This is a genomic window from Maccoyibacter intestinihominis (assembly GCF_040096355.1).
Classification (GTDB): Bacteria; Bacillota; Clostridia; order Lachnospirales; family Lachnospiraceae; genus Maccoyibacter; species Maccoyibacter intestinihominis.
In genome coordinates this window covers 1-230,686 of record NZ_JBBMEX010000002.1, presented here as the reverse complement: position 1 = coordinate 230,686, position 230,686 = coordinate 1, and the positions used below count along the sequence as shown (strand labels likewise).

Below are 230,686 nucleotides of genomic sequence, written 5' to 3'. Positions count from 1 at the left end.
ACCTGCTGTATTCCTCTTTTCCGTCTTGACATAAGGCTTTCCATATAATAGCTTCCTTATGTTCTGCTTCTTTCGGATAAAAGGTATGGTAAAAATCAGGGTCAAGATTTTTTTCCAGTTTTATCATTTCATCTGCAAAAACAGTAGCCTCCAAGGTTTTCTCTGTTAAAAGCCCTTTGGTATCAATGACTTTTGTTTCCGGAAGATAAGCACTCAGTTCCCTGGCAGCTATAAAAACCTCTGGGTATTGGTTTTGATCATAGATATCTCTCAAAAGATCCACATCCAACTCCCCGTTATAAACCAGGGAAAATTCCAATGGAATACCATCTTCTTCCTCCACATGAAGCCCAATTCCTTTTCCTGCATTCAACCTTTCAGAAGGAATACTCTGATAGATCTTTACTGCCTCTTCTGCACTGTGGATATCCTCCCTGTATTCTCCATAGCGGTTAAATTCCATACATTCTGCCACATAATACGTTGTCAAACGTCCGGTGGCATTCTCGCCCATCTCACCTTTTTCCACGTAGCAATACCTCCTTTTTATGCACAAAAAAAGCACTACCGTTTTTAGCGATAATGCTCTTTGTGTTACTTCTTATTTTCTTTTTAAATGATACAGCCATGCTCAATCAGCTTCTGCTGTCTGGTCGTTAAAATAGAATATTCAAGGCTTTCCCTGTCTTGATGCAAGTAAAAACAAACAGGTTCCCTTAATTTGCTCTTTTTCGGAACAAGCTCAAAGGCAAATTGCCCACTGTCAAACCGGGCACCATCAAAGTATCCCTGAATGAACCGTTCTTCCGTATTCCCACTATGTAGCAATTCATCAATCATTACTACACCGATATAGTGTTTTTCCCTTAGCGAAGCCTCAATCTCTGCAAGGTAATCAAAAGGAGGCTCGCTAGTCTTCATAACCACAAGAATATTTTCTTTTTCTTCACTTATCACAATCATATCAAAGTTATTCATCTAACTTACTCCTTTCTCCTAATTTCTAAATCACTTCATAATATTCATCAATAATCGCCAATGCTCTTTTAATCAAATCATGAGCACCTTTTATATCCAGCATCTTTGTAGTATCAATTGGTGCTGTAGGGTCATCCCAATGTTCTATTGGATGGCGATTGCTGTTATAAAACGTATAAATATTTCCAATATACTTTACCTGCTCAGGCTTTGCATTTCCATATCTCTCTGGTTTCAGCTTATATTTTACACCTATTTTATCAAACATATCAAAATGATTTTCTTTGATGTACTGCGCATTTGGTATAATACCACATTCTATTAATGCTATTTTTAATTGTGCTTCTACAACACGAATTGCCGGCTGAGCCAAATATGTTCCATCAAACATATCATCTGTGACCTTTAAATTATACACAGCCTGATGAAGAGATCTTTCCATTTTCTTAGACGGTAGCTTATCATAAGCATTTGGCATATAAAACTGAAATTCAGAGCGAACCTCGTCTTTATCTATGTTAAGATTATATGTGTCATTAAAAATTTTAGGAATTTCTTCTACTTCTATTAATTCAGTAATATATCCAATAATAGTAGAAAATAACACTTCTGGTCTTCCTTGCATTACTACTTTATTATGCTTTTGATAATGTGTCACAACTACTCTATCTTTACTTTTGTTACATTTTAAAGAAACTGCTTTTCCATGAGCAATCTTTTTTTCATCTATAATTAGATTGTCTTTTCCAATTTCATCAACAGCAAGTGCTATAACTGTTGACAAATCTTCATCTGAAATTCCCTCAACTGTAAACCAAAAATCGCCTCTTTTAACTTTAGGAATCCCATTACCTTCTGTTAAAGCAGCTTTGGCTAATTTATCTGCTTCTTCATTATAATGATCTCCAGAATGAGCTTTTACCTTTTGATAAGAAATTTTTAGAATATCTGATTTACTCTTCATAAAATTTGCATATTTCTGAGTAAGTGTATTCTTTGCCTTCCATTCTCCTTGAGCCCACTTTTCAATTCCTTCATAATCATAACGAAGTTCTAAGTTATGATAACCATTCTTAATTGCCCATTGTACTGCATACATAGCACCAAGCATTTCACCAGCAACATTTCTAATTGCTAAAGAGTCCGGTTCATTTCCATTTCCTGATTCTCTAATAGTTTCTCCTCTTGGTGTAAGAATAATACACCCAAAAGCATATTTTCCTATTTTCTCATCAAAACTACCATCTACATATACAACTAACTGGTTTGTTGTGTTCTCTTCTATATCTACTTTTTTAATTTCTTGTATCCTATTCTCTAAATAGTTTTTCGCTTCCTCTTCTGTTTCAAAACCTTTATACTCTGCTCCCGGATATCCACTTACCGACTCTTTACACTCATTCCATGAATAAAACAAACCGGTTTGCTTACCCTTTTTTACAGCATAAACTTTTTTCTTTGCCATGTATACTCCTTCAAGATTTGGGATTATAGCATAATACAACCTGTTCGTCAAGAATTTTATGTTTACACTTTGACGATATTTGTCTATTTAGCTACTTTTATTTTCTGTTTCTTATTTTATTATACATGTTCTGTCAAAACCAGTCAATGTATTTCACTGTTGCAATAATTAATGTACCTTCTCTTTCTCACTCTTTACATAAGGAAGAGATTGCTCTGCTGCTACTTCTTCCATTTGAAAGTATTCTGGTAGTATGTTTTCTTCCCTGAAACTAAAATACCGGTTCTCAGCCACCACGATATGATCCAACACCTCAATCCCCATAAGATTGCCGGCTTCTGCCAATCGCTTTGTCACTTCTATATCATGCCTGCTTGGTTCTGGATCACCGGAAGGGTGGTTATGTGCCAAAATGATACTGCTGGCATTGGATAAAATCGCAGATTTGAATACTTCTCTTGGGTGAACCAGTACACTATTTAACGTTCCCATACCTACTACGTTGACATTAATAACCTGGTTTTTTGTCCGAAGGTTTAAAATACAGAACATTTCCCGGTCACAATCTTTTAAAAAATCCTGAAAGAGTTCTGCCACATCACAGGGATTTTTTAATTCTTTACTACTGTATAGAGGAGGTTCTTCCACCAGGCGTATACTTACCACATCTATTTTATGTGTCTTCTCCATGTTCTTCCTTTCCAAAACAAATCTCCAGCATAATTCCCTCCGGCAGATTTTTTAAAAGTCTTTCCAACTGTTCTAAATTCATTTCTATTTGATATGTTTCAGCCATTCTGCCACCTTTCCCATGATATACAAAAAGAGTGCCTGATAAAAGAACTGCACTCTTTTTGTCCTATCCTTTTTCTACTTTACCGACTTATAATTTTTGCTGTTGCCTAATTTTTTCTCGTCTGTCATACCTTTTCCTTTACAGATAAAAGAAAAAGTTCCTTTCAGATTACATTACTCCTGCTTTGTCTGCAACGCCTTTTCGTGAAGGTTGGTATTGAAAAGCGCATACAGCGGATTGGCTTCTTTTTCCATACGGTTATCAAATGGAATACAGGTATTTCCATACTTAATGATCCCCGTACCGGAAGGAGAATTATCTACATATTTTAATTGTGCTTCTGGAATTCCTGCTGCAGTGGATAATTCCTGACTGTCTACATTGGACTGCTTTAACAGGGCAATAAACTCACTGTTCCCCAGCATGGTCATGGCTGTATAGTTCTGCAGCATATCAACCAAATTTTGGGTGATTCCTGTGCATAGTCCCCCTTGCTTCCTCACTTTTTTCCAGAGGCTGAACAAAAATTTCGCACTATACTCCCGGTCAAGAACCGTATGGAACTCATCTATATAAAGCCAGGTTGCCCTTCCTTTCTTTGCGTTTTCTGCAATCCTGGCACTGATATTTTCCAGCATGACCAGAGTGGAAATGGCTCCCAGCTCTTTCCCCAGGTCCCTGGTACCATAGACAATGAACCTTGCCTGTACATTCACATTGGTATGGTTATTGAAAATATTTAAAGAGCCATTTACAAACAGCTCCAACGATAAAGCAATGTCCTTTGCCTCTTCTTCTGGCTGCTCCAACAATAACTCATAAAATTCTGACATGGTAGGGATATGCTTTTCCCTTGCCTTTGCAATGTCGATATACAGCTTTCGTACACAACGGTCTATAATGGATTTATGGCGGCTGTTTAGATTATCCCCGTAACATTGTTCACACAGCCCCAGCATAAATTCTCCTTTATCTCGGATATATCCCTGGGAATCGTTTAAATCCAGCGCCCAGACATCCATCTCCAAAGGATTGATGTAATTCTTTGTATAGGTAGACAGGTTAATGATTGCCGCCTGGTTTCCCAGGGCTTCTGCAATATCAAAATATTCCAGTGTCGGATCGATACAGATAATATCATCATCTGTTCCTAAGAACACCTGCAGCATTTCCGACTTACTGAAATAGGATTTTCCGGAGCCGGGGACACCGAATACCATTCCATTTCCATTTGCCAGTTTTTTCCGGTTTCCAATGCAAAGGTTATGAGAAACCTGGTTAATGCCATAGCAGACGCCGGACTTTTCGTTTAATTCCTGTACATTAAAGGGAAGAAGGGCTGCAATATCCCTTGTGAGCATGGTCCGCATTGTGCTGATCTGCCGGTTTCCCACTGGAAGTATGGTATTCATAGCTTCCCTCTGCTGATAATAGTGGGTTTCAATCTGGCACATGCGTCCATTGCCGATATTTTTAATGGTTTCGGTTACACTGTCTAGCTCCTTCTTGTCCTCTGCCATGATCAGGAAATTAACCCCTGTATAAAACAGGTTCTGGTCATTTTCCCGCACGTCGTCCATAAGATTTACAATCTTCTCCTTCTGGACTTTCTTGATATGAGAAATGTCACTGGAAAAGTCGTTATTTTTATTACGGACTCTCTGCTGCTTTAAAATATCATTTTCAATGCCCAGATATTTCTTCTGAAGAACCTTATTTGCCAGTTCTTTTGGTACTGGTACAATGCAGATTGTAGTGATGCTATGAACCGGAAGACTGGTAATCTCATTTAAAAAGGTATCCGATAAAGAAGACGGATATTTTTTAATGAATAATGCCCTGCATTTTTTCCGTTCCGTTTCAAAATAACCTGGGTAAAACTGCATATACCCTGGTGAAATATCATTTTTAGGATCACCGCCCTTTTTTAACGCCTGTCTGAAATCAAAGGAGAATTGTTCTTCTTCCCCTATACGGTAAAAATTGAAAAGTACCCGCAGCCGCTCTTCTGCATTTAATTCTTCAATGCAGGAACCAAGTTCTCCAAAGTTCTGTTTTAAGGTAGCTTCAAAAGTGGCAAAAAATGCTTTTGCCTGTTCGTAGGATTTCCGTTCTACACATACAGTCAGCAGTTTTTCCTGCTCAATCCCCTGCCTTCCATCTACAATGCGCTTTTCAATAATCTGGTTATAACTTCCACGCAGCCAGTTAAAACCATCTCCTTTTTCCTGGAAAAGTACATGCTCCCGGAAATCCTGCATATTTTTATTCCGATTAAAAATGGTAATAAGAAAATATACATCAATGGCATTTACCGTCTTACAATACTGCTTTAAAATCCGCATCTGTTCTTCTGCACCTGCGGTTACATAGTTAATATCCAAAAAACGATATGTCTTGGAATATATCCCCTTCCCTACTTCAAAAATGCCATTTTCTGCAATTCTCCCAATCCCCATGACTTCCTGAAGATATTTCGGGGATTTTACTGCTTTATCTGCTTTTTTTAACTGGTCAAACTTATCTGAAAAAATTGACAATCTCTAATTTCCTCCTTTCAGGCAGATGGGACCACAAACACAGCAGCTTCCATCTGCCGCTACATGTCTGTGTATCCCTCTCCTGAAATGGAGAGCAGGCGCTATTTCACGCCTTGATTGAATATTCTGGTCAACGGTACATCTTATACCACACCGCTGCTGCCGCACCAAGTACAATCATCACTACCGTTACGATTCCCATACGGATTGCCTTCTTTTTCACCACGTTGACATCACCACCTTTCTTCTCTTTTTTCTGTTCCTTTTTCCTTTGCTGTACTTCCCGTTCTTCTTCCTGACGGGTTTCCATATAAATCTGTTTCAGTTCCTGCACCGATTCCGTAGAGCCATACACCAAAGGGCGGTTAAAAAAGGAAAAATAAATCATCTTCCCTGCAAACTGCCAGAATGTCAGCCCATGATAGTTATAAAACCCAGTCAGTGCCAGAGGTACAACAAAAGGGGTTGCCACATAACAGCTCAAAGTAATCCCGATTTTTTCATACAAAAGCAGGACAATCCCAGTTCCTACGCCCAATGCCAATGCCGAAAACAAAAACTGTTTTGCTGTAAGTCCTAGAACCAGGGATTCTTTATAATGCTGTAGGTCCTCACTTAATTCAATCTCCATACATAACCTCCTGTATCTGTTTTTTATCTGCTCTGTCTTCGCTCTTCCTGCATGGTTTTCTGTAATCCATGTTGATTGCAAAAGGCGGCAACCCCAGCCTGGTCAAACTTACGCAGCTCCTCCAGATGAAATTTCACCACCGCGTACTGCCCCATACCGGATTGTGCCTTCCAGGGAAGCAAAGTTCCCAGTCCATGCTCCTGAATAAATTGGATATTTTCCTTACTAAAATCACCGCTGATACAGGCAGTTCCAGGTTCCAGGCAATATCCGGGAAGGTTTACGGTCAAATCTGAAAACGGTTCCCACGCCCCATCTTCCTTACTATACAGTTCCACATAAAGGTTCTGGTTCATTGCGTAATAATCTACCCGCAATGCCAGTTCTTCGGTTCCATACGCCCATTGAAAATCTGCTGTTTTGATTTCCTTTTGAAATTCTGGATTTTTTACTTCTCCCCGTTCCTGGTATGCCTGCTCATAGGCTGCATATCCCTCCGGGTCTAATTTCTTTAAAGTTTCTTCCTGAAATTCAAACAGTGGATATTCCATACAACCAGAACAGCAAATTTCTTCTTTTAACTGTCCAAGCCCGTTTTTTTTGACAAATTCTACGATCTGCTCCAGATCATAGCCTGGGAGCAAAAAGGTCTGGTTCTTTTCCAGCGGAATTCCCATATCTGTGGTCAATTCAAAAAGTTTCCATATCTCTTCCTCTTTTTCCGTAAACACACAAACTTTGATGTTTTTATCAGCCGGATAAGTTGCAACTTCCAGCCAGACCTCATAGATCTCCCCATTGCCAAAATCCAGGCTGAGTTTTTCTTCCTGTTCCATTTACATATCCTCCCTTCTTACCGGCTCCTGCTCTTTGCAGACAGAAGCCTTTCTTTTCCCTTTTCAAAATATTCTTCATTAATTTCAATGCAGATTGCATTCCGTTCATTTAAAAGTGCTGCTTCCCCCAGGGAAAACGAACCTGCAAACTGATCCAGTACCCACTCCTTTTCTTCTGTTACAAATCCAAGGATCTGCTGCAAAAGTTGCACTGGTTTTTCTGCCTGATGAATACGGGAGTTTTTCCCTGGCGGTTCAATGTCAAAGACCGTTGGAAGCATTCCCCTGGCGCCTGACATATAGTGGGATATTCCTGGCTCCGCCTTATCCTTTTTCGCATCTGGGCGTAAATTCCTGGCTTTTCCTTTCGTAAAAAATGCAATCTCTTCCGTATTTTTAGATTTTCTTCCCGTATTGGCAACGAAATTTCCTTTTTTCCAGGCGACTTTTGCATAATATTCAAGTCCTGCTTCTTTCGCCATTTTTTTCATCTGATAGAGGTGTTCATAATTTTCCCCATTTTCTTCCGGCATGAACTCTACCAGAAAACACCCTTTTTTCAACACCCGGTATTTTTCATCAAAGTCTTCCTGCGTATATTGAAAACATTCATAGGCGGCAAAATCCCGGTTTCCCCCTTTCAGGCTTTTTTTCAGGTCATAAGCATGGTCTGTAATAATGGCATCTATACTGTTATCTTTTAAAAAGCTCAAATCCCTTCCATTTCCCTGAACCAGCATACAAGTTACCTCTTCTCCGTCCTGTTCTTTGGTAACCGTATAGACTCCTTTGGCTATCCTGGAAAAAAGCCCCTTTTCTATTCCCTCATAAATTCTTGCCCGGATACTGGGTTCTTTTACCTCTTTTACCTGTTCTACACAAGCCACTGCTTCTTTAAGGCTGAAGCATTCTGCGTCCTGAAAATATTCAAATAGTGTCATCTGTATCCCTTTTTCCTGCACAATCCTTTCCTCCTACAATCCCAGTGCCCTGGAAGTCAGGTTCTGCGCTCCTTTTACAGTGCCTACCGTCAGCGCAACCGTAAAGGTCATTTCCCCCAAATAAATCAGGGTTTTGGCCCAGTCCTCATAATCTCCGGTAAAGGTCGGAAGTCCGGAGGAAATAAACTGGTTACACAAAAGGATTGCCAGCGCCATTGTGACTGCCTCAAAAACGACACTGATAAAATATTTCATATAGGCTACAAAGGTATTGCTAAGCCCCCGGTTTCCAGCCAGGGTACTGCTGGCAATCGCCCCAAAAGGTACAATTACCATAATTTTCAAAAAGCGGAAATAAACATTGTACAGCAGGAAGAAACCACAGATAATAACGATTAAAGACAGGAAAACAGCAAGTATCAGGAACACGATACTGGTTCCAAATCCCAAATCTTTGATCACTTCTGCCTGCGCCGGGTCAATGGATAACTCCACACTCTGGTTTTGCCCCAAATGCCCCACCAGGTTTCCACAGGAAGTAAACAGGGCTTTCATAATGGTAATGTTATAAGATACCAGCCACTGTGCAATGGCAACCCGGATAAACATACGGAGGATTGCTTCAAACCGAATTTCTTCCCGGATATCTACCGACTCTGCACAAAACCCAATGACGAAAAAAAGGACTACCAGGGCAGAGCCTATCCCAACAAAAAGGGGTTCAATCCCTTCAATGATCCCCCAGGGCCCGCCTCCTTTGAACCCGGTAGGGGACTGTCCTAAAAGTTCAAATACGAGGCTGACCTGGTTATTCCAAAATCCAAACACGATTTCCAAAAGTGCAAGGATCGCCTCTCCTAAATTAAACATCACTTCACCTCTCTTCTTATCTGCTTATCTCAAAAAGAAGAATGGTTTTAGCTAATTCCCAGGAAAGTAAGAACGGAGGAAATGGCTGCCATAATAAGCCCTGCAACAATTCCTTTAATGGCACTGTTCATAGAAGAACTGTCCTGCTGTTGGTAAGCCTGTGCAAATTCCATCACGTTTTTTGCCAGGATAATCACACCCACCGCACCGATAATACTGATCACCAGTGTCTTTAAATTCATAAGCGGCTGTGTTACGTCACTTACCCCGGAAGCCATGACAGTCTGGGGGAACAGGGAAACAGTGGCAGCGCTTACTGCCAGGACTCCCAGTAGAGATTTTTTCAAGCGGTTCTGTTTCTTTCTGATAACCTCTTTGATCTTCATATCTTTTTACTCCTTTTCATGTGATTGATACCGCATTACGCAAAAAGACAGATTTTTGAAAACCTGCCCTGCGTAATGCAAAAACTACAGGTTTCCAAAAATCTGCCTTCTTTAATCCGAGGCTGTTTCTTTTGTAAATTTTTTACGGATTTCCTTCATCTTTTCAGCACTGTTTTTTGTATCTGCCATTTGAAGGATTTTATCATACGAAATTCCAGCACCAATGGCAAGCATGATTTCTCCCAACTGTTCCTCATTATAAACATGGCTTTCTAATAATTCAGAAAGTTTTTCTTCCTCTGTCTGTACCGGTTTTTCCGTTTTCTTCGGCGGCCTCACCTCCTCTACCGTTCTCTTCTTCTGGTTCTCTTTCAGCTCTTCCTCCGAAAAAATCTTCTTAGGAATAGGCTCATAAGAAAAAATTTCATCAAAAGACAGTTCCACAATCTGAACATCTTCTCCCTGTTCCTTTTTCTTCTTATAATAATCCAGGGATTCTTCACTTAAAATCTGTACCGCCTGTTTTTGGGCAGCCATTCTGTCATGGATATAAGGCGCAGCCCCGCCATCTTCTGTTTCCGAAAATCTGGAGTGTGCAAAAGTATTGTATTTCTTATCAATAATAGGATCACAACCCCTGATTAACAAAATACACTCTGAGTTATCCAGCTTTCGGGTTTCGTCCGGTGTCAAAAGCTCACGCCCCAGCACATCATAATTCCGGGAACTGCTCCCTTGCCGGCCTTTGGTTTCCCCACTGCTTTTTTTATCAATGGTTCCTTTTCCCAGGGACTCACTGATATACTTATGCGTGGACTGTTCATTCCCACCAAGATATACCAGAGAATCACAATTACCCGGTATGGTTTCCCAGGTTTTCTCAAACAAAGCCTTGATCTGGGCAAGGTTTTGGATAAAAATGGTACATGAAATATTCCTGGAACGCATGGTACTAAGGAGGCTGCAGTAGTCATCTGGCAATGGCACGTTGGCAAATTCGTCCAGCATGAAATTCACGTTAATGGGAAGTTTTCCATTATAATGGAAGTCTGCCTGGTAATACAATTCCTGGAAAATCTGGGAATAAAGCATACCAATTAAAAAGGCATAACTCTTATCCGAATCCGGCGTTACACAAAAAAGTGCAGTCTTCCGGTTTCTGTCCCCGTCAACACCAATCCCAATCTCCTCAATCTCCATTTCATCATGATCCAGAATCCGCAAAATTTGTGGGTTCTGTAACAATCCCAGCCTTGCATTTGCGGAAATGATGATACTCCTTACCGTATCTCCGGCACCCCGTACCACTTTATTATACTGGATTAAAGCAGGGTGGTTGCTTCCCTTTTTTCTCTCCAGTCTGCGGAAACGCCGGTCTAAATCAGAAGGGGAACCGTCTGCATGGACTTCTGCCTCATTCAAGAGCTGCAAAACCATACGGAAATTCCTTTTCTCCATTTCACACTCCTGCCACACATAAAGAAAAATGGCCTGCAAGTACAAAGACTCGGCTTTCTCCCAGAATGGATCACTGGGCTGTGCGTTTTTCGGAGTGGTATTATTGATCAGGTTAGTAACCAGTTTTACAATATCTGTTTCAGAGCGGATATAGCGGAATGGGTTATATCCGTTAGACTGCTCCATTTCCACCAGGTTCAGCACCCGTATCCGGTATCCATGCGCTTTCAGCATACCTCCGCAGCATCTTAAAATCTCCCCTTTGGGATCTGTAATGATCTGGGAAGCCCTGCTTAACTGAAGGAGATTGGGTTTCACCATGAACAAGGTTTTTCCAGCGCCGCTTCCTCCGATTACCAGGACATTTAGGTTTCTCCTGGTCTTTCTGGTATTCATGGACAGCCTGACATTCTGGGATAAGATCAGATTATTGTGTTCATCTTTATCCGCAAACTGCTTTGCCACCTTTTTCGGATCTGCAAAAACAGCGGTACCAAATTCCTGTCCCGGCATATAGTTTTTCCGGCTGGTTACATACATGACCATACCGATCACATATACAAAAATCCCCAGAATGATTGCTTTTAAGGAAGTTTCGTTCCAATAATTGGCAAACGGGGCTGCCATCACCTGATCCAGACGGTTTAAAAAATAATTGATATCCTTTCCGGGCTGATAACACACGTTCAAGAGATAACCTCCATAGCCGGAAGCTATGCCACCAATAAGATACATGCCCCAGGACTGTTTCTTCTTTTTCTGAATTGCTCCGGTTCTCTACCTCCTTTGCCCCTGTATGGTTCTTCTCCCTGCTTCCAGGTTCTGTTGTGCCTTCCTGTAATTCTGCTCCCTTCTTCTGCGTATCTTTTCCTGCTCCTGTCTGGCACGTTCCCTGTGTACCGGGTCATAGCTTTCCCTATATAAATCTTCCCCCGAAGTTTTTCTAAGAAAACGGTCCTCCAGGTCTAAAATTGCATACTCCTTCTTCTTTTCCAATCCTGCAAAAATCGTCTTATGGTCATTAATCCAGCTAATTTCCGATTTATCCAGCCAGATAAATTCATTCTTACGGTACGGAATCCTGGTTTTGATATGATGCTCTGTTTCTTCATATACCAGCTTCTGGTCTATGGTAATGGCATTCACACCTGGATTGTTCCGTTTCTCCTTTTGGATACGCCGAATGACCTGCATCTTTTCTTCTGTTTCCTGGCTGCTTCCAGTGCTGCGTCTTTTGGCTTCCTCTTCCCCAAACAACTGTTTCCACTGCTGGGAATCTACCAATTCTTCAACCTGTTCCGGTGTCCTGGTCAGTGTCACCGTACCTTCCTTCCCTTTTTCCAAAATCCCCTGTTCTTCCATGTAGCAGATAATCGGCCAGATCTGAAGCCAGGTCATATTCAGACGGGAACGGACATTACTGATCTTCTCCACCTGGTTTTTCGCCAGCTCCCGCGCAACCAGTTCACACTCCTTCGGCTCCGGCAGGGCAGGCTTTTTTACTTCTTCTACCAACTGCTCTACCTTATCCGGCTCTGCATTTTCATAGTATTCATCTAACGTCCCAATATTGGAATGTTCAATTTTTGCCATCATGGACTGAATACGGGGCGCTGCCTGGGAATGGAACAAAATTTCACTCATACCGTCCTTCTCATTTAAATCCGGCAAAATGGAATATAAAATCCCATACTTATTTGCCAGGGCTTTTACCCGCTCCAGGTCTTTTGTTTCAAAACGGAAAACCTGTAAATCGCCTCCCATTTTCAGGAGCTTTTGTACAGAAGTTTTCCCTGACAGTTTTTCCTGATCCAGAACTTTTTTAAATACCGCACAAATATCTTTTACAAACTGCCAGCCTGTATTTCCCATTTTCAGAATGATTTCTGCGCCTTCAAAGGAAACTTTAATAATCTGCGCCGCATCTTGTATTTCACTCATGCGCTCCCTCCTATCCCATTGCCCTGTCCTTTTTTACTGGAACAGCCGCCTTTATTTTTCCTTCTGTAAGCATGGCTTCCAGGTCATACTGGATATTTTCCTGTTTTAAGAGAGCCTCCAGCATGTGGTTTGCTTTTTCCTTTTCATAGGTCATATACTGAAGCTGAAAAATATAATTCTCAATCTGCAAAATATTTTCCGGAACCTGAAAAAACGGTTCAAGGTAATGATAAAGAATACGCTCTTTTTCTTCCTTTCCTGCATGAGGCGCCTGTAACTGCAAAATAATTTTTTCTACCTCTTCCATAGACTCCTTATGAAAAGCAATACGGTACAAATCCTGTTTCTGCTCCCTGGTAAGAAAGGGCTGTTCCTTTTCGGCAGTTTCCAAAAGGGAAAATGTTTTTACCACATGTTCAAGTTCTGCCATTTACACACCCGCCTTCCGTTTCCGCATCAAAAGGATAATTTCCCGCATTTTTTTCATTCTCTCTGGTGAAGGGCTGTTCTCCATCACCTGAAGAATTTCTGCATCTGCCAGCCCACTTTCTACGCACTGGCGGATTTCTTCCAACTGTTCTGCGGACAGGTTATATTCCAGAATTTTCTCCACAACACTTTTGGGTACTTTTTTCCCAAGCATGGCAATCCCAAGCAGCCGGTGCTTACTTTTTTGTAGCCCTTCCGCTGTTTGTATGCTTTTTTCTTCCAATACCACTTTTGTTTCCCTGGAAGCAGCTTCTGTTTTTTCCCTGTATTTTTCTGCTTCTTTTTTCAGATCCTGAATTTCCTGCTCTTTCTTTGCCAGCTTTTCTTTTAATTCCTGTATGTTTTTATCTTTATATTGCAGGTTCTCATACAGGTCTTTAATCTCCTGGTTTTTCTCTTCAACAACATGCTCCTTTACCAGAGAGGACAAGGCTGTAAAACGGTCATTGCTTTCCCGAAACTGCTGAATGGATTGTTCCATGATCCCCATAAGATTTTTCATATAAGAACGCATTTCTTCATCTTTCGGAACTTCTTTTTTTGCCTTTGACTCTTCCAGTTGTATCCGCATGGTCCGCATACGGCTGGCCGGCAGTTCATTTCCAGCATAGGTTTTCACCTCTTCCAGATCCAGCCCGTTTTTTAAGCCCTCTACGATTTCCCGTACCTGGAACTGGTTATAATTTCCTTCACATAAAAAGTCGATTTCCCCAATCCCTTCCATAAGCCCTATGATGATTGCTTTCATCACCGGGGCTTCCTGGTTACTCTTAACTACCTTCTGGATATCCGAAACAGGAAGACCAAAATCCAGCCCCATAGAAACTGCGTCCATCTGTTCTTCTTTTAAAACTTTCCGGCATTCTTCCAGATACCGTTGTCCTTCTACTGTCATTTACCCTCCTTTTCCTCTGCCCCTCGCAGACGGTTTCCTATTCTTTTCCTTCTGCTGTGCTTCCAACTTTTCTTTTTCTTCTGCTTTTTCATGCAGACGCTCTGCAATCCTTTTTTCTTTTAAGATTTTTTTCCGTTCAATCCGCAAACGCTCCTCTTTCTCAAAGAAATAAGCGTCTGTCTGTTCTGCCTCAGACAAGGAATATCCCATTTCTTTTAACTGCCCAAGAAGGTTTTGGTATGTCTGGTGGTCTTGAAAAAATTCCTGATACCCTTCCTGATAAAGTTTTGCTTCCATCTGTTTTTCCTGCAGCTTATTGAGAAACAGAAGCATTTCCTCATAAGGAACCATTTCTTTTCGTAGCTGCTTTCTTGCCCTGCTGTTTTCCCAAAGCTGTTCCTTTGTTGCATCAGAAATGGCTTTCAACTGCGCCTTATCCTGTATGCGATAAGCTGCCAGAAAATCAAATTCCTCCTGCAATTTTTTCAATTCATGGATTGCTGCCCTGTATTTCCAGGTTTTAGAGTCTGCCATTGGTTTCCCCTGCCGGTACCTGCGAAGAAAACGTTCCTTCTGGTATCTGGTCAAATGCCGCTCCCTGTATGGGATAAACACATACGTCCATTCTACCGGTATCTCCTCTCCGGTCATTTCCGGGATTGGAAGGCGTCCAAAACGCTGCCGAAGCCTTTCCTCTGTATATTCTTCCCCTATCTGGTCAAGCCGCCTTGCCCTTCCTGCTCCGGGTTCCCGAACAGAAAGGCGCTTTCTCCCCCGCAACTCATATCCCATGCTGGAAAGATTTTCAAGAAATTCCTCATAAGAACCTGCGTCCTGTAATGCCTGGTCCACATCTCTTCTGATCCGCCTGTCCCGTTCAGAAAGAGATTTTTCTTCCTGTCCTTTTTGTTTGCGTTTTTCCTTTGCTTCTTCCAGATCCAGCACAGATAAACCATGCTCCCTGCATATCCGGTTGCTCAGAGGCTGAATGATGTTTTCCCAATCCCCGTTTTTATAATCGTATTTATATCCCGTAGTACAGCGTACTGAATTAAAAATAATGTGCCCATGAATATGGTCCGTATCATTATGGACTGCATAAACCGCTTCAAAATCCTTCCCAAGAAATTCTGTCACAAACTCTCCTACCACTTGGAAGGCTTCTTCTTCCGAAACCTCATCTTCCTCAAACGAAAGAATGAAATGGTAGCCCTGCCTTTTATCCAGCTTTCCAAAATGACGTTTGGTATCTACCATCTGGGATAATGCCTGTTCAGGAATACAGTTATGTCCACAGACATAGCGGCCATGTTCTGTTTTCTCCGGGTTCATAATATAGCGAAGACCGTTTGCCAGATGTTTTGCCGGATAGCCCGTTTTTGCCTGTTTCATGTGCAGGCACTTTGTAATTGCCATAACCTACAGCCTTTCCTGCACCTGGCTTACCAGTGTTTTTATCTGCTTCAAAAACACATACAGACGGTGTTTATCTTCCCTGGAATAAAGGGCGCTGTTATTGTTATGGGTAATCTGGTTAATGTTTACACCAATCCGGTTGATTTCCTGGTTCATGCGTTCCAGTTCCTGACGGATTTCCGGGTAATCCCTGGGACGGTTGGTAATCAGCATACGAAGGTACTGGGAATCGGAAAGCCCCATCTTTTCTGCCTGTTTTTGTAACTCTTCCAACTCCCATGAGTACAGCCGGATTTCTTTTCTGCATTTCATTGTTTCTTTTTTCATGCTCCCCCTTTCCTTATCTTTATCACATATTTCATCTACCGATTTCTACTCCAACGCTATCTGCTGTCAACTCCTAAGACCTGCTATCGGTCACCGTATAACTTCCCAGTGTCCGGACTGGCTATGCCAGTCCTCTGCAAGATACGGATTTTACCGTACAAAATCCCATCTTGTTAGGGGGACACCCCTAATACCCCGGATCAAATAGATAGCAAAACGCAGATACTGATAGCAGACCTGCGTTCCATATAGGTAAAAACCGATAGCAGTTCCAAACATCTGCTATCGGTTTTTCCACTTCCTACTTCTATTTCTGCTAACAAAACCCCAGTTCTGTTAGCAAATCTGCCAGCCTCCTGTGTCTGATGTGACAGCAGTTCTTCCATTCTGCTATCAACGCTTTTGCACAGACTCCCATGCAGGCTGCTTCTTCTTCCGCAATTTTTCTCTTTCCAGCAAGTATGGGAAGACTCTCTATGGACCATTTGCCGCTTTGGGTTTCTCTTATGAAATTATTGGTTTACCTGTTCTTCCAAACGCTCCAATGCCTTTTCAAAAGCTCCAATCCCACTGAAAAAGGAAGAAAGCCGAATATCCTCAAACAGATATGGCATGGCTTTGTATAGCTCCAGAAAAATATAGTACAGCACATCAACAACAATGGAATTTCCTGCCTGTTTGTAAAGCTGGCTGTTGCTTATGCCTGCTTCTTTTGCTTTCCGAAAATCCGTATCGGAAAATCCCATAAGCCGGAAGCATTCTAAAGGTGTCAGCCTCCGGATACGGATTAAAGACTCTAAACGGTGTATTCCATTTGATGTCGTAAGCGTAGGGCAGAGTTCCCCATGCTCCTGTACCCTTCCCCGTTTTTCCACAGACGGATAACTAAGATTTACAACACCATTTTCCAAACATTCCTCATAACCTTTCTGTGTCTTTTGACGTACCAGAATGATATTATCTTTTTGTACAGAAGTAAGGGTATGGCAGACTTCTTTTTCTCCCAGTTCCAAAGTCTGCACAATCCTGCCTTCCGGGTCATACCTGCCCCGGATTGCTCCTGGACATTTTTCTACAATCTTTGGCTGGTCATGTCCTGCCAAAACTGCACCGCTGCTTCCTAAAGGGGAATAAATAACCCCGCTTGAACCATAGCCGGTATGAATATCTCCCACTTGAAGAATTTTGGGCTGCTGTCCGCCACCACCACAGGCAGTTACCGTAGGGCAGCACCCGTCTGGCAGATAAACCCGTCCAGTCTGTTCAAACACCCCTTTGATATTTCCGGCCCTCTTTACCCGGTTTTCCCGAAAAGCCTTCAGGATTTTTTCGTCCGGCTCAAACAAAAGGGCTTTTCTCTCTTCCATATCTTCAATCAAGCGGCGTACTTTTTCCTGGGATAAGTAGTATCTTTCCTCTACCGTATCCTCCAGAATATCCATAAGGCACTGGAAGGACTCCAGCGGTTCCGGAAACTGGAATTTTCCATTATCCATTTCCTTCTGTATCAAAATCAGATATACCCGTTCCCTGTTCTGGGGTATTCCATAATGCTTTGCATTAAGAACACTCCAATAGGTGTGGTATCCGTATTCATGCAGTTCTTCTTCAAACAACCGGAATGTGGTATCCCGGAATTTTTTTCCTACAATATTTTTTACATTTTCATAAATTCCCCATACTGGTTTGACACCCCGTATCATACGGAGCCACTCCACCAGAAGGGAAGAACGTGTTTTATCAATATCATGGGAACCACACATGCCGCAGGCGTCCCTTTTGGAATAATGTACCTGCAGAGGGTTATACTCATACCCGCAGCTTCGGCATTTCCAAACCGCGCCTGCCTGCTTGCCTGCCAGGGAAAAATCCTGACAGGGGCTTCCGCCACAAATCATGTTAAACGGTTCAATCTCCCTTTCGTCCACTTTTGTAATATCTCCCAGATTCAATGTTTCACTTGTACCATGAATCGCACAATAACTCTTTGCTGCATATTTATCAAACTCACAAAAATTTACCAAACTATATTTCATTCCTCATATTTCATGAGGTGTAGCTACACATTTTACCTAGGATTACTCACTTATTTCCTCCTGTCTCCTAAATTTTTTTATAGTCTTCATGAGAAATCCACAGCTACAAACGAAATATCCATCTGGCATTACCTTACAATCATAGAATCACCCCTTCCCGTATCCAGAGTTTACCCTTCTGTCAAAAATTCTGTTGGTCTGCACCACCTCCTTTCTACATCTTTCCGTTTTCTTATCTCTTAATAGGCTCCTGCTTTTCAGGATTTTGTATTTCCTTTGTTCTTTGTTCTCCTGCCAGTTTTAGTTCTCTGGTATAACTATCATAAACATATACCTCATTTGATAAAAAATCTGCCCCTACCAAATCTGGTTTACTGTTTATATCCCGAACCATTGTTTTGAGTTCTTCAATCGTATGCGCATGTGTATCTACTGCCAAACACTCATGAATACTAGCAGGAAGAATATAGGTTTCCCCTCCAAAAAAATCCGCAATTTCATCCATGATATCTTTATTCAGAATAGAAGCAGCTCCCCAATTTTTATTTTGGTTTGTAACACAATACATCTCTTGTTCCTTCGGTATCTCTATATCCCCAGGTCCAAAAAGTCTACTAATTGAAAATACTTCCGTTTGATTTTTAAAAGAAGGATCATCAATAAGTTCCGCTAAAAATTGTTTCGGTTCTATCTGATGGTAGTTGAAATATTCTTCCGGCAATTTTACACTATACTCCGTACCAGGGACATTCCATTGGAAGATAATCTCCAGATTTTCAAACGGAACATGCGCCAGCTTCGGTCTAAACTCCAGGCTTTCTTTTGGAATAAAAGCAGGTATAATATTTTCTTTTTTCGCTTTCAATATCTGGATATTTTTTGTAAACTGTATTTCGTCTTTTGCCTCATGAAGTGTCCCTGCATAGCTTTCTATAATGGAGGGAAAGCTTATTCCCTCTTTGTACATACGATAGAAATCTTCTGCATAAGTGGTAATTCCTACATTACTTCCTTCTGGACGAAATACAATGCCATGATTCTGTTGTCCATTTTTATATACCATACGAAAATCTATGGTTCCCTTTACTTCCTCTGTGACAAATTCCAAAATCTGCTTTTTCAACTCTTCATAAAACATATCAAAATCCATGTTTTCCACCCTTCCTAACATCTCTTTTTCTGATATTTGCCAGCACTCTGGACACATACACCTGCTTGGGTATCCCCATGCGGTATCCCTGCCGCTCATAGCTCTCTTCGATAAACGCAACCCGTACACGTCCATGCAATTTCCTCTTTCCTATCCACTGCACTACTTTTTCCATCTCCGCTTCGCATTCGTCGATCTCCCATTTTTTGAAACATTCCTCATCATAGCTATTTTCCAAAAGAATACCCTCCTATCTTGCCTGTGCTATCTGGTATGGTACTATGTTCCTGTGTCCTACCGTTTTCTTTATCTTTTGTATTTGTGTCCCTTTTGTTTCGGTAAGAAGCGGCCTTTCCTTTTCTACCAGGCTGGAAAGCTCCTGGTTCTCCTTTTTATACTGCAAAAAAGCATTATAATCTTTTCCCATAGGTGGAAGACGTACAAAAACTTCATACTCCATAAGGGTATATTTTTTTGCCAATTTTTTTGCCGCTTGTCTTCCCCGCAGGTCATTATCCAAACAGAACTGTATCTTCCTGATATGAGGATAATCTTTTAAGAACTTTTCCAAAGGACCATCGGAAAGCATTCCAAGTACCAGGATATTGTTCTGATAATCTCCACGCAGTTCCATATCGGACATGGCATCAATGACCGCCTCATATACATAGATCGTATCACTGTTTCGGTCTACCAGATTAACCCCATAAGTTTTGTCATTCCCCGTAACATCTCCTTTAAAGGGTTTTCCGTATTTATCCATAGTTCCCCTCTGGCTGGCAAAACGTGGGATACCCTCCGGATCTTTTCCCACAAAAACCAGGTTATGATACGTTCCGCTCTCATACAAAATCCCCTTTTTTACCCAAAAATCAATCATCTGCTTTGACAACTTCCGCTGTTTTATCAGATAGCCATATAACCGACGGCTGGTTTCTGATTTTGAGGGAAGTACAAAAGGTTCTTTCGGTATGTCTTTTTTCTGTTTTGTTTCTTCTATCTTTCCAATCTGTCTTTCCGGTTGAAATTTTTGCATGGTTTCAGTACGGATATATCCGGCAAACTCCAGCAGATATTTGACTGCCTCCACAAAATCCATGTTTCTGAAATATTCCAGAAAGTCAATGGTACTGCCACCTACCCCCTGGCTAAACCGGCACCAGGAAGACCGGTTGAAGATCATCACAGAATCCATACCCACTGCCTGATAGAACCTGCCCTTCCTTTTCAATGGAATCCCTATCTGCTCCGCCAAATCCACTAAGTCCACTGCCTTTGCAATCTGAATTTCTTCAGCCGTAAATTTTCCCATACTGTACCTCTTCATATTTCATATCCAGATAATGTGCCATTTCCGGGTGCAGAGCTTCAAAAGCAGTCAGGTAGCGGAAAGAGGAACTATGCTCCCCCTGTCCGATACAAAATTCCCTCAGGCTCTTTTTTGAATACTGAGCGGGCTGGTTGCACCAACGACTTAGGTTGATATACATCCCCTTATAAATCTCCGGTGCCCGTTCCCATGCAGCATAGCGCATCAAATAAGCCAGACACTTATACCGCATCAAAATCTCAATCCGTATGAAAACGTCCCGAATATCCTTTGCCCAAAAATCTGCTTTCCAGGTTCCTTCCCAGTCATAGCCGCACAGTACATACAGCTTAACTTTCTGATAAGGAACTGGGATCACTTCCCGCAAAAGTTCCAATTTTCTTACAATAAGTTCCTGATCTTTGATATGGTCAAAGGCAAAAATCATACCATTATCCAATTTTCCAGATGCCAGAAGTTCCATCTGCCTTTTCTGCATAATCCGCAGATCCAGCCCTTGCCGGAACTGAAACCGCCTGCCTGTTTCCAGGATACTGGAAAAGATTTTTTCCCACCCTGCACAGGCAAAAAAGTTATCGTCCAAAAAGCATAACTTCTTTCTGGACGGATCATAAAATTCTTCCAATGGGCTTGCAGCTACTGCACCGGTGCTGTTTTTGTTTACACAGAAACTGCACTTCCGAAAACACCCCCTGGTGAGGAAACCAATGGAATAATTCGTATAAAATTGGAACTCCTTCTTCTTTTTCTCTCCTTCGCTATGTTCTTTTACCATCTGGTCATACAAATGATAGTCCGGTGTATGATGTTCCATTTCTTTGGGAAGTACCGGTGCTTTATCGTAAAAAAACCCGGTTCCTCCATAAACGGTTGTTTCCTTCGCCAAAATATGTTCCGGCACAAAGGTATCCGTAAACACTTTTGATACATAGAGCCGGTCATATTCCCCTGCCTGGCTATAATCCAAAAGAAGTTCTGTTTCAAATCCCTGCTCCTTCCAATAAGCGGAAAGTTTCATACATGCCAAGTTAGGAAACCGGTGTCTTTTCCGGTATAAAAGATCTGCATCTATAATCCCTATCCTCAACGCCTGCTCCTTTCCATACGGGTAGTTCCGGTTTTCTGCCTCTGCTTACTTACTTCTTTTCTTTTTTTCTCTTCCATGCTTCTCACCTCATATTGCCAAAGAAAGGACAGCCGCAGCCGCCCTTTCCCAAGTTTAAAAACTAATTTTTATTTCCTATGCCTTTTTCTGTTTTTTTCTGTAATAAAGTAAGCCTGCTACCATGCCTGCACTTACACCAAGAGCCAGCAAAGGCAGGAACCAGTTGGTATCATCACCGGTTTTTGGTCCCGGTTTGACGGTACCTGGTGTTTCCGGTATTTTTTTATTCTGGATTTCTTTTACCACTTCAATGACTGGTGTTTTATCATTCTGGTAACTGAATACAATCTCCCACTCTTCTTCTGTCTTTTCATACCCTTCTAAGGCCGCTGTTTCTTTCAGCACATAGGTAATCGGTTCTTTGAAAACACCATTTTCATAAGTTCCAATCGGAAGCAGGCTGGAAACTGCTTTTCCATCTTTCCCGGTCTTCAGGCGTTCCACTTCTTTACCGGTTTCCTTTTCCAGCAGAACAAATTCTACTCCTTCCAGAGCCGCTTTGCTGTCTGCATCCGTTTTTACGATAACCAGTTGTCCCATAGCACGCTCATCTTCCATCTTTACTTTCTGGATTTCTCCAGTTTCTTCCACTGTAAACTCCACATCATTGGCTACAATATATCCACCAACTGCCGCCTCTTCATGCAGGGTATAAGTTCCTACCGGAAGGTACTCAATCAGATGTTCTTCTCCTGTGGTCCAGGACTCTACAACTTCCCCTTCCTGATCCAGGATCTGCAGCTTAGCCCCTTCAATCTCCTTACCATCTGTAATATCTGTTTTAGAGATAGAAACCTTTGTATGGTCGTCCTTCATTTTCACTTTTTGTACTTCCCCAGTTTCTTCCACAACAAATTTTACATCTTCCGCCCGGACATATCCCTGTTCTGTAGGCGCCTGTTCTTCATGCAGTATATATTCCCCTGGTGCCAGTGCGTAGACTACATGAGCTTCTTTTTTTGACACCCACTCTTCTACCACTTTTCCTTCCTGATCCAGGATCTGCATTTGGGCCCCTTCAATCTCCTGTCCACCGGTTAAATCTACTTTCGTAAATTCTGTAATGGTCGGCTGATTGGAAATTTCTTCTGAAAAAGCGAGAAGTTCAAGGGTCTGGTCTGTATAAGACGCATCAAAAGAATACATTTCATCATTTGGCAGGTATCCAGGCTTATGCTCTACTTCCTTGATGTAATATTTTCCATGGGGAAGATCAGAGTGAAATACCAGCTTGCCCTCTTTGTCGGTTGTTCCCAGCTCGATCAAGGCATCTTTTTCTACAATCACTTCCCCTACCGCATTTTGGATAGCCTCCTGTGCATACAGCCCGAATCCTACTCCTTCCAGCGGTTTTCCGGTTTTTGCGTCTTTTTTCAGAAGGCTCAGGGAAATTTTCTGTCGCTGATTGGTAAGTTCCATCGTTACATAATCCACTGCTACTTCCTGACCCTTATATGCAATTTCAAATTCTTTTGCTTCTGGATCAAGAACACAGTTCTGTCCTGCTTTTTCTTCCACCACATAATATTTTCCGATAGGAAGGTTATTAAGAACGGCTTTCCCTTCTTTATCTGTCACCATACGGGCTACCAAAGTATCTTTTTCATATTTCACAATACGGTTTCCAGCTTCATCCTTCTGTCCGTCAGGGGTATAAATGGTTTCTCTTGCATAAATGGCAAATTCTGCAGCTTCCATGTTCCCCACTTCGTAGTCAAATTCATAGCCTTTCTCTTTTTCCATGACTTCTTCCCCGGTGAAGAAGCTGCTTACCTGGTTTACGAAACCGGCCACACCGTTTTTCATCTTTGTTAGGAACTTTCCTTCTACTTTGGAAGCACCAGAAAGTTTTTCTCCTTTTTTGTGGATTGTAAGGCTTCCTACGGCTTCATCATTATACTGTTCAATGACAACAATAAATTTACCGGTTTCCTCTTCTACCTGGTGTACGGTATCCGCATCTACAGTAATCGTGATCGGTACTTTCTTTACTTCCTGGTAAGTTCCCCCGTCTGCTGTTTCATTCAACGGAACTTCCTTTCCATCTTTTAAGAGAGCATTTTCAAATCCTATCTGTACATAGTTTTTAGGTGCTTCTATCTCTTCGATTCGGTAAGTACCGCACTTTAACTGTTCCGGTGTGATCAGGTATCCCTCTTCGTTTGTCCTGAACACAGATACCACTTCTTTTTTCGGGTATCTTACGATCATTTCCACATATTTTTCTGCTTCCACATCAAAAATTTTATAAGCTGCACTGTTATCCAGTACTGGCTTCTGTGTCTGGGCATCTTTTTTCACAATCTTGAAGTAATACTGCAAAGGTCGGTCATCAAACACACGCCATACCTGAGGTTCCCTGCTGTCTTCTGAAATCTGTACGATAAATGGGCGGATTCCTTTTAAATTTTCCGGAACAGTAGATTCAAACACCACATACCTTCCATAAGGAAGCTCTGGGCTCTTCAAATATCCTTTCTTGTCGGTAAACAGCTCTGGTACTGTGATTTTTTTACCATTTTCCCAATAAGAAGCGGTTTCATCTTTGCTGTAATCATATGTGATAAAGTCCTCCGGTGTATAATAAGAGCCATTTCCAGGCTTCAGGCTGCCATCCTTTACGCCAGACAATTCACTGATGAGGAATACCTTGAATCCTGCCCCTTCCACCAGTTCTGTTTCTGTCTGTTCCCCATCTTCTGAAATCTTGATAAGCTGAAACGCCTGTTTCTTTACAGTTTCCTTTACCGTAATATCCCGGTGTACAATCTGTATCTCCTGCCCTTCATACGCTACCTCTACGGGATACTCTGTTTCATCTAGCAGATACCCTTCTGCTGGCTCCATTTCTTTTACGAAATAGTTTCCAAGATACAGGTTTTTGAAGTCCACCGTTCCTTCACTGGAAATCGTACCCTGTGCTACCAATTCTCCTTTTTTATGGACAATGCCATCTTTTTTATTTGGATGCTCTATGTCTTTTGTCGCATATAAACCGTATTTTGCACCTACCAAAGTTGCATCACCCTGGGAAATAAATCCCTGGGAATCTTGATCGATCTTGCTTACATGAACTTCTCCCCACACTTCCTCATTTTTAAAATCATGGGAGAAGGTATAGGTGTACGTGCTGCCATCCTTATATTCATAGAAGAAGCGGTACACTTCATCTGTCATGTAATACTTATCCGGTGCCTGGATCTCCTTTACACTGTAATGGAAATTCAAAGGAATGTCTGCATGGAAAGCAGCAGTTCCTTCTCTGTTAGAAACAGCACGCTCTACCAGTTTTCCTTTTTCTACAAGAATCTTTCCGTCTACCGCTGTAATATCTTCTTCCGCATACAGTCCAAAAACCGCACCCTCCAGGGTAACTCCATCATTTTTTGATTTTTTCACCACGTTTACGGAAATCTCTGGTCTTGCATTGGTAAAGACGGTTTCCCCCTGGGATAAATCTATATTCTGCCCTGCATAGGACAAGGTTACAAACTGGGTACGTTCCTGTTCTGTTTTCCCAATCACCAGATTTTCCGGTGCTTTCTGTTCTACAACCTTATATTTTCCAAGATACAACTCTTTGGAAACAGCACTTCCATCTTCCCCGGTTGTCAGACTTTCTACCAGATCCCCTGCTTTATGCACCTTCGTCACTTTATCCTGGCTGTAAATATCCTCTGCCGCATAAATGTTATATTCTGCCCCTGCAAAGTCCGCATTTCCATATACAAAAGTCAGGTTTCCCTCTTCTCCGGTTACTCCGGTCAGAACCTCACCTTTTTTACGGATTGTGATTTTTCCTTTCTGTTCCTCATTCGTCACTGCAACAGAAGTTGTTTTTCCTGTTTCCAGCTTCACATGAAAAGACTCTGTATTCAGCTTATAACCTTCTGGAACAGAAATTTCTTTTAAATATACCGTATCCTGGGTTTTTGGAAATTCAACCTCGGAAGTACCATTGCTGTCTGTTGCCGGCATTTCTATAAGAAGGTTTTTACATGCACTGTCCAGATAAATACCAAAAACAGCACCGGAAAGGTTTACCTTACTGTTGTTATCCTTTTTTGTCACCTTTACCCTTGCCAGATCTAACCACTTCACTGTAAATTCCACAGAAGCACTTTCCTCTTCAAAAAATGCCCCATATCCAATATCCTGTGAGCCAGAGCCGGTAGATAATACCAAAGTCTTCCACTGCGCTCCTATCTGTCCTTTCAGCTTGCCGCTGTTCCAAGTACCGGTTACTGTTTTTGGGGCACTGAAATAAAATGTGGTGTCCCCTTTGATCTTTACAGTCCCTGTCTGTTTTGTACTTCCACTGTGGTAGGTCACATTGCCTGGCATTTTTAAAGTAATATAGTTTCTATGGTCGCCTTTTAAGCTAAATTCCCCGGTACGCTGCTCATTACCGCTTTCATAAGCCTTTGCTTCCTTTGGGGATAATGTGATTGCTGCTGTCGGAGGTGCTTCCAGGCTGTAAATATGCTGGATATATCCCCATACACCGCTTGCCTTGATATCTTCAAAAGTACAGCCATAAAATCCGTCCATGCCACAATACGAATATGCAGCAGCTAAATGCGTAAAAATATACTTTGTTTTCCAGTCAAAAGACGGCATATACTCCCCGGTAATGTCCCCAGGACCGCCATATCCATAATAGAGGACTTTCTGTAATTCCGGGTTGCTTTCAAACTCATTGGCCACATAATCCGAAGTTGGTGGAGAAGCTTTCATGGATTCCAGGCAGTACGCCACATGTCCATTTACCGTAAAATAGGAAGTGGAATAATTCCCTACACTTGACGGGTAAGGGATTTTCTCCCCCTGTACCAGATGTACATTGCTTCCTTTTTCCCTTTCCATTGCTGCCGGAACAACGGATAAGTACATTCCCTTATCCTCTTCTGGTGTAAGGTCAATTAACTCTGTTCCTGCATCTGGCATTTCCGGTTCTTCGGCCAGTACCTCCGGTATCTCTGGCTCAGGGTCCGCCTCACCGTCCTCATCGGAGCCGCTTTCTGTATGCTGGCTGCTTTCCCCCTGGGATTGCTGTGAGCTGTTTTCCCTTGCTTCTACCACAATCCTTCTCATAATCTGATAAGAGGGGTTTCCGCTTAACGGATCAACACGATAAAATGCCTGGTAAGCCCCTGGGGCGTTAAAGTCAAAGGGATTGCCGGATTCCCCTTCGGCTTTCAGGAACGTTACCTCTACTTTTTCATCATTTTTCTGGAAACCAGTATCATCGGATTCCGGGTTAAATGATTCTCCTGTTTTTATGGTAAGATCCTCTGCATACACCAGTTCTTCTTCTGTCAGTTGATTCTTTATCTCTTCCAGTTCCGGTAATGTATCCAAAGCAGTTTTCTCCTGTTTTGCTTCTGCTTTCTGTATCCGGCTATTTTCCCCAGACTGCCCGGAAGCCAGTGCCGTTATCCCTGTATTGAGTAATGTCGAACAGCTAAGAAGAAGTGCCAGTGTCCCAGCCAGCAGCCTTTTCTTTTTTCCTTTCATCATAACTTTGCTCCTTTTCATTTTTTTCGACAAAAAAAGCAGGCCACACAAGCCTGCTTTCCATTTTCTATCTTCTTTTTTGCATCTTTTGTGTACGGTCTGTCCCGTATCCAATGCAACCGCCATTCCCCTTTCTATTCCCTGTTTCCTGCATGGAACACTGCCAAAATAAGCTGCAGAACCAGCAGAAACAAGCATAATACTAATTTTCCTGTCAGATACAGCAGTTTCCCCACTGCGATCAAAATCCCTTTTACAACTTCCCATACGGTTCTTCCTACTGCCATACCTTCTTCCTCCTCTTACTCTTCAAATGCCCCATAAAATTCCGCAAATCGTAAATCTTTTTCCATACAGGCTTCTTCCTTTTCACTGTTTCCTGCTATCTGTCCGCTGTCAGCCAGTTCCCCCTGAAATGTTTCTGCTAATACGTTCTTGTTAGCAAAGGCTTCTTTTTGTGCCTGGGAAACGGCATCTTTTACGATTTTACAAAATTGTTCTTTCTGGTTCTCCAGAAGGGTATTTAATAGTTTCATCTGCTGTACATCTTCTTCCTGCTGCAGGTATTTTGCAAAATAAACGATTGCTTCTGCTATGAAATCGTCTTTCGTCTTGAAAATATCTTTGTTATACTCCTTCAGATATCGGTATGCCTGATGATGTACTGGCCTGTTTTTATACAGCCGCAGTGAAGTAGTATATACTTTTTCCGTATCCATAAGCCTTCACTTCCTATCATGCCGTCCGCATTTTCCTCTGTTTTGCCCGGATAATGCTTTTCACTGCTTCTTCACAGCCCCTTGCATTGGCATGTATATCCGTCACAAACTGTACATCTTTTCCCTCATTAGCTCCAAAATGCTCCACAATGGAAGAACCACCTCCCATGAATACCATTTTGGTCAGATCCAGATTATAATGATTTGCCTGTATGATACCATAAATTTCCTCTGCATAGGATTTCAAACAGTTTATAATCACTTCCTGATACTGCTTCGGGCAGTCATAGCTTCCTGTCCTCATAAATGCTTCTGTAATGTATGCCGGTACCCCTGCCCCTGTTTTTGCAATGGCTTCCTCATTCACTTTTCCGATACAGTACAATGCCGCCTTATCCGAAATCGAATACTTCCCGTCCGGCATTCCGTCAACAAACTCTACCAGATCGGTAGTACCTCCGCCAATATCCACTAAAAGGCAATAACCAGGAACAGCTTCTAAAAGCGTATGGATCACCACATGCCCCTGCATAAAGACAAACACATTTTCCAAGGACACATGATAGTGAACCCCTTCATAGCGGAAATGCAGTTCCTTTGTCTTTAACAGATATTTCTTGAAACTTTCCTTCTGCTGCTGAAACCTTCTGGGCGGCAGGGCAGCTCCCATTTTCACAGAAGCATCTGTCAATCCCCGATACCGCATCTCCTGTGCCAGGGCAGCCATGGTAAGAAGATAATAGTTTTCATTTTCTGTTTTATCCACACACTCTTTTTCCGGTACTTTCCCACCCACATAATAAAACTGGTTCTGATATTCCAGAATATGTTCCAGACTGTCTGGCTTTGCCTGCAAGGGCTGGATTGCTGCTGAAAATACGGTATTTGCTGTTTTCATGTTACGGTTTCCATGGTCTATTCCAATAATCATTTTATTTTCCACTTTCTTATCCTCCTGAATTTTATATTTTGTATCTTTCCACTTTTTCATCTGTTCACTCTTCTGCAAATGGCTCCAGCATCTCACTGATTTCTTTTTGGAATAACCTCTGCAGCCGGACAACCACATGGACATTTGGTTTTTGCTGTCCATATTCAATCCTCTGATATGTCCGAAGACTGATACCCAGGACAGATGCAAGTTCTATCTGCGTATATCCATGGGCTGTCCTGAATTTCTTTAATTTTGTAACTTCCTATCACACTCCTTATGTCTGAGGGATAGCTTCATGATAAGCAAACAGATTAGATATATAGCTGTTTGCCGTCAATGTGGCATTATATAAAGCAGTCAGTAACACTGCCCTGATATTATTTGCTTTTTTTGTACACTGTTTAATAGAATCCATCACATACTCCACAGAGAATTTATCCAGTTTTTTATACATTCCCTGCACAACACTAAGAGGGCGTTCTTCCTGATTTACCCGTATCGTCTTTGCGTTGGAGGTCAAAACATCTACAGCAAGCCCTACAATCTCATTGAGCAGCTTTCTGTCATAAGGTCTGTCTATCCATATCGCATCATAATCAATCTGATCTTTGAACTGTTTTTCTGCTATCTGATAGGATAAGATAGGATTATCTTCATATTCATTCATAATCTCTGTTGTATTCTTTGGAGTATTCTCTACTGTAGTCTTTGTAGTAATCTCTGTATTTGTCTGCCCACAATAGGTTTCAGGTATCTCTTTTGGTGTCCAAGGCTCTGTTTTCCTAAGAGGGTATGCTCCCTCTTTGAATGGGGTTACCCTCTCACTTTGAAAAGGGACAGCCCTCTCTCCTACGAAATGAACCTCCTCGTCTATGTTTATAGAGGGACTTTGTTCTTCCATTTTCGATTTCCTTCTGCCGTTTTCAAAGGAAGACGAAACTGCACCTGTTTCTTCTGGATAAGTCAATTCTTTTAGCCTGTCTACAATCAATTCCAGATACAGGACATTATTGACCACAATCCCATTCATGGATATAGTTCTAAATACTCTCCTTACCACACCCAGTTTTTCCAAAAATACCACTGCATTTGTTGCTTCTTTTTTGGAAATTCCGAACTGCTCACTGATCTGCTGATAACTTCGCTGAAGAAGGTCAGACTTAAATTTTTTTCTTACCCCGATTACCTGCCCGGTTCCTTCATCCCTGATTTCTGTAGGCTTATACCAATACACAATATCTGCCAGTATGATAATAGCCGTCAGATTTGGCTTTCCGCTTTCTCTGATAATCGTCCGATACCATACCTGAGGAATGATATTTCCAGATATATTCAGTTTTGCATTTTCGTCTACAATTTCATTTCCTGTGCTGTATATACCTCCATTCATATGTTATCCTCACTTTCCCATTTTTCTTTGTACTTATATAAAACTCTCATTTTTTCATCTGCTTTTTTGGCAACAACTAAGCACGCATACAAAGGAAACAGAAAAATAAGTAAACCAATTATTATGATTACTTTTATCATTGCTCCATCCTCCCATGAAAAAAGGACTAAGCCAGCTAACAGAATCACTTTTAACTAACCTAGTCCATATCTTTTTTTACAATATGTTGCAACCGAATGGTCTTTCACAAACTTGACCGCCTGTGAGAATGGATATACTTTTAACAGGACCAGTAGCAAAGGGTTTCTATCATTAAAAGTCCCTGCCACCTAATTTCCATTATGCGAAATTCATTCCCGGTCTATGATATTTCTACCATTTATGGTATAATAGAAAAAAGACTAAATTGGCGTGAACCCTTAATTTATAAGGAATCTGCTAACTTAGTCTTATTTTAACATGACCACCCGAACCGGATGGTCCAAGTAAAACACAGATATCTCCTTTTTCTACTCCGCAGCTGATCCCACGGAGCACCTCTGTCCGGTTGTCACCGCTGCCAAAGGATTTATGAATATTTTTTAACTCTAAATACATAACAATCTCCTTCTTATGATAGTTAGTTATTTCTAACCTTATTATAACGTTTCTTTTCGGAAATTTTAGTATTTTTTTGCTATTGAGAAACTTTCTCGTTAGTGGTTCATTAATACTCCATTATAAGAAAGCTGGTTACACTTTAGTAGTTACAGAACGGCACCTGTCAGATACTTCAGGTGCCGGCTATATTTTCTTATGTTGAAATATATATTGCTTCAATACTTTATCGGCTTACTTTCCAGCCCACTGCTTCTTTTCTTGCATTTAAGAAGTCGTAGTACAGTCCCGGTTCTCCTGCAAGTTCTTCATGCGTTCCCTGCTGCACGATATGGCCATTGTCCAATACCAGTATCTGGTTGGCATGACGCACGGTTTTTAAACGGTGTGCGATCATGATAATGGTCTTATTCTGTGTCAGTGCATCAATGGCTTCCTGCAGTTCTTTCTCATTTTCCGGGTCTACGCTGGCGGTTGCCTCGTCTAATATGACGATCGGTGCATCTTTTAACAATGCTCTTGCAATGGAAATCCTCTGCCGTTCGCCGCCTGAAAGAGTTCCTCCTGCCTCTCCTACTACGGTATCATATCCATCCGGAAGTGCCATGATAAATTCGTGGCAGCAGGCACGTTTTGCGGCAGCTTCCACTTCCTCGCGGGTCGCATCCGGTCTGCCGAATTTGATGTTGTTTTCAATGGTGTCCTGAAACAGATAGACATTTTGAAATACCATAGAAATATTTTTCATCAGACTGTCTAATTTATACTCCTGTACCGGATGCCCGCCTACTAAAATCTGACCGCCCTGCACATCCCAGAAACGTGCAATCAGATGACAAAGTGTGGTTTTTCCACTGCCGGAAGGTCCAACGATAGCAGTCGTAGTCTGCGGCTTTATTTCTATATTGATATGGTCTAAAATTTTTCTTTCCTCATAGGAAAACTCCACATCCTTAAATGTCACGGAAGCATCCTGCGGTGCAAGCTCTGCTCCTTTTTCGTCCATAATCGGAATCCCATCAATGGCGTTTGCGGTATCTATGGATGCCCCCAGCATCTGAAGCAAATCCGACATATTTCCTGCATTTTCCAATTCTCTGTAAATCATAAAGGATGCGATCAACATCAGAATACAACGGGATAATGGCATACTTCCCTGAAAATAAAACATCACACTGCATATTCCGATAAGCAGACTAAAAATCCATACGACTCCCTGCCGGATTCCTGACCAAGGAAGTACCGTATACTCAAGTTTTAATGCTTTGTTACAGCTTTCCTCGATGGTTTTCTGAACGGTCTGACGGTTATCTTTTTCTAATCCATATGCTTTGACCACGCTCATACCCTGTACATATTCCAATACGGATTCAGACAACTGCTCCTGTGCTTTCTGTCTTGCAGGTCCGGTTGCTTTAGATTTTCTTGTGGAAATTTCGGTTGCTGACAAATATACTGCAATTCCTGTCAGTGACAACAGTCCCAGCCGCCAGTCCACAATAAACAGCATCAGACAAAGTGCAAACGTATTTAAAAATCCACCAAAAAGTGTGACTAAACATCTTGCTGCTGAATTTTCCACATCTCCTAAGGTTGTGGTAACAACTCCGGTAATGGCTCCCAAACTGTTTTTATTAAAATATCCCATTGGTATGTAGCGTAAACGGTCACCGATCTCTATTCGCTTCTGTGCCACCATAAAGTATCCTACCTCTGTTTCCGCATTGGTTGAATGATACATGCATATCAGCCTTCCTATGATGGAAAGCAGCATGATTCCCAATGCTCCAAAGATAACGGCAACCGTATATTCTTTTGCGATCACTGCATCTAAAACAATCATTAAAGCCGCAAACTGCAATGCTCCAAAAATCGCACCCACAAATGCTGTAAGTACTGCTTTTTTCAGTAATTCCCGCTTCTTTCCTGCAAAATTAAATATTTTTTTAATTATTTGAAGCATCTTTTTGTTCCTCCTCTCCCATCCGGTCTTTGGATTCCTGATGTGCTTTCCACATGTTTGCGTACAGCGGGCAGTCTGCTAATAATTCTTCCTGCTTTCCGCATCCCGCAACACATCCGTTTTCGATTACTATAATCTGATCTGCATCCACAATTGTGGAAAGCCGGTGTGCGATAACAATCAATGTCTTCCCTGCTGTTAATGCTGACAGTGCTTTTTGTATTTGTGCTTCATTTTCCGGGTCCACACTGGCTGTTGCTTCATCCAGAATAACAATCGGTGCATTTTTTAACATGGCTCTTGCAATGGAAATTCTCTGTTTTTCTCCTCCGGAAAGATGACCTCCGCCACCTCCTGCAACGGTATCATATCCATTGTCTAATGCACGAATGAAACTGTCGCATCCTGACTGACGTGCAGCTTCTTCCACTTCTTCATCCGTTGCATTCGGATTCCCCATACGGATATTATCCCGGATAGAACGGTCAAACAGATAATTTTCCTGTGATACATAAGCAATCTGTCCGTTTAACTGCTCAAACGGTATCTTGCGGATATCCGTTCCTCCCAATGTGATACTTCCTCCGGTTACATTCCAAAAACCTGCAATCAGTTTTGCAAGTGTTGATTTTCCTGAACCGGATGGTCCTACCAATGCATTGACTGTTCCCGGCTGAATGGAAAGATTGATGCCATGCAGCACTTCGCCCGTCTTTTCACCATAGGAAAATTCCACCTGATGCAGTTCAATACCGTTTCCTTTTAATTCTGCGATTTCTTTTGGACGCTCTAATTCGTCTGCTTCTAAAATTGCTGCAATTTCTCCTACATTGGTTCCCACTACTGCTAAATCATCCACAAATGTCATTGCTGCCATCAACGGTCCGGTCAGTCCCAATGACAGGATAATAATGGTAAAAAATTCCGCAGCACTTAAACTTCCTGTTCCCCAAAGTCCCGTACCTACCGGAAGTATCGTTACCAGAACTGCCGGCACAATGGACTGCATGGATGCCATATATTTCTGATTATCATGCATCCAGTCTACATAATACTGTGCATTATCATTCACTGCATCCGCATATCTGCGATAAGAACCGGCTGACTGGCTGAACGCCTTCACTACCTGAATACCTCCGACATACTCTACAATTGCGTCTGCCATTCGTTTCCCGGTCTTTACCGCTCCTTCCCAGCGTACTGCATAGGTTTTTCCACTCTGTCCCGCGACAACCATGCCAATTACCAGAGTGACTAAAGATGCCAGGCCCATACGCCAGTCCAGTACAAAGATATAAACCGCAATGACAAGCGGCACCAATACATTTGCTGTCATCTCCGGCAAGAGATGTGCCAGGGTCGGTTCCATACCCTCTACACGGTCTACAATCGTTGTCTTGTATTGCCCGGAAGGTGTCTCTAAAATTGTTCCCATTGGAACTCTCGATAGCTTTGCAATCAGTTGTTTCCTTAAATCCTGAAGCGTAGCATAGGTTGCCCTATGTGAAATTCCCGTAGAAATACAGGAAAAAATCACCTTGCCTGCATAGCCTCCTAGCATTCCTCCAAAATACGGCAACAATTTTTCTATTTCCTCACATCCTTCTAACAAAAGTTTTATGATACCCGCCGCACAAAAGTACGGTATCATACTGCACACAACTCCCAATACCGCAAAGATAACTGCGGCATAAAACGAACCGTGATATGCTCTTGCCCATTCCCATAACATCTGATAGGGCGAACGTTTCTTTTCCTGTTCCATCGTTGCATTTCCTCCTGCACTAATTTTTGTTAGATTCAACTAACTCATCATCGAAAAATAAGAGAAATGCCTTTTACATTTCTCATTGGATTCCTAAAATCTTAAACCATCCTGCCGAATAAAAGGTTCGCAGTGTATCCACATATGCTACCGCCTTCTCCTTTGGCGTGTCATGGCGTACCGTCTCGAACAGCCCGTTAAAGAGTGCACTTGCTAAAATATGTACCATGTCATCATCCAGTGGAAGGACATTCAAACCCTCCCGCTGCATTTTTTCCATCAACAGATGACTGGCATTGACCTCTATCTCTATCAATGCATCCAGATAATGTTCATATCTGGTACCTGTCGAACAGCAGGCAATCAGTTTAAATGCATCAAAATGGTCATAAACATAATCTACCATCCATACATACTCATGATCAGCCACATCCGGCAGCCCTTCTAACTGTTCTTTTAAAGACATTTCTGCAAATTTCTGCTGACTCGCTCTGTAGCGGTCAGCTAATTCTTTTGCCGGTTCTTCCACCAACGCCTCAAAAATGGCTTCTTTGTCCGTGTAGTAGCGATAAATTGCTCCGGTCGTCACCGCAAGCGATGATGCAATACTACGCATAGACGCTTTCTGGAATCCCTTTTCTAAAAATTCTTTTTTCCCTGCCGACAGAATATCTGCTGCCAGCTTTTCGTTTGTTGGTTTCATGGTGCACCTCGTTTTGCTCTGTAAGAAGAATTTTGTATAGGCTCTTCGACTCATCATCTTTCTTCTCAGAGAAAAAATAACACTGTTATTTAATAACAGTGTTATCTTATCATCTTTCTTTTATTATGTCAAGATAGGAAAAAACTACATCTGTAACCGCCTCTTTTACAAATTCCAGCACATTTCCGCAACTGAGACACACCTGACACTTTACCAAAATTGAGGCATCTTGTCTTCCCCTTATAATTTGAATCTCCCATACATAGATTATATAAGCAGTTAGCCTTATTAATTATTATCTCAGCATTTTTTCTACACCATGTAAGCTCATCTATACATAGTTGTTTATAATGTCTTTCAGCTGGAGTATCTTTTTTATTCTCCTTCAAGTCAACTTTTATAAGTTGATTGTCCTCTACCGGAATCATAAGATTATAATTCAGCACTCCCAAAAGTTTTCCTTTTTTGTCTATTATCTTATCAAAATCAGCTCTTGGCTCATTCTCTTGTGTTTTTCAACCGGATGTGATAATGGAATCAGATACTTATGATTATTGCAAACAACTACTGTGCCTACATATATTCGATGTTGCTTCCCAATCTGAGGTGACACCGAAGAAACCCTATCATCTATATTATGCTTCTTGGCTTCAGCAATCTTCTCATGGATATTGGTGTTGCGAGGATAAGGAGCATCTCAGCCCTCTGTGGGTTATTATCCTTCCGTAAACATTAATTGTACTCTGCTGCTTCATCTTCTCCTTTTGTTCGGTGCCGTCCTATATTAACGCATTTCCCTGTAATAATCTTAATCATTCCATTATCTTTTCGTATTTTAAACTGTTCAAGGTATACATCTCTTTTAATTTCCATAGTGTTGCTCCTTGTTTTTGTGCATTGCACGAATTTTAGTAATATCTTTTTTTAGTTCCCAAAAAAGCAATGTCTGTCATTCCGTCATACGAATGAAGATTATCTTGTGTAACTATCACTTCATCTAAACATGTTCGTAGACACTTTTCCATACACCCTTCTGATACAATCACCTTATACAACTTACCAATGATTAGATTATGATACCAATAACATCACTCATCTTCACTATTTATTATCTCAATGGCAGGCTCTTCTTGCAAAACTACATTCGCATTAACTTCCCTTAGTCTTCGCCGTTCCATATTTCGATTATAATTTCCAACCCACATTACATTTCCTGCAATACAATCTTGAAACAATCCCACCTTCCTGACATATAAAAGATAATACTTACTATTATGGTAGACAATATGCTCCGGTACTTTTTTATTCTCCACTAAACATCGCCGAACACATTCCAGTGATTTTTTATCCACGATAAAAAATTGTTCTTCATACACCAAATCATATAAACTGCATAATTGATGTGCAGTACGCTCTGTTGTAACCGCATTTTCTTTTTCCATCCGTTCTAGGCTTCTTATAGTATAGCCAATCTTATCAGCCACATATTCTTTGGATATTCCATTAATACGTCTCAATAGTTTTAAATCTGTCTTTGCCTGATATCTGATTTTACGTTTCATAGTATATCGTTACCTTTCGATTATATTACACTTAGCACTAACTGTTAATCTTATTTTAACAAAATCTAATATGCTCATCAACGACATGATTTACTTTGTCAAAATCCATTGTAAAGCCGTATATTTACTGGATTTCCCCAAAATCAAAAGGTGCTATTTTTTACCCCGGCAAGCAAATTTTTCTCTACCCTCTTTGTATTCGTTACTTTTGCTCTGGTTATATTTTCGATTTTTAATTTTTCCAGTGGATTGGCAAACTGAACATTCTTTCATCCTGCTACCTCTTTACCATCACGAAAACAATTTCGTATACTCTGTCTGCGTATCTGTAATATGATACACATAAACTACTTTTCCTATCGGTCGATATATAGAAACATACCTTTTAGATATGACCATTCGATACCCCTGCCCGTTCAGCCATCTATCCGGTGTCAGAGAACCAGAATCAGGAAAACTCTCTAATCGTTCAATACTGTCCAAAATCTGTTCTGTAACTTTCATAGCGGATTCCACGCCAAATTGAAGCAGATAATAATCTTCAATCTTTTTCAAATCTTCCCATGCTGTCGGAAGTATCTCAACTTTATATTGTTCCTGCACGTTTCCTCAATTCCTTTCTTGCTTCGGAGATACTTTTTGTCTTTGCTCCGCTTAACCGTTCCTCTTCTGCCTGCATGATTTTTGCACGAAGTTCTAATGCCTGCTCTCTTTTCTCAAAAGCATCAATACTCATAAATACTCCGTCTCCCTCCCCATTTTTTGTTATATAAATCGGTTCTCTTGTTTTTTTCGCAAGATCAGAAATAGAAGCATAATCGTTCCGAAGTGTTGCTGAAGCCTTAATAATCATTTTCTTCATCCTTTCCTATCATCTTATAGATATATCATTTTATCGATATAATTATATCTCTTTTTTTGTATATTATCAATGTCTTTCAAATTACCCCGGCAAGCTCTCCGCCACACACAGCGTCCCCCACCCAATCTCCGGATTCGGATATTCCGCCACCGCTTCAATGCGTCTTGCTCCTTTGATGAAATATGCCTTTACTTTTTCACCGTATAAAAACGGGTCATTACCATCGGTGATACCCCATTGCATCAGGAGTGCCGCTCCTCCGGTTACAAACGGTGTTGCCATGGATGTTCCCGATGCCGTGACATATCCTCCGCCCGGTGCACAGGAGGTAATATTAACACCCGGAGCTGCAAGATCCGGTTTGATCTGATTTGTTTCTCTGGTATAGCCGCGCCCGGAAAAATCAGCAAGCTGCATGGAATAGGCATCATAGGCACTTACGGTAATGACTCTGGAGGCTGTAGATGGAATGGTCAGCGTAATCTCTTCTGACGGATATAAAAAACCGGTTCCCGAACTTAATACTGCCTGACTTGGCAGCCACAGATTATAATTTCCCTGTACGATCCTGTGCGGTATTAATTCAAATCTCCAGACACCGCTATCGATATAATCTGCGACCGGCAAAAATGAAATATAGATTTCCTGATACGGGCTATATGGACTCGGTTCTCCATAGTAAAGCAAAATTTCTGTTCCATCCAGTGTAAAACGCTGTGCACCTAAAATCTGCTGAAGTGGTCCGGCTTTTTTACCGGAAGGTGCAATGATGCTGATATCAAAATCATCGGCATAATTTTTCCATATCTGAACGCTTAACGTTGCCTCATAAGGTGCTACGGCTAACTGAATTTCTTCTGAAAATCCCTCTCTCAAAGTTCCCTGTGCGTGTCCTCTGGCTGCCCCCTCATTTCCACTGCCAACGCAGATTACATTTCTTCCGTAATTAGAAATATCATCTATATAAGTCTCTAACAAAGACCTCCCACTGTGACCGCCATAAGTGTTACCAATGCTGATATTCACGGCTGCCGGTTTGCGATACTCTATAGCTTTTTGTATGACATAATCCAACGCCGTCATCAGTTCTGTGGTTCTTGGGAATGCATTTTCTCCCGGATATCCCAGCTTTACCACTAACAGCTCGCTTTTCGGTGCCACACCGGTATATCGCCCTGCGGATGCCCTGCCATTTCCTGCCGCAATGCCTGCCACATGGGTGCCATGTCCGCTCGCATCACGGCTTGGCACAATCTGAAGCCCCGCCGCCTCACTTCCAGCCTCCAATGCACGGTTAATTTCCTCCCTTGAAAACTCTACCCCCCGGCGAAATTCATATGGCGGTTTTTCACCCTCTCCCGGCTGTAATGTCTGGTCCCATAATGCAAGAATTCTGGTACTGCCATCTTCATTTCTGAAATCAGGATGAAAATAGTCAATTCCCGAATCAATAATTGCCGTAATAACATCTTTTCCCTCTAAAAAATAGGGACTTCTGCGCACCGGAAAAACACAGGATTGACGGATTCCCTGCACCAGTGAAAAATACAGGTTTTTAGGCTTTTCCACAAATTCAATTTCCGGGTTTGCCACAAACTCCGCAATCAGATTCTCCGGTATGCGGACAATCGCATATTCATTACTCAACTGTTCAATCACAATTCCACGCTCTACATCTTCCAGAGGACTGATATTCCCACTATATTTGACAATCAGCTCCCATGTATTGGTACTTTTCTCATATCCGACTTCCAATTCTTCCGACTTTTCTCTTTCCCGCCGGGTTGCCTCCAAGGCAAGATTTAACTGGTTTTCTAATTTTTCATTATTCATATAAAAAATTCCGTTTTTTATAATTTACGAAATATTTATTAAAAAAGAACCGGTTATGTTCTGTTTTTCTTTATCTCATTATCGTTCCTGATATCGGATCATATCTAAACTGGCTTGTGTAATTATTTTGAAACTGGATGTTTTACAACAGCCATCTTCTCTCTATAATGTGCAGTAACAACAGACAAAGAAAAGGAGAATTGGATATGAAAAACACAAAAAAACTTGTGATTGGTGCATTAATGGCTGCTCTGACCTGCATTGCCACCATGATCATTAAAATCCCAACACCTACCTTAGGCTATATTCATTTAGGAGACGGTCTTGTCCTCTTATGTGGCATCGTTCTTGGACCTTTAGGCGGTGCACTTTCCGCCGGCATCGGTTCTATGTTTGCAGATATTTTTTCAGGATATGCTTCCTGGGCACCTGCCACACTGATCATCAAAGCGCTTACCGCTTTTGTTGCAGGCTTCTTATTCCACCGCATGCAGCATCGTTTTAACGGAAATGGTGCAAAATATTTAAGCATCATTTTGGGTGGTATCATCGGTGAAGCCGTTATGGTATTTGGCTACTTTGTTTATGAAGCAGGACTTGCTGCTCTCGCCAGTGGACATTTTAACTCTGCAACACTTGCTGCCGGTATTGCTTCTAGTGCCTCCGGTATTCCTTTCAACATTTTACAGGGTGTTACCGGAATCGTCATCAGTCTGGTACTGCTTCCGGTACTTATGAAAATTGAAGATGCAAGAGAATGGATCTGTGCTTAAAAGATGAAATACCAAAGCGTGTAACGCTTTATTTTAAAAAATACCCTTCGCCGGTTTCTGACCGGTAAAGGGTATTTTTATTAAATGATAATTTATTTTCTTATATCTGCAATGACTTTATTTGAAATTACAAATTGTACACATCCCATGGACATCGGTCCCACATCACCTTCATTAAAGCAAATGACAAGTTTTCCATCCTGGTTCAGATAAAATGATGTCTGGTCCGTAATCTTTTCAAAGTTCCATTCCGACACCTCTGGATCATCTAACCAGTATATAACATTCTCATCTTTTTTCATCTGTTCTCTCATCTGCTGTTTAATATTTTCACTGATCGGAGTAATATAATCGGCACCTTCTACAAACAGATCTGCCAGCGCCAGCCGTTTTCCTGTTTTTAAATCGATCGTATAATAATAATCGGTTTCCGCACCACTTCCGGCTGCCTGATAACAGATCAGTTTCAATGTAAAATAATCTTTTGTGGTGCTGAGTACCTCATGCTTTACCTGCATCTCCTGATACCCTTCTTGATCTTTCAGACCACTTTCAAACTCCGTTACGATCTGATCGGTAAGTTTTTGAATTTCTGCATTTACTTCCTTCGTAGTCTCTTTTAGATTCTGCTGTGTTTTTGAATCCTCCTGATCTGTCTTACTCTTTTTCACAGACAGTTTTGGAGTTTCAATATCCGCGGTATGCTTTCCGTTATCATATTTGTAATCCCGAAAAGTAACTGCTTCTACCAGACCTCCTAACACAGGAATCTGATTCATTGCATGTGCCACATTCTCAGATGTATTTGGCAAAACGATAAACGCTGCGACAACCACTGCTGCAGCGGCTGCTATTTTTCTTCCCATATAGGAATTGGCGGCCTTCTTTTGTTTTTCTGCTTTTGCTTCTTCTATCCTTTGTTTCATCTGTTCCACCTGTTCTTGTGTCATACACGGCTTTTGATACTCTTTTTTTACCTGTTCTAATGTTGCTGCATTGTTCTTCTTTTTTTCTTCCATAACAATATCTCCTTTCTATTCCCACTGCCACGCATCTGTCAGTTCTAACCGAAGTTTTTTCAGTCCCCGGTAAAGTCTGCTTTTTACGGTATTGACATTTTCATTTAACACCTTTGCAATATCTTCTATCTTCATATCCTCAAAATACCTTAATTCGATCACTGCCTTATCCTGCGGGTTCATCTGATCTAATGCTCTTTTCAGATCAATATTTTCATAGTGATCTTCCTGTCCCTGTTCTGTCGGCAGTTCGTCTAATGAAACCATCTGTTTCTTTTTGGCACATTGAAAAATCTCATTCAGCATAATCCGATAGATCCACGTTTGTGCATATTCCACATTTTTCAACGAATCACTATTTCGTATTGCCTTATAGGCTCCATTCTGTACAATATCTGCTGCATCCGCTTCATTGTGTACATAACTGTATGCCAATCGGTAATATCTGTTATAGTTTTCTAACAAAAGTTCTTCTATCTTTTGTTCCTTTACGTCTTTTCTTTGAAAAAACATTACCTGCCTGTACCTCCTTTTTTCTTTTCTAATCATTAGATTCCCCTACATAGCAAAAAGTTTCAATACTTTTATGAAATTTTTAACGCAAAAAGCCCTGATACACAGACTGCATATCAGGGTCTTTCGGTACTTCCTTAATACACCGGATTTTCCGGTATCAGGATAGCTGCCACAATATAAGCCAGCACACCGCTTCCCGTAAATCCTAAAATCACTGCCAGAAGTCGGATCACGGTCGGGTCCACGCCAAGGTATTCACCGATTCCTCCACATACTCCTGCAAAAACTCTGTCTTTTTTAGAACGATACAATTTCTTTGTTTCCATCTCAAATTTCCTCCTTCTCTGTAACCAATGTAATATTTCCTACTCCACAATCTAAGCGTATCTCTTTTTTAGCACCATGATCCACGGTTTTATCCTTGCCCAGTGAAGAAAAATCCTGGTCATTGATTGAAATATTTCCTACTCCGCAGCTTACCTGATAATTGTAATCTTTTTCAGTGCCCATGAGTTTTACATCAATATTTCCAACTCCACAGGTCAGATCTGCATCACTTGTTTTCAGCTCATCGATGTCTGCATTTCCGGCACCTACCCGCAGCTTTAACTTTTCTGTCTCTAAACGCTCCGCCATAATCTCTCCGGCAGAAACCTTGAAATTGATGTTTTGTGCTTTTAAAGTAGTGTCATGTGCATCCACCGTTCCTGCATCATTATCAATTTTTATTTGGTCGAACTCCATTCCTTTTGGAATCAGTAACAGCACATGGTAATTATGTCCTTTGATCCCTTTTTCTCGCGTATCTTCTATCTTTAATACCCTGTCATTGACCGTAGCCTTGCATTTTTCCTGATCTTTTTCTACTTTTACCGTGACTTCATCCGTATCACTTTCTTCTATATCTAATGTTCCATATTTTAATTCAATTTCTAAAGAATCGATCTCTTCACTTGAAAAACTATCCAGCGTCTTTGACACGTCACTTTCCTTTTCCCAGTCAAAAGATTCCTCTGAACTATCCGAACCGATTTCCCAAATCCAGTCTTTTAATCCACTCTCACGAAATGCCTGCTGCAATTCTCTCGTTCCGGCTCCTAATACCAGTCCGGTCACGCATGCCACACCGCCAAGTACCGCACATACGGCTGCTAAGATCAGACAGCCTTTCACAAATTTTTTCATGACATACGCTCCTTTCTTCTTTGCCATGGTTTTCTACAAAGATTAACGATCCAACGGCAACATATCGGAACTGCCCTGCCACAGATCCATACAACACAGATCAATAAAAGGATTCCGATTGCCATTACGAAAAATCCGGCTCCCGTCACAAGGATTCCCGCTGCAATACTTCCGGAGATACATCCACCGATTCCCATGCCAATTAATGCCACTCCTGATATCAGAAGTCCCACTGTTGCGGCAATGCCTCCCGCTGCACATCCGAACAACACGCCAAAAGCTGCCACGATCAGTCCAAATAATGTTGCTGCCACAGTGATCCAGATTGGAAACGTTAAAACAGCAATTACAATGATCATAGCAATCCTTCCTGACTTATCCTTTTGTTCATATTCTTCGTATTGTTCGTTTTTTTCAAAATCTTCTGATGAAAAATCCTCTGACGATTCCTTTTTCATACATTCCGGTGCCTGGATACTGCTCTGCGGTTCCTCGAGCAGATCACGCTTGATGTTCTCTGCTACTTTTTCAGGAGAACCCAGTTCCTCAATGACCTGTGCCTCATTTTCCACACCGGCTTCTTCAAAATAACTCTCATAATATGTAAGTGCATCTTCTCTTTCTTCCGCAGAAATATCTGCTAAACACTCACGCAGTCTCTCCATAAATACTTTTCGGTTCATTTAATCTCCTCTCCAGAAAACAGCAGACTGATTTTAGAAGAATAATCCGCCCATTCCCTGCGATATAATAAAAGCTGTGCTCTTCCGGCATCTGTAATCTTGTAATACCGCCGGTTCCTGCCCGCACATTCCACATCGTATACTTCTAAACACCGGTTCTTTTGCAGTCGTCGGAGTACCGGATAAAGTGTCGATTCCGAAACCTCGATCGTACTGCGTACTTCCTGTGTGATCTTATATCCATATGTGCCTTCTTCCTCTTTGGAAACAACTGCAAGAACGATTGCATCCAAAAGAGCCGCACCCGTCTGAAAAATCATGGAATCTCTCCTTGCTATTTGATAGTCAATATTATATGACGTATAATATTGGTTGTCAAGTATGTTGGATATGTTACAGACAAAAGTGTGCTGCACATCTTCGCCTGAAGGGCTTCTTGCTCTATCGAAAACACGAATTTTATACTTTTATGTAACACAATATTTCCTATAGAGATTAGTATCGCAAAAGACGGCTCACAACCTTAGTGGTCGGCAACTTGCACAAAACCGGGACTGCTTTTGTGACTTTGGGAGAAAATTAGTAAATCTTAGTCTGGCTGTTCATGTACAGTGTTTTGCTGCCATGGACGGCAGCAAAAGTCTTAATGACCCATGGACGGGGCGTTTAAGACGTACACGTCACTCCATTGCAGCCTGACTCAGACAGACTTAGATTTTCTTATTTTCGTACAACGGAACAAAATAGACCCGGATTTGTGCAAGTTGCCAATCCAAAAATTTCAAACCGTCTTTTGCCCCTAATCCTATAGAGTAAAAAAACCGCAATAGCAAACTCTAACATCCATGATGTCCTGCTACTGCGGCTATACAACATCTGTCCGGACAACATCTGCTTTTAAAACCATCCCACGCATCGTCCGATCCAGTAAATGAGTCCTAACACCCAGCTTGTAAAAATTCCATAGAGGATGACCGGCCCTGCGATCGTAAATATCTTACATCCGATTCCAAACACCTGACCCTCTTTTTTGAACTCGATTGCCGGCGAAGCCACGGAATTGGCAAATCCGGTGATTGGCACCAATGCTCCGGCACCTCCCCATTTTGCGAACGTTGGGTAAATATTAAATCCTGTTAGAATAATACTCAACAAGATCAACAACATACTGCACCAGCTTCCCGCCGTCTCTTTGTCAAGTCCAAACCGGTTCATAGCTACGTTTAAGATCACCTGACCGATGACACAGATAACGCCTCCTACGATAAACGCTTTTACCATATTTCCAAAAAGATTATTCGTCGGAGTCACCTGTTTTACATACTCGTTATACTCTTCATTTTGAATCTGCTTATCTTCTTCCTTCACTCTGTTTTCCTCCTTATTACAGCGTACTCATATACCCTGTCCAAAAATAGAACAATGCACCCGCCATTTTTCCAAATGCCATAAATGCCAGTGCCCATGCCAGTCCGATACTCAATTTATAACGCCGGAACACAATGGGAAATGTATTGATGATCTCTGCTAAAGAAACGGCAATGCAGCCCACAAAAATGCCTGCACAAAAACCAAATATGATCAACAAAATCCTGCCTGCCGGCATGGACATATCCGAATAAGTGGAGATCACATTTCCAACAACGCCCCCTAACAGGATCATCGTTTCATAAGAAAATACCGCCCTTGCCGTATTCGACTTTCCGATCAGTCTCGGGATAACACCGATGGCAATTAAAAAAGCAAATGTTCCGGCAGATACTGCAAAGCCTGCAAACAATCCCATCAATGCTAAGATCACATGGTTAACCCACATCGATATTGCTTCCTCCCCTGCTGCTGTTTTCGATAAATGTTGTATCTATATCATTTTCATACTTACGCATTTCCACCTGCAGCGGAGTCGGGTCCGGTGTGATCTTCTTTCTTCCGACATGGTTAAAAAATACCAGGATTCCAAACGCAATACCGATAGAATAAAACACTTCCAGTTCCGTAAATCCACTGGACTCTTTTCCCATCACCTGCATATAAAATTTTGCAAAAACTTCACTGACGCCGACATCGTTATTGAATGCCATGATCGTAAAGGCGGAACCGAAAAAGATCACAATGCACAATAAAATGGTCTTTAAATAAGCAACCCCCATCGGTGGATTCAGTCTTGGCACATATTCCACAATAAAGTCTGCCTCACCCTCATTTTGCACATCTGCATTCGGATAATCCTCATGGATCAGCTGAATGATCTTTAATATGGAAAATACCTGAAACTGATTTTTTTTCGCATGCGTTCCCTGAAAAGAATACACTTTTTTCTGACGGATCTTGCGCAACATCCCGACATCCGTACACTCAATTTTCGCGATGTCACCCAGCGTAATATTGCGGTTATGCACCAATACATTTTTATCTATCTTAATATAAATCGTCTGACTGCTCATCTATTCCTCCATCACCAGCACAGCACCTGCCATATTCTGTGCCTGTTTTCCTGCACGATCATAACAAAGGAGCCCAACTACCAATACAATGACGATCATGGAAAACAGACACAGTCTGTATGTCTTCTGTTTCATCTTATCACCTCGTTTTTCCATTTGCCTCTAGTATGTCAGTTTTTTCTAAAAATATTCTTTTCTTTTTTATTGAAATAAATATTGACAAGCTCCTCTTTTTTGCATACTTTATTTATAGATTGCGTGAGGTCATTTCTCACACATCGCTAATTTACAATGATACAAATACACGAGGTCACTATGAATAAAAATCAGGAAATTTTATCTTTGGCAGTGCTTGCCGGAGAAATTCTCATAAAAAACGGAGGCGAAATTTTTCGCGTGGAAGATACGATGATGAGGATCATTGAATCCTACGGCATCACAGACTACAATGTCTATGTTCTCTCAAACGGAATTTTTGCCACCATTGATGAACAGGGCAGCCACCCCTACAGTCTGGTCCGTCATGTTGCTTTCAGCAATGTAAATTTAGAACGGATCGCTGCCGTAAACCAGCTCTCCCGCGAAATCTGTGAGTTCCACTATCCTCCGGGCGAAGCTATCAAAAAAATGAAAAACTGCAGCACCCTTCTCAGTGAAAAACAGTTACTCCGACACCTGGCTTCCGGATTTGGCTGTGCCGCATTTACCCTGCTTTTTGGTGGAAAATATTTAGACTGCTTTTTTTCTCTTTTTATTGGAATTGCCCTGCAGTCCTTTTTGTACCATGCCAGAATACGGCAGTCCTCCCGCTTTTTTTATACGATTGCCGCAAGTGCTCTCGTAACGGCACTCAGCATTTTACCTTATGCCCTGCATGCACCTGTCATGGTCGATAAAATGGTCATCGGCTGTATCATGCCACTTGTTCCGGGACTGCTTTTAACCAATGCTATTCGGGATTTCTTTAATGTAGATTTTCTTTCCGGTGTCATTCACATGGTAGACGCACTTGTAACAGCCCTTTGTATCGCTGTGGGAGTCGGTGCCGTGATGACCTGTTACCAGTTTTTCGGAGGTACTTTATTATGATCGGACAATTATTATTAGCGTTTATTTCTACCTTTGCTTTTGCCATACTGTTTTCTGCTCCACGCTCACAGTATTTTGCCTGCGGTCTTTGCGGCTGCTTTACCTGGGGAATGTACCTGCTTTTTCAAAAGTTCGGCAACAGTGTTGTAATCGCTGCCCTTTTTGCTACCTTCTTTGTAACCGTTTTAGCAAGAATACTTTCTATTATAAAAAAAGCTCCCGTTACTATCTATCTGGTAACAGGAATCCTTCCTTTAGTTCCGGGTGCCGGAATCTATTATACTTCTTACCACCTGATCATGAATCACGGCAGAATGGCTGCCTCTATGGGGCTGGAAACTTTCAAGATGGCAGGTGCTATTGCACTGGGCATTATCTTCGGTTCTGCGATACCGATGAAATGGATACAGAAATATCGGAAATGCTCGTAGGGGTATTCTTGTTCCCGGCTATCCCCACTGACATGCTGCGTTTCCTGTTCGTCTCACACGCCTTTTTGCTCATGTTTTATGCAACTCGCCCTACAGGCTCAAACAGACACAAAACATGAGCGGCAGTGTGCTCCTCACGACGGAAGCCTCGCAACTGTCTGTGGGGATAGCCGGGAAACAGCATTGTATCAATATAGAAGATTCTCTAATGATTGTAAAGAAGGTTCAACAAATCGATAAGTTTACATAATAAAATCTATTCACGATACTAAAACCGTTTTATATATCTATGTCTCTTTCGCCACTATCATCCGGCAACACCTTCTCGGAAATCTCAACGTAGAGCTTAACTTACTCTCCCCAACCGCATTAGAAAACATATATCCCAGCGAGCTTCCGACGATTATGAAAAGTTTCTTTTTGTGCTATGGAGATGAAACTCCTGGAAGCGTGGAGCCCTCTGGCGAACACGGTTCCTGCTTTGGAGGAGGTTCATCGGAATGCTCAGCACAAGGAAACTTGGAATAATCATCGGAAACTCGCTGAACAAATACCCTCTCTAACTACATTTCCCTTACTTACATTTTCGACACAAATTCATCTATAGACTCTGACTTAGCCGCCAATTTGTGCCATTTTTTCAAAATCTCAAGATCAATTTCACCTGTTATTTTTTCACGCACTTCCTCTGGTATTGTGCCAATATCTTCTAGCAGTTCTAAAATATCCTCTGCCTTCCCTGCAATGACTCCTTCCTGATGTCCTTTCTCATATTCATCTTTCCGGACAATCTCAAAGACTGCTTCTTCATCATATTCAAAAATACTCATTTCCACCGCCTCTTTCCTGTTTCGAAGCAAAAACTCCCGCAGGATTCCTTCATTGATACATTCTCTCACCGCACGGTCTACCGCTTCTTCTACTTTCATGCTCTTTGCATAGGTTCTTACTTTCTTCACATAGATAGCATATTCCTTTAAGGTTTGGCACTGTTCTAAAAGTTTCCGGTTCTTTCCGAGATTGATGTTTAGCATGGTTACTACCAGTTCTAAATCCGGGTCGTCCATGGATTTTTGAAAAGCATCCGACAGACGTAAGTATTTCTTTTCTGCCTGCTCCTCCGAACCATTGTAAAAAACTAAAAATCTCGGTGTTGGAATCTTAATCAGTGTGTTGCGATACAGATCCCTGTAATCGACCTGCCCCTGCAATTCTTTTGCAATATAAAACAGATCCCGCAATGGCATGTTCGGGGAATAAGTGGACTGGTGTTCATAAAGATTCAGGTATGAATCCATGATAAATGCCAGATCATTTTTCATATTCATATAGATGGCATTTTCTAAGGTTACAATCTCTAGTTCTTCTGTGTTTGTGTAAGATGTTCCGTTGACTGCATTATAAAGGCTCAATAGTTCCTTCTTTTCACGAAATATCATGCGAAATAATCTGTCCTTGTGGTTTCTTGCAACACTGATCTCATTTTGGGTTTCTGTCATAGTATTACCTCCTGTTTGAAATTGTTTTACAGGAGTTCTTATCCTTTTTCGCGAAAACTCCTGCTGTTCATAATGTTGGAAAAGCATGAATTTTCTGATCTGAATAAGATTTGTAATAGACTACGGCAGAAATGCCGCCTTATATAAGAAAATATGCTTTGAGGGTATTATAGCATGGGGGCGAATGGGTTACAACCGATTTTGAATGCGATTATGAGTATTTTTTCCTTTATAGGATGCCGCTGTCTTCGGCTATCCCCACTGACATGCTGCGTTTCCTGTTCGTCTCACACGCCTTTTTGCTCATCACGACGGAAGCCTCGCAACTGTCTGTGGGGATAGCTGGGAACTGCTACATTGTGTAGAAAATCACTAAGATTACTTAATCAGAAGTTTTGAGAACTTGTATTTTAAAATTTTTAATTCATGTAAGTATAGGAAATCTCAATGTAAAACTCAACTCACTCCTCCCGAACTGCTTTAGAAAACGTATATCCCAGCGAGCTCCGTTCAGTGATCGGCATTGCAAACAAAAGATCATTGTCCTTTGCCTGATACAGAGTGGAAAATGTGTTAAAAACTCCCTCCGAACACTCCTAAGGTCACACTGACAATACCCATCAGAGCCATATAAAGCCATGCAAAGACTTCCATCAGTTGTTTTTTGATCAATGTTTTTGTCATTGCACATGCTCCAATTCCAAAAATACATCTTCTAAAGAAGCATCGCCTCTGACTTCATCCATCGTGCCGGATTCACAAAGCTCCCGCATGGTCGTTTTCAAAAGATGTGATGCCTTTGGATCAAGCCCCACAAAAGGTTCATCCATGATGATCAGCTTCGGCTCATGGACAAGAGCGGAAATGATCGCCAGTTTTTGCTTCATACCATGGGAATAAGCAGAAATCGGCTGTGCAAGATCCTCCGTCAATTCAAACATATCTGCATATTTGCGAATACACTCCTGACGTTCCTTTGCACCTACTTCAAAAATGTCTGCCACAAAATTCAAAAACTGTATCCCCGTCATAAAGTCGTACAGATCCGGATTGTCCGGAATATATGCCAGCTTTGCTTTACATGCAAGCGGCTGTTCCTTTACGGAGGTTCCGTCGATCAGGATTTCCCCTTCGTCAAACTGTAATATTCCACAACAGGATTTAATGGTTGTCGTTTTCCCCGCACCATTATGCCCGATAAATCCATAGATTTCTCCCGGCCGGATATGTAAGGACAGATTGTCCACTGCCTTTTTGTCTCCATATACTTTTGTCAGATTTTTAATCTTTAACATGATATGCCCTCCACCTTGTTATTTATCTGTATTGTACCTTTCGGAACATTTTTCTCATAGGCATATTTTGTAGCAGAATGTGTCTTTTTTATAGAAAATCCTTTATCAAAAAAGCAGGATGGCAGAACATCCCTTACGCAAAGTACAGCCCTTACCATAACCATACCTGCGGATTTCTGACATTCTGCCACTTATTTCCTGTTTATTTATATGAAGTTTCTATATCACATGTTTACGCTGCCCTGATGTTGTAGCAGTTTTTATGCCTCTAATAATTTTTCTACCGAAGCTAATTTAACGCAGAGGACAAAGACTTCTGCTGCCTGACGAAGTTCCTCTAAAGTCGGATAAGACGGTGCAATCCTGATCACAAAATCTCTTGGATCGGTTCCATATGGAAATGGTGCTCCGGCTCCGGTCAGGACTACGCCTGCCTCTTTTGCTTTTTTTACCACAGAAGTTGCACAGCCTTCTAAAGTTTCAAAGGTAATGAAATATCCGCCAAGAGGTTTTGTCCAGGTTCCGATACCAAGACCTTCTAATTCTTTGGTTAAGATCTCATCCACCATTTCAAATTTCGGACGCAGGATGTCTGCATGCTGTTTCATCTTTGCTTTGATGCCATCTAAATCCTTGAAATATTTTATATGACGGTACTGGTTGACTTTGTCATAACCGATCGTCTGAATGGTCATACTCTTTCTGATAAAATCCAGATTCTTTTTTGAAGATGCCATGGCTGCAATTCCTGCTCCCGCAAAGGTCACTTTAGAAGTAGATGCAAACTCATAGACAATATCCGGATTTCCTGCTTTTTCACACTCTGAAATAATGTCTAAAAGCTCTGCCTGTCTGTCCTCATATAAATGATGTACTACATAGGAATTATCCCAGAAAATCCTGAAATCTTCTGCTGCCGGTTTTAACGCCGCGAAACGTTTTACCGTCTCATCGGAATAGACATAACCCTGTGGATTGGAATATTTCGGCACACACCAAATTCCTTTTACGGAAGGATCATTATTGACATACTGTTCTACCATATCCATATCCGGTCCGTCTTCTGTCATCGGGATATTGATCATTTCGATGCCAAAATGCTCGGTAATCGCAAAATGTCTGTCATATCCCGGAACAGGACAGAGAAATTTAATCTTATCTAAATGACACCAAGGCGTACTTCCACAGACACCATGTGTCATAGAACGTGACACGGTATCATACATGATCGTAAGACTTGCATTTCCAAATACCAGCACATTCTCAGCTTTTGTTCCCATCATATCTGCCATCAGTTTTTTGGCTTCCGGAATACCATCCATCTCACCGTAATTGCGTACATCAATTCCGTTTTCTGCAACCATCTCACTCTTAGAATCCAGTACGTCTAAAATATCCATGACCATATCCAACTGCTCGACTGCCGGTTTTCCTCTTGCCATGTTCAGACTCAGATCCATCTTCTGGTATTCCTTATACGCTGCTTTCAAACTTTCTTTTTCCTGTAACAACTCTTCTTTTGACATTTCCTGATAAGACTTCATATTTCCTCCTAAACTCCTTCATGCTTTATCATATTAGTTTTCTGTCTGATTGCCTCTTAAAAACTGTAAATGCTCCTTAATCTGTTTTTCATAACCGATCTCTGTCGGCTCATAAAAGACCTCGTCTTTTAAGGCATCCGGCAGATATTGTTGTTCTACATAGTGGTTCGGGTAATTATGTGCATATAAATAACCCAGACCATGTCCTAATTTTTCGCTTCCTTTATAATGGGCGTCCTGTAAATGTACCGGCACCGGAGCAGTCATCGTCTGCTTCATGCACTCGGTTGCCCGGTCAACGGCTAAATAGGATGCATTACTCTTTGGAGCCGATGCTAAATAAGTAGCTGCCTGTGCTAAAATGATCCTTGCCTCCGGCATCCCGATCCGCTCTACTGCTAATGCTGCAGAAACTGCCACATTCAATGCATTCGGGTCTGCATTTCCCACATCCTCGGATGCACTGATCATCATTCTCCTTGCAATAAACCGGATATCTTCGCCTGCATACAACATTCTGGCGAGATAATAAACGGCTGCATCCGGATCCGAACCGCGGATACTCTTGATAAATGCAGAGATCGTATCATAGTGCTGATCTCCCATTTTATCATACCGCACTGCCCGCTTCTGTATACATTCCTGTGCTACGTCTAGGGTAATGTGTATCTTACCGTCCTCGCTCCGCTCCGTGGTCAGCACGCCAAGCTCTATTGCCGTTAATGCTGCCCTTGCATCTCCATTACTGATATCCGCTAAAAAATCCTCGGCATCCGGCTCTAAAACGGCATGGTAGGCACCCATTCCCCGTTCCTCATCGGTTACGGCACGTCTTAAAAGTATGCGGATGTCCTCTTTATCTAATGACTTTAATTCAAAAATGACTGACCTTGAGAGCAGTGCCCCATTTACCTCAAAATACGGGTTCTCTGTGGTTGCCCCGATCAAGATGATCGTACCGTCCTCGACAAACGGAAGCAGATAATCCTGCTGTCCCTTGTTAAAGCGATGGATCTCATCTATAAAAAGGATCGTCCGTCTTCCATACATGCCAAGACTGTTCTTCGCCTGTTCGACCACAGCCTCCATATCCTTTTTTCCGGCGGCAGTTGCATTGATCGACACAAATTCTGCTTTCGTTGCTCCCGCAATGACCTTTGCAAGTGTGGTTTTTCCGGTACCGGGTGGTCCGTAGAAAATAACCGAACTCAACTTGTCTGCCCGGATCGCACGGTAAAGCAGCTTATCCTTTCCGATAATGTGCTGCTGTCCAACCACCTCCTCTAATGTCTTTGGTCGCATTCTATTTGCCAGCGGAGATTCATTTTGCATATTTTGTTCTCTCATGTAGTCAAATAAATCCATTTTTATCCCCTTATCCTTATAAAATATACATCATTTTGCAAGTTGAAGCAATACAAATTTCATTTTTATGGATTTTTATTCAAAAATCACCTCATCCACGGTAACGAATTCATATCCCTGTTTTTCTAAGGCATCAATGATCCCAAGTGCTGCCTCCACACTGCTTTCCGATGCATCATGCAGTAAAATGATATCATCTTCCTCCACCGCTTTTACTACTTTTTCTATGACCGTAGAGGAGCTTCCGCAACACCAGTCGAGCGGGTCCACGTCCCAAAGCACGGTCATCATATTCTTCGCACAACTGCATTCCGGTGGCTCATTTCCAAACGGCGGCCTTAAATACTGCGGATATTCTCCGGTAATCTTATGGATTGCCTCACTTGTCATCCGGATCTGCTTTGCCGCATCCGTTTTAGAAAGGTTCGCTAGATTGACATGGTCATAGGAGTGATTTCCTATCATATGCCCTTCTTTATGCATGCGTTTTACGATATCGGGATATGCTTCTGCCTGCTTTCCCAACAAAAAAAAGGTTGCCTTGACATTTCTCTTTTTCAGTCCGTCTAAGAGCATCTCCGTATAATCCGGATCAGGACCATCATCAAAAGTCAGTGCTACCTTCTTTTTCACTGCATCTGCGTCCTCTCCTTTTGCCTGCACGTCTCCATTTTGAACAGGAACCGTATTCTGTGCGACTCTTTGCTCCATGTTTACAGTCAAAACCTGAACTGCCAGCAGTGTCCATGCCAGCAGATTGATACATAACAACCATTTTGCAGCTTTTTTCATGATAACTCCACAGTATTTTTCTTTCTGTAGAATCCTATGCTTTTTCCTCTTTACTTATGTTCTGCATTTCATTCTCTTCTTTCTCTTCTGCATCTAAGTAATGCAAAAAACGTTTGATCTCTGCCCATGCCTTCTTCGATTCCGGCATCAGCAGCATTGCCATTTGAAACACATGGAACATTCCCTCATATATGGAAAGTTTTACTTTGCCTCCGGCTTCTTTTGCTTTTTTCGCAACTCTGGTCGAATCGCTTAAGAGCATTTCATAGGAGCCCACCTGTATCAGCAATGGTGGAAATCCTTCATAATCACCAAATAATGGAGAAATATACTCATTCGTCGGGTCATTGTCTCCAAGGTAGTCCTTGTTATATAACATGCTGTCCCTTGTTTTTCCAAACAATGGGTCTTTCTCAAAGTTTGTTTCCACTGATTCGCCGCTGATCGTTAGATCTGTCCACGGTGACATGGCGATCACACCGGATGGCAGCGGTTCTTGATGGTTTTTCAGCCATAGGCAGAGTGCCAATGCCAATCCGCCACCGGCGGAATCTCCTGCCACAACAATTTTTTCTGCCGGATATCCCTGCTCTAACAGCCAGTGATATGCCGCGATCGTATCCTCTAATGCCGCCGGATACGGATGCTCCGGTGCAACCCGGTAATCAATGGTCAATACACGGCAGTTGCCGCCCAACTCACTGTAAAGTGCCGCAAACGAACGGTATGCATTCTTCATCGTGGCAATATATCCGCCTCCATGAAGCTGCAGCACCACCCGGCTGCCCACATTTTCCACCGGCTCTAACAGCTCCATGGTAAAATTTTCCATAAGAATCATTGTATTTGTGAACTGCTCCGGACATTTCCATTCCGGTTCTAAATCCACAGCTCTTTTTCTTAACTCTCCGCTTTTTATCTTTTTGCCGATCAACAGATCATTTGAAAAACGGGCAATCAGATCGCGGATCACTTTTCCTCTGATACTTTCTGCCATATTTTCTTCTTACTCCTTACGCCTCAGTTTCCTAAACATGAAATCTTCTCTTCAATTCCGCTCTCGCACGGCTTCCGCCAATGATAAAGGTGCCGAGGAACAAAAATACCGAAACAGCAAGTGCGATCTCACTTAAAAACGGTTTTGTAATGACATCCTTCTTCCATAAAATGATCGGAAAGATACTGCACAAAATGCAAAAAAGCTGAAACAGCAGATAACTCGGCCAGTTCCTCCAGTTGACGATCATCAAAAGTATGATCGCCACATTCAGCATGATCACGCCTGCCGGCAGGACATAGTTCAAAGACCAGCCACGATAACCGGCCACTTCATCAATCAGAAAGAGCAGTCCGATACTGAATATCGTCACAAGAATAATCTTACTGCGGTAGCCTGCATCGTTTTGGATTCCGATCTTCATGATCAGATAAATGTAAATAAATACTCCTGCCGTGATCGCACTCCACCAGATTCCCTTATGATGGTTTACATTGATGAATACCAACAGTGCCTCTGCCATAACGGCTAAAAATACATAGATACGGATGATCAGTGCAAAACGTTTTTCCCGGATTCCCACATCAGGATATGCCGCTTCTCTTTCGCTTCCGTCCTGTTCCACCACACAATGGCACAGCGGGCAGACTCCGGTACGGTCTAAAATCTCTATTTTACAATTTCTGCATTTACTCATAACACACACCATTACTTTCTATCGAAACATCCAGTCCATCGGACGCTAACTTTCTAAAAAAAGCTTTCTGTACGGAAGTATCTTTTAAAATAAAACTAAACGTAAACACCAGTGTATCCTTGTAAGAACAGATCGTTCCTTTTAAGTTCTGCCCTTTGGACATCGCAAGATAGGCATGAAATCCCTCTATATATGGCTCATATTCCTCCCGCACGGAAATATTTCCTATATTGGTAATGGTAGAAGTATTTGCCAGTGCCGCCGATGTATAGACCGAACGAATGGCAAGTTTTTTCAATACCAACGGGACTGCCCTTGCGATCAATATCTTTTCGTTGGATACATTATAAGAAAAAATATCCTCTAAATGCTCTTTATTGATCTGTGACCGCAGACTCTCACACACGATCTTTAGTACCTCTTCAAAGGTATAGGTTTCCTTTTTGGCTTCAAATTCTGCCGAGACCATTGCAAAAAAATTCTTTGTCGTCACAGAGTTAAAAAACGGACGCAGATTGACCGGAACGGCGACACGGACCGGACGTTTCTCCGGCATCCCATGCATATACTCCGTATAAATACTCCAGATAAAGACACTGACTAAATATTCATTGATACTTGCTCCCATCTTCTTACAGACACTTTTTAGCTGTGGGATATTCAAATATCCGTGTATTACGCCAAACTCCGGCTCTTTGAATTTTTCTCCTTTGAGCAGATATGCCTTCTGGGTCTTATAAATCTTCTGGCTGCTCTTTCTGTAATTCTTGATAAAACTATCCTCTGTATTTAACGAAGTCTCACTGCAAAGAGCATCGCCGCCCACCTGCTCACGAAGTTTCGGATGAGCCAGACGCAGATATTGATAAGTCAGCTCCCGTAAAAAATTGATACCGCCCATTCCATCGGTCAGCACATGGAAAACTTCTAAATTGATCCGCTTCTTATAATAAGTTACCCGGAACAGATAACTCCGATTCTTATTCTGTACAATGTAACGGCATGGATAGGTTTCCTCTTCATGCACCCGCGGAGCCCGCTTTACATTTTCTTCAAAATAATACCAGAAAATTCCCTGCCGCAGCCGCACATGAAAAATCTCAAATTTCGGCAATACAATATCCAATGCCTGCTGTAACAGATCCTGTTGTACTTCTTCTTTTAAGACAACACTGATCCGATACACATTCGTCATCTCATTTCCGGCAATGACCGGAAATACATGTGCTGTATTGTCTAATTTATCCCATCTTAATGTTCCCTGTTTTTCTTCGGTTCTTTTCATACCGTCCCCTTTTCTGTGTTTTTTCTTTCTATAGTAGTATAAGAGTATTTTCCCCCTGTGTAAAGGGTAGTTTTGGGTATTTCCTATAGAGCAAAAAAGAGGGAAGGTACAACCTTCCCTCTAATGCAAACTATATTTGTGAATTCGATTTTTATCCCTGCATAAATCTTGCCAAAAACTGTCTAGTCCGTTCTTCCTTCGGGTGTTCGATGACTTCCTTTGGATCACCCTGCTCAATGATATATCCGCCATCCATAAAGATCACGCGGTCTGCTACATCCCTTGCAAAGCTCATCTCATGTGTCACGATCACCATGGTCATTTTTTCTTCCGCAAGTTCACGGATTACTTTTAAAATCTCTCCGGTCAGTTCCGGATCTAATGCACTTGTCGGTTCATCAAAAAACAGAATTGACGGTTTTAATGCAAGTGCTCTTGCAATGGCTACCCTCTGCTGCTGTCCCCCTGAAAGCTGGCACGGATAGACATCTGCTTTGTCCCCTAAGCCCATCTTCTCCAAAAGACGTCTTGCTTCTTTTTCTGCTTCTTTTTTACTCTGCTTCTGGACACTGATCGGCGCATCCATAATATTTTTCAACACCGAATAGTGTGGAAACAGATTAAAATTCTGAAATACCAGTCCGTAACTTCCTTCATAATGGATCGTTCCGCTATCTGCCTGCTCTAAGCCTGTGCAGCAACGCAGCAGCGTAGATTTTCCGGAACCGGACGGACCGATGATCGCAACGACTTCTCCTTCTTCTACCCCAAGAGAAATGTCATGCAGTACATCGAGGTCTTCAAAACTTTTCTTTAAATTCTCTATCTCTAATAACTTCATCGCATTTCTCCTACTGATAATAAGACAGGCGTTTTTCTAAATATTCCATACCTACCGCTACGATCAGATTAAATATGTAGTAAAACAGTCCTGCTACAAACAATGGTACGATCGTGGTCTGTGCCGCTGCGATCTGTTTTGCGATCGTAAACATCTCTGCATATGCCAATACAAATGCCAGTGAGGTGTCTTTGACCAGTGTAATTACCTCATTTGTTACCGGCGGCAGCACCCTTTTTACCATTTGTGGAAAAATAATCTTCCAAAATGTCTGGACCCTGGAATATCCAAGGACTTTTGCTGCCTCACGCTGTCCTACCGGGATCGACTGGATACCGGAGCGGTAAATCTCTGCAAAATACGCCGCATAGTTGATACTGAATCCGATGATTGTTGCATAGAACCGGTACTCGGTGGAAATATTCTGCCGGAATACATAATACGGTCCGAAATAAACCACTAAAAGCTGTAACATCAGCGGTGTTCCACGCATAATGGATATATAAAATTTTGTGATCCATTGAAGCGGTTTTATCTTAGACATTCTCGCAAATGCCACTAAAAGTCCCAATGGAAGAGAAAACAGCAACGTCAGCACAAATATGGAAACAGATGCCCCCATACCCGGTAAAAGCTGACGAAACATGATATCAAATGCCATTTCTTTGCTCCTTACTTACCAAGACATACCATATCTGATAAATCCCATTTTTTTGCGATATCATCAAATGTACCGTCTTTTACCATCTCATCTAATGTACTCTGTACCTGATCTCTTAACTCTTCATTTCCAAGTTTGAAACCAACTGCATACTGCTCTGTACGTATCTTATCATCTAACATTGCAAATCCTGTTCTGGATTCTAACTGATAATCTGCCACACCGATATCTACTACGATCGCATCTACGGCTCCTGCCTCAAGGTTCATAAATGCTGTGTTATAATCTGCTACCTGCTGTAAGTCTGAAAAACTTGCTGCTAATTTTAAGTTTTCTTCGTTGTCCTCTTCATCTGTCAAAGCTGCAAGTCCTGAAGAATCTGCCTGTACGGCTACGACTTTTCCTGCTAAATCCTCTTTTTTCTCAATTCCTGAACCCTCTTTTACTACTACAACGATAGAGTTATCTACATATGGTTTTGACCATGTATAGTCATCCTCACGTCCTGTCATCGTAAATCCGTTCCAGATACAGTCGATAGAACCTGAATTTAACTCCATATCTTTAGAATCCCAATCAATTGGCTGTTTTACGAGTTCCCAGCCATTACGGGCACATACTTCCTGTGCTAAATCCAAGTCAAATCCTACATATTCGCCATTGTCATCTTTATATCCGTATGGAGGATATTCTGCATCAAATCCAACGATAAACTGTTTATCGGAATTTTCCTTATCCTTAGAATCCTCTGTCTTTGTCTCTTTCTTTGCAGATGTATCTGCGTCTTTACTGCTTCCGCAGCCTGCCATTGTAAATACCATTGCCGCTGCCATAAGCACTGCTGCAAATCCGGTTGCTCTTTTCATAAAAAAATCCTCCTTTTTCATTCACTGTACTTTAGTATACTACCATGATAAAACAGTAATGTAAAGGAGGATTTTAAGGATTTTTGTAATATGTTAAGATTCTAAGATGATCGCAACGGTCAGGCTCTGTCCATCCTCACTGTATGCCCTGATTCTCCGCTAACATCTGCGTCAATTCATCTGCATGCTCTATGATATGAAAATAATTAGTCAGATTGACCCTTCCCCACCTCTGTGATTAGCAATAAAACTCTGAGCCCCATCCACTTCTTTCTGTGGATGAGGCTCAGTTTGTGTTTCCTATGAACTCTTTATATTAATACTTCTTATTTTTACTTCCTACTGACATTTCTTTCTCTTTTTATCGGCTGCTACAACTCCTGCCATTCCTACTACAGAAACACACAGTATTCCTGCCCAGAGTATCGGCTGAAAGATATCACCGGTCTTCGGTGCTTTTACCTGTGCATTGGCTGTGGTTGTTGTATTGTTTGTTCCATTGCCCGATGTGTTCGTATTTGTATCCGGTTTTTTATTATCGGAAGGATTCTTAGTATCAGAATTATCCTTCTTTGCAATCGTCAGACTGGTAGTTGCATAGCCGTCCGTAAATTTGAATTTTACGGTATGCTTTCCTACAGATAATGTATTTACAAAATCTTTTTTGAATTTTATATAAGTAGAACCGCTCCATGCCGTGTAATTTTTGCTGTCTACGGTCTTACCGTCGATTTCAATTCCCTTAAAATTCTTATACTTACCGTCTGCACGCATGGTCAGACTTCCGTCTTTATTAATTGTATAGGTAGCATCTGCCCCCTCGATCACCTTATATTTCTTCTGTGTAGGCTTCTCCGGGTTGGTTGGGTTTTCCGGGTCCGGCTTGGTCGGATTCTCCGGATCTGGTTTTGTTGGATTCTCCGGGTTACTTGGTGTCAGTTTTGGAATGCTGACACTATCTACCACTGCTCCACATACGGTACATTCCTTATGTCTGCTTCCTTCTTTCGTGGAAGTAGGTAATTCGTCGATGATCCAGTCACTCTTGGTATGTCCGTTATTTACGGTAATGGATACGGTTGTCCTGTTCCCTGCTTTGTCTACTGCTTCTATTTTCTGTTTTCCGCTCTTTGGAGAGACCGTAAACTTATCATCCTTTAAAGTTACTTTTTTGCCGTCTAATTTTACGGTATCTAAGTCCTTGTCGGTAACGGTTACGGTCACCTTACTGCAATAGGTCTTTCCGTTCGTAACACCGGTAATCTCTGGTGCTGTTGTGTCCGTAGAATTGATCTTAATCTTTGCAATTGTATTTTCTACGAACTGATAGTTTGCAGTTGCCTTTCCACCGCTGTAAGTTACTTCAAAATTCTTAACATTGGTATCATTTGTATTCACGGTTCCTTTTACTTTGGCAGTTGGTTTTTGGAATCCTGCAATACTGTTCTCATCCTCGCCATCTGCAAATCCATCTACTCTGACGGTAAGTTCCGGCATTGCATCACCTCTGTCGATCACAACATCCGCAACGGATACTAACAGTTTTCTCGGCTCAATCGTAAATGTCCAGCTGCTGTCTGTCAGACCGGAAGCTGCAAGATAATTATCATTTTCTGCCACATTGATCTTTGCGATATATGTTCCGGCATTGACCGGTGTGACTTTCTTTCCGTTCTGATAATATTCTACTGTGATATCTCCGCAGGAAGTCCCATTTTTTTTCGATATTTCTGCTGCCTTTGCTTCCCCATTGTAGATCAGACTCTGTGGCGCTTTAAACTGAAAATCGGATGCTTTTAATGTAGCAGCTTCTTTTTTCAAAAAAAGCTCATTATTGTCTTCTTTTATTACGAAACCATCCTTATCACTGACAAATTTAGATACATCCGACTCTTTCAACACATAACCTTTACCATAGATATATCTGGCATCTCCTCCACCTATGGAAACAGGATAGGTTTCGAGAGCACTGGTAATACCTATCTTAGCATTTCCCGCTAAGGAACCTTCCACATATACATTTGATCCGAAATCCGACAGATAAAGATTATTGGCTGTTCCTGTGGTATAGCGCTGTTCTGTTGTACTCCAGATACCGTCCTTATAATTGCCACTGATATTGATATCACTGTTTAAAAGACATGCTCCACTTACCGGAACGAAAACACCGCCTCCGTTTCCACTTGTACTATTGCCGGTGATCGTACCTCCATACAGTCTCTCTACATTATAGACACCGCCTCCGTTTCCTTTAGCAGTATTTCCACTGATGGTTCCACCGGTCATGCGGGCGGAACCACCTCCAAATTCATAGATTCCGCCTCCATTGCCGGCAACTGTGTTACCACTGATAGTTCCACCAGCCATTTCAAAATATCCACCATTGCCAATCACATAAACCGTTCCGTCACTCTCGGATACATTATTTCGGATCTCACTGCCTTCTTTCATAGTCACCGTACTATAATGATTTACATATATGGCTGCGCCTTCCTTTGCATGGTTATTCTCAATCACGGTACCACTTTCTAAATTTACCAAAATACTCTTAGATTTAAGTGCCGGTGATGCAGTCTGTGTATTTCCGTCCTTATTTCCATCCACGATGATATTCTTCAATGTAACGACATCTGACTTATGACCATTGGCACCATCAAAATCCAGTATTACATCTGTATGACTCTTACCCCGGATCAACTTTGATACATTGGATGCATCCGGACTCTGGATCGTCACTGCTCTTCTGACATATACCTTATCTGTGATCGTTATGTCATTCATGACATTGATAAGACTGATATATTGATTTTGGGCTGCCGCCTGCAGCTCAGTCAATGTCTTAACATTTGCAACACCTGTTGGCTCGATCTGTATGTATTTATAATCATCTAATACCGTATCCTTGGCTGCCTGTGTTCCCGGTGCAGCATCGCCGATAAATACATTATAGTCTTCATAACCATACCCACTCTTATCTATACCGGAAGGAGACTCATAAGCAGCAGCACCTCCAAAAGCTGTCAGAACAGCAGAGTTTTTCACATAAATACTCTGTCGTGCAAAAATACCTTTTCCCGTACTGCCATCGCCCGCTGCCTCAAGCTTCGTCCTGATCCCATCGATTTTCAGCACTCCTCCCGATGATATGGCTGTAGCACCACTTTTCGCCCGGGCTTTCACTTCCACGCCATCCGAGACCGTCATGCCGGAGCCAGCCTGTATTGCCTCTTTTCCGTCGCTTTCCACTGTCAGACTGCCCGTTCCGCCACCATATCCGCCATAGCGGATCGTCAAATAACCGGTGACCTCTATCGCTGTTTCATTCTGCGTGGCAGTCACGATATTCGTATTTGTTTCCTGATCGTTGCATACATATATGGTAAGATTTCCATCTGCTTTGATCGTATGTGCCTCTAAATTATTCAGCCAAAGCTCACCCGCCGTATCGTAATATGCACTATGGTCCTCATAAGTACCTGTTGCACCGCTATCAGCAGTATCACCATTTTTAAAATACTCCTTACCGCCCGCATACAATTCCACACCATCTACACATACGCTCGCGGCATTCTCTGCTGCGGATATCTGCATTGACATTTGTGGCAGCATTGGTAATATTCCAAGTACCAGCACTGTGCAAAGCAGCCAGGCAATCCCTTTTCTTATCTTATTTGTCTGCCTCATGTGTTACCTCCTTACATCCATACTCCCAAATTGACATAGTTTTACATTTTTTATATAATTATATTACACCGTACATCAGTGTACGATACAAGAGTTTTTTCTAAATTTTACAGCATTTTTGGAGGTTTTATGAGTCAGAAAGAAGATCGTCTGATGTCTATCGGAGAAATTGCAAAATCCCTTGGCATCACACGAAGAATTATATTGAATTATGAAGAAAAAAATCTGTTGCAGGCAGATGTAAAAGACGGGGCTACCGGCAACCGTTACTACCTGGCAGACTCCCTGACGAAGATACGGACGATCCGCGTACTGCAAAACCTCGGTCTGTCTTTGGATGACATCCAGGCATATTACGACGGAACTACTGATATGGAGCCTATGATCGAGCGTTTAGAAAAGCTTCGTGATGAATTAAATCTCAATATTGAAAAACTAAAACAGCGTGTAAAAAGCGACAATGACTTTGAACTCCATACGGTCACGATCCCGGAACAGACCATCTACCGCCGCACGATGCGTGCTGACACCGTAGAACAGAGAAAGGAGCATTTACGGGATATTATCCCTGATGCTATGCGAAAATACGGCTCAGACACCAGCAAACGCATGTATTTTATTGAATATCCGTTAGATGACCCGAACCTGATTTCCTATTGTATTGCAGTCCCACCGCAGAGTGAGGGCGAATACATTCACAGACTGCCGGAAGAAAAAGCACTCTGCATTTTTTACCACGGCAGCTATGAATCGATCCCGGATATACGCGACAGACTGATCGCATATGCAAAAGAACATGGATTTTCTTTAAAGGGAACCTGTCGGCATATCTATCTCGAAGGTCCCCCGGCACATACAGATCCGAGTAAGTTTATTACGCAGGTGGCCTTATTGATAGAGTGATAATAAGGTATTGATAAATTTGTTTTCTGTGTATATACTAAGTATATACGTCTATCTGTAAGGAGTTTTTTCATGCAAACACAAGTAAAAGAATGGGGTAACAGCCAGGGAATCAGACTGCCAAAAGAAGTATTAAAAAGTGCAGGAATTACATTGAATGAAGTTTTAGATGTTACCATATCAAATGGCGTAATTACTTGGGATACTCCCGAGATTTCCCCTCCTCAATTAAAATAGCATTATAACTTTCCATATTTGCCAACACCAACAACTGATTTAAATTTGCATCATCACGCACATTCCCCTTTTTACCCGGATTATTATTTTTCCATTGCTTTGCAGTCTGACCAAATAACGCAACATTTAAAAGATCTGCTTCACTGGCATATGTATAAGCAATCTGTTCTGGTGTCAGCTCTGGTGGAATCAAATTTTCCTTCACCGCATCCGTGTGAATACAGTAGTTCACCTTTGATAAAGCCCTGTTCAAGTTCCAGTCCAATGAAAGTCGACTGTTTTCATCTTGTTTTAACCTGCGGTAATCTTTCATAATATACAGTTGAAATTCCGGAGAAATCCATGTAGCAAATGCCATTGCAATATCGCTATGTGCATAAGTTCCCCCACCATATCTGCCTGCTTTTGACACTATTCCAATAGCATTGGTCTGTTCAATCCATTTGGTTGGCGTCATAACAAACCTGTTTAATCCTGTCTCACTTCTAACCGCCTCGAATTGCACACGGTTAAAATCTGGATTATGAAGTTCTTCCCAAACAGCCAAAAACTCAACTGTATTTCTGTTTCGCATCCAGTTCTGAATGACAAATCTGGGATCATTATCATTTCTATATTTTGCAATATCTGTCAACGAAATATATTCATTTTCAAAATCTTTCGTGTAAATCCCAATATCAATTCCTTTTGCGTGAATAATTTCCCTAACTATTTTATTTGCCATCTCTATTCCTCCACCATGTTCTCCATCTGTTCCAACTTCTGCAAGGCTTTCATATACGCCATGAGTCTTTTATATTGCTCATCTCCAAGGCTGTGAATCTGCTTTAAAATCTTAATATCCGACCTGGTTACTTCATAATTCGCATCTTCATCCTTATATTCCGGATCAATGCCTTTTCCTGTCAAAAGCTGTTCGGGAGTAATCTCCAATGCATCACATATAGACAACAGACAGTCCGCTTTGGGATTCGTCTTTTTCTTCTCTTTATATAGCTCCGTGTACAACTGTCTTATTCTTCCGGAATACGGATCTTACCAATATCATGAAGGGAAGAAGCAGTTGTAATCAAAGCAATATCTGCCTCTGTCAAAGGATAAGCATCTGTTACTTTTACCAGTTGTCTCAGCATCATCTCCGTTGCTGTTTTTATATGCAGGATGTGTTCTCTGCTCTCGCTGTTACGGGATTCCAATATATTACTCATAATCCGAATCATGATATTATTATTTTCTTCTTTTTCGTAAACCTGATCATAAACCACATTTATCAGATGCTTTTGGTTCATATAGAGGCCCAAGGTATTCTGAACTCTTTTCTTTACAATCACAGAATCAAACGGTCGTGTGATATAATCTGTGATTCCCAGCTCATATGCCTTACGCATAGTATCAACAGCATCTTCAGAAGATATCATGATTACAGGAGTTTCAGCAATACACTGGCTTCTTTTCATTATTTTCAAGACTTCAAAACCATTCATCTGTGGCATATTGATATCCAAAAGCATCAGATCAATTCCAATATTTTCTCCTATCATCTGGATTGCCTGATTTCCGTTTTCGGCTTCCAGATAGTTATAAGCATCTCCAAGAATCTCCTTCAATATGTCCCTGTTAAATTTCGCATCGCTTAATGCTACATTCCCTTCTTTATTTCTTCAATCGTCATCTCATATACTTCTGTTACTTTTTTCATAGCTTCTGGTATCCCCGGCTGCTCTCCGGTCCTATCTCTCAAAAGTTCTGTTAAATCGTTACTAACCTCATACAGACGATCAAATGAAAGATTCTGACACACCCCTTTCAGTGTGTGTGCACCGCGGAAAGCATCTTCATAATTTTTATTTTCCAATGCCTGTTTTAACTGTATATAACTCTGATCTTCAAGGAACTTTAATGCAAATCTCCGAATCAGTGCTTCGCTGTGAAGGCGTCCCAAGACAGCTTCATAGTTTCCTCCAATAGCTTCATAACACTCTTGCATTGTCATATTTTAATCCTCCTGCCTATATTTCACCGCTTATTTGACACTGTCGTATCCATTATTTCACCAATTTATGAATTACTTTTATCAGTAATTCCACATCAACTGGCTTAGCAACATGTTCATCCATCCCTGCTGCTTTTGCTCTTATTCTGTCCTCCGTGAACGCATTTGCTGTCATTGCAATGATCGGTACCTCCTTTGCATCCTCTCTGTCTAGAGACCTGATCATCTTTGTAGCTTCATAACCATTCATTACCGGCATCATAATGTCCATAAGAATGACATCAAATTCACCAGGTTCACTATTTCTGAACAGCTCAACCGCTTCCTGCCCATTCCACGCTTTGATCACGTCCGCGCCCTCATTCTGAAGCATAAATTCAGCGATTTCCATATTCAGCTCATTATCTTCCGCCAGAAGAATATGCAATCCCTTTATAGATTTTTCGGATACATCCTTCTGTTCTTCACGTTTATCCGCATCCGGATCTATTTTAAATGGAACCCGGATCACAAATGTCGTCCCTACGCCTTTTTCACTTTCAAAAGTAATGGTTCCACCCATTTTCTCAACCAGCTTCCTTGAAATGGCCATTCCCAGTCCGGTTCCGGCAAACTTTGTGCGGCTTCCCGTATGTTCCTGTGCAAATGGTTCAAAAATATATTTCTGGAACTCCTCAGTCATTCCGATTCCTGTATCCCGACAGACAAATTCCATCGTCGTCATTTCCGGCTGTTCGGATGGGATTTCCATACAGCTGATATAGATATGTCCGTTTTCTCTGTTATATCTCACCGCATTGGACAGGATATTCATCATCACACGTTTCACATACCCCGGGCTTCCAATAAGATCACGGTGTATGATTTCTTTTTTCTCCCATACAATCCGGATATTCTGTTCTGCAGCAATCTGTTCGATCACAACAAGCACTTCCTCAGAAATTTTGCTCAGATTAAATGGACTCTCTTCCAGAACAACTTCACCGGATTCCAGCTTACCCATGTCCAGAACATCATTTACCAGTTCCAGCAACAAATTGGCTGCCGCTTTAACCTTTGTTCTGTATTCCTTCTGCTTCTCCATATCATCTGCATAATGGTCTGCCATATTGATCAAACCGTAGATTCCATTAATCGGAGTCCTGATATCATGGCTCATCCGCTGAAGAAACTCTGTTTTTGCCTCATTGGCGGCTTCTGCCTTTTTTGCTGCTGTCAGAAGTTCTGCTTTATATTTTTCATCTTTTTCCTGCTCCTGTTTCTGATGTGCCTGATTGGTTCTGTGACCCCAGAACAAAAATATACTGAATATCAGAAAATAAAGAAAAATAACACCTGCTACACTTAATGGAAGGTTATGAAACACTTCCGTATCCGGAAGATACGCATAGATATAATAATCCCGCTGCTTCAGCATGATTCCGTAACATCCGGTTCCTTCCTTCTTAAAATGATAAATGTGCTGACTGTCTGTATGCTTTTTCATTGCCTGAACAACCTCGTTGCCAGCCGTATTCTGCCCCAACAGGCTCTCATTATTGCTGGCAACAACGATTCCGTCGTCTGCAACAATAATCGTTCCATCTTTCTGGATACTATAACCATTTAAAAGCCCCTGTATCGTCAGCGTATAGTTTCTGGCAAATTCAGGAGATGTGTAATAATAGATTGCAACGATACCCGGTGCATCTTTTCTGGCGCAGGCTGCAATGTCGATATGTGACCCGTCTTCCCTGGTAAACCGTTCCGAATAGCTTCTTTCTTCATATCCGGCAAAATTCATGATAATTTCTTTTTGCAGATACTCCGTAATCTCATTAGCCAGAGACTCATCCGTGCTGTATTCACAGTCCGTCTTTCCTTCTGCATCCAGTACAATGATACCATCCACCCATAGAGTCTGCAGGTTTTCCTTCAGGAAATCCCGGCTTAGCTGACCGCTGTTTTCTATTTCCATATCGATATTCGTACTCATCTGTCTGGCACTTTCAATCGCACGGAGAAGACTTTTGGATTCCGAAGATTCATTATAATGAGTGTAGGTGGAACACTGCACTTTCACATAGTTTACAATCTCTACCATTCTTTTCTCTGCTTCTGCTTTTTCTGCGTGAAAGAAATAACACAGAGATACTACAGCCACACAGATTCCAATCAGAGCACCGAACAGCTGGATTCGTTTTTCTCTTTTCTTTCTCTTAATACCCAAAATCATCCACCTCCAGATACTTCTGGGGATCATCCAGATATTTTTCAATAATTTTCAGGGATGTGCCATCCTGACGCATTTCTTCCAGCGTCTGGCTCATCTGCTCACAGATTCCTCTGTCATCATCTTTTGCAAAAGCAACACCTATTCCAGTGATCATCAAAGGTTCTTCCAGGATACGAAAGCTTGCGTCATAATCCTTCATATACTGGACAACAGATTCCTCGTGTACTGCAACTGCATCTACATATCCTTTTCCCAGAAATGTATAGATCAGCTCCCTGTGTCCCAGGCTGATCAGATTGCCCAGCTTTGGGATTCTCTCATCCGTCCGGTTCAGAAAGATGCCTTCCGGTTTGGTTGTGGACTGAACAGCCAGGTTCTTACCCTCCAGATCACTCAGTTTATAGATATCACTATTCTCATTTACAGCAACCACCTGACGGCTTGCTATATATGGTCCCGCCCAGCGGTAATCATCAAGGCGTCCTTCCATGGAAAAGCAGCCCATGATACAGTCAATCTCTCCGCTCTCCACCAGTTCTTTTTTCTTCTCCCAGTTGATCTGGACAACGTCCACCTGATATCCCATTCTTTTGAAAGCTTCTGTAGCCAGTTCTACATCGATTCCCGTCGGTACACCATCCTCATTCAGATAATTGTATGGTGGATAGTTGTCACTGCCGAGGGTAATAACAGGCTTTTCGGTTTCTTCTTTCGTGTTATCTGTGTTTTTACACCCTGCCAGGGTGACTGCTAAAATTCCCGCAAGCAGAATGCCTGCAATCACTCTTTTTCCTTTCATTTTCTGTCCATCCCTAACTATCCTTTTTGATTCTTCTATGTCCGGTTACTTTCCATTCGTCACTGTACAGTGACCTGCGGTTCGGTACCCCCCCACCAGATTTTATGCTTCTGATCGTCTTTTCCAGCACCTTCATCTCAACCGGTTTTGAAACATGTGCATTCATGCCAGCCGCAAGGGAATGCTGAATGTCTTCTGAGAATGCGTTGGCAGTCATGGCAATAATCGGAATCGTTTTTGCCAGTTTATGGGAACTTCTGCGGATTGCCTTCGTTGCCTCATAACCATTCATAACAGGCATCTGCACATCCATTAGAATCATGTCATAATCACCTGGAGCAGACTGTTCAAATGCTTTCAAAATCTCTTCGCCATTTTCACAGATGGTACATTCCGCACCTTCAATCTTTAACAGTTCCGTCAGGATCTCTGCGTTCAGCTCATTATCCTCTGCACACAGGAATCTCATTCCTTGAAGGATATTACCATCCTGCTCATCTGTTTCTTCTTGTGCCGCCAGAGCAACCGTTCTATCCTCTGCAATTTTCAGATCCATGAGAACCTCAAAACAGCTTCCCTGTCCCAATTCACTGTCCACATCAATGGTACCTCCCATTGCCTCAACCAGGTTCTTAGTAATAGCCATTCCAAGTCCGGTTCCCTGTATTTTGTTTGTAAGGGAACTTTCCGCACGGGTAAACGCATCAAAAATTGTATCCTTGAAATCTGCCGACATTCCCAATCCATTATCGCTAATTAAGAAACGGTACTTTGCATAGACAGATGACTTTGTCTCACATTCTTCTACCAGAAGCTGAATTTTTCCACCCTCCTGCGTATATTTTATGGCATTAGACAGCAGATTACTGAAAATCTGCATCAAATGAACCTGATCCCCATTCACCCACTCATGCTTGATATTTTCTTTTATAATTGTAAAGGTCTGATGCTTTTCATATATTTGAGAATGAAATATAGTGTCAAGTTCCTGAATAAAATCCAGAATAGAAAAGTCAGAATACTTGAAGACTGTTTTTCTTGCCTCAATCTTACTCATATCCAAAACATCATTAATAATTCCTAACAGATGCTGTGATGAAATATCTATTTTATCTGCATACTCTATTACCTTGCCTTTATCAGCGGCATCATGTCGGACCAATGACGTAATACCAATGATTGCATTCATAGGAGTACGTATATCGTGAGACATATTGGCAAGAAAACTACTCTTGGATCTGTTCGCTTCCTCTGCCACCTGAAAAGCTTCCTCTGCCGCTTTTTTTGCCTGCCGCAGTTCTGTATTCACTGTTTCCAGTCTCGCATTATTTTCCCGCTCCACACGAATCGCTTCCTGTTGATTTCTACGCATAATAAAAGAAATTCCCAGCATAACGCAGACAGCTGCGATAACCGTAAAGATAACGATAACTATCGTAACAAAATTGACAAGTTTTAAGGTATTCGTAGCAACATATTCTGCCGGAACCAGAAAGATAAGGGTCCATTCGGCATTTTCCATTCTTTTTAACCCGTAAAAATATTCTGTTCCATCCAGAACTGCATTAGAATAACTGCAGCCTTTTTCTTCCAGTTTCGCCTTTGTTTTCTCAAAGGAAGAATTGTGAAGATACTTCATGTTCTGTAAAACAGAAAAAACATTATGTCCCTTGATTAGTTCTACTTGATTGCTATTAAACAATTTAAATCCATTATCATCCAGTACATACACACTGTTGTTTCCATCATATGCCTCGCAGTTAAAATAAGGATTCAGCTGTTCCATGTCCTGAACAATTCCAAAATAGAGAATTGAAGTTTTCTTTTCTCCATTCTGAAGATCTATGGGTTCCTGCAGACGATTCAGAAATATCATCTTTGACTGGTTGTCCGTCATAGAATCAAAAACAAAACTGATCTTTTCAGGATTTTCTTCAAAATAATCCAGATCCCGGAAAAGTCCCCTGTTTCCGGATTCTGTATAATATCCGCCTTCTGAATCCACTGCCATCAACATGATCTTATGATCTGCATATGCTGATAATTCATATTTCTTTTTCATATGTCTGCATAGCTCATCTGTAGTCTGTATATTTGCATCTTTCAGATAATTACATTCTTCCGTTACCCGGTCCCAGTGGGAATCGATTACATCCTCCAGATTTTGAAACATCTGATGGGTAATCTCTTCCATCTGGTTTAATCGTTCCTCATAGATAATATCCTGGATATAAGTATGATACAGGAAAAAGAATGCAAGAAGCATCGCTCCGCCAGCCATACAGCAGCCCAATATTAAGTTCCGGTAACTCTTTGCCTTCTGCATCCTTCCCCTCCGCTTATTTCCATTCAGCGTCTGCTTCACTTAAAGTCTTAAATTGCCCCAAAAAGTCTTTTGCCGCATCCAGGCCTACAATACCACTGTCTGTCACTTCTGTTTCTGATGCCAGTTTTTCACTGATTCCGGAAATTGCGACCTGATAAGTCTTTCCTTCCTCCAGTTTCAGATTTTCAGGATTTACCAGCATATATGGATAATTTTTGCCTGTACCAACTGCATCATAACCTTCTTCATACAATGCCTGAATCTGTTTTCCTGTCAGTCTGATTGTATTAATCGTCCGTGACCAGCCAGTCGGAAGAATGGTACAGACATCATAATCTGTAATATTCTTTGCATACAGTTTTCCGCTCACGCCATCATTGTTCTGGTTCGTGCTATTTCCACTGACCCATGTTCCAAGGGATATAAGAGCAATGTCACTTCCGGTCGCCTCGGCAAAACATCTGCCCACCAGCTTTGCACAGCTTTCCTGTGAGATTTCCTCTGTGGCTGTTGTGATCACTTCCGGCTGGTTATTTACCACGCTGTTCTGATCCTCATCCAGCTGGTCTGCCACATCCTTTATTGATGCCTGATCCTGCATGAATTCCAGCATTTTTGTTCCGGTATTTACAATCGTATTTTCCCATCCGGAATAAATAAACGGTGTCGTATTCCCTGCATTGATCATATCTGAAATATCTGCATAGAAGGTTTCATCCGCCTTTGCATCTTTGAAAGGAAGTAATCCTGCTTTTAATGTGCTATCCGGATACAGGGCGCTGGTTCCTTCTACCGTAGACAGCACCTTCATGACTTTTAATGCATCTTCCAGTTTTTCAGGATTATTCTCCAGCTTTTTACTCAATCCATAAAAACGGTTTACATTTAAAATAAACACATTCCTGCTTCCGTCTTCAGACAGATATGGCATCAGACCAAATTTGTCCGTTGTATCTTCTGCGTCCATAATGCCATTCTGTGGTCCCAATAGAAACAGCGAGTTTCCTTTTATAAAAGCTTCTCTTGTTTTGCCATCATCTGCCGGATCACTATTGCTACAGTCAAGCATCCCAAGGTCTTTCCATTTTTGGATATATTCCATACTTTCCATCATGCCTGGTGTATTGCTTACATTTGCCTTTCCTGACAGGTAATCTTTCTGCCACTGCTTTCCAGACATGGTACTAAGGAATCCCGCATCCGCAATATTACATACATACTGAAAGGCGGAACCAGGGTACTGAATCTGTGCCATACATAACGTAACTCCTGCTTCTTTTGCTTTGTCTGCAAGTTCTTCAAGCTCTGTAAAAGATGTTGGCAGCTTCCATCCATTTTTCTCAAGCAGTGTTTTATTATAAGTGATTCCATAACAGTTGTACAAAGATGGAAGCATATAAAGTGCCCCCTCATCGGATACCTCTTTCAGGCGTGATTCCACATAATTATCTGTAAAATCGTATCCAGAGAGATCAATCATCTTATCACTGACATCCACCACATCTGGCTTATAAAAAGTTTGTGTGCAGATGTCCGGAAGATCATCCGCCTCTAACATATTCTGCAGATAGGTTGTTGTATTTGCTCCGCTGTACGGAACAACTTCCAGTTCAATCTCCGGATAGGTTTTGTGTACTTCTTCTATGAAGCTGTCTATATCCAAATAAGGAGCCATAAAAGTAATTGCTTCGTGTTTCTTTGGTGTTTCATCTGTTTTCCCACACCCTATAAGTCCTGTTGCTACTACACATGCCAGAATAAGACATACACTTTGTACTTTTTTGATTTTCATATTTTTCTCTCTTCCTGATAAAATCATTATTGTTACGTCTGTGAAATAACACCGTAAAAAAGTACCGTCAGACAGACAGTGCACCTCATTTTATGCAACTGGCTGCCATTTCACAGGCCCTGTAGCTTTGCGTCCCAGACTTTCATCTGGTTTGCCAATTTCCTTAATATAGCCTTAATCTTATGCCAAAAAATGATTTTATTATACTTTAACGCTCAACTATACATAAGAAAAATTTACCGTTTTAGCGCCCGAAAAACAAAAAAGAACAGCCGATACATATACTCGAACTGTTCTTCTACTTCCGAAGTCCACGCAGCATTGACATTACTGTTTCCTGCTCATTTGTACTCAGATCGTTCCATATCCCTAGAACTTCTTTCTGTTTTTCTGTCAGATTCTCTGAATTACCTTCCTGAAAAAACTGCGATAATGTCACGCCCAAAGCTATACATATTTTTTCAAGTGTGATCAGCGACGGCAGGTTTTCCTGCACCATGATTCTTCCCAGTGACGACTGGGAAATTCCCGACAGTTGCGATAATCTGTATTTACTGATATCACGCTTTTCACATAAAGATGTTATTTTATCCGCAATATACTTCTCTATCTGCAAGTAACTATACCTCATTTCCGCTATTACATGTTTTTATTGTACCTGTAATAATGAAAAAATATTAGTAATCAAATTTGCAAGTATTCATTCCCATTATAGGAAGTATAGGGATAAAAAAATATAACGATACTTTCGTTTCCGCAAAAGTCATTTTCGCTTATATCGTTTTTATAATAGCACAGACAGTTATGTTTCTCACATAAAAGTTTGAGACCTCAAACAAAAAAATAAGCCTGCCATTATCCCCAAGATGAAATCCCAGTTCTTCCAGCCACTTTCCTTTTAATGTAATTGCCGGAACTGTCTCATATTTATAAGCGCTCTGTCCACAAACCTTCATGTTTCTTACATTTTTCTTTGCCATAGAATTGACTCCTTTCAGATTTGACTAATAGATTTTCAGATAAAAAGAAAAAGCCGCTGACACGTTATCTTCTAACGCATCAACAGCTTCTATCCTGCTTTAATTCAGTGTATTATTCGGTTTTGTAAAGGTTTATTTGCTTTCAGCATTCTCCCTGATACGGTAATAATCATCCATATCAATGCCTATTTTTACCTTGGCATCTGGTTTTCGTTTGCCCAAAAGGCACACAGTCTCTATCCCGGTCGTCTGCGGGAACATATCCACACAGCAGATCCGCTCTGCCTCATACCCTCTCGCTAACAACACCTCTAAATCCCTTGCAAGGCTCGTTGGCTTGCAGGAAATATAGACCATCTTTTCTACTCCGTAGCTGATGATCTTTTCTAATGCCTTGGGATGGATCCCGTCTCTTGGCGGATCTAAGACAATGAAATCCGGTTTTTGTTCAATGTCATCGAGCACCTTTAAAACATCGCCTGCTAAAAATTCACAATTCTCTAAATGGTTACGTTTTGCATTTTCTTTCGCTGCTTCCACCGCTTCTTCAATGATCTCTACTCCGATCACCTCTTTGGCAACCGGGGCTAGAATCTGTGCGATCGTTCCGGTTCCACTGTAAAGGTCATAGACTACCTTTCCGTTTCCTGCATCGGCAACATACTCCCGTGCCGTCTCATAGAGTACCTCCGCTCCAAGAGAGTTTGTCTGGAAAAATGAAAACGGCGAAATAGAAAAATGCAGTCCGAGCAGTTCCTCATCAAAATGATCCTGACCATATAAAAGTTCCGTGCGTTCATTAATCACGGCATCGGCCACACTGTCATTTTCCGTATGCAGGATTCCGACAACCGTTCCCTCTAAATCCAGGGAACAGATCATAGATACCATTTCTGATAACAGTTCTTTTGTATCAATACCCTCGATCATCTGCGTGGTCGTTACGAGGTCAATTAAAATCTCTCCGGTCTTGACGGCTTTTCGTACCAGCAGATGACGCAGATAACCCACATGACCCATTTTATGATAAAAAGGAACCTGACGCTCGGTAAAAAAGTCCAGTACACCTCTTAAAATTTTCGAATAATCCTCATCCACGATACGGCATCCGTCCACCGTTACAATATCATGAAAACTTCCGCGTTTATGCATTCCAAGACTGAGCGGGCCATCCTTGACTTCATCTCCAAAAGAAAACTCCATTTTATTGCGATAAGCAAGACTTCTCGGACTTTCTTTGACACCCTCGAAAATCTCATCTAACTCATAACCTGCATTCAAAAGCACCGGTGCTAACAGATTTTTTACCTGCGTTTCCTTGATCTTAAGCTGCTCTTGGTACGGTACTCCCTGATACATACAACCGCCGCATTTTCCGAAATAGGCACACTCTTCTTCTGTCTGAAGCGGGGACTTTTCTATGACCTCTAAGAGTCTTCCCTCTGCCTTGCCTTTTCTTTTTTTATTGATGGAAAAACGGATTTTTTGTCCTTCGATGGCATTTTTTACAATGACCTTCTGTTCTTCTCCTTCTACACTGACAATTCCCTTATTTGGAAACGCCACTCGTTCTACAATTCCTTCTAAAACCTGTCCTTTTTTCATACATACTCCTATACCTATACTCAACAAAAGTGTGCTTCGCACACTTCCACACTCTATTTTCATTCGTAACACAGCTTTTGTTCCGCGCGCGAGCGATGCTGCATAGCAGCTATTTACTCCTCCGCGAGCTGTGCATCTTCGCCCGAAGGGCTTTTTACTCTATAGGAAACACGACTTTTATGCTTTAACATAACATGGTATTTCCTATAGAGCAAAAAAAGGACTGCAATATGATTGCAGCCCTTTCGTATTATTCTTTCTTATTCTGAATCTGCATCGTCCTCAAATTCATTCTCATCTTCGTCAAAGAAGTCTTCGTCCATTTCATCGTCGAAGTCATCTTCAAAATCCTCTAAATAATCAGGTGCAAAGAAACGATATACAGCATATGCAATTCCTGCTACTGCTGCTACAATTCCTACCACTGCAAGTACTTTGAGAACCTTGTTATTTTCTTTCTCTTCTTCCTCTTTTTTCTTTAATAACTCGTTTAACATCTCTTCTACTCTGCTCATAGCCACGCTCCTCCATTTCCATATGCTGGTTACTGTTTGATTTTTTTCAGTATATCATATTTTTTCCTAATAGCCTATACATAATTCGTAAATTTTTAAAAATTTTATACTTTTTTTAGCTTTGCAAAAGAAGCAAACATTTTTTTCACACCGACCTTATCAAAGTCCACAGTTACCTCATAATCACGTCCGCCCTGCACGATATTCTGCACCGTTCCTTCGCCAAATTTCATGTGTCTGACGCGGTCTCCTTCCTGATAGCCGAGCGATGCCGGATTGCCCGGTGTTCCAAAGGATTTTTCCGGTTTTTGCGGCATACCGTATGGTTTTGCCCGGAAGATCTGCTTTGCCTGCTGATACGTTGCCGCTTTTGGCTCTTTATGCTCTTTTTCTTTACGGACAGCACCGCTTAACAGTTCTCTTGGGATTTCTTTTACAAATCGTGATACTTTATTATATTGTGTTTCTCCACGAACCATTCTCTGTTTTGCACAGGTAATGGCAAGATTCTGTTTTGCTCTTGTGATCCCCACATATGCCAGACGGCGTTCCTCTTCTAATTCCGCTGCCGCATCGTCTGCCACAATGCTCATATAGCTTGGAAACAGTCCGTCCTCCATTCCTGCAAGATATACCTGCGGGAACTCTAACCCTTTGGCACTGTGGAGTGTCATCAGAATAACATAATCCTGATCTTCATCGAGACTGTCGATATCAGCAACTAATGCAACCTCTTCTAAAAATCCGCTCAGACTCGCAGGCTCTCCGTTTTCTTCACAGACATCCTCATAGGCTGCCGCCTTGCTGATCAACTCATCAATATTTTCAATCCTTGCCTTTGCTTCCTCCGTATCCTCGGCCTCTAATTCCGTCACATATCCGGTCTGCTCGATAATATCCCTTAACAGCTCTGATACGCCTAAAATTTCCGCTTTAGAACGCATGGATTGGATAAACATTACAAACGGTTTGATCTTTGAAGCGGCACGGCCTAATGTGGTGATCTCTTCTGCACCACGCAACGCATTGTAAAAGCTGATATCATGGGCATCTGCATATTCCTGCACACGGTTTAAGGTTGTCGCTCCGATCCCGCGTTTTGGCACGTTGATGATCCTCCGCACTGCTAAATCATCTCTTGCATTGTCGATCGTTTTTAAATAGCACAGTAAATCCTTGATTTCCTTTCGCGCATAGAAGTTGACTCCGCCAACAATCTTGTAAGGAATCCCGCTGATGACAAAACGCTCCTCAAAAAGACGTGACTGGGCATTGGTACGATACAAAATGGCACAGTCTTTATACTGATAATCACCGGCCTCTACTTTTTTTCTGATATCTTTTGCTATGTAGTCTGCCTCTTCATATGCCGTATCAAACTGTTCAAAATCAATCTTGTCTCCTGTGCCGTTTTCTGTCCAAAGTGCCTTTTCTTTTCGTCCTTCATTGTTTTTGATGACTCCGTTTGCAGCATCTAAGATGGTCTGTGTGGAACGATAGTTCTGCTCTAACTTGATCACTCTGGCATTTGGAAAATGTTTTTCAAAATTTAAAATATTATAGATATTCGCACCACGGAACTTGTAAATGGACTGGTCATCATCACCGACCACACAGAGGTTCTGATATTTGGACGCTAATGTCCGGATCAGTTCAAACTGTGCCGTATTGGTGTCCTGATACTCATCGACCATGATATAGCGGAATCTTTCCTGATAGTAGTCAAGCACCTCTGCATCCGCACGGAACAGCTCTACTGTTTTCATGATCAGATCGTCAAAATCCAACGCATTATTCTTTTTTAATGCTGCCTGATATTCCCGGTATACCTTTGCCTGACGCTGTCTGTTGTAATCTCCCACTGCGGACAGTTCAAACGCCACAGGGTCCATCAGTTCGTCCTTTGCAGAAGAGATCGCATTTAAAAATGTCCGCTCTTTGTAAATTTTTGTATCAATCTCTAAACGTTTACAGATGTCTTTCATCAACGTCTTCTGGTCATCGGAATCATAGATCGTGAAATTGTTATCAAACCCCAGCCGGTCTATATGTCTGCGAAGAATCCGTACACAGGTGGAGTGGAAGGTGGATACCCAGATGCTCTCTGCCCCGTATCCGACCTGCTCACTGATACGCTCCCGCATCTCTCCTGCGGCTTTATTCGTAAAGGTAATTGCCATGATATTATAGGGATTGACGCCCTTTTCTTCTATTAAATAGCCTGTCCGGTAGGTCAGCACACGCGTTTTTCCTGAACCCGCTCCTGCTAAGATCAGTACCGGTCCTTCGGTCTGAAAGACGGCTTCTTTTTGCATATTATTTAACTTCTCGTACATAAAATTCCCCTTATCTTTCTTTTATCTCTGTTAAAGGCTAGCATTTTTCTGTTTCAGTGTCAATCTTTAAAAAATGGGTTTACGTCAAAACTTTAATATGCTAAAATTTTAAGTAAACAAAGGACTGACCAAAGGAGATTGATACTATGAGTAAAAATGTTCATACTGAGGCAGTGAATCATTTATTTGATGCAATTCTGTCTTTAGAAAATAAAGAAGAGTGTTACCGTTTTTTTGAAGATGTCTGTACCGTCAATGAGCTGCTCTCACTCTCGCAGCGTTATGAAGTAGCACGAATGCTGCGCGCACAGAAAACTTATCTGGATATTGCAGAAAAAACCGGAGCTTCTACTGCAACGATCAGCCGTGTCAACCGCTCGTTAAATTACGGAAATGACGGTTATGATATGGTATTTGAGCGGGTATCTGTAGATGATGATTCCGAATCCTAAGAAGAACCGATAACAGACCTGATCAATATATTCAAAATAACAGCCGGAGAAAACTAATAAAATACTACTAATACTAATAATACTGAAATTACACTAAAAATAATACCGGAATCATAGGTGAAACTTTGCCATGCCAATATGATGCACTGGCTCTGTCCCACTCATGATTCCGCTTTTGGATTCGTTAGATTATTTTATTCTTCTATACTTCTATTTCTTTGTCTTTTTCGCTTCTTTTTTAGCATCTTTTTTAGATTCTTTCTTATCCTCCTGCGGAAGGGAATCGATTATTTTTTCAATCAGCGTCTTTTTGATATACACATCAAAACTCAGTTCACAGATAAATGCAAATGTCTGTAAAAATTCCCTGTCTTTTTCTGAGAGATCCTCACAATCTAAAAAAGTCTTCTGGCTGATACTATACTTTCTCGCTAAATCCTTTAAAAGATTCTTTGTCTCCTCACTTTCTAAACTGAACACCTCACTGTAGATATCCGTCATACCCACGGAACTTTCCTTGTCTGTTCCAAAATACTTGTCCGTGATCGGGTTTAATATCCGCTGGATATCACTGATGCTCAAAATATTTTTAAAATAGTAAATAAAGATCAGACAGAGGATATGCTCTTTGGTATATTTCTTCTTCTCCGGTGGCGGGATCAGATTATTCTTCGCATAGTTGTTGATCATCGTCTTTGTCAGGATCTTGTCCTCAGGATAACGCTTCGATGCCTCTAACTGGGAATCCATAAACGTAGTGACCTGATCCATATATAAATCAATATTCGGCAGATCCTCCGGCTTTATATAGTCGATTCTATGCAGAACATCGGTCACTGCACTTAAGAAGTCTTTCATATCTATTGTCATAAATTCACCTCGAATTATATTATATAGTATTGAAAACTACTTGTAAAGACCTCGATGCTCTTTTTCATGTATGATCAGGGTGTTAAAAGGCGATTCCAAGTTTTTTGATTGGCAAATTGCACAAAGCCGGGACTGCTTTTGTGACTTTGGACGAAAGTTAGTAAATCTTAGTCTGGCTGTTCATGCATAGTGTTTTGCTGCCATGGACGGCAGCAAAAGTCTTAAGCCCCATGGACGGGGCGTTTAAGACGTACACGTCATTCCATCATAACCTGACTCAGGCAGACTTAGATTTTCTTATTTTCGTACAACGGAACAAAATAGACTCAGCTTTGTACAAGTTGCCAGCCACTAAGTTGTGAGGCGCCTTTTGACACCCTAATCCATATATATATAATAGTTCAGATACTGACGGATCAGTTCGGTAGAAGTATTCGCGATCAGTTCCTCCGGAAAATCCACACTCTCTAATACGTTTACGGCTTCACTGTGATTTCCTACTGCATTGTCTGCATGGGCATCCGAATCCATGATCACCGGCACCTGATATTCCTTGCAGTATGCAAGCATTTTTTCATAGGACTCTCTTGGATTTCCACGATAGCTTGTCGGTAACAGGGAAGAATTGTTGACCTCTAACAGCACATGATGCTCCTTTGCCCCTAATACTAATTCTTTATAATCAATAGGAAATCTTGCATCGTCAGGATGTCCGATAATGTTGACATATGGATTTTTCATCACATTCAGATAGGCTTTTGTATTTTCCACAATCCCTCCGCTTGTATAGCACGGCAGATGCATACTTGCAATTCCAATGTCCATCTCCGCAAGCACTCTCTCTGTTAAATCCACATGACCCTCCGCATCTAAAATATTTAATTCGACTCCATGCAAAACAGTCATTCCATCTTTTTCTCTCGGAAGAATCCTGAAATTCTGAAAATACACCTCTGTACAGCTTCCGTTCATCCGTGGTGCATGCTCGGTAATTCCGTAAATTTCCAGCCCCCGCAATTTAGCGGCTGCAATCATCTCATTCATCGTATTGTAAGCATGTCCGCTCGCAATGGTATGTGTGTGCAAATCCAAAATATCTTTCATGTCAATCACTCCTCGTATCGTATCTCTGATTTGTCCGTATGTAGTATAGCACAACCTTTCGCTTTTTTCCATAAAGATTCAAATATCTACAGGATATTTTCTCAATGTCTTGTTGTAACTTACACCAGTCAGATATAGAAAGTTTCTTTTTGTGCAATGGAAATGAAACTCAGGAAATCGTGAAACCCTCTGGTGCACACGATTTCTGATTTCAGAGGTTCATTGGAATGGTTTGCACAAGGAAACTTGGAATATCTGGCTGGTGTAAGTTACAGAGTATACAAAAAAATATTATGTGGATACTTGAATGTTCTCATATTTCCCTTAAATAGGGACATCCTAACTTTAAACTTTAACGGAGGTATTTTTATGAAAAATCAAAACACGATTGAATTATTAAAGGAATGTGACGCTGGCACTAAGATGGCAGTGGCTTCGATTGACGAGGTACTCGACTTTGTGCACGATGATAATTTAAAGAATCTGCTCACGGAAAGCAAAGAACACCACGAAACCTTAGGGAACGAGCTGCACAGTCTCTTATCGGAGTACAACAGTTCTGACAAGGAGCCTAATCCGATTGCAAAAGGAATGTCCTGGATGAAAACCAATATGAAACTGAGTATGGATAGCAGTGATGCTTCGATTGCGGACCTCATGACCGAGGGTTGCAATATGGGTGTCAAATCTCTCTACAAATACCGAAACCAGTACGAGGATGCCGACAAAAAAGCCTTAGACATCTGCGACCGCCTGATTAAGATTGAAGAAAAGCTGTGTGAAGGTATGCATCCTTACCTGTAATCTTTACATTCCTCTAACATTTTTTTTATTTTGGCATACGCTAAACTAAAAACAATCGGAGGATTCTATGAAAAAGAAATGTATGGTTCTGTTTCTGAGTCTTTCTATGGTTCTGACACTGTTTGTCGGATGTTCCGATTCTAAAGACTCCGAAAAGCAACTGCAAAAAGTCACACTGAACGAAGTGGCTCACTCTATTTTCTATGCACCGATGTATGTTGCCATCGAAAAAGATTATTTTAAGGATGAAGGCATTGATTTAGAACTGGTAACCGGTTTTGGTGCTGACAAAACAATGACTGCCGTGCTCTCGAATGAAGCGGATATCGGCTTCATGGGACCGGAGACGACAGTCTATACCTATAATGAAGGTGCAAACGATAAAATTGTAAACTTTGCACAGCTCACCCAGCGTGCCGGCAACTTCTTAGTTGCAAGGGAAGAAATGCCGGATTTTCGCTGGGAAGATTTAAAAGGCAGGAAAGTCCTTGGTGGTCGGTCAGGTGACTGACACAGCACCATGTAACTTTCTTGTTATATGATATTTTCATATAACATGTTCTATTTAAGACTTATTATTTATCTCTGCACACGTCCGCTGGCATCTCCACCTGCTAACTTCAGGACTTCTTCTTTGGATACCAGATTAAAATCTCCTTCAATGGAATGTTTCAGACAGGAAGCTGCCACCGCAAACTCAATTGCTTTTTCAGAGTCGTAACCCTCTAACAATGCTGCGATCAGACCGCCGCCAAAGCTGTCCCCACCGCCTACACGGTCAACGATGTGCATAGCGTATTTTCTGCTAAAATAATAGTCTGTTCCGTCAAAGAGCATTGCCGACCAGTTGTTGTCATTTGCAGAAATAGATTCTCTTAAAGTAATGGCTACTTTTTCAAAACCAAACTGCCGGGCTAACTGTGACGCAACCTCTTTATAGCCTTCACGATTCACGCTGCCTGTGATGACATCGGTGTCTGCTGCATGAATGCCAAAAACATCTGCCGCATCTTCTTCATTGGCAATACATACATCCACATACCGGCAGAGTTCTCCCATCACCTGTCCGGCTTTTTCTTTGCTCCAGAGTTTGTTACGGTAGTTCAGATCACAGGAAATCTTCACACCCATTTTTTTTGCAGTTTTGCATGCCTCTAAACAGATTGCCGCTACCTCGTCGTTCAACGCTGGAGTAATCCCCGTAAAATGAAACCACTCGGCTCCTTCTAAGATTTTTTCCCAGTCAAATTCTTCTTTGAGGGCAGAATAGAGTGCTGAACCGGTACGGTCATAGATGACTTTGGACGGTCTTTGCGATGCTCCTTTTTCCAGATAATAGATGCCGATGCGTTCTCCGCCTCGTACAATCTGTGACGTATCTACTCCGTATTTTCTTAGGGAATTGACTGCTGCCTGTCCCAACTCATGCTGTGGAAGTCTTGTGACAAATGCAGCATCAAATCCATAGTTTGCCAAAGACACTGCTACATTCGCTTCTCCTCCTCCATAGGTTGCCCCTAATTTGTCCGCCTGCACCAGACGGTAATATCCCTCCGGTGCTAAACGCAGCATAATCTCTCCAAATGTAACCACTCGTTTACTCATAGCTTACCTCTCTTCTCTCTTTTAAAACTGCAATATTCCCTTCTACCCTCTTTTTATTCAACGGATAGATAAAGATCAGACAAAGTCCCACGCCGATATAAAGGATTCCCGGCACTAACGTTGCCACATTGTAGATCCCGCCTGCCACTTCTGCGGTCTGCACCTGAACAGTCGAATCATATCCTACGAGTGCCAGTGCATATGCTCCCAGACCTCCGGAGAGTGCCTGTCCGATTTTTCTTGCAAATGAATATACTGCATAGATCGTTCCATCCTCACGTTTGCCTGTCCGCACCTCCTGATCGTCAATGATATCTGTAATAAATGCCCAGATGATCAGATTAAAAAAGCCAAAGCCAAAATATCCGATCACGGAAATGGCAATATACACTGCGGCGGATTTTACCTGAAGTACGAACATTAACAGGCTCGCGATCCCGCCGAGGATACAGCCGACTGCTCCCACTTCTTTTTTTCCGTATTTTCTGGTGATCGGCACGGTAAACGGTGCCATCAGAAGCATTGGAAGGATTCCGGCAACACTCATTACCGCCAGTGCTTCTTTATTTTTAAAATAGTCCACAAAAACGTACTGGTTGACAGACTGTGTCATCAGGGATGCCAACAACAATAAGATTGCGGCTGCGATGATCCCAAGCAGGGCTCTGTTCGAAACAAGCGCTTTGACGGTTTCTTTGAAGCTGACCTGTTCCTCATGGTGTGTCGGGGCGATTTTTACCCGTTCCGTGGTCATAAAATAGCACAACAGATAACAGCCGATTGCCCCTAGGGAAAAGATCCCTGCGATCAGTGTAAAACGCGGTCCATGCACAAGCTGGTTGCCCGCTGCATCGGTCGTATAAACCAACATCGGTCCACCGACACCAATGATAAGTCCCGCCAACGTTGCCCCCACACTGCGATAAGTGGAGAGTGCGGCACGGTCATCGGAATCTGCACTTAAGACAGATGCCATGGAGCCGTATGGGATATTGATCGAAGTATAAAAAATGCTACCCCACAAGATATAAGTGACAAACATATAAATGACTTTGACCGTCATGGATGCACCCGCTAACGAGGACTGGTACATCAGAAAACTTGAAATTGCGACCGGAGCGCACATCCGACGCAGCCATGGACGGAATCTTCCGTCTTTTTTCGGATGCATCCGGTCTACGATCCTTCCCATTGTCACATCGGTAAATGCATCTATGCATCGTGCTGTCAGGAATAAGGTTCCCACAAGTCCCATGCTGATCCCTAATACCTTTGTGTAAAAAATCATCAAAAATGTACTGGCAAACAGAAATGTAAAATCATTTCCGAAATCGCCAAACATATATCCTACTTTATCCCGCCAACCGAATGGACGGACTGTCTTTTCTCTATCCATGGTATTCTCCTCGTCTGTTTTATTTTTTGTAATCTAACGGCAGATTTTCCCAACGTTCTTTTAATTTGTATGCAATATCCTTTGGCTGACGCTGTCTTGTAAAGACACCTTTTTTATTGCCGTTGACGCGCATGATTCCCTCTGTGGTCTGGAAGTCTGCAAAGTTCCAGATTTGTTCTCCCTTAATAAAATCATAGGAATCAAAGACTTCATGTGTCATCTTTAAATACTCGTCCTGATATTCCTGACTCCACATCACGGATGGAAGTTTGTGTTCAGAAGCAAGTGTATCTGCACCGTATTCTGTAAAAATAAAAGGTTTATTTAATTTTTTCTCTTTCCATGCATTCATTTCTTTGCGGAAAAGTTCTTCTGCGACACTGATCTCATAGCCCCCCTTCATATACCATCCGTAGTAACGGTTGAGTGCAATGATGTCGCTGAACTGATAACATTTACAGGTATCCGGCAAGGAGTTCATAATCAGTGCAAACGTACGCGGACGTTTCTGCATGTCTAACTTATTTGCAAGATCAAATACTTCTTTAAAATATGGCACGGCTGCCTCATTCGTAGTCTCCGGCTCATTCAAAAGACTCCATGCAACGACACTCGGATGATTTTTGTCCCTTGCGATCATCTCTTCAATGGCTCTTAAATGCGCCTTTAATAAAACCGGCGTTGTCTCTTTTTCAAAGAAAGCGGTCTGCTTTCCGGTACTTGCCTCCATAAAATTCATCAGACTCTGGAACATTCCCACTGCCGGAACTTCATCTATAATCAAAAATCCCTCGCGGTCTGCCATCTGATAAATTTCTTCGCTGTACGGATAGTGTGAAGTACGGAAGGAATTTGCTCCGATCCACTTCATCAGTTCAAAATCACGCTTCATGATACCAATGTTAAAACCTCGTCCGACGATATCGCTGTCCTCATGCTTTCCGAAACCTCGCAGATAAACCGGCTCTCCGTTTAACAGGATATCCGTTCCCTCTACCTTCACAGTACGGATTCCGATCTCCTGCTCATACTCATCAATGAGTTCTTCGCCATCCATAATGCGGATACGCAGACGATAAAGATAAGCATTACGAACCTGCCATAGATGTGCGTTTTCCACATACAGAACACCTTCTTTTCCATCCTTTTGTGCCACGCAGTTACCTTCAGCGTCCAAAAGTTCCAACTGTACCGCATGCTCTCCATTCGTTCTTACCTGATAGGAAACTTCCGCATTTTTCCCATGAATTGCATAATCCAAATCAAAATCTACTACGGATTCTCTCGGCAGTGCCAAAAGGTATACCGACCGCTGTAATCCTGCATAATTAAAGAAATCAAAATACGGCTTTGACATCTTCTTTCCATTTGGCAGTGTGATCGTCTCTCCGCATGGAATATTGGTGCAGTTCAATTCATTATTGACTTTTACGACGACCTTATTATAAGAATCGTAGCGTACCACAGTTGTCACATCTGCACTAAAAGGAAGAAATCCCCCCTCATGCTCCGTAATCAGAATACCGTTGACATAGACACCTGCACGATGCGTTGCCGCTCCAAAGCGAAGCAGAATCTCTCTGCCTTCCCATTCGCCCGGCACAAAGAAATCTGTCTCATACCAGAAGTCTCCGGTATATTCCCGGATATCTTTTTCTGTATAAAAATCCTGAAAACTTGCCGGAACCGGAATCATTTCCTCTCCCGGAATCCCATCCATCCAGCCTTCTTTCTCTCCGACTGCCTTTTCATCTAAGCAAAACTTCCACATTCCATCCATGGAAATTCTTCTTCTTGTCAATGTTGTCTTTGGATATAACATAGAATGTTCTAACATCGTTTTCCTCCTCTATCTCTGTTGTGATTCGGATTGTAACGTATCTGTTCGTTACAGCGTGAGTAGAATTTCTTGCTATTCTGGTACTTTTTTTATGAATTTTTATAAATTTTAAAATTAATCTAAAAAATCTACGAAAATGGGAAATAATATTACGAAAAGAAAATGTAATTTAGAAAGGACTCTGCCATGCAACACGAAGCTGAACTTCATTTTTTCCAAAAATTACTGGAACAATTTCATCTAAACTTCCGTATTCTCTGCGATAGCCATGGAACAATACCTGATCCGGATTTAGGACTGCGCCGTCTTTTAAATCCGGACACCGATTATTTATTGGAGTTTCAACGCCTCTGTTCCCACTGTAAGCCCCAAAGGGTCTATAAGATTCAGGATGAGTTTTTCTGTCACTATTTCTTTTTCCGGCTTCCTGAAGGCACGGAAACTGCCTATGCTCTTCTCGGTCCTTACCGTCTGAGCAATATTTCCACAGAGTCCTTATTAGAAAATGCAAAAAAACTATCTTTTCCCGATTCCCTGCTGTTACAGCTACAGCTTTATTATCAGTCACTGACCACTGTTTCTGATGAACAGCTCCTTTTGACTGCCTTACACGTTCTCTGTTCTGAACTTTTCGGTGGAATGGATGCTTTTTCTATTCAGGAAATCAACAAATCTGTTTCCTCTGATTACCAGCCTGTCGCTAAACGTCCGGTTCCTTCCTCACCGGAAGAGACTCTTTTCAGTATGAAGTTTTTAGAGGAACGCTATCACAAAGAAAATATGCTGATACAGGCAGTCTCCAAAGGACAGATTCACAAAGCAGAGATGTTTTTACATGCCCTTCCGGCAAAAGATTTAGAGCCACGCACCAGTGACTCTCTTCGTAATGTGAAAAATTACACGATCATCCTCAATACCCTGCTTCGCAAAGCCGCAGAAGCCGGTACGGTCCACCCTCTTCATATTGACAGCCTTTCCTCCCGCTTTGCCCATCAGATCGAGGCTCTCACCTCCGAGGAAGATGCTTTTTCCCTGCAAAAAGAAATGGCTCACAAGTACTGTCTGCTTGTCAAAAATCACTCCATGAAAGGCTATTCCCTGTTAATCCGAAAAGTCCTCACACGCATTGACTCAGATTTAACTGCCGATCTGAGTCTTAAATCCCAGGCAGAGCTTCTCGGTGTCAACTCCAGTTATCTCTCCACTCTTTTTAAAAAAGAAACCGGTTCAACATTGACAGAATATGTGAACCGGAAACGTGTGGAACATGCTATTTTTCTTTTAAATTCTACTAACTTACAAATTCAGGAGATTGCCGCAGCCTGCGGAATTCCCGATGTGAATTATTTCACAAAGATCTTTAAAAAACAGGTTGGAAACACCCCGAAAGAATATCGGGAAAAGATTTTTTAATGAATTTCCCCGAAGCACTCTCTGACCTGCCCTGTGATTTTGGCATCAATCCACCCTTTTTGTGCCATATCCTCTAAAATTCCACATGCCTGCTCATGCGTCATGCCCTTTTTATATGGTCGGTCTTCGGTCAAAGCCTGATAGATATCCACACATGCTAAGATACGCTCCGGCTCGTTCAGCTCCTCTGCCGTCTTACCAAAAGGATATCCACTGCCATCTAACTTTTCGTGGTGAAGTGCTGCCCAATCCCGTATTTCTTCAAAATCCTCTACTTCCGACAGTATCATATAGGTATATCCGGCATGGTTTTTCATCTTAGAAAACTCCTCATCGGTCAGCCGTCCGGGCTTTTCTAAAATTTCATTTCCGATTGCCATTTTCCCAATATCATGAAGTGCGCCTGCTAAATAGATTTTTTGAATATCTAACCGGTCATAACCGAGATGTTCTGCCAGTGCTGCCGCTTTTTTGGCAACTCCGATCGAATGCATCCCCGTAAATTCAGATTTGTAATCTACGATCTGTGCAAAAAAATCCGCAAGATCTTTACAGGTCCCTTCATCGCAGAACTGCTTCTTTCTTGGTACCTTTTCCCAAAGGCGTTTTTCTAACTCTTCTCCTCCCATGTCTGCAAATTTTTCTTCGGAAAAGACTTCTAAGAATGCCTTCACACATTCCGCATCAAAGATCGTATTTTCATATTTCACTAAATATGCCTTTGCCTGCTCCCAGTTCTGCTGATCATAACCACCGGTATTTCCTATGATGTCAATGGTATCGCACAAATGGATAATCCTTGCAAACAGCGGGATTTCCTCCCATTTTTTTCTAAACGGTCCTGTACCGTCTGCATTTTCATGGTGATATAAGATCACATTTGTCACATCTGTATAAAAGGGAAGTTTTTTGATATTCTGCTCCCCATATACACAGTGAACACCTAATTTTTTAGAGGAAATATCCATGGTCTGATCTTTGATCAGATCATGCCGTACCTCTTCCGATATGTACTGCGTCAATGCATTGTCGTGTAGCAGCGCACACATTGCTAAATCCTGCAGCGCCTCTCCTATAATTCCAAATTTTTCTGCCATACATACACTGATGTATGCAACTCTTTTTCCATGCCTGTTTGTAACATGTACCAGTTCGGCCTCTATGCAGTCCAGTGCATAGGAACAGGCACTTACCAATCCTATGATATCCAGTTCCATCTTTTCATCCCTCAACTTTATACTGAAAAATCCTGTTTTGTTATTCTTTACCATAAATTATAGCAAGATATATTTTCTATGGCAATTTAAAGTTGCAATCCGAACTACCGGATATACGCATCTTCGCCCGAAGGGCTTCTTGCTCTATAGGAAACACGGTATTTCCTATAGAAAAAAACAGGCCTCACCAACACTCTCGTGTCAGTGAAGCTTGTTCTATCCTGTCTTATAAACCGCTTCCGGTTATTTTACCTTCCGGCTATTCACCAGAAATCCTATTTACAAGTCTTATTGTTTCTTCTTACAACGATTCCCGCTGCTCCTGCAAAGGATACGATCAGAAGTGTGGTCCAAAGTGTCATATCAGATGTATCTCCCGTCTTTGGAGCTGTTACACTCTGTTCCTTCTTCTTGGTATCTGTAGGATTGTTCTGTGTTGTCTGGTTATTCTTAGCGTTGTTGCTGTTGTTCTTCTTATTATTGTTATTGTTGTTTTTGTTGTTATCACCGGATTTATTTTTTGCTACTGCAAACTTCGTAGTTGCAGAACCATCTGTCCAGACGATTTCAAACGTATGATCTCCGGTAGCAAGTGTCTTAAGATAATCCACTTTCAATGTGATGATCGTGGAACCCTTTGTAACCGTATAGTTTTTCTTATCAATGATCTTACCATCCACTTTTACATTCTGGAACTTCTCCATTTCACCGTTTCCCCGAATGGTAAGACTTCCATCTGTATTCTCTGTCCATGAACTGTTGGCACCGTCAAGGATTTTATAGGAAACCGGATCCGGTGATGGTGTCGTACTTTCTGTCACTGTCAGAGTTGCTGCATTCGTTGTAACAGAACCCGCAGAATTGCTGATCACACACTGATATTTATAACCATTGCAAAGCATGTCTACCACACCAGTCGTATAGCTTGCTTTGTCTGCTCCGGTAATATCTACGAATCCCTTGCCATTGTTTCTGTTTATCTGCCACTGATATGTTAAGTCTGTTCCTGTAGCTTTTACTGTAAAGGTTGCCTGTTCTCCTGCCTTTACAGATACATTCTGTGGCTGTTTACCGATACTTGGTTTCTTTACTGTAGGCTGAACCGGAGGCGTTACATCCTCTGTTACAGTCAGAGTTGCTGTACCGGTTGTAACAGAACCCGCGGAATTGCTGATCACACACTGATATTTATAACCGTTACAATTTTTATCTACTGCAGATGTCGTATAACTTGCTCTGTCTGCTCCGGCAATGTCTGCAAATCCCTTACCATCATTTCTGTCTATCTGCCACTGATACTTTAAGTCCGTTCCGGTAGCTGCCACTGTAAAGGTTGCCTGTTCTCCTGCTTTTACGGATACATTCTGTGGCTGTTTACCGATACTTGGTTTCTCTACTGTAATCTTTTGTTTGAAGGTTGCTTCTATCGTATGCGCTGCCCTTACATTTGGAAATGTATAGCTTGCTGCAGTATTTACTGTTTTTCCATCCACTTTCAGGGATTCGATCTCATAGCCTTCATTTGCTGTAATAGAAAACGCCTGGTCAGCTCCTTCGACCACTTCCACTTTTCCACTTGGAGAAATGCTTCCGTTTGCTCCGGCTGTAGCTGTAATCGTATGCTTAACGATCGGTTTTGGAATATTGATCGTGTAGGTAAATGTCTTTACCTCACTGTCCTGCATACCATTCTTTACCGCAATGGCTTTCAGGGTTGTCGTTATACTCTGACCTTCCGTTCCCGGGACAGTAATCGGGCCTGTATATCTTGTTCCGCTCGTTCTCCCCGGCTCTGAACCATTCGTTGTATAATAAATGGTTGCTCCTTCTGTAGAAGATGCTAATGCAACTTTCTGGTTCTCAGTATATGTACCGCTTTCTACCGATGGAGTCGGTGCGCCTACAATACCTGCAGCACTGACTGTAATGGTGATACTGGTAGTAAGTGCTACTCCATTTGCATCTATATTTTCCGGACATGTTACCGTACCGTTTAAAGTTACAACCTGCTCTGTCAATACCGACGGATCATAATTACCACTTGCTGTATCCCATGTAACATCTGCTTTGTCTACCGTATTTCCTTCTGTCACAATGTTAACCTGCGTTGGAAGGTTCATATCTTTATAAGCAGTACCGTTCGCCACTGTAACAGTCCCCGGTACCGTAATGCTTGTAAGTTTATCCTTTGCCGTTGCAGGGAATGTGTATATTACCGTTAAGGTTCCATCTTCATTCTTTGTTACATTTGCGTTATTTCCATTTATGGTCACTATTACAGAATCTGTAAACTCGTAGTTTGCAGATGCTGCAAGTGTAACACTTGCTGTATAGATTGTGTTATAGCCTGCGTTGATGTCATTCGGTGTCCATGTAACAGCAGGTGCAGTTGTGCTTACCCCTTGGGTTGCACATACAGCAGAAGTATCTAATGCCGTATTGGATACCGGTGTGTCAATCCCTGTAATCTCTACCGATGAAATATTGGTCTTAACCACATCTGTTGTCGCTGTTGCCTCAACCGCATAAGCCACACTATCTTCCGTTACCTCCAGCCAGATTTTACAATTTGCAAGATCAATATCAGAAGGTGTATTCGATTCTGCTGCGATATCAGAGGCATTTACGATCACATTATCTGTTCCACTGATCTGTTTACTGTAATACCAGTCCTTCGTTCCGTCATTTCCTTGTACTACAAGTGCCACATTACCTGCGGTATTTCCTTTTTTCGCATTGATCTGTCCTGCGTCAGCATTGCAGGTTACCGTACCAATATCCTTGCCGCCTCCATTCAGTCGCAAAGTCATTGCTTTCCCTTGTGCAATCTCACCTGACACTGCGGTATCAGAAGTTGCCGCTTCTGCCGATGATGCAAAGAGAACATCTGTCAGATTCAGATTAGAAGCAGCACTGCCTGCTTTAATCAGCTGTTCGGGAAGGTAGCCGGTCGAATTCAATGTTCTCGACACAGCGTACACACGATCCCCATAATTCTTCATAGGCGAACGCGTCCATGTCGGGTTTTGGCTATCCCAATAGACCCGCGTCGATATCCATATTTGATCATTGCTTCCTATTCTTATGAGTTGTTTGTAAGAAGGATTAAAAACAGGAGCGTATAATTTATCTGAATTCGTATAGGAATACTCCACTTTGGAAAGTGTATACTTTGTTGTTATCGTGGTCGTATTCAACAGGTTCTGCTGCGCTGTAGAAAAGCAGGCCGTATCACTCGCTATCTTATTCAGTTCCGCTCTTAAAGTACTCGCTCCATAATGATTACAAGGTACAGTTGTTGGTTCCTTTCCGGTTGGATATGTTCCATAGATGTCCTTATATGCTCTATCATTTGTCGTCGTTGAATATTTCTGTGCGTCATTTGGTCTTGTGAGAGGAATAATTCCGTCTTGTACTGTAAAAATTACGGTATTATCACCGTCTACATATTTATCTTTTCCTAAGATATACCATTTCTGCGTCTTTTGGGTACTATTCTTACCAAATTCCAGCACACCTACATTTGCAGCCGTTCCGCTCCTCCAATCCGTTGCAAAAGTACCATCCATCATCTGTTCCTTTGTTGCATAGGCTGTCACACTCGGTTCAATACCGGTTGCCGCCTGTACAGATTGCTTACTTCCCTCGAACCCGGGAATCACTCCCGCCGTCATTCCAAATGCCAATACGCCCGAAAGCAAAGCTGCAATTCCTTTTTTCATTTGATTTCGTTTTCTCATATGCATTCTCCTTGTAAACTTACATACTTTTTGTTATAGTAATTATAAATCGTACCCTAAGGGACAAGTCAAGTGATAACTACCCTTATTCCACATATTTTTTTCAAAAAAGAACGGAGAACGATCATGAAAAAGCAGGACGATCATTTATTTAAAATAGGCGAAATCGCAAAAATTCTTGGTATCACCAGAAAAACCATCCTTGTCTATGAAGAAATGGGGTTACTGACACCCGCCATCAAGGATAAAAACAGCGGATACCGCTATTATACTGCAGACAATATGACACAGATCCGCTCCATCCGCTCTTTGCAGACTTTAGGACTGTCTCTCTCAGAAATCCGGGAATATTATTATGATTCCAAAAATCTAGACCACCATCTGGCACGTCTGATGGATCTGCGTGCTGCATTAGACCGCAATATCCAGTTACTTCAGGTTCGTGCTGCAAAACCGGGCGATTTAAGCATTCATCGTGTACGCCTGCCAAAACAGGTATGTTATTGCCGCAGATATCAATGTAAGGATATAAAGGATGCGGCTGACAAATTGCGTGACACTTATATTGCCGCCGCCAGAACCGGAAAGATGTCCATGTCTGCCAGAATGTTTACCATGCGTATCGGACAACCTGACACGGGTCTGGATCTGATGTGCTGCATTCCGGTCGAGGACGATTTTGCAGGCGAAGAACGGACAGAGTTTGCCGAATCCCCTGCTCTATGTGTCTATTACCGCGGGCCTTATGAGGGGATCGGAACTGCGATCGCTACCTTAAATACCTATGTAGAGACCAACCATATCCAGACCACAGGACCGTTTCGCAACATCTATTTAGAGGGTCCACCCAGCCGTGGAGAACAGAGTTCGGATTATATTACGCAGGTTGCTGTTACGATTTAGATATGGGGAATGCCTATTTGCCCCCATTACATGCCTATGATATTATATCATCAGGTTCACATAGGAGATGACATTATCGTTAATGAGAAAAAAGTGCTCTGTTCTAAAATGAACAGAGTTTTTTATTTATCTACTTCCATATCCGGCAGTAATAAACAGATAACTGCCCCCAAAATCCACACATCAACACTGTCCACCTTTTATATGATAGTGATAAAACCTTTCATTGAAAGATGTGAGTCTTTTGCACAAACCGACGTATTATCTCTGGCACAGTGATTTTCCTTCACAGGAAGAATTTGAAGCCGAACGTAGAAAATATGCTGACATCGGTTTTCGGGTTGTCACTTTTTCAGATGGCGATCCGGATGCCGATATCCATAATGGCATCCGGGCACTGATCAAAAATCATTTGGCTGATACCGACTGATCTTATTTTTTTAATTTCTGTCGGAAGAAAAAGTATTTTACGGCAAACTGTAAAAAGATAACCATATATAAAACCATTAATACAGCAAACACGATCGTAAGTCTATGTGCTCCATGTTCGGTCGTGGACATATAACCATTTATGATCAGACAGCAAAAATTTCTTCTTTTTGCTGCATCATAGCCATCGGTTTTCGAAAATAACAGTATCCATTAAAATCCATCAGATACTCCCATCCCTCCTGATGCCTTTTACTCAGATAATCTGCTTCTTTTTCATAATCCATAATAGAAAACCAGCGAACTTCTTTTTTCTTATCACTCATTCCATTCTCTCCTGTGCATTGCGATACAATCTGCGGATCCTCTTCCACTCCAATTCCAGAACTTCTGTACCGAGATCTGTAATCTGATAAATTTTTCGCTTATCTTCTTCACAGACAAATTGGATCAATCCGTCTTTTTCCATTTTTGACAGACTTCCATACATGGTTCCCGGACCGAGTATGACTTCATTGTCTGTAATTTCCTTTACTTTCTGTACAATTCCATATCCGTGATTCGGAGAACGCAGACATAACAGAATATAAAATCCGGTCTCCGTCATCGGAACATAAACTTTTTTTATATGTGCATCCATTGTCCATTTCCTTTTTTAGTGCGATATATCGAACTACGATATATTATATATATCACACTGCGATCTATATGTCAATTTTTTTAACGATTAGGGGGGGCAAAAGACGATGTCATATCATTCCATAATGCTTCATAAACTATTTACATTCAAGCAGAAAGGCTCCTCTATGAATGCAGGATATGTCCGTCTCTCAAAAGACGATGATAAAAAAAATTATGTTTCCATAGAAAACCAGAAGCTGATCATCAGCCAGTATGCAGCCGATCATGGCATCGCCATCGATCGCTGGTACGAAGATGACGGCGTTTCCGGCTATGTCTTTGACCGACCGGGATTTCAGCAGATGATGGCTGATCTGGATCACGATATTGATACTGTCTATGTCAAGGATTTTTCACGCCTTGGCAGACATAACGCAAAAGTGCTTTTATTACTGGACGAATTTCAGGAGCGTGGAAAACATTTGGTTGTGATCGACGATAACTATGATTCTATGGAACCAGCCGATGATACGATCGGGATTAAAACCTGGTTTAACGAGCGATATGTAAAAGACACCAGTAAAAAAATCAAACGTGCCATAGGTGCGAAGCAAAAAGAAGGTGCACTGCTGACAAGACCGCCGTTTGGGTATCGGCGTGACACAGACAATCCGACGATGTTCAGCATTGATCCTGCCGAAGCGGAATCCATCCGATCCATTTATCGGCTCTATCTTTCCGGTCTTGGCTACCGGAAGATTGCCAATTATTTAAATGAACAGCAAATCCCTACTCCCTCTATGAAACAGCACGAGCATGAAATAGAAAACAGACAGTTAACCAAAAGAAACATTGCTTTTCGCTGGTCAGACAGCATGGTGCGGGATTTACTTGACAATGATTTTTATATCGGTACGCTCCGCTTACGAAAACGTGCCAGAAAAACCATCCATGGCAAAGACTGTCGCATCCCCAGGGAAGAACAGTATCTTTTTGAAAATCATCATCCGGCAATTATCGATGAGACTACGTTTTCTCTGGTGCAGGAATTAAAAGAAAAACGCAATCACACAAACTACCGTGGTAGCTTTGGACAATGGGCAGGTTCAGAAGTTCCAAATCCATTTAGCGGTTGTCTGTTCTGTAAGGATTGCGGAAGCCGCCTCACACCGATCAAACGCCGGACCTCCGACAGAGAACGCAAATATTATATCTGCACCACTTATAATACGAAAGGGAAACGTTATTGTTCTAAGGCTCATTTGATTGAAGAAGCCGATCTTATGAGAGACGTCCTGACCTATCTTCAAGTGTGCAAAAATGCTTTCAGTGACGTAATTGCCGGCTATGATCCGGAGGATTTTCAAACAGAGAAAAAAAGCTTAGAACAAAAAAGACAGGAACTGCATACCACGATCGATGACCGAAAAAATCAACTAAAAATTCTTCTTACACAGAAAATAAAGGATTTATCACTGGCTGCCGAAAATGAGACTTCCATCCACAATGAAGATTTTATCCGTGAAGCTTATGACTCTATGCAAGCAGATTTATGTAAACAAATTCACGAATTGGAAATGCAGCTAACAGAACTGGAAAAATCTACCACAGAGGCACCGGATGCAACGGACAGTTTAAAAAATCCTCTGGATATCATGGAGCACATAATTGCAAAAGGAACTCTGGGGCATAAAGATATCGAACTACTGATCCAAAAAATCATAGTGGATGAAAACGGAATGCCGGAAATCACGTTAAAATATGGCTTAGCCAGCTTCATAAATAACAACCCTACCAAAGAAATGAATTGCAGAGAAAATACTATCATTGCAATCGTTATGAAACTGATCGCAGAGGACAAACGCGGTTACACTTCTGCAAAATACCTGTCAGAACATCTTACCGATCTGGGATTTCCAAAGACAAAGCAGAGTATTTTACCTTATATCGAATTGATGAAAATACTCGATATTTTAGAGGATACAGACAATCCACGAAAGCCTTACCGTATTATGAAATCCGAAAAAGAAATCTCCCTGCTTGCCCGTAACTATTTACCGGATTTATCAGAGGAAATGACCACGAAGCAAATATCGGACGATTATTTACATGGTCGTGTGGCAGACAGGTGGCATGCCACAGATGGTTTTTGAATATGTCTTAAAGCAGCAGGGAATCGACCCCAAAAAAGATCTAACCATTGACAAGAGCATTGATTTTGGAAGCACTGCTGCTGCTTTTTCCGGTGGAAATGGCGATTTTTCCGTTGAATTTGAACCGGGTGCAACCAATTTAGAAAAAGAAGGCTCCGGTTATGTGGTTGCTTCCCTCGGTGTGGATTCCGGTTATGTCCCTTACACGGCTTTTTCTGCAAAAGAAAGCTATATCAAAAAACACCCTGAACTCATCCAGAGCTTTACCAATGCTCTGCAAAAAGGCATGACTTATGTCAACAATCATTCTGCTGCGGAAATTGCAAAAGTCATTGCCCCTCAATTCAAAGATACGGATGAAGCCACTATTGCCATGATCGTGGAACGTTATCAGAAACAGGACACCTGGAAGGACGATTTAGTATTCACTAAGGACAGCTATGAGCTTTTACTTGATATTTTAGAGGAAGCAGGCGTTTTGACCGACAGACCGCCTTATAAGGACTTGATCACCACTACTTATGCGAAAGAAGCACGTTAAGTTATCTGAAAATAGCATCTGCCCCGTGAGTGTTTGCGCAAGATTTCCTGCACTTTCCTTTTTCTATGCATAAATGAAATCTCTGCACTGCCTCACGAGGCAGCAAATATTTTCCTATTTTAGCAGTATTTTTTCAAAAGAGAGATCAGCTTTTGCATTTCTTCATCGGTTCCGATCGTAATCCGAAGATAATTACTGATACGCTCCGGTTTTGCAAAATAACGCACATAGACATTCTCTTTTTTGAGATTCTCAAAGAGCTGTTTTGCCGAAACTTTCGGATGTGTTACAAATACGAAATTGCTCTTAGAATCTTCAAACAAAAAGCCTAATTTTTTTAACTCTTCCTTTGTCCACTCTCTGGTACGGATGATCTTGTCGGTGGTCTGCTTAAAATATTCCCGGTCCTCCACCGAGGCTTTTCCCATTGCCAGGGTCAGCTGATCCATGGTGTAAGAATTAAATGAATATTTAACATCGTTCAGATATGCGATCAGTTTCTCACTTCCAAACGCATATCCAATCCTCATGCCCGCCATGGAGCGTGATTTTGAAAACGTCTGTACCACTAACAGATTCTCGTATTTTTCAATCAAAGGCAGTGCGGATACGCCTCCAAAATCAATATAGGCTTCATCCACGATGACCACAACATCCTGATTTGCCTGGATGATCTCTTCTACCTGTTCTAACGGCATGAGAACGCCGGTCGGTGCATTCGGATTTGGAAAAATAACCCCACCGTTTTCCCGCTGATAATCTTTGGTACAGATCTGAAAGTCCTCATCTAACGGCACGGTCTCATAAGGAATCCGAAATACTTCTGCCCAGACATCATAAAACGAATAGGTAATGTCCGGGAACAGGATTGGTTTTTTAGAATTAAAAAACGTCATAAATGCCATTGCAAGGACATCGTCCGATCCTACTCCGGCAAACACCTGTGAAGATCTTACACCATATTCTGACGCGATCGCATCCACTAACTCAGAAGATGCCGGGTCAGGATAAAGACGCAGTCTGTCTGTTTCAAATTCCTTCAGTACTTTCTGTACTCCCGGTGCCGGCGAGTATGGATTCTCATTTGTATTCAGCTTAATGATATCTCTTTTTTTCGGCTGCTCCCCCGGTGTATATGGAGTCACCAGCCTTACATTTTTTTCCCAGTTCTTCATTTTACTAACCCGTATTCTTTCGCTAATTCTTCAAATCCTGACATGGATTTTTCTATCATCTGTGGAGAAACACAATATGCAAGCCGCACATAGCCCGGACATGCAAAGGCTGCTCCCTTGACCATGATAATGTGATATTTTTTCGCTGCCTGTACAAATCTTTCCTCATCCTTATCCGGAGACTTCATCCACAGATAGAAAGCTCCCTGCGGATAGATGCAGGTAAAACCGAGCTTTATCAGCCCTTCATACAGTAACTTGCGATTCTTATCATAAAATGCGATGTCTGTCTTTTCATCCACACATCGGCTGACTGCCTTTTGGATCAGCGACGGTGCATTGACAAATCCAAGGGTTCTGTTCGACACCTCTAAGCCGGCAATGACATTCTCTGCATCCGCAACCTCATCCGGTACTGCGACATAACCGATCCGCTCTCCCGGCAGTGACAGGGATTTGCTAAACGAATATCCCACGATCGTATTGTGATAATACTTTGTTAAAAATATTTCTTTTACGTCATCATAGACTAACTCACGGTATGGTTCATCTGACACTAAGTAAATGTCCGTTTTAAATTCCTGCTCCTTTTTTCTTAAAATCTCTGCCATTTCCTGCAGTGTCTCTTCCGTATAGACCACACCGGTCGGATTATTTGGTGTATTGACTAATACGATCTTCGTCTTAGCCGTGATCTTTCCTGTAAATTTTTCTAAATCAGGCTGAAAACTTGCAAAATCAGGTTCTACCTCTACGATCCTTGCATCAAAATTTGCTGCATAAGACTTATATTCTCCAAAATAAGGGGCAAAGACGATGACTTCATCCTCCGGGTCTAACAGTGTCTTAAAGATAATGTTCAGACCGCCTGCTGCCCCCACCGTCATGATGATATTATGTGCATCAAAGGAGGTCTGGAATCTCCGGTTCAGATTCTCTGCCATTGCCCTTCTGACATCTTCATATCCGGAATTTGACATATAGCCATGTAACTCTAACGGGTCCATCTCGTCCACGATCTCTTTGATCGAGCGGTTGACCGACTCCGGTGCCGGAGTTGCCGGATTTCCGAGACTGAAATCATATACGTTCTCAGCACCATAACGTGCTGCCATTTCTTTTCCTTCATTAAACATTGCACGGATCACAGAACTTCCCGCCAATGCCTGTGCTATCTTTTTTGAAACCAAAATGCTCCCACCTTTCCTGACATTTCTAAAAATAACTCTACTACAACTCTTTAGTAAAGTAAAGTAAAAAACACCTCCAAAGCAACAGATTTTTCTATTTCATCCATCCACTTCAGAGGTATTATATTTTCCATATATTTTTATGATTCAGACAAAGATTTAAACTCTTCCTCTGCTGCCGTTAATGTGTCATAGTTTGATACCATGGCTTTCGCTCTGTCGGAAAGTGCATTATAGGCATCTCTTGCTCTTTTGATCGCATCTCCGCTGCCTGTCGTTACCTTACCGATCTGACCGATCAGGTCGATAACCCCATTAGCTTGTCCCTGTGCCTCATTATTTGCCTGATTCTCTGCCTCCTGGCTGACTAATCCTGCATAAGCTGCTTCTGCTGCCTCTAAGGTACTGTAATTACTTACATAGCTTTTTGCTTCCTCGGAAAGTCCGTTATAAGCATTTCTTGCATTGGTGATCGCACCTTCACTGCCTAAGGATACCTCTCCGATACCGTTGATCGCATCCACAACCGATGCACCCTGATCCATGGCGATCGCTTTCGGGCTCTCGGTTCCAGGTAATTCATATACTAAGACCGGATAACCTGCTGCAATATTTTCAAAAATGGTCTTTGCTGCTGCATATGGTAAGTTGACACATCCGTGAGAACCGTTTCTCTTATAGATGTTTCCGCCAAAGGTACTTCTCCAGGAAGCATCATGCATTCCGACATTGCCGCAATACGGCATCCAGAAACTTACATCAGAAGAATAGTTTTCTCCCTTTAAGGTTGCATTACGCTCTGTATAGGTAACCGGATAAGCTCCAACCGGAGTGCCGTTTCCTTTTGAGATATTTCCTGATACAAAATCGGAATCTACTACAAGATTACCATTTTTATAAAAATACAGATGCTGTGCTGTCAGGTTGATCTCAACATAAGTATCACCATAATCATTTTCGCCATGGCTGTTTGCGGTCTGCGCATAGACAGGATCTCTTGTTACATCCTTGCCTGCATCAATATCTTTTTTCAACTGTTCTAATTCTTTATCGTTGCTGATCTTCCAGCCATAACTTCCGTTTGATATCTGTACGGTGCTGCCCCAGGAAGTCTTTAAAGTCTTTGGTTTATAAACGGTATTATATTTAGAACCAAGACTCTTGACATAAGCAAGTGCCTGTTCATCGTCTACCACTGCCTTGCCTTCTTCCACTTTCATCCATTTACAGATTTCCGTTCCGGCTAATACTTCCTGCTTATCGCCAAAGGTATATGTAATCTTGACATCCTTTAAAGACTTCATCTTTGCTAATGTCTTCTTTAAGGTCTTAGAATCTTCTTTTACCTTTGGATCTACATAGCATTTTTCTTTATCCATGGAAAGCTCGGACTGTAAATTCAATACAGAGTCCTGTAACTTTTTCCAAAATGCTTCTTCATCTACGGTGGTACCTAAATCTTCTTTTACGATGACATAACCGTCTTTTTTATCTTCCTTTAAAGTCGCATCTACCGGCGGCTTCATCTTGTCCTTATCCATGCAGGACAACTGGTTCATCTGCTGCTTTAAGGCAGCCTCATCATAGCTTACAATGGATTTTGATTCATATACTTCCGGGGAAAATAAAGTAACTACCCACTTAAACCCGTTCTGCTTCTTTAAAATCTTCTGAAGCGTATCATCAAACTCTACGGAAATATTGACATCTTTTCCGCTGATTGTTTCGCTCTTTTTTCCTCTCTCCCGGATCGTCAGCTTATAGTTCTTAACCTCTGACGTGATCGCATCTTTTACGCCATCCGCATTTTTTCCGGCACAGGAAATTCCGTTGATCACTGTCCTTGGCAGATAGTGTGACTGAAAGAAAATGCTTCCCGCAAGATAAATGACTACCAGTGCTCCCACTACGGAAGCTGCAATGATCATTCCTTTTTTTGATATTTTTTTGTTTCCTTGTTCATTTCCAGAATTCAATTTTTTATCCTCACTTACTTTAACTTTTGCAGTTACCCTATATTGTATTATATTATCTTCGCCTTTGATGTCAACTTTTTCGTTAAATTGTAACATTTTTTTAAGAACTTGTAATTTCTTAATTTTTTGTGAAAATCCATTTTCGCACATTGTCCTTTCATTTTCTCTGTGCTATAATCCACAGGTAATAATGAGATTTTAGAAACATAGAATAGACACGAATAAAATAGACACGAGGTGATACTCTTGAAATATATCCGGAACTTTTTAGTGAAATACAGTCATGCATGGGTATTCTTATATGGTCTGATCTATTTCCCATGGTTTACTTATTTAGAAAAAAATGTAACAAACAACTTTCATATCATACATATGGCGATCGACGATTCCATTCCGTTTGTTGAATATTTCGTCGTTCCATACTTTTTATGGTTCGGTTATGTTGCAGCGGCAGTTGCCTACTTCTTTTTTAAGAACAAACATGATTTCTATCGGCTGTGCGGCTTTTTAGCTGCCGGAATGACCATTTTTCTGGTTGTTTCCACCATTTATCCAAACGGACACACACTCAGACCGGAAAGTTTTGCACACGATAACATTTTTACGCAGGCAGTTGCATGGCTTTATTCTACCGACACACCGACGAACCTGTTTCCGAGCATTCATGTTTACAACTCTCTCGGTGTACATATTGCCGTGACAAAGAGTGAATGTTTCCGTGAAAAAAAGAAGACAAAATTTGTCTCCTTACTGTTATGTGTCAGCATCATTTTATCGACGATGTTCTTAAAACAACATTCCTTTTTTGATGTGATCACTGCATTTGCAATGGCAGGCATTTTCTTCTGCCTGATCTATATGAAGTCTCCTGCTGCTGAGGAGTCCTACGAGAAACAGTTTCATCATATTTAAGAATGATAAAAATAGAAACCGTGAAGCTAAAGCTGCACGATTTCTATTTTTTATTTTTATAATTCCTCTAATTCTCCTAACCAGAGCTGTGCGGAAGCATCGCTTGGCATCCGCAGATCCCCGCGCGGTGAAACTGCTACCGTTCCAACCTTTGGTCCGTCCGGCAGGCAGGAACGTTTAAAGTGCTGGGCAAAAAATCTTCTTGTAAATATCTTTAACCACTTCAAAATGGTCTCCTCATCGTAGACATCTGCAAATGCGATCTTTGCGATCCGGTAAATTTTTGCCGGAGAATATCCGGACCTTAACATATGATACAGGAAAAAGTCATGCAGTTCGTAAGGGCCTACAATATCCTCGGTCTTTTGTGAAATCTTGCCGTCCTCCGGTGGCAGAAGTTCCGGGCTGACCGGCGTATCTAACACGTCATAAAGCACTGCTGCAAGTTTGTCACTTCCACAGGTGTCGGCATAGTAACGTACCAGATGGCGTACCAGTGTCTTTGGTACGGAAGCATTGACCGCATACATGCTCATATGGTCTCCATTGTAGGTCGCCCAGCCAAGAGCCAGTTCTGACAGATCTCCTGTTCCGATCACCAGACCTCCTTTTTTATTGGCAATATCCATTAAAATCTGGGTACGCTCCCTTGCCTGGGAATTTTCGTAAGTCACATCATGGATATTTTCTTCATGCCCGATATCACGAAAATGCAGGCGGACTGCATCGGCAATCGGAACTTCGATGAACTCTGCTCCTAATTCCCGGATCAGATGCACCGCATTGTCATAAGTCCGGTCGGTTGTTCCAAATCCCGGCATCGTGACTGCTGCGATCTGCTCTCTTGGAATCCCCAACAGGTCAAAGGCTTTTACTGTAACCAACAGTGCCAGCGTAGAATCCAGTCCTCCCGAAATTCCGACGACTGCACTCTTTGCATGGGTATGCGCCAGACGTTTTTTCAGTCCGTGCGCCTGTATCAGTAAGATTTCTTCACAACGTTTTTCACGGTCTTCCTTACTTCCCGGTACGAATGGCATCGGATCGATATAACGTGTCAATTTTGTCTCTTCTTCTTCTAAAGAAAAATAAATTTCCTGATAGTTTCCATTGGTTGTTTCAAACGTACTCATCCGTCTGCGTTCCGATATGAGTTTTTTCACATCGATTTCAGAATAAAGGATTCCTTTGGTAAAACGCTCGGATTCCGCTAATACTACTCCGTTCTCTGCGATCAGATCATGACCGGAATATACCACATCCTGCGTAGACTCTCCCTCTCCGGCACTTGCATAAATATAGCCGCACAACAGTCTTGCAGACTGTCCTTTGACTAATTCCCTGCGATAGGCTTCTTTTCCCGTCACTTCATCGGACGCTGACAGATTGGCGATCAAGACTGCCCCTGCCTGTGCATGCGCAATGCTTGGCGGCTGCATGGTCCAAAGGTCTTCACAGATTTCTGCTGCTACTTTTAACTCCGATACTTCTTCACAGCAAAAGAGCAGGTTCATTCCCATCGGAACGGTAATTTCCTGATTTAAACGCACATAAACCGGCTCTTCCATGCCTTTTGTAAAATGCCTTACCTCATAAAATTCGTTATAGTTTGGGATATAACGCTTTGGCACAAAGCCAAGGATTTTTCCCTGATTTAATACAGCGGCTGTATTATAGAGTTTTCCGTGATACTCCAATGGTATTCCCAGAAAAATCAGTGCATCAATTCCTTTTGTCTGATTACTGATCTCTATCAGTGCATCCTTTGCCTCACGGTGCAGGATTTCCTGCAAAAATAAATCCTGACAGGTGTATCCGGTAATGCAAAGCTCCGGCAATACAATGATCTTTGCCTTCTGGACTGCTGCCTCACGGATCACTTTTAAGATTTCCTTTGTATTTTCTTTGACATCTGCAACGGTTACCTGCGGAGTGACTGCTGCTACTTTGATATATCCGTCTTTCACTTTGCAATCTCCTTTAACTCATCAATACTGAATGTATAATTTGTATTGCAAAAATGGCAGTTGACCTCAATCGGTTCTCCATCATCAATCATTTCCTGTAGGTCTTTTTTACCAATACTAATCAACGCCTTGGTAATTCTCTCTTTAGAACAGTTGCAGGAAAACTGTGCCGGCAGTGTATCGGTAATCTCCAAACCGAAATCTCCAAGGATTTCTTCTAATAACATCTCCGGTGTCATGCCTTCTTCTAACATCTCGGTGACAGATTTCATTTCCGTAATTTTTTTCTCTAGCTGCTCTATGATTTTTTCATCGGTAAACGGCAGAAGCTGTATGATAAAACCTCCTGCCTGTCTGACCGTGTTATCCTTATTCATTAACACTCCTAACCCGACCGCAGAAGGTATCTGCTCGGAGGTTGCAAAATAATAGGTTAAATCTTCTGCAATTTCTCCGGTCTGCAATGCAACCTGCCCTGCATATGGCTCTTTAAGTCCCATATCTTTGATGACGTTTAAGATTCCAAGTCCTACTGCTCCGCCGACATCTAATTTTCCCTGTGGGTTTGGCGGTAACATGACATCCGACACTTCTGCATAGCCTTTGACGTTTCCTTTTGCATCGGCAGTTGCGGTCAAGCCCTGTACCGGACCACCACATTTAATCTGCAATGTTAAAAGGTCATCATCGCCTTTCATCATCGCCCCCATCATTGCGGCTCCACTTAATAATCGTCCTAAACCTGCGGTAATAACCGGACTGGTGTTGTGCCTTTTTCTTGCCTCTTCTACAAGGTCTTTCGATGTAATGGCAAATGCCCGGATTTGGTTATTTGCCGCTGTTGCTCTTACAATATAATCTGACATGTTATTTTCCTTTCTCTCCTGCAATGATATAAATTCTTTCACTCTCTGCCGTCGGTGCCTGTTTCGTTTCGGCATCGTATGCCGCTAAGAACTCCATGCCGGCTTCTTCTACAAATGTCTGCATCTGTTCTAACGAATAGCCTCTCTGGTAGTGGGTTTCCTCAAATTTCCGATAAAGCTGTTCCTGCTTTTCTTCCCTGATAAAAAGTGTCAGGTCATATTCGTTGATCTGCTTCTCTTTGTCATAGTAGTTTTCCCAGATAAAACTGCCCTCTTCGCGATTTTCACAGATCGTTGTATCACCTAAAACCGTTTCATATTTATAGACAGTATTAAAGTCAAAAATAAAAATCCCGCCCGGCTCTAAATACCGGTTCACGCTCTGTAACGTCCAGATGATCTCGTCCTCTTCTAACAGATAGTTGATGCTGTCACATACAGACACCATCGCCTTTGCCGTTCCGTATAACTCCAGCTCACACATATCCTGACAGAGATAGAGGATTCCCTCTTCATTCTGCCCACTTGCAATCGCAAGCATGTCCTCCGACAAATCGACTCCTATCATGTCATATCCGGCTTTGGCTAAAAGCCGTGTCATCTTTCCCGTTCCACAGCCAAGGTCACATATGACACCGGAATGGATTCCATATTCTTTTAAAACCGATATGATATATTTGCTCCATTCCTCATAGGGAACGTTATCCATAAATAGATCATAGACCTGGGCAAAAGTTGTGTACGCATTCATAGGCTGTCCTCCATTTTTCTTATAGTATCAATTTTTTTCACGAAAAGCAACCGCACAATCCGCACGTTTCTCCTTGATTATTTCAAATACAACCTTTATACTAAAATTTATGATGGAAAATTACGAACACTATATTACAAAAAACATTAAGGATGTATGCCGTACCAAAATGATCTCTCCGATCATTTATCTGATCCTGCTTCTCGCACTCTGGATCCTTTCACCGATTTCAGAGATCGTAGTTCCGGAAAAGGCGGACAGCAATGATTCCTTAACGAAACTTTACAAACAGGATGTTTCTTATATTGATACAAAGCTTACGGATCTTTACTTTACCGGCTATACACAGACAAGTCTTGGATTTACGACCGGCTATTATTACTATACCATGCGCGGTAATGAATGTATCCTCGTTCTGCTCTCCCCTTCCACTAGTGAAGAGGGACTGCCAAAAATTACTGCCTTACACACCAAGGGCAGACTTGCCAAACGTGACCGTGCTGCGAAAGACGTATTAGACAACCTTTCTAAAGATCTGAACTGGACGGAAACCGGCATTGCTTCTAAGGTAAGTCCTTATTATATTAATGAACCGGACTGTAGGAATTTTCGCAGTTATCTGCTGTTATTTCTCTACTTTGCAAGTATGCTCTATGCATTCATCAGTCTGATCCTGTTAGTTATTTATTACCGCTTTCCGTTATTGTCACCACCGGTACGGCAGTTATCCCGTTTTGGCAAACCTGCGGAGCTTCTTGCCGAAGCAGAAGAAGAGCTTGCTACACTGCCACAGCTTGCCACGGATGATATGTTTATCACAGAGCATTATTTTATTGAAACTTCTAAATACGGAATTGCGATCGTACCGATCCGGGAAATTATCTGGGTTTACAAACATTCTACCCTGCACAAATTTTTCTGGTATCATTTCAGCATTTCCTATACGCTGCACATTACGGCAAACAAGCATTTATATATCCACTGTCCGAAAAATATCAAGTCCGACATTGACGGTATCATGGACTATTTAGCGGAAGCCAATCACGATATTTTAGTCGGATTCAGTGAAGAGAACCGCTTAGCCGTACAGGAAAAACAGGGAACACCGTTACAGATAGAAAAGTTTTTAGAGATGTTAAAAAAGAGGATCTAGACGATCCTCTTTTTTAGGTTCTGTAAGTCATCTTTTATTTTTCTATCACATTCTCTACTCTATGGTAAGAATATCTGCAAAGCCTGTCATTTCAAATACTTCCATAACGCTTTTTGCAACATTGAACAATATCATATCGATCTTCTCTTTATTGCAGTATTTCTGCCTGTTTTGTTACATTGATCTCCATTTTTTCTCCTGCTGAATCATCTCAGCTTTTCCTTTCTATTTTTTCTTTTTTTATAGAATATATTCTTTCTAAACACTCTAACAACTGCTCCTCTACATACTGACTGTAGTCTGAGGGCAGATATCCCGATATTGCAGAGCGGCACAATGTGATGACCTTTGGCTTCCATTCCTGATTGCTAAGCCACTCTTCAAACCTTGCCATTCTCTTATCTATTGCCGCCGTGGTATGCTCCTTTTGGAATACCGGCGGTTCTTTATAACATAAATAATACGCACCGTCTTTTTATACCGATACCGGGCTCCGATCGTATCAATGCAGGATTTCATAACATAAAATCGGCTTCCTCTTTCGTTATCGATACATTTCATAAAATGTCCCTGCATCGTACCTTCGTCCTTTTTGGAACACAGGGAAAATCCGACATATTCTTCCCCACGTTTGACAAGGACTCCCATAAGTTCTAATTCAAAAAAATGTTCAATCGCAACTCGCTCCGCAATCCTGTCCTCACCGGAAAAAATCTCAGAGATCCTTTTTAAATGCTCCACATTTTCTTTTGAGATCATTTCCACTTCCGGTGCCGGCTGCAAATGACGATAATGTGCGATCGCATTCCGTCTTTTTGCAAACCTGCTTCCCTGGAGTTCACAGATTGTCTGATTCAAAAGTACATAATCACTGTCTGCATCCGCCTTTTGGTACTCATACTTTCCTTCTATAAACTCTTTCACCCGGTTCGGCTCTCCGATCGGGAAAAAGTAATAATCTTCGCCCCGGATAACAAAAAAATCTTCTTCTATGTATAGTGATAGTTTTAATTCTTCCTGCCAGCAATACAAAAGTGAAAATGTATAATCGGACAACATCGGCTGATATTTTCTTCGTATTGCCTCCATTCTCTCTTTATCCCGCAGCTCTATCTTTCTAAAAGGGATTCTCCATTCCTCACAGAGGAGATACCTCCCTTTTACCGGAATACAAAGCTTTCCATCCACATCCCTGTTATCATTTACATCGCTTCCTCGGATGATCTCAACGGGCAGTCCTTGGAGATTACACAGGCTTCCATAACCATAAAATGCTCTCAGGGTCGTCGATATTTTTTCTACGGTATCTTCTAACGAAAATGTACGTTCTAAATCTCCCGGCTCTTCCCAGTATTCGCCCTCTCCCTGTGCTCTGGCATAATCCCAGATCTCATCCGGTGAGCTTAAATATTCAGATAACAGTTTTACGGAAACTTTTTTATCTTTTCTAACAGTGTAACGAGATGATCTTCCTGCTCTATTTTTATTTTCTCCTGCAATAAAATATCTCCTGCATCGAATTGTTCACTCAATTTGTGCAGTGTTACACCCAAATCTGCTCCTTTTTGTATGGCAACCGGCCTCCTGTGCTTCCCAATCTCTCATCTGCTCCACTGTCACTCTTTCTAAGGACACTATATTTTACCATATTTACGCTATTATTTTAAGTTTTTTAAAAAAGACCATTTCTGATAACAATTATCAAAAAACGGTCTTTTTCTCTCTTTTCTTATTTTCTTTATTTCATCTTAAAACAGGCTCTTAAAGAAATCGATAATGGACTGGAACAGACTCTTTAATTTTGCTCCAATGCCGCTGTTAGACAACAGTCCTAACTCATCTAATCTGTCATACAGATCCGATGCCTGATTTTTCAATGTATTCCAGTCTAAATCCAAGTCACTGATCTTCTTTAATACATCTAATAATTTCGCTTTCTGGTCATCCGTCAGCTGGACATCAAACTCCTTACATCCCTGTTCAATCGCCTCGTTGATACTCTTATCATCTTTTAAATCATTCTTTACGACTTCCTGCTTCAGATATGCCATCAACTCTTCTGCTTTCGCTTTATCTCCGCCGGTCGCATCTGCTAACTGACCTGTTACAACAATTTCGTTCATTGCTGCATCGAGACTGTCTTCCTTCACTTCATCTCCGGTCATCTCTGAATATGCTTTTAACGCACCGATCAATGCTGCCGTACCGGAAATCGGGAACGGCCCTGCTACGATGATCTCTGCATCTTCAAGTCCTGCTGTTGCAAGTGCACTCTTATACATTCCAACTGTACAATAGGAAATATTCTTAATGGATATCTGGATTCCGCTTCCTTTTTTTCCTTCCATAATTAATACGGAGGATAATGCTCGACTTCCGATCGTACCGGATGGAAGATATGCGTCTAAATACTCATGCTCCATCGCATTGGTTACCTGTACCACATCATAATCGGAAAGTTTTGCCGGATCAATTCCCATCAGACCAAGAACGGTTGCCTGCTGCTCTGCTGTTAAGTCTGCACCAAGTGCTAAATATGGTTTGTCATGTTTTCCTACCACGACATTATCGTCTGCAACTTCTGTCTGAACGTCACCTTTTACCGGTTCCTTTTGGGTTTCCGTATCCTGTGTCACGGTTCCTTCTACCGGTGCCTGTGCTGCATTGTCGGAAGTCCTTTTATCTGTGTCTGTGTCGGAACTTCCCGTATCCGAAGCATTCACATCTGAAGTATCGGAATTCTTAGAACTTCCCGTACTATCTGCTACACTTTTTTCCGAATCATCGGTTCCCTGAGCAGAACTGCCGCCTGTTGTCTGTGCATCATCGGCAGTATCCGCACTTCCATTTGCATCTGTCTGTTCATTCTGTTCCTGTACCTCAGTCGTTGTATCCGTATTACTTGTCTGGGATGCAAATGCAGGCATCACAAGGGATATACTCATAGTTGCTGCTAAAAGAATACCCATCACTCTTTTTATATTCTTTTTCATTTTTTTCCTCCATTTCATTTTCGTAAAATCTGCTCCACTTATTCTGACATAGAACCTTGATAAAGTCAAAAATATCGGACAAATTTAAGGAAATCTTTAGAATTTTTCTATCATTCCTCCCCTCTAACGGAAGTGTGTGATCAGAACTTCTATCTGTGCCTCGCCAAAAAATGTATTGATCTGCGGATAATACACTATAGAAAGATTTTCCTTATGTTCTTCTAAATATTTCTGATTCTCATAGGCATCTCCGTCAAAACAGATTGCCTGATAGCTCCGGTTCGTTTTATCGACCAGCTTCATCCGTACAAATTTCCGGTTCGTTCCGACAATTCTGATATCCCGCACCCGCAGCTCTTTATCTGCAAATACCGGCTTTTTGTTCCCTTTGCCAAAGGGTTCTAACACTGCAAATTCATGGATCAGCTCCTCTGACAGATATTCTAACGTCATCGGCACATCAATGCGTATTTTTGGCTGTAAATCTTTTTGGGTCAAGGTACAGCAGTCATTCAGTCTCTTTCGGAAAGTATCCACATTTTTACGCTGCATACTGCATCCTGCCGCCATCGGATGGCCGCCAAACTTGTCCAACAGATCTTGACATTTACAGAGTTCCTCATACATGGAATATCCTTCTATGGAACGCCCGGAGCCTTTGACTCCCTCTTTTGCATTTGTCAGAACGTAAACCGGTCTGTGATAGCGTTCCCGAATGCGTCCTGCAATAATTCCTGCAATACTCTCGTGACAGTCCGGCAGATAGATGACCAACACCCTGTCCTCTGAAAGTCCCTGTGTTTCGATGCACTGCATGGCATCCTCGATTCCTTTTTCCGTCAGGGATTTTCTGTTCGTGTTGAGTTCTACTAATTCTTCTGCAAGTTTTCCTGCATCAACTTCATCTTTTGTTTTTAACAAAAGCAATGCTTTTTTTGCCGTATCCAGTCTGCCGCTCGCATTCAGACACGGTCCAAGTACAAATCCGATATGGTATGCCCTGATTCCTCCTAAATCCAGTTTATTGGATGCGATCAAAGAACGCATGCCAATGCTTTTGGTCTGATTCAGCCGTTTTAAACCTTCCTTTACTAAGATCCGGTTCTCGTGCTGAAGTTCCATGACATCTCCTATCGTTGCAAATGCCGCATTTTCAATAAAAACATCTGCCTGCTTCATGCCCTTTCCTGTCATATCATAAAGTACCCGTATCAGATGCCATGCAACAACCGCTCCACAGATTTCTTTGAACGGATAGGCACAATCTTTCTGTTTTGGATTGACGATCGCATCTGCATCCGGCAGAATCTCTTTTCGTTCACCGTTTTCTTCGCAAAACGGGATTTCATGGTGATCGGTTACGATTACGGTCAGTCCGTTTTCTTTTGCTCTTTTTAGTGCATCTGCCGCTGCAATCCCATTGTCACAGGTCAGGATCGTGTCCGCTCCCTCTTCTATGGCAGCTTCTACTAACTGCTCATTAACCCCGTAACCGTCCTTGATACGGTCAGGAATCGTAACATAGACGTTTCCACCTAAATTCTCAATTCCCTCCCACAGAATATAAGAGGACTGCACTCCGTCGATGTCGTAATCACCGATAATGCAGATTTTCTTTCCCGACTTTATCTTTTCTGCAAGAATTCCTGCAGCTTTTTTTACGTCTTTTAACAAATAGGGCGATGGCAGCATGTCCATCGTTCCGTTCAGATAACTATTGATCTCCTCATCGGTAATGATATCCCGGTTACGCATGATCCGGGCTGTCACCTGATCAATACCGTATTTTTTTCCTATTTCCTGAAAATCGGCTTTTTTGGCCCACACCGTCCAATTCTCTGTTTGTCTCATTTGTACTTCACTTCCATCAATGTCAATCCTTTTGCCGGCATTAAAAATCCTGCCTGTTGGCGGTCTCTGCTCTCAAGAATCCACTCCATATCCTCCGGTGTCCTTTCTCCACGTCCGACTTCTACTAAAGTCCCGGTCAGGATACGGACCATATTTTGCAAAAATCCGCTTCCCGTAAAGCGCATTCGGATCTCATGTTCTGTCTCTTCGATTTCTATCTGATAAATCGTTCGGACAGTTGTTTTTTTCATCCTGCGGTTTCCGCAAAATGCCATAAAATCATGTGTCCCGGTCAGATGCCCCGCAGCCTCCCGCATTTTCGCCACGTCTAATTTTTCTTCCATTGGCCAGACATACCTGCGTTCAAAGACATCCGGTTTGCTTCCTTTATAGATGCGGTATTCATAGGTCTTTGACTTGGCATTTAATCTGGAATGAAAACGCCCGTCTACCTGCTCTACCTGTAATATCGCAATATCTTCCGGCAGATATTCGTTCATATATTTTTTGATCTGCTCCACATCCCACACTGCCTTTGTATGAAAATGTGCGATCTGACCTTTCGCATGCACTCCGGCATCTGTCCTGCCGGAGCCCTGCAAATCTATCTCTTCTTCTGTCATACGCTCTAAGACACGCTGCAATTTTCCCTGGATGGTCGCTTCTGTATGTTTCTGCTCCTGCCAGCCTTTATATCTTGTCCCTTCGTACTGTATGGTTAATTTATAGTTTGGCATAGTTCCTCCATGGTGGTTATTATGTTATTTCTACGAAACAAAAAACAATACACCAACCATCATTTGACAGTTGGTGCTATTTTGTTATCTCAATTATATTTCAAATAAAAATCTGCTTCCCTACTGATATAATTCTGCAATTCTCGTAACAGCAACGTAAATTTCCGAAATTTTATACCAGGTCGGATAATCTACCACTCCGCTGTCCGGTAGGTTGAACACCGACTGGAACTTCTGTACTGCCGCCCTTGTTGCCGGTCCGAAAATACCATCTACCGTTACGGTCGGAATTGCCGGGTAGTTTCTTGCAATTGCATTTAACTGCTCCTGTATCACGCGGACATTATTGCCTCTGGAACCAACCTGCAGATCCACCCGCGGCCACGATGCCGGTACACCTGATACCTGTTCTGCGGTATTAATATACATGCTGTTGCCGTAAAAGTAACGGAGGATTTCAATGGCACTGTAGCCCTGATCGCCCAGGTACTTTGACCCCCACTGTGTCATCCTTTTATCATTTGGGTACTAACAAATAATTTTCAATCAATCTTTATTATTTATAGCTTCACAACTATGTTATTTATCATATCATAGTTTATTCATTAAAAAAAGCCGGAATTTCTTCCGGCTTTCAAAAGTTCATGCGTATTTACTAATACCCAAGGCTCGCCCATGTTTTCGGTCCGCAGACTCCATCCACTTTTAATCCTTTATAAGACTGCCATCTCCTTAAGATTTTCTCGGTGATTGCTCCAAAATCTCCGTCTGCTGCTAAGTATTTTTTCTTACCGTTGATCTCACAGGACTTAAATTTCTGGGCAAGCAATGCCTGCTGCAGCTTTCTGACCGCTTCACCCTTGCTGCCTCTTCGGATCGTCGGAAGCTCTGTATTGTCTCTTGCTGCCTGTACCGGCTGAACAGTAGCACATGGAGTCTTGTATAATCCCTGCTCCTCTTCTCTACGTCTTACCAGTCCGTTCAATTTCTTTCCATTTGCTTTATTATAGAGAACAATTTTATCTCCAATCTGCTCTACGCTTCTACCCTTACAGAGTGTTTTTAAGTTGCCTGCTCCGCAGTTATATGTAAAGGACACCAGAGCATCGAACTGGTTCTGATTAAATCCTTTTTTTATAGCATTAACCGCTTTCTCGGCACTTGCCACATCCTCACGCAGATAAGCGTCAGCCTGTGACTGAGTGATTTTCTGACCTTTTTTAACTCCCTTTGTATGACCGTAACCGATAGTCAATTTTCCTGCCGGGCAAACATATGCCGTTAATCGGCATCCCTCATACTTTTTGATAATTGCTAATCCTTTTTCTGATACTTTCATTTACAGTTCCTCCTTATCTCTTAACTGGATCAATACCTCTTTCAACTTTTCCGGAATCGGAATAAACTCTGCTGCATTCTCTAACAGGCTGATGGCTTCGTTACACACATAGAATGTGATCACGATCTCTCTAAGTGCCACTGCATGGTTCAGAAACTTCTGGATCTCAAATGCTACCGCAATGATGATAAACATCAGGATCTTTTTCAAAAGTCCTTTGTAACCCACCTCTGAACTAAGCTGTTTTAAATAAACCGCTTTAATAAGTCCGGTTACATAATCAGCCACTGCTAAAAACACAATGGTCTTTAACAGCACGTCCCAACCCCCAAGGAAATATGCCAGCAGTCCTCCTAAGACTCCGCCGCATACGCTGATACCGTTAAATAATTTTGCCATTTTAACACTTCCTTTCTTCTTTTTATACAAAAACGCCCTGTATCTTCTGATACAAGGCGCTTAGGCTCTAATCTGTGATTGCTGCTCTTAATTCTTCTTTCTCTGCATCCGTCAGCTTGGGATAACCGTCCAAGATATCCTCAAGTTCTTCGCCCTCTGCCATTCTCCGGCGAATGACACGGAGCATGATGTTTTTAGCTGCGTTACTCATTATACTTCACCCCCTAACAACTCTGCTAAAACCTCGTCCTGCTCTGCCTGTGTCTGTTCAAGACTTTCAAAACGAAGTTCCGTCTCTGATTTAATGTGCATGGTAACCATCACTCTTCCGTCCCCATAGACGGTGGCGGATTCAAAGGACAGATGCTCGTATGTACCGTAAACCTCTTTATCTTCTCCTGCTACGGTAAGCTCTGTGACCTGACGAAAGGCTGTCTCAATGTCTGCGACAGCCTGACATTTCATTAACATTGAGATGCTGTCAATCCCTGTAACTACTGCTTCGCAGGCGTACTCTGCACCGTTTGCTTTAACAAATTCCATGATTTTACCTCCTATTTTCTAATGCCGTAAATCCTAAGCGGTATGCAACTGCCGTTATAAGGTTTTGTCGAACTGTTAGCTGCCACGCCCTTATAATAGGCTTTATCAAAGACTATATTTTTAAAATAACCCCCGGAGCTGACGTGCGCGATTTCTAAAGTTACTTTTCGATAAGCAATTGCGGTCGCATATTCGTTATCACTATATACATTTAAAAATTGGTTTAAATATGAAACACAGTTGTCCCAGTTTCCCAAAACAGAGACGTTTCCAGCCGTTGAGTAAATTAAAAACATCATGTATTCTTCAGGAGCTGTGATTCTGTATCCGTTTAAGGCTGTAGCATCATCATCAGTCGTAAAATTACTTCCCGTGTTGTACCATATTAAATTTAATTTCCCGCTAAAATTGGCTAACATATAGGCTAACGTCCCGCTTATACTTGCATTTTTCTCGGTAACTGGTAGTGCCAATCCGGTGCTGTCCGTGACCGCGGATGAGTTACTTAACTTGACATGTCCCTGCACACTTGTTGTTGCTTTTGTCCCGGTGTGATTCTTAACAGCATTAACAGCTTTCTTTAATTTTCCAAATGCTATCGACAATTTCTCTCCACTATTTAAGTCCTGTATCGTTGAGCTTTCCGTGTATGTCAGAGTTTTATTTTCAAGTGATGTATTCCAACTCTCCTTATCTTCCGCTGTAACATGAACGGTGGCGTTATCAGTGTGATTCACCTCAGTATCTTTTAGAGCTTTCATATCAGCATCTATTTTATCAAGTGTCTGATTAAATTCTGTAATATTATAAAACTCATCCTCTCCTGGTTTGATATATTCAAAATTACTCGTTTTCGTTGACATAGCTCAAAACCTCCTCTCTGATCTGCCTATGTGTGTATTTCGCTAATTCTTTATGAGTGAACTTTGCCAAAGTTTCATGCTGATTATAAAGTAGTGATAGATCAATCTCCATGTTTGCTGGTATTACTTCCTCTAACATTTCCTTGACCATAGAAAAATTCTTTTTGTTAATCAGATTGACTCTTACAATAATGCGATATTCGCCATGTATAACCTTTAATGAATATCCATCTTTTCCACAAAGTGTTTCTAACTTGTTTCGGAGTATTTGTACCGTATATGGTATCTTATTATTCCATCTGGACATAATTCGGAATCTGCGATTTTCAAGTGTATCATCATCTAACGCCTGTATTTTCAGCATCTGCTCAAATTTTTCTATTCCCTGTGTATCTGCAAATAGAATAAACTGATTATCTTTGAGCTTTTCCGTGAGATCTTCTAATAACTGGACTTCCGGCTGTTGAACATCCAGTATCTTTTTCAGTTCTATATACTCACGCAAAAACTCCGGCAGATAGCTGACAAGATCAACTTCTCGTATCACTCACTCACACCTCCAAAAACCGGTATCTTTTCAGAGGATATTATTAAATTTCCCTCTGTACCATTTAATTTCGTATCTGTCACATCAATAATGCCCTCTATCGCCAATAAACGCGATTCTATCTGTGCGATTCGTACAACCAGGGCATCTTTGTCCTGCCATTCCTTTCTAAGACCTTCTAAATATCCTTTTATGGCATTTTCGATCTGTGATCTCAAAGCAGAAAAGCTGTAACCTGTATCATATGTAATACTTGTAGTTACAGAAACTTCTAATTCCTCCGGTGTGTCTACCGTAACCACATGACCGATAGGAGCAATCCCACTTCCATCTCCATCTGCCGGATCAATTTGCTGCTGCACTTTTGTGAGCAGCGCAGTGCCGGCTTTCTGGTAAGCCGAATCCAGAATCGTCAACTTTACTGTTCCGCCACCATTCCACACAGGAATCACTTTGACTGCCCCGATGCCTGCCATACTAAGGACCTTATCCTTATAATCCTTTTTGTTACCACCAAATGCCTGTGAATCAAAAGATTGAAAATATCTCTGACGGATACTTTCGGTCTCTTCTTCATCCTCGCCTGGTATCAACAACTCTGTAAGCTCTGCCGTTTTAAGTCCGTTGATGTAATTTACCGGAATCAGCATACCAAAGTTACCATTGCCACTTACCCCTTCTGTTTCACACTGCATTTGATACTCACCGGCTTTTATTTTCTCTAATACTCTGTAATTCAATGAATCACAGCTAAACCGTTCTCCTTCAGAAAGTTCAATGTCCAATGGAGTAAATACCCCCTTTAATATTGCCTTAGTGGCTGCTTTTGGTGTAATTCCACGTTCTTCTGCTCTTCGCAAAAGATAATCTCTGGATGCCGTGTCCGCGAAGGTTTCCTTTAAAATTACATCCAGCTCTATATACATGAGCTGCAACTCCACTGCTGCCGGAGCTAAAGCATCATAGATAATAGATCCTTCCCTTTTATCCATGTTATCCGGAACTTTCTCTAACATCCGTTCTAAGATGCTTTCATATGTGACTTCCTCATACATTTAAACATCCACCTCCTTCTCTGTCTGTATATCTCCAAACACCGTATGTACCGTAAAACTTACCGTAACAGCGTGTCCATCAATTTCAAAGGCGAACTCATCCACGCTCTTGATCCGGTCATCCTGTACAAGTGCTTCGGTAATTCTGCGTTCCAGTTCCGGACATACATAAGAGGACGGTTCTCCATATAAATCCTCTAACTCTACTCCATAATTCCAGGAATAAATAATATGCTGGTAGCGTTCTGTATTCAGTATCTTATAAATGACCTGTTTCATCGCTTCCAGTCCGTCTATTTTCCCACAGATTGTCTCACCGTAAATATCCATCCGGTAATTTTTGCTTGGCTCTTCTTCTACTTCAAATTCCTGGTCTAAAAAACCAGATACAGAAGGGATCATCCACTCTACCCTATCCTGTCCATGACAAAATACTTCTGACCACTCTGCTGTCTGATAAGAAGGACCTTATCACTGACTGCCAAGCCATTATGCACAGTGATCTCTTTTCTCCCAGACAATGTTGCTGAATTATCATCTGTATTCCATGAAACCGTAACGGCTGTTTTAAAGTCCGTCACATTCCGGGTAAGCACAATCTGCGATTCCCCTAATATCATTTTCTGCTCTACGTTAATTCTTAAAGGCGATGTCCCAACCACCTCTCCAAAATAAACATTTACAGGCTTTGCCGCTTCCATTGCTTCTACGGAAGCCTTTTTTACTAACTTTACAAACTCTACTGCATCAGGCAACGAATTCGCCTCCTCTCAATGTCAGATTCATAAAATGCTCATTGTTCTTGTAGGTATGCTGGCACTTTTCCACCAACATGAAATTTTTTACTTTCATATCCCCAAGATTCAAATTTACAACAAGCATAGATCCTGCTCTCACACGATTATCACCAATAACATTGTTGATTTTCAGATTGCGGGTCTTTTTATTATAAAGGGAGAGCAATGCATCTGCTTTCGCCTGACCATTCTCTCCCTTCTGTAACGTTTCATAATACTGTAAAACGCCCCACTTATTGATATTTTTTCCATGCTGCGCAATATAAACATCACGATGCCCGGTATCTTCGTTATCATATGTTAATTTCACACGATTATAGGTATTGTCATCTATAGATGATGTATAATCAAAATCTTCCCCTGCACCATCATCGATCATAAGATACTTATTCTTCTTTCTGACATACATAGATGATAGGTTCTTTAGTGTGAGTTTTCCATAATCGTCATATAAGACGAACATCTGCCCAGTATTAGTCAGTGTCAGGTCTAATGCATTCTCGATCATCTCAAACAGTGACGTATTTTCTTCCACACGGGAACCTATCACATATTGCGTATTCTCCAGTGTGCCGGTATTCATCCGGTAATCATCCGCAAGTTCCTTTACAAGCTGTGCGGCTGTCTTTCCCTCATAGACCTTCGTATCTTTATTTTTCAAGTAACGAAGCTGATCATATGCCGTTACAGAGATAAGCTGTTCCTTTGTTCTTTGCTGCTTAAAGATGAAACCATAAAAAATCTTTTTTCCATCCACTTTCAGACAAACGGCACACCCTTCCGACACTTTGAGTTTTTTATCCCAAAGCATCTTAAAAGTCAGCCTTCCCGGTGTGCCTCTCCGCTCTGTAGACCATGTGATCCCTTCTTCCACAACCGGACGATAGGCTTTTTTCCCGGTCGCATCAGCTATTAATAAATCTACTTTCATTCTCTCCTCACTCCTTATACCGGCGGTATCGTAAGCACCTGTCCCGGATAGATCAGATTGGGGTTACCGCCGATCACACCCTTATTTGCTTCATAGATGACTGTATATAGCGAACCATTATTATAAAACTTCTTAGCAATGTTCCATAAGCAATCCCCCTTTTGTACTGTATAAGTCTGATTTTGTACCGGCTCCGGGGAATTTACTGTCTCGCGTATCGGCTCCTCTTTGACTACCGGCTGTGGCTTGTTTACCTTGATCTTAAGTTTTACCTGTTTGGTACCATAATTACGCCATTGTTTCAGACTGATCTTAACTTTCAGATCAAATCCATTTCCGGCATCCTCTGTGATACGATACTCTTCTAAGGATACTTTCAGATTTGTATAGAAGAGTTTTTTTCCATTTGGAAATCTTCTGCATACTATAAACTGAAATGGTTTTTTATTCTTTTTCAGCTTTTCAAAGTAATTCAGAAAGTAAGATGCTTTCTGAAACTTATTTTTATAGACCGCATATGGATACTGTTGCTGCGGTATCTCACATTCAAAATCAATGTCTGTCAGTCCCGGAGTCTTTAATATATTAATCTCTCCATCATTGATGAGCTTTATTGTCTTGTTGGAATTGTTGATCTTCATCTCGATTTTACCCGGTGTGACCGGGAGCAGGCATTTGTTTAAATACACATAATACCCGCCTTTTCCCGCTCCGGGGATGGTCATCTCTTTTTTCCGGCTCATCTTTTTAGGCTTTTTTTTAGATGCCACTTAATGCACCCCCTCTGTCGCATTACTGATCGCCTCATCTACTGCACTGGTCAGACCTTCTACAACACCGTCTAAATCCATGTCAGAGGCTATTTTATTGTTATTTGTCTGGACAATGCTGATTTCTGCAGTTGTGAAACGATTGATCGTATCTCTCTCTGCAATATCTCTAAGGTATTTCAAATCTTCGCTTGTGGCTGTTAAAGTGTTCTCGATGTTTCCGGCACTGTTTGCAATGTCTGCAACCTTATTTCCTGTTCCACTCTTATCGAGTGTATCGCCAAGGTTATTCGTGCTGTCATCTCCATAGCCTTTGGTGTATTCCTCTTCTTTCGGGATTTTCCCAAAACCATTCAAGAAATCTGACATTTTTCCTGCAAATTCATCGCCTTTTTGTACACCTGAATTCCATGCATTAGTATACTTAAAACGTTCGACGTGCCATTCATTGCCATTTACTGTCGCCATAATTTCTTCACCTTTACCATAAGTTTTATCAACCCAATCACCTAAATTATCTCTCCAGCCTTGAACTGCACCCGCAAGATTTTGCCCAAAAAGTGTATCAATAGCACTTGCAAGTGTTTCCAAAAGTCCAAGAATATGATTTACCAAGCCGAAGAATAACCTTCCAATTGCAGCAACTGGATCATTAAAAACATTTCCAAAGAAATTGGCAAATATTGCAATAAAATTCCACAATACAACAAAAATATCAATTACCATATTAATTAGTGCTACAAATAAATTACCAATTGCAGCAACTGCTACCGAAAGTGCTCCTACTATAATTCCCAATCCTGTATTCGCAGCTCCCGTCAGTTTTGCAATTGCTGTGCAAACAGTGTAAATCAGTGCAATAATAGCTATGATCAAAATGATGATCCACGTCAAAGGACATGCCGCTAATGCCGCATTCAATCCATCCTGTGCTGCTATCAGAGCAAAAATCGCCACGGTTTCGGCAGCACTGGCAAGTGCATGAGCGATCTTTGCCGCAATGTTCTGCAACGTAGTCAACCATGCAATCCCCATTGTCGCATTATAAACAACCAACGCGGCTATCAGTCCCCAGACTATCGGCTCAAGTATTGACCAATTATCTGCTATAAATCCTGCCGCATCCTGCATGAATTGAAATGCCGGGGATAGTATTGTAAGCATAATCCCTACAGCAACACCTATTTTACCCATAACACTTTCTGCTGTCTCTCCAAATTCCCTGATTCCATCAAGGATCGTTCCAAATCCTGCGTTCGCCAAGGCTGCATTTGCATTGTCTATTAATGATATCCAACCCCTTGTGATTGCCGCCTTGGCATTTGCAATTGTGGTCGCCCACGTTGCTCCCGCTTCTTTAGCTGCTCCTGAAATATTTAAGACTCCATTCGTTCCTTCTTCAAATGCCGTGGACACTGTTGATATGAAATCCATTGATGATATGATTCCATCTGATAAATCACTCTGAACATCGGCGGCAGATCGTCCGGTGGCCTGTGCATATATTCCTACTGCATCGATTCCTGTGTCAGTCACTCTATTCAACTGATCCATCTCTACCGTACCCTTGGTCATCATCTTACCAAGTGCATCCGTTACCGTTGTCAGTGACTCATTGGTTCCATCTCCATAAAATGCTACTGCATCTGCCCACTTTCCAACTTCGGATGTGGCATTGCCGATACCCATTCCTCTGGTTGTAAAATTCTGTACTGCCATTGCTGCCACATCCAGTCCATAGGCAGTTCCTGTTGTAATGTCCTTCAACTGGTTTAATGAAGCAGCTGCCATATCAGAGCTTCCTGTAATGGCTGTCATCGTCCGCTGAAAGTTCGTCATTGTGTCCATTCTCTTCATTGCAGCATCAATCTGCCCTGTTACCGTATTGACAACAGATTGTACAACATGCAACCCTATAAGACCTTTCAACAAGTTATTAGAACTTGTTGTACCACTATTGACAGCCTGATTGAATCTCTGTTGCTCTTCTGCATTATCACGAATATGCTGACCTGTAGATTCTACGTTCTGCCTTAGCTGCTCATAATTGCTATTTGCAGCAGATACATCCATAGATGACATTGCCGGAGCAACTGAAACAGAAGCAGCCTCTTCCATCTCCCTTAAGGACATGGTTGCACGATCGATTGATTCTCTCGCACCTTCAATGTACGAAGTATCAATCGAAGCACTCAAAGACTGCCGCATTTCTTCCATCTGATAAATGGCAAGGTTGACTGAACCCATGATGTTATATAAAACAGAGCTAAAGTTATCATTTAATTCAATTCCCGTACTGATCGTACCCATTCGTTTACCTCCTTCCTCGTCTCTTTGCTTCCCGTTTGGCTCTTTCTTCTTCCTCTTTATCTTTTTCCATCTTTATTTTTATGGACGCGATCACAAACGCCTTTTCCTGCTCGTCCATTGCAAGGAAAACAGACGGCAGGATATGGAGTTTCAGGAGGGCGTAATGCGCGTAATTCGCTTCGCCATCCCCCTCCTCAATTAGTTTTTTGCTTCATCTACCTTATCATCAAGCGTCTTGGTAAATCCCTGAAATTCCTGTATCCATGCACTAAGTTCCTGATATTCTCCGGCATCATCTACCATCGCATATACTAACTCTTCCGGTGTCTGTACACCGTAGGAATCCTGCAGCTCTGCATTGTAAAGATCCGGTGTCACGGTAGATGCCGTGATCATCTTTGCAAGATATTTTGTTAAATCCAATTTCGGTCTATATACATTTGGCTTTCCTGTAACCTGTACATCGATCATGCATTCGTCCCTTAATTTCTCATTTTCCTTTGATGTAATGTGACGAAATTCCCACTCTAACGGCTTGCCATTTTCATCTGTAAGCGAAACTGTTGGTGCATAACATCCGTTTTTCTTCTCCTTTTTGTTCTCCTTCATGAATCTGCTAAATTTTGACATATCATTGTCCTCTCTTTCTTTGATTTTTGTATATAAAAAGAGAGCTTATCGCTAAGCTCTCTAATTACCATTATATTTCTTTATTCTACACTATACAGATATGAAACCAATTTATATATCCTCTTTAACTTCTTTGGGTCTTTTATCTTTCCTAATAAATCTATAATTGCCTTCTCATACATTTATGCTACCTCCCCTAAAAACTTGTTAATAAAATATTGCTGTCCTTTTCCAGTCACTTTGGTTGTTTTATTGATACTCACAGAGCCATCCGGATTATTTACTGTACTTTCTTTCACTTCAAACAATCCCATTTCCATACTCCGTTGTGTTGGCATATTCCAATCCGAACCCCGCCGTTTGATCAGATATCCATTTTCTCGCATCCAGGCAAATAACCTCTTTTGCCCAATGTCGACTCCATTCTGTTTTAGCAATTTTGCCAAATCTCCGATCAGTATGGATGTATGACTGGCAGCTACGGCATCTGCAAATATCTCTTTTGGACGCATACGATCATTGTCTGCTACTAATGCGATATTTTGGGTTTTCAGATTTTCAATGCTCTGATTTGCTATTTTTAATGCCCTTGCCATGACCTGCTCTGGTGTATTCCATGCTTTTTCTAAGTCAATAAGGTACTGGCGCACCGCCTTACCCTCTGGTGTCCTCTGAATCATACAAATCTGTTTTGCCATATCTACGGAAATATCATAGTCAACTGACGGTCTACCGCCGCTTTCAGTGGTTTTACTCATTTTTGAGTAATACTCTTTTCCCTCTTCAAATCCGTATTCACACATCCTTGGGAACCAATCATTAAATCGTGTTCCAATATGTAACTGCTCATGCAGTTCTCTAGCTGATACTGTCTGTGTATCAAAATTTACTTTTACTAAATCATTCATAATTCTAAGCCACCTCCATATTCATTTGTGCATTGCAATCGTTTACTCTTTCCTGTAAATATGTAGGCAACTCATAAGCGTCTATTAATTCATGTGCTTCATAAATATAACGCCGTTTTAATGACTTGTATGACTTGAATTTACCCTTGTCGTCATAAAGTCCAAATTCTCTTTTGATCTGATTGTAAATATCAGTGTACACTGCAGAACGTATCTTAGTATCTTTATAAGCGTTTCCTTCTTTTCCACCAAGCATGTCTACACCCTTACGTTTTACATGATTACACAATTCATCTGCCTCGGAACCGTATAGCGGAATATCATACTCAAGATGTTCTACCTTTTTCTCTACGCTCGTAATTCGTTGATCCACTACAATAACGGCTCGAAGTTCTGGTGAAAGATTCTCAAATGTGTTTTCTTTATATTTCTTCTCAATTTGAATGAAATATCTACGCACCTGCTTACCTTTTTCATTACGCTCAAGCATTGCCATTTCCTTGGCGGTATCGAGTTTGATGATGTGGTCTTTCTTTGTCTGACCGGAAGGTGCTAAAATTTTAGCGGCTTCAAAATCTTCTTTCTCTACTGCTTCACAATCATTTAAACGATTACGAATCCAATCGCGATAATTGCTCTTAACCCCTAAAACTTCATAAAGTTCTGACCCATATACTACTTTCTCTCCAGTGCTTGTCTCATACACCGGTACTAATTCATTTTCTATTACTGTCAAATCATTCATTGTTAAATTTTGCATTTTATTCCTCCTTGCAAAAACTGGTGGAATCCCCTATAATGCATATAGGAAATTCCTATAGTTAATAGGTTCCATTTTGAGTAAACACGATAACTTTGACGAGTGCGTGTTTACTCTTTTTTTGTATACATTTTTTCTGTTTCCATTTCGCCAACATTCTTTGAAAAAAAAATTTTTTCTTTTTCTTCTAATGTCTCAATTTGCAAAACAATACACAATCCTTCGATTTCATTTGCTTTGAATTGTGTCTGATTAGTAATTTTCTTTTGTAATCCATATGTGGTTAAACCTATTTTTGAAGCTATATAATATTTTTTTAGACCAGACCTGTCTATTCTATCATTTAACCTCTGTGTGTCTACCATATCATCTCCTCCTTTCTTTGTTTCTATTTTGTCTACAATCGTATGTTACTATATTGTTTAACTATTGTCAACATTTTATTAAACAAAAGTTGAATTTTTTGCTACAAAATGCTAATATATAATTGTGAGGTGATACAATGGAAATTGGTGATAGAATTCGTGCAAAACGTGAAGCACTAGGTATGTCTCAAGAGGAACTTGCAACTAAAATAGGATATAAATCTCGCTCATCCATTAATAAAATAGAAAAGGATGGACGCGGGCTTCCACAATCTAAAATACTTTTGATTGCAAGGGCTCTTGAAACCACTCCTGATTTCTTATTAGGATGGAGTGATGATGAAACTGATTTTTATCCTGATGAAGTATTGTATGGAATAAATGCTATGACATCTCTATTACAATATTTGTATGATGATTTAGATTTTCACGAATATCCTCTTAGTGAAACTTTTGAAGTTACACTAAAAAAAGATTCTAATGAAATCACTCTAAATGAACTTGAATACAACCTATTGTTTGATTTCTTATGTAGCAATATTCCAAACTATATTAATCTTATCAAAGGCAAAACTCCAACAAACGACTAACTTATCTTTAGAAAATACCCGCTTACTTCTGTAAGCGGGTATTCCTTGCACATCTATCTTATTTTTATTTTTACATTTTCACTACCGGAATTGAACTGTACAATCAGTGGATCAGTCGAATTAATCACTGTATCTGGTACTTCAAAAGCAATGTCCCCTTCTTTTGATGACAGCGGATTGATTGTTGAATCATGCATATCTGCACTATATCCTAATAAGATTGTTGCTGAAAATTCATATCCATCTCCGAATAAGATTTTTGCATTCACATCATCTCCCATCCCATAAGATGGTAAAAAGGTATCCGATGTTTTCCCGTTATTTGTTACGTTTACAGATACTTTTGCGAATTGTGCTCCTTCCTGATCCGGTTTAAATGTAACATAATTTTCATCAATACTTGGTACTATTTGCATATCAGAAACTACTATTCCCCAGTCTCTTAATTCTGCGGTCTCCCCAATATTGTAAACCTTCTCGTCCTCTTTTTCCTCCTTGTCCCCATCTTCTTGCTTGTCAGAATTCTTGCTTGTCTCTTTTGTGGTTTCCTTTGATGCTTCTTTTTTAGAATCATTACTGGTTCCACATCCCACAAAGGCTGTCATTGCGACCAAGCATAATAAAATAGTGACTAATGTTTTTTTCCTCATATCTCTTTCTCCTTTTAATTGATATGAAAAATTATACCTTATCTGTAGAATTCTGTCATCTTTTTTCTTCTCCCCATGCTAAGCACAGGGAGCATTTTTCTAATTTGTCAGGAAACCTTTCAGATTTTTGAATTTCTCCGGCATAGAGAAATCTTCAAATGTGAAGTCCATATCTTCGTCCAGATATTCTGAATCCGCATCAAACTTCGCCAAGATTCCACCATCAATATTACAATCCTCTAAGATAATTGTCTGTCTGCCGGCAGAGCTTGTCGGGTCCTCATTTGTGATCTGAATGTCAAAGTATGTATCACGCCCGGTTCTTTTATAGTCCAACATCATCTTACGGAAAATACTGGTGTTATAGTGGAACGTTGCTGAACCAGTCCCTTTCCATCCTGTTGTTTTATTTCCTTTTCCGGTTTTTCCTAAAATCGGGATCTCTGATTTCTCTTTATCAAATTTTGCTTCCAGATTGATTGCCTGCATGAAGTTATATCGTCTGTCTCCAATGGTTACAAAACACTCTGCAAGAGATGCTGATACCGCATCTTTCGATAACATTACATTATTTTTTCCCATGCGTTTCTCCTTTCTACGCTACCGTTACCGTCATATACAGCTTACTCATGGTATTCACTACCTGAATGCCACTTGTCACTGCTACTGATTTTTTTGTATCTCCCTGCTGAATCGTTACATCTGTATCTGTGAAGTTTTCAATCGCACCAATGTCCTGTAACTGCTGTCGGATTTTTACTAAATCAGACCACAAAGATACCCGACCGGAATCATTGTTTGGAATGATGCCAAGGTATTTTTTGTTAAACAGCAGTGCGTCATCATTAGCAATCTGATCGATCACCCGGATGGTCTGATTGTCTTTGAAAATCTCACCACAGGAATCTGTTACCGTAACCATGCTGTTAATATCCTCTAATACCCGTGTCTCAAAGTTGACCTTATGTAACACAAATTCTCCTGCTAAAATCGCATCCTGTAACTCTGTCTGTGTATAGTCGGTATCAACCTCAAAGGCACCGTCATACTGTTTGTTCTGGCAGGACTTATTTACTTCACATCCACATTCTGCACCGGTTACCCAGTAAATCAAAGACGCTTCACTAACACCGGTATCAAGTACCTTATTCTTCAGATTAATCACACCGAGATAATCTGCTTTCAGATTGTAAAGAACAAGCTGAAATTTTACCCCCTGCTCATCACGCATCCGCTTGCTGAATGCTGCATACAGTTTCTTTGTTGTTTCATCCGTTGTGATAACCCCCATCACATTGTAAGAATACGATTCGATCTTATCAAGATATTTCTGATGTGCTGTCCCATCTACTGTTGCATTTGTACCTCCTGCCAATGCAGTGCCAGCAGTTACCTCCAGTGCTGCATCACTCTTAAATGTAACGTAATCATTAGCTACCAGTTCAGATGCCTGTGCTACCGTCTGTGTATCTACTCTGGCTGTCTCAAGATACGTCATTACATCATACTTACTGGTCTCATCTGCATTTGCCTGAATCACAATTTTAATGTCATTACCTCGCGTTCCACCATACAATGCGGTTGCAAATGCATTCGTTGCCTTTGTGCCGCCGCCATTTAAGCGGTATGCATATAAGGTCTTTGCATTCATAAACAGATCACTCAAGCCATTCATTTTCTCATGGTCATGAGCATATCCGAAAATTTTCTGACTGTCTTTCTGGAAGTCTTCATTAGAAACCTCAAATACTTCTCCTTCCTTTCCCCAATCCAATTCTAATGGCATAGTTGCAATACCCCGATCAGATAATACCGAGCTTGCAGATGCCACTGATACAAAGTTGATATATGTCCCAGGCAGGATTTTATCCTGTGACATATAACTTCCTCCACCTAATGCCATTTATTTCACCTTTCCTTTCATATACTCTGCGATCATCGTTTCTACTTCTTCCGTGGTGTACTCTCTGTCATCATCTAATATGGCATTTAATAAGTCCCTCCTCCCACGGTAGTTTTTTGATATGATAAACTGTTCTTTGTAAAATCTCTGTTCCTTTGACTTCTCATTTTTCTTAATCTCTGCCAAATCATTCACCTTCCTTTACTTCCATTTCTGATGAAATATCATCCATTACTGTATGTGTTTCTTCTTTGCATACAAAGCAGTTGTAATTCACGAAAAAGTTCAGTATGCCATCTACAATCTCATGATGCACATTCGTTCCACGCAACAGATCTCCATTCACATCGATGCATTCCATACACCAATTCAGGCTCTCTGCCACTTCATTGCATTCCCACAGGGCAGCATGGCTATTGGGGCGAGATTTCGGGACATACTGGATGCAAAACTGATTTTTCCGGTAGTATCTGTTCCCTGGAAATTTGCTGATCTGGGGATTTAGACAATTAATAAAAAAACAGGGAATCTCTAACCCCTGTTCTACCTGTCCTAAATGAATATCATAACCAAATTCTGTATCCAGCGTATTACTGATAGCTGATATGATTGTATTAATCATCTTTATAGTCCTCCAAAATATCTATATATCCTTTGCTCTAAGATGGCAGGTGCAATTCTTTCCAATTCCTCTTCAGATATTTTCAGCATGAAATGTCCCGGTACCCATCCTTTATGATTAGGGGTCCGATGCCCATATTCCTTATAGCTTGCATACTCCATTGGATTTGTAATGGCAATTTCATATACATTCCCGGAATGATTAACCTGCACAGAATTTGCATAACCTTCGGATGACGTTCCGGCCGTCCATGCACGCCTTAAAGTTCCTGTGTCTGCCGGAGTTCTCTGAACCACCATCCTAAGAAGCCTTGCTGCTAATTCTTTGGCACAGTCTTTCATAAATTCTTCCGGCTCCTGTAACTTCTCTAACTCATCTCTGAGTTTACGCAGTTCCCTTGCATCAAAGCCTCCCATCCGTGACATTATGCATACCTCCCTGCTAATTTCAATATGATCTCCTGGTGTGTTTCATATACTGCCGGTGTTCCGCTGCACTCATATGTCTCTGTGACACCGGCCTGTGTAACTGTTATCTTTGCCCCCGGTTTGATTTTCGTTTCCGGGGACATAAATAATTTTATGATCTGTGAGGTCTTTGCTACTGATTCCGTCTGGTCTGTTGTACTGACATTCGAATATGACAGCCTGCACGGCTCATCCTCTAAAACGATCACCTCTTCCGTGGATGTTAATTTCGTCTTTTCATCCTTAACCTTTTGAGATTCAGTAACCGTTGCCCTTCCATCGTACAATTCTTCCTGCATTTTTCTTGCAAGCATCCGTGCCTGTCTTATTGCATCTATCATCGAAACACCACCCTGCGATAACGGTTCAGAGAAAATTTATAATTTTTTAATAGGGTATCTTTAAAATTGTCATCCACACTCTGCTTAAATGATATGGAAGTATCACCCTCACTAATAGATGAAACAGCACCCGTAGCGGCTTCCTCTTGCCCCGGCTTTTCATTTCTATACAGATCAATCGCCATACGATAAGCTGTATTGAGCAGACCATCCGGCACTTCCTCAATGTGACAATAATTTTTTATTATTTCTTCTACATCTGAGATAACAAATGAGAGTGACACATCTTTCGATGTATCGCCCTCATCTATTCCCAATAACTGTTTCAGCCTACTTAATTCCATGTTGTCACTCCTAGCCAATTTTATGTTTAATAGCTACAATTCTAAGCTGCTTTGGTTCATATACCGGTTTCCAGTTTTCTGCCATTGCAAGTTCTGTTCTAAGCGGAGTCTCTACATGATCACGTTTTGCTCCTGTGTACGCAATTCCTCTTGGATGTAAAATAAACGCCTTGCGGTTGATGAGATAATCAATTCCACCTCCGGTCTGTTTATCACGATCCACCTCAGTAGATACAAATCCAGTAGGAGAACCATTACCATATGCTACAGCACCATTACCGAAAAGGTATGTTGTGTATACACCATCTGCAACCGGACAACCATCATCTACGGTCACGCGTCTGCCCTGATAAGTATCAAATTCTACATCTGTAGAATCACGTTCCGTATCGATCAGATTCAGCTTTTTGAGATAAGATTTTGTTGCTGAATGCATTGCCACACCAGACAACTGTGCCTGTGCATCACCCAGAAGCTGACACGCATCGATAAATGCAGATGCGCTGATCTGTTTTGCAGCATCTGTCTTACCTGTAGTAAGATCAAGGATATGATCTTTCATTCTGGTTTCTGCTGCCGGTGTTCCTTCGGCTCCTGCTGTAGTTGTACCAAATACTCCGGCAAGAATTGCGATGAGCTCTTTCTGCATGTCCCTTGCCCAGTAAGATGCAACCAGATCACCGATCGCTTTCATCGGATCAGCACCGGCAAGAGCTGCTGAAAGATTCGTTGCTCCCCACATATTCTGACGGAAAATAGTGGTTGATACATCCTTATTAGATCCGATTTTTTTTGCGGTCATCTTTACATCCTCAAGAATCGCTTCTGATTCTCCCTGTAAATCCTCAAAAAACGGCATATTATGTGTTCTTGATGCTTCGGATGCCAATGCATCAAAATCTGGACTGTTTACCACGATCCCACTCTGGAAAAATGCGGACAACTCCATTGTTCTGTTAATTACATACCGGTTAAAAAGTTCCGGTACAATTACATCTGCAATTTTTGTAATTGCCATTAAATCATCCTCCTTCTTATAATGTTACTCCGGCTAACGCAGCCATTTCTTTTGCCTGTGCCGGATTCTCTTTTAACAATCGTCCCTGTTCGGTCAGATTGAAGGTGTCTTTTGCAAATGGATTAGAAGTACCGCCACCATTTCCGTCTTTAGGATTATACGGTGGCTTCTGCTGCTCCTGCTTAAACAAATGTGCCATTGTGGTATCTTCCTTATACGGCTTCACAGCCTCTTCCACACCGACCGGCTTACCTTCTTTATCAAATGTGAACTTATCCAGTCCACCGGCTTTGTAGATCAGATAATCCGGATCAAGGACTCCCTGCTTGGCAAGAGATTCCTTCAGCGCATAGGTCTTTGAGGTGTTTTCAGCGGTCTTCTTAAGATTTTTGATTTCAATCTCATAATCTCCAATCTTCTTCTGTAACTCCTCATTGTCGCCATTAGATTTTTTCAACTCCTCAATGGTTCCATTTGCGGTTTTCAGTTCCTCGACCTTTGTATTAAAGTCGTCTTTTGGCACCGCATACTTTGGGAACTCTTTCTGTGCCGCATTCATGACTGCATCCACGTCCAGTTTTCCGTCTTTGATTTCTGCTTTTTCCAAAATTGCCTTTAACCATTCCATTCTCTTATCCTCCATAGATTTTTATTCCCGCTCTCCGGGTATTGGGATTCTCTGTTTATTCTCCAGATGAGTACTACCGTTCTTTAATGCCTGCGGAAAAAGGCATATAAAAACAGGGCTCCCGGAGGAACTTACTTAGCGTCACCTCTGCGCCGTTCGGTCCATAGATTTCCAGTTATCCTGTTATTACTGGTTTAGGGTACAAAAATACCACCATGTCATTTCTGACTGGTGGTAGCTTACTTTATTTCATTTGTGTACTCTATCTAACTTTTACAAATCCAACATTATTATTGCAAATAGTACCTTCTTTCTTTTCTTTACTTAATACCTCTTCCGGTATTCTATCTGGATATGCATCACATACCATCCCTTTCCTTACATTTTTACATCTCAAACAATATGGAATTTTTATCATTCCTTTTTCCACCTTTCTATGTATGTCTCTACTAACTTTCGAGCTTTCTCTGGAACACTCTCACCGTTTCGTATTCTAACAAATGCCTCTGCAATTGTTTCAAAACCATCCTTTGTAGCATCAGAATATATTGACACTCCCGGAACATATTCTTTTTCAATCATTCCCATGAAAGCTGTAAATTCCTCATTACTCTGTATGTGTTGTCCTGTCATCACATGTGCCATCTCATGTATAATATGATCTTCTATGCTTTTTCCAGCAAAATAACCCATACGATAACCTTCAGCAACCACATTTTCAAATCCATCGAAATTAAAACCACTATTTAAAACAAAAACTGCTTCATGCTTACCATTATTGTCTATATATCTACATAAATAGGGTGTATCTGGTTTCTCTTTGCTTATATCTTCTACTAATATCTTACTCAAATGAATATTGTACTCATTTTCTATTGTATCGATACCATTCTGCATACTTTTAAGGATATCAGGAGTTATACCTGCTGCATTCCTCATTTCCTTTGGAATTCTAATCTCTTTTATTATACCAGATTCTTCTGATAATTCTACAAATGTCTTTTTCCATTCCTCATATGTCGTATCTGCTGACACATAATATGTCTTACCATCCTCGTCTCTGGCAGCACGTTCTCCCACACTGCCAAATTCATCATCGAAGTACGGACAAGTGCAACCACGACAGTTCGGATGAAATGGAGGTGCTGTCACACCCGTTTGGAAATCGCTCATTGGAAAGTGCTGCTTGTCCATTCTACCGCATGTATTACAGGTTCTTTCATCTAACGTCTCTATGACCTCAAACTGCTCAACACCCAGTTTTCCCATGCAATCCTGTCTTGCCTTGTTTGCAAATACGGCTGACTCTGTCATAATTACTCTGCCCGCCTGTGCTTTAGATACACCCATCTGCTTAGAAAACTCTGTAATAATTCTATTTGGAGTTTCCCCTGTAATACACATTCTTGAAAGGTTATTATGTAAATTGTTAATTAATTTTGTTTTATTGTCCCACAGGCGATCAGAAAAATTTTTTTCATCTACTGCCCAAGGCTTACAAACAATCTTTTCAACTACATCAGCGTTCAGATGTTCTATTTTAGAACCAACACCAATCCCTTTTTGAATCTCATATGCCGTATGGTAAAAATCTGTAGTATACATATTCTGTATATAACGATCTATGGTGTCTGTGCAATTGCCATAAAGCCTTTCTAATTCCTGCTGTGTCTCAAATTGCAAGGCTTCCAATCGGCTGATATGTGCTCTCGCGGATGCATTCTCAAGTTCTTTTTCCCAATTACCATTTTTCTCGTTTTCTTTGGCATATTTAATATATTCCTCTAACGTCCACTGGAATTCCTTTTGTTCTTTGTTCGTGAGCATTTTCTTTGCCTCTAACATGGAAACTCCATTGTTCTGTGCCAATCTCTGATACCAGGCATCAATTTTTCCTTCAATTGCTGCCTGTGCTTTTTCAAATTGTTCCTGAATCTCCTGCACTTTCTGAACAGATGTATCATGCTGTGCTTCCTCCATCTGTTTGAAGCGTTCCTGCCAGTATTGTCTCATCTGTTCACTCATGCAATCACCTCATTCCGCTATTCTGTATCCTCCGGATCATCGTCTGGCTTGTCCTCTTTTTTACTTGCCTTGAATGCACCAATATATGTATCAGCTTTTTGCTTCGTTTCCTGCTCCTCTTTCTCTAACTGCTTCAACTCAGCATCTGCATCTTCGACAAGCGGATGATTTTTCAAAATAGTCTTTTTACTAACGATTCCCACTGAATCTTTACAAATCTGTGCCTGTTCTGTATCGTTTTTGATACTGGTCCGCGTCCACGTTTGCACTATCTTTTTGCATTCAATCCCCTGATGCCGGCAGATTGCTCTAATTAATCGGGCAAATCCAAGTTGAAACTCTGTTTCTGTCAGCCCCGCTTTCATTTCAAGTAATGAATACATAAACTTTAGTGCTTCTCCCGACTGGTTTCCGAAATTTTCCGGCTGTGGATCAAATCCCTGCCCCTGTTCAAATATTGCTTTTCTCGTGGCTTGCAGCACACTGTTACGGGCTTCTATTGGGATTTCAATATTGAGTGTACTCACTCCCGGATTACTGCCCTCGTCCCCATCCACTTTAATGGTTTTATACTTTTTTAGTTCTGATAGGAACGAAGTAAGGTCTGTACCGCCATATCCCGATAATACAAATATCAACTCCTGTATATCATCCAGATCATTAATAAAACCGCTGTAGACCTTATCATATACGTCTATCAGCGGCTTAATGTTTTTCAAGTCATTCGTATTTGTATTGTTATTCGGAAATGGGATAAATGGCACTTCTCCGAAATCATGTCTGTACTCTGCGGTAAAATCATTTGCATCTGGAACCATGAAAGTATTGTAATAACATAATCCGTCCTCTAAAGTGTCACCATCTTTTCGCCGGAATGTCCAACAGCTTTCGTCATTCCAATACTCATAATTTATATAGGTATCTCCTGTTTCTTCATCAATTTCATTATAGATTCGCAAGACACCTAATAATTTCTTCTTCAAATCACATGAAACTATCGGAATGATCTGCTTACTGTCCACAACTGCCCATTGAAAAGTACCATCATTATCTTCCCAATAATGTATCCATCCAACAGCTGCGTTAGCAGCATTTACACACAACTCCATACAGTTTTTTCGATATTCATCGCCCAAGGCATCTGTTATAACCTCATTTCCCTGTTCGTTCCCTATATCAAACAGTGGGGGGGAGGTAAACATATATGCAGCTTTTTGGTTAACGATCAATCCATGAAAATTTCTTGGTATTCGGTTATCTGCATTTCTCAGTGGATTTTCCTGATCTGTTTCTCTATTTTGATTCTGTACAAGAATATCCGTCTCATTACGGTAATACCTCTCTGCTTGCATTGTTTGCTGAACCATCCTTGTATGCCCCGGCTCATATTTTTTTATCATTTTTTTTATTGTTTCAAGATCCATCGTCTACCTCACTTCAAAATACTAATGCTTCCCGGTTTACGAATAATCGTATAACAGAAGTACCGCAGTGCATCCATTGCGTGATCATGCTGTTTCACTGGCTTGTCCTCGCCACGCTCAGATGCTTTCTGATCCCATATGTACGATCCGAATTCTTTGATTGTATTCGGACATTGGTCACTGATTGCAATCTTACCCTGATTCAGCAAGGATGCCACAAATCTGATACCATCCAGCACATCATTTTTCGCTTTCTTGATTGCATAACCACGCTTTTTCAATTCTGCTATGAATGATGCCGCAGATGGATCAATCACAATCTTGACCGGCTTTATTCCATCTAACCACTGTTCCAGATCATCCGCATACTCGGTATCCGTTTTCTGTCGCTCCTCATCACGACCGGAATAATAATACTCGCAGCAGCATACCCACCGCCCCAATCTGTCCTTACACCATAGCAAGAACACGGTTGCATTCTGCGTACCATAATCACAGGACACATAATAGTTTGCATTAGTCAATTCTGACAGATTTGATATCACATGCTTGGCAGTATCGAACATATCGTAAATAATGCCCTCTGCCATCGCCCACAATCCAAGAATATACCGGCGATAGAATACACCGGTGTACATACTCCTATATCGTTCTTTGATTTTCTCCGACAGACTTAGATTGTCATCCATCGTGAAATGCAGATACAATAGATGTTTTTCTTCTCGCTTATCAATCCATCCGGTCTTGAACCAATGATATGGCCCATCCGGATTGCAATTGAACCAATATTTTGAACCGTCAACGGAGCATCGTCCGGTTGCCTGATTCACGAAACTTTCCGGCATCAATGCCACTTCATCAAAAAAGACCCCCGCCAAGGTAATACCCTGAATGAGATCCTGTGATCGTTCATCTTTACCACCAAATATATAAAAATAATTCGTTATATCTCCTCTGAAAATAATAACCAAATTATCAGCTCTGTGATCTGCAATGGTGTATCCTCTGCTTCTCAACATCAGCTTGAGCCAAAACAGGACGTTTCTACGGAAAGAACCGATTGTCTTTCCACACATGCCAAAGTTCTCGCCATTAAATGAACTCATTGCCCACATAACAAATGACAGCGACATGCTCACGGTCTTGCCCGATCGGATTGCTCCATCGGCAATTATCCCATCTTTATCTTTGACCGGAGAATTCTCACACCACCAATTCAGTACTTTGCGCTGCTTTTGGGAAAATGGTTTAAATTTAAAAACCTGTTTAATCTTATTGGTTTTCTTCATTGCTCCAATCCTCCGCAGCTGTGCCATTTAACGCTTCAAGGAATCCATCATCTGCAATTTCTTCGCTATCATCAGTCTGTACTTTTGCCCTCAGAAGTGCAATCTCTGCCTTTTGCTTATCTGTGGCAAGGTCCATGTGATCCGTAAGCCACTGCAACGCTTTCATTCGGTCGGCAAGTTTTATCTTGGCACCTTCTCTCCCTTTTGATACCTCTGAAACAATGGTGCCATCAACCGTTTTGCTATCTTTTAGATTCACAAAACTATATGAAACTTCCTCACCTGTTTCAGGATCATTAAAACTGCCATTTCCAAACTCTACATAATCTGTGATATCTGCAAAAGCGATATCCATATACTTCTGAAAGATATCCGATTCACTCAGGAACTCCCTGTTAAGGCGTTCCTGCTTCAAACGGAATATTTCTTCTTTTATCTTGGGATTTCTTAAGTGCTTACTTCCCTCTGACATCGCAGTTGTATAATTACATCCATATGCTTTCTGATATGCCTTGGTTGCATTAAAGCATCGAATGTAATATATACAAAAAAGCTGTTGCTTGTCGGTTAACTCCGTATTTTTCATTACAGATTCGACCTCATGTGCAACAGGACTTTCTTTGTTCTTTATAAGTGTCTTACTGTTTTTTGCAACGTTGCGTTTACTCCTTTGCAACGTTGCGTTATCCCCAGCCCACTTATAACGATTTTTCCAACTACGCACCGTTCCCTCTGCAACACCCAATTGGTTTGCTATCTCTACTAACTTAAGCCCTTGCTTATACATTTCAAAGGCTTTATCCGCTCTCGCATCTTTGACCTTCGGCAAGGACTATCACCACCTTATTTTTATTTTCCAAAAAAAGAAGCTGTTACACTAAGTTATAGTGTACAGCTCCTTTACAAAACGGGGAGTGTAACAGATATATGAAACTGTTACAGGCTAATGGGATAATATGAAAAAAATGCAAGTGATGTCTGTGTCATACACTTTCATCAATACCATATTACCACATCAAAAACGAACATTCCGAACAAAACGAACAAACTTTACTTTTCTTTTAAGAATCTGTCCACTTCCATCCTCACACTGTCACCTGTAGCCATTCTTCCAATCCTATCTGCTACCTGTTCCCATGACATTCCCTCAAAATACTTATATCTGATTATCCTTTGCATCCTGACTGGTATAGTGTTCATGTACTGCTCTACCTTTATTTTTATATTGGATGCATTTTCCCTTCGTTCTCGTAATATTGTTTCTTCTAATCGTAATCTTGTATCGTCTGCATATGTATATGCCGTTCCTCCGACATGGAAGTGCTGTTCTTGATAAGGAAAGTCTGGATTACTCCCTTTAACTGAACCCTGTACTGTCTCGCTCTTCTTTCTTTTTAATCTTTGGATATCCTGCTCTGTTTCTCTAATCAGTTCACAGGCATCTATATACTCCATTAAAATCTGCTTTTCCAATCTCATTCCTCCTGTTTTTAGGCAAAAAAATACCAACCATCGAATATTGACGGTTGGTGATTGCTTTTAAATATCTTCATTTTCACAATACTTAGAACTTAGTTCCATGTAACCACATTCGGAGCATTCATATATGCTGTGTGGATTATGAGGATTTTGTCTAGCAGCATATCCATTTCCTGGATTGTATTCTTTTCCGTATATTCCAAAATCCCTATTAAACTTGTACTGTTTCATTTCTGCATTGCATCTTAAGCATTTCATTTGTGATTCCCCTTTCATTTGTGATAGAGGAATTATACCACATCCAACCGCCCATATTCAATTTTCAAAGTTCAATACCACCCGCTAATCGACAGAATCCGACAAGGCGTTCTCCAGTATCATGTCCAAACAGGCATTCCAGCCTTTATCAAATCTCCCATTATCACAATAAGCAGGATGATTTGCTTTCTCCGGCAGTTCCCGGAGCGGACACCAATCTGGCTTTCCAACGTTATATGCATCTTCTTGTGTCACGCCACATATTAAATTTAATATTGGATTGTCCCTTTCAAAAAAACTGCAAGGACAATCAGCACAACATTCCGCCATATCCATTACCAATACTGCTTTAGCCATATCACTCACCTCCTAAATTTCAGTTCAATTTACAAATACCTTTATTTTCATCAAGTGTGACTATATTTCTTCGCGCAAGCACTCTCAATGTTGTTATTTGGCAACTGAAAATTGGAATGTTGCTGTTATGATCTTTGTGAAATTCACAATTTTCATATGTCCAAAACCCATGTTTTTTTATCAAAATATTTCCATGCGCCTTCATAACTCGTATAACATCTTCTTGCGCTCTTGATAAATCTTCATAACCATAAGCCATCTTTTATCCTCCGCTAAACTTTAATTTTCTTCCGGTTTCTCGCACCTTTCAAATTCGATACATTACATCGCACATATTTGTCATATGCTGCCTGATAAGTAATTCCGTCAATTTCAGCTATTCTTGCAAGCGGGATTGTTTTCGTGATACTCCTATTTCTTGTTTGCTCTTTTCTCGTTACCCATCTGCAATTAGACGGTTCATAATTTCCATCATTGTCGATTCTGTCTATGGTTAAATCATCACTATAACCGTTCTCCATCGACCAGTCATAAAAATTTTGGAAATCACTATCCCATTCTGGGCAAACACATATTCCTCTTCCACCATATCTCTGATAATTCTTGTTGTTCGGTCTGGAACACCTGTCTCTCATTCCAGTCCAAATGTTCCAAATCCTTGATTTTGCCATTCCATGTTTTAAATGCATTGTTGCTTTAACTTCTTTTTCAAGGCAGCCGCAACTTTTAGTTGTTCCGCTTACCAATGAATTCCTCAATATTTCTTTTTCGTTTCCACAATCACATCTGCAAAGCCATATTGATTTTGAACCTTTTCCATTGCCTTTTGTTCCAACCTTTTTTATCGCGGTTAATCGTCCAAATTTCATACCCGCTATATCTTTAGGATATTTCAATATTTACTACCCTCTTTCGCCCGAACCATTTCCGTGTTAAATAATATAGGCTTAATTGCCATCTACTCCACCTACCCTTTCAAAATAGAACTTTATAGGTTCTCTGTTTTCCTGCACCATGCCATACCGCAAGGCTATATTGTATGTACACACATCCCTTTTCAGTCTGTCCGGTATTTTCTGCAACTGCTTTCTAAAATCTTCCAAATCCATTGTTGATTTATACCGATTGCATGAACCGCAGGACGGCATCAGATTACTTATGTCGTGTACGTCAATTCCGGTAAATTCTTCGGTGTATTCATATTTTCTAAGGCAATACAGATGATCTACATTAAAGCCTTTCTCCGGTATCTCACAGCCACAGTAAGCACAGTGACCATTGTATTTCGCATACACTAATTTTCTAACTGATTTAGGAATCGGTTTTCGCATCTACTCCACCGCCTTTCACAATCTGCATAACTGTCTGATATAGTGCTGATTTTCTGCCTACAATTTTGGTTATGTATTCATCCAACTGCTTCACAACCGCATCCACATCGTAGGCGGTTGGCATATCATTAATCACTTTTTTTACAGCATCGTAATCGTCCATATTTTTAAGCATTCCGCTCAAATTGTCCAAAATCTTACCTGCCTCAATCAATCTGCTCATTCTTCATCACTCCAATCTAATTTCTGACCGCAATCCGGGCAGTAATTGTAATTATCATAATCAACCTCGTAGTGCTTTCCGCAGCAAGGGCAAATCCATGTATCATACACAAGATGTCCGTCGGCGTATCCGTCTCCTTCGTAATCCGGTTTCTTTGCCGTTTGCTTTTCCACTGCCGCCCGGCATTCTTCCGGTGTGCCGATTGCCCTGTACTTCTGCACCTCTTCCAGTGCCTTGATTGCCATTTCCATAAGTTCTTGCCAATATTCTTCATTTACAAGTTCATCCCAGTGAGGATTAAACCTGATAATGTCCAAATCCCTGATTGCTTCACTCTCTGTCATTCCGGCACCTCCTAAATTTATTCGAGTATCTGAGTTGTTTCCAAAATGGAAATAACTCACTTAAACAGTCCCGGGTTGTCAAACACCGAACCAACAACCTCAAATTCGCACGCTTTCACATATTCTTCCGTAAGTGGCATTGATAAACAGAACGGTTCGCATTTGCTCAAGTTATCAGTCGGAATGACCTCATAATGCCAGCCGATTACCTCATCAATACTCTCAAAAGTTTCGGCATCGATCACTGCGAACTTTCCAAACACTACCTTTGCAAGTTCTTTCGGATTGCCGTGGCACATCAGAATATCATTCTTAAAAATCAGCTTTCCGTTCTTATCTTGAAAGCCTGTACATAGGCAGATTGTGGATGGGTCAACTTCATAGTTCTTTATCAAATTCTGTGGTACATAATTCTGGATAATGTAAACTCCATCATCTGTTTGAATTAAATTTCCGAATATCCATTCGCCGTTATCAATCCGCTTTCCACGGAATAAATATCTATTCTCCATGTTCCCCCTCCATTTCTTTCAGCTTGGCTTCTGCTTCCTCTCTGGTAAGAAATACTGACTTTCCAATTTCATCAAAAGATATCCAGTCGCAAAGAGTAACCGATTCGATATACATTTCTTTGTCAGCAACAGTCATTTCTCTGCATACTGCGACCTCTACTCCATCATCGGTTATGCGGTAAATATTACTTCCCACCTTGCATGGCAGCCGCAGAAGTAATCCCTGCTCTTCGGCTTGCTCTCTATTTGCAAGTCTTTCCGCAATCTCTTCCAGGGCTTTGTATCTTCCATCTTTCGCAAGCTGGGTAATGGTAATTCCCTCATCATCCGGTAAATCTGCTGGATGAAATAAAACTTCTCCATTCTCTGCCACATATGTTAATCTCTCCATGTTATCCTCACTTTCCCTGTACGGCTCCGGCAGTGGCATCCAAGCAATTACATCCTCAATCCAATCGTGTCCGCTATCCAATTCATACCCATCATTCATGATGCAGGTATCAACCCACACATGCCTTCCGTCGGTCACAATGATTTCCTGCTCATCATCAGGAAGCTCACAGTCAATCATATACTTAATGTCTGCGGAGAATAAGCACTCTTTCCGCTCTTCCTCTGTCAATTCATGATATTTAACCGGAATCCACCTTTGTTCCGTGACCGTTTTTCTTGTTGCTTCTGTCCTCATACATTCAATCATTCTACCTGCTCCTTTCCCTTTTTGACTTTCTCTGGATGCACGTCATGGCGTATTTACAGTCCCTGGTGCATCTTTTATTTTCTTCGTATGGGCATTTCTTCATAAAATCCTCCTGAATCGCTCAAATTCTATACTTCAGTTAATTCATCATATATTTCGTCTGCAAGTTCTTCCTTGTCATTGTTTTTAATCATTGCAATAGCAAGGTCCTTTTCGTTTACAAGGTACTCTGCGATCACATCTGCAATCTCTCGTGCATTCATTTTTACAACCTCCGTTAAATCTTAATTGTTACAAGCGAATCATTTTACGTTGCCTGCCTATAATAAAAGCAGGAGGTGCTATATGATTGCTTGGTTTTGTTATCTGGTTCTAAAATTTAAAACTTCTTAGGCAGACCGGAGCTGTCCGGTCTGTCAATCATTGATATACTCATATCTTGCTTCTGCATACACCCAAGAACTATGCCCGCATTTATACATATTCTTGTATTGCGGCTTGTAATTCTCTAATACTGCATAGGTATCATTACGTTCAATACAGTGCTGGCGTTCTTCCTCAAACTTCTTGATTTCAACTTCCTTACCGATATGTTCATACATAATTCCATATTTGAAATAAAAAGTTCCATCTTCAAGAATAGAATACGATTGAACAATCTCTCGACCTCTATACTCATATCGATATGCGATAACCCCTGTTGCCCTGATATTTTCTGCAAGGATGTGTTCGTACTCTGCAAGATATTCCTGCGCTACTCGCTCTGCTGGCTCTCTGCTAGTGAATATAATCTTGCCGATCTGAGAATTCCACGTCACATCTCCATCAAGGTCATATCCTCGATTATTTCCACCGCATGTCCATGTTCTCTTTTGAACAGTATGCGTCTCAACATCGCCACGAACAACCTTATACACGCTTTGCCTTTCTTCAATGCCCATCTCACAACATCTTTCTGAAATTCGTACAGCATCGGATTCAACTCTGACTTTTCAATATCAAATCCGCTGCTTTCCAATACAAATCTCTTACTTGCTAAAAATTCTTTATATGTCATTTTTCCAAAAGGAACCCGATATATCGTTACCCCGGCCGGAGGTTCCGGCTCCTTTCTAATAAAATTTGCAATTATAGCGATTTCGTGTTAAAATAAATTTCTAAAATATTTAGCAATATAGCTCAGTGGATAGAGCGCGCCTCCTATAAAGGCATGGTCGTGGGTTCGAATCCCACTATTGAACATAACGCACCTAAGCAATTAGGTGCTTTTTATATATTTACACCATCTGATCTAATGGAAGCGAAATCTGCCCTTTACAATTTCCGCCGATAGTTGTAGGGTCCCATCCCACTCCAATGTAGTCCAGTACCTTCGCCCATCCGTAGTCATTTCCGTCTTTGTCTTTGCACATGTGGAACATCAGATAATCCCACTCTTTCGGATTGCTCTCATGCAATAGATCAAATCTGTGAGGACGTTTCTCTATGTGGATTCCAAACCCACACATACTGCATCCGGTACGCTGTGCTTTGGTCGTGTACAACGTTCCATCTGGTTTTTTCTCGATGGTTCCATAGATTTCCGGAATGATGCTGTCAGGCATCTTAAAACTATTTGACAAACAGTTTTCTTTTAGTAACTTTTCATGATATTTTTCTTTAAGACCCTCTTTCCAGAGTGCGTCCATCTCCAAAGCAAGTTGTAAAATATCCTGCCGATGGAAAATAGCAAACGGTGCTGATCTGATTGTGGATGCTCCAAAATAATTACACCCATTCATTCGCAGGCTTCTTGCACGTCTGCCGCCCTCGGATGCCATTAAACCAAGATACGGTACACTGTTATGCTCCTTCCCCCAATCATCACAGTTCTTTTCTTTTAGGTAGTAGCAACATTTTGATGACACTTTGAAATCCGGTTTTTCATAATCACATCCTTCGTTCTCATTTTCATATCCACCAAACAATTCAAGCCACTTTTGCTTTAACTGCATTTTGGAATTTTTTTGCCAGCCGCCGTATGCTCCAGTCTCTCCTGTTATGATCGCATGGCGCACTGTTTTATTTTTCTCGGTAGGATTCTGCAGCAATTCAATCTTTCCTGCTACCTCCTTTGATATAACCGGAAACCCAAACTCCTGTATGACCCTTGGCTTTGTCCAGTAAGTTCCATCCTCCCTTTTTAGTGGCGGAACATTTATGATCCCAAGTGCTTTATGTACCCACTGTATGCTCTTATCTTCTAACGTTGATGCGCTCACACCTGGAGCATTGATATGGCAGATCTCATGCAGAAACAGATATAAGACGATGCTGTCCAATCCTCCGACAGACACATGATAATTCAATCCTCTGCCATCGCACTCACTTGCAAACTCCTCTGCCCTGATCTGTGCATATTTTCGCTTAAATTCATACGGCTGTTTCTCCTTCTGCATGAAGGTTGCAATCTTTTCTTTCGTTCCAAGCCGCTCCATTCTTTCCTGTACTGATTCCATTTTCCTGTTAAACACTTCCCCTTCCCTAAGTTCATTTTCTATCGTTTCACAAGGAGCAATCCCTCTCAATATCCCGTTTCGGGCAGCTCATCGGACTGGACTTGCAGCCACTATTGATTCTGACCCATATCTTGGTGCAGATATAAATGCTCGGCTTTTTGTACTGGTCCGTGACCAGATGTCGGTACTCGCACTCTGCACACTTCGGTATATCAATCCTGTTATTCCTGCATCCCTGTGTAACCTTGCTGGACAATTTACGGCTGCGTACAAAATATGCGACCGTTGTAGGCTCAACATAGATCTGCTCCTCTTCTGCCATGTGGTCAGAAATGTCGGCGAAGGTACAGCCTGCATCCAGCAGCTCTTCTACCCTGTCACGGTAGCTATCAAGCATACATCCTCGCTTTCGTCCACTCATCTAACCACTTCCCTTCCGCAAGAGGTTCTTTTCCAAGGCATCATAGTCATAATTGCGCTGTTCAAAATTGCAAAACCTATTTCCGTTGGTATTATTGGGTTTGGCGGCCATATCCTTCCGCGCCCAGTTTCGCATTGCAGCTTTCCAGTCTTTCATCTTGTTTTTCCCTACCATCCACCCGTTAGAGGTGTAGTAATTCATAAACCTCTCAACATCAACATCCGTGTACCCTTTTTCCTGACAATAGTCCATCACATCCTGTTTTGTGGGCGCCGTGAAACGCACCACACTATTATCATTATCTTTTACCTTTACCTTTTCCTTTTCCTTTACATTATCCTTTTCCTTAGGTTCTGCTTTGGTTTTATCTTGGTTTTGGTTTGGTTCTTCTTTGGTTATTTCTTGGTTATCGTTTGCTTTTGGTTTGGTTTCATCTTGGTTATCGTTTGGTTTGTCTTTGGTTACAGGTCTTCCACCTTTGGTTCCGTTTTGGTATCTCTTGTTATTAGCATCTATCTGTGGCTTCGCCATTAAAAAGATCGCCGTATGCACTCCATGTTCCTCTGGAATCACACCATCCAACCCATAATTAATAACTGCCCACAGTGCCTTTAACTGCTCCTCCTTTGGAAGAGCCTTGATCGCTTCTGCAAAGCTGCGGTAAAAAACAACACTTTCTCTCATTTCCCACCGCCTATCACATCAGAGATGCTTATTTGATTACGCTCCAGTTCATTGTTTTGGCATTTTAAGTATTTATCTATCTCAGATACCTTTTTACGATTCGTAAGGGTTCTGTGGTTTTCCTGTGCCCGGTAAAGTCTTACCAAATGCATCTCATCATATGCCGGCTGAAAGTATCCTTTTCCGTCCTGCATATTCAAAATGGGATGTTCCCGGTTACATTCTTCCTGGATCATATTTCTTATTTTCCGGTCGGAAAGTCCTGTTAAAATAACAAGCTGCTTTCTGGTTACTGCATTCTTATGTCCGACCGGTATGTAATCAATGATTTTCAACAACACCACCTGCTTTCGTAATCGTGACCTCTGTCCGTGGGTTTTCTCTGTCATACAGTACACGACTTCCATCCGTGCTTACAATAATCTTGCAGTTATCGTCTGCTATGACGTTATATTTAACTAAAATGTCATGTAGTGCCTCATGAAGATTCGTAAGGTCTACCCGATGGCGTGTCGGCATGTAATAGACAGCCTTGACATTTATGGGATAATCAATCTGTTTTGTATCCGGCATATACTTTTTACAGTCTTTCTCATATTTCAAATATGCCTTAGATGGCAGTATCATAGGTCTGTTCTTGCAGACCACGATCCTCTGGCTGTTCTTTTTCGTGATCGGCTTTCCAAGGATCGTAAACATTAATTTTTCCATACCGCTCCTTTCCCCTCTGCCATTTGGCAGAGGCTTTTATTGGCATGATATATTACCGATAAGCAGTTTCTTTCGTACACACCCTCAAGTGCACAGGTGTTTCAACCTACAGCATACTAATGCCATATCTTTTTCTGAATGCTTCCCTTGCATCATCCTCGCTTACATTTTCGTTTTCTGCGATATAATGCTTTTCCCATGCAAGCTGACCGATGATCCGCATAAGTACCCGCATTTCCTTATTCATGTGAACACTCATCTTTCCCTGATGATGTTCATCCGATAACGGTACCCAAAGACCATCCTCATCCGACAGTCTGCGGTTTGCAGTCCCACCAAAGATATGATGTCTTTGTACGTTTGGTGTTCCGTCTATGATGTCATATCCGGCATAATCCATACTAATTACAATCGAATCTTTCATTAAATATCTCCTATCAGATCACTTGACCATATCGGAGCCTTTAAAACCCTTGTCTGTTTACAATAATCACAACATTCACATCGGGTAGGATCTGCTGCTTTATTTTTTAATGCAAGGATCATTGGCACATTGTGTTCCACTTCTGCTAATGCTTCATCCAACAGATTCTGTTCCACTGCGATCACCTGAATATCCGGTACTTTCTCCTTAGACACTGCCGCTATGAAAAATGGAAGTTTCTTACCTGTATTGATCTCCACAACTTTCTGATAAACGGCACCCTGTATGTAATACCCCCACTCTGCTAAAAAGTTCATATATCCAATATCATGATGGAAAAATACTTTGTTGATAGACTGACAGGTTTTTAAATCCACAATGCACTGTCCTGGATGGTAACTGTCTATCTTGATCTTCCACTTTGCCCCGAACATATCTGCTGTCATAATGACCTGCTTTTCTCCACTCATATAATGTGAAAATACCTCATCCCGTTCACATCTCTGGATCATTTCATTAGCTTTCAGATATTTCGCCATCAGACCTCCGTCTTTTTTGAACATACACGGATGTTTTGCTTTGAATAAGTCCAAGGTCCCTTCAAAATGTGCATCCACATAGGAGCCGACCATCAGCGCGTCAGAATCCTCCATGTTTTCTTCCCATGTACCTTCTATCTTGGCAAGGGCATATTCTTCGCAGCCACGCTTGCCGTATGTTCCCATAAAATCTTTATACTGGCTGACGGACAGATACTCTTCATTGGCTTCTTTGCTATAATAATTTTCATTAGTCAACTGCATTCTCAAATTCCTCCTCGGCTTCTTTTTCTATTGCTTCTTTCTTGGATAATTCCTTCGTCTCACCTGTCTTGGCAAATGGATCCGGCACTTCTTCCTTTGTCTGAAAATAATCCTCTACCTTTGCCTGTCCATTCTTTAATGCTGTATACACGCCCCACAAGTCCGTACATTCCTCTGCACCGAAAGTACCCATGTTACGTCCTGCATACTTCTCGATCTGTTCCTTGGTAACCCCAAAGTCTTTTTTAAACAGCTTCTCAATCTTTTTTATTTTTTCCTGACTTGGCAGTTCTCCATAGCTTTTTTTCTGTGTTTCTCTGCACTCATTGACTGCCATATCTACAACGTCTCCCGGAATCACTCCAAGGATACATGCTCTCATCCGGCGTGCTCCAAAGTTTGCTGTGGCTTCGTAAATATCCCTGCTGTCTGTAAGGACATAGGAACCTTTTTTTGTATCACGCTTATGCTCCACACCGAATATCTTTGTCACACGGGTATTTGATTCTAAATCCCATGCATATGCCATCATCTCCGACTTTCCGTCTTTCTGTTCCAGTTCAATGATCCCATAATCAATATTGCCCCAGTTCTGTGCTAATGCTTCCGCAAGTCGGATAGACGGTCCGCTGACATTCTGACCACCGCGTGGATAAGAATAAATTGCCTGCTCTGCAAGGGTTGACCTCTGGCACGTTCTCTTGATCTTTTCTGTTGCCTCATACTCATCTCGTGGAAATTTCTTTGCAATAACCATAGCTGCCTGCACTTCCTGTGCCTGCCGGCTGATCATCATTTCCGTCTGCGAACTTCTGGTCATTACATTTCCGTCCGATACACTTACCTCGTTCATAAATAATCCTCCTAAAATTCAATGATCTCCATTGTGTCACTATCTGTAGTACGGGTTGCGATCATCTGTAACCCTTTCTCCTTACATTTCTGATACAGTTTCTCTCGCAATCCGGATGCTAACTTTTCAGCTCCATCGATCAGGATGATGTCTAATCCGTTCGGCTTCTGGATAGAAACATTGATGCAAAGATCCAGCTTTTCTCCTTCGGACAAATTGCTTACCGGCAGTCCGTTGATGAGAGGTATTCCATTCTCAACCGTAAGACCATCGATCGGGATCGTACAATTCTGCAAGATTTCTCCCGGAAGTGTGCGTGCTTTCTCAATCTTGCGTGTCAGCTCACTGCTCTCTTCCGCAAGTCCTTCCACTTCTTTCTGAAGGTCAACCATCCGTTTGTACTCATTGATGTGGCCTTTCATGTCTTCCATGTACAATGCTTCATGCACCAGTTCTGATACATCCTTTTTCTCCATATCCAGATACTGTGCATAATCAGCAACTTCGGCATCATACTTCGCCACATTTGCCTTATATGTCTGTTCTATTATTTCCAGCTTGTCCTTTTTCTTTCCGTCAAGACTTTCCTGTTCGGTTTTCAATGTTTTGATCTGTTCTTCCAGTTTTAAGATATCTTTATCTATCTGATGAGAACGATTATCAAATTCCGTATCAAGTGCTGATTTGCTGATCTCCCTGTCCGCTTCAAAAGAACGTACTTTGCTGTCCCTTGCATCCTTGAGTAAATGTGCTTTTTCAATCTTCTGATTATCGCTCCGTATTTGTTCAATCTGGTGATATATAGCAGATGTAGATGCCGTTTCCCATTTCTCTGCACTATATCCCTCCGGTATTCCCGCTGCAATCTCCTCAATAAATGCTCTTTTAGTACGAATGTCGCGGTTGACATCCTGCCGATGCATGAAATATTCTCCTTTTTCACTCTGGATGTCATTGAGCACCTGTAAGATGTTCTGGTCATAAGACACCCAGCTTGGTATCTCTCCAAACCATTCCTTGATCGTGTTCATATCCCATGAATACTCAATCATATCAAGAATGATGGCATTCTGTTTCTTTTTATCCATTGACATAAATTCAACCGGATTTAGCTGTAGCGGTGTAAAAATATCACGGAGAAATGCCTCCGGACTGCCAACCTCTACACCATTCTGTTTTATGCTCTTATAACCTACCCTGTCAGTTCTGACTTTTCGATTGATGCGTAATCCGGTATCTGTCTCTATCAGGATCTCTCCCTCTGTCTCGCCTTTGCGGACAATATATTCTCTCTCTGATTTATTTGTCAGCGCAAAACGGATAGCATCGATCACGGATGTTTTTCCTACTCCGTTTTTCCCGGAAAGTTCTACCGAACCTCCATCCTGCGTATACTCTTTGATTCCGAAAAGATTCCGGATCTGAATCTTTGTTGTGATCATCTTAAAGATTCCTCCATTTCCATCTGTTTATAATTTGTCGAGAGTATCATTTTACGGAGCACCGCCCTGCGATCTGTTTTCTGCCGCATTTTTTCAGCACACTCATCACAGATACGTCCCTCTCCGGGATCCAGTGTGCATCCACAGTCCTCGCATTTCCTGTAATAACTCATAAAATCTCCTTTTCAAATCTGATTTCCTGTGCTAAAATACATAAAAATGCTTTATGTATTTTTAGTTGTAATAGCACCGGTTCTCGTCAAAGAATTTAGCGGTGCTATTTTCTTTTCTATGCAACTCATCTACGATTCCCCCTTTCCTTGATTTTCCAATTTCTCCCATCTATAATGTTTGTACAGGCACAGAAATGCCGAGTACATAACGAGGGGAGGTATGAGTTATGAATATGATTCCTGTAACTTCATCCAACATCCATTCTGTTGGATATGAGGGAACTACTCTAGCTGTTCTTTTCCATTCCGGTGGTTTATATGAATACTATGGTGTTCCTCAATCGGTATACTCGTCTTTAATGAATGCATCTTCTAAAGGCGGATATTTAGCGGCTCATATTAAGGGTGTTTACCGCTACAGAAGAGTTCGTTAATCAACAATGATGAGTACAAGGGCAGGACCATTGACACTGTATTCTTTTTCTTCATATGGATCTGCCCTATGTAACTCCACTCCTTCTCTATTTCTTAATTCTTCTACTAACTCGTATGTTTCAAAATCCTTTAACTCTTTTTTCAATTCTCTTTCACCTTCTTCCAATACTCAAAATATGCCAACGACAGACTTATCATGGATATACCCCCGCATATTACAGGTTGTCCATCGTAGCCACAGGCGGCTATGATAAAGACTGTCATTCCAAATGTAAAAAGAATGTCTTCTACTCTTCTCATGCTTGTCCACCTCTGACCGCTTCAGCGGTCTACTTAACTTTGATAGCAAATGACCTTGCTGCCTGTTCATTTAATTTTTGCGAAATTTCTCTCTGTTCCTCTTTTGTAAACTCTTCCCAATTTTTAGGTGGTTGATCTCCGATCCTCACATACATGTTTACTTTAAATCCATTTATAATTCTCATTTACACCGCCTCCCTTACACTGTATGTGGTTTTCTTGTCCTCTTTTCGCACTATTTTGCATTGCATATAACTGTTAAGTCCTCTTCTCTCCCTTCTATTGAATTAAAATCTTTATATATTGATAAATTTCTGTTTTAATGTTAAAATTTTTGTATTCATATACCGACAAGGGGGCATTTATGAGACATTCTGAATTAAAAAATTTTACTCATAAACAATTATCTGCTTTTAAAAATCAAGAATTATCTTTGGACAAATACGAACTGATTGCCAAAGCCGAGAACGCATCTATCGAGCTTCCTGATGATGTTAAAAATAAATTGTATGAGTTATGTACTGAATTAAAAAAACAATCTCCAGAAAATTCAAAAATTTTCTCAGTCAATTTGAAAGCAGTTGGTGACCTTGCAAAAATTCTTAGCTGTCTTATTACTACTGTCAAAAACCTTAACGATTTGGAATTTGACATTCTATTAAAAGAATGTCTGGATCATATCATTTATGTTTTGAACAACAGACCATAACTCCTATCACTATAGTCAGTACCCACAATTTACTGACCGACTTCCAAAGATCATCTAAGCTATAATCTAAATAGTCATTTGCATTTGTCTCTACAGAATACCGTTTTCTTCCCCATATATTTACTCTATGTGGGGAAGTATATTTTCCCTGCTGATCTATCTTACTCATCTCCCTTCTTAAACAGCTCATTTGCTTCAACGCTTAAAGCCGTAGCGATTCTTAAAATATCAATATCCTTGATAATCTTTCGCCCGTTCATCATTGCACTGAACTGTTGCTCTGAATATCCGGCTTTCTTCGCTACTGCGCCTTGCTTTAAGCACCTGTCCTTAATAATTCTTTTTACATTTGGTGCTACAATATCATTCAATTTCGTTCTCCCTTCTATTGTTATTGTGAATTACATCCATCAGTGATAAAATCCTCTGTATAGGCATTCTCCTTTCTCGCACTCTACGCTGTTCTTACTTCCATTTTCTCCACTCTGGTATCCTCGGCGTGAGAAATATAACCGGCAATATAATACTTTTCACTTTCCTTCAGAGCAGGAAATTCGGTTGCAATTTTTTTTAACAACTCTTTTTTTCTGTCTTCCATAAAAACACCTCCTCGTTATAGTTGCTCATCTGTTGTCTATGGGTACATTATAATCCCCTTTGCCATTATTGTCAATATAAAAATCCCCTTTGACAACTTTTTTCTTGATTTTTTAGAATTTAAGTGATAATATGAGGTCAGATAGAGAGGAGGCTTTAGATGGAAAACATTAATGACAGAGTTAAAATTTTACGAAAAGAACTGGGATTGACACTTGAAAAATTTGGAGAACGACTTGGAGTCGGAAAAACTGCCATCAGCAAGATAGAACATTATGAACGCGGAGTAACAGATCAAATGATAAAATCAATCTGCCGTGAGTTCCATGTCGATTATATTTGGTTAACCACCGGATCAGGCGAAATGTTTCAAGATTCAGACGAAGTTTTTCTGGAGCAGATTGACAGGATCATGGCAGGCGAAAATGAATTGCACAAGACAATCTTGAAGGGTGCAGCCAGCTTAGACATTGAAGATTTAGAAGCAATAGACCGGATAATACAGAAATTTAAGAAAATTCGTGAAGAGAAACCGTGATGCAGCGGTTTCTTTTTTTGAAAAAATGTAAAAAATTCTTGACTATTGGTTACCAATTGTATATACTATATACAGATGAAGGAGGAATGGAATTGGAAATACAATATGAAAAATCAGCTGTTAAATATTTAAAAGCATTACAAAAGCCGCAACGTAACTTGATTTTGAATGCTATCGAAAAACTCACTCATAAGCCTGCTGAGGGAGATATAAAAAAGATGAGTGGTTATAAAGATGGTCGTTATCGACTAAGGGTTGGAAAATACCGTATCATTTATAAATATCTTTCTGATAACGAACTTGAAATACTTTACATAATGGACATTGGAAGTCGAGGGGATATATATAAATAATCCCCTCCAAAGGAGGAAAAAAATGACAAAGACGATTGAACAAACAGTATCTATGTTAGAAATGCTTCCGGCACAGGAGCAGAATTTTGCCCTTGAATTTGTAAAACGCCTTGTTCTCGCATGGGACCCGGATTATACTAAGCTCACACCATCAGAGCGTACAAAACTGGAAAAAGCAGAAAACGGTGAATATATTAATGCAAAGGATATTAACTGGGATGACTGAAAAAAGAAAAGCGAATATGATTATTGGAAAATGCGGCGGAAATTCAAGTAAGAATGCTTATAATTGCAAGGTTTCCATTCCTAAGCTATGGGCTGATCAAATTGGAATTTCTCCTGACAACAAATCCCTTTCTCTTGAATTTAACGGGGAATCAATTATTATAAAAAAAGCCTTGTAATATTAAAAGAGGAGAACTATTCAGCTCTCCTCTTTCAAATATAAAAACAACGCCAGTTTATAAATGCGTTTCAAACCTGATTCTGACCGAATGTTTTTGACCAGTCGGTAAATGCTATTCTGATAATCTGTCATAACCCTCTCCCTCCTCTCTACGTTTATTATAGAGAGAGAAGCGGATTTTTTCTACAATTTTTGAAAGATTTCCCGGATATGGGAAATTGTATTTAAAAAAGTGCATCTGACGATTTCTAATTACTTCCAATCGGATTCATAAAGGTCAGATATTCTCATATTCAGAGCTTTTGCGATTTGCTCTAAATGCTCAATTGAGTTCGTTTTCTGACCATTCGCCATCCTGTGCAGTGTTGATCTGCTCACACCACTTAATCTCGCCAGTTCTGGGTATGTGATATTTTTTTCAAACATAATCTCTCCCAGTAAAATTTTCATGATGCACCTCATAACTTATTTTACCCTGTTTTCTTAAAATGCGAAACCAGAAATATATTCCAGTTCCGCATCCCTAATCCTTATCACAATACCTTTAATATCTGCTAGTTTACATCAAATTTCTTTTGTTTTTTGTTGACTATAATAAAATTAAACCCTATTATTAGGATGTAAGGAGAGATTAAATATGAGCGAAGATAAACAGAAAGCTATTTTTTCAAAAAATTTAAACTCCTATGTTACTAAAAGTGGAAAAAACCAATCGGAAATTGCTAAAAACATTCGCGTCTCTCCTCAGACTTTTAATACTTGGTGCAAAGGAATTGCCATTCCACGCATGGGAAAGGTTCAAACTCTCGCTGATTATTTTCATATTAATAAATCCGACTTGATTGAGGATAAGGCAGCAGAACCAGCAACCACTGTAGCTTACTTTGACGTAGATGGATATACCGAAAAAGAACTTGACGAGATTAAGTCTTTTGCCGAATTTATTAAGACAAAAAGAAAATAGGCACATTATTATGGGAGGTAGATATGACAAATGAAGAATATAAGCAATTAATTCTCTTAAAAAAACATTTTTTTGAAGAAAAGATAGAATTACCTATAGCTGGCGAAAAAGCTTCAAATCCAATTCTTGTTTTGTCTGATTCAACAAGAGATACTTTTTTAATTGATACAGATAGAAAAAGCAGTATAACTATTTCAAAAAAGAAACTACAAAACCGGCATTCTAATTCAAATACAATTATGATTCGACTAGAAATAGATTGTAAACCTCATATGTATAGAGATGGTTCTCTTTCATCTCGAAATCATATACACATATTTGACGAAAACTATGGCAATAGAGTATATGATTTAGATGGAGAATATGGTAAGCTATTCTCAAATATAAATGACTTTACAACTGTTTTTATTGATTTTTGCCATATGTGCAATATAAATACAGAAAATGTTATTATACAAGGTGTGATGTGATATGAAAAACAATTTTAAAGATGGATATTTCAAATGGCTATATGATAATACACAACAATTTAATATAAATAATAATATATCTAGATTGACACTTCCATATTTAGACAGAAATAATGATTGTACTGAAATTTTTATTAAATTTGATGGAAATCGTTATATTATTACAGATGATAGTGAAACTCTAAGTGAATTATATTTATCGAATTTTAATTTATTTTCTAGCAAAAAAAGAACTACAATATTTAATCAAATACTTCTTTCGCATGGAGTAAAAAAATCTGATGATGATGAACTATATATCACATGCTCAAAAGAAGAACTGTATCAAAAAATCCATCTGCTTACACAATGTATGATAAAAATAAGTGATTTATTTTATACTGCAAAAAATACTGTACAGTCTCTTTTTATAGAAGATGTCCAGTTATTTTTAGATAAAAACGATATTCGCTATTCTCAGAATGTTTCATTTTCTGGCATTAGCGGATTAACCACAAATTACGATTTTCTTATTCCAAAATCCAAAAACGCTCCTGAACGAATTATAAAGGTTGTAAACAATATAGACCAACAACAAACTAATAGTATTCTATTTTTATGGAATGACACAAGTCAAGCAAGGAAAGATTACCTTTCCACATTATATGTTTTTCTCCAGGATGAAGGGAAAAAAATATCTTCTAGTATCATTACATCTATGAATAATTACGATGTTATTCCTGTTATGTGGTCTAAAAGAGAAAAATTTACAAAGGATTTAGTAAAATAAAATATACACTACAGATACTTATATGTATAATTTGAGCCACTAGATATGCTTGAATGATATAAATAAATTTGTATAGCCTAAAAATTTTCAACTGCGAATACTTGGCAAGACTTTAACATATGATATAATGTAGTTAATTAGCGAATGACTGGTGTCCAGTCGCAAAAAAGTCTTGGAATTTTCTTTCAAGGCTTTTTTGCATACTAGGAGGATTTTACATGGATGACAAAAAAATATATTATAAGAAGGAGGCACGTTATGGCAAATATCCAACCAGTAAAAAATGGAGCTTTATATATCCGCGTATCCACGCACTTGCAGGAAGAGCTTTCACCGGATGCTCAAAAACGCCTGCTTATGGAATATGCAGAAGCTCATAACATCATTGTATTAAAGGAACACATTTATATCGATAGCGGGATCAGCGGCAGAAGTGCAAGACAGCGTCCACAGTTTAATAATATGATCGCTGAAGCCAAATCAAAGGAACATCCTTTTGATGTTATCCTCGTTTGGAAGTACAGCCGTTTTGCCAGAAATCAGGAAGAATCTATCGTATACAAATCCATGTTGAAACGTGAAAATGTCGATGTCATTTCCGTATCAGAGCCGATAAGTGATGATCCATTTGGTTCTTTGATCGAGCGTATCATAGAATGGATGGACGAGTATTATTCTATCCGGCTTTCCGGTGAAGTATCTCGTGGTATGGCTGAAAATGCAATGCGTGGAAATTATCAGGCAAGACCGCCTCTAGGCTATCGCATTCCCGGCTATCGTCAGACTCCCGTGATCGTTCCGGAAGAAGCAGAACTCATTCAACTGATCTTTGACTTATATACCGAGAAAAAAATGGGGATTTTTGAAATCGTCCGGTATTTAAATGAACATGGATACCAGACTGGGCACAAAAAGCCGTTTCAAAGACGCAGCGTTACTTATATTTTAAAAAATCCTACTTATATTGGAAAAACTATTTGGAATCAACATGATCAGGATCATAAACTCCGTGATAAGTCTGAATGGATTATTGCAGATGGAAAACATGAACCTATTATTTCCAAAGAACAATTTGACAAAGCTCAAAAAAGAATAGAAAGTACCTATAAGCCTGCCTACCGCAAGCCTACTTCTGTATGTCATCATTGGCTTTCAAGTCTCTTAAAGTGTTCTTCCTGTGGACGCACACTTGTGGTAAAACGAACCGCCTCTAAGAATAAGGACCGTATGTATATTAATTTTCAATGTTATGGATATCAAAAAGGAATTTGTAATACGAATCAATCCATCTCTGCAATAAAATTAGAGCCGGTTATCATGCACTCTTTAGAAGATGCTATGACCAGCGGTAAGATCCATTTTGATGTTTTAAATCCGACTACGTTGGACTCTTCCCAAAAGCAGCAGCTTTTGACCAGATTAAATGAGATTGAAAAAAAAGAGGTGCGCATTAAACGAGCATATCGGGATGGAATTGACACATTAGAAGAATACAAAGAGAACAAATCCATTATTCAGACTGAAAAAGAAATGCTTTTGAAAAAAATAGAGCATATCGAAGAACCTGCTCTTTCCCCGGAGGAAGCAAAACCTATTATGATGGACCGTATCAAAAATGTATATGAGGTTATAACCAATCCTGATATTGGCATGGAAGAAAAGAACAAAGCCGCCAGAAGCATTATTGAAAAAATCGTATTTGACCGTGCTACCGGTTCCGTGAATATCTTCTTTTATCTCGCAAACTGCCCATAAACAGCAGGCTTTTTAAAGTTGGTACGCAAATGACAAAAGGTCATCCAGTTCGGGCAAGAGACCCTGTCACCGTCACAATACTGCGTTAAGATCGGCTGTCTTACATTTGGTCTCGATAGATAGTTCACAAACATCTCATCGACAATCCTTGAAATATTAGAAAAAATATTCCGTCCAAATACCCATTTATGGTCAAATGCCGTTGACGATGTAATGGTAAAATCATAGCCTTTATTCCGATACCATTCCGTATAGACACGGTTCAATGTAAAGGACATGATCGCTAAAATATTCGCCCGCAGTGTTGCGTCCGGCCATGTGGAATAAACTTCACTGGATGCAACGTTTTTAATATAATCTCTGTAACGTACATAATAATTCTTTGCTGTAGAATCCGTTGGTGCTCCATCATGCACGATCACATACTCCGGAATGACTACGCGATTAAGTACGATCTCTCCGGTTTCTGCTACCGGTTTTACTTCTGCTTCTGCAATTTTCGGCGGATAATCTCCAAACAGTGTATTTGCCGGAATCACAATGTTTTCCTGTTCTTCCTCAATTTCTCCGGTTGGTTCTAACTCAACTTCCTGGATTGCGGTCTCATCTGCAAACACATTGATACCGGAAACATTGACCGGATGATAACCCCTTGCAGTTACCTGGATCGTATACTCTGCATATGGCTGCTGCTCTCCCGGCTGCATACTATATTCTAAGGGAGGGGTTGGGAGGGTTACCTGTTCCGTCTGCCCTGACTCATTTGTATCTAATTCCTCTAACTCCGTCTCCGGGTCTGCTGTATAGGACAACTGGATCCGGGCATTTGGAATCGGTCTGTGCCTCCTGCTTCCTGTTACATTTACCTGTAGTTTTCCTCTGTCCACGCCTTCGGTCTGCATGACTCTGATTTTGCTTCCTGCCATAGAAAACCTCATATTTTTCTTCAAAATATTTTATGCAGGAAAAATCAAAAATGTGTCACTGACTTATGGTCAAACGGATCCTACTTTACTTCTACTGTCCATCCGTACTTATCTTCCAGTTTGCCCCACTGGATTCCGGTCAGTGTATCGTATAATTTCTGGGTTAATTCACCGATCTTAAAGTCATTGATGGTAATCACATCATCTTTATAACGTAACTCACCAACAGGAGAAATTACGGCTGCCGTACCGGTTCCGAATACTTCCTCTAATTTTCCGTCATGTCCGGCTTTCATTAGATCATCGATGGATAATCTTGTCTCATTTACTTTGTAACCCCAGTCTCTTAAAATATGGATCATGGAATCTCTGGTCACACCCGGAAGAACAGTTCCCTCGATTGGTGCTGTATAGATTTCGCCGTCAATTTTAAACATGATGTTCATGGTTCCGACTTCCTCTACATATTTACGATGCTCGCCGTCTAACCAAAGCACCTGGGAATATCCCATTTTTTCTGCTTTTACCTGTCCTAAAATAGAACCAGCGTAGTTACCACCGCATTTTGTAAATCCTGTTCCACCTTTTACGGCACGGACCAGCTCATCCTCTACTAAAATCTTAACCGGGTTGATACCCTCTGCATAATAAGCTCCTACCGGACAGCAGATGACCATGAATTTGTATGCAGTTGCCATATGCACTCCAAGAGCACTTTCTGTTGCAAACATAAATGGTCTGATATATAAAGAAGTTTCCGGCTCTGACGGTACCCAGTCCTCTTCTACTTTTACTAATGCTTTTACTGCTTCTACAAACATATCTTCCGGCACTTCCGGCATGCAAAGTCTTGCATTGGAGTTGATCATTCTCTTTGCATTCATCTCCGGGCGGAATAACTGGATTTTTCCTTCTGCCGTGCGGTATGCTTTCATACCTTCAAAAGTTTCCTGTGCATAATGAAGTGTTACACATGCCGGTTCTAAAGTGATCGGTGCATATGGTACAATTCTTGCATCCTTCCAGCCCTCATCTTTTGTCCAGTCCATGACAAACATATAATCCGTCATATATTTGCCGAAGCCTAAATGCTTCTGATCCGGTTTCTGCTTTAATTCCTTACATTTTTCCATTCTTATTTCCATAAATAAGCCTCCATCCTAACGTATTAATTCTATATCTGTTGTCAATTATTATACTTTTTTTGAATGGTGTCAAGATTATTCCGATGGCTTATGTAGAATATAACTTTCATTTATAGTTTATGCCCTTTTTATGCTTTTTATTTATATCTCACTTTTCTTTTCTTACTGACATGCCCCTGATACATATGATATAATGAGTGCAAGCGAGTCAACATGCTCGCATGATTGACGAGCGACGAAATTACTGAGTGAGTCCACTCACGAAGTGATGAGCGTAAGCAATGAGCAGTGCCATCTAATAAAAATGTAGCAGACTTGTGCTTGCACAAAGTCGGTTACATTTTTGTTGGATGATAGGGCGAATGCCCGTGCATTACTCAACACATTGCACCGCGAATGAATATTTTTTGAAAGAGAGGTATCTTTATGCATACATTTCAGACTTATCCTTCCGATATGTTCGAGATTGACCCATTTACAAAAATCGGCTCCGAATGGATGCTGATCACTTCCGGAAACAGAGAAAAAGCAAATGCACTGACAGCAAGCTGGGGCGGACTCGGTTTTCTCTGGGGCAAAAACGTTGCATTTATCTTTATCCGTAAATCCCGCTACACCAAAGAATTCATCGACAATGGAGAGACATTTTCCATGACTTTCTTTGATAAGAAGTACAAAAACGATTTAAAATACTTTGGTGCTGTTTCAGGCAGACAGGAAGACAAATTCAAGACTTCCGGCTTAAATTTGAATTATCACAATGATGTTCCTTTTGTTGATGAAGGAAATCTTGCATTTATCTGTAAAAAAATGGCGGCTGTTCCAATCACCAAAGATATGTTTATCGACATGGACATTGATGAAAAATGGTACTCCAAGGCAAATCTGGATGACTATCACACCATGTATATTGGTGAGATCACAGACATCCTTGCCCGCTAAAAAGAACATTTTTGATGTGTGATCAATAAGATAGCATTAAAAATGATATCAGATATGATATTAAAACAATAAGCCGCACAAGGATGTGGACTTACAATAGGATCCCCCATAAACAGATACGGTAAATAACCCAAATCTGCTTATGGGGGATTTTTTTCCTTTGTTAATCTTTTATTCTTTGGCGTTCGCCTATAGTCCCTACTTCTCCAACTTCACAAACATCGGAGAACCGGTTGCTTCCACCTCAATCTTTCCATCCGTAACCGGAATCTTATAGGAATTTCCCATCAAGTCATAGACTTTTGCAGACTTCGCTTCTACGGAAATTGTTACCGTCTCCTTTTCCTTCCATTGATTAACCCATGGAAGATTTGGTGTCCTTACAATATTCTCGTTACTGTCGTTGCTCAGTCGTTCTTTGGTACTCCACAGACCCAGCATCTCTTCATTCTCTTTTTTTAAGCCACATCGGAATGCCCGCACCGTATCGGAACCGGTGGAGATTTCCTCACAGCTTTCCACTGATTCTAAAATTCTAGTAATATTTGCATAGGCTGCGGCAGATGGCTTTGGAAAAATTCTTCCACTGTAATCCTGCTGATAAAACAAGCCAAAATTGTTCTCATACTCTGCCGGCATAATGGCATGATAGAGATTCTGCTGGTCAAACATTGAATAGACCTCTATCTCATCGACACCATAAGATAACGCTAACAACAGCTCTCTTGCCATGTAGTCTGCCTGTGTCCGCAGATCCACACCACTGGAAATCCCCTCTGTCTGCTCCGGAGTCGTTGGCAGTCCACACTCATTTAAATACCATGTCTTGTCTCCGGTCTTATCTAAGAACTGACGGGTTCTTACCAGACTGCTTTCAAAACTCAGCTCTACCTGTGGGTCTTTCGTCAGATCCGGGGAATATGGAAATGCATAGCCATGTGTTACTAACACATCCTGTTTGTCCATAATGCCATAGTAATCGAGACCTTCTAACCAGATGGATTCACCCTGGTAAACACCGGCTCCTAAATACTTCAGTCCTGCATCCTTAATCGCCGGATACGCTCCTGTATAATTTACCTCATAATAATATGCCATATAGTCTTCTTTGGAATAACCATAATAAGTTGCATAGAGATTCGGCTCATTTCCCGCCTCACAGCCATCGAGTAAATCTCCAACGTCATCTAACACACTTCGGATTGCCTGTTCATAGACCTTCGGGTCGAGCGGTTCCGACCAGTCGTCTAAAAGCAGATACTGACCATTGATACGGATACCGCTCTTTTTCAGGCTGGCAAGATTTTTCTTTAAAAGTTTTGTATCCTTTTCCGCATATTCCGGAATGCCGAGTCCGACACGCACATTCGCTGCACCTAGCTCCTGTAAAATAGAGATCGTATCTTCATTCGGCTGATACTGTCCAAAATGAACACCGCTGATGCCGAACGGACTGCTCTTTGTATATTGATAAGTATGCTTTTTTAAAACGGCAAACGGATACACCTCTTTGTAGGTATCCTTTCCTGACTGCATCGTCAGGATCGCATAATAAATCCCATAGGAAGGTGCTTTAAAAGAAATTTTCTTCTGTGCATTTCCCTGTTTTTTCACAGAGAACTTCTCCGTCTTTTCTAAACAGGTACTTCCGTCATATCCATAAATCTGACAGGACACTTCTGCGTCTTTCTTCTGATCCGTCAGATTTTCCACTTCCATTAAAAAACTCAGATCTTTTTGCGTATAAAGCGTAGCACTGCCGGTTCCTTTCGTCGTACAATTAAAAGAAAGTGCCGTATCTAAATTCTTTTTTGCAAACAACGCATGGTTATCGGCTGCTTTTATGTCCTTTTCAGGAGAGAATACCAGTGCAAAATGCAGCTTTTCCTGTGGTTTTTGATCCTCAGACATCGTAAGCGGGATTGCATGCTCCGGGTAAGCCTCTAAATAATTCTTGGGCTGTGCCTCCTCGCCTTCATAGAATGTATACATACTTCCACCATCTTTAAATCTGTGGATCCAGGCAAGACTGTCAAAGGTCTGATATGGAAAATCATCGTTTTCCGGGAATTTCCACGTTCCGACACTCCGCTTTTCCACCTTCTGATATTTCTTTGTGAATTCCCTGACATAGTATGCCGAAGCAGCATCTTTTCCACTGTAGTTTTCTAAAGAAATCTCAACATCCATGTACTCTTTATAGAGCGTATAAATCGCAGTCACATCCCCGGCATTATCCGATAAGGCATAATGCACCGTAACAACCGGATTTTTCCCCGACTCATCCACCGTATAATCCTTCATCTTTTCCGTTGTATACAGCGGTTTGTCCTTTTCGCCTAAAATCGTATATTTTCCGACTCCATTTAATACCTCGACCGTCCGTTTTGCAGGCGTCATCCGAAACACTTTCTCCTGCTGGTCTTTCGTAATGGCATACTGATAGTCATATCCTTCAAACTGATACAGATAGGACTCCTTTTTTCCCTTCATGCCGTTGGTACATCCGACTGTTGCCACGAATAAAACAACGGCACACAGCAGACCTCCCCAGATCCTGATCGCTTTTTTCATCTTCTTTCTCACCACTTTCTTCTAAATAAACAGCTTTGTCCACGGTCTTTTTATCTTCATCAAAATGATTCCGGAGCATAACACCAGCCCCGCAACAATGATATAATCCATCCAATAAGAAAGGTGCACACCTGTCACCTGTAGTAAAAATCCGAGCACTGCGATCACCGCCGGATGTACAAAATAAATATACGACGACATCCTTTTTAAAAATACCGCATGACTTTCTAACTGCCCTAACGGATGTCTGATCAGACAGGACATTCCAAAGATCAGTACAAACGGCATCAAAAACATACTCGGAAAATCAGAGATCCATCCCTTTTGAATGACAAGCATTCCTTCTATCATACCTAAAACGGACGTGATAAAAAATCCTGTTTCTGCCAGCTTTGGTCTTTTTTCTATTACAGGCAAAAGTCTTACAATATAATAACCGAACATCACTCCCGGTAGCCCTAAACAGAAAATGTTGCGGAATACAAAATAATATTTCCATCCGTAAAAATCTCCCAACACCGGAATCTGTTCTCCAAGCGGCAGATACGATGTTCCAAGGACACCGATCATAAACAGGATCATCGATACCGCAGCCAAAATCCGGATTCCCTTCTCACCGCATAATTCATATACCAGACAGATGAGTATCATAACATAGATCAAAGAAACCACATACCAAAGGTGCGGATAACTGCCCTCGGTAAAAAAGTACAGCACTCTCTCCGCGAAGAATTTTCCAACAGGCTCATGTCCTGCTGCTACATTCAAGACAAAACTCATCAGATAATAGACCACCGTCCAGACACAGTAAACCTTCAAAAGACTGCGTATCTGTGTCTTTGCTGCATTGCGTCCCTTTGAAATCTGCAAAAAACAATAATATCCCGATATCGTAAAGAATAAAATGACCGGATATCGTCCAATGACAATCCCAATGATCGGATAGGCATCTAAGAGGCTGTCATCCAGTCCCCAGCAGGTATGCAAAAACATAATACTAAGTGCCGCCAAAAAGCGGAATAAATCTACCGATACATTTCTATTTTTCATTCGTACCCCTTCTCCTTACCCTGAATTGTCTGCACCACTGCAGCACCACTCTGCTGAACAATGTGAACGCCAGTACTTCTAAAACATACAGTGCTGCTGGCTGCTGAATGCCGATCATATCCTGTCCGGCAGATAAGATCGCAATAAAAAGCGGATGGGCTAAATACAGATAGGTGGAATAGTCCTTACACAAGAGTCCCTGTTTTTCCCATGTACTTGCCGGATGCTCTAATAATACCAGCATCAGGAAAAATGTAACAAAATATGTGCTGAGTAAGCTTCGTATATGTGTATTTCCGGTCAGACCTACGATACTCCAGAATTCTACCGTATATAAGATCAACGAAAGGATCAGTAATCTGCCATCCCTTTTCGGGTTCATTGCATTTTTCTGTTGGAATAAAACCACTGCATATCCCCAGATAAAACATGGGATTCCAAGACACAGGATCTCTGAAAACGAGGAAAACCAGGAAGCATCCAGATACGGTCTAAGCCATGTGATCCGCTCCATAAGCGGCGTATAGGCATAGCAGAGTGCTCCGAATACAAAAAATACGATACTGATCCCCAGTAAGATCTGTAAGCCCCGCTCTTTTGCAATCTTATAAAATAGTGCCGTCAGACAGAGTGCATAGATCAATCCGACCATATACCACAGATGCCAGTAGCTTCCGACAAAGAAAAAATTCTTTACATAGCCAAGCACTGCCTCGCCTGCATTCTCTCCATTTAACAGAACATTCACTGCAAAACTAAGAGAAATGTAAACGGCTGACCAAAGCAGATAAATCTTCATCATCCGCACGAAAAATCTCAAAAAACCGGTTCCCTTTTCCACTAACATTTTCGTAAAATAATATCCGGAAACCATCAGAAAGAACTGTACAACGAAACGTCCACTGTATTCGATCACCCGGACTGCCATATGCTCTGTTCCAAGACATTCCGTTGCACTGTGCAGCATTACAACGATCAGTGCCAGTATAAATTTTGTTATATCAATGGATGCATTTCTCTTCTCATTTGCCATAACTGTTATCCTCTTGCAATTTTTTTCAGATTTTTCATTTCCCGCTTAATATCTTTTGATTTCAGTAACACATAGATGATATATGCCGCTGTATAAAGCAGCATTGCAGTAATGCCACCAATCTTCCAGTTCACCAGAATAAAAATCCCGGTCAATGCAACCTCTAAAATATTGTCCTTCCAGACTTTGACAGGAAGGCTGCTTCGAAGTAACATTTTCTCGGAAAAAATATTTTTAAACATCATCAAAAGTACAATGCTGATCACTGCCGCATCCAGACTTCCCATTAAAAATACCGTGATCCAGGACAGCAATGCACTGATACCTACCGTCACAAGACTGTTAAAAAGGATCAGTTTTTCTTTCCGATAAGCCTTCAGATAGGTGTCGATCAGGGCAACGGAACGTGTCTCATAGACACAGATCGGGAACAGCACTGCGAGATAGTGCAGGCTGTCATGATATTGTGGCAGCCAAAGCTCTAAGATCCAACGCATCGGTGTGTAAAAGATCAGCACTGCTAAAACCGGAACGGTCAGAACCGTTCGCATGGTCAAAAACAATTCCTCTAAGGTCTCTTCCTTCATTTTTTTCAACATCGGAAACAGTACCACACTGACCGCACCGATACAGGTAATGACCATGTTCGAAAGGCTAAGTGTCAGTGAAACCTTTCCAAATACGATCGTTCCCCACTTCTGCTCGATCGCAAAACGGACAATTCCTATGATCAGCTGACTTGCAAAGGAAGCGGCTAACAGTTTATAGCCGATGCCGATAATCTCTTTTGATTCCTTTGTAATCTCATGAAAACTGTCTAATTTTGCAAAGACGATCTCCCTGCACACATACATCGCGTAGCACATGGACAGAATCCTGCCTGTGATCTCCATAAAGATCAGAACATAAAAATTACGGAAACCTAACAACAATGCTCCAACGGATAATACAAAGAACAACATTCTTTCTAAAGTCATGATCCTTGCAAAATCCTTGATTCGTCCGGTTGTCTGAAGGATATTCTGCAGCAGATAACGCAGGATATCAAACATCGAAGATACCAGTGCCAGCATCAGGATCGTACTTTTATATGGATTGTCGATCAAAAAATGAGCTGCCGTACCAAAAACTGTACAGAAGATCAACTGAAAGACTGCCAATGCCCAGAACTGTCCTGCCATACGGCTGCGGTCTAACTTGGCATATTCCATTCCACCATATTTTAGATAAGTGCCCTCACACCAGCCGATCGATGAATATGCCGTATACGTCACATAAAACAGATATAACTGCCAGTAGCTGTATTCCTCTACTCCTAAAATCCTTGGAAGTACCAGTGTCATCACCACGGAGATCATCAGACGGATGACATTCGCGGATAGTGCATGCATGAAATTTTTTAAAAAATTGCGAAATTTCTGATTCATAATTCTATTTCCTTACAGCGTCGAAAAAATCGTCTGATACGGTACTGCATCATACCAGCCGTTTCTGTACACATCATAAACTAATTTCACCGTAAACGCCCCTACTACTAACATATACAAAAGAATCCTTTTATTGCGGTCCTCTTCCCTGAATACCAGCTTTGGAACTGCTAAACAGGTAATAGATGCAAACAGCTTCATCAGACGATCTGCCTGCGGCACTACGGAAGAAAACAGGACCGTTACCGCCGCTAAATAGTAAAGGTTTACATAAAACTCATACTTTACATCATGCTCCGGATTACAATATACATAGTAATAAAAAATCGCTAAGAAAAAGAGTGTAAACACAAATCCGATCAGATAGAAGTTATTCGTATCATACATAGAACCGATATACCATCCGTACTTTGTCTTAGAGATCAGACGCAGTACCAGTTTTCCTAAAATCGGCACCGATATGCCAAGGATCAGGTAGGCAATGATCTGCTTTTTGATATTGACCCTTTTTCCATAGATAAAATATACCGGTACAAACAGCAATGCACTGATATGAATCCCCGCTGCGATAATCAGCAGCAGAAAATAATGTTTCCAGTTTCTGTCATAGACATATTTTAAAGCATACAACAGGATTGCCGTGGCGAGCATCTGGCGGATCTGGTTCTGTGAGTTAAAAAAATCTCCACTGACAACAAAGATCAAAATACTAAGCGGAAGATATTCTGACTGCTGAAAAATGGTCAAAAACATAAAACTCAGCAAAAGTACCGCTACCACGGCAAACAAGATGTATGAATTCTGTGTAAAATGATACAGAAAACGGTTTAACAGATTGAACAACGGTTCCGTAAATTTCTTGCCTCCTGCCGGGATTGAATGAAAATAATCATTATAGATCGGCCAGTCTGTTCCGACCTGATAACGGAGTGACGACACAACAGCAAATGGTAAAAATGCCATCACACCGAGGATCCGGTAGGTGGAATCCAGACTTTCCACTTCCTTAACATTCTGTGCATAGCCGGCAAACAGCATCGATATAATTGTCATAATGATGTAAACTGCCATATCCTTCTCCTAACGCCGTCCTTCCAGTCTCTTTTCATAAAACCGGTCCAGCTTCTTTGCTTCGGTCATAATATCATAACCGCTTTTCGCTACTTCTTCTCTTCCCCTGCTCCGTAATGCAAGATTTTCTTCTTTGATCTCTTCTGTCATAGAAAGGATCTTATTGACCCATACCTTTTTATCATGCAATGGAAGATATTCCATGCGGTCTGTCATCTTGATCTCATCTGTTACGGCATCCGATACCAGAATCCTCAATCCGGCACATTGTGTCTCAACTAATACCAGTGCAAGTCCTTCGAATAAAGACGGAAGTACAAATAAATCCATTGCCTGATACAGTTCTCCCACATCATCCCTTGAGCCTGCAAAAATAACCGCATCGTCTAAGCCATACTGATGTACCCTGGCTTTTACATCTTCCTGTAACGGCCCGTCACCGACTAAAAGCAGAACCGCATCCTCTTTCTTTTTATGAACCTCATAAAAAATGTCAATTAAATATGCATGATTTTTCTGCTCTGCAAATCTGCCGACATGTCCGATACAAAAACGGTCACCGATCTGAAGCTCCTCGCGTTTCTTATTCCGTAGCTCTTCGTTGTATGCATATTTTTCAGTATCAATGGCATTATTCATGATCCGTACTCTGCCGTTTTTCATATTTGCCTTACCGTAGAGATATTCTCCTGCTTTTTTTCCGCATGCCATATAATCGGTAGAAGTCACTCTGGTGCAGAACTTAAAAAATGCATAGACCGGCTTCTTGATCCCTGTCGGGTATAACGCTAAATGGGAATGAGCGATCCGCACCTTAATTCCACAGAGTTTGCCTAAAAAAGAGGTCACAAACGACATTAAGGTCATATGGGAATGTACAATATTAATGTGGTTCTCTTTTAAGATCGTATAAACCTCTTTGCAGCTCTTTTTAAGGTTTTCCTTCTTTTTCGTTACCTCATAGACATGAAATCCGATATCCTCAAATTTCTTTTTTACCGCCGGATCGGGTGTATCATAGGTAATATAATACAGCTCATAGTCCTTACGGTCTATTTTAGAAAAATAGTTATAGATCACAGCTTCTACACCACCGGTTGTTAAGCCGCCTGCAATATGTGCAATTCTCTTTTTCATATCTGTCCCTGCCTCTTTCCTAATTTTTTCATATCCTTTAACCGGTAAACCAGTCCGAAACTGATCCAGGTACAAAGCAGTGGTGCCTTGGTTCCAAAGCCTGCATACTGGTCTCTTAACACGGTTTTGCGGTACTTTTTGATGCAGTTTTCGACTCTTTTTCGTTCCTCTTTGTATTCTGCCGTTCTCGGAATCTGTAAATAGATGTTAAAATCCGCTCTTACCGCACGGTATGCCGCCGCTTCTGCCAGCTTTGGATAAACTGTACTGATGTGCCGATACATGACTTCCGCGTAGTCGATCAGTGCCATTTTTTTTCGGTGAAAACTCTGCCGCATGGTTCCGGCACTCCGCTGTAAATAACAATAACCGTCATAGCCTAAAAAAGTAACCTTTTGGGTCTGTTCTAATATCGGAAACATAATGGCAAAGTCCTCATAGATTTTTCCCTCTTCAAAACGCAGACTCTTAAATAAATCTCTCTGATACAGCTTTGCCCAGACACAGACATCGGTATCGATCTGATAAAGCATCCGCCTTAAGGCTTCCTCTTTGCCGACGTTTACACTTCCACTGGTCTGACCACTGCTTCTCTCGATCCTGCCATCTTCATAGACATTTCTCCAGCGGCAGGATACCAGATTCGCACCGCTCTTTTTCTGTGCAAGATACAGCGTTTCTATCAATTCCGGCTCCATGGAATCATCGCTGTCTATAAACGTCAGATATTCTCCTTTGCTGACCTCGATCCCGCGGTTTCTAGCCGCCGCCTGTCCGCCGTTTTTGGTATGCAGCACCTGTACCCTGGTATCGGTCTTTGCATAAGAATCGCAGATTTCTCCGCTGCCATCGGTAGACCCGTCATCCACTAAAATAACCTCTAAATTTTCATGGGTCTGGTTTAAAATACTCTCCACACAAGTATTCAGATATTCTTTGACGTTATAAACCGGAACAATTACACTGATCAAACTCTGACTCATTTCGTATCCTCTCTGTAAACACGCAAATATTCTCCACACATCTTCGTGGTGCTATAGGACTCTATCACATCCTGCTTTGCTCTTTTTTGTATCTCCTCCACCGGAATCTTACCGCTTGAAACGTCCTTTAATATCCGTACATAATCCTCATAACGGTCTGCTAAAAATCCATTTTTCCCATCGATCATCACATCTCTGTTTCCAATGACACGGCTGGCAATACAGAGCTTTTCCTGATACATTGCCTCTAACAGTGCCACCGGAAGTCCTTCCCAAAGGGATGGGATCAGAAAAACATCTGCTCTTGCAAGCTGTTCTGTCGCTTCCTCTCTGTCCATCCAGCCGGTGATCTCAATATTCGATGCGGTCAGTTCACTCCGCAGATCTCCATCCCCGATCCAGATAAATTTCCATTCAGGAAATGACTCTGCGATCCGGTTAAACATCGATGGATTCTTTGGAAAGCTGATCCTTCCTAAAGTACAGATGACCGGATGTTCCCTGTCAAATTCTTTTTTACCGCTCTTTGGGATCTTTGTAATATCAATTCCGTTGTTGATATACATTGCATTTTTTGTAAGTTTTAATGCTTCCTCATATTCTCCTTTAGATACACCGATCACCTTTGCATGGCTCATGGAGAGAACCTTTTCTGCTAAAAAATAAATCTTTCTTTTGAGGGCAGAATCATCCTGTTTTAAAAAAGCATATCCATGCGGTGTATAATAGACTCTGTGTTTTTTACAGTTAATCGCCATTCTTCCGCAAAAACCTGCCTTAGAGGAATGAAGATGGATGATATCCGGGTCATATTCCCGCACTAAATGACGGATTTCCTGCATGGCTTTAAAATCTTGCAGGGGATTCACGCTTCTTTGAAAATGCAAAATCTCCACAAAACGGATATCCGGGCGGAAAAAACGTTCAAAATTTTCCGGTGTCTCTGCTCTTTTCGCATAAGCGATCAGCACTTCATATTCTTCGGCGACTGCATTTGCCAGCTCCGTAAAATAGGTAAATACACCGCCGCCAAAGGCCTCTGCTATGTATAATATCTTTTTTTTCATTGTTTTCCCTCACCTTGTATTTTGACCATAGCTATGATATGATACACCTAGTTTTCAGGAGGTTTCATATGAGTAAAAAATCCAGATCGAAAGTAAAATCCAGAATGATATCACTCATTGTTTTTGTGCTGCTTGCGTGTCTTGCCGTTTATATTTATCACGGCCTGCAGGCTCCTTTGACTGTCACAACTTACAATTATCATAATAAAAAAATCCCATCGGCATTTTCCGATTACACGATTGTACAGATTTCTGACCTCCACTGCAAAAATTTCGGCAAAAACCAGTCAGAACTGATCTCAAAAATAAAAGCTGCCAAACCGGACATGATTGCACTGACCGGTGATATCGTAGATGAAGACCACGATTCCATCAGCAGTGTTGAAGACCTTTTAAAAGGGATCAAAGACCTTGCACCGATTTATTTTGTTACCGGAAATCATGAGCTTACCTCTCTTGCTGCAACCCAGTATCAGGAGCTTTTAGCTCTCTTTCAAAAATACGGTGTCACTGACTTGGATAATGATTCGGTAAAATTAAAAAAGGGCGGTCAGTCCATTACTCTGTATGGCAGACAATACTTTTCACAGTACTTGACCGACTCCCTTCCGATCGCTTCTGACAAAGATTTTGACATTCTTCTTTATCATGGAAGTGATAACTTTAAAGAGATTGCACCATATCACTATGATCTGATCCTCTCCGGCCACGCACATGGCGGCATTGTCCGACTCCCAATCTGGGGCGGAATTTTTGGAAATGACGGTACATTCTTCCCGGAATATGCCGGAGGCGAATATACCATCGGTGATGCCACCCTGATCTCAAGCCGTGGACTTGGAGATGCCTCCATTCCGCGTTTTAACAATCCACCGGAATTAGTGGTCATTAAATTAAATCCTTAATCATCCGTATTGTTAAAATCCGGTATGACACCAATGATATTGATCTTTCCATAGAGGGTTCCGTCTTTTACCGTTACTAACTTGTTTGAGAAAATCTCTCTCAATACCAGATAAATACACATGAGCACGGCACCTCCTATGGCAAAGATACCGACAACTTTTAAGATATTCTTCTGTGCATTCACATCTTTTTCTGCAAATTTTGCTTTATCTAAGATTCTTGCATCTCCGTTTTCCGTAATGTTTGACATCTCGATCACAAAAGCCTCTGCTACGGCATTTGCAACCTCTACCACTTCATCTTTATCCGGTCCGACAGCATTCACACGGAGCAATGCGGATTCAATCACTGCACTCTCGTCATAATCAATATCCACTAAATCTAAAATATCCTGTGTGCTCTCATAACGGTTACCCATGATCTGATTGGCTCTCTCTAAGACCGTCTGGCTCTTTCCGATCTCTGCATAGGTCATCATCAACTTAGTACTGTCATAAGTTGCGGAATAATCCCCGCCCTCTGTGATACAGTACACACTCGAAGATGCCTTATACATATCCTGTTTTTCTTCGGTGGCAAGTGCAAATACGATTCCGATTGCAAGAAACAGGATTGCCGACATAAAGATCCAGGACAGATGTGTTTTTAATGCCTTTAAACATCTGCGTACATCAATTTCTATCAAACGCTTATTATTCATCACGATCTTCCTTTCTTCTCTTTTTCCGCTTACTGAGCTTTGATTTGTGGCTCTTATCCAGTACAAATAACAATACGATCAAAAGACACACCACTGCTGCCGCTATCATCGTTAAGCAGAATGGATTGCTAATCTCATCAATAAATTTCTTGATCCTTGACTTGCTCTCTTTGACACCCTTCTGGGTAATCTCCACCTTAAAAGTCTGCTCTTTCGTCTTATAATGGTTGCCCTTGGAATCTTCATAGGTAAAATAAACTTTGATCTGCTGCATGCCGGAGCCTTCTAACTCCACAAACCCTTCTTTTGTCTGAACCTTGCCTGCATCAATTTCGTCAAACTTGATATCGGCTTTTCCGCCCTTGACACTTCCGGTCACATGCATGATGACTTTTTTAATGTCTTTTTCCCCTTTGTTCTCATACCGGGTGCTGACTAACAGCTTCGTACCATTTTCCACACTTTTTGCTACAGACAAGAGATCTATAGACAGATCACCGCTCTGTACAATTGCCGGTGTGAAGTTGGCATTCGTTACATTGGCATTATTATTACTGAAATAGTCAATATCTAATTCGATCAACGCCGTGTCATCTAAACAAGTCTCTGCCACGCCTAATTTGTACTCTAATACCGTGGTTTCTCCCGGTGCAAGAACGGCACAGAACTTCTCATTTGCCTCACCGTTCTGGATATAAAGACCACCGTTTGGGAAATACATAAATCCAACGATATCCTTTGCATCAAACTGGCTGCTGGTATTCTGTATCGTTACCTTAATGGTAAACTCATCTCCCGGTGAAGTATCTCCCTCAATCTCATAGGACTCAACGATCACCTTAGAAATCTCACCGTCTTTTGGTTTTGCACTGCTTGTTACACGCGTTGTAGTTGTGCTTGTCTCTTTCTTGTCCTTGTCATCCTGCTTTGTCGTATCCGTTTCTGTTGTTTCCGTATCTGTTGTTGCAGCTTTTTTCTTACTTGCATCAACCGGCACAGAAAACAATCCCGTGATCAGTACACAGCACAACATTCCTCCAATGATCTTCTTAATCTGCCTCATATTTCTCCTTTCGGTTCTTTACGAACTTCTTCTTGTCAAAATAGTCATAATCCTTCAGATAACGTTTGTATTCTTCCATACTGATCTTATTTTCGATCACTCCGACAACATTTGCACTGTTTGCGATCAGTTCCTCATAGGCATCTTCTAAACATTTTTTAGAAGAACCGTCCATTGCCGTAACCATGATCGTTGCATCCGACTTTACGGCAAAAATATTTGCATCTACGGAGCTGTTGACAGACGGTACATCAATGAGTACAAAGTCATATTTCTTTTCTAATATTTCCATGACTTCTGCCATTTTAGATGCATATAAAAGATGCAGCGGATTCTCTCCGTTGATAGTTCCACATGGGATATAGTCTAACAGTGGCCAGTTCGTCTTATATATCATATCTTTTTTTCCAATATCTCCCCGGACATAATCTGCCAATCCTTTTTTATTATCTGCATTCAGACGTTTGTAATTATTTCCTTTTCGTAAGTCTCCGTCTAAGATCACGGTTTTCCAGCCTGCACAGGATAATGAGATCGCAAGCTCCATTACCACGGAGGTCGTACCTACTCCCGGCTCACATCCGCATAAATGGAAAGATTTATAGCCGTTTTTTTCTCTTTGCAGACAAATATTAAATACCGCCTTATCATATGCGTCTGTAACATGCTGATTCTTACAGCGATACAGCTCTACCTCTTTTTTCCCCATCATTTCCTCCTTCTGCTCTTAATAAGCACCTTTTCTTTTCAGTACCACAAAGACTGTCTTGATCAAAATCTTGATATCCAGTCCTAAGCTCCACTCATCAATATAGCTGACATCCAACTTTACAATCTCATCAAATGATGTGATCTGACTTCTTCCACTGACCTGCCACATTCCGGTCAGTCCCGGTTTAATACTGATCCTGCGCCAGTGATCCGCACGATATTTCTGCACCTCGTCTAATGTCGGCGGACGTGTTCCCACCAGGCTCATATCTCCTAAAAGGATATTAAAAAACTGTGGCAGTTCATCAATACTGGTCTTTCTTAAAAATGCTCCTACTTTCGTGATCCTCGGATCATTTTCCATCTTAAACATCAGATCACTCTTCACTTCATTCTCTTTTTGCAGTTCTGCCTTTTTCTTTTCTGCATCCTGACACATGGTCCTGAACTTATAGATCGTAAAATGTCTTCCGTTCTTGCCCACGCGTGTCTGCTTAAAAATAACAGGTCCCGGAGAGTCTGACTTAATTGCGATCGCAGCAATTAACATAATCGGAGAACTTAAAATGATCCCCACCAGACTTCCGATGATATCCATACTTCTCTTAATACTGCGTTTATATACATTGAGTGTTACGGTATGGTATGTAATTACCGGATAAGTTCCGAGTGCATTGACATAGCTGTCACCATAATTTGACTGGTACAGATCCATGACGATACTTGCACTGACACCCATACGGGAACAGAGCGCGATCTGTTCTCTGTAATCCTGATTTTTGATATTCTGCATGAAAAACACCTGCTCCACCGCATACTCACGGATCAGTTCTTCTAAATTCTCCATGGTGCCTACATATTCCGGCTCTTCTCCATCGCCAACATATCCGACGATATTCAGATTCAGATTTGTCTTTTTTAAAAAATGACGAAATTTTTCATATTCCTCACAGTTTCCGACTAAAAGCGTTCTTGTCTGGTTACGGTTCTGACTCTGCATCCTCCTTGCCAATGCGATCATCACAAACAGGATGTAGAACAGTGTCGCACAGAAGATCAAGGCTTTTCTGTCCTGCTTTATTTCTCCGCTTGGAAGTATGCAAAGAAGCAAAATACCCCCGGCAACCATCCACGAAAACGTCACTTTTTTAATGGTTCTGTCTATATAGAAAAATCTTGTCCTGTCATACAAGCCTGCGTCCTTTTTTTCTAAGATAAAAATAACGGAAAATGCAAAACCATAACAGAAAAAGCGGGAGAACTCCCCACTTCTGCCAAAAAACAGATAACTCAATATGACCACACCGATCCCGATCAAAAAATCGCAGACCATATCTGTCATATTTGTATCAGCTTCAAAATTACTTTTTCTCATCCAACCATTTCCTCTCCTTATTTTATCTGCAGGATGTACTTATGGATTCAATCGCAACGGCACCGCCCCGTACGACTTCTATCTGTTTGAACTTAGACTTTAACAGTGCGATCAGTTCATTATTGCGTCTTTCTGACAGCTTACACTCTAAAAGGACACTGTCCTTTCCGATATCTGCTACCTGTACCTGAAATACCTGTGCGATCTGAAATACCTCCGCTTTTTCCTCTGCCGTGCATCTTTTTACTTTTGCAAACAGGATCTCCTTCATATGGATCGGGATATTCGTAAGGTCGATCACTTTAATGACCTCCACCATACGGTTCAACTGTTTTTTGATCTGCTCAAACGTAATATCGTCACTGGTTACGCAGATGGTCATACGGGAAATCGTCTCGTCCTCTGTCGTACCTACCGTCAGACTTTGCAGATTATATGATTTTCCGGAGAAAAGTCCGGACACTTTTGCTAACACACCGACCTGGTTTTCCACATATAATGCGATCCAGCGGTTCTTCATGTCTCGTTCCATCTCTTTCCTCCTATTTCAAGATCATTTCACTCATCGGATTGCCGCTTTTTACCATTGGAAGCACAATCTCTTCGGTTGCTATCATAAATTCGAGTACCACCGGTGTCTGCTGCTCTCTCGCCCACTGTAGTGCCGGCAGAATCTCTTCTTCTTTTTCAATTCTCTTTCCGAATGCACCGTAGCTCTCTGCTAATTTTACAAAATCCGGTTCGTATGGCGGACAATCTTCTCCCGGTCCTTTGCAGCGCGGAGGACATGCCTTTCTTCTTTTCAGACAGGTCGCCTCATAGCGTTTTCCATAAAAAAGCTGTTGTATCTGACGTACCATCCCGAGATAATAATTATTCAATACACAGACAATAATATTCGTCTCCTGACACATTGCGGTTGCAAATTCCTGAATATTCATCTGAAATCCACCGTCACCGGTAATACAGATCACCTCTTTATCCGGACATCCGATCTTTGCTCCGATGGCTGCCGGAAAGCCAAAGCCCATCGTACCAAGTCCGCCGGAGGTAATAAAACGCTTCTTCTCGTTTAAGTCAATATACTGGGTTGCCCACATCTGATGCTGTCCTACATCCGTAACAATGATTCCTTCATCAAATTCCTGATTGATGCCTTCCATGATCATCTGCGGGGTCAGTCCACGGTCTCTTCGCATCTGTAACGGATTTTCTTCTTCCCACTGTGCAATGCAGGCTCTCCATTTCTCCGTCTTTTGCGGTTCTGCCCACTCTAAGAGTCTTTGGATCGCAAGTTTTGCGTCTGCTACGATCGGTACATCTACCACGACGTTTCTCGAAATGGATGCCGTATCAATATCGACATGGACAATTTTTGCATTTGGTGCAAACTCGTTCAGATCTCCGGTGATCCTGTCATTAAAACGGGTTCCGATGGAAAAAAGTACATCGCACTCACTGACTGCAAGATTTGCTGCATATCGTCCATGCATACCGCTGTTTCCGATATAATACGGATGATCGGTCGGAATCGCTCCTTTTCCCATTACAGTGGTAACTACCGGAATCTTCGTACGTTCTACTAACTCTAACAGTTCTTTATTGGCTTTTGCCGCATTGACACCGCCTCCGATTAAAAACAGTGGTTTTTTTGCAGCTTTTAAAAGTTTGTATCCTTTTTTCAACTGACCGATATGTACACCGGTACTTGGCTTATATCCGCGGATCTCTACTTTGTCCGGATAGACTGCCGGACCGGATGCCACCTGTATATCTTTTGGGATATCGATCAGTACCGGTCCCGGATTGCCTGTCGTTGCAATGTGAAATGCCATTTTGATAATGCGGCCTAAATCTTTCCGGTCACGCACCGTCACACCGTATTTTGTGACACTTCTTGTCATTCCGACAATATCAACTTCCTGAAAGGCGTCGTTTCCGATCAGATTTAACGGAACCTGTCCGGTAAAACAGACTAACGGTATATTGTCATAATGTGCATCTGCTAATCCGGTAATAATATTCGTTGCTCCCGGTCCGCTTGTTACAAGACAGACACCGACTTTTCCGGTTGCCTTGGCATATCCTTCCGCTTCATGAAGTAAGCCCTGCTCATGTCTTGGAAGCACCACTTCAATGGCATCCTGTTTATATAATTCATCAAATAGGTCTGTTACCATTCCGCCCGGATAACCGAAAATGGTATCTACGCCCTCTTCCTGTAATGCTTTTACAAATAATTTTCTTCCTGTAATATCCATACTTCCTCCTGCTTCCACAACTCGTTAGATATACCCCATTGTTCGCAATATAAATATCCACCCGGTCAGCGTAAATGCCGCAAGCAGGGTTGTGACCACGATGATACTTGCGGTCAGCACATCATCATTTTTCATGCTCTTTGCCATGATATAACAGCTTGGCGTTGCCGGCGCCGCTAACATGACCATAATGGCGATCAGTTTCTCTCCCGTAAATCCAAAGTGGATGGCTACCGGTATGAACACGGCTGCCTGCGCCACTAACTTGATAAAGGCTGCCACTAATGTCGGTTTGATCTTTGCAAGTGCCTTCTTTCCTTCAAAGCCTGCTCCTAAAGTGATCAATGCCAGCGGTGTTGCCATTGATGCCACATTATTGATCGTCTTATCGATCAGTACCGGAAAATCCAGACGCAGCAGGGATACTGCTAATCCCAATGCAATAGATAAAATGATCGGATTTTTTAAGATGTTTACACATGCTTCTTTTAATTTTCCCGTATCCCGGTCCTGTTCTTCGCCCTCGGCTTCAAAGGTCAGCACCAGAACGGAATAAATATTGTAAAGCGGAACTGCTCCAATGATCATCAATGGACCCATCGCGGATGGCCCGTACAGATTTGAAATAAAAGCCAGTCCCATGACCGCCGCACTGCTACGGAAAGATGCCTGTACAAACGCTCCCGTCATGCTTTTATCTTTCATCAGAAATCTGGCTGCTGCCCAGATCCACCAAAAGCAGATTGACGTTGCCACCGCGCAAAACAGTACATACTCTGCGTCAAACACCTTGCGGATATCTACTGCCGAAATATCACGAAATACCATAAACGGCAGTGTTACTGTAAAGTTAAACTTATTTGCTATATTAATAAAACTATCATTAAACATTCCCCTTTGCCGCAGGAACCATCCGATCACCATTACCAAAAAAATCGGGAATGTTACATTAACGCTATATATAAAATTCTCTAGCATGATCTCTTTTCATATTTCAGGAACTGGTACTCTAAATCAAAATAAGTCTGCTCCTCACTGTCTGCCGTGATCTCCCATTCTTCTTTTTCATCCAGATTTGGGAAATATGCATCTGCCTCGTATGCATAATCTATTTTTGTGATATGTGCAACATCACACTCATCGACAAGCTGGCGATAGATGCTCTCTCCACCGATCACATAGATATCCTCTGACGGATATTTTGCAAGTTCCTCTCTTAACTGCTCCATATCATGGACTACCACGGCATCCTTAACCTGATATGCCTCGTCTTTTGTCAGTACGATATTAACCCTGTTTTTTAACGGTCTCTGGTTTGGAAAGCTCTCTAAGGTCTTTCTTCCCATGACGACTACCTTACCTGTGGTCGTTTCCCTGAAAAACTTCATATCTGCCGGAATGCTTACTAACAATTTGTTTTTAAGTCCGATTGCCCAGTTCTTATCTACTGCTGCAATTAAATTCATGGTGTTTTCTCCTTTTTGGCGGCAATTATACTGCTACCGGAATATTTTTTATCTGAGGACCTGTCACATAATCTGTCACAGTCACATCCTCCGGTGTAAAATCATAGAAGTCTTTAATCTCAGGATTTAATGCGAATTTTGGTGCATCATGAACCGGTCTTTGGATCAGCTCCTCGACTAACGGTATATGGCGGTCATAAATATGCGCATCTGCTATGACGTGTACCAGTTCCCCGACATTCATGTCACAGACCTGTGCCAGCATATGAACCAGCACTGCATATTGGCAGACATTCCAGTTATTCGCCGTTAAAATGTCCTGTGAACGCTGATTTAAAATTGCATTTAAAGTCAGGCGATCTTCTCCTTTTTTCTGTGTCACATTAAAGGTCATGCTGTATGCACATGGATAGAGGTTCATCTCGTGCAGATCCTGATGTACATAGATATTTGTCATAATCCGTCTGCTGAATGGATTGTTTTTTAAGTCGTAAATGACGCGGTCTACCTGATCCATCATACCTTCTTTATACTGATGTTTGACTCCTAACTGATAGCCATAGGCTTTTCCGATAGACCCATTCTCATCTGCCCATTCATCCCAGATATGACTGTTTAAATCTTTGATATTATTAGACTTCTTCTGCCAGATCCAGAGCATCTCGTCCGTACAGCTCTTAATGGCTGTCCTTCTAAGTGTAATTGCCGGAAATTCCTCGGATAGATCATACCTGTTGACGACTCCGAATTTCTTGATGGTGTAGGCACTGCTTCCATCCTCCCAGTGTGGGCGGACTTTTTCGCCTTCTGTACTGACACCGTTCTCCAAAATATCTTTACACATATCTATAAATATACGGTCTGCTCTGCTCATACATGTTCTCCTCTGCTACTTATTCACTATTGATTTTATCCCATTTTTCCTATGCTTGCAACCGCACTTTTGCTATCTTTTTTATTTTTTTGCTCTTTTGCATAAAAATGTGCTATAATACAAAAAAAATATTTCTATTAAGGAGTTTTTTATACTATGAGCCAGGAAAAAGTAGATCGCAATAAAGCCGCTAAGGCAAGCCGGAAAAAAGATATGCAGAAAGAAAAAACAAAGCTCGCTACTATCCGTGTATGCGCAGTTGCCCTGTGTGCCGCTATCATCGGCTGGGGTGGTTATTCCATTTATCAGAGACAGGCTTCTAATAAGACTGCTGAGACGATTGAAGTGGATGCTTCCGCACTTGCAGATTACCAGAATTCGTTAGTGCAGGCAGAATAGTTTCTGTTGTTTTCAAATGTTCAAAATCCCACGGAGATTATTGTATACAATCTCCGTGGGGTTCTTTTGCTTCCACTACTTTTTCACTTCTGCTTTGTCTAACGCATCCTCTATGGCATTGATCAGCACCATGCTGGTGTATTGATTTTCTTCACTATATGTAATATTTTCCAGCGATTGTTTTTTATAGATCTGCTCTGACAGACTCTCTAACGCCGGTTCTACTAAGGGATACATGGTTGCCGTCGATTCATCCAGATTTACCAGTGAAATGGATTTAATCTTTTTTTCATCTACTGCCACCTCAACATCCAACACATTGTCGTTAAATAAGATTGAGGAGGTATAGACTCCTGCCTGATATTTCATGGTTTCTTTTGTCTTTTTGTCATCTCCTTTTTTATCAAACATACATACCATCAGTATGATAAAAAGAATTGCCAATCCCACAAATATTGCCGTATAGATCAATTCTTTCATGTGGAATACTACGATTTTTGTTTTTGAACTCAATGGAACCTCCTCATTTTTTCATTACTATAGATTATGCTTCCACCTGTTAAAATATGACTCTTTATTTTAATTCCGAAAGCGGTTTGAATGTATATCCCATCTCTTCCCACTTTGTCAGCAGTTCATCGAGTATTTCCCCATTTGTCTTAGATGTATTATGCAGCAGTACGATCGCACCCGGATGCACTCTTGGAAGCAGTTTATCAAATGCCTCCTCTTTCGTCGGCTGTGCATCCACATTCCAGTCCACATAGGCAAGGCTCCAGAAATAGGTCTGATAGCCTAACTCTTTCGCCATCTTCAGATTCTCCGTGCTGTATTTTCCCTGCGGTGGACGATAGTATTTCGTCATTTCCTTTCCGGTAATTTCCTTATATAAGTTTGACACTCCCTCTAATTCTTTCTGAAACGATGCCTTATCCGAAATGGAGGACATATCGGGATGATGATAAGTATGGTTTCCTACCGTGTAGCCTTCCTTTACCATCTTTTTTACCAGATCCGGACTCGTCTCTAAGAAATTTCCCACCACAAAAAAGGTTGCCGGTGCATTGTGCTTTTTCAATGCCGCCATGATATTTTCCGTATTGCCGTTCTCATAGCCGCAATCAAACGTCAGGTACAATACCTTCTTTTTTGCATCTCCGATATAATGTGCATCGTATTCTTTGAGTTCCTCCGGTGTCGCATTTCCACTTGGCTGCGTACCTTCCGTCCCGAATCCAAGTCCCCAGTTTTCCACCTGTTCTTTTTTAGGAGAAAAATTGCTCAGACATTGATGCGTCAAAGACGCTGCTCCGTTTCCTGCTAAAAAGAGAACCAGTGCCGCTGCGATCACGGATGCTGCTTTCTTTTTTCTGATTTTTTTTATTTTCATACGAACCACGAAACTTATTCTTAGTAAAGTTTATAGGATGGGGAGATGTCTTATGCAAGAATTGCTTAAAACAATCTCATTATCGGATGACAGTCACTCTCGGTCACTCAATCATGTAGTTCCTTTTACACAAAGAAAAACCCCTGCAAAGTCTCATGCTGCAGGGGTTTAACTAAAAATAAAAAAGAGCGCGAGACGGGACTCGAACCCGCGACCCCGACCTTGGCAAGGTCGTGCTCCACCAACTGAGCCACTCGCGCATAAGTGTTAAACACAAATGCTATTATACTGACTCTGGCGTATTTTGTCAATAGTTTTTTTCGCATTTGATGGAGTATCTGTCAGCTATTATTTTTCTACCTTCACGCCAAATATATAGATACGAATATTTACTGTTCGAATATCCTTAGCCTCTTTGCAATCTCTTCCGGCTCCGGTAACATTGCTTTCATATTATCCGGCAACGTACTCCTTAACTGATATGTAGCCACACCGATTGGGGCACTCGTCTGCTTCAGTGCATATTCCACATATGTCTTATCCTTGCTTTTACAGATAATCATACCAATTGATGGATTTTCATCCGGTAATTTTACCTGTTCATCCAATGCAGTCAGATATAATTGCATTTTTCCCGCATATTCTGCTTCAAACTCTCCTATTTTCAGTTCTATAGCAACCAGACTTCTCAACCGTCTGTGAAATAACAAAAGATCTATATATAAATCCCTGCTACCAGCCATCAAATGATATTGATTCCCTATAAATGTAAAATCCCCACCCATTTCAATTAAAAAGGCTCTAATATTATTTACCAACTGGAGTTCTAATTCATGTTCTGAATACTCCGGAGAAAGTTCCGCAAAGTCAAACGTATATTCATCCTTTACAGCCAGTTTTGCCTGTACTCTTCTTTCTTCCGGCACTGTTAGATCAAAATTCGTTTGATTAGTCAAATATTTCTCATATGTCTTTGCTTCAATAAAATTTGATAAAATACGTTTGGTCCAACCATATTGTTTTGACATCTGGATATAAAACTCTCGTTCTAAATCATCCTTACATTTTTCCATAATGATGATATTATTACTCCAACTAATTTCCCGCACCAGTGGTGCGAGTTTTTCTGAATCACGATATGTCAAATAGAAATTACGCATTCTCCACAAATTTGCAGCAGAATACCCCTTTGCTCCCGAGAATTCTTTCTGTAATTCCTGAGACAAAATCTGAACAATTGATTTTCCCCAGCCTTTTTCCTGCTGTTGCCTGTATATTTCTTCTCCAATCTCCCAGTAAAGATTGATCGTTTCTGCATTTATTACCTTTAATACATGATATTGCTTTTTATGTATTAATTGTTTTAATTCATCAACAAAAGGTTCATAACCCTGTATTTCATTGTTTCCCATACTCTTCTCCATTTCTCGCACCACTGGTGCGAGTTTTCCAGATAATATTCATTACATCCAGCGTCATTACTCATTTTATTCTTTCATCATCAATGATGTACTATTCTACCATACTCCTTTTTTGTCTGCTATCGTCATTTTTCATCAATTTTAAATGCCACAACAACCTATCGCTTGCTGCGGCATTCCGTTCTATTTCAATCTTTTTTCTGCATATTGGAGATTATTTTGTTTCTACATACTTTTTGATATTTGACGCATTGACGTATTTTTTTGCCCTGTTATTTTCTACTACGACAAGCGTTGGTGCCTGCATAACACCATATTTTTCAACCAGTTCCTGATTTTCCTCTGCGTCGATCAGCACATAATTTTCTTCGCCCAGAATTTCTTTTGCTGCTGCACAGTTCGGACAGGTCTTGGTTGTAAACAGATAGCGGATGTTATCGGTCGGCTCCACTTTGACCTCATCCTTTGAAATCGTAACAATATTTGTCTTGACTTCACTTAATTTCGAAGGATTGATCTCATACAATTTACGATCTTTGTATTCCTGTGTCTTTCCATCATTCCAGTTCTGAACCGGACGGTAATAACCGGTGATCCGGCTGTAAACCTCTGCTTCTTTTCCACAGTGAGGACAGGTAAAATGTTCCCCTGCAATATAACCATGTTCTTTGCAGATCGAATAGGTTGGAGAAATCGTATAATACGGCAGTTTGTAGTTCTGTGCGATCTTTCGTACCAGCGTTGCTGCCGCTTTCCAATCCGGAAGTTTTTCTCCAAGGAATGCATGGAATACAGTTCCTGAGGTATATAAGGTCTGAAGCTCATCCTGAATATCCAATGCCTCAAAAATATCTGAGGTATAGCCTACCGGAAGATGAGAGCTGTTCGTGTAATACGGTGTTTCGCCCTCACGTCCTGCCGTAATAATGCCAGGATATTGCTTTTTATCATATTTTGCCAAACGGTATGTTGTGGATTCTGCCGGTGTTGCTTCTAAGTTGTATAAATCACCATACGCCTCCTGATAGTCACTCAGACGCTCACGCATATGATTTAAAACATCTTTGGCAAACTCCTGTGTTTCCTCGTGTGTTAAGTCCTCGCCAAGCCATTTTGCATTCAGTCCCACTTCGTTCATACCGATCAGCCCAATCGTTGAGAAGTGGTTATCAAAGGTTCCAAGATAACGCTTGGTATACGGATAAAGTCCCTCATCTAACAGCTTGGAAATAACGCCTCTTTTAATCTTCAAAGAACGTGCCGAAATATCCATCATATGATCTAATCTGTGATAGAATTCTTTTTCATTCTTAGACAGATATGCAATTCTCGGCAGATTGATCGTTACTACACCTACAGAACCTGTACTCTCGCCGGAACCGAAGAAACCACCCGATTTTTTCCGCAGTTCACGCAGATCCAGACGCAGACGACAGCACATGGAACGCACATCACTCGGCTCCATATCACTGTTGATATAGTTTGAAAAATACGGTGTTCCGTACTTCGATGTCATTTCAAACAAAAGACGGTTGTTCTCTGTATCAGACCAGTCAAAATCACTCGTAATAGAGTAAGTCGGTATCGGATACTGGAATCCTCTTCCGTTCGCATCTCCTTCGATCATGGTTTCAATGAATGCCTTGTTGACCATATCCATTTCTTTTTTACAGTCTTTGTACTTAAAGTCCATTTCTTTGCCACCAACGATCGCAGGAAGTTCTGCTAAATCGTTTGGAACGGTCCAGTCTAAAGTAATATTGGAAAACGGTGACTGTGTTCCCCAGCGGCTTGGTGTATTTACACCATAGATGAATGACTCAATGCATTTTTTTACTTCCTCATAGGATAAGTTGTCCACTTTGACAAATGGTGCAAGGTAGGTATCAAAGGAAGAAAATGCCTGTGCTCCTGCCCACTCATTCTGCATAATCCCAAGGAAGTTCACCATCTGGTTACACAATACGGAAAGATGTTTTGCCGGAGAAGAAGTGATCTTACCCGGAATTCCACCAAGACCTTCCTGGATCAACTGTTTTAAAGACCAGCCTGCACAGTAACCGGTCAGCATGGACAGATCATGAATATGGATGTCACAGTTGCGGTGTGCATTTGCGATCTCCTCATCATAAATCTCTGAAAGCCAGTAATTGGCTGTAACCGCTCCGGAGTTGCTTAAGATCAAGCCTCCTACGGAATATGTAACGGTAGAATTCTCTTTGACACGCCAGTCCTCTACCTTTACATAGCTGTCTACAATTTCCTTATAATTTAAAATCGTAGACTTCATATTTCTCATTTTTTCACGCTGCTTGCGGTATAAAATGTATGCTTTTGCAACATCTGTATAACCCGCCTGCTCTAACACGGTCTCAACGCTGTCTTGGATATCCTCTACATGGACAACTCCGTCTTTAATCTTAGACTGAAAATCTGCAGTGACCCGAAGCCCTAACAGCTCTATGATATCATCTGTATATTCCTTGCCCGTTGCTTTGAACGCTTTCTCTATCGCTCCACGAATTTTTGCCAGATTAAAGTCATCGGTCTCCCCATCTCTTTTCACTACTTTGAACATTATTCCATCACCCTCCATACCTGTTCACAAGATACGCTTTTCAAATCGTGTACGTCTATTCTATCAAATCGCATTTTTGAAGTCAATATAAAAAAGCACTATATGTAGTGTTCATTTTTTGTTGAACTTTCTACATATAGTGAAACTCTTTTGGTACCCAGGCACGCACAAAAATGCCGTCTTCCCGGTATTCTTCGCTTAAAAGCTCGCCCTTTTCGCGGATCTTCTGGATGACTCCGGCATCCCGATATGGTATCGTGCACTCTAAAAAATCTTTTTCTTCGCGTAAAATTTCTTCTAAGATATTTTTTAAATCCTCTAAACCGTCTCCGTATTTTGCGGAAATATGAACAGTCCGCTCCGCACGAAAATCATGCAGCGGTTCCGGCTGCCCGATACGGTCTGTTTTATTAAACGCCGTAATGATCTTTTTGCCCTCTACTTCTAAATTCCGCAGGGTATCATATACGATATACATCTGTTTATCCATCTGCGGATTTGAGGCATCTACCACATGCAAAATGATATCTGCATACTTTGCCTCCTCTAAGGTACTCCGGAAAGCATCAATTAAGTGATGCGGCAGTTTGCGGATAAATCCTACCGTATCTGTCATCAGCACCTTCTGATGGTTAGTCAGTTCTAAAATCCTCGTTGTCGGATCTAAGGTCGCAAACAGCTTATCCTCTTCTAAAACTTCTGCATTCGTTAAATGATTTAACAGTGTGGATTTTCCTGCATTGGTATAACCGACCACTGCCACCACCGGTATCCCGCTTCGCTTCCGCTGCTGTCTGTTGACCTCACGATGCCTTTGCACCTCTTTTAATTCCCTGTTCAACTGTGCCACACGGCTGTTGATCAACCGCCTGTCCATCTCTAATTTTTTCTCACCGGGACCTCTCGTACCAATCCCGCCACCCAATCGTGACAGAGAAGGTCCCAATCCGCTCAGACGGCTTAAACGGTATTTCAGCTGTGCTAACTCTACCTGTATCTTTCCTTCGCTGGTAGAAGCTCTTGTAGCAAAAATATCCAAAATGATCAGCGTCCGGTCCATGACCTTTGTCTTTAATGCTTCTTCTAAATTTTTCAACTGCGCCGGTGATAACTCATCGTCACAGACAATTCCGGTTGCACCGGTCTGTTCTATCAGTTCTTCTAATTCAAATACCTTGCCGGTCCCGACATAGGTCCCCGGATGGATATTCTCTCTCTTTTGGATCAGTGTTCCCACAACGACTGCACCGGCAGTCTCCACCAGTTCTGCCAACTCTGCTACCGAATCCTCGGCATCGTCGCCGTCCTGCTGTGAAACACCTACTAAAATGACACGCTCTGTCTCCTGTTCTACTTCATAAAGCGGCATGCTTTTCTCCTATCTGGTCTTTAAAAATGTGTATTCCCGAACTGCCTCTTCGTCACTTTTATATTCTTTGATATAGGCTTGCATCGTCTTTTTTGCCGACTCAAAATCACCGCTGTACTCATAGGCGGCAATCTCATTTTTCATCAGTTCCTGTTTGTTCACGGCATCCTTATTTTTCAAGCCCATCTGAAAATATTTTAAAGCATCCTCGTAATTACCGTCTTTCATCTGCATCATGCCTAAGGTATTCAACGCTTCACTGTCTTTTGCGTTTTCTTTGACATAGCTTTCTAAAAGTGCCTGCCCCTGTTCCTGTTGATCCGTTGCATTATAGACCTCTGCTAAATACAGCAGTGCTGTCTTATCATCCTTATCAATTGCCCGGTCCAGACTGCTCTTTGCCTGTGTATAATCTTCTAAGAGATAGTACACATGTCCCTGCTCCGCATAATCTGCACCATCCTTTGGCTTGATGTCCAGTGCTTTTTTCAGATAGTTCTTCGCTTCCTCTGTTTCACCTTTATTGGTCAGATTCTCGTAAATGCCCTCGTAAATCTCATACTCTCTTCCTGCATATTTGACCGCATTCTTATAATCTTTGAATGCCTTGTCTTTTTTATCTGTATCTAAATAGACACTTCCACGCAGATAGTATGCATTCGCATTTTCCTTATCATAATCGATCAGTGACGTATAAGTTTCGATCGCACCGTCATAATCTTTTTTTGCAAACTGGGCAGCTGCCTTATAATAACAGATGTCTATCTCCTCGGCACCGATTTTTCCTAATGACGTATCTAAGGCTTTCTGAAAGGATTTGACCGCCTTATCATAATCGCCCTCTGCCATACTGTTAATTCCAATCTTACGATAGGCATCCTGATTCTTCTGGTTCTCACTCTGACATCCGCTAAATCCCAATGCCATGGTCAGACCTAAGATACCAACTGCCATATATTTTTGAAATTTCATTCTGCTTCTCCAGATTCTCTCTTATTTTCCATCGTATTCCCTATTCTTTCTATTCGAAATATCTAAATACGACATTGATACCAGTATATCAAGTTTACCTCAAAATGAAAAGAGCAATCTGAACTTCCTCTACAGCTTCCAGATATCCTCATTGTACTGCGCAATCGTTCTGTCTGAGGAGAAAAATCCCGCCTGACTGATGTTGATAAGCATTTTCTTTGCCCACTTCAAACGCTCCTCATAATCAGCAAACATCCGCTCTTTCGTCTCCATATAATCTCTCCAGTCCAAAAGTGTCATAAACCAGTCTTTTGAGATCAGTTCGTGATGCAGACGCTCTAAATATTCTTCATTGCCGATTCGTTTTAATTCATCACTGACAATAAAGTCCACCGCCCGCCGGATATCCTCATCTTTTTCATAATAATCTTTTGACACATAATCTGCTTTTGCATAGTGCTCCATCACAGTCTCAGAAGATTCTCCAAAGATATAGATATTGTCCTCGCCGACTAACTGTGCAATCTCCACATTTGCTCCATCCATTGTCCCGATGGTAACCGCTCCGTTCAACATAAACTTCATATTTCCGGTTCCCGATGCCTCTTTAGAAGCAAGTGAAATCTGCTCATCAATATCACATGCCGGAATCAGCTTTTCTGCCGCCGTCACATTGTAGTTTTCTACCATCACTACCTTCAGATACGGTGACACCTGTGGATCATTTGCAATCAGTTCCTGCAAACATAAAATCAGATGAATAATATCTTTCGCGATGATATATGCCGGTGCTGCTTTTGCCCCAAAGATTACAGTAATCGGTCTCTTCGGAAGATTACCTGCTTTGATGTCAAAATATTTATGAATCACATAGAGCGCATTCATCTGCTGTCTCTTATATTCATGCAGACGCTTAATCTGAATATCAAAAACAGAATGTTCGTCTAACTCAATATTCTGTGTCCGCTTCAAATAATCTTTTAACTCGCATTTTGCGGATTGCTTTACCTCTAAGAGTCTTGTTTGCACCGCTTCATCCTCTGCAAACTGTGCCAGTTTTTCTAATTCTGTTGCATCTTTTTTAAAGCCATCTCCGATAAGCTCCGTAATCAGTTCTGTCAGCTTCGGATTGGCATGCAGCAGCCATCTGCGGAACGTGATTCCATTGGTCTTATTATTGAATTTTTCCGGATAAAGCTGATAAAAGTTTTTCAACTCACTGTTCTTTAAAATTTCCGTATGCAGGTATGCCACACCATTGACACTGAACCCATAATGGATATCCAGATTTGCCATGTGTACCAGTCCATCCTGAATAATATAGGTACTTTCATCACGGACTTCTTTACGGATACGGTTATCCAACTGACGGATGATCGGCATCAGCTGTGGTACTGCCCTCTCTAAATATCCGATCGGCCACTTTTCCAATGCCTCTGCTAAAATCGTATGATTCGTATATGCGCAGGTCTTTCGGACAATGTCAATTGCCTCATCTATCAAAAGACCTTCTTCCATCAAAAGCCGTACCAGCTCCGGGATCACCATGGTCGGATGTGTGTCGTTGATCTGGATCACGGCATAATCCGCCAGATCATAGATATCCGAGCCACGCTCTTTTGCCTCGTCTAAGATCAGTCTTGCCGCATTGCTCACCATAAAATACTGCTGATACACACGCAGGATACGTCCGTCATCATCACTGTCATCCGGGTATAAAAAGAGCGTCAGATTCTTTTTAATGTCTGTCTTATCAAAAGAAATCCCTTCTTTTACAATGTCCTCATCTACAGATTCAATGTCAAACAGATGCAGTTTATTGGTACGGTTCTCATAACCGGTCACGTCAATATCATACATCCGTGACTGCACCGAAAAACCGCCAAACGGGATCGTATACGTCTTATCCGTCTTTGTCAGCCAGCTTTCCTTTTCTATCCATGGATTTGGAAGTTCCTTCTGTGCATTGTTTTCAAAGACCTGACGAAACAGTCCGTAATGATAGTTCAGACCTACACCGTCGCCATTCAGTCCCAGCGTTGCAATCGAATCTAAAAAGCAGGCTGCCAGTCTTCCTAAACCACCATTGCCAAGTGACGGTTCCGGTTCTAATTCTTCAATCTCGGACAGGGATTTTCCCGCATCCTCTAATTCCTTTCGGACTTCTTCATAAATTCCTAAATTGATCAGATTGTTAGATAAGAGTTTTCCAATCAGAAACTCTGCAGAAATATAATATAATTTCTTCTTCTCTTTCTCTGCTGTATCTTTCCCTGCTTTTTGCGCTGCAAGTTTTTTTACATGTTCTAAGAGTGCAAGATAAATCTCCTCATTACTGCACTTTGAAAGTTCTTTTGGATAACTGACTGCCATCTGCATGCTCCTCTCTCCCTTAGTATACGGTATCTACTTTCATCATATTCGTTGTTCCGGATTTTCCGATCGGTACACCGGAGGTAATGACTACCGTATCTCCTGACTCTAAATATCCATGTTCTTTTGCACCTACGATAGAATGTGCGAACAGATCAAATACATTTTTCTCTTCCTTAATTACGATCGGATAAACGCCCCAGGAAAGATTGATCTGTCTGCTGACCTTTTCTTCCATGGTACAGCCGATGATCGGACATGCCGGACGATATCTTGAAATTGCTCTTGCCGATCTTCCTGATTTCGTAACGGTAATGACTGCTTTTGCATTCAGGTCATGTGCTGTGGTACAGGTTGCATGACAGATTGCATCGGTAACATCCGGCTGTTCCTCTTTTTCATAGCGGAAAAATCGCTTTTTATAGTCGATATCCTGCTCGGTACGATCAGCGATACGAACCATCATCCGCAGTGCCTCCACCGGATAATCTCCTGCCGCGGTCTCTCCCGAAAGCATGATCGCACTGGTTCCGTCATAGATGGCATTCGCAACATCTGTGGTCTCTGCTCTTGTCGGTCTTGGATTTTTCATCATGGAATCTAACATCTGTGTTGCCGTGATAACCTGTTTTCCTGCCTTATAAACTTTCTTTATGATCATCTTCTGGATTACCGGAACTTCTTCACAAGGGATCTCCACACCCATATCACCGCGGGCAATCATAATGCCATCGGAAACTTCGATAATGGAATCGATATTTTCCACCCCTTCTCCGTTTTCGATCTTTGCAATAATATTGATGTTCCATCCGCCATTCTCATCTAAAAGTCTGCGGATCTCTAATACATCATCTGCGGAACGCACAAAGGATGCTGCCACAAAGTCCATATCCTCCCGGATTCCAAACAGGATATCCTGTCTGTCTTTCTCGCTCAGATATTCCATTGCTAAATGGATGCCCGGCACATTGATCCCCTTGTGGTTTGATACCGCACCGTCATTTAAAACCGTACAGTAAATCTCCTTATCTTCAATCTTATCTACCTGCATCCCGATCAGTCCGTCATCAATCAAAATCTTTGTTCCAACGGTTACATCCTGCCACAGATTCTCATAAGTAATGGATGCACGTTCTTTGTTTCCTAATACTTCTTCTCCGGTTAAAATAAAAGTCTGTCCTTTTTCTAACATTACTTTTTTATCTTCAAAATCTCTCAAACGTATCTCCGGTCCTTTGGTATCTAACAGTGCTGCTACCGGCTGACCACATTTTTCTCTGAGACTGCGGAGTTTTTCAATCCTTCCCCGCTGCTCCTCATGGTCTCCATGTGAAAAATTAAATCTTGCAACATTCATTCCTTCTTTAATTAATTGTTCTAACACATCTCCACGGTCTGTTGCCGGTCCTAATGTACAGATGATTTTTGTCTTACGCATTGATTTCTTCCTCCTTAACAACTGCTAAATTTTTCTGTTTTCTTAAACGGTATCTGACATTCTCTTTTAGAAGTGTATACAATACAGAGCAGATCGGTATAAAAAATATCATACCCACAATGCCGTACAGCTTACCGCCCACGGTCACTGCTGCCAATACCCAGATCGACGGAAGTCCTATGGAACCTCCCACTACATGAGGATAGATCAGATTGCCTTCTATTTGCTGTATGATTAAAAACATGATCAAAAATCCCAACGCACGCATCGGGTCCACTACCGCGATCAGGCAACAGCCGATGATACATCCGATAAATGCTCCCCAGATCGGGATCAGGGATGTGACTGCGATCAAAACACTGATCAAAAGTGCATACGGTATTTGAAAAATTGACATCGTGATAAAAAACATCGTTCCCAAAATGCAGGCTTCTAAACACTGGCCTGAAATAAATTTCTGAAAGGTGATGCTTGTCAGCTTTCCTACTTTCCAGACTGTTTCGGAAACCGGCTGTTTAAGATATGCCTGTAACAGATTTTTCGTCTGGCGTTTTAATTTTTCCTTCTGTGCCAATACATAGATCGCAAAGATCAGACCGATAAACAGGTTCAGCATATTTCCTAACGTGCCGCTAAGCTTTGCCATTGCCGAGCTGTCCGGATTATTCATCCAGTTATTCAAAAAACCGATCACTTCATTGATCACTCTTTCACTGCTCAGATTGACCTTCGTGATCGTATCTGCAAACTGTGGGAATTTCCCGGATAACTCCTGCTGATAGTTATCGAGATTCTGCATAGCTCCCGGAACTGCCTGTACAATGCTGCTGACAGTCTTTGTAAGCTGCGGAACGATCAATGCTCCTACTGCTCCGATAATGCCGAATACCAGCACCAGTGTGATCAAAATAGCCAGTGTCCTTCTCATTTTATCAAATTGTTTTCCTGCTAATACCTTCCGTTCCATGAAGTTCATTGGCACGCTTAAAAACAATGCAAATACAATGCCGATGATAAACGGCATAAAGACATCGATCAGCCTCGTGATCCAGCGGCATACGCTTCCAAAATTCAAAGCGATCCCTAACATGACTACGGTAAAACTGATCAAACCTAACGCTGTTACTATTTTCTTCGTTTCCGGCTTCATTCATTCCCTCTCTTTTCATTCTTTTTCTGATTTAAAAAACGAGACTCCTGCTGCTCTGCACAACAAAAGTCTCGTTGTCTTATTGCAAACGGGTTTCATATCCGTCTTGACAATAGCAAACCTTTTTGCCTACGTCAAATCTTTTTGAAAACTTTTACTCTTTCTTTGCAACAATTTTACAAATCTTTTTCTTTCTCCGGTTCCGGGAGGATCAAGCGTATCTTTTCCACACGGTTTTTATCCATTGCCTCGACGATCAGTTTGACTCCATCCTCCGTTGTGATGCTCTCACCCGGCTTTGGAAAATGATCCAGTAAGCCGACCACATATCCGCCAATGGAATCATAATCTTCCGATTCAAACTTCAGTCCTAATTCCTCGCATAAATCTTCTAAATTCTGTGAACCAAGCACCTCATACTCGCGGTCACCAAGCCATACGATCGAGTCTACCTCATCTATATCATATTCATCACGGATCTCTCCGACAATCTCTTCTAATAAATCCTCTAGTGTGATAAGTCCTGCGGTTGCCCCGTATTCATCTAATACGATCGCAATACTGATCGATGAGCTTCTCATATCCATAAACAGCTCTGCGGTATTTTTATGCTCATAAGTATAATACGGCTCTCTTAAAATATCCCTGATATGGAATGTCTCCTTGTCATCATAGAGCAGCAGATCCTTCATATTGATAATACCGATGACATTATCGGTACTGTCCTCATAAACCGGAAGTCTTGTAAACTTATCCTTTCGGAACAGTTCGATCAGCTCCTCATAGGTATTGTTGATGTCTGCAAAAGTCATATCGATACGCGGTACCATAACCTCTTTTGCCTCCGCATCACCAAAATCAAACAAATTATTGATCATGTCTTTTTCTTCTGTTTCGATGACACCTGTCTCATGGGAAACATCCACGATGGTACGCAATTCTTCTTCTGTCAGCTTATTCTGATCCGTATTCGGATCTACACGCAAAATCTTTAAGAAGAACATTGCAATCTGGTTTACGGCAAAAATAACCGGTGTAAGCAGTTTCATCAGCCAATAGATGATATTCGCATATGCCATTGAAATCGGCACTGCATGGATCGTTGCGATTGTTTTCGGTGAAATCTCACCAAATACCAGGATCAGCAGTGTTACAATTCCGGTTGCAATTCCTGCTCCCTTACTGCCTAACATATCAATTGCCAGTGTAGTTGCAATAGAAGAAGCGGAAAGGTTTACTACGTTGTTTCCGATCAGGATCGCACTCAGCATCTTTCCTGAGTTCTCCGTAATCTTTAATACCGTCTTTGCCCTTTCATTGCCCTCATCGCTCAGTTTTCTCATTCGTATTTTGTTGACGGTGGTCAGTGCTGTCTCTGCCGATGAGAAAAATGCAGAAAGCATAATCAATACCACCAGAATTATGAGCCGTATCGCCTCACTCGAATCCAAAAAATCACTCTCCTTTACTTTAGCAATAATATAACGTATCTCCCTCAAAAACGCAATTCATTTTTAAAAGTTTCACAGCAATTTCAAAAGTTTTAGCTGCAAACTCTTCCCCTACTCCACAGGGTTCTCCCTTTATAACGGATTTTTGACAGGCAAACCCCTGATTTTTTGCATAGTAATGCTCAAATCTCACGTCATAAGGGATAACCCCTGTTTCTTCCGCTTCTAAACGAAACACTCTGCGGTATATTTTTTCATTATCCATGGAATCAGACGGACTGTTGCTGATAAGATAAAAGATATTTCCCGATATGCGGGGATGATTTTGAAAATAGTTCAGAAGTACCGGATACTCCTGTGGAAAATTTATGACAACGGTATCGGCTCTTTGAAAAAGTCTCCATACCTGCCGGTTCCGGTCGTTTTTGCAATCCACAAAGACATGACCTTTCTTTTTTTGCCTATTTTGTTTTTGCATATTTTCCATAAAATGATACTTTCCATATGCTTCGTAATTTTCAAAGGTCCGTACCTGCATACCGTAACGGATTCTGTAGATATTTGCTAAGATTTTCATATTTCTTGTAGTCTGTCCCCCTCTTGCGGGACTCCAGAATACAACCTCCAACCAATGACCTCCTATCATTGGTGACGGACGGGATGTTTGATAAGAATATCCTTATCATAACGAAGTTTGTCTTGGTTGTAAACACTTTTGTGTGTTTTTCATTTATTTTTCTTATAATTCATGTTATAATATACAAAATGACAGAAAAGGTGGTGGTATACCGATGGAAAACAGAACCGGACGTACAATCGGACTCATTTTAGCAAATGCTTCAAGTAGTTTTACAACTGCATTTATGGATCTTTTTCAACAGGAACTCTACCAGAAAGATTACAAACTGGTGATCGGACTCACAAACCACGATTTAGAAAAAGAAAGATTTTATCTTGAATTTTTCGGACGGACTACAGAAGGCATCATCATTCTTTCCGATTCCAGCGAATACAGGGAACTTGCAGATGCCATTGCACCAAATATACCTGTTGTCTTTATCCACCGCGCACCTGCGGACTGCGAACATACCTCGATCATAGAGAGTGATTACTCTGCAACATTTCAGGCTGTCCTTTCTTTGGTAAATTCAGGATACCCAAAGACCGCTTTAATCTGCCGGAATATTAAATTTTCTACAAGCCGTGAGATCATTCAGGCATATCGTGCCGCTATGGAGACAACACCTGAAGGATTTCACGAGGACTGGATTTTTGAATGTAATACAACAGACCGCGACTATATCGAGAATCTGACTTCGCACATCACCGGAAAAGGCTGCACCGGACTTTTAGCTGCTTCTATCGAAGTAACGGAACGTCTTGCCCCTTATATTTATGAATATAACAAATTGCATGATGCACCGCTTTCCCTGACCGGATTTTCTACGGAAAACCGCAGCACAGTGCTTTTTAAAAGTCTTGATACGATCTGCAGACCGATCCACCGCACGGTAGATTTAGCATTACAGCAGCTTTTCTATCTGATGAGCAATCCGGATGCTCCGCAGAACGAATACATTGTAAAAGGCTCTTTGAAAATGCGAACGAGTGATGTATTCCAGACTTTATCTTAATCATGGATATTCGTATATTTTTACCTCCTGTCGGACATTAATACCTTATAGGAATTCCAACAGGAGGTATTATTATGAACCAAATCTTAGAAGAAATCTCAAATATCGGTGTCGTACCGGTGGTTGCCATAGATCACAAAGACGATGCTGCCCCATTAGCAGACGCATTGACCAAAGGCGGCCTTCCGTGTGCAGAAGTTACATTCCGTACACCTGCCGCGGAAGAGTCCATACGCATCATGGCAGATCAGTTCCCGGATATGCTGCTCGGTGCCGGTACCGTATTAACGACGGAACAGGCTGACCGTGCCATTGCCGCCGGAGCAAAATTCATTGTCAGTCCCGGCTTTAATCCCAAAGTTGTTTCCCACTGTATCGAAAAAAATATTCCGATCACACCCGGAATCTCAAGTCCAAGTGATATGGAACAGGCAATCGAAATGGGCTTAGATGCCGTAAAATTCTTTCCTGCCGTTCCTTCCGGTGGACTGTCCATGATCAAAGCTCTTGCAGCTCCTTACCATACTATGCGTTTTATGCCAACCGGTGGAGTAACTCCGCAAAACCTTACCGAATTCTTAGACTATCCAAAGATCCTTGCCTGTGGCGGAACCTGGATGGTAAAACCGGAACTGCTTGCCACCGGCAATTTTGAAGAAATCACCCGATTGACCAGACAGACGGTACGCACGATGCTGGATTTAAAAATTGATGAGCTCACACTGCCTTTCCCACACACAGGCAACAACCTTTCCGATGCCCTGCATGGACTTATAAATCTCTCATCCGGCAGCACTAAAGAACTGACTATCTCCTGCCGCTATTTGAAACGTACCATCTATCATTTAGAAAAAAACGGAGCCACATTCCGGTATGACAATGCAAAATATGATTCTGCCGGAAATATGGATGCGATCGACTTTTCAGATGCACCGGAAGAATTCTCCATTCGTTTAATAGAAAAACATTAGGTATATTTTCCAATAAGCAGACTTCCTGTAAAAATTAAGGTATTAAAAGGCAGTTTCAAGTTTTTGGATCGGCAAACTTGCACAAAACCGGGACTGCTTTTGTTCCGTTGTACGAAAATAAGAAAATCTAAGTCTGCCTGAATTAGCTACGATAGGGTGACGTGTACGTCTTAAACACCCCGTCCATGGGGTGTTAAGACTTTTGCTGCCGTCCATGGCAGCAAAACACTATATAAGAACAGGCAGACTAAGATTTACTAATTTTCTCCCAAAGTCACAAAAGCAGTCCCGGTTTTGTGCAAGTTGCCAGCCACTAAGTTGTGAACCGCTTTTTGACACTCTAATCCTATAAATAAATCTCTATGTAACATGCTCACCCATACAACACAAACCTTTCCATCTCGTAACGTAGTGCCTGCACAAATCGGATATGGAAGGTTTCTTTTTGTGCAATGGAAATGAAACTCAAGAAATCGTGAAGCCCACTGGCGAACACGATTTCTGTTTTAGGAGGTTCATTGGAATGGTCTGCACAAGGAAACCCGGAATATTCGATTTGTGCAGGTGACCGACTACTTACATACAATACGTTCTAAGTGTTAGTACTGTATACAATATCCAGCGTATTTACACAGTTGTACTGTATGATAATTCTTACGTTCTATCATCTATTCATCTAAAAATACATATCAAATATTGTATCAACTCATAATGCTATAATGTTTTTTGAAATCCTCTCTCAAACTTGTCTAACAATTCTTTCTGGTACCCCCTATCAAAAGTTCCATGCAGAAGCTTCGGATATGCCTCCTCCTGTAGCTGCTGCCAGCTTTCTTTTTCATTATTGACTACGATCGGATAGAACCAGACACCGTTTTTCTTCGCGGCTTCATAATCTCCCATGGCATCTCCTACCATCAGGATCTGCTCCGGCGGATAGCCGAGAGCCGAGAGTTTTTGGATACACTCTGCCTTATTGCCCGCTTCCTGACTAAGCAGTGCTTTGCAGTATGGCTTTAACTCATACTTTGACCACTCTTCTTCCACCGCCTGTGCATTTGCCGAAGATACCACTGCTAAATCCGCTTTTGGGCTCATTTTTTCTAATGCTTCTCTGACTCCGTAAAATACTCCCTGTTCCATTCCCGGCTCTTTGACGGCAAGATTGACATGAATACTCCACAAAAGTGCCTGTTCCATACAGGGATTCTTCTTTTTCTGGCATTGAGCCAGAAGGGCAGGATTTGAAAGTTCCGGTGCCTCTTTTGTCCAAGCCACGAACTCCTCCTGTCCCTCTGTCTCATAACCTTTTTCTTTTGCCCATTCTAATCCCATGGCAAGTCCTTTGAAGCGATTGATGCCACGGGTTTTTGAATAGAGATTGATCTGATTCCAGTATTTTAATGCCTCTTCTTGGATGTCTTCTAAGCCGTACTGCTTTACCCATTCCGGTCCGAAGCAATAAAAATGTTTGCTGTTCATGGTGTCCATGGCACAGCCGTCACTGTCAATACAGATTAAATAGTCATGCTCTTTTTTCATATTGTTCTCCCACTATATTCTGGTATCCATCATACCGCAGAAAGAATCTACCGGATCTGTTCCCGCAAATTCCGAACGTCCTAAAAGTTTTTCCACCAGTGCATCTAACGTGTGTTCATTCTTGTCATAGCAGTTGATATACGTTTTTACCTGCGGAACATCTGCTAAGTGGAACGGACTTGCTAACGAAATAAAAATCGTTGGCACTTCATGCACATACCACGGAATATCCGGCGTTCCCTTACTCATTTTCCAGTTGATACGTTGTGTCACTCCAAAGAGGTTGGTGATCTCGGCAAGCTGGATGATCAGATCATAATTATCTGTGATTGAGGAAATCGGAGCTTTTCCGGCATACATATTTAACATCATTTTTCCTGCTTCTTCCTCCGGGGCTTTTAATATCTTATCCATCATGGATTCATAGATCGTGACTTCAAATCCTTCTGCCTCTAACTTCTCTTTTAAATATTCAACCGGTTTTTTCTTATTCTTTCCCCCCATCATAAATGCAAACGGGTTCGGTGTCTCCTGTGGCACGATCAGAATTCTCTTATGCTCTTTTACGGATAATGGCAACGGTGAAGTTCCCGTATTTTTTACCAGTGTAATGGCTTTGTCCGATACTTCTGCCGCAATCTCTTTAAATTCCGGAGTTCCGATGACGTTTAAGCCTTCTTTTGGAGGAACGATCTCTTTTTTATTTTTCTTATGCAGTCCTAAATATGCCTTGATGCCAAGGATTCTGCGAAGGGCATCCTCTAAGCGTTCTTCTGTAATGATCCCACTACGATAACCTTCCATCATATAAGAAAAATCTTCCTCCGGGTCATTGAAGAATAAGAACATATCACAACCCGCTGCGATCGCTGTCGGAAGCATTTTGCTTCGCTTCATGACGGATGTCATACCTACCATATGAGACGCATCGGTCACGACCATTCCGTTAAAGCCTAATTTTTCTTTTAAGAGTCCGTCAATCAGTTCTTTTGACAGTGTTGCCGGAAGTGTGTCTTCTAATTCCATCTGATGATTAAAATATTTTTGATAGGAAGGAAGCATGATATGACCTGCCATAACGGTATGAACCCCGGCATCGATCATTCCACTGTATACTTTTCCAAAGGTTGCATCCCATTCTTCCGTGGAATAAGTGTTGACCGAATTGCTTAAGTGCTGATCCCTTTCGTCGATTCCATCGCCCGGAAAATGTTTCATGGCACAGACCATGTTACTTTCCATAAAACCTTTCATATAGGCTTTGGACATTTCTAACACCATATCCGGGTCGGAACCAAAACTTCTCGAGGAAATGATCGGATTTCTCCAATTGCGGTTGATATCGGTGATCGGTGCAAAAGACCAGTTGCATCCAAGTGCCACCGCTTCGATCCCGGACACTCTTCCCATCTCATAGGCATATTTCGGGTCATTGGTGGCTCCGATCTTAACCTCTACGCCAATCTCTGTTCCATCGGTGCAGGCTCCGTTTCCACCCGCTTCGGTATTGGCTGCGATCAAAAGCGGGATCTTGGCATTTTCCTGCAAAATACGGTTCTGCTCATGCACTTCTTTAGATGTTCCCGGATTGTAACGCACCGCACCGATGTGATATTTTTCTAAAACATCTTTCAGGTACCCCTCGCTTCGCTCGGAACCCATATTTACAAAAAGCTGTCCGATCTTTTCTTCCGTTGTCATTTCTGCAATGGTATCTTCTACCCACTGTATATCTTCTTTTTCTAAAAAATAAGGTTTTTTTGTTAAATCTACTTTTACCATATGCCCTCCATTTATACTCCTGAATATGCTTGAAATCCTCCGTCTACCGGGATCACGACACCGGTAATAAAGCCGGAGGCTTCGTTATTCAGTAAAAACAGCAGTGTTCCGATCAATTCTTCGGATTCTCCAAAACGTCCTAACGGTGTCGCTGCTAAGATTTTTCCTGTTCGTGGTGTCGGTGTGCCATCTTTTTCAAATAAAAGCTCTCGATTCTGTTTTGTTGCAAAAAATCCCGGTGCTATTCCATTGACACGGATGCGGCTTTTTGAAAAATGCACTGCTAACCACTCCGTAAAATTCGATACAGCCGCTTTTGCCCCACTGTATGCAGGAATCTTTGTTAACGGTGTATAAGCGTTCATGGAAGAAATATTGATGATATTACATCCTTCTTTCTCTAACATATCCTGTGCAAATTCCTGCGTTGGCAGCAGTGTTCCGATAAAGTTCAGGTTGAATACAAATTCCACTCCGCTCTGTTCTAGATCAAAGAATGATTTTTCTCCCTCTTTTAATTCTCCCGGCACATAATATTCCTGATCTGTGGTTGCCTTCGGATTATTTCCACCCGCACCATTGATCAGAATATCGCACAAGCCAAAGTCTTTTTTGATCTGTTCATGCGCTGCTGCAAGGCTTTCTTTTTGCAGTACATTTGCCGCATAGCCTTTTGCTATATAACCCTCTTCGCTGATCTCCTTTGCTGCTTTCTCCGCTGCTTCCTGATTCAGGTCTAAAAGTGCAACCTTTCCGCCAGCCTGTGCTAATGCTTTTGCGAACATGCCACCAAGGACTCCTCCTGCTCCTGTGATGACGACCGTTTTTCCGGTCAGGTCTGTATTAAGTGGTAGTTTCATGTGTGTTCTCCTTCCTTATGATTGCTTATGATGATTGTTTTTTTCATGTTGTTTTGATGTTGTTCTAATTTTTTCTGTTTGCTGTCATACATGGGCATCTGTTGATTCCGCTATCCGGGATAAGAAGTTCCATGCACTCCGGATTCGCTATACCGGAATCGTACGAAAGCGGCACAAATCCGCCATCCATGGCGGTTGTGCCTTTTTCGGACATCCCTGTCCGAAAATTTCTGTTATAATCCGGAGTGGCAGGAACTTCTAAATCCCGGACAGAGTCACAACCGCTACCCCATGCGTGACAGCACAACATACCAATTCAGCACAACTAAAAAGTGTTTCGTTTCTCCTTCTCAATTGAGAAGGAGAAACGTGTGGTTGGGGTGTTCGTTGAGGGGACGGTTATGTTGCTGTGTTCTACACACCTCCTCTTTGTGACTATGGCTGGATTTTGGATGTTCTTAATAGCCTGTCAATATCAGAAATTTGCGGGCACGGATGCCCGCAAAAGGAGCAACTGAGCCATGGATGGCGAATTTGCTCCGGTTTCGTCCCCATCCGGCAACGTCCCACAGGGTATTTAGAACATCCAAATCCCAGACATGGAACAAAAGGAGGTGTGTAGAACACCCAGCCAACACCCCCTCACCCGCTCCACACTCTCTCCTACTTCACACTCTCTTTCTCAATTGCCTCCCACAACCCATTCAGATATGCTGCCCCCAGCGCCCTGTCATACAGTCCATATCCTGCTCTTCCGGTCTCGCCCCATATCATTCTTCCATGATCAGGGCGGATATAGCCGTCAAAGCCATTGTCATACAATGCTTTTGCGATCGCATACATATCCAGTGTTCCACAGGAGGACGGATGTGCACTTTCTTCAAATCCATTATCCAATATCTTGACATTTCTCATATGCACAAAGTGGATTCTTCCCATTGCCGCATATTTTGCTGCCATCTTTGCTACATCGTTGTGTCCGGAGCATCCAAGAGAACCCGTACAGAGTGTGATCCCATTGTGTCTGTCATCCACTAATTTTAAGAAGCGGTCAAGATTTTTTTCATCGGTAATAATGCGTGGAAGTCCAAAAATACTCCAGCATGGATCATCCTCATGAATTGCCATGTTGACATCATACTCTGCCGCTACCGGAATGATTTTTTTCAGGAAATATTCCAGATTGTTCCACAGATCCTCTTCACTTAATTTCTGATACTCTGCTACAATCCCTTTTAATTCTTCCCTGCTGTATGAAGCATCCCAGCCCGGCAGGGTCAGATCGCTGTCTGTTTTCAGCGGATCTACTTTATCGACCTGTTCCTGATAATAAACTAAGGTAGTGGAGCCATCCGGCAATCTGTGGTCTAACTGGGTTCTCGTCCAGTCAAATACCGGCATAAAGTTATAGCAGATACATTTCACGCCTGCTTTTGCCACCTTCTTGATATTTTCGCAATAATTCTCAATATAGCGGTCTCTGTCCGGTTTTCCGAGCTTGATCTCCTCATGCACCGGAATACTCTCGATCACTTCAAATTTCAGTCCGTTTTCTTCCACCTGTTTTTTTAAATCTGCAATTGATTTTTCACTCCATACCTCTCCAACCGGTACATCATAGACTGCTGTTACAATGGCTTCCATTTTCGGTATCTGACGGATATTTTCCAATGTTACTTTGTCATCCGCTCCATACCATCTGAATGATAATTTCATGTTTTAAGTCTCCTCTCTGCGACGTTTCAATTCTTCTGTATTCTGGATTACAATTTTTTTCGATAACGGATATAAGAATATCATAACCAGTCCTACGAGGATATAGACAATTCCTGGAAATAACGTTGCGATCCCGTAGATTCCGCCCTGTACCTCCGCGGTTTGCGCCGCTGCAAGGGAATCATATCCGATAGCGGAAAGTGCAAAACCACTGACTCCTCCTGCCAATGCCTGTCCGACTTTTCTTGCAAAAGAATAGAATCCGTATACGGTTCCATCATCGCGGGAATGTGTCCGCACCTCTTTGTCATCGATCACATCTGTGATCAGTGCCCAGATCAGCATATTGAAATAGTTCATTCCTAACATTGCAAAGAAAGAAAGTGTGATGAACACCGCAAGGCTTTTCGTGTGTAAAAAGTAAATGATCAGATAGATGATCCCTGCCAAGAAGCATCCGATCGCGGCAGACTCTTTTTTTCCGTAGCGCGTGGAAATTTTTCCGGAAACAACTGCCACGATGATCCCCGATGGCAGGTTCAAAAGGCTGAACAGTGCCAGTGCCTTGGTATCTTTAAAATAATCGGCAAACAGATAGGTGTTGATCCCCTGACTCATCAGTGTTGCTAATAAGAGCAGAATGGCTGCTAAAATGACAGACATCAATGCCCTGCTTGTAAAAATCCCTTTCACTGCTGCACCAAGACCGGTGTTTTCCCCACGTTCTTTCTTCTCTATCTGTACACGCTCTGTCGTCATTGCATAGCAGAGCAGATAACAGATAATGGCTGCTATGGAAAAAACGCCTGCTAAGATCGTAAAGTTCCTTCCACTGACCACCTGATTTCCATTGACATCGGTATAGTAGATGATCAGCGGTGTTACGACACTGATAAAGGTTGCTGCAAAAATAGCTCCTAATGAACGATAGACAGAAAGTGCCGCACGATCTTTTGGCTCCTCGGAAATCGCCGATGCCATAGAACCGTAGGGAATATTAATTGACGTATAAAATATTGAACCCCATAAAATATAGGTTACAAACATATAGATCAGTTTGACGGTCATAGATGCCCCTGCTAACCCTGACTGATACATCAGAAAACTTGTCAATGCCACCGGACCGCACATCCGGCGCAGCCAGCAGCGGAACCGCCCGTCTTTTGCCGTTTCTATGGAATCCACGATCCTTCCCATTCCAATGTCAGTAAACGCATCCACACAGCGGGATACTAAAAAGAGAATTCCAACGGTCTTTGCAGAAATCCCCCAAACCTTTGTATAGAAAACCATCAGATAAGAGCTTGCAAAGATAAAGGTAAAATCATTTCCAAAATCTCCAAACAAATACCCCCATTTATCCCTCGCACCAAAGGGGCGTGCCTCATTTTTCTCACTCATATATGATTCCTCCAATTCCTTTTGTATATTTTTTGCTTATGAAAGAAATACTTTTATCAGCATGACCAATATTTCTGCGCTTTATGCAAGGAGGAAAAAATGAAATCATTTATGAACGAAAACTTTTTACTTTCAAATCAGACGGCAGAGCTGCTCTATCATAATTATGCAAAAAATATGCCGATCATAGACTATCACTGCCATCTGAATCCGCGTGAAATCGCAAAGAACCGACGGTTTGAAAACATTACCAGAGTCTGGTTAGAAGGCGACCACTATAAATGGCGGCTGATGCGGGCAAATGGGATTGATGAAGAATACATTACCGGAGATGCGGAAGACCGCGAGAAATTCTTTATGTGGGCTAAGACCTTAGAAAAATGTATCGGAAATCCACTCTACCATTGGAGTCATTTAGAACTGCAACGCTATTTTGGATATAATGGGATCTTAAGTGAAAAGACTGCACCGGAGGTCTGGGAATTATGTAACGAACGCTTAGACAATCCTGATATGTGTGCCAGAGAATTGATCAAAAAATCTAATGTACATTTAATATGTACCACAGATGACCCGATTGACAGTCTGAAATGGCATGAGGAAATCTCACAGGATAACAGCTTTGATGTTATGGTACTCCCAACCTGGAGGCCTGACCGTGCTTTTGCCATTGACAGTCCTGCCTTTTGTGACTATCTTCTTTCCTTAGGAGAAGTGACTCATTTAAAGATTTCTTCATTCCAGACACTCTGTTTGGCACTGAAACGCCGTATGGGCTTCTTTCAGGAGCATGGCTGCTGCATTTCTGACCACAGTTTTTCCCATATTCCGTGGAAACCCTGCTCCGAAGAAGATGCAGAGGCTATTTTTTCTAAGGTTCTCGATGAACGTCCGGTTTCTTTCGAAGAACGTATGCAGTTTGAAACTGCCCTGCTTACTTTTTTAGGAAAACAGTACCACAAATTAGGCTGGGCAATGCAACTTCACTATGGTGTCAAACGCAATAATAACCAAAGGCAGTTCAAACGTTTAGGTCCTGACACCGGTTTTGACAGTATCGGCTATTCGGCTCCTTTAAATGAACTGGCTGATTTTTTAAATGAACTCTCACTGACAAATGAGCTTCCAAAGACGATTCTCTATTCCCTGAATCCCAATGACAATGCCATTCTCGATACGATCATTGGCTGTTTTCAGGATGATTCTGCGATTGGAAAGATCCAGCATGGAAGTGCCTGGTGGTTCAATGACCACTACGACGGTATGCGGGATCATCTAAGCTCTTTAGCAGCTAACGGAGTATTGTCGAACTTTATCGGGATGTTGACGGATTCGAGAAGTTTTCTGTCTTATACCAGACACGAATATTTCCGCAGGATCCTCTGTGAACTGATCGGGGAATGGGTCGAGGAGGGCAAATATCCAAATGACCGGGAAATGCTTTCTAAAATAGTGACTGACATCTGTTATAACAATGCCGTGAAATATTTTCGGTTTTCTGTATAGTAAAAAAATGGAACGCTCACTCTTCTTAAAAAGGTGAACGTTCCGCTTTTTTAATAAATCATTATTCTGCTTCGGTTTCTTCCTGCTCGCTTACTTCGATTCCAAGCTCCTCTAACTGCTTTTCATCTACCGGGCTTGGTGCATGTGACATCAGGCAGGATGCATCTTTTACTTTCGGGAATGCGATGACATCACGGATAGAATCACACTGCATCATCAGCATGACCATACGGTCTAAACCATAGGCAAGTCCTGCATGTGGCGGTACTCCATACTTGAATGCATCTAATAAGAATCCAAACTGCTCATGCGCCTGCTCTTTGGTAAATCCGAGTACCTCTAACATTTTTTCCTGGATATCGTCCTGATGGATACGGACGGAACCGCCTCCAAGCTCTGTACCATTTAAGACAATATCATATGCCTTTGCACGGACTGCTCCCGGATCGGAATCAATCTTGTCCCAGTCCTCTTCCATTGGCATGGTAAACGGATGGTGCATTGCCATAAAACGGTTCTCTTCGTCAGACCACTCTAATAATGGGAATTCTGTTACCCATAAGAAGTTGTACCGGTTCTTATCTAATAACTCTAACTGGCGTGCAAGCTCTAAACGAAGTGCTCCTAACACATCCCATACCACTTTATTTTTATCGGCTGCAAAGAGAAGTAAATCTCCCGGCTCTCCGCCCATCTTTTCTACTAATGCCGCTAATTCTTCTTCGGTCATAAATTTTGCAAAAGAGGATTTGTAGGTGCCGTCCTCATTTACTGCTAAATAAGCAAGTCCTTTTGCGCCGTAATCCTTTGCAAAACTTACTAATTTATCGATCTTCTTTCTTGGCATTGCACCCTGACCTTTGGCATTGATACCACGGACAGAGCCGCCATTTTCCAATGCTCCCGTAAATACGCCAAAACCACATCCGGCTACGGTCTCTGATACATCTACTAACTCCATGCCAAAACGGGTATCCGGCTTATCTGAACCGAAACGGTCCATTGCTTCCTGCCAGGTCATTCTCGGAATCGGAAGTGGTACGTCTACTCCGATCGCCTCTTTAAATACATAAGCTAAAAGTCTTTCATTTACATCGATGACATCATCTACATCAACAAAGGACAGCTCCATATCTGCCTGTGTAAACTCCGGCTGTCTGTCTGCTCTTAAGTCCTCGTCACGGAAACATCTTGCGATCTGGAAATAACGGTCATATCCGGAACACATCAAAAGCTGTTTATAAAGCTGCGGTGACTGCGGTAATGCATAAAAAGAACCCGGATGCACACGGCTTGGCACTAAATAATCTCTTGCACCTTCCGGTGTGGATTTCATTAAGATCGGTGTCTCAATCTCTAAAAATCCTTCTTTTTCCATAAAGTTACGAAGCAGCATGGACACCTTGCTCTTCATCATGATATTTCTCTGTAAATCCGGTCTTCTTAAGTCCAGATAACGATATTTCAAACGCAGTTCTTCCTTCGTCTGGCAATTCTCCTCAATTGGGAATGGTGGTGTCTCTGCCTCGGAAAGAATACGGATATCATTTGCAATGACCTCAATATCTCCGGTTTTTAAACTCTCATTGACTGCTGCGGAACGTTTCTGTACCACACCGGTTACGGCTACGACAAACTCGCTTCTTAAATTTCCTGCTTTTTCAAAACCTTCACTTCCTACCTGTGGTTCATCAAAAACCACCTGTAAGAGTCCGCTACGGTCTCTTAAGTCAATAAAGATCAGACTTCCTAAATTTCTTCTTTTCTGTACCCAGCCCATCACAGTGACAGTTTCGCCGATGTTCTGATTAGAAACCTCGGTACATCTGTGTGTCCTGTGCAGACCTTTCATTGATTCTGCCATTTTCTATCTTCCTCCATTTTTTATCTGTTAAAAAATTCCACAATTTCTTCATAGCCTTCTTTTGCAAGCTGCTCTTTCTGGAACTTCTTATTTTTATTCATACGGCTGACTAATACCTGCTGTCCGGCTTTTCGCTCTTCCTGTGCCTGCTTCATGACTTCACAGAGTTTTTCAGCAGTGTAGCCTTTTTCGATTAAGTATGCTTTTTTCTTTGGCTGTGTCGGAATCTCAAAGCCGTTCTCTAACAGTAACAGTACGATTCTTTCAAATCCAATGGAAAATCCACATGCCGGAACATCTTTTCCGGTAAATCTTCCAACCATCTTGTCATAACGTCCGCCGCCACCGCAGCTTCCGCCGAATTCCGGGATGGCTATTTCAAAAATGGTACCTGTATAGTAGGACATTCCGCGTACCAGCGTCGGGTCGAATACCATTTCAAAATCTGCTTCTTTGGTAGCTTCTACACTGGTGATGATCTCATTCAGGCTCTTAGAAACTTCCTCGTCTAAGACCTCTTTTAAGGTATCTGCTAAATAGGCAATTCCGTTTTCGGCACTTTCAATGCCTTTGAACAAGTCTAAGTATTTTTCAATAGAATCTTTGGCATAGCCTTCTTTTTCTAATTCCTCTGCTACACCGTCTAAGCCAATCTTGTCCATCTTATCTAATATGATAAATACCGTATCATAATCTTCTTCGGCAAATCCGCTGTATGCTGCCATTGCCTTTAAGATTCTTCTCTCATTGATACGGATCTGGAAATTCTTAAATCCTAATTTTCCAAGTGTTGTCGTCGTTGCTAAGATCAATTCAATCTCCGCTAAGTTGCTCGGTTCTCCTAAGATATCTATATCACACTGCATAAACTGGCGATAGCGTCCACGCTGTGGACGGTCTGCTCTCCATACATTTCCCATCTGCAATGCTTTAAATGGAGCCGGAAGATCGTTGGCATTGTTCGAATAATAACGTACCAGCGGAACCGTCAGATCGTAGCGCAGTCCCATGTCTACCACATCCATATCGGTTTTTGCCGTCTCTAAATTCAGCTTTTCTCCACGTTTTAATACCTTAAAGATGAGCTTTTCATTCTCACCGCCCTGCTTGCTGCTCAGATTTCCAATATCTTCTAAACAAGGAGTCTCTATCGAAGTAAAACCAAATCTTCCATAAGTCTCTTTGATCACACTGATGACATAATCCCGAATCTGCATCTCCTGTGGCAATATATCTTTCATTCCTGTAACCGGTTTCTTCTTTAATGCCATGATCTTTCATTCCTCCATCTTCTTTTTCCGGACGTTCATTTGCCCATAGGCATTTTTTACATCTACGCCTTATTATACTTTTCGCGGTACGATGCGTCAAGATACAACAAAAACGTCCGGGAAGATTCTCGAAATCTCCATCACTGCAACTTTTAAGAACACCCCCCTGACATGACATAGAACCAGATCTCACGCATATGCTGTGATCTTGCGATCGGTGTTGCTATGGCTGCAAGAATGATAATGGCTGCTGCAAAGCAGCATACGACCAGTCCATACACCAGTACAAACAGGCTTCTGCGTCCCCAACTGTCAATAATCGTCCGGTTCCATATGGAGTATCCGATAAATCCTATTAATGCCACGATCATTATGGTCGTTACGGTAACTGTTGTATTGCCAAAATAAAGTTTCAATTTAATTTTCTCCTTCTTACCGCTCGTTATGGTACCATTCGATGATTGCTTTTAAATTTTCTAAACAAACCCGTCCTTTACCGTTTGTCATCATTTCTAACAGATCATCTTCTTCCGGTGTGCGATCCGTTTTCTCTGCTAAGGATTTTCCGGCTGTTTTTACCATCATGTTCATCGTCATCTTGTATACACCATGCAATTTTTCCAGATCAAAGTTTCCCTGTAATGTAAACAATGGGATGTTCTTTGGTATGGAATTCTTTGTACGGACTTCTTCTGTCTGTGTCCCTGTCCGGCTCATACCGACTGCACAGACTGCACGGACATTATATTTTTTTACCATATCTTTATAGCCTTTGATCCCGCCTGCCATGATCCAGCCAAGATAAATGATCTCTGAATGAGCAGGTACTTTTTTCTTTGCTTCTTTTGCACTATATACCGGGAGATGGAGTTCGTTTGCCAATAATTGTGCATATTGTGCCGTGCTTCCTGCATTTGATGTATAAATAATTGCTTTCATTTTTATTTTCTCCTCTGTTTATCAATCTTTTTTACTGCTTTCTTCTGTATCCTCTAATCTTTTAGAAAACCGCTCTACATGCTGCTCTACCATTTTTGTTACATCCTGTTTTTCGTCCGTTCCATCATAAAGACTGTAGAGCAGGAATATCGGTCCATAGAATTCTAATGCTAACTGTCTTGCATCTTTATCATTTTTGGTAAGTCCCGCAAATATTTTTTCGATGTAAGCCACCGGACCTTTTGCAAGATAGTTCTGGTAAAGTTCTGCCATGTCCGGATCGCGGTACTGCTCTAAGGTCAGCATTTTCCGGAAACGACATGGAAATTCTTCCTCTGTCCAATGTAAAAGCTGTACTTTTGTATACTGCTTGATCTTATCCAGTGCAGTGTCCTTATATCCTGCTATCACTTCTGCCATATTTCCTTCCGGCATCTCATATTTTTTTGCTCTTTCTGCATCCATCTGATTCATTCGTTCTACAATACTTTCTAATATCTCCTGCTTGCTTTTGTAATGCTTATACAACGCGGCTTTTGTAACGCCTAATTCGGCTGCGATATCGTTCATGGAAGTTCCCATATAGCCGCTTTGCGAGAAAAGTTTTAATGCTTCTTCTAAAATTCTTTCTTTGGTGTTTTTTTCTCTTGTTTCCATTTGCATTCTCCTTGAAATAAATAGTAACCGATTGGTTACTATTATTATAGTTACCATTCGGTCACTCGTCAAGAGGGATTTTTCATAGATAGGAAAAACGTCACCAGCGGGGGTGACGTTTTTGGGGTTATAATTATTCTATTGTTATTGAATGAGCCAATTGTAATCCTGTCTGCAATCTACCACACAGTCGGCATAAACGATGTCATCTACTATCTGGAAAATTATCATATAACGTTTTTCGAACAATATAAAACGGTAAGCCTTTCTGGGAATATATTCCCCTGTAAGCCACGGACATTTCTGGGGCATCACTTCTAACGAATGAGCTGTCTTTTCAAATTCTACCGTCAGACGTTCGGCTGCTTCCGGGCTGGTCTGTGCTAAAAATGCAACATGTGAAACGAGCATCTGCGTTGCCCGTTCGGATACGATCACACGATACTTACTCTGCTGTTCCATGTCCTTCTGCCTCCCTGATCGCATTTCGCATCATTGCAGTAACTTCTTCAACCGAGTATCCCTTACTTCCACGCATTCTATCTTCCTCAACGGCAAGCAGTTCCTCACGAAGTTTTAGCATTTTTTCTCTACGATTATATGTTCCAATATCCATAACAACCAAATCTCCCTCACCATTTTTAGTAAGGAACACTGGCTCTCCGGTCTTTCTGCACATATCAGCAATTTCATTATAATTCTGACGAATTGCTGCGGATGGACGAATATTCATAGCTATACCTCCCTGCTTTTATAGTGATAGTAATATTCTAATCATATTATACCCATCCCATACAACAGAGTCAATGACATCGGCAAATAACCTCCCCAATATCCCCATTCACACAAATAGCCCTCTCCCTGATTTCTTCCGGTGCATAGGCTTCCCCGGCATTGATACTCACATAATCAGCATTTGGGTTCTGAGCCGCCATCTGCCAAAACGGATATTTGATGATACCGGGTGTGTTCATTCCAACGCCAAGCTCTAATAACAACATTTTTATCTCTTTATGCCTGCGAAGAAAATCAGCATATCTTTCGGCTGCACGATACCAGCCATCATCCTGAACAAACGTATCATCCGCCCTTAAATTCATGGTCATTGGCTTTCCACAGACAGGGCAGTGAGGTATTAACCCGGTTGGTATCTTCATATCTTTCTGCCGTTTGACCATCTCACGCACGACCTCTTCATTATCATAAGTGGCACGGTGACAAGGTTTGCTGCACTGAAACAGTCCGTAATCTCCCTGTGTATAAAATAGTCTTTGTTTGTCAAACCCGGCCTTCTGGAACTGGTGATCCACATTTGTCGTCAGCACAAAATAATCTTTATCTTTTATAAGTTCAAACAGTTTTTGATAGGTTCCATTGTCACAGTCCATATAGCGGTTGATTAAAATATATCTCGACCAGTAAGCCCAGTGTTCTTCAAGACTCTCAAAGGGATAAAATCCACCGGAATACATATCTTCAAAACCATACTTTTCTATAAAATCAGAAAAATATTTCTGACTATGTAACAAAAAAAGAACACACAACTGTGAAAGGACGCAACTCCCCCTCACTCCATCACCGGCAGGACAAATCTTGAGCAATACCGCCGGCTTTCGATTTCACGACCTGTATATGGAGCAACGATACCAAGGACACGCGGATTACCTGCAAGTGTCAGGCCGCGCGCCTTCACCTCCCGCCCCAGTGTCAGCCACGCCTCATCCACACCGGAATAATCACCGCAGTACAGCACCGATAACACACGACATTCCGGTAATACCAGCGCATCCGCAGGTGCTTTTTCCGGTTGCACGGGAACACAGACAGTATAAGGATATGGCTCACTGCTGATATAACCCTCTAAATAGTCCTGTCGATCCGAAATCGTAAACAATGGCTCTTCGGAGAGAACACAGCCCTGTCGGACACATTCGCTGTAAAAATCGTACATATCCGCGTACTTATCTGCAACCGTACGCCCCATACACTCCCGCATCCGGCAAGTCACAGCAGGCTGCCGCATGATCTGCACGGAGATACCCGGCGCCTCCATCGTCCGCAGTCGCAACTCTTCTACGCTGCGTTGGATCTCCTGCAGACGGCTCTCTAACGTCGCTAGCAGCGTCGATATTTCACCACCCTGAGCAAAGTAGTCTGCGATCTGCTCTGTAGTCAGCCCCATACTCTTGAATTTTTCAATCTGCAAAATGCGTGCCACATCATGGTTGTCGTAGTACCTTCGCCCACTCTCCGCTGCAATATAGGCAGGCGTAAGCAACCCTTTTTTCTCCATGCGCATCAATGTACTACGGGAAAGACCGCAGGCATGGGCTGCTTCCGTGATCTGAAATAACTTTTTTGTATCCTTTTCCATATTTTTCGTTCCAACCCCTTGCTTCGTTCATAGATGAACAATGTATAATACCATTATTAAGAAAGTCTGCCTTGATGTCAAGTCCATAGGTGAACAAAGAATATTGAGGAACATATGAAAAGGAGGGAATGAACCATGAAAGTTCGGAAAGGAGTATTCGGAGCAGTACTGCTCCTATGTGCCACGCTGTGCATGACAAATGTAACTGCATTGGCAGATGACGGCACACATACACACCCGATCTGTGGTACAACGCACACAGACATCGGTGACCATACGGGAGAATGTGCAGATGTCGTATGGACGGCGTGGGACGGAACATCGGATATTGACTATGGTGACGACAACACCGCCTACGTCTATCTGAGCGGCAATGCGGAACGAAGCGAACAATTCGCTGTCAAAGATGGAAAAACGCTCTATCTCTGTCTGAACGGATACAGCATCACGAGAACCACTGATTCGACAGATGCTTTTGATGCGGTCATCCGCGTTTATGGTAACGCACAACTCGTATTGTGTGACTGTAAAGGCAGCGGCACAATCACTCACTCGGCCGACGTGTACGGAAGGGGTGTGAGACTCGGGGACAGCAGTTCAACGGGCGATTTTATTATGTACGGCGGTGAGATTAGCGGGAACCGTATAGACATTTCTGCTCATAGTGCTGCCGCCGGCGACGGTGCCGGCGTGGAAGCGCAACAAAGCGACTTCACGATGTACGGCGGTAAGATCACCAATAACCACGTCATTAAAGGGTCAAACAATGAGGGCGGCGGTGTAAATATGCATACCGGCGGCACTTTCACGATGTACGGCGGTGAGATCAGTGGCAATGCATGTTCCGACACCGGTGGCGGCGTGATATCGGCGGGCACTTATCTAAAGCTATACGGCGGCACGATCAGCAACAACACAGCAGATAAGCGTGGCGGTGGTGTATTCACGAATATGACCCTTACCATATCCGACGGTATTACCATTACAGGCAATAAATCTGAGCAAGGTGGCGGTATTTACACATACGACGAAGATATCACTATCAACGGCGGCAATATCACAGGCAACACCGCAACCTACGGTGGCGGTGTATATCACATAGGCGATTATCGGACCTGTGATACTTTAACAATCTCCGGCTCAGCAACCATTACCGGGAACACTGCAACAGATGGTGGCGGCGTTTATGTGGAAAGCGGCAAAAACACCTCAAATTGGAACAAAGGCCAAGGTGCACTCCAAATCAATGGCGGCAGCATCACAAACAATACCGCAACCGGCAATGGCGGTGGTGTTTACATCAATAAACGCGGACTACTCACCATTACGGGCGGCAACGTCACAGACAACACCGCGACAGTTAACGGCGGCGGTTTATATTTTAACGGTGAAAGCAAAAAATTCAATATTTCCGGTAATATCAACGTCACCGGGAACAAAAAGAGTGGCAAAGCAAACAATATCTATTTGCCTAACGGACAGATCATTAAAATTATGGGTGAACTGACAAACACTGCCCCGATCGGTGTCACAACGGAAGTGGAGCCAAATAGTTCTAATTACGTTCAAATTGCTTCCGGTCGTGCGGCATATGCCACCCCGGACAAATTTCAGTATGAAAACAACGACACCTCGATCAGTGCCGTTCTTAGTGGAAGCAACAACCTTCTCGTTGCATGCGAACACAACTGGGGAACAACCTGGCAGACGGACTCTACCAGCCATTGGCATTCATGTTCTATCTGTAATGGAAAGGACAATATAGTCAATCACTCCGGTGGCACTGCCACCTGTACAGAAAAAGCCATATGCGAAGGCTGCAGTCTGCCGTATGGCAATACCCTTGGTCACGATTTTACCGGCGATACATGGCAAACTGATGCTGACCATCATTGGAAAAAATGCTCCCGCTGTGATGTCACCGACACGGAATCCCCTCATGAGTGGAATAGCGGCAAAGTGACTACACAGCCTACCTGCACAACAGCAGGGCAGAAAACCTATACCTGTACCGTATGCTCTGCAACAAAAGTAGAAACATTAGATGCACTTGGTCATAATTTTGCCAAATACGATGCAAAGGCTGCGACCTGCACGGAAATCGGTTGGAACACTTATTTTACTTGCACCAACTGCAATTATACGACCTACAAAGAGATCGCTGCACTCGGTCATGACAAGGTTTCTCATAAAGCCAAGGCTGCGACCTGTACAGAAAAGGGCTGGAATGCTTACGATACCTGTTCTCGTTGCGATTACACCAGCTACAAAGAAATCGCTGCCCTCGGTCATGATTTCACCAGTAACACATGGCAGAGTGATGCCCACAGGCATTGGAAGAAGTGCTCCCGCTGCAAAGCTGCCGGAAAAAAGACTCAACATACCGGTGGCACGGCAACCTGTAAGGACAGAGCCGTTTGTACCACCTGTTCTAAGGCCTATGGTACACTGGATGCCAAACATCATGTAGGCGGAATGGAAATCCGGGACATGGTAGAACCTACCACCAAAAAAGCAGGTCATACCGGCAACAGCTACTGCAAGGGCTGTAATACCAAATTGTCCGATGGCACGGTCATTCCTGTTATTTCTAACCTGTCTACCGGTAAGAAGAGCGATTTGGCAACGGCACTCAAAGCCATGGAAAAGTTTTTAAACTCTCATGGCAGTAATTACACAGCTAATCAGAAAAAACAGCTTATTGCCAACATAAATGCAATAAAATCCGCTCTCAAAAGCATCGAAAACACAGAAAAAGCCGTGAAAAAAGCGGAGGCCATGCCTGCCGCTGACAAGATTCAGCCTGATAACAAGGCTGCCATCGATGCCTACGAATCTGCAAAGAAAGCTTACGATGCTCTGTCTGCTGGCGAAAAGAACATGGCAGGTGAACACACCAAGGCTATCCTGGATACTATGTTGAAGGCCTTAACCGCCTATGATATCACTTCAGGCGACGGCAGCACCTGGAAGGAAAACAACAAGGATAACGGCTTGACCTTCAAGGTCAATGGCTACCATAAGAAATTTGCCGGCATCGTCATCAACGGTACGGTCGTGGATAAAAAATACTACGAAATTGAGGCTGGTAGTACCATCATCACCTTAAAAGCTGAATATTTGCAGACACTGCCTGCAGGAAATTACACACTCCTTGTTCAGTACACGGATGGCAGCACGGATGGAGAGGACACATTCACCATCACGAAAAATGAATCTACTACTCCGTCAGATCCTACAAATCCTACTGACCCATCCTCTCCGAAAACCGGGGACAATAGCCATCCTGTCGTATGGATTGGTATTCTGATCGTCTGTGCAGGCATATGGATGTTACTGTTCTTTAAAAAACAGAAGCAAGAAACAAAATAATAAATATTTAACGTAAAAAGCGGGAGTGCATCGTTCAAATGCACTCCCGCTGAAATTTTATTCTCATATTCTCTTCCGAATCACAATATATTTAATCCTGATTTAATTTCTTTTGTGTTCCTGATCCAGTCGTCTAAAAACTCCATCTGCTCTTCTGTATGAAACCAATGCTCTCCATCTTTCATGACCGTAAGCGATGCACCGATACGCTCTGCAAATTCGGATATTGTTTCTATGGATGTCAGATTATCTTTTTCTCCATATAAAATACAGGTTGGCACATTCCAGACAATCGGATGCTCGCGTACATAACATAGGTATTCCCAGGAAAGTGTTTCTCCAAATTCCGTAGGAATTTCCTTTTTGATGCGCAGTTCTTCTTCTGTTACGTTTGCCCACATCATCATATCCACAATTAATTTTTCCATGTTTACGACCGGGGAAATGAGGATTGCCTGAGCAACCTGTTTTTTAGTGAGAGCACTCATTGAAAAAAATGCTCCTATACTGTTTGCGATCAGAGTAACCGAATCATACACCTGACTATGCACTTCAAAAAAAGAGGAAAATTCCTTTTGTGCCTCCCACGGATTTTGCGCCTGATAGTCAAAACCGATCACATCACTTTCTGCAAAAAAGGGCTTGTAGTGTTCTGCCTCGTTGGCGTTACCGCCTTTTCCATGTACATATATTACTAAATGTTTCACCATTCTGCCCCCTTTACTTTTTACAGACTAATATTCAAATGCAACCATTCTGCATTCGTCACAGCAATTTGCTGCTATATTAGTTCTGTGACTCGCCTTTAAAGGTGTGATCTCTACGAATCCCTCTGATTTTTTCGCGTTTTCAAATACTCCCGGCACTTCATTCGCAAAACTGAATGCTCCGTCTTTGCTTGTAAATAAATAACCTGTTCTCATTTCTTTTCCACATTTTGGACACTTCATACCCTATTCCTCCATTTCTCTTCTGCTAAGTTCTATACTTGTTCTCAACTGCTCTTCAAATTTTTCTGCCTTGATCAATGCAATTCCCTGTTTCTCATCCCCGAGGACTACCAGCCGGTCTCCTTCTTTTAATGCAAACGTATCTCTTGCCTCTTTCGGGATCACGATCTGCCCACGGTTTCCGACCTTGACCGTTCCCCATAGGAATTTTCCTTCCGGCGGCGGTGCAACCTTCGTCTTTCCGACTTTCTCCTCATAATGGAGCAGTGCATCTATCTTAATTCCATAAAAAGCGGCAAGCCTGTCGCATTTTTCAATATCAGGCATTGTCTCTCCTGCTCGTGTCAACCCCAGACCAAAAAAAAATTGATTTTTTGTACCCTCAAATATCACTTCCCATTATACCTGCTATTGCAGTATATTGAAAGCAATATTTATACTTGCAGAAGAAAGGAGTGCCACATTTTCTCGGCACTCCAAACTCTGTAACCATCCATCTTACTTGAAAAATGGATCATCTGTATTCCATACAATCTCTATATTGTCCTCTCCATTGATAATCACTTTTTTGATTACCTTCTGGATTTTCTCTCTGTCAAAAGATTCCATATTGATGATACTTTCTAACTGTGTCTCAAACTTACTAGAAGAATTATCTTCTGGCGGTATTTCTGTTTTAAGCTGTTCGATTTCCTGATGCAATTCATCAATCTGCTCCACCATCGCCTTTGAACGCTTGACATACTCTTCTCTTGTGAGCTTGTCATCCTTATAATCAGAATACAACATCATCTTTTTACTGCTGAGGCTCTTCACCTTCTTTTCAAGTGTTGCAATCTTTTCTTCCGGAGATACTTCTTTCGATTTACCGGCTCTCTTTATTCCTTTCTCATCCAGATAAACTGTTGCATACATATTTACAGTTTTCATGATTGCATCTTCAACCTTGGCAATTTCCACCCTGTTGCTTTTGCATGGAGAATTTTCCTCAATTCTGGACGAGTAACAAAGAAGAATGTCACCTTTTACCCTTTTGCTGGGTGCTAAAGCTCTGCCACACACACCACAATAATAAAATGGATTATAGTTTCTCTTACCACGCTTTGAACGAACACATTTTTTTGAATTAGCGTGTGCCATATCAAATAATTCCTGAGTAATAATGGGTTCATGGCAATTTTCTATCACCATCCATTCGTCTTTAGGAACATAGCTTGAAGTGTTATTGCTGCCTACCCTCTTCTTTGTTTTATTCCATATCAGTTTTCCAAGATAAACTTCATCGTTTAATATATCCCGGATAGAAGAAGTACTCCACAGACTTTTTACTTCAACTGCATGGAAAAAGTTTCTGCTTCCTTTTCTCTTTTTGTATGCGGATGGTGTATCAATACCCTGAGCATTCAGATAATTTGCCACTTCCGTTTTACTTTTGCCCTGTGCGGTCAGTTCAAATATCAGCTTAACCACTTCTGCTGCTTCCGGATCTACAATAATCTTATGCTTATCATTTGGGTCTTTGACATATCCATACCTTAACTGACCACTGATGTTCTCACCTTTCAGTATCCTTGTGTGCATTGCAGAACTGACTTTATTAGACAAGTCCCTGCTATAAAGCATATAGATTAAGTTCTTAAACGCAACATTCATACCGCCCGTCGAACCATCATAGTTATCGCTGTCATAATTGTCATTAACTGCAATAACTCGTACCTGATAAAGTGGAAGTATCTGCTCCAGAAGACTACCGACTTCAATATAATCCCTTCCGAGTCTGGATAAATCCTTTACAACAATGCAGGATATTTTATCAGCTCGGACATCCTCCATAAGCTTCATATAGCCTGGTCTTTCAAATTTTGTTCCGGTAAATCCATCATCACAGTATTCCTGTACCTTCGTATCCTTAAGCTCCGAATGATTGCCAATAAATGATTCTAACAATTCTCTCTGACTGGATACACTGTTACTCTCTTCCTTCTGATTTAATGATACATCCTCATCTTCCATAGAAAGGCGAATATACATAGCAGTTATCTTACTCATACAAATCACCTTCTCTCTTATTCTTTACCTGTAACAGTTCTTCCAGGCAATCATCATACACCAGATTTACGGAAATTCTTCCATCTTCAAACACCTGTACCTTGTCAACAAATGCATCTGCCAGCTCTTTGTTAAGCTTTCTGCATTTCAGATATTTATTGATAAGGTTTTCCCAGTCTTCATCAATCTTATAATTCTTTGAATACAGGTTCTGAGATACTAAAAGATTATCAATCTCCTTCTTCAAAGCTTCGCTTTTTAGAAGATACTGCTGTTTTAATGTCAAATATTCGCTCTCATTAATCAAATGTTCTGAGTAATCTCCATATAACTCAGAGAACTTGCGGTTTACTTTCTCCAGTTCCCTGCGCTGTCTGGTAATGGCTTTTTCATACACATCGTATTTTTTCAGTCCGCTGCTTCTTGCATTTAATTCCCGTATCACTTTTAATGCGTCAATACAGCAACGCATATGATTTGAAATCTGAGCAAAGACAGCTTTGTTGACTTCCTCCTGATCAATTTTGTGTCTTGAACATGCCGGATTAATACCATCTGAAAAAGTTCCACAAAAATATACATACGATTTTGTTGTTCTTGGAGAAAGTCTCATTCCCTTGCCACAGTCTCCGCATACGATTTTTCCCTTTAGCAGATTCATTTCATTAGGTGGGTGTTTTGTAAACTCTTTTGCAAAATAAGCATCCGAGATTTCCTTTACTCTTTCCTGTGCCTTTTCAAATGTCTTTTTGTCGATAAGCGGCTCATGCGTATTTTCAACAACGACCCATTCACTTGGATCTGTTGCATGGAGTGGAATATTATTGTATTTCTCAATTACTACTTTCCCATGCACCGCCGAACCAATATAAGCCTGATTTGTCAGTATTGACTTGACTGTTGTTTTGGTCCATACACCATTGGTTCTTACATTCTGCTGATAACCAAGAGATTTTAAATACATCAATGGTGACATTATTCCCTGCTCATTCAGATATTTTGCAATTGGTGTGTAACCTTTGCCATCTAAAAACAATTTATAAATAAGCCTGACATTTCCAGCAGTTGCTTCATCCACAACAATTCTGTTCTTCTCCGTCTTGGATTTCAGATATCCATATGGAGCAAAACCGCACATATATTCATCAGTAGTCCATTTTCTACGATGTGCAGTTGAAACTTTCTTTGAAATATCCTTAGCATAAAACTCATTTACGATGTTTTTCAAAGGCATCATAAGGTCTGTGCCCGGTCTGAACGAGTCAAAATCATCCGTAACAGCAATGAATCTTACATTGAGAAAAGGAAACACTCTTTCAATGTAGTTCCCCATCTCCACATAATTTCTGCCAAGTCTCGATAAATCCTTAACTATAATACAGTTAATTCTTCCTGTTTTTGCATCCTCAAGCATTCGCTTAAAATCCGGTCTTTCAAAATTAGTACCGGTAAAGGAAGCATCATAATATTCCTCTTCAATTACAATATCTTCGTGATCTTTGACATAATTCTTCATAAGTTCCATCTGTGTTTCGATTGTCCCTCTCTCAATGTTCTCTTCCTTTTCATGGGACAGTCTTGCATATAATCCAGCCTTAAAAAGTACCTTCTTCTCTTTATCCGGTAAGGCTGTGTTTTCCTGTAGCATCATATTTTTTCTGCTTTTTCTTGCCATATTACACAGCCTCCCTTCTGCTGATATTTAATTGTCCACCCGGTTCTTTATCTACTTGATAACCAAGTTTTTCGACTGATTCTAATAACTTCTTATAACAATCATCAAAGTCAAATACGATTTCAATCTCTTTATTCTCTGAAACCCTTACCTCAGAAATCAGTTTTACAACCACGTCCCTGGTCAGTTCCTTAATATCCTTGTATTCGGTAAAATAATTCATCCAGAGATGCTTATCATCCTTCTCCTCAAAAATTAAAGCAATGTCTCTCTCAATCTGGCGAATTATTTCTTCTCCCTCTTTTGCTTTTTTCAGATATGCCTCATGAAGTTCAAGATATTCTTCTTTAGTAAGAATTCCGTCCTTCATATCTTCATACAGTGAAGTTTTCAGTCTTTTACACTTCTCAACTTCCTCAAGTTTTTTCTGTTTTCTTGCTTCAAGACTTTTTACATCAAGCTGCTGGAAAGGAATTGTTCCAATATAATCAAGTATTTCTTCCAGATTCATTACGTTTTTGATATGAAGCTTTAACATTTCAAGCACCGTATCCTCTAATAACGATACTGATATTGAGTGCTGTGAACACTGCTTTGTCAATTTATGATTAGAGCAGATATAGTAAGCGTATTTCTTATCACCTGCTGTTGTAATTTTTCTTGTCATTGGTGAACCACAGTCTGCACATACTGCAATACCTGAAAGATTATAGACCATATCTGAATCCGGAGATATTCTCGTATCCATTCCCAACAACCTTTGAACAATCTCAAAATCCCTGTCACTAATAATCGGCTCATGATTTTTTTCGATTCTTATCCAGTCAGATTCCGGCTTAACAACCTCCTGCTTCACTTTATGATTTGGTGTCGTTCTTTTGCCTTGAACAAGATTTCCAATGTAAATCTCATTTTCAAGAATCCTGCGGACCGTGACTGAACTCCATACCGATTTTTCATTCTGTAAAAATCCGGTCTGATAACCGCTCCCTGTGCTCTGCTTATATTCCATAGGTGCAAGCACACCCTCATTATTCAACTGTGTTGCTATTGCATCCTGACTCATTCCGTGAAGCTTTAGCCGAAAAATTTCCTTCACAATACCGGCTGCATAAATATCAATAACCAGCTTATGTTTATCATCATCCGATTTTTCATACCCATAGGGAACAAATGCACCGATATACTCACCATTTTTTCTCTTTACATCCAAATGGCTTCGTATCTTTATACTGATATCCCTGCAATATGCATCATTGATCAGGTTTTTAAACGGAATAATAATCTCATCACCCTGTGACTTTCCAGTCACACTGTCATAGTTATCATTGATTGCAATAAACCTTACACCAAGAGCCGGAAATAATCTTTCGATGTATCGACCTGAATCAATATACTCACGTCCAAAACGTGAAAGATCCTTTACCACCACACAATCAATTACTCCTCGCTTAATATCTTCCATCATCGTCTGAAAAGACGGACGGTCAAAATTAGAGCCGGAATAACCATCATCCACATATTCTTTAACTATTCTAATGTCTTTTTTGTCTGCAAGGAAATTTCGGATGAAATCCTTTTGATTTGAAATACTATTACTCTCAGCTTTTGCGCTGGTAGAAACATCGCCATCCTCCTTAGATAATCTAACGTAGATGGCTGCATGATAGATTTTTGAGATTTGTTTACTCATATCGCAACACTCCTTTAAATATTCTACGTCAGATGTACCCAACTAAAATATCAAAGGAAGTTATGCCATATTCATTTAGTCCTTGAACATATCATAGCACAACTCCCTTTCATTTTCCATATGATTCTGAAAAAAGATTCTAAACTGTAAGCAGCATATTCTTGAAAGCTTCTTCTATGGAAACTCCATTATTGGCAAAGCTTACTTTAACTTTCATCTTCCCCACTCTCATCATATAGGGATTTCCAACTTTTCTTATAAACTTCTGCTGTCTCTTTTCAATCGTATCATTCAGATCAGCATGATAAGATGCCATATCGGGCATTTCATTAATCTTGACATCACTAAAATCAGTATCAAGCAATGCTCTGTATTCTTCTGCTGTCATAAAATCTATCCCCCTTTCAGTAAAAATACCACCCATAAAATACAGGTGGCTATGTAACCCGGAGCAAATGCCCCGGTAATATTTAATTGTACTTTTCATATGCCCCAATCTGGATTTTTACACATTCAGTAATCTTATCAAGTAGTTCCGTATCTGAAATTGAAGCAACTACCCTCTCAATCTGGACATTTACATCAATGGATACAATCTGCTCACATAATGCCATACTGTCAAATACCTCAAAATCTGTGTCAGTAACCTTTACCTTTACAGCCGGTATTAGACAGTGGGTTGGCAGATATTTCTTTTTCCATGTTTTTGTGGACATGGCTACTGCTGTGACAACCGGTGAATACTGATTTGCCTTGTTATTTGAGATAATAATATAAGGTCTTGTATACTTCTGAATGCTCCCTTTACTTACTGACTCCAGATTTGCAATAACAATATCGCCCCTGTTCAGTTTCATCTATGTCATTCCTCCTGTTCCCTGATATATTCTTCTGCCTCATCCTCTGTCGGACAGGCAACAATCCGTTTCCCATATTCATCAATCACTACTGTTTCGCCCGGAAATATAATCAGTTTTAATTTTCTATTTTCTTCTGTCATATCATTCAAAAGAAATGAGAGCAGGTTCATAGCCCCTGCTCTCTGCATTAATACTGATTCCATGTTCCGCTGCAAGTGTCATTACAGCTTTAATCTCATTAAGTTCCATTGAAATGTCTACCACATCTCTTACTAGCACACAGATAATGGCATCTCTTTCAATATAATATCTTAATCGTTCAACCGCTTTTTTATCTGTATTGAAAACTGTCTCAACAACTTCCATGCCGGACTTTTTTGCATATGCCTCGATACGGTCAGCTGTATCATTTGCATTATTCCTTACAAATATCAGACACTGCTTTTCTTTGGAATCCTGCATATTGCCTCCTATCTGCCGTCCCTGATGTTATGATAGAACTTTGATACCGTATCAAGCACCAGCCCTCTTATATCACTTTCCTGAACGGGCTCTTTGTACATCATCTCATAACACTCTTCAAGTTCTCCATTAATATCCTCCACATAGATATCATATTCGCTGAGTTTTCCAAGTGTATCAATAACGGTCTCATCTGTTGCACCAATCATATCCTTTGAAAGTGTTATGATTGTATTAACATCTTCTTCCATATTTAAACCGATAATGGCATATTTCATCGGAAATGAAACTCCTTCTGTAGAAGCAGGCTCTGAAAGCATAGCTACAATTTCATAGCCATTATCCTTACAATACTTTTCAAGCAACTTCGGCACAAAATGATCTGTAGCCTCTAATCCTGTTTTTGCATAATATATAATTGCTCTTTCCATCTTAAAATCTCCTTATAAATAATATTGATTTGATACTGTGCGCACTTTATCTCCTCACATAAGCTGACTTATCTGTACTCTCCACACCATCACACCTAAACATCTCTTTTCTGTCGGTGACCATAAATCAGTTTGTGTGGGAAGATAAAATACTATCTTCCCGGTTTCTTAACCATCCCCGTATCGGGTAACATATCCTTTGCCAGCCACAATCACTTCGTAGTTTCCTGCCCATCTGGACTTACGAAAGTAGCCACTCTCTGAAAATGCGTTTTGCTGAAATTCAGGTGCACTTATTATCTCATTACCTCCGGCTGCTAACCCGGTAGGCACAACCCTCTGCTCTTATCCTTAAAGGCTCCTGCTGTTACGTTTCTCATAATCGGCTACAGCTCTGAGGATAGTCATCGCACGAAATGGGATTCTGCCACCCTGTCATAGACAAGGCGATATAAGCTCGTGGGATATGCGTGTCCTATTCTGTTTTCAATATTCAACGGTTCTTTTCTCAGAACCTGAACAAAGTATAACTGACACCACGCATCTTCTACAGTAACCGACACTCTTTTGAACTAAGAGTAACACTCCCACCTGTTCCAAATCCTTATAAAAAAAGCCGGACTGCATTATCAAAAATGCAATCCGACTTTTTTATTCTGTCAGAAGTTTCATATTGTCAACGGCATTTAATACCATATTCCGGATAAACTGTACTTCCTTCTCCTTCAGACCAACCAACAGATCATCGACTTCTGCCTTTCTTTCACACCCACACACAAGATAATCCAACGATATATGAAACAATTCAGCAATACTAATCAGCGTATCTATTTTTGCTCCATTTACACCAGCTTCAATTTTCCGCAGAGCATCCACTGACAATCCAATATGCTCGGCAAGCTGCTGTCTTGTCATTCTTCTTGCCGCACGCAACTCTTTTATTCTTTCTCCACTATTAACAATATCGTAGTACACCTTCCACTCTTTTCCGGCACCTTATATATTTGCTTAAGCTGTATTCATTGTACCGTAAGCGAATCTTTTGTAAGAGTGACTAAACCAGCTATTTCAGGTGGAATATTGTACACCTTAATACCAAGAATATAAATATTCGCAGATTAAAAAAAGAGATATTTCCAAACTCTCATTACATTTTGGAAATATCTCTTTACTTAATATCCTCATCCGGCACAAACTCCATGATGTCCTCTATCTTACAATCAAGTATGGAACATAATCTGTTAAGGATTACCGTTTTTACGACCATATTCTTTCGCAATCGCTGTAACTGTGCTTTATCTATTCCATAATCTTTAATTAGTGCATACTGGCTAATATTTTTCTTCTTGAGTGTGATCCATAACCTGTCATATACTATCATTACAAAGACCTCCTCCTTGTATTCTACGCAAGAGTGTCCTATAATGATATGGTGCGTGTATGCACCATACTTTATGTATATGATAGAATAGAAAATAGCCATAATCTGCATAGAAAACAGCTCTCAAGGTTATTATGTAATATAGAACGGATTATCTGTTTTACTTTTATGGTATTCAACCGGGACAATTCAATCACCTGACAATTTGCCCGCAGATACCCTTTTCAGAAAGGATTCACAACAACACTATGAATGATAAAAACACATACTCTGTTGATAAATATTTGAAAATCATTGCCGAAAAAGAAGGAATCACAAAAGAAGAAGTCCAACAGGAAATTGGGCGGGCAGTTTCTATTGCTTTAAAAAGCCCTGATCCACAAATGCAACGCTTCTGGACAGACTTTCCATGTGAAAATGAAACTCCCACCATTGAAGAAATCATATACCATCTCGCTGAAAAATTTGCAAAAGAGTCATAGACAAAGGACAGGATAACTACCCGTCTATTCACTCAGATAATCTTCCTGTCCTCTTAATATTTGTTCAATCATATGTAATGCAAATTCTATTTCTCTTTCGTCACACCGATTCATCATAAATGCAAAACGCTCAATGTGTTTTTCTGGGTGCTGCTGGCTCATCAGAACCGTAGGCGATGACTCCAATGCATGAACAATATTCAAATATGTATCAAGACTCATTGCCCTTCTGCCATTTTCAACACTTTTGATAGTATCCAATGATACATCCGCCCGTTCTGCAAGCTCTGCCTGCGTAATTCCAAGCCTTCTGCGTTCTTTTCTGATATTCTCTGCAATAATTTCGTATATGTGCTCTCTTTTCCCCATAGCCCCATCATCCTTTCTGACTTATCGCATTATATCAGAAATTATTATGGGTTTTAGGAAACTGTAATCCTTTGACATTTTCATGTAATACTTTGCATATTCTGTCAAAATCCCTTTAATTTTATGCTATCAGGATGTTTATTATTTATCGCCAACGGAATACCTTTTTGCCAACAGTCCATTTCATACCCTTGCTGTTTTAATTTTTCCAAACACTCTCCCTTAACAATAATATATTCTGGTTTCGCTCTTCCAAAAAATCCTTGATCATACCTGTCAAAATCTTCCGGAACATACTTCATCTCATATTTATCCTCACCCTTAGGCGATAATACCATATGCCCAATACTTTCTTGACAATTCCTTATTAACGATATTGGATAAGAAATTAGGATTCTGTGCTTGAAATGCTTTCAAACTTTCAATAAAAGCAGACTTACTTTCTGTTTTCAAATCCGAAAAAGTTGAATCTACTTTTTGATTTTTTACATTTTTTTCAATATACTCATCCGATTTAGCTTCATATTTCTCTACCATATGCGGATTTTTCGTTACAGCATTAGAATACCAATTTGTCAAGTATTTTAAAGTGTTAAGCTGTCTATCAGAATTACTACTTTCTCTACTGATCCTTTGATATTCATCATATGCACCTGAATCCATTGACCTCATCATATCAAGACCATCTGTAGTGTAAACAAGATTACTACCATGTCCTAAATAATTTCCTTTTTTTACCCCGTAATCCATATTTCCATCTGCATTCATCTTTCCGGCACTTGCCAGCTTTGCTATAGATTCCATTGCATCCAAAAAGGAACTTTTTTTATCTTCTGATATAAAATTATTTGCAGCATATTCCGCTTTTTTCATTCCTAATGATATATTAGCCTGACGCTCCTCCTCACTCACAGAGCTGCCATTTCCAATAAGAAAATTTTCGCGGATAATATCATATACAAATCCCTGTTCCTCTTTGCTACAATTTTCAAGAGAAGACGATATCGTCTTGTCAACATCATACATTCCTGAATATGCTGGTAAATCATCTGCACTTTTATCCACTTGAACAATATTCTGCTCAAATTCGTTTTTCTCTTTTAGCTGTATTGCTCTTTTACCTTTTGCACTTATTTCCAGAATAACCGCATCATCTTTTTCCTTAGAAATATCAATTTTCTCTTTTCCATTCCAGTGATTATTACCATACGGAGTGATCACGCTGTCCTGATAATGTTGGGTAGCTATCTTCATTTTAACCCTCCTGTATTTTGCATAATAGGTTGACACACCAAATCGTGTGACAACCTATTTTTATATTTTCTTAGTTACAATTTACACATTAAAACGGATGATACATAGTATATGCCAAATGGAAAATAGTCTCTGAAGCACTTATGCTACTATCATCACTTGGCGATACAGAAACTCCACATATATCAAAATAATGAGTGGATGTTGAACCATAATACGAATATACACCAATTCCAGGTGGTAAAGAAATATCAATTTCAAATTTACCACTTGAGTCTGTAGTACCTGTACCTCGCCTTATTGCATTCGCAGAGGTATTATTAGCCTCCCATGCCGGACTATAATATAATCCGTTAATCTGCTCTCCCCCAACTGCATACGTTACACCCGTCGAACTGTCTGTTGCTGTCAGCACTCCATAAACAGTTAATGTTCCAGATCCCTGCGTTCTGAAATGTGCTCCATATCCAGGATAATTAACAACCTTATTTAACCCTTCTGAACCTTTAAGATCAGTTATAACAATACCTGTAGCCTTCAAAATAGGAGTAATAGACAATTTATAATTCTGAATGTCCAAATCATCAAAATTCTCCATAGTTTTTGCATTGGAAACTCTAATATAATATTTTCCTGACGAAACAGAAATAGTGTTTCCGCTGCCTACTCGTTTCATTTGATACCCTTCTGATGCAACATTCTGATATACTTCTACAGAACAGGTATTTGTTGAAGCTGTAGTAGCAGAAATTTTTAATTTGTCATAAATTCTACTGCTTGGCACTGTAATTACATACCAATCATTATCAATCGGAGAACTTAAATTTCTTGATTCAATATAAGCCCCTCCTGCTCCATATGTAAATGCTAATGCCTGTCTTACAGACTCGTCAATCTCATAAGAATCACACGCTGTACTTACTGAATAATCCAATGTGAATGATTCACTTACACTTCCGCCCTCAGATGCTAATACATACAAATAATATGTTGCTGTATCACCTGATGTTATATAGCCTAACGCTTCCGGCAATGTACCTGCGGTGCCATTAATATAAGTATAATAATCTGAGCCCGTTAAAATATTGCCTTCTGCATCCAATAAATACAAATCGTAATCCAAATCTGCATTAGCAGGCGTTGTTAACTGTGCTTGCAAATATACCCCTGCTGGCAAATTAATATTATAAAGTTTTGCATCGCCCTTTGCTGTCAAATAGTCACTAACCGTACCGACTACAACCGCAGTATCAGCTTGTGTAGCCAAAATATCCTCTGCAATACTTTCATCTACTGTAATACTTTCTGACGATTTCGATAAGTCATTATTTTCGGTTGTTTCCAATTCTGAAATTTCTACAGGTTCCTGTTGCTGGATATCCACCGATTCATTTCCAACATTAGTATCTTCTGCTGCGACTAAAGAATCCTCTGTGATTTCTGCTGCTTTAACATCCATTCCATTAGCCAATGAAAATGTCATTGTTAATGCCAATGCTGTCGCAACCACTGTTGTTATAAATTTATTTTTCATATCAATTCCCTCCTTTCTAAGCTTATTTTGTACAACAATTTGAACATTATTTTCAATAACCTTTTACCTTTTTTTTATGTTCGGACGTTTCGGCTGATGCCATATTCCTAAACACGCAGGTGGAAATCCATCTATCCCATATACAGCTTCTTTTCTCATGACACGTTCTACAACCTTCAACACTTTCTTATTAACCTGCTTCATTCTCTCTCACCTCCTGTTTAAAAATTTTTGCTATACACAGCAAAGCTGCACATAATATAACAGCTATTGCCATATAACTAATGTAAACCATATCCGCATCTAACAGAACACATCCCAATATTATACACCCCTCAAGTAAAACAATAGTCCTTGCGGATTTTTTCGATTCCATCAATTCCTCTGATGTCATGTGCATATTAGGATGATTCACTGTACCAATCAATCCTATCCCCGTTATAGCAATTACCAATATTGCAAATAACCATTGCGGATGTTCTGACAGTCTTGCACTGATAATTACAATAACTAAATAAGAAACAACGGTTGCCAAATAACATTTATAAAACTTGTCCAAATGATATCCGCCAGTTCGCTTTCTTAATTCTAAGAAAAACACAAGAAAAAATATAGTTGGAAACAGTTTATGGAACGCCAAACTGATTACGATAATACTGCCAACCGTAATAAATTTCTCAATCCAACAGATAAAGACATAAATATATCTTTCTTCCATGTCTTTATCAATTAACCTTGCTTCTGTCATCTGACCAATTAAATCATCCGCTATTTTTTCAATCATAGTTTTTATCATTCCTTTCGCTTCGCTCAAGGCACAAACAAGTTATGAAAAATGTTGTGCCCCTCCACTCTTT

General features: G+C 41.2%; 245 protein-coding genes, 1 tRNA gene, 7 pseudogenes and 1 riboswitch (1 of these 254 cut by a window edge). Of the genes and pseudogenes, 34 read left to right on the top strand and 219 right to left on the bottom strand.

Translation table 11 applies throughout. The features are described 5' to 3' along the window. The 39 genes and pseudogenes from WMO43_RS03065 to WMO43_RS02875 form a co-directional block, all read right to left on the bottom strand. A protein-coding gene (locus tag WMO43_RS03065) for an LPD25 domain-containing protein (RefSeq protein WP_117467690.1) crosses the window boundary here: on the bottom strand, positions 1 to 529 show its 5' end (the start). It extends 812 nt beyond the left edge of the window; only the first 529 of its 1,341 coding nucleotides appear in the window; it begins with the start codon at positions 527 to 529; its stop codon lies off the left edge, out of view. Between the two features lie 83 nt (positions 530 to 612). Then, positions 613 to 978 carry a type II toxin-antitoxin system RnlB family antitoxin gene (locus tag WMO43_RS03060; protein ID WP_021650936.1) on the bottom strand — a complete coding sequence of 122 codons (366 nt, stop codon included), beginning with the start codon at positions 976 to 978 and terminating at the stop codon, positions 613 to 615. A 25-nt stretch (positions 979 to 1,003) separates the two neighbouring features. Then, entirely contained in the window at positions 1,004 to 2,443 is a 1,440-nt protein-coding gene (locus WMO43_RS03055) for a ribonuclease H1 domain-containing protein (RefSeq protein ID WP_021650937.1), read from the bottom strand. Positions 2,444 to 2,611: 168 nt separating this feature from the next. Beyond that, positions 2,612 to 3,133, bottom strand: a complete 522-nt coding sequence (locus WMO43_RS03050) for a JAB domain-containing protein (RefSeq protein ID WP_055173282.1) — start codon at positions 3,131 to 3,133, stop codon at positions 2,612 to 2,614. Beyond that, entirely contained in the window at positions 3,117 to 3,239 is a 123-nt protein-coding gene (locus WMO43_RS03045; protein ID WP_255610470.1) for a hypothetical protein, read from the bottom strand. Before WMO43_RS03045 ends, WMO43_RS03050 begins: the two co-directional genes overlap by 17 nt. Positions 3,240 to 3,412: 173 nt before the next feature. After that, on the bottom strand, positions 3,413 to 5,779 hold the full coding sequence (locus tag WMO43_RS03040) for a VirB4-like conjugal transfer ATPase, CD1110 family (RefSeq protein WP_195956097.1): 2,367 nt from the start codon (positions 5,777 to 5,779) through the stop codon (positions 3,413 to 3,415). Between the two features lie 130 nt (positions 5,780 to 5,909). Continuing rightward, positions 5,910 to 6,410: a PrgI family protein gene (locus tag WMO43_RS03035; RefSeq protein ID WP_055056111.1), complete on the bottom strand. Its 501-nt coding sequence runs from the start codon at positions 6,408 to 6,410 to the stop codon at positions 5,910 to 5,912. 23 nt (positions 6,411 to 6,433) lie between these two features. Further along, positions 6,434 to 7,246 carry a DUF4313 domain-containing protein gene (locus WMO43_RS03030; RefSeq protein WP_195956098.1) on the bottom strand — a complete coding sequence of 271 codons (813 nt, stop codon included), beginning with the start codon at positions 7,244 to 7,246 and terminating at the stop codon, positions 6,434 to 6,436. Between the two features lie 17 nt (positions 7,247 to 7,263). Then, positions 7,264 to 8,208: a DNA-methyltransferase gene (locus WMO43_RS03025; protein WP_287643034.1), complete on the bottom strand. Its 945-nt coding sequence runs from the start codon at positions 8,206 to 8,208 to the stop codon at positions 7,264 to 7,266. Positions 8,209 to 8,220: 12 nt separating this feature from the next. Further along, positions 8,221 to 9,057, bottom strand: a complete 837-nt coding sequence (locus WMO43_RS03020; RefSeq protein ID WP_025577460.1) for a VirB6/TrbL-like conjugal transfer protein, CD1112 family — start codon at positions 9,055 to 9,057, stop codon at positions 8,221 to 8,223. 47 nt (positions 9,058 to 9,104) lie between these two features. Beyond that, positions 9,105 to 9,443 carry a hypothetical protein gene (locus WMO43_RS03015; RefSeq protein ID WP_021651237.1) on the bottom strand — a complete coding sequence of 113 codons (339 nt, stop codon included), beginning with the start codon at positions 9,441 to 9,443 and terminating at the stop codon, positions 9,105 to 9,107. 111 nt (positions 9,444 to 9,554) lie between these two features. Next, positions 9,555 to 11,636, bottom strand: a complete 2,082-nt coding sequence (locus tag WMO43_RS03010) for a VirD4-like conjugal transfer protein, CD1115 family (protein ID WP_192926713.1) — start codon at positions 11,634 to 11,636, stop codon at positions 9,555 to 9,557. A 42-nt stretch (positions 11,637 to 11,678) separates the two neighbouring features. Continuing rightward, positions 11,679 to 12,842 (bottom strand): PcfB family protein, encoded by a 1,164-nt coding sequence (locus WMO43_RS03005; RefSeq protein WP_195956100.1) that lies wholly within the window; start codon positions 12,840 to 12,842, stop codon positions 11,679 to 11,681. A 10-nt stretch (positions 12,843 to 12,852) separates the two neighbouring features. Beyond that, complete coding sequence (locus WMO43_RS03000; RefSeq protein ID WP_117854510.1) at positions 12,853 to 13,272, bottom strand: hypothetical protein; 420 nt, start codon at positions 13,270 to 13,272, stop codon at positions 12,853 to 12,855. Beyond that, positions 13,273 to 14,226: a hypothetical protein gene (locus tag WMO43_RS02995; protein ID WP_116441969.1), complete on the bottom strand. Its 954-nt coding sequence runs from the start codon at positions 14,224 to 14,226 to the stop codon at positions 13,273 to 13,275. It abuts the gene before it with no gap. Next, entirely contained in the window at positions 14,227 to 15,642 is a 1,416-nt protein-coding gene (locus tag WMO43_RS02990; protein WP_287643033.1) for a relaxase/mobilization nuclease domain-containing protein, read from the bottom strand. It abuts the gene before it with no gap. A gap of 3 nt (positions 15,643 to 15,645) precedes the next feature. Beyond that, positions 15,646 to 15,969 (bottom strand): plasmid mobilization protein, encoded by a 324-nt coding sequence (locus tag WMO43_RS02985; protein WP_025577448.1) that lies wholly within the window; start codon positions 15,967 to 15,969, stop codon positions 15,646 to 15,648. Positions 15,970 to 16,481: 512 nt separating this feature from the next. Then, a complete protein-coding gene (dcm, locus tag WMO43_RS02980; protein ID WP_287643032.1) occupies positions 16,482 to 18,005 on the bottom strand; it encodes a DNA (cytosine-5-)-methyltransferase in 1,524 nt (507 codons plus the stop codon). 232 nt (positions 18,006 to 18,237) lie between these two features. After that, entirely contained in the window at positions 18,238 to 19,155 is a 918-nt protein-coding gene (locus WMO43_RS02975) for a DUF5688 family protein (RefSeq protein ID WP_287643031.1), read from the bottom strand. Next, a complete protein-coding gene (locus WMO43_RS02970; RefSeq protein WP_116441964.1) occupies positions 19,145 to 19,393 on the bottom strand; it encodes a hypothetical protein in 249 nt (82 codons plus the stop codon). Before WMO43_RS02970 ends, WMO43_RS02975 begins: the two co-directional genes overlap by 11 nt. A gap of 12 nt (positions 19,394 to 19,405) precedes the next feature. After that, positions 19,406 to 20,467, bottom strand: a complete 1,062-nt coding sequence (locus tag WMO43_RS02965) for a DUF3991 domain-containing protein (RefSeq protein ID WP_349084544.1) — start codon at positions 20,465 to 20,467, stop codon at positions 19,406 to 19,408. Beyond that, positions 20,448 to 21,572, bottom strand: coding sequence for a radical SAM protein (locus WMO43_RS02960; RefSeq protein ID WP_349162098.1), 1,125 nt, complete (start codon positions 21,570 to 21,572; stop codon positions 20,448 to 20,450). Before WMO43_RS02960 ends, WMO43_RS02965 begins: the two co-directional genes overlap by 20 nt. Positions 21,573 to 21,725: 153 nt before the next feature. Continuing rightward, positions 21,726 to 27,170, bottom strand: coding sequence for a SpaA isopeptide-forming pilin-related protein (locus WMO43_RS02955; protein WP_287643028.1), 5,445 nt, complete (start codon positions 27,168 to 27,170; stop codon positions 21,726 to 21,728). Between the two features lie 131 nt (positions 27,171 to 27,301). Further along, a complete protein-coding gene (locus tag WMO43_RS02950) occupies positions 27,302 to 27,454 on the bottom strand; it encodes a hypothetical protein (RefSeq protein WP_287643027.1) in 153 nt (50 codons plus the stop codon). Positions 27,455 to 27,469: 15 nt separating this feature from the next. After that, positions 27,470 to 27,886, bottom strand: coding sequence for a hypothetical protein (locus tag WMO43_RS02945; protein WP_287643026.1), 417 nt, complete (start codon positions 27,884 to 27,886; stop codon positions 27,470 to 27,472). Positions 27,887 to 27,902: 16 nt separating this feature from the next. Further along, complete coding sequence (locus WMO43_RS02940) at positions 27,903 to 28,877, bottom strand: ParM/StbA family protein (RefSeq protein ID WP_349162100.1); 975 nt, start codon at positions 28,875 to 28,877, stop codon at positions 27,903 to 27,905. 4 nt (positions 28,878 to 28,881) lie between these two features. Next, positions 28,882 to 29,061: pseudogene (locus WMO43_RS02935) on the bottom strand (helix-turn-helix transcriptional regulator); the annotation flags it as partial. Between the two features lie 33 nt (positions 29,062 to 29,094). Continuing rightward, positions 29,095 to 30,210, bottom strand: a complete 1,116-nt coding sequence (locus WMO43_RS02930; protein WP_287643025.1) for a DUF6017 domain-containing protein — start codon at positions 30,208 to 30,210, stop codon at positions 29,095 to 29,097. Beyond that, entirely contained in the window at positions 30,207 to 30,350 is a 144-nt protein-coding gene (locus WMO43_RS02925; RefSeq protein ID WP_195956114.1) for a hypothetical protein, read from the bottom strand. The genes WMO43_RS02930 and WMO43_RS02925 overlap by 4 nt, the downstream gene beginning before the upstream one ends. A 325-nt stretch (positions 30,351 to 30,675) precedes the next feature. After that, positions 30,676 to 30,807: pseudogene (locus WMO43_RS02920) on the bottom strand (ABC transporter ATP-binding protein); the annotation flags it as partial. 226 nt (positions 30,808 to 31,033) lie between these two features. Continuing rightward, positions 31,034 to 32,770 (bottom strand): ABC transporter ATP-binding protein, encoded by a 1,737-nt coding sequence (locus WMO43_RS02915; RefSeq protein WP_353529907.1) that lies wholly within the window; start codon positions 32,768 to 32,770, stop codon positions 31,034 to 31,036. Continuing rightward, entirely contained in the window at positions 32,754 to 34,535 is a 1,782-nt protein-coding gene (locus WMO43_RS02910) for an ABC transporter ATP-binding protein (RefSeq protein ID WP_177962477.1), read from the bottom strand. The genes WMO43_RS02915 and WMO43_RS02910 overlap by 17 nt, the downstream gene beginning before the upstream one ends. Before the next feature lie 82 nt (positions 34,536 to 34,617). After that, a complete protein-coding gene (locus WMO43_RS02905; RefSeq protein WP_353529905.1) occupies positions 34,618 to 35,238 on the bottom strand; it encodes a TetR/AcrR family transcriptional regulator in 621 nt (206 codons plus the stop codon). Between the two features lie 128 nt (positions 35,239 to 35,366). After that, a pseudogene (locus WMO43_RS02900) lies at positions 35,367 to 35,872 on the bottom strand (type III toxin-antitoxin system ToxN/AbiQ family toxin). 98 nt (positions 35,873 to 35,970) lie between these two features. Beyond that, on the bottom strand, positions 35,971 to 36,111 hold the full coding sequence (locus tag WMO43_RS02895) for a hypothetical protein (protein WP_177962460.1): 141 nt from the start codon (positions 36,109 to 36,111) through the stop codon (positions 35,971 to 35,973). Between the two features lie 215 nt (positions 36,112 to 36,326). Then, the gene (locus tag WMO43_RS02890) at positions 36,327 to 36,800 is read right to left on the bottom strand and encodes a helix-turn-helix domain-containing protein (RefSeq protein WP_353529903.1); all 474 of its coding nucleotides are present in this window, start codon (positions 36,798 to 36,800) and stop codon (positions 36,327 to 36,329) included. 291 nt (positions 36,801 to 37,091) lie between these two features. Further along, positions 37,092 to 37,403, bottom strand: coding sequence for a type II toxin-antitoxin system RelE/ParE family toxin (locus tag WMO43_RS02885; protein WP_353529901.1), 312 nt, complete (start codon positions 37,401 to 37,403; stop codon positions 37,092 to 37,094). Then, positions 37,387 to 37,653, bottom strand: coding sequence for a type II toxin-antitoxin system Phd/YefM family antitoxin (locus WMO43_RS02880; RefSeq protein WP_177962495.1), 267 nt, complete (start codon positions 37,651 to 37,653; stop codon positions 37,387 to 37,389). The genes WMO43_RS02885 and WMO43_RS02880 overlap by 17 nt, the downstream gene beginning before the upstream one ends. 90 nt (positions 37,654 to 37,743) lie before the next feature. Next, positions 37,744 to 39,495 carry a S8 family peptidase gene (locus WMO43_RS02875; RefSeq protein WP_353529899.1) on the bottom strand — a complete coding sequence of 584 codons (1,752 nt, stop codon included), beginning with the start codon at positions 39,493 to 39,495 and terminating at the stop codon, positions 37,744 to 37,746. Positions 39,496 to 39,701: 206 nt separating this feature from the next. On the opposite strand from WMO43_RS02875, the gene WMO43_RS02870 reads away from it, so the two are divergent. Beyond that, the gene (locus WMO43_RS02870; protein ID WP_353529897.1) at positions 39,702 to 40,268 is read left to right on the top strand and encodes an ECF transporter S component; all 567 of its coding nucleotides are present in this window, start codon (positions 39,702 to 39,704) and stop codon (positions 40,266 to 40,268) included. A gap of 92 nt (positions 40,269 to 40,360) precedes the next feature. Here the strand turns inward: WMO43_RS02870 and WMO43_RS02865 are convergent, their stop codons facing one another. The 10 genes from WMO43_RS02865 to WMO43_RS02820 all read right to left on the bottom strand — a co-directional run bounded on the left by WMO43_RS02865 (position 40,361) and on the right by WMO43_RS02820 (position 46,250). Continuing rightward, entirely contained in the window at positions 40,361 to 41,287 is a 927-nt protein-coding gene (locus tag WMO43_RS02865) for an RsiV family protein (protein WP_353529894.1), read from the bottom strand. A 15-nt stretch (positions 41,288 to 41,302) separates the two neighbouring features. After that, positions 41,303 to 41,800 carry an RNA polymerase sigma factor gene (locus tag WMO43_RS02860; protein ID WP_177962484.1) on the bottom strand — a complete coding sequence of 166 codons (498 nt, stop codon included), beginning with the start codon at positions 41,798 to 41,800 and terminating at the stop codon, positions 41,303 to 41,305. A gap of 137 nt (positions 41,801 to 41,937) precedes the next feature. Next, complete coding sequence (locus WMO43_RS02855) at positions 41,938 to 42,129, bottom strand: PspC domain-containing protein (protein WP_177962485.1); 192 nt, start codon at positions 42,127 to 42,129, stop codon at positions 41,938 to 41,940. A 1-nt stretch (position 42,130) separates the two neighbouring features. Next, positions 42,131 to 42,988 (bottom strand): DUF4097 family beta strand repeat-containing protein, encoded by an 858-nt coding sequence (locus WMO43_RS02850; RefSeq protein ID WP_353529890.1) that lies wholly within the window; start codon positions 42,986 to 42,988, stop codon positions 42,131 to 42,133. Next, a complete protein-coding gene (locus tag WMO43_RS02845; protein WP_353529887.1) occupies positions 42,985 to 43,671 on the bottom strand; it encodes a DUF1700 domain-containing protein in 687 nt (228 codons plus the stop codon). Before WMO43_RS02845 ends, WMO43_RS02850 begins: the two co-directional genes overlap by 4 nt. Further along, positions 43,668 to 43,991: a PadR family transcriptional regulator gene (locus WMO43_RS02840; RefSeq protein WP_177962488.1), complete on the bottom strand. Its 324-nt coding sequence runs from the start codon at positions 43,989 to 43,991 to the stop codon at positions 43,668 to 43,670. Before WMO43_RS02840 ends, WMO43_RS02845 begins: the two co-directional genes overlap by 4 nt. 577 nt (positions 43,992 to 44,568) lie before the next feature. Beyond that, positions 44,569 to 45,039 carry a stage V sporulation protein AC gene (spoVAC, locus tag WMO43_RS02835; protein WP_177962489.1) on the bottom strand — a complete coding sequence of 157 codons (471 nt, stop codon included), beginning with the start codon at positions 45,037 to 45,039 and terminating at the stop codon, positions 44,569 to 44,571. A 16-nt stretch (positions 45,040 to 45,055) separates the two neighbouring features. Beyond that, a complete protein-coding gene (locus WMO43_RS02830; RefSeq protein WP_353529886.1) occupies positions 45,056 to 45,487 on the bottom strand; it encodes a stage V sporulation protein AB in 432 nt (143 codons plus the stop codon). Then, positions 45,477 to 46,115: a stage V sporulation protein AA gene (locus tag WMO43_RS02825; protein ID WP_353529884.1), complete on the bottom strand. Its 639-nt coding sequence runs from the start codon at positions 46,113 to 46,115 to the stop codon at positions 45,477 to 45,479. Before WMO43_RS02825 ends, WMO43_RS02830 begins: the two co-directional genes overlap by 11 nt. Continuing rightward, positions 46,116 to 46,250: a hypothetical protein gene (locus tag WMO43_RS02820; protein ID WP_353529883.1), complete on the bottom strand. Its 135-nt coding sequence runs from the start codon at positions 46,248 to 46,250 to the stop codon at positions 46,116 to 46,118. Positions 46,251 to 46,430: 180 nt separating this feature from the next. Between WMO43_RS02820 and WMO43_RS02815 the strand changes: the two genes are divergently transcribed. Next, positions 46,431 to 47,204 (top strand): threonine/serine exporter family protein, encoded by a 774-nt coding sequence (locus WMO43_RS02815; protein ID WP_353529881.1) that lies wholly within the window; start codon positions 46,431 to 46,433, stop codon positions 47,202 to 47,204. Beyond that, entirely contained in the window at positions 47,201 to 47,635 is a 435-nt protein-coding gene (locus tag WMO43_RS02810) for a threonine/serine exporter family protein (RefSeq protein ID WP_353529880.1), read from the top strand. The genes WMO43_RS02815 and WMO43_RS02810 overlap by 4 nt, the downstream gene beginning before the upstream one ends. A 578-nt stretch (positions 47,636 to 48,213) precedes the next feature. Here WMO43_RS02810 and WMO43_RS02805 read toward each other — a convergent pair. The 12 genes from WMO43_RS02805 to WMO43_RS02750 form a co-directional block, all read right to left on the bottom strand. Then, positions 48,214 to 49,134 carry an RpnC/YadD family protein gene (locus WMO43_RS02805; protein WP_353529878.1) on the bottom strand — a complete coding sequence of 307 codons (921 nt, stop codon included), beginning with the start codon at positions 49,132 to 49,134 and terminating at the stop codon, positions 48,214 to 48,216. A 680-nt stretch (positions 49,135 to 49,814) separates the two neighbouring features. Then, complete coding sequence (locus WMO43_RS02800) at positions 49,815 to 50,429, bottom strand: ABC transporter ATP-binding protein (RefSeq protein WP_353529876.1); 615 nt, start codon at positions 50,427 to 50,429, stop codon at positions 49,815 to 49,817. A 260-nt stretch (positions 50,430 to 50,689) separates the two neighbouring features. Next, the gene (locus WMO43_RS02795) at positions 50,690 to 51,973 is read right to left on the bottom strand and encodes an aspartate aminotransferase type Ic (RefSeq protein WP_353529875.1); all 1,284 of its coding nucleotides are present in this window, start codon (positions 51,971 to 51,973) and stop codon (positions 50,690 to 50,692) included. Between the two features lie 33 nt (positions 51,974 to 52,006). Beyond that, positions 52,007 to 53,338, bottom strand: coding sequence for a replication-associated recombination protein A (locus tag WMO43_RS02790; RefSeq protein WP_177962576.1), 1,332 nt, complete (start codon positions 53,336 to 53,338; stop codon positions 52,007 to 52,009). A gap of 75 nt (positions 53,339 to 53,413) precedes the next feature. Next, entirely contained in the window at positions 53,414 to 54,130 is a 717-nt protein-coding gene (locus WMO43_RS02785; RefSeq protein WP_353529873.1) for a polysaccharide deacetylase family protein, read from the bottom strand. Between the two features lie 34 nt (positions 54,131 to 54,164). Beyond that, complete coding sequence (locus tag WMO43_RS02780; protein ID WP_353529872.1) at positions 54,165 to 55,127, bottom strand: alpha/beta hydrolase; 963 nt, start codon at positions 55,125 to 55,127, stop codon at positions 54,165 to 54,167. 31 nt (positions 55,128 to 55,158) lie between these two features. Beyond that, positions 55,159 to 55,824 carry a DUF6320 domain-containing protein gene (locus WMO43_RS02775; protein ID WP_353529871.1) on the bottom strand — a complete coding sequence of 222 codons (666 nt, stop codon included), beginning with the start codon at positions 55,822 to 55,824 and terminating at the stop codon, positions 55,159 to 55,161. Beyond that, complete coding sequence (locus WMO43_RS02770) at positions 55,817 to 57,109, bottom strand: hypothetical protein (RefSeq protein ID WP_177962580.1); 1,293 nt, start codon at positions 57,107 to 57,109, stop codon at positions 55,817 to 55,819. Before WMO43_RS02770 ends, WMO43_RS02775 begins: the two co-directional genes overlap by 8 nt. A 151-nt stretch (positions 57,110 to 57,260) precedes the next feature. Then, positions 57,261 to 57,950 carry an amino acid ABC transporter ATP-binding protein gene (locus WMO43_RS02765; protein WP_353529869.1) on the bottom strand — a complete coding sequence of 230 codons (690 nt, stop codon included), beginning with the start codon at positions 57,948 to 57,950 and terminating at the stop codon, positions 57,261 to 57,263. A 10-nt stretch (positions 57,951 to 57,960) separates the two neighbouring features. Further along, positions 57,961 to 58,611: an amino acid ABC transporter permease gene (locus tag WMO43_RS02760; protein WP_353529867.1), complete on the bottom strand. Its 651-nt coding sequence runs from the start codon at positions 58,609 to 58,611 to the stop codon at positions 57,961 to 57,963. An 11-nt stretch (positions 58,612 to 58,622) separates the two neighbouring features. Then, the gene (locus WMO43_RS02755; protein WP_353529864.1) at positions 58,623 to 59,477 is read right to left on the bottom strand and encodes an amino acid ABC transporter substrate-binding protein; all 855 of its coding nucleotides are present in this window, start codon (positions 59,475 to 59,477) and stop codon (positions 58,623 to 58,625) included. A 339-nt stretch (positions 59,478 to 59,816) separates the two neighbouring features. After that, positions 59,817 to 63,161 carry a pectate lyase-like adhesive domain-containing protein gene (locus WMO43_RS02750; RefSeq protein WP_353529862.1) on the bottom strand — a complete coding sequence of 1,115 codons (3,345 nt, stop codon included), beginning with the start codon at positions 63,159 to 63,161 and terminating at the stop codon, positions 59,817 to 59,819. Positions 63,162 to 63,290: 129 nt separating this feature from the next. Between WMO43_RS02750 and WMO43_RS02745 the strand changes: the two genes are divergently transcribed. Together WMO43_RS02745 and WMO43_RS02740 are read left to right on the top strand one after the other, a co-directional pair. Beyond that, positions 63,291 to 64,064 (top strand): MerR family transcriptional regulator, encoded by a 774-nt coding sequence (locus WMO43_RS02745; RefSeq protein ID WP_353529861.1) that lies wholly within the window; start codon positions 63,291 to 63,293, stop codon positions 64,062 to 64,064. 72 nt (positions 64,065 to 64,136) lie between these two features. Continuing rightward, positions 64,137 to 64,301 (top strand): AbrB/MazE/SpoVT family DNA-binding domain-containing protein, encoded by a 165-nt coding sequence (locus tag WMO43_RS02740; protein ID WP_353529860.1) that lies wholly within the window; start codon positions 64,137 to 64,139, stop codon positions 64,299 to 64,301. Here the strand turns inward: WMO43_RS02740 and WMO43_RS02735 are convergent. From WMO43_RS02735 to pcrA, 13 genes and pseudogenes are all read right to left on the bottom strand, one after another. Beyond that, a complete protein-coding gene (locus WMO43_RS02735) occupies positions 64,258 to 65,025 on the bottom strand; it encodes a KilA-N domain-containing protein (RefSeq protein ID WP_353529858.1) in 768 nt (255 codons plus the stop codon). The genes WMO43_RS02740 and WMO43_RS02735 overlap by 44 nt on opposite strands. 2 nt (positions 65,026 to 65,027) lie before the next feature. Beyond that, positions 65,028 to 65,309 carry a hypothetical protein gene (locus tag WMO43_RS02730; RefSeq protein WP_353529856.1) on the bottom strand — a complete coding sequence of 94 codons (282 nt, stop codon included), beginning with the start codon at positions 65,307 to 65,309 and terminating at the stop codon, positions 65,028 to 65,030. A gap of 8 nt (positions 65,310 to 65,317) precedes the next feature. Continuing rightward, positions 65,318 to 65,938, bottom strand: a pseudogene (locus tag WMO43_RS02725) (response regulator); the annotation flags it as partial. A gap of 2 nt (positions 65,939 to 65,940) precedes the next feature. Continuing rightward, on the bottom strand, positions 65,941 to 66,294 hold the full coding sequence (locus WMO43_RS02720; protein WP_353529855.1) for an Hpt domain-containing protein: 354 nt from the start codon (positions 66,292 to 66,294) through the stop codon (positions 65,941 to 65,943). Between the two features lie 52 nt (positions 66,295 to 66,346). Then, entirely contained in the window at positions 66,347 to 68,509 is a 2,163-nt protein-coding gene (locus WMO43_RS02715) for an ATP-binding protein (RefSeq protein ID WP_353529854.1), read from the bottom strand. Beyond that, positions 68,493 to 69,308 (bottom strand): substrate-binding periplasmic protein, encoded by an 816-nt coding sequence (locus WMO43_RS02710; RefSeq protein WP_353529852.1) that lies wholly within the window; start codon positions 69,306 to 69,308, stop codon positions 68,493 to 68,495. The genes WMO43_RS02715 and WMO43_RS02710 overlap by 17 nt, the downstream gene beginning before the upstream one ends. A 13-nt stretch (positions 69,309 to 69,321) precedes the next feature. Beyond that, positions 69,322 to 71,634, bottom strand: a complete 2,313-nt coding sequence (locus WMO43_RS02705; protein WP_353529851.1) for an ATP-binding protein — start codon at positions 71,632 to 71,634, stop codon at positions 69,322 to 69,324. Between the two features lie 13 nt (positions 71,635 to 71,647). Beyond that, a complete protein-coding gene (locus tag WMO43_RS02700; RefSeq protein ID WP_353529850.1) occupies positions 71,648 to 73,426 on the bottom strand; it encodes an extracellular solute-binding protein in 1,779 nt (592 codons plus the stop codon). 90 nt (positions 73,427 to 73,516) lie between these two features. Then, positions 73,517 to 73,592, bottom strand: a riboswitch (cyclic di-GMP riboswitch). Positions 73,593 to 73,724: 132 nt separating this feature from the next. After that, positions 73,725 to 74,042 carry a helix-turn-helix domain-containing protein gene (locus tag WMO43_RS02695; RefSeq protein WP_353529849.1) on the bottom strand — a complete coding sequence of 106 codons (318 nt, stop codon included), beginning with the start codon at positions 74,040 to 74,042 and terminating at the stop codon, positions 73,725 to 73,727. 157 nt (positions 74,043 to 74,199) lie between these two features. Continuing rightward, positions 74,200 to 74,406, bottom strand: coding sequence for a SymE family type I addiction module toxin (locus WMO43_RS02690; protein WP_353529848.1), 207 nt, complete (start codon positions 74,404 to 74,406; stop codon positions 74,200 to 74,202). A 132-nt stretch (positions 74,407 to 74,538) separates the two neighbouring features. Next, a complete protein-coding gene (gene rlmD, locus WMO43_RS02685) occupies positions 74,539 to 76,011 on the bottom strand; it encodes a 23S rRNA (uracil(1939)-C(5))-methyltransferase RlmD (RefSeq protein WP_353529846.1) in 1,473 nt (490 codons plus the stop codon). Between the two features lie 260 nt (positions 76,012 to 76,271). Continuing rightward, entirely contained in the window at positions 76,272 to 76,526 is a 255-nt protein-coding gene (locus tag WMO43_RS02680) for a DUF4366 domain-containing protein (RefSeq protein ID WP_353529844.1), read from the bottom strand. Positions 76,527 to 76,630: 104 nt separating this feature from the next. After that, complete coding sequence (gene pcrA / locus WMO43_RS02675) at positions 76,631 to 78,862, bottom strand: DNA helicase PcrA (RefSeq protein WP_353529842.1); 2,232 nt, start codon at positions 78,860 to 78,862, stop codon at positions 76,631 to 76,633. Between the two features lie 146 nt (positions 78,863 to 79,008). Between pcrA and WMO43_RS02670 the strand changes: the two genes are divergently transcribed. Further along, complete coding sequence (locus tag WMO43_RS02670; protein ID WP_353529840.1) at positions 79,009 to 79,314, top strand: YerC/YecD family TrpR-related protein; 306 nt, start codon at positions 79,009 to 79,011, stop codon at positions 79,312 to 79,314. Positions 79,315 to 79,524: 210 nt separating this feature from the next. Here the strand turns inward: WMO43_RS02670 and WMO43_RS02665 are convergent, their stop codons facing one another. Together WMO43_RS02665 and WMO43_RS02660 are read right to left on the bottom strand one after the other, a co-directional pair. After that, entirely contained in the window at positions 79,525 to 80,184 is a 660-nt protein-coding gene (locus WMO43_RS02665; protein WP_353529839.1) for a DUF1836 domain-containing protein, read from the bottom strand. 378 nt (positions 80,185 to 80,562) lie between these two features. Next, positions 80,563 to 81,288: a phosphatase gene (locus WMO43_RS02660; protein WP_353529837.1), complete on the bottom strand. Its 726-nt coding sequence runs from the start codon at positions 81,286 to 81,288 to the stop codon at positions 80,563 to 80,565. A gap of 369 nt (positions 81,289 to 81,657) precedes the next feature. Here WMO43_RS02660 and WMO43_RS02655 point away from each other — a divergent pair, with 369 nt between their 5' ends. Together WMO43_RS02655 and WMO43_RS02650 are read left to right on the top strand one after the other, a co-directional pair. Continuing rightward, complete coding sequence (locus WMO43_RS02655) at positions 81,658 to 82,092, top strand: hypothetical protein (RefSeq protein ID WP_353529836.1); 435 nt, start codon at positions 81,658 to 81,660, stop codon at positions 82,090 to 82,092. A gap of 67 nt (positions 82,093 to 82,159) precedes the next feature. After that, entirely contained in the window at positions 82,160 to 82,603 is a 444-nt protein-coding gene (locus WMO43_RS02650) for an ABC transporter substrate-binding protein (RefSeq protein ID WP_353529834.1), read from the top strand. A 68-nt stretch (positions 82,604 to 82,671) separates the two neighbouring features. Here WMO43_RS02650 and WMO43_RS02645 read toward each other — a convergent pair whose 3' ends face one another. The 3 genes from WMO43_RS02645 to uidA are packed head-to-tail and all read right to left on the bottom strand — an operon-like array spanning position 82,672 to position 86,930. Then, positions 82,672 to 83,697 (bottom strand): sugar kinase, encoded by a 1,026-nt coding sequence (locus WMO43_RS02645; protein ID WP_353529832.1) that lies wholly within the window; start codon positions 83,695 to 83,697, stop codon positions 82,672 to 82,674. Beyond that, a complete protein-coding gene (locus tag WMO43_RS02640; protein WP_177963403.1) occupies positions 83,690 to 85,093 on the bottom strand; it encodes an MFS transporter in 1,404 nt (467 codons plus the stop codon). Before WMO43_RS02640 ends, WMO43_RS02645 begins: the two co-directional genes overlap by 8 nt. A gap of 19 nt (positions 85,094 to 85,112) precedes the next feature. Next, a complete protein-coding gene (gene uidA / locus WMO43_RS02635) occupies positions 85,113 to 86,930 on the bottom strand; it encodes a beta-glucuronidase (RefSeq protein WP_353529831.1) in 1,818 nt (605 codons plus the stop codon). Positions 86,931 to 87,119: 189 nt separating this feature from the next. Here uidA and WMO43_RS02630 point away from each other — a divergent pair, with 189 nt between their 5' ends. Next, a complete protein-coding gene (locus WMO43_RS02630) occupies positions 87,120 to 88,346 on the top strand; it encodes an AraC family transcriptional regulator (protein WP_353529830.1) in 1,227 nt (408 codons plus the stop codon). On the opposite strand, the gene WMO43_RS02625 is transcribed toward WMO43_RS02630, so the two are convergent. Further along, positions 88,343 to 89,563, bottom strand: coding sequence for an HD-GYP domain-containing protein (locus tag WMO43_RS02625; protein ID WP_353529829.1), 1,221 nt, complete (start codon positions 89,561 to 89,563; stop codon positions 88,343 to 88,345). The two genes, WMO43_RS02630 and WMO43_RS02625, sit on opposite strands and share 4 nt — an antisense overlap. Before the next feature lie 275 nt (positions 89,564 to 89,838). Next, positions 89,839 to 93,303 (bottom strand): chitobiase/beta-hexosaminidase C-terminal domain-containing protein, encoded by a 3,465-nt coding sequence (locus WMO43_RS02620; RefSeq protein ID WP_353529828.1) that lies wholly within the window; start codon positions 93,301 to 93,303, stop codon positions 89,839 to 89,841. 126 nt (positions 93,304 to 93,429) lie between these two features. On the opposite strand from WMO43_RS02620, the gene WMO43_RS02615 reads away from it, so the two are divergent. Further along, complete coding sequence (locus WMO43_RS02615) at positions 93,430 to 94,206, top strand: MerR family transcriptional regulator (protein ID WP_353529826.1); 777 nt, start codon at positions 93,430 to 93,432, stop codon at positions 94,204 to 94,206. Between the two features lie 235 nt (positions 94,207 to 94,441). Continuing rightward, complete coding sequence (locus WMO43_RS02610; protein WP_353530037.1) at positions 94,442 to 94,636, top strand: hypothetical protein; 195 nt, start codon at positions 94,442 to 94,444, stop codon at positions 94,634 to 94,636. A 145-nt stretch (positions 94,637 to 94,781) separates the two neighbouring features. Here the strand turns inward: WMO43_RS02610 and WMO43_RS02605 are convergent, their stop codons facing one another. After that, positions 94,782 to 94,961, bottom strand: a complete 180-nt coding sequence (locus WMO43_RS02605; RefSeq protein WP_353529824.1) for a hypothetical protein — start codon at positions 94,959 to 94,961, stop codon at positions 94,782 to 94,784. Beyond that, the gene (locus tag WMO43_RS02600; RefSeq protein ID WP_353529822.1) at positions 94,958 to 95,275 is read right to left on the bottom strand and encodes a PadR family transcriptional regulator; all 318 of its coding nucleotides are present in this window, start codon (positions 95,273 to 95,275) and stop codon (positions 94,958 to 94,960) included. The genes WMO43_RS02605 and WMO43_RS02600 overlap by 4 nt, the downstream gene beginning before the upstream one ends. Positions 95,276 to 95,441: 166 nt before the next feature. On the opposite strand from WMO43_RS02600, the gene WMO43_RS02595 reads away from it, so the two are divergent. Both WMO43_RS02595 and WMO43_RS02590 read left to right on the top strand, forming a co-directional pair. Further along, positions 95,442 to 97,409: a recombinase family protein gene (locus tag WMO43_RS02595; RefSeq protein ID WP_353529820.1), complete on the top strand. Its 1,968-nt coding sequence runs from the start codon at positions 95,442 to 95,444 to the stop codon at positions 97,407 to 97,409. Beyond that, positions 97,384 to 97,950: pseudogene (locus WMO43_RS02590) on the top strand (ABC transporter substrate-binding protein); the annotation flags it as partial. The gene WMO43_RS02595 and the pseudogene WMO43_RS02590, both read left to right, overlap by 26 nt. Positions 97,951 to 98,069: 119 nt before the next feature. On the opposite strand, the gene hisC reads toward WMO43_RS02590, so the two are convergent. The 3 genes from hisC to WMO43_RS02575 all read right to left on the bottom strand — a co-directional run bounded on the left by hisC (position 98,070) and on the right by WMO43_RS02575 (position 102,291). After that, complete coding sequence (gene hisC, locus WMO43_RS02585; RefSeq protein WP_353529818.1) at positions 98,070 to 99,125, bottom strand: histidinol-phosphate transaminase; 1,056 nt, start codon at positions 99,123 to 99,125, stop codon at positions 98,070 to 98,072. Continuing rightward, on the bottom strand, positions 99,122 to 100,315 hold the full coding sequence (locus WMO43_RS02580; protein ID WP_353529816.1) for a pyridoxal phosphate-dependent aminotransferase: 1,194 nt from the start codon (positions 100,313 to 100,315) through the stop codon (positions 99,122 to 99,124). Before WMO43_RS02580 ends, hisC begins: the two co-directional genes overlap by 4 nt. Positions 100,316 to 100,455: 140 nt before the next feature. Next, on the bottom strand, positions 100,456 to 102,291 hold the full coding sequence (locus tag WMO43_RS02575) for a L,D-transpeptidase family protein (protein ID WP_353529815.1): 1,836 nt from the start codon (positions 102,289 to 102,291) through the stop codon (positions 100,456 to 100,458). A 255-nt stretch (positions 102,292 to 102,546) separates the two neighbouring features. Here WMO43_RS02575 and WMO43_RS02570 point away from each other — a divergent pair, with 255 nt between their 5' ends. Next, positions 102,547 to 103,203, top strand: a complete 657-nt coding sequence (locus WMO43_RS02570; RefSeq protein ID WP_434784165.1) for a phosphatase PAP2 family protein — start codon at positions 102,547 to 102,549, stop codon at positions 103,201 to 103,203. A gap of 56 nt (positions 103,204 to 103,259) precedes the next feature. Here WMO43_RS02570 and WMO43_RS02565 read toward each other — a convergent pair whose 3' ends face one another. From WMO43_RS02565 to WMO43_RS02555, 3 genes are read right to left on the bottom strand one after another with little or no spacing between them, the layout of a single operon-like run. Next, positions 103,260 to 105,170 carry an NAD(+) synthase gene (locus WMO43_RS02565; protein WP_353529813.1) on the bottom strand — a complete coding sequence of 637 codons (1,911 nt, stop codon included), beginning with the start codon at positions 105,168 to 105,170 and terminating at the stop codon, positions 103,260 to 103,262. Continuing rightward, positions 105,167 to 106,036 (bottom strand): Hsp33 family molecular chaperone HslO, encoded by an 870-nt coding sequence (hslO, locus tag WMO43_RS02560; protein ID WP_353529811.1) that lies wholly within the window; start codon positions 106,034 to 106,036, stop codon positions 105,167 to 105,169. The genes WMO43_RS02565 and hslO overlap by 4 nt, the downstream gene beginning before the upstream one ends. A 1-nt stretch (position 106,037) precedes the next feature. Then, complete coding sequence (locus WMO43_RS02555; RefSeq protein WP_353529809.1) at positions 106,038 to 106,787, bottom strand: class I SAM-dependent DNA methyltransferase; 750 nt, start codon at positions 106,785 to 106,787, stop codon at positions 106,038 to 106,040. 109 nt (positions 106,788 to 106,896) lie between these two features. On the opposite strand from WMO43_RS02555, the gene WMO43_RS02550 reads away from it, so the two are divergent. Then, complete coding sequence (locus WMO43_RS02550; protein WP_434784164.1) at positions 106,897 to 107,940, top strand: DUF6709 family protein; 1,044 nt, start codon at positions 106,897 to 106,899, stop codon at positions 107,938 to 107,940. A 211-nt stretch (positions 107,941 to 108,151) separates the two neighbouring features. Here WMO43_RS02550 and WMO43_RS02545 read toward each other — a convergent pair whose 3' ends face one another. From WMO43_RS02545 to WMO43_RS02435, 23 genes and pseudogenes are all read right to left on the bottom strand, one after another. After that, positions 108,152 to 108,334 carry a hypothetical protein gene (locus tag WMO43_RS02545; protein ID WP_353529806.1) on the bottom strand — a complete coding sequence of 61 codons (183 nt, stop codon included), beginning with the start codon at positions 108,332 to 108,334 and terminating at the stop codon, positions 108,152 to 108,154. Positions 108,335 to 108,342: 8 nt separating this feature from the next. Further along, positions 108,343 to 109,029, bottom strand: a complete 687-nt coding sequence (locus WMO43_RS02540) for a phosphatidylglycerol lysyltransferase domain-containing protein (RefSeq protein ID WP_353529804.1) — start codon at positions 109,027 to 109,029, stop codon at positions 108,343 to 108,345. A gap of 335 nt (positions 109,030 to 109,364) precedes the next feature. After that, positions 109,365 to 109,511, bottom strand: coding sequence for a formyltransferase family protein (locus tag WMO43_RS02535; protein ID WP_353530035.1), 147 nt, complete (start codon positions 109,509 to 109,511; stop codon positions 109,365 to 109,367). A 177-nt stretch (positions 109,512 to 109,688) separates the two neighbouring features. Then, the gene (locus WMO43_RS02530; RefSeq protein WP_353529801.1) at positions 109,689 to 110,933 is read right to left on the bottom strand and encodes a DUF1002 domain-containing protein; all 1,245 of its coding nucleotides are present in this window, start codon (positions 110,931 to 110,933) and stop codon (positions 109,689 to 109,691) included. Positions 110,934 to 111,056: 123 nt separating this feature from the next. Then, positions 111,057 to 112,784, bottom strand: coding sequence for a single-stranded-DNA-specific exonuclease RecJ (gene recJ / locus WMO43_RS02525; RefSeq protein ID WP_353529799.1), 1,728 nt, complete (start codon positions 112,782 to 112,784; stop codon positions 111,057 to 111,059). Then, a complete protein-coding gene (gene truA / locus WMO43_RS02520) occupies positions 112,781 to 113,521 on the bottom strand; it encodes a tRNA pseudouridine(38-40) synthase TruA (RefSeq protein WP_353529797.1) in 741 nt (246 codons plus the stop codon). Before truA ends, recJ begins: the two co-directional genes overlap by 4 nt. A gap of 120 nt (positions 113,522 to 113,641) precedes the next feature. Then, positions 113,642 to 114,031 (bottom strand): annotated as a pseudogene (locus WMO43_RS02515) (peptidoglycan-binding domain-containing protein); the annotation flags it as partial. A gap of 145 nt (positions 114,032 to 114,176) precedes the next feature. After that, entirely contained in the window at positions 114,177 to 114,860 is a 684-nt protein-coding gene (locus WMO43_RS02510; protein WP_353529794.1) for a glycoside hydrolase family protein, read from the bottom strand. Next, positions 114,861 to 115,259, bottom strand: coding sequence for a phage holin family protein (locus WMO43_RS02505; protein WP_353529791.1), 399 nt, complete (start codon positions 115,257 to 115,259; stop codon positions 114,861 to 114,863). A 67-nt stretch (positions 115,260 to 115,326) separates the two neighbouring features. After that, positions 115,327 to 115,470: a hypothetical protein gene (locus WMO43_RS02500; RefSeq protein WP_353529789.1), complete on the bottom strand. Its 144-nt coding sequence runs from the start codon at positions 115,468 to 115,470 to the stop codon at positions 115,327 to 115,329. Next, positions 115,470 to 115,802, bottom strand: coding sequence for a hypothetical protein (locus WMO43_RS02495; RefSeq protein WP_353529788.1), 333 nt, complete (start codon positions 115,800 to 115,802; stop codon positions 115,470 to 115,472). Before WMO43_RS02495 ends, WMO43_RS02500 begins: the two co-directional genes overlap by 1 nt. 11 nt (positions 115,803 to 115,813) lie before the next feature. Next, entirely contained in the window at positions 115,814 to 116,665 is an 852-nt protein-coding gene (locus tag WMO43_RS02490; protein WP_353529787.1) for a hypothetical protein, read from the bottom strand. Then, on the bottom strand, positions 116,646 to 117,212 hold the full coding sequence (locus tag WMO43_RS02485; RefSeq protein WP_353529786.1) for a putative phage tail protein: 567 nt from the start codon (positions 117,210 to 117,212) through the stop codon (positions 116,646 to 116,648). Before WMO43_RS02485 ends, WMO43_RS02490 begins: the two co-directional genes overlap by 20 nt. Beyond that, positions 117,209 to 118,267, bottom strand: coding sequence for a baseplate J/gp47 family protein (locus WMO43_RS02480; protein WP_353529785.1), 1,059 nt, complete (start codon positions 118,265 to 118,267; stop codon positions 117,209 to 117,211). The genes WMO43_RS02485 and WMO43_RS02480 overlap by 4 nt, the downstream gene beginning before the upstream one ends. Continuing rightward, the gene (locus WMO43_RS02475) at positions 118,268 to 118,669 is read right to left on the bottom strand and encodes a DUF2634 domain-containing protein (protein ID WP_353529784.1); all 402 of its coding nucleotides are present in this window, start codon (positions 118,667 to 118,669) and stop codon (positions 118,268 to 118,270) included. It lies immediately after the preceding gene. Between the two features lie 5 nt (positions 118,670 to 118,674). Next, a complete protein-coding gene (locus WMO43_RS02470; protein ID WP_353529783.1) occupies positions 118,675 to 119,022 on the bottom strand; it encodes a DUF2577 domain-containing protein in 348 nt (115 codons plus the stop codon). Continuing rightward, complete coding sequence (locus WMO43_RS02465; protein ID WP_353529782.1) at positions 119,015 to 119,995, bottom strand: XkdQ/YqbQ family protein; 981 nt, start codon at positions 119,993 to 119,995, stop codon at positions 119,015 to 119,017. Before WMO43_RS02465 ends, WMO43_RS02470 begins: the two co-directional genes overlap by 8 nt. Positions 119,996 to 120,009: 14 nt before the next feature. After that, complete coding sequence (locus tag WMO43_RS02460; RefSeq protein WP_353529781.1) at positions 120,010 to 120,765, bottom strand: LysM peptidoglycan-binding domain-containing protein; 756 nt, start codon at positions 120,763 to 120,765, stop codon at positions 120,010 to 120,012. After that, positions 120,766 to 123,075, bottom strand: coding sequence for a tape measure protein (locus WMO43_RS02455; RefSeq protein WP_353529779.1), 2,310 nt, complete (start codon positions 123,073 to 123,075; stop codon positions 120,766 to 120,768). 198 nt (positions 123,076 to 123,273) lie between these two features. Continuing rightward, entirely contained in the window at positions 123,274 to 123,705 is a 432-nt protein-coding gene (locus tag WMO43_RS02450; protein WP_353529778.1) for a phage tail assembly chaperone, read from the bottom strand. A 182-nt stretch (positions 123,706 to 123,887) separates the two neighbouring features. Continuing rightward, positions 123,888 to 124,613: a phage antirepressor KilAC domain-containing protein gene (locus WMO43_RS02445; RefSeq protein WP_353529776.1), complete on the bottom strand. Its 726-nt coding sequence runs from the start codon at positions 124,611 to 124,613 to the stop codon at positions 123,888 to 123,890. Positions 124,614 to 124,617: 4 nt separating this feature from the next. Next, the gene (locus tag WMO43_RS02440; protein WP_353529775.1) at positions 124,618 to 125,373 is read right to left on the bottom strand and encodes an ORF6C domain-containing protein; all 756 of its coding nucleotides are present in this window, start codon (positions 125,371 to 125,373) and stop codon (positions 124,618 to 124,620) included. 110 nt (positions 125,374 to 125,483) lie between these two features. Beyond that, on the bottom strand, positions 125,484 to 125,738 hold the full coding sequence (locus WMO43_RS02435) for a hypothetical protein (protein ID WP_353529774.1): 255 nt from the start codon (positions 125,736 to 125,738) through the stop codon (positions 125,484 to 125,486). Between the two features lie 137 nt (positions 125,739 to 125,875). On the opposite strand from WMO43_RS02435, the gene WMO43_RS02430 reads away from it, so the two are divergent. Continuing rightward, complete coding sequence (locus WMO43_RS02430) at positions 125,876 to 126,328, top strand: helix-turn-helix domain-containing protein (RefSeq protein ID WP_353529772.1); 453 nt, start codon at positions 125,876 to 125,878, stop codon at positions 126,326 to 126,328. A gap of 53 nt (positions 126,329 to 126,381) precedes the next feature. On the opposite strand, the gene WMO43_RS02425 is transcribed toward WMO43_RS02430, so the two are convergent. The 37 genes from WMO43_RS02425 to WMO43_RS02245 all read right to left on the bottom strand — a co-directional run bounded on the left by WMO43_RS02425 (position 126,382) and on the right by WMO43_RS02245 (position 150,252). Beyond that, positions 126,382 to 126,978: a DUF4352 domain-containing protein gene (locus WMO43_RS02425; RefSeq protein ID WP_353529770.1), complete on the bottom strand. Its 597-nt coding sequence runs from the start codon at positions 126,976 to 126,978 to the stop codon at positions 126,382 to 126,384. A gap of 99 nt (positions 126,979 to 127,077) precedes the next feature. After that, complete coding sequence (locus WMO43_RS02420; protein ID WP_353529768.1) at positions 127,078 to 127,560, bottom strand: phage tail tube protein; 483 nt, start codon at positions 127,558 to 127,560, stop codon at positions 127,078 to 127,080. 13 nt (positions 127,561 to 127,573) lie between these two features. Then, positions 127,574 to 128,881 (bottom strand): phage tail sheath family protein, encoded by a 1,308-nt coding sequence (locus WMO43_RS02415; RefSeq protein ID WP_353529767.1) that lies wholly within the window; start codon positions 128,879 to 128,881, stop codon positions 127,574 to 127,576. Beyond that, positions 128,882 to 129,067, bottom strand: coding sequence for a hypothetical protein (locus tag WMO43_RS02410; RefSeq protein WP_353529765.1), 186 nt, complete (start codon positions 129,065 to 129,067; stop codon positions 128,882 to 128,884). A gap of 1 nt (position 129,068) precedes the next feature. Further along, complete coding sequence (locus WMO43_RS02405) at positions 129,069 to 129,503, bottom strand: phage tail terminator family protein (protein WP_353529763.1); 435 nt, start codon at positions 129,501 to 129,503, stop codon at positions 129,069 to 129,071. Between the two features lie 2 nt (positions 129,504 to 129,505). Beyond that, positions 129,506 to 129,928, bottom strand: a complete 423-nt coding sequence (locus WMO43_RS02400; RefSeq protein WP_353529761.1) for an HK97 gp10 family phage protein — start codon at positions 129,926 to 129,928, stop codon at positions 129,506 to 129,508. Beyond that, a complete protein-coding gene (locus WMO43_RS02395; RefSeq protein ID WP_353529758.1) occupies positions 129,928 to 130,311 on the bottom strand; it encodes a hypothetical protein in 384 nt (127 codons plus the stop codon). The genes WMO43_RS02400 and WMO43_RS02395 overlap by 1 nt, the downstream gene beginning before the upstream one ends. Next, a complete protein-coding gene (locus WMO43_RS02390) occupies positions 130,308 to 130,655 on the bottom strand; it encodes a phage head-tail connector protein (protein WP_353529756.1) in 348 nt (115 codons plus the stop codon). The genes WMO43_RS02395 and WMO43_RS02390 overlap by 4 nt, the downstream gene beginning before the upstream one ends. 10 nt (positions 130,656 to 130,665) lie before the next feature. Then, entirely contained in the window at positions 130,666 to 131,673 is a 1,008-nt protein-coding gene (locus WMO43_RS02385) for a coat protein (RefSeq protein WP_353529754.1), read from the bottom strand. Between the two features lie 16 nt (positions 131,674 to 131,689). Continuing rightward, on the bottom strand, positions 131,690 to 132,301 hold the full coding sequence (locus WMO43_RS02380; RefSeq protein WP_353529753.1) for a phage scaffolding protein: 612 nt from the start codon (positions 132,299 to 132,301) through the stop codon (positions 131,690 to 131,692). Between the two features lie 262 nt (positions 132,302 to 132,563). Beyond that, positions 132,564 to 132,719: a hypothetical protein gene (locus tag WMO43_RS02375; RefSeq protein ID WP_353529751.1), complete on the bottom strand. Its 156-nt coding sequence runs from the start codon at positions 132,717 to 132,719 to the stop codon at positions 132,564 to 132,566. Continuing rightward, positions 132,716 to 134,326, bottom strand: a complete 1,611-nt coding sequence (locus WMO43_RS02370; RefSeq protein ID WP_353529750.1) for a minor capsid protein — start codon at positions 134,324 to 134,326, stop codon at positions 132,716 to 132,718. The genes WMO43_RS02375 and WMO43_RS02370 overlap by 4 nt, the downstream gene beginning before the upstream one ends. 17 nt (positions 134,327 to 134,343) lie before the next feature. Next, positions 134,344 to 135,750 (bottom strand): phage portal protein, encoded by a 1,407-nt coding sequence (locus WMO43_RS02365; protein WP_353529748.1) that lies wholly within the window; start codon positions 135,748 to 135,750, stop codon positions 134,344 to 134,346. An 8-nt stretch (positions 135,751 to 135,758) separates the two neighbouring features. Beyond that, entirely contained in the window at positions 135,759 to 137,039 is a 1,281-nt protein-coding gene (locus WMO43_RS02360) for a PBSX family phage terminase large subunit (RefSeq protein ID WP_434784163.1), read from the bottom strand. Further along, on the bottom strand, positions 137,023 to 137,868 hold the full coding sequence (locus WMO43_RS02355; protein ID WP_353529745.1) for a terminase small subunit: 846 nt from the start codon (positions 137,866 to 137,868) through the stop codon (positions 137,023 to 137,025). Before WMO43_RS02355 ends, WMO43_RS02360 begins: the two co-directional genes overlap by 17 nt. Positions 137,869 to 138,089: 221 nt before the next feature. Beyond that, on the bottom strand, positions 138,090 to 138,518 hold the full coding sequence (locus tag WMO43_RS02350; protein ID WP_353529744.1) for a sigma-70 RNA polymerase sigma factor region 4 domain-containing protein: 429 nt from the start codon (positions 138,516 to 138,518) through the stop codon (positions 138,090 to 138,092). 60 nt (positions 138,519 to 138,578) lie between these two features. Beyond that, positions 138,579 to 138,776: a hypothetical protein gene (locus WMO43_RS02345; RefSeq protein ID WP_353529742.1), complete on the bottom strand. Its 198-nt coding sequence runs from the start codon at positions 138,774 to 138,776 to the stop codon at positions 138,579 to 138,581. An 84-nt stretch (positions 138,777 to 138,860) separates the two neighbouring features. Then, on the bottom strand, positions 138,861 to 139,133 hold the full coding sequence (locus WMO43_RS02340; protein WP_353529740.1) for a hypothetical protein: 273 nt from the start codon (positions 139,131 to 139,133) through the stop codon (positions 138,861 to 138,863). A 19-nt stretch (positions 139,134 to 139,152) separates the two neighbouring features. Next, positions 139,153 to 139,392, bottom strand: coding sequence for a hypothetical protein (locus WMO43_RS02335; RefSeq protein ID WP_353529738.1), 240 nt, complete (start codon positions 139,390 to 139,392; stop codon positions 139,153 to 139,155). Positions 139,393 to 139,405: 13 nt separating this feature from the next. Next, positions 139,406 to 140,029, bottom strand: a complete 624-nt coding sequence (locus tag WMO43_RS02330) for an AP2 domain-containing protein (RefSeq protein ID WP_353529737.1) — start codon at positions 140,027 to 140,029, stop codon at positions 139,406 to 139,408. 51 nt (positions 140,030 to 140,080) lie between these two features. After that, positions 140,081 to 140,464 carry an HNH endonuclease gene (locus tag WMO43_RS02325; RefSeq protein ID WP_353529735.1) on the bottom strand — a complete coding sequence of 128 codons (384 nt, stop codon included), beginning with the start codon at positions 140,462 to 140,464 and terminating at the stop codon, positions 140,081 to 140,083. Continuing rightward, positions 140,445 to 140,687: a hypothetical protein gene (locus WMO43_RS02320; protein ID WP_353529734.1), complete on the bottom strand. Its 243-nt coding sequence runs from the start codon at positions 140,685 to 140,687 to the stop codon at positions 140,445 to 140,447. Before WMO43_RS02320 ends, WMO43_RS02325 begins: the two co-directional genes overlap by 20 nt. Continuing rightward, complete coding sequence (locus WMO43_RS02315) at positions 140,684 to 141,031, bottom strand: hypothetical protein (protein ID WP_353529733.1); 348 nt, start codon at positions 141,029 to 141,031, stop codon at positions 140,684 to 140,686. The genes WMO43_RS02320 and WMO43_RS02315 overlap by 4 nt, the downstream gene beginning before the upstream one ends. A gap of 56 nt (positions 141,032 to 141,087) precedes the next feature. Continuing rightward, positions 141,088 to 141,543 (bottom strand): YopX family protein, encoded by a 456-nt coding sequence (locus tag WMO43_RS02310; RefSeq protein ID WP_353529731.1) that lies wholly within the window; start codon positions 141,541 to 141,543, stop codon positions 141,088 to 141,090. Beyond that, the gene (locus tag WMO43_RS02305; RefSeq protein ID WP_353529729.1) at positions 141,533 to 142,243 is read right to left on the bottom strand and encodes a DUF551 domain-containing protein; all 711 of its coding nucleotides are present in this window, start codon (positions 142,241 to 142,243) and stop codon (positions 141,533 to 141,535) included. Before WMO43_RS02305 ends, WMO43_RS02310 begins: the two co-directional genes overlap by 11 nt. Positions 142,244 to 142,371: 128 nt before the next feature. Beyond that, entirely contained in the window at positions 142,372 to 142,506 is a 135-nt protein-coding gene (locus WMO43_RS02300) for a hypothetical protein (protein ID WP_353529727.1), read from the bottom strand. Positions 142,507 to 142,659: 153 nt separating this feature from the next. Then, entirely contained in the window at positions 142,660 to 143,184 is a 525-nt protein-coding gene (locus tag WMO43_RS02295) for a hypothetical protein (protein WP_353529726.1), read from the bottom strand. 336 nt (positions 143,185 to 143,520) lie between these two features. Then, positions 143,521 to 144,741: a hypothetical protein gene (locus tag WMO43_RS02290; protein ID WP_353529725.1), complete on the bottom strand. Its 1,221-nt coding sequence runs from the start codon at positions 144,739 to 144,741 to the stop codon at positions 143,521 to 143,523. 46 nt (positions 144,742 to 144,787) lie between these two features. Continuing rightward, positions 144,788 to 145,162 carry a hypothetical protein gene (locus WMO43_RS02285; RefSeq protein WP_353529723.1) on the bottom strand — a complete coding sequence of 125 codons (375 nt, stop codon included), beginning with the start codon at positions 145,160 to 145,162 and terminating at the stop codon, positions 144,788 to 144,790. Next, the gene (locus tag WMO43_RS02280; RefSeq protein ID WP_353529722.1) at positions 145,163 to 145,846 is read right to left on the bottom strand and encodes a DUF6291 domain-containing protein; all 684 of its coding nucleotides are present in this window, start codon (positions 145,844 to 145,846) and stop codon (positions 145,163 to 145,165) included. Further along, the gene (locus WMO43_RS02275; RefSeq protein ID WP_353529721.1) at positions 145,843 to 146,235 is read right to left on the bottom strand and encodes a hypothetical protein; all 393 of its coding nucleotides are present in this window, start codon (positions 146,233 to 146,235) and stop codon (positions 145,843 to 145,845) included. Before WMO43_RS02275 ends, WMO43_RS02280 begins: the two co-directional genes overlap by 4 nt. Then, the gene (locus WMO43_RS02270) at positions 146,168 to 146,557 is read right to left on the bottom strand and encodes a RusA family crossover junction endodeoxyribonuclease (protein WP_353529720.1); all 390 of its coding nucleotides are present in this window, start codon (positions 146,555 to 146,557) and stop codon (positions 146,168 to 146,170) included. The genes WMO43_RS02275 and WMO43_RS02270 overlap by 68 nt, the downstream gene beginning before the upstream one ends. Before the next feature lie 106 nt (positions 146,558 to 146,663). Further along, positions 146,664 to 146,981 carry a hypothetical protein gene (locus WMO43_RS02265; RefSeq protein WP_353529719.1) on the bottom strand — a complete coding sequence of 106 codons (318 nt, stop codon included), beginning with the start codon at positions 146,979 to 146,981 and terminating at the stop codon, positions 146,664 to 146,666. Continuing rightward, positions 146,981 to 147,784 carry a PD-(D/E)XK nuclease-like domain-containing protein gene (locus WMO43_RS02260; RefSeq protein ID WP_353529717.1) on the bottom strand — a complete coding sequence of 268 codons (804 nt, stop codon included), beginning with the start codon at positions 147,782 to 147,784 and terminating at the stop codon, positions 146,981 to 146,983. The genes WMO43_RS02265 and WMO43_RS02260 overlap by 1 nt, the downstream gene beginning before the upstream one ends. Beyond that, a complete protein-coding gene (locus WMO43_RS02255; protein WP_353529716.1) occupies positions 147,771 to 148,637 on the bottom strand; it encodes a hypothetical protein in 867 nt (288 codons plus the stop codon). The genes WMO43_RS02260 and WMO43_RS02255 overlap by 14 nt, the downstream gene beginning before the upstream one ends. An 11-nt stretch (positions 148,638 to 148,648) precedes the next feature. Then, complete coding sequence (locus WMO43_RS02250; RefSeq protein WP_353529715.1) at positions 148,649 to 150,079, bottom strand: AAA family ATPase; 1,431 nt, start codon at positions 150,077 to 150,079, stop codon at positions 148,649 to 148,651. Then, complete coding sequence (locus tag WMO43_RS02245) at positions 150,076 to 150,252, bottom strand: hypothetical protein (protein ID WP_353529714.1); 177 nt, start codon at positions 150,250 to 150,252, stop codon at positions 150,076 to 150,078. Before WMO43_RS02245 ends, WMO43_RS02250 begins: the two co-directional genes overlap by 4 nt. A 227-nt stretch (positions 150,253 to 150,479) precedes the next feature. Here WMO43_RS02245 and WMO43_RS02240 point away from each other — a divergent pair, with 227 nt between their 5' ends. Next, positions 150,480 to 150,686 (top strand): KTSC domain-containing protein, encoded by a 207-nt coding sequence (locus WMO43_RS02240; RefSeq protein ID WP_353529713.1) that lies wholly within the window; start codon positions 150,480 to 150,482, stop codon positions 150,684 to 150,686. On the opposite strand, the gene WMO43_RS02235 is transcribed toward WMO43_RS02240, so the two are convergent. Genes WMO43_RS02235 through WMO43_RS02225 form a run of 3 tightly spaced genes read right to left on the bottom strand, consistent with a single transcriptional unit; the run spans position 150,683 to position 151,172 of the window. Next, positions 150,683 to 150,832 (bottom strand): BC1881 family protein, encoded by a 150-nt coding sequence (locus WMO43_RS02235; RefSeq protein WP_353529711.1) that lies wholly within the window; start codon positions 150,830 to 150,832, stop codon positions 150,683 to 150,685. The two genes, WMO43_RS02240 and WMO43_RS02235, sit on opposite strands and share 4 nt — an antisense overlap. Then, the gene (locus WMO43_RS02230) at positions 150,829 to 150,987 is read right to left on the bottom strand and encodes a hypothetical protein (protein ID WP_353529710.1); all 159 of its coding nucleotides are present in this window, start codon (positions 150,985 to 150,987) and stop codon (positions 150,829 to 150,831) included. The genes WMO43_RS02235 and WMO43_RS02230 overlap by 4 nt, the downstream gene beginning before the upstream one ends. A 29-nt stretch (positions 150,988 to 151,016) precedes the next feature. Continuing rightward, a complete protein-coding gene (locus WMO43_RS02225; RefSeq protein WP_353529709.1) occupies positions 151,017 to 151,172 on the bottom strand; it encodes a hypothetical protein in 156 nt (51 codons plus the stop codon). Positions 151,173 to 151,351: 179 nt separating this feature from the next. Between WMO43_RS02225 and WMO43_RS02220 the strand changes: the two genes are divergently transcribed. Beyond that, positions 151,352 to 151,696 carry a hypothetical protein gene (locus WMO43_RS02220; protein WP_353529707.1) on the top strand — a complete coding sequence of 115 codons (345 nt, stop codon included), beginning with the start codon at positions 151,352 to 151,354 and terminating at the stop codon, positions 151,694 to 151,696. A 161-nt stretch (positions 151,697 to 151,857) separates the two neighbouring features. On the opposite strand, the gene WMO43_RS02215 is transcribed toward WMO43_RS02220, so the two are convergent. Further along, positions 151,858 to 152,067, bottom strand: a complete 210-nt coding sequence (locus tag WMO43_RS02215; RefSeq protein ID WP_353529706.1) for a helix-turn-helix domain-containing protein — start codon at positions 152,065 to 152,067, stop codon at positions 151,858 to 151,860. Positions 152,068 to 152,150: 83 nt separating this feature from the next. Further along, the gene (locus tag WMO43_RS02210; protein ID WP_353529705.1) at positions 152,151 to 152,294 is read right to left on the bottom strand and encodes a hypothetical protein; all 144 of its coding nucleotides are present in this window, start codon (positions 152,292 to 152,294) and stop codon (positions 152,151 to 152,153) included. Positions 152,295 to 152,453: 159 nt separating this feature from the next. Here WMO43_RS02210 and WMO43_RS02205 point away from each other — a divergent pair, with 159 nt between their 5' ends. From WMO43_RS02205 to WMO43_RS02190, 4 genes are all read left to right on the top strand, one after another. Next, positions 152,454 to 152,831, top strand: coding sequence for a helix-turn-helix domain-containing protein (locus WMO43_RS02205; RefSeq protein ID WP_353529703.1), 378 nt, complete (start codon positions 152,454 to 152,456; stop codon positions 152,829 to 152,831). A gap of 86 nt (positions 152,832 to 152,917) precedes the next feature. Then, on the top strand, positions 152,918 to 153,184 hold the full coding sequence (locus WMO43_RS02200) for a type II toxin-antitoxin system RelE family toxin (protein WP_353529701.1): 267 nt from the start codon (positions 152,918 to 152,920) through the stop codon (positions 153,182 to 153,184). 22 nt (positions 153,185 to 153,206) lie between these two features. After that, positions 153,207 to 153,410, top strand: coding sequence for a hypothetical protein (locus WMO43_RS02195; protein ID WP_353529699.1), 204 nt, complete (start codon positions 153,207 to 153,209; stop codon positions 153,408 to 153,410). After that, positions 153,403 to 153,588 (top strand): hypothetical protein, encoded by a 186-nt coding sequence (locus WMO43_RS02190; RefSeq protein WP_353529697.1) that lies wholly within the window; start codon positions 153,403 to 153,405, stop codon positions 153,586 to 153,588. Before WMO43_RS02195 ends, WMO43_RS02190 begins: the two co-directional genes overlap by 8 nt. Positions 153,589 to 153,842: 254 nt before the next feature. On the opposite strand, the gene WMO43_RS02185 is transcribed toward WMO43_RS02190, so the two are convergent. Continuing rightward, positions 153,843 to 154,040: a helix-turn-helix domain-containing protein gene (locus WMO43_RS02185; protein ID WP_353529695.1), complete on the bottom strand. Its 198-nt coding sequence runs from the start codon at positions 154,038 to 154,040 to the stop codon at positions 153,843 to 153,845. Between the two features lie 187 nt (positions 154,041 to 154,227). On the opposite strand from WMO43_RS02185, the gene WMO43_RS02180 reads away from it, so the two are divergent. The 4 genes from WMO43_RS02180 (at position 154,228) to WMO43_RS02165 (ending at position 157,548) form a co-directional block, all read left to right on the top strand. Next, positions 154,228 to 154,554, top strand: a complete 327-nt coding sequence (locus tag WMO43_RS02180; RefSeq protein WP_353529693.1) for a helix-turn-helix transcriptional regulator — start codon at positions 154,228 to 154,230, stop codon at positions 154,552 to 154,554. A 23-nt stretch (positions 154,555 to 154,577) separates the two neighbouring features. Then, complete coding sequence (locus tag WMO43_RS02175) at positions 154,578 to 155,024, top strand: DUF6978 family protein (protein ID WP_353529692.1); 447 nt, start codon at positions 154,578 to 154,580, stop codon at positions 155,022 to 155,024. A 1-nt stretch (position 155,025) separates the two neighbouring features. Then, positions 155,026 to 155,793: a DUF1829 domain-containing protein gene (locus WMO43_RS02170; protein ID WP_353529690.1), complete on the top strand. Its 768-nt coding sequence runs from the start codon at positions 155,026 to 155,028 to the stop codon at positions 155,791 to 155,793. A 258-nt stretch (positions 155,794 to 156,051) separates the two neighbouring features. Then, positions 156,052 to 157,548: a recombinase family protein gene (locus WMO43_RS02165; RefSeq protein WP_353529689.1), complete on the top strand. Its 1,497-nt coding sequence runs from the start codon at positions 156,052 to 156,054 to the stop codon at positions 157,546 to 157,548. A gap of 38 nt (positions 157,549 to 157,586) precedes the next feature. Here WMO43_RS02165 and WMO43_RS02160 read toward each other — a convergent pair. Then, positions 157,587 to 158,474, bottom strand: a pseudogene (locus WMO43_RS02160) (carboxypeptidase-like regulatory domain-containing protein); the annotation flags it as partial. 80 nt (positions 158,475 to 158,554) lie between these two features. Continuing rightward, entirely contained in the window at positions 158,555 to 159,619 is a 1,065-nt protein-coding gene (locus WMO43_RS02155; protein WP_177963296.1) for a branched-chain amino acid aminotransferase, read from the bottom strand. 426 nt (positions 159,620 to 160,045) lie between these two features. On the opposite strand from WMO43_RS02155, the gene WMO43_RS02150 reads away from it, so the two are divergent. Further along, positions 160,046 to 160,561 (top strand): flavin reductase, encoded by a 516-nt coding sequence (locus tag WMO43_RS02150; RefSeq protein WP_353529688.1) that lies wholly within the window; start codon positions 160,046 to 160,048, stop codon positions 160,559 to 160,561. Positions 160,562 to 160,759: 198 nt separating this feature from the next. Here WMO43_RS02150 and WMO43_RS02145 read toward each other — a convergent pair whose 3' ends face one another. Genes WMO43_RS02145 through WMO43_RS02110 form a run of 8 tightly spaced genes read right to left on the bottom strand, consistent with a single transcriptional unit; the run spans position 160,760 to position 170,903 of the window. Then, the gene (locus WMO43_RS02145) at positions 160,760 to 163,135 is read right to left on the bottom strand and encodes a hypothetical protein (protein WP_353529686.1); all 2,376 of its coding nucleotides are present in this window, start codon (positions 163,133 to 163,135) and stop codon (positions 160,760 to 160,762) included. Positions 163,136 to 163,156: 21 nt separating this feature from the next. Next, entirely contained in the window at positions 163,157 to 164,185 is a 1,029-nt protein-coding gene (locus WMO43_RS02140) for an acyltransferase family protein (RefSeq protein WP_353529685.1), read from the bottom strand. After that, positions 164,175 to 165,218, bottom strand: a complete 1,044-nt coding sequence (locus WMO43_RS02135; protein WP_353529683.1) for an acyltransferase family protein — start codon at positions 165,216 to 165,218, stop codon at positions 164,175 to 164,177. The genes WMO43_RS02140 and WMO43_RS02135 overlap by 11 nt, the downstream gene beginning before the upstream one ends. 5 nt (positions 165,219 to 165,223) lie before the next feature. Then, complete coding sequence (locus WMO43_RS02130; protein WP_353529681.1) at positions 165,224 to 166,645, bottom strand: lipopolysaccharide biosynthesis protein; 1,422 nt, start codon at positions 166,643 to 166,645, stop codon at positions 165,224 to 165,226. Positions 166,646 to 166,657: 12 nt separating this feature from the next. After that, positions 166,658 to 167,716: an EpsG family protein gene (locus WMO43_RS02125; RefSeq protein WP_353529680.1), complete on the bottom strand. Its 1,059-nt coding sequence runs from the start codon at positions 167,714 to 167,716 to the stop codon at positions 166,658 to 166,660. A gap of 9 nt (positions 167,717 to 167,725) precedes the next feature. Continuing rightward, the gene (locus tag WMO43_RS02120) at positions 167,726 to 168,853 is read right to left on the bottom strand and encodes a glycosyltransferase family 1 protein (protein WP_353529679.1); all 1,128 of its coding nucleotides are present in this window, start codon (positions 168,851 to 168,853) and stop codon (positions 167,726 to 167,728) included. Further along, positions 168,850 to 169,836 (bottom strand): glycosyltransferase family 2 protein, encoded by a 987-nt coding sequence (locus WMO43_RS02115; RefSeq protein WP_353529676.1) that lies wholly within the window; start codon positions 169,834 to 169,836, stop codon positions 168,850 to 168,852. Before WMO43_RS02115 ends, WMO43_RS02120 begins: the two co-directional genes overlap by 4 nt. Next, entirely contained in the window at positions 169,833 to 170,903 is a 1,071-nt protein-coding gene (locus tag WMO43_RS02110; RefSeq protein ID WP_353529675.1) for a glycosyltransferase, read from the bottom strand. Before WMO43_RS02110 ends, WMO43_RS02115 begins: the two co-directional genes overlap by 4 nt. A 68-nt stretch (positions 170,904 to 170,971) precedes the next feature. Between WMO43_RS02110 and WMO43_RS02105 the strand changes: the two genes are divergently transcribed. Then, positions 170,972 to 171,808: a metallophosphoesterase gene (locus tag WMO43_RS02105; protein ID WP_353529673.1), complete on the top strand. Its 837-nt coding sequence runs from the start codon at positions 170,972 to 170,974 to the stop codon at positions 171,806 to 171,808. Here the strand turns inward: WMO43_RS02105 and WMO43_RS02100 are convergent. Genes WMO43_RS02100 through thyA form a run of 9 tightly spaced genes read right to left on the bottom strand, consistent with a single transcriptional unit; the run spans position 171,805 to position 180,259 of the window. Next, entirely contained in the window at positions 171,805 to 172,509 is a 705-nt protein-coding gene (locus tag WMO43_RS02100) for a YveK family protein (RefSeq protein WP_353529672.1), read from the bottom strand. The two genes, WMO43_RS02105 and WMO43_RS02100, sit on opposite strands and share 4 nt — an antisense overlap. Continuing rightward, positions 172,502 to 173,572 carry a COG1361 family protein gene (locus WMO43_RS02095; RefSeq protein ID WP_353529671.1) on the bottom strand — a complete coding sequence of 357 codons (1,071 nt, stop codon included), beginning with the start codon at positions 173,570 to 173,572 and terminating at the stop codon, positions 172,502 to 172,504. Before WMO43_RS02095 ends, WMO43_RS02100 begins: the two co-directional genes overlap by 8 nt. After that, the gene (locus tag WMO43_RS02090; protein ID WP_353529670.1) at positions 173,559 to 174,281 is read right to left on the bottom strand and encodes a tyrosine-protein kinase family protein; all 723 of its coding nucleotides are present in this window, start codon (positions 174,279 to 174,281) and stop codon (positions 173,559 to 173,561) included. The genes WMO43_RS02095 and WMO43_RS02090 overlap by 14 nt, the downstream gene beginning before the upstream one ends. A gap of 18 nt (positions 174,282 to 174,299) precedes the next feature. Beyond that, positions 174,300 to 175,658: a sugar transferase gene (locus WMO43_RS02085; protein WP_353529669.1), complete on the bottom strand. Its 1,359-nt coding sequence runs from the start codon at positions 175,656 to 175,658 to the stop codon at positions 174,300 to 174,302. 22 nt (positions 175,659 to 175,680) lie between these two features. Then, complete coding sequence (gene ilvN / locus WMO43_RS02080; RefSeq protein ID WP_434784162.1) at positions 175,681 to 176,190, bottom strand: acetolactate synthase small subunit; 510 nt, start codon at positions 176,188 to 176,190, stop codon at positions 175,681 to 175,683. 10 nt (positions 176,191 to 176,200) lie between these two features. Next, positions 176,201 to 177,919, bottom strand: coding sequence for a biosynthetic-type acetolactate synthase large subunit (gene ilvB, locus WMO43_RS02075; RefSeq protein ID WP_353529668.1), 1,719 nt, complete (start codon positions 177,917 to 177,919; stop codon positions 176,201 to 176,203). A 24-nt stretch (positions 177,920 to 177,943) separates the two neighbouring features. Beyond that, positions 177,944 to 178,897: an AEC family transporter gene (locus tag WMO43_RS02070; protein WP_353529667.1), complete on the bottom strand. Its 954-nt coding sequence runs from the start codon at positions 178,895 to 178,897 to the stop codon at positions 177,944 to 177,946. Beyond that, on the bottom strand, positions 178,891 to 179,385 hold the full coding sequence (locus WMO43_RS02065; protein ID WP_353529665.1) for a dihydrofolate reductase: 495 nt from the start codon (positions 179,383 to 179,385) through the stop codon (positions 178,891 to 178,893). Before WMO43_RS02065 ends, WMO43_RS02070 begins: the two co-directional genes overlap by 7 nt. Before the next feature lie 25 nt (positions 179,386 to 179,410). Next, positions 179,411 to 180,259: a thymidylate synthase gene (thyA, locus tag WMO43_RS02060; RefSeq protein WP_353529664.1), complete on the bottom strand. Its 849-nt coding sequence runs from the start codon at positions 180,257 to 180,259 to the stop codon at positions 179,411 to 179,413. 156 nt (positions 180,260 to 180,415) lie between these two features. Between thyA and WMO43_RS02055 the strand changes: the two genes are divergently transcribed. Then, positions 180,416 to 180,658 carry a hypothetical protein gene (locus tag WMO43_RS02055; RefSeq protein ID WP_353529662.1) on the top strand — a complete coding sequence of 81 codons (243 nt, stop codon included), beginning with the start codon at positions 180,416 to 180,418 and terminating at the stop codon, positions 180,656 to 180,658. 75 nt (positions 180,659 to 180,733) lie between these two features. Here WMO43_RS02055 and WMO43_RS02050 read toward each other — a convergent pair whose 3' ends face one another. The 12 genes from WMO43_RS02050 to WMO43_RS01995 form a co-directional block, all read right to left on the bottom strand. Next, positions 180,734 to 181,171 carry an FMN-binding protein gene (locus WMO43_RS02050; RefSeq protein ID WP_177962059.1) on the bottom strand — a complete coding sequence of 146 codons (438 nt, stop codon included), beginning with the start codon at positions 181,169 to 181,171 and terminating at the stop codon, positions 180,734 to 180,736. Between the two features lie 61 nt (positions 181,172 to 181,232). Continuing rightward, a complete protein-coding gene (locus WMO43_RS02045; RefSeq protein ID WP_353529661.1) occupies positions 181,233 to 182,048 on the bottom strand; it encodes a delta-lactam-biosynthetic de-N-acetylase in 816 nt (271 codons plus the stop codon). A gap of 187 nt (positions 182,049 to 182,235) precedes the next feature. Continuing rightward, positions 182,236 to 182,308 (bottom strand) — tRNA-Gly (locus tag WMO43_RS02040). A 129-nt stretch (positions 182,309 to 182,437) separates the two neighbouring features. Continuing rightward, on the bottom strand, positions 182,438 to 183,460 hold the full coding sequence (locus tag WMO43_RS02035) for a PDDEXK nuclease domain-containing protein (protein WP_353529659.1): 1,023 nt from the start codon (positions 183,458 to 183,460) through the stop codon (positions 182,438 to 182,440). 223 nt (positions 183,461 to 183,683) lie between these two features. Further along, positions 183,684 to 186,047 (bottom strand): ribonucleoside triphosphate reductase, encoded by a 2,364-nt coding sequence (locus WMO43_RS02030; protein WP_353529657.1) that lies wholly within the window; start codon positions 186,045 to 186,047, stop codon positions 183,684 to 183,686. A 130-nt stretch (positions 186,048 to 186,177) separates the two neighbouring features. Next, positions 186,178 to 187,416 carry a GTPase HflX gene (hflX, locus tag WMO43_RS02025; protein WP_353529655.1) on the bottom strand — a complete coding sequence of 413 codons (1,239 nt, stop codon included), beginning with the start codon at positions 187,414 to 187,416 and terminating at the stop codon, positions 186,178 to 186,180. A 9-nt stretch (positions 187,417 to 187,425) separates the two neighbouring features. Further along, complete coding sequence (locus WMO43_RS02020; protein ID WP_353529652.1) at positions 187,426 to 188,388, bottom strand: tetratricopeptide repeat protein; 963 nt, start codon at positions 188,386 to 188,388, stop codon at positions 187,426 to 187,428. Between the two features lie 129 nt (positions 188,389 to 188,517). After that, positions 188,518 to 190,761 carry a glycogen/starch/alpha-glucan phosphorylase gene (locus WMO43_RS02015; RefSeq protein ID WP_353529650.1) on the bottom strand — a complete coding sequence of 748 codons (2,244 nt, stop codon included), beginning with the start codon at positions 190,759 to 190,761 and terminating at the stop codon, positions 188,518 to 188,520. Between the two features lie 19 nt (positions 190,762 to 190,780). Beyond that, positions 190,781 to 192,199, bottom strand: a complete 1,419-nt coding sequence (gene pyk / locus WMO43_RS02010) for a pyruvate kinase (protein WP_353529648.1) — start codon at positions 192,197 to 192,199, stop codon at positions 190,781 to 190,783. After that, positions 192,192 to 193,349: an AI-2E family transporter gene (locus tag WMO43_RS02005; RefSeq protein ID WP_353529646.1), complete on the bottom strand. Its 1,158-nt coding sequence runs from the start codon at positions 193,347 to 193,349 to the stop codon at positions 192,192 to 192,194. Before WMO43_RS02005 ends, pyk begins: the two co-directional genes overlap by 8 nt. A gap of 176 nt (positions 193,350 to 193,525) precedes the next feature. Beyond that, positions 193,526 to 194,800: an HlyC/CorC family transporter gene (locus tag WMO43_RS02000; protein WP_353529645.1), complete on the bottom strand. Its 1,275-nt coding sequence runs from the start codon at positions 194,798 to 194,800 to the stop codon at positions 193,526 to 193,528. A 19-nt stretch (positions 194,801 to 194,819) separates the two neighbouring features. Continuing rightward, positions 194,820 to 195,428, bottom strand: coding sequence for a hypothetical protein (locus WMO43_RS01995; RefSeq protein ID WP_353529643.1), 609 nt, complete (start codon positions 195,426 to 195,428; stop codon positions 194,820 to 194,822). A 163-nt stretch (positions 195,429 to 195,591) separates the two neighbouring features. Here WMO43_RS01995 and WMO43_RS01990 point away from each other — a divergent pair, with 163 nt between their 5' ends. Both WMO43_RS01990 and WMO43_RS01985 read left to right on the top strand, forming a co-directional pair. After that, positions 195,592 to 196,434 carry a LacI family DNA-binding transcriptional regulator gene (locus WMO43_RS01990; RefSeq protein WP_177962071.1) on the top strand — a complete coding sequence of 281 codons (843 nt, stop codon included), beginning with the start codon at positions 195,592 to 195,594 and terminating at the stop codon, positions 196,432 to 196,434. 74 nt (positions 196,435 to 196,508) lie between these two features. Beyond that, complete coding sequence (locus tag WMO43_RS01985; protein ID WP_353529640.1) at positions 196,509 to 197,405, top strand: bifunctional 4-hydroxy-2-oxoglutarate aldolase/2-dehydro-3-deoxy-phosphogluconate aldolase; 897 nt, start codon at positions 196,509 to 196,511, stop codon at positions 197,403 to 197,405. A 714-nt stretch (positions 197,406 to 198,119) separates the two neighbouring features. On the opposite strand, the gene WMO43_RS01980 is transcribed toward WMO43_RS01985, so the two are convergent. The 5 genes from WMO43_RS01980 to WMO43_RS01960 form a co-directional block, all read right to left on the bottom strand. Next, positions 198,120 to 198,947, bottom strand: coding sequence for an HAD family hydrolase (locus tag WMO43_RS01980; RefSeq protein WP_353529638.1), 828 nt, complete (start codon positions 198,945 to 198,947; stop codon positions 198,120 to 198,122). A gap of 12 nt (positions 198,948 to 198,959) precedes the next feature. Next, on the bottom strand, positions 198,960 to 200,729 hold the full coding sequence (locus tag WMO43_RS01975) for a glycoside hydrolase family 3 protein (RefSeq protein ID WP_353529637.1): 1,770 nt from the start codon (positions 200,727 to 200,729) through the stop codon (positions 198,960 to 198,962). Positions 200,730 to 200,740: 11 nt separating this feature from the next. Beyond that, on the bottom strand, positions 200,741 to 201,589 hold the full coding sequence (locus tag WMO43_RS01970; protein ID WP_353529635.1) for an SDR family oxidoreductase: 849 nt from the start codon (positions 201,587 to 201,589) through the stop codon (positions 200,741 to 200,743). A 663-nt stretch (positions 201,590 to 202,252) separates the two neighbouring features. Beyond that, positions 202,253 to 203,305 carry a mannonate dehydratase gene (locus WMO43_RS01965; RefSeq protein WP_353529634.1) on the bottom strand — a complete coding sequence of 351 codons (1,053 nt, stop codon included), beginning with the start codon at positions 203,303 to 203,305 and terminating at the stop codon, positions 202,253 to 202,255. Between the two features lie 3 nt (positions 203,306 to 203,308). Continuing rightward, positions 203,309 to 204,706 (bottom strand): MFS transporter, encoded by a 1,398-nt coding sequence (locus tag WMO43_RS01960; RefSeq protein ID WP_353529633.1) that lies wholly within the window; start codon positions 204,704 to 204,706, stop codon positions 203,309 to 203,311. Between the two features lie 99 nt (positions 204,707 to 204,805). On the opposite strand from WMO43_RS01960, the gene uxaC reads away from it, so the two are divergent. Beyond that, complete coding sequence (uxaC, locus tag WMO43_RS01955; RefSeq protein WP_353529631.1) at positions 204,806 to 206,212, top strand: glucuronate isomerase; 1,407 nt, start codon at positions 204,806 to 204,808, stop codon at positions 206,210 to 206,212. Positions 206,213 to 206,273: 61 nt separating this feature from the next. On the opposite strand, the gene aspS is transcribed toward uxaC, so the two are convergent. The 9 genes from aspS to WMO43_RS01910 all read right to left on the bottom strand — a co-directional run bounded on the left by aspS (position 206,274) and on the right by WMO43_RS01910 (position 213,317). Beyond that, on the bottom strand, positions 206,274 to 208,076 hold the full coding sequence (gene aspS / locus WMO43_RS01950; protein ID WP_177962079.1) for an aspartate--tRNA ligase: 1,803 nt from the start codon (positions 208,074 to 208,076) through the stop codon (positions 206,274 to 206,276). A 20-nt stretch (positions 208,077 to 208,096) separates the two neighbouring features. After that, positions 208,097 to 209,347: a histidine--tRNA ligase gene (gene hisS / locus WMO43_RS01945; RefSeq protein WP_353529627.1), complete on the bottom strand. Its 1,251-nt coding sequence runs from the start codon at positions 209,345 to 209,347 to the stop codon at positions 208,097 to 208,099. Between the two features lie 152 nt (positions 209,348 to 209,499). Next, positions 209,500 to 209,763 (bottom strand): hypothetical protein, encoded by a 264-nt coding sequence (locus WMO43_RS01940; RefSeq protein ID WP_353529625.1) that lies wholly within the window; start codon positions 209,761 to 209,763, stop codon positions 209,500 to 209,502. Positions 209,764 to 209,779: 16 nt separating this feature from the next. Then, a complete protein-coding gene (locus WMO43_RS01935) occupies positions 209,780 to 210,286 on the bottom strand; it encodes a flavodoxin domain-containing protein (RefSeq protein WP_353529623.1) in 507 nt (168 codons plus the stop codon). Positions 210,287 to 210,307: 21 nt separating this feature from the next. Further along, positions 210,308 to 210,943: a TetR/AcrR family transcriptional regulator gene (locus WMO43_RS01930; RefSeq protein WP_353529622.1), complete on the bottom strand. Its 636-nt coding sequence runs from the start codon at positions 210,941 to 210,943 to the stop codon at positions 210,308 to 210,310. A gap of 144 nt (positions 210,944 to 211,087) precedes the next feature. Beyond that, entirely contained in the window at positions 211,088 to 211,405 is a 318-nt protein-coding gene (locus tag WMO43_RS01925) for a type II toxin-antitoxin system RelE/ParE family toxin (RefSeq protein ID WP_353529621.1), read from the bottom strand. Beyond that, positions 211,389 to 211,676: a type II toxin-antitoxin system Phd/YefM family antitoxin gene (locus WMO43_RS01920; RefSeq protein ID WP_353529620.1), complete on the bottom strand. Its 288-nt coding sequence runs from the start codon at positions 211,674 to 211,676 to the stop codon at positions 211,389 to 211,391. Before WMO43_RS01920 ends, WMO43_RS01925 begins: the two co-directional genes overlap by 17 nt. A gap of 70 nt (positions 211,677 to 211,746) precedes the next feature. Further along, positions 211,747 to 212,415 carry an SIR2 family NAD-dependent protein deacylase gene (locus tag WMO43_RS01915; protein WP_353530032.1) on the bottom strand — a complete coding sequence of 223 codons (669 nt, stop codon included), beginning with the start codon at positions 212,413 to 212,415 and terminating at the stop codon, positions 211,747 to 211,749. A 95-nt stretch (positions 212,416 to 212,510) separates the two neighbouring features. After that, entirely contained in the window at positions 212,511 to 213,317 is an 807-nt protein-coding gene (locus tag WMO43_RS01910) for a MerR family transcriptional regulator (RefSeq protein WP_177962086.1), read from the bottom strand. 135 nt (positions 213,318 to 213,452) lie between these two features. Between WMO43_RS01910 and WMO43_RS01905 the strand changes: the two genes are divergently transcribed. After that, entirely contained in the window at positions 213,453 to 216,689 is a 3,237-nt protein-coding gene (locus tag WMO43_RS01905) for an LPXTG cell wall anchor domain-containing protein (RefSeq protein ID WP_353529618.1), read from the top strand. Between the two features lie 80 nt (positions 216,690 to 216,769). On the opposite strand, the gene WMO43_RS01900 is transcribed toward WMO43_RS01905, so the two are convergent. From WMO43_RS01900 to WMO43_RS01840, 13 genes are all read right to left on the bottom strand, one after another. Continuing rightward, positions 216,770 to 217,396 (bottom strand): alpha/beta hydrolase, encoded by a 627-nt coding sequence (locus WMO43_RS01900; protein WP_353530029.1) that lies wholly within the window; start codon positions 217,394 to 217,396, stop codon positions 216,770 to 216,772. Between the two features lie 27 nt (positions 217,397 to 217,423). Next, on the bottom strand, positions 217,424 to 217,639 hold the full coding sequence (locus tag WMO43_RS01895; protein ID WP_177963267.1) for a PF20097 family protein: 216 nt from the start codon (positions 217,637 to 217,639) through the stop codon (positions 217,424 to 217,426). Positions 217,640 to 217,642: 3 nt separating this feature from the next. Continuing rightward, the gene (locus WMO43_RS01890; RefSeq protein ID WP_353529616.1) at positions 217,643 to 217,966 is read right to left on the bottom strand and encodes an AbrB/MazE/SpoVT family DNA-binding domain-containing protein; all 324 of its coding nucleotides are present in this window, start codon (positions 217,964 to 217,966) and stop codon (positions 217,643 to 217,645) included. 171 nt (positions 217,967 to 218,137) lie between these two features. Next, positions 218,138 to 219,688, bottom strand: coding sequence for a recombinase family protein (locus WMO43_RS01885; protein ID WP_117915203.1), 1,551 nt, complete (start codon positions 219,686 to 219,688; stop codon positions 218,138 to 218,140). Continuing rightward, entirely contained in the window at positions 219,681 to 221,363 is a 1,683-nt protein-coding gene (locus tag WMO43_RS01880) for a recombinase family protein (protein ID WP_195288137.1), read from the bottom strand. Before WMO43_RS01880 ends, WMO43_RS01885 begins: the two co-directional genes overlap by 8 nt. 1 nt (position 221,364) lies before the next feature. Continuing rightward, positions 221,365 to 223,056 carry a recombinase family protein gene (locus WMO43_RS01875; protein ID WP_055067728.1) on the bottom strand — a complete coding sequence of 564 codons (1,692 nt, stop codon included), beginning with the start codon at positions 223,054 to 223,056 and terminating at the stop codon, positions 221,365 to 221,367. Positions 223,057 to 223,195: 139 nt separating this feature from the next. Next, positions 223,196 to 223,444 carry a DUF6870 family protein gene (locus WMO43_RS01870; protein WP_015559318.1) on the bottom strand — a complete coding sequence of 83 codons (249 nt, stop codon included), beginning with the start codon at positions 223,442 to 223,444 and terminating at the stop codon, positions 223,196 to 223,198. 82 nt (positions 223,445 to 223,526) lie between these two features. After that, positions 223,527 to 223,913, bottom strand: a complete 387-nt coding sequence (locus WMO43_RS01865; RefSeq protein ID WP_117915205.1) for a type II toxin-antitoxin system PemK/MazF family toxin — start codon at positions 223,911 to 223,913, stop codon at positions 223,527 to 223,529. A 5-nt stretch (positions 223,914 to 223,918) separates the two neighbouring features. Continuing rightward, positions 223,919 to 224,086 (bottom strand): hypothetical protein, encoded by a 168-nt coding sequence (locus WMO43_RS01860; protein WP_155177762.1) that lies wholly within the window; start codon positions 224,084 to 224,086, stop codon positions 223,919 to 223,921. Further along, positions 224,058 to 224,378, bottom strand: coding sequence for a hypothetical protein (locus WMO43_RS01855; RefSeq protein ID WP_055067727.1), 321 nt, complete (start codon positions 224,376 to 224,378; stop codon positions 224,058 to 224,060). The genes WMO43_RS01860 and WMO43_RS01855 overlap by 29 nt, the downstream gene beginning before the upstream one ends. A gap of 8 nt (positions 224,379 to 224,386) precedes the next feature. Next, positions 224,387 to 224,809 carry a phosphoglycerate mutase gene (locus tag WMO43_RS01850; protein ID WP_117915209.1) on the bottom strand — a complete coding sequence of 141 codons (423 nt, stop codon included), beginning with the start codon at positions 224,807 to 224,809 and terminating at the stop codon, positions 224,387 to 224,389. A gap of 651 nt (positions 224,810 to 225,460) precedes the next feature. Continuing rightward, entirely contained in the window at positions 225,461 to 225,784 is a 324-nt protein-coding gene (locus WMO43_RS01845) for a helix-turn-helix domain-containing protein (RefSeq protein WP_173021994.1), read from the bottom strand. A gap of 193 nt (positions 225,785 to 225,977) precedes the next feature. Further along, positions 225,978 to 226,190, bottom strand: coding sequence for a helix-turn-helix domain-containing protein (locus WMO43_RS01840; RefSeq protein ID WP_014081251.1), 213 nt, complete (start codon positions 226,188 to 226,190; stop codon positions 225,978 to 225,980). 248 nt (positions 226,191 to 226,438) lie between these two features. On the opposite strand from WMO43_RS01840, the gene WMO43_RS01835 reads away from it, so the two are divergent. Beyond that, positions 226,439 to 226,672, top strand: coding sequence for a hypothetical protein (locus WMO43_RS01835; RefSeq protein ID WP_055195970.1), 234 nt, complete (start codon positions 226,439 to 226,441; stop codon positions 226,670 to 226,672). A gap of 24 nt (positions 226,673 to 226,696) precedes the next feature. Here WMO43_RS01835 and WMO43_RS01830 read toward each other — a convergent pair whose 3' ends face one another. From WMO43_RS01830 to WMO43_RS01805, 6 genes are all read right to left on the bottom strand, one after another. Further along, positions 226,697 to 227,041 carry a helix-turn-helix domain-containing protein gene (locus WMO43_RS01830; protein ID WP_006859583.1) on the bottom strand — a complete coding sequence of 115 codons (345 nt, stop codon included), beginning with the start codon at positions 227,039 to 227,041 and terminating at the stop codon, positions 226,697 to 226,699. Between the two features lie 104 nt (positions 227,042 to 227,145). Then, entirely contained in the window at positions 227,146 to 227,343 is a 198-nt protein-coding gene (locus WMO43_RS01825; protein ID WP_226947687.1) for a hypothetical protein, read from the bottom strand. A gap of 19 nt (positions 227,344 to 227,362) precedes the next feature. After that, positions 227,363 to 228,295, bottom strand: coding sequence for a hypothetical protein (locus tag WMO43_RS01820; protein ID WP_195288134.1), 933 nt, complete (start codon positions 228,293 to 228,295; stop codon positions 227,363 to 227,365). An 88-nt stretch (positions 228,296 to 228,383) separates the two neighbouring features. Then, the gene (locus WMO43_RS01815) at positions 228,384 to 229,829 is read right to left on the bottom strand and encodes a hypothetical protein (protein ID WP_006859580.1); all 1,446 of its coding nucleotides are present in this window, start codon (positions 229,827 to 229,829) and stop codon (positions 228,384 to 228,386) included. Positions 229,830 to 229,892: 63 nt separating this feature from the next. After that, a complete protein-coding gene (locus tag WMO43_RS01810) occupies positions 229,893 to 230,033 on the bottom strand; it encodes a cyclic lactone autoinducer peptide (protein WP_006859579.1) in 141 nt (46 codons plus the stop codon). Next, positions 230,020 to 230,613 (bottom strand): accessory gene regulator B family protein, encoded by a 594-nt coding sequence (locus tag WMO43_RS01805; protein WP_117996888.1) that lies wholly within the window; start codon positions 230,611 to 230,613, stop codon positions 230,020 to 230,022. Before WMO43_RS01805 ends, WMO43_RS01810 begins: the two co-directional genes overlap by 14 nt. Between the last annotated feature and the right edge of the window lie 73 nt (positions 230,614 to 230,686).

Coding starts and splice junctions, on each gene's coding strand:
- WMO43_RS03060 (WP_021650936.1), bottom strand. CDS start 978: ATGAATAACTTTGATATGATTGTGATAAGTGAAGAAAAAGAAAATATT.
- WMO43_RS03055 (WP_021650937.1), bottom strand. CDS start 2,443: ATGGCAAAGAAAAAAGTTTATGCTGTAAAAAAGGGTAAGCAAACCGGT.
- WMO43_RS03050 (WP_055173282.1), bottom strand. CDS start 3,133: ATGGAGAAGACACATAAAATAGATGTGGTAAGTATACGCCTGGTGGAA.
- WMO43_RS03045 (WP_255610470.1), bottom strand. CDS start 3,239: ATGGCTGAAACATATCAAATAGAAATGAATTTAGAACAGTTGGAAAGA.
- WMO43_RS03035 (WP_055056111.1), bottom strand. CDS start 6,410: ATGGAGATTGAATTAAGTGAGGACCTACAGCATTATAAAGAATCCCTG.
- WMO43_RS03030 (WP_195956098.1), bottom strand. CDS start 7,246: ATGGAACAGGAAGAAAAACTCAGCCTGGATTTTGGCAATGGGGAGATC.
- WMO43_RS03020 (WP_025577460.1), bottom strand. CDS start 9,057: ATGTTTAATTTAGGAGAGGCGATCCTTGCACTTTTGGAAATCGTGTTT.
- WMO43_RS03015 (WP_021651237.1), bottom strand. CDS start 9,443: ATGAAGATCAAAGAGGTTATCAGAAAGAAACAGAACCGCTTGAAAAAA.
- WMO43_RS03010 (WP_192926713.1), bottom strand. CDS start 11,636: ATGTATCTTATTGGTGGCATAGCTTCCGGCTATGGAGGTTATCTCTTG.
- WMO43_RS03005 (WP_195956100.1), bottom strand. CDS start 12,842: ATGAGTGAAATACAAGATGCGGCGCAGATTATTAAAGTTTCCTTTGAA.
- WMO43_RS03000 (WP_117854510.1), bottom strand. CDS start 13,272: ATGGCAGAACTTGAACATGTGGTAAAAACATTTTCCCTTTTGGAAACT.
- WMO43_RS02995 (WP_116441969.1), bottom strand. CDS start 14,226: ATGACAGTAGAAGGACAACGGTATCTGGAAGAATGCCGGAAAGTTTTA.
- WMO43_RS02990 (WP_287643033.1), bottom strand. CDS start 15,642: ATGGCAATTACAAAGTGCCTGCACATGAAACAGGCAAAAACGGGCTAT.
- WMO43_RS02985 (WP_025577448.1), bottom strand. CDS start 15,969: ATGAAAAAAGAAACAATGAAATGCAGAAAAGAAATCCGGCTGTACTCA.
- dcm (WP_287643032.1), bottom strand. CDS start 18,005: ATGAAATATAGTTTGGTAAATTTTTGTGAGTTTGATAAATATGCAGCA.
- WMO43_RS02975 (WP_287643031.1), bottom strand. CDS start 19,155: ATGGATTTTGATATGTTTTATGAAGAGTTGAAAAAGCAGATTTTGGAA.
- WMO43_RS02965 (WP_349084544.1), bottom strand. CDS start 20,467: ATGGGAAAATTTACGGCTGAAGAAATTCAGATTGCAAAGGCAGTGGAC.
- WMO43_RS02955 (WP_287643028.1), bottom strand. CDS start 27,170: ATGATGAAAGGAAAAAAGAAAAGGCTGCTGGCTGGGACACTGGCACTT.
- WMO43_RS02950 (WP_287643027.1), bottom strand. CDS start 27,454: ATGGCAGTAGGAAGAACCGTATGGGAAGTTGTAAAAGGGATTTTGATC.
- WMO43_RS02945 (WP_287643026.1), bottom strand. CDS start 27,886: ATGGATACGGAAAAAGTATATACTACTTCACTGCGGCTGTATAAAAAC.
- WMO43_RS02940 (WP_349162100.1), bottom strand. CDS start 28,877: ATGAAAAAGTGGAAAGATACAAAATATAAAATTCAGGAGGATAAGAAA.
- WMO43_RS02930 (WP_287643025.1), bottom strand. CDS start 30,210: ATGAATGGAGGTATATACAGCACAGGAAATGAAATTGTAGACGAAAAT.
- WMO43_RS02925 (WP_195956114.1), bottom strand. CDS start 30,350: ATGATAAAAGTAATCATAATAATTGGTTTACTTATTTTTCTGTTTCCT.
- WMO43_RS02915 (WP_353529907.1), bottom strand. CDS start 32,770: ATGCTTCAAATAATTAAAAAAATATTTAATTTTGCAGGAAAGAAGCGG.
- WMO43_RS02910 (WP_177962477.1), bottom strand. CDS start 34,535: ATGGAACAGGAAAAGAAACGTTCGCCCTATCAGATGTTATGGGAATGG.
- WMO43_RS02905 (WP_353529905.1), bottom strand. CDS start 35,238: ATGAAACCAACAAACGAAAAGCTGGCAGCAGATATTCTGTCGGCAGGG.
- WMO43_RS02895 (WP_177962460.1), bottom strand. CDS start 36,111: ATGGAAATTAAAAGAGATGTATACCTTGAACAGTTTAAAATACGAAAA.
- WMO43_RS02890 (WP_353529903.1), bottom strand. CDS start 36,800: ATGAAACGTAAAATCAGATATCAGGCAAAGACAGATTTAAAACTATTG.
- WMO43_RS02880 (WP_177962495.1), bottom strand. CDS start 37,653: ATGATTATTAAGGCTTCAGCAACACTTCGGAACGATTATGCTTCTATT.
- WMO43_RS02875 (WP_353529899.1), bottom strand. CDS start 39,495: ATGAATAATGAAAAATTAGAAAACCAGTTAAATCTTGCCTTGGAGGCA.
- WMO43_RS02870 (WP_353529897.1), top strand. CDS start 39,702: ATGAAAAACACAAAAAAACTTGTGATTGGTGCATTAATGGCTGCTCTG.
- WMO43_RS02865 (WP_353529894.1), bottom strand. CDS start 41,287: ATGGAAGAAAAAAAGAAGAACAATGCAGCAACATTAGAACAGGTAAAA.
- WMO43_RS02860 (WP_177962484.1), bottom strand. CDS start 41,800: ATGTTTTTTCAAAGAAAAGACGTAAAGGAACAAAAGATAGAAGAACTT.
- WMO43_RS02855 (WP_177962485.1), bottom strand. CDS start 42,129: ATGGAAACAAAGAAATTGTATCGTTCTAAAAAAGACAGAGTTTTTGCA.
- WMO43_RS02850 (WP_353529890.1), bottom strand. CDS start 42,988: ATGAAAAAATTTGTGAAAGGCTGTCTGATCTTAGCAGCCGTATGTGCG.
- WMO43_RS02845 (WP_353529887.1), bottom strand. CDS start 43,671: ATGAACCGAAAAGTATTTATGGAGAGACTGCGTGAGTGTTTAGCAGAT.
- WMO43_RS02840 (WP_177962488.1), bottom strand. CDS start 43,991: ATGATTTTTCAGACGGGTGCGGCTCTTTTGGATGCAATCGTTCTTGCA.
- WMO43_RS02830 (WP_353529886.1), bottom strand. CDS start 45,487: ATGTGGGTTAACCATGTGATCTTAGCATTGATGGGATTGTTTGCAGGC.
- WMO43_RS02825 (WP_353529884.1), bottom strand. CDS start 46,115: ATGAGCAGTCAGACGATTTATATTAAGATAGATAAAAATGTATTGGTG.
- WMO43_RS02820 (WP_353529883.1), bottom strand. CDS start 46,250: ATGAAACAGAAGACATACAGACTGTGTCTGTTTTCCATGATCGTCATT.
- WMO43_RS02815 (WP_353529881.1), top strand. CDS start 46,431: ATGAATAAAAATCAGGAAATTTTATCTTTGGCAGTGCTTGCCGGAGAA.
- WMO43_RS02810 (WP_353529880.1), top strand. CDS start 47,201: ATGATCGGACAATTATTATTAGCGTTTATTTCTACCTTTGCTTTTGCC.
- WMO43_RS02805 (WP_353529878.1), bottom strand. CDS start 49,134: ATGACAGAAACCCAAAATGAGATCAGTGTTGCAAGAAACCACAAGGAC.
- WMO43_RS02800 (WP_353529876.1), bottom strand. CDS start 50,429: ATGTTAAAGATTAAAAATCTGACAAAAGTATATGGAGACAAAAAGGCA.
- WMO43_RS02795 (WP_353529875.1), bottom strand. CDS start 51,973: ATGAAGTCTTATCAGGAAATGTCAAAAGAAGAGTTGTTACAGGAAAAA.
- WMO43_RS02790 (WP_177962576.1), bottom strand. CDS start 53,338: ATGGATTTATTTGACTACATGAGAGAACAAAATATGCAAAATGAATCT.
- WMO43_RS02785 (WP_353529873.1), bottom strand. CDS start 54,130: ATGAAAAAAGCTGCAAAATGGTTGTTATGTATCAATCTGCTGGCATGG.
- WMO43_RS02780 (WP_353529872.1), bottom strand. CDS start 55,127: ATGGCAGAAAGTATCAGAGGAAAAGTGATCCGCGATCTGATTGCCCGT.
- WMO43_RS02775 (WP_353529871.1), bottom strand. CDS start 55,824: ATGAGTAAATGCAGAAATTGTAAAATAGAGATTTTAGACCGTACCGGA.
- WMO43_RS02770 (WP_177962580.1), bottom strand. CDS start 57,109: ATGAAAAGAACCGAAGAAAAACAGGGAACATTAAGATGGGATAAATTA.
- WMO43_RS02765 (WP_353529869.1), bottom strand. CDS start 57,950: ATGAAGTTATTAGAGATAGAGAATTTAAAGAAAAGTTTTGAAGACCTC.
- WMO43_RS02760 (WP_353529867.1), bottom strand. CDS start 58,611: ATGGCATTTGATATCATGTTTCGTCAGCTTTTACCGGGTATGGGGGCA.
- WMO43_RS02755 (WP_353529864.1), bottom strand. CDS start 59,477: ATGAAAAGAGCAACCGGATTTGCAGCAGTGCTTATGGCAGCGGCAATG.
- WMO43_RS02750 (WP_353529862.1), bottom strand. CDS start 63,161: ATGAGGCAGACAAATAAGATAAGAAAAGGGATTGCCTGGCTGCTTTGC.
- WMO43_RS02745 (WP_353529861.1), top strand. CDS start 63,291: ATGAGTCAGAAAGAAGATCGTCTGATGTCTATCGGAGAAATTGCAAAA.
- WMO43_RS02740 (WP_353529860.1), top strand. CDS start 64,137: ATGCAAACACAAGTAAAAGAATGGGGTAACAGCCAGGGAATCAGACTG.
- WMO43_RS02735 (WP_353529858.1), bottom strand. CDS start 65,025: ATGGCAAATAAAATAGTTAGGGAAATTATTCACGCAAAAGGAATTGAT.
- WMO43_RS02720 (WP_353529855.1), bottom strand. CDS start 66,294: ATGACAATGCAAGAGTGTTATGAAGCTATTGGAGGAAACTATGAAGCT.
- WMO43_RS02715 (WP_353529854.1), bottom strand. CDS start 68,509: ATGATTTTGGGTATTAAGAGAAAGAAAAGAGAAAAACGAATCCAGCTG.
- WMO43_RS02710 (WP_353529852.1), bottom strand. CDS start 69,308: ATGAAAGGAAAAAGAGTGATTGCAGGCATTCTGCTTGCGGGAATTTTA.
- WMO43_RS02705 (WP_353529851.1), bottom strand. CDS start 71,634: ATGCAGAAGGCAAAGAGTTACCGGAACTTAATATTGGGCTGCTGTATG.
- WMO43_RS02700 (WP_353529850.1), bottom strand. CDS start 73,426: ATGAAAATCAAAAAAGTACAAAGTGTATGTCTTATTCTGGCATGTGTA.
- WMO43_RS02690 (WP_353529848.1), bottom strand. CDS start 74,406: ATGGCAAAGAAAAATGTAAGAAACATGAAGGTTTGTGGACAGAGCGCT.
- rlmD (WP_353529846.1), bottom strand. CDS start 76,011: ATGAAAAAAGGACAGGTTTTAGAAGGAATTGTAGAACGAGTGGCGTTT.
- WMO43_RS02680 (WP_353529844.1), bottom strand. CDS start 76,526: ATGAGCAGAGTAGAAGAGATGTTAAACGAGTTATTAAAGAAAAAAGAG.
- pcrA (WP_353529842.1), bottom strand. CDS start 78,862: ATGTACGAGAAGTTAAATAATATGCAAAAAGAAGCCGTCTTTCAGACC.
- WMO43_RS02670 (WP_353529840.1), top strand. CDS start 79,009: ATGAGTAAAAATGTTCATACTGAGGCAGTGAATCATTTATTTGATGCA.
- WMO43_RS02665 (WP_353529839.1), bottom strand. CDS start 80,184: ATGACAATAGATATGAAAGACTTCTTAAGTGCAGTGACCGATGTTCTG.
- WMO43_RS02660 (WP_353529837.1), bottom strand. CDS start 81,288: ATGAAAGATATTTTGGATTTGCACACACATACCATTGCGAGCGGACAT.
- WMO43_RS02655 (WP_353529836.1), top strand. CDS start 81,658: ATGAAAAATCAAAACACGATTGAATTATTAAAGGAATGTGACGCTGGC.
- WMO43_RS02650 (WP_353529834.1), top strand. CDS start 82,160: ATGAAAAAGAAATGTATGGTTCTGTTTCTGAGTCTTTCTATGGTTCTG.
- WMO43_RS02645 (WP_353529832.1), bottom strand. CDS start 83,697: ATGAGTAAACGAGTGGTTACATTTGGAGAGATTATGCTGCGTTTAGCA.
- WMO43_RS02640 (WP_177963403.1), bottom strand. CDS start 85,093: ATGGATAGAGAAAAGACAGTCCGTCCATTCGGTTGGCGGGATAAAGTA.
- uidA (WP_353529831.1), bottom strand. CDS start 86,930: ATGTTAGAACATTCTATGTTATATCCAAAGACAACATTGACAAGAAGA.
- WMO43_RS02630 (WP_353529830.1), top strand. CDS start 87,120: ATGCAACACGAAGCTGAACTTCATTTTTTCCAAAAATTACTGGAACAA.
- WMO43_RS02625 (WP_353529829.1), bottom strand. CDS start 89,563: ATGGAACTGGATATCATAGGATTGGTAAGTGCCTGTTCCTATGCACTG.
- WMO43_RS02620 (WP_353529828.1), bottom strand. CDS start 93,303: ATGAGAAAACGAAATCAAATGAAAAAAGGAATTGCAGCTTTGCTTTCG.
- WMO43_RS02615 (WP_353529826.1), top strand. CDS start 93,430: ATGAAAAAGCAGGACGATCATTTATTTAAAATAGGCGAAATCGCAAAA.
- WMO43_RS02605 (WP_353529824.1), bottom strand. CDS start 94,961: ATGAGTGATAAGAAAAAAGAAGTTCGCTGGTTTTCTATTATGGATTAT.
- WMO43_RS02600 (WP_353529822.1), bottom strand. CDS start 95,275: ATGGATGCACATATAAAAAAAGTTTATGTTCCGATGACGGAGACCGGA.
- WMO43_RS02595 (WP_353529820.1), top strand. CDS start 95,442: ATGAATGCAGGATATGTCCGTCTCTCAAAAGACGATGATAAAAAAAAT.
- hisC (WP_353529818.1), bottom strand. CDS start 99,125: ATGAAGAACTGGGAAAAAAATGTAAGGCTGGTGACTCCATATACACCG.
- hslO (WP_353529811.1), bottom strand. CDS start 106,036: ATGTCAGATTATATTGTAAGAGCAACAGCGGCAAATAACCAAATCCGG.
- WMO43_RS02555 (WP_353529809.1), bottom strand. CDS start 106,787: ATGAATGCGTACACAACTTTTGCCCAGGTCTATGATCTATTTATGGAT.
- WMO43_RS02550 (WP_434784164.1), top strand. CDS start 106,897: ATGATGGAAAATTACGAACACTATATTACAAAAAACATTAAGGATGTA.
- WMO43_RS02545 (WP_353529806.1), bottom strand. CDS start 108,334: ATGGCAAGGTTTGAAGAGTGGCTTAGCAATCAGGAATGGAAGCCAAAG.
- WMO43_RS02540 (WP_353529804.1), bottom strand. CDS start 109,029: ATGGAGGCAATACGAAGAAAATATCAGCCGATGTTGTCCGATTATACA.
- WMO43_RS02530 (WP_353529801.1), bottom strand. CDS start 110,933: ATGAAAAAGAATATAAAAAGAGTGATGGGTATTCTTTTAGCAGCAACT.
- recJ (WP_353529799.1), bottom strand. CDS start 112,784: ATGAGACAAACAGAGAATTGGACGGTGTGGGCCAAAAAAGCCGATTTT.
- truA (WP_353529797.1), bottom strand. CDS start 113,521: ATGCCAAACTATAAATTAACCATACAGTACGAAGGGACAAGATATAAA.
- WMO43_RS02510 (WP_353529794.1), bottom strand. CDS start 114,860: ATGAAAGTATCAGAAAAAGGATTAGCAATTATCAAAAAGTATGAGGGA.
- WMO43_RS02505 (WP_353529791.1), bottom strand. CDS start 115,259: ATGGCAAAATTATTTAACGGTATCAGCGTATGCGGCGGAGTCTTAGGA.
- WMO43_RS02500 (WP_353529789.1), bottom strand. CDS start 115,470: ATGAGTAACGCAGCTAAAAACATCATGCTCCGTGTCATTCGCCGGAGA.
- WMO43_RS02495 (WP_353529788.1), bottom strand. CDS start 115,802: ATGGAATTTGTTAAAGCAAACGGTGCAGAGTACGCCTGCGAAGCAGTA.
- WMO43_RS02490 (WP_353529787.1), bottom strand. CDS start 116,665: ATGTCAACGAAAACGAGTAATTTTGAATATATCAAACCAGGAGAGGAT.
- WMO43_RS02480 (WP_353529785.1), bottom strand. CDS start 118,267: ATGTATGAGGAAGTCACATATGAAAGCATCTTAGAACGGATGTTAGAG.
- WMO43_RS02475 (WP_353529784.1), bottom strand. CDS start 118,669: ATGATCCCTTCTGTATCTGGTTTTTTAGACCAGGAATTTGAAGTAGAA.
- WMO43_RS02465 (WP_353529782.1), bottom strand. CDS start 119,995: ATGAAAGTAGATTTATTAATAGCTGATGCGACCGGGAAAAAAGCCTAT.
- WMO43_RS02455 (WP_353529779.1), bottom strand. CDS start 123,075: ATGGGTACGATCAGTACGGGAATTGAATTAAATGATAACTTTAGCTCT.
- WMO43_RS02450 (WP_353529778.1), bottom strand. CDS start 123,705: ATGTCAAAATTTAGCAGATTCATGAAGGAGAACAAAAAGGAGAAGAAA.
- WMO43_RS02445 (WP_353529776.1), bottom strand. CDS start 124,613: ATGAATGATTTAGTAAAAGTAAATTTTGATACACAGACAGTATCAGCT.
- WMO43_RS02440 (WP_353529775.1), bottom strand. CDS start 125,373: ATGCAAAATTTAACAATGAATGATTTGACAGTAATAGAAAATGAATTA.
- WMO43_RS02435 (WP_353529774.1), bottom strand. CDS start 125,738: ATGGTAGACACACAGAGGTTAAATGATAGAATAGACAGGTCTGGTCTA.
- WMO43_RS02430 (WP_353529772.1), top strand. CDS start 125,876: ATGGAAATTGGTGATAGAATTCGTGCAAAACGTGAAGCACTAGGTATG.
- WMO43_RS02425 (WP_353529770.1), bottom strand. CDS start 126,978: ATGAGGAAAAAAACATTAGTCACTATTTTATTATGCTTGGTCGCAATG.
- WMO43_RS02420 (WP_353529768.1), bottom strand. CDS start 127,560: ATGGGAAAAAATAATGTAATGTTATCGAAAGATGCGGTATCAGCATCT.
- WMO43_RS02415 (WP_353529767.1), bottom strand. CDS start 128,881: ATGGCATTAGGTGGAGGAAGTTATATGTCACAGGATAAAATCCTGCCT.
- WMO43_RS02405 (WP_353529763.1), bottom strand. CDS start 129,503: ATGATTAATACAATCATATCAGCTATCAGTAATACGCTGGATACAGAA.
- WMO43_RS02400 (WP_353529761.1), bottom strand. CDS start 129,928: ATGTCACGGATGGGAGGCTTTGATGCAAGGGAACTGCGTAAACTCAGA.
- WMO43_RS02395 (WP_353529758.1), bottom strand. CDS start 130,311: ATGATAGATGCAATAAGACAGGCACGGATGCTTGCAAGAAAAATGCAG.
- WMO43_RS02390 (WP_353529756.1), bottom strand. CDS start 130,655: ATGGAATTAAGTAGGCTGAAACAGTTATTGGGAATAGATGAGGGCGAT.
- WMO43_RS02385 (WP_353529754.1), bottom strand. CDS start 131,673: ATGGCAATTACAAAAATTGCAGATGTAATTGTACCGGAACTTTTTAAC.
- WMO43_RS02380 (WP_353529753.1), bottom strand. CDS start 132,301: ATGGAATGGTTAAAGGCAATTTTGGAAAAAGCAGAAATCAAAGACGGA.
- WMO43_RS02375 (WP_353529751.1), bottom strand. CDS start 132,719: ATGATAAAAATTCCATATTGTTTGAGATGTAAAAATGTAAGGAAAGGG.
- WMO43_RS02370 (WP_353529750.1), bottom strand. CDS start 134,326: ATGAGTGAACAGATGAGACAATACTGGCAGGAACGCTTCAAACAGATG.
- WMO43_RS02365 (WP_353529748.1), bottom strand. CDS start 135,750: ATGGATCTTGAAACAATAAAAAAAATGATAAAAAAATATGAGCCGGGG.
- WMO43_RS02360 (WP_434784163.1), bottom strand. CDS start 137,039: ATGAAGAAAACCAATAAGATTAAACAGGTTTTTAAATTTAAACCATTT.
- WMO43_RS02350 (WP_353529744.1), bottom strand. CDS start 138,518: ATGAGATTGGAAAAGCAGATTTTAATGGAGTATATAGATGCCTGTGAA.
- WMO43_RS02345 (WP_353529742.1), bottom strand. CDS start 138,776: ATGAAATGCTTAAGATGCAATGCAGAAATGAAACAGTACAAGTTTAAT.
- WMO43_RS02340 (WP_353529740.1), bottom strand. CDS start 139,133: ATGGCTAAAGCAGTATTGGTAATGGATATGGCGGAATGTTGTGCTGAT.
- WMO43_RS02335 (WP_353529738.1), bottom strand. CDS start 139,392: ATGGCTTATGGTTATGAAGATTTATCAAGAGCGCAAGAAGATGTTATA.
- WMO43_RS02325 (WP_353529735.1), bottom strand. CDS start 140,464: ATGCGAAAACCGATTCCTAAATCAGTTAGAAAATTAGTGTATGCGAAA.
- WMO43_RS02320 (WP_353529734.1), bottom strand. CDS start 140,687: ATGAGCAGATTGATTGAGGCAGGTAAGATTTTGGACAATTTGAGCGGA.
- WMO43_RS02315 (WP_353529733.1), bottom strand. CDS start 141,031: ATGACAGAGAGTGAAGCAATCAGGGATTTGGACATTATCAGGTTTAAT.
- WMO43_RS02310 (WP_353529731.1), bottom strand. CDS start 141,543: ATGGAGAATAGATATTTATTCCGTGGAAAGCGGATTGATAACGGCGAA.
- WMO43_RS02305 (WP_353529729.1), bottom strand. CDS start 142,243: ATGATTGAATGTATGAGGACAGAAGCAACAAGAAAAACGGTCACGGAA.
- WMO43_RS02300 (WP_353529727.1), bottom strand. CDS start 142,506: ATGAATGCACGAGAGATTGCAGATGTGATCGCAGAGTACCTTGTAAAC.
- WMO43_RS02295 (WP_353529726.1), bottom strand. CDS start 143,184: ATGGGCATTGAAGAAAGGCAAAGCGTGTATAAGGTTGTTCGTGGCGAT.
- WMO43_RS02290 (WP_353529725.1), bottom strand. CDS start 144,741: ATGGAATCAGTACAGGAAAGAATGGAGCGGCTTGGAACGAAAGAAAAG.
- WMO43_RS02285 (WP_353529723.1), bottom strand. CDS start 145,162: ATGAGTGGACGAAAGCGAGGATGTATGCTTGATAGCTACCGTGACAGG.
- WMO43_RS02280 (WP_353529722.1), bottom strand. CDS start 145,846: ATGAGAGAAAGTGTTGTTTTTTACCGCAGCTTTGCAGAAGCGATCAAG.
- WMO43_RS02275 (WP_353529721.1), bottom strand. CDS start 146,235: ATGACAGAGAAAACCCACGGACAGAGGTCACGATTACGAAAGCAGGTG.
- WMO43_RS02270 (WP_353529720.1), bottom strand. CDS start 146,557: ATGGAAAAATTAATGTTTACGATCCTTGGAAAGCCGATCACGAAAAAG.
- WMO43_RS02265 (WP_353529719.1), bottom strand. CDS start 146,981: ATGAAAGATTCGATTGTAATTAGTATGGATTATGCCGGATATGACATC.
- WMO43_RS02260 (WP_353529717.1), bottom strand. CDS start 147,784: ATGCAGTTGACTAATGAAAATTATTATAGCAAAGAAGCCAATGAAGAG.
- WMO43_RS02255 (WP_353529716.1), bottom strand. CDS start 148,637: ATGAACGAGGTAAGTGTATCGGACGGAAATGTAATGACCAGAAGTTCG.
- WMO43_RS02250 (WP_353529715.1), bottom strand. CDS start 150,079: ATGATCACAACAAAGATTCAGATCCGGAATCTTTTCGGAATCAAAGAG.
- WMO43_RS02245 (WP_353529714.1), bottom strand. CDS start 150,252: ATGAGTTATTACAGGAAATGCGAGGACTGTGGATGCACACTGGATCCC.
- WMO43_RS02240 (WP_353529713.1), top strand. CDS start 150,480: ATGAATATGATTCCTGTAACTTCATCCAACATCCATTCTGTTGGATAT.
- WMO43_RS02230 (WP_353529710.1), bottom strand. CDS start 150,987: ATGAGAAGAGTAGAAGACATTCTTTTTACATTTGGAATGACAGTCTTT.
- WMO43_RS02225 (WP_353529709.1), bottom strand. CDS start 151,172: ATGAGAATTATAAATGGATTTAAAGTAAACATGTATGTGAGGATCGGA.
- WMO43_RS02220 (WP_353529707.1), top strand. CDS start 151,352: ATGAGACATTCTGAATTAAAAAATTTTACTCATAAACAATTATCTGCT.
- WMO43_RS02210 (WP_353529705.1), bottom strand. CDS start 152,294: ATGGAAGACAGAAAAAAAGAGTTGTTAAAAAAAATTGCAACCGAATTT.
- WMO43_RS02205 (WP_353529703.1), top strand. CDS start 152,454: ATGGAAAACATTAATGACAGAGTTAAAATTTTACGAAAAGAACTGGGA.
- WMO43_RS02200 (WP_353529701.1), top strand. CDS start 152,918: ATGGAATTGGAAATACAATATGAAAAATCAGCTGTTAAATATTTAAAA.
- WMO43_RS02195 (WP_353529699.1), top strand. CDS start 153,207: ATGACAAAGACGATTGAACAAACAGTATCTATGTTAGAAATGCTTCCG.
- WMO43_RS02190 (WP_353529697.1), top strand. CDS start 153,403: ATGACTGAAAAAAGAAAAGCGAATATGATTATTGGAAAATGCGGCGGA.
- WMO43_RS02185 (WP_353529695.1), bottom strand. CDS start 154,040: ATGAAAATTTTACTGGGAGAGATTATGTTTGAAAAAAATATCACATAC.
- WMO43_RS02180 (WP_353529693.1), top strand. CDS start 154,228: ATGAGCGAAGATAAACAGAAAGCTATTTTTTCAAAAAATTTAAACTCC.
- WMO43_RS02175 (WP_353529692.1), top strand. CDS start 154,578: ATGACAAATGAAGAATATAAGCAATTAATTCTCTTAAAAAAACATTTT.
- WMO43_RS02170 (WP_353529690.1), top strand. CDS start 155,026: ATGAAAAACAATTTTAAAGATGGATATTTCAAATGGCTATATGATAAT.
- WMO43_RS02165 (WP_353529689.1), top strand. CDS start 156,052: ATGGCAAATATCCAACCAGTAAAAAATGGAGCTTTATATATCCGCGTA.
- WMO43_RS02155 (WP_177963296.1), bottom strand. CDS start 159,619: ATGGAAATAAGAATGGAAAAATGTAAGGAATTAAAGCAGAAACCGGAT.
- WMO43_RS02150 (WP_353529688.1), top strand. CDS start 160,046: ATGCATACATTTCAGACTTATCCTTCCGATATGTTCGAGATTGACCCA.
- WMO43_RS02145 (WP_353529686.1), bottom strand. CDS start 163,135: ATGAAAAAAGCGATCAGGATCTGGGGAGGTCTGCTGTGTGCCGTTGTT.
- WMO43_RS02140 (WP_353529685.1), bottom strand. CDS start 164,185: ATGAAAAATAGAAATGTATCGGTAGATTTATTCCGCTTTTTGGCGGCA.
- WMO43_RS02135 (WP_353529683.1), bottom strand. CDS start 165,218: ATGGCAAATGAGAAGAGAAATGCATCCATTGATATAACAAAATTTATA.
- WMO43_RS02130 (WP_353529681.1), bottom strand. CDS start 166,645: ATGAATCAGAAATTTCGCAATTTTTTAAAAAATTTCATGCATGCACTA.
- WMO43_RS02125 (WP_353529680.1), bottom strand. CDS start 167,716: ATGGCAGTTTACATCATTATGACAATTATATCGATGCTGTTTGCCGGC.
- WMO43_RS02120 (WP_353529679.1), bottom strand. CDS start 168,853: ATGAAAAAGAGAATTGCACATATTGCAGGCGGCTTAACAACCGGTGGT.
- WMO43_RS02115 (WP_353529676.1), bottom strand. CDS start 169,836: ATGAGTCAGAGTTTGATCAGTGTAATTGTTCCGGTTTATAACGTCAAA.
- WMO43_RS02110 (WP_353529675.1), bottom strand. CDS start 170,903: ATGAAAAAAAAGATATTATACATAGCAGAGGCCTTTGGCGGCGGTGTA.
- WMO43_RS02105 (WP_353529673.1), top strand. CDS start 170,972: ATGAGTAAAAAATCCAGATCGAAAGTAAAATCCAGAATGATATCACTC.
- WMO43_RS02100 (WP_353529672.1), bottom strand. CDS start 172,509: ATGAATAATAAGCGTTTGATAGAAATTGATGTACGCAGATGTTTAAAG.
- WMO43_RS02095 (WP_353529671.1), bottom strand. CDS start 173,572: ATGAGGCAGATTAAGAAGATCATTGGAGGAATGTTGTGCTGTGTACTG.
- WMO43_RS02090 (WP_353529670.1), bottom strand. CDS start 174,281: ATGGGGAAAAAAGAGGTAGAGCTGTATCGCTGTAAGAATCAGCATGTT.
- WMO43_RS02085 (WP_353529669.1), bottom strand. CDS start 175,658: ATGAGAAAAAGTAATTTTGAAGCTGATACAAATATGACAGATATGGTC.
- ilvN (WP_434784162.1), bottom strand. CDS start 176,190: ATGGAACGAGACATGAAGAACCGCTGGATCGCATTATATGTGGAAAAC.
- ilvB (WP_353529668.1), bottom strand. CDS start 177,919: ATGGATATTACAGGAAGAAAATTATTTGTAAAAGCATTACAGGAAGAG.
- WMO43_RS02070 (WP_353529667.1), bottom strand. CDS start 178,897: ATGCTAGAGAATTTTATATATAGCGTTAATGTAACATTCCCGATTTTT.
- WMO43_RS02065 (WP_353529665.1), bottom strand. CDS start 179,385: ATGAATTTAATTGCAGCAGTAGATAAGAACTGGGCAATCGGACTTAAA.
- thyA (WP_353529664.1), bottom strand. CDS start 180,259: ATGAGCAGAGCAGACCGTATATTTATAGATATGTGTAAAGATATTTTG.
- WMO43_RS02055 (WP_353529662.1), top strand. CDS start 180,416: ATGAGCCAGGAAAAAGTAGATCGCAATAAAGCCGCTAAGGCAAGCCGG.
- WMO43_RS02045 (WP_353529661.1), bottom strand. CDS start 182,048: ATGAAAATAAAAAAAATCAGAAAAAAGAAAGCAGCATCCGTGATCGCA.
- WMO43_RS02035 (WP_353529659.1), bottom strand. CDS start 183,460: ATGGGAAACAATGAAATACAGGGTTATGAACCTTTTGTTGATGAATTA.
- WMO43_RS02030 (WP_353529657.1), bottom strand. CDS start 186,047: ATGTTCAAAGTAGTGAAAAGAGATGGGGAGACCGATGACTTTAATCTG.
- hflX (WP_353529655.1), bottom strand. CDS start 187,416: ATGCCGCTTTATGAAGTAGAACAGGAGACAGAGCGTGTCATTTTAGTA.
- WMO43_RS02020 (WP_353529652.1), bottom strand. CDS start 188,388: ATGAAATTTCAAAAATATATGGCAGTTGGTATCTTAGGTCTGACCATG.
- WMO43_RS02015 (WP_353529650.1), bottom strand. CDS start 190,761: ATGGCAGTCAGTTATCCAAAAGAACTTTCAAAGTGCAGTAATGAGGAG.
- pyk (WP_353529648.1), bottom strand. CDS start 192,199: ATGCGTAAGACAAAAATCATCTGTACATTAGGACCGGCAACAGACCGT.
- WMO43_RS02005 (WP_353529646.1), bottom strand. CDS start 193,349: ATGAAGCCGGAAACGAAGAAAATAGTAACAGCGTTAGGTTTGATCAGT.
- WMO43_RS01990 (WP_177962071.1), top strand. CDS start 195,592: ATGGAAAACAGAACCGGACGTACAATCGGACTCATTTTAGCAAATGCT.
- WMO43_RS01985 (WP_353529640.1), top strand. CDS start 196,509: ATGAACCAAATCTTAGAAGAAATCTCAAATATCGGTGTCGTACCGGTG.
- WMO43_RS01980 (WP_353529638.1), bottom strand. CDS start 198,947: ATGAAAAAAGAGCATGACTATTTAATCTGTATTGACAGTGACGGCTGT.
- WMO43_RS01975 (WP_353529637.1), bottom strand. CDS start 200,729: ATGGTAAAAGTAGATTTAACAAAAAAACCTTATTTTTTAGAAAAAGAA.
- WMO43_RS01970 (WP_353529635.1), bottom strand. CDS start 201,589: ATGAAACTACCACTTAATACAGACCTGACCGGAAAAACGGTCGTCATC.
- WMO43_RS01965 (WP_353529634.1), bottom strand. CDS start 203,305: ATGAAATTATCATTCAGATGGTATGGAGCGGATGACAAAGTAACATTG.
- WMO43_RS01960 (WP_353529633.1), bottom strand. CDS start 204,706: ATGAGTGAGAAAAATGAGGCACGCCCCTTTGGTGCGAGGGATAAATGG.
- uxaC (WP_353529631.1), top strand. CDS start 204,806: ATGAAATCATTTATGAACGAAAACTTTTTACTTTCAAATCAGACGGCA.
- aspS (WP_177962079.1), bottom strand. CDS start 208,076: ATGGCAGAATCAATGAAAGGTCTGCACAGGACACACAGATGTACCGAG.
- hisS (WP_353529627.1), bottom strand. CDS start 209,347: ATGGCATTAAAGAAGAAACCGGTTACAGGAATGAAAGATATATTGCCA.
- WMO43_RS01935 (WP_353529623.1), bottom strand. CDS start 210,286: ATGAAAGCAATTATTTATACATCAAATGCAGGAAGCACGGCACAATAT.
- WMO43_RS01930 (WP_353529622.1), bottom strand. CDS start 210,943: ATGGAAACAAGAGAAAAAAACACCAAAGAAAGAATTTTAGAAGAAGCA.
- WMO43_RS01925 (WP_353529621.1), bottom strand. CDS start 211,405: ATGGAACAGCAGAGTAAGTATCGTGTGATCGTATCCGAACGGGCAACG.
- WMO43_RS01920 (WP_353529620.1), bottom strand. CDS start 211,676: ATGAATATTCGTCCATCCGCAGCAATTCGTCAGAATTATAATGAAATT.
- WMO43_RS01915 (WP_353530032.1), bottom strand. CDS start 212,415: ATGTATTCCGGTGGATTTTATCCCTTTGAGAGTCTTGAAGAACACTGG.
- WMO43_RS01910 (WP_177962086.1), bottom strand. CDS start 213,317: ATGGAAAAGGATACAAAAAAGTTATTTCAGATCACGGAAGCAGCCCAT.
- WMO43_RS01905 (WP_353529618.1), top strand. CDS start 213,453: ATGAAAGTTCGGAAAGGAGTATTCGGAGCAGTACTGCTCCTATGTGCC.
- WMO43_RS01895 (WP_177963267.1), bottom strand. CDS start 217,639: ATGAAGTGTCCAAAATGTGGAAAAGAAATGAGAACAGGTTATTTATTT.
- WMO43_RS01890 (WP_353529616.1), bottom strand. CDS start 217,966: ATGCCTGATATTGAAAAATGCGACAGGCTTGCCGCTTTTTATGGAATT.
- WMO43_RS01885 (WP_117915203.1), bottom strand. CDS start 219,688: ATGAGTAAGATAACTGCTATGTATATTCGCCTTTCTATGGAAGATGAG.
- WMO43_RS01880 (WP_195288137.1), bottom strand. CDS start 221,363: ATGGCAAGAAAAAGCAGAAAAAATATGATGCTACAGGAAAACACAGCC.
- WMO43_RS01875 (WP_055067728.1), bottom strand. CDS start 223,056: ATGAGTAAACAAATCTCAAAAATCTATCATGCAGCCATCTACGTTAGA.
- WMO43_RS01870 (WP_015559318.1), bottom strand. CDS start 223,444: ATGACAGCAGAAGAATACAGAGCATTGCTTGATACTGATTTTAGTGAT.
- WMO43_RS01865 (WP_117915205.1), bottom strand. CDS start 223,913: ATGAAACTGAACAGGGGCGATATTGTTATTGCAAATCTGGAGTCAGTA.
- WMO43_RS01860 (WP_155177762.1), bottom strand. CDS start 224,086: ATGAACCTGCTCTCATTTCTTTTGAATGATATGACAGAAGAAAATAGA.
- WMO43_RS01855 (WP_055067727.1), bottom strand. CDS start 224,378: ATGCAGGATTCCAAAGAAAAGCAGTGTCTGATATTTGTAAGGAATAAT.
- WMO43_RS01850 (WP_117915209.1), bottom strand. CDS start 224,809: ATGGAAAGAGCAATTATATATTATGCAAAAACAGGATTAGAGGCTACA.
- WMO43_RS01840 (WP_014081251.1), bottom strand. CDS start 226,190: ATGATAGTATATGACAGGTTATGGATCACACTCAAGAAGAAAAATATT.
- WMO43_RS01835 (WP_055195970.1), top strand. CDS start 226,439: ATGAATGATAAAAACACATACTCTGTTGATAAATATTTGAAAATCATT.
- WMO43_RS01830 (WP_006859583.1), bottom strand. CDS start 227,041: ATGGGGAAAAGAGAGCACATATACGAAATTATTGCAGAGAATATCAGA.
- WMO43_RS01825 (WP_226947687.1), bottom strand. CDS start 227,343: ATGAAGTATGTTCCGGAAGATTTTGACAGGTATGATCAAGGATTTTTT.
- WMO43_RS01820 (WP_195288134.1), bottom strand. CDS start 228,295: ATGAAGATAGCTACCCAACATTATCAGGACAGCGTGATCACTCCGTAT.
- WMO43_RS01815 (WP_006859580.1), bottom strand. CDS start 229,829: ATGAAAAATAAATTTATAACAACAGTGGTTGCGACAGCATTGGCATTA.
- WMO43_RS01810 (WP_006859579.1), bottom strand. CDS start 230,033: ATGAAGCAGGTTAATAAGAAAGTGTTGAAGGTTGTAGAACGTGTCATG.
- WMO43_RS01805 (WP_117996888.1), bottom strand. CDS start 230,613: ATGATTGAAAAAATAGCGGATGATTTAATTGGTCAGATGACAGAAGCA.